The organism is Rhizobium sp. B21/90 (assembly GCF_019355815.1).
Lineage (GTDB): Bacteria > Pseudomonadota > Alphaproteobacteria > Rhizobiales > Rhizobiaceae > Rhizobium > Rhizobium rhododendri.
In genome coordinates this window covers 1-230,686 of record NZ_CP072166.1, presented here as the reverse complement: position 1 = coordinate 230,686, position 230,686 = coordinate 1, and the positions used below count along the sequence as shown (strand labels likewise).

Genomic DNA, 230,686 nt, shown 5'->3' with positions numbered 1-230,686 from the left:
CCGCTCGAGGCCAATGAACGCCAGCATCACTGCTCGGCGCTTCGGATCGTTTGTGGTATGGCATAGGCACTCTGGAAGCTGCATCAGGAACGTTGGATTGATGGCACGCCCTCGTTTACTCGCCCACCGGCCTTTACCAAGCTACGCTTATTTGCCGGGCCGTGGCCCGCATCCTGTTCGCCACCCTGCGGGACATAGCTACTCGGTCCAGCCTGTCCGGGTTATCGCCTCGCTCGAATCCGAGGAATTCGCTTGGGGAAAAGATCTTTTCAATCATGGGTACTATTGGGAAGCTCATGAGGCTTGGGAAGGGCTGTGGCAGGTAGCGGCGAGGGGAAGCCCATTACGCGATTTTCTCAAGGCGTTGATTTTGCTCTCAGCCTCGGGCGTTAAAATCCGGGAACGTAAACACGCTGCAGCCGGTCGCCACGCCGGTCGTGCTGGCGCACTGTTGCGAGGTCTGACGACGGTTTCACCGCAAGTTTTTTCATTTGCACTGGGAATGTCGCCAACGTCGCTCGCGGAACTCGCCGAAGCAACAGCGGATGACATGCCGGTCCTGCACGTGGATGAACAGGGGCAGGCTGAACCGGTGTTCGACTTCTTCCTTGGATCCGTCTAAACCATCGTAACCTACTTTTGGGCTTCGTTGATCTGCTGGATCGGCATCACCTGAACTTCGGACGAGATTCCGTGCTCGCACAGAAGTGGAGGATTTCCTGTGTCTCGGCAATCGAGCCGTCACTGATCCCGCAATTGTCTTAGCCCTTGATTTGCGGGTTTTCGGCGGCTCCTTTACGGAGAACTTGTTGGTTTAGTTTCAGATTTTAGGATGTTTTCCTTTAACAGGTCGCGGAAATAGCGCCGATTTTTCCGCCGATCCTGGCTAGACGGCTCGAAGGCGGGCTGTGATGAGGCTTTTTCAGCGGCCTTGTCGGCCCATTTTGTCGTAATCCGCCGTCTTTCGGCGGATTACGGGCGCGATTATGCCGTCGTCAGCAGCTTTGGAAGCCTCACCAGATTATAAGCGGTGGCTGTCAGGGTTAACATCCAGCCGACGCGATCCTTTCCGCGATGGCGGGTCTTGCGCATTCCGCCGCTGGTCTTGGCCCAACCGAACACTTCCTCGATGCGCTTGCGAATGCGCTGACTGACGGCGTAACCGAGGTGATGGGTGGTGCGACCGTCGATGGCCGACCGTCGGTTTGTTGTGTTCTGGGCGACGTGTGGGGTCACCTTTGCGTCCCGCAAGGCGGCCACGAAGTCGGCCGTGTCGTAAGCTTTGTCTGCGGCCAATGTGATGCGATGACGACCATCCATGCGGCCCACCATATCCAGAGCTGCCTCGCGTTCTGCTGTTCCACTCGCATGGGTCAGCGTGGCATCGACAACCAGGCCGTTGCGGTTTTCCATGATGACGTGACCCATGTGGCAAAGCTTGGCCGCCTGGCCACGGGCCTTCTTGTAAAGCCTGGCATCCGGGTCGGTGGTCGACGCGTGGGTAGCGTTACTTCGCTTCTCGCCGTGGAAATCGCGCTCGGAGTTGCGTCCCACAGCCTTTGGCGGCTGTTTGCCTTCAGCGCCAGAGCCGCTGTCGTCGGTGTCGCCACCATCTATGTCGTCCTTAGGCTTGAAGCTCTTCATGCTCGCCCAGGCTTCGATCAAGGTGCCGTCTACCGAGAAGTGCTCGTCCGACAGCAGCGCCTTCACCCGCGGCTGGCCCAGCAATGCGGCCAGAAACTTGGCGGCGATGTCGCCCGCCAGAAGCCGCTCACGGTTCTTGGTAAACACCGTGACGTCCCAGATCGGCGCGTCCATCGACAAGCCGACGAACCATCGAAACAGCAGATTGTAATCCATCTGCTCCATGAGCTGACGCTCCGAGCGGATCGTGTAGAAGGCCTGCAACAACAGTGCACGCAGCAGCTTCTCCGGCGGGATCGAAGGGCGGCCGATCGCTGAATACATCGCCTCAAAATCTGGCGACAGAACTTCCAGCGCTTCATCTACAATGGCACGGATCGGCCGCAGCGGATGGTTTGTCGGAACGCGGGCTTCGCAGCTCACATAAGAAAACAGTCCCGCCGTCTGGTTATCACTGCCGCGCATGTCATGCTCCCGCCGACCAATCACTCAGCAATGGAATCACGGCAGTAGGCTCGCAGCAAGCGCCTTTTTCCGCAGCCTGTTAAACTATCCGTTACGGAACGAAGTCTTACGCTCCTTGTTTCAGACACACCGAAACCGGAGCCCGACAATGACCATCAGAAAACTTAGCCGATCCTTGCCCATCGCACTGGCACTTCTCGCGCCCATGGCAACCGCCACCCCGTTGCTCGCCCAGGAGATGGCAAAACCCACCGCCGAAATGCAGGCGGTCCTCGATAAGCTTGCGGCTCTGGGCGCCAAGCCGTTTTCCACCCTGACTGTTCCCGAAGCCCGCACCCAGGCTTCACCGGCGGACGCTGCCCACGCCGTCCAGTGGGACAAACGCTTGTCGTCCAATCCAGAAGCGCAAGTGACGACCAAGGACGTCACCATTCCAACGGCGGAAGGCGGCGTTGCTGCACGGGTATACATTCCCGGCGGTAAGGGACCGTTCCCGGTCGTCGTCTACTACCACGGCGGTGGCTGGGTAGTTGCCGACATCAACGTCTACGACGGCGCACCCCGTGCGCTGGCACTGGGCACCAATGCGATCGTGGTTTCAGTCGAATATCGTCATGCGCCTGAGCACAAATTTCCTGCAGCCCATGAAGACGCCTGGTCCGCCTACAAGTGGGTTGTCGAGACCATCCACGAGCTGAATGGCAATTCCGACAAGATTGCAGTCGCTGGCGAAAGCGCCGGCGGCAATTTGGCAGCCAATGTTGCTCTGATGGCCAAAGAGATGAAGAACAAGCAGCCCGTTTACCAACTTCTGGTCTATCCGGTGGCCGGTAACGACATGAACACGGCGTCCTACAACGAGAATGCGAACGCCAAGCCACTCGGTAAGGCTGACATGGAATGGTTTGTGAAGAACACTTTCAGTTCGATGGATGAAACCTCCGACAAGCGCCTGAATCTGATCGGCCGGAATGATCTTGCAGGTGTGGCTCCAGCGACCGTCATCACCGCCCAGATCGATCCCTTGCGTTCTGAAGGTGAGGCCTATGCTGCCAAGCTGAAGGAGGCGGGGGTTGCTGTCGACGCAAAGACATTCCCGGGCGTGACACATGAGTTCTTCGGCATGGTCAAGGTGGTACCCGAAGCCAAGCAAGCGCTTGACCTCGCTGTCGCCGATCTCACCGCAGCCTTCGCCAAAGCCAAGTAAGGAAAGCCAAGATGAACAGAACAATTTCCGCCACGCTCTTATCGCTCTCGCTTATGATGTCCACCACAGCAATCGCGGCTATGCCTGAAAGTGCGGACAAGGCGGCAGCGGCCATGAATGTCGACAAGGCGTCTTTCGTCAAGGTTGTCACAAGCTCGAACGCATTCGAGATCGAGTCCAGCAAGCTTGCTGAGCAGAAAGCCAAGGATGCCGACGTTAAGGAGTTCGCGGCAGCGATGATCAGGGATCATACGATGGCGGCAGAGGAACTGAAGAAAGCCGCTAAACTCGGAGACGAAGCACCAATGCTGTCGCCGAAACATGCGGCGATGCTAGATACTCTGAAGGGTGCATCCGCCCAGGACTTCCAGCCACTCTATATTGAAATGCAGACGACAGCCCATATGGAAGCCGTGACCCTGTTTGCGACCTATGCCAAGGGGGGCGACGATCCGGCGGTCGAGGAGTTCGCGGCCAAGACGCTTCCCAAGCTCGAGATGCACAAGATGCATGTGATGAAGCTTGTCGCGGCACACTAATCAAGAACGCTCCAGAAGCTCGGTCGGAACATCGGGCTTTTTCGTTACGCCTCTACGGGATGATTGAAGTCGATTAATTTCCAGTATCCGAGGGCATCCTGGAACAATGAGCGCTCGTGTAACTTTGAAAGCTATGGAAACCGCAAATTTTGCCAGTCTCAGAGAACCGATCGCGCTCGTTGTTGACGATGAGCCTTTGATACTAATGGATACGGCAGACATGATCTCCGACGAAGGTTATGCGGTAGTTGAGGCAAGGACGGCGGATCAGGCTTTCGAGTTCCTGCAGAAACATTCCTCGCTTCAGCTCCTGTTCACCGACGTGCAAATGCCGGGCGACCTGGACGGGTTCCAGCTGGCAATGCTTGTAGCAGAGCGTTGGCCGCATATCTGCGTCATCGTGGCGTCGGGAGCCGCAAGGCCAGGGCCAAATGATATTCCAGAAAATGCGAGATTCATCGCCGAGCCATTTTCAGCCGACCTTGTTCACCAAGTTCTGCGAGATCATTGTGAAGCATCGCAATTGAAAAGATGAATTATAGGCGGCCTACCTAATTGTCTCTCATGTGTTACATTCAGCCGGCCCGACGGAGCGATATCTATTTGTAGCCTCTACCTGACGATGGCATTTGTTGACACAGCCATTTCCGACTGTCAAAGGACAGTATGGCCCAACGTCAATCCCGCAATGTTTCGCTGACCCCCGAACTGGAGGGTTTCATCAACGACAGCCTGGCAACCGGCGACTACGCCAATGCCAGCGAGGTTGTCCGCGCTGCTTTGTGCAGCTTGCGCGGTGGCGGCTTTAAAGCGCCACTTCCGGTCGGAAAGACCTGGCCGAAAGGCGGCGGTGAATGCGGCGAACTGGTACGTTCTAAAGACTGGCACAAAAGCCTGGCCGGCCCCATCGAAGGATGGAGCGTCGAGATGCGGGCGACGGTTGCTAATATTGTCAATTCGCCAGTTGCCAAGGTGCTGATGTGGGGTCCGCACAATGTCATGATCTACAACGATGCCTATCGCGAAATTGCCGGCGAGCGCCATCCGATGGCACTGGGAACCCCTGTTTCCGCGGCATTCCCGGAAGTCTGGGATTGGAATCGCCCGATCCTTGAAGCCGGTTTGCGAGGCGAAACGGTTTCCCACCGGGACCAGCCCATCGTTTTCAACCGGGCTCATGGGCCGGAAACCCTTTACCTCGATCTCTTCTACACGCCGGTCTACGACGGCGATGGCGATGTCGGTGGTGTAATGTGCACTATCGTTGACACCAGCGCCCGCGTGTTGGCTGAAGCTCGGCTTGCCGAGCGCGAAGCAGAATTGCGCAGGGTGACAGATGCCGTGCCGATGCTGATCTCCTATGTTGATCGGGATCACGTCTATCGCTTTGCCAATGGCGCCTACCGAGACTGGTTCGGCGCTGAACCAGAGACCATGATCGGTCACCATGTGCGTGATGTCATCGGCCAGATTGCTTATGAAGAACGCAAGGACTCTATTGTGCGGGCTCTCGCCGGGGACGCGATTGTTTCTGAAACTGAGCTACCGCACCAAGATGGTGGCTTACGTCGGATCGAGTTCAGGTACGTGCCTCACATCGATCCAGATGGTTCGGTTCCGGGCGTCAATATTCTCGGCATCGACGTAGAGGAACGTGCGCAGCGTGAAGCGGCCCTGGCGATCAGTAATAGCAGGTTTCGGACCGCTATGGATGCTGTCCACGGCGTGTTGTGGACCAATAGCGCCGACGGCAAGATGGTCGGCGAACAGCGTGGTTGGGCTACACTGACAGGCCAGACGCCAGAAGAATATCAGGGCTTCGGCTGGTCGAGCGCGGTGCATCCGGACGACGTAGCCGCCACGGTTGAAGCCTGGCAGGCAGCCGTTGCAGCGAAAAGCATGTTCATCCATGAGCACCGTGTGAAGCGTCACGATGGTGCCTGGCGGCAATATGCTATCCGAGGCCTGCCCATTCTGGATACAGCTGGCGAAATCATCGAGTGGGTCGGCGTACATACCGACATCACCCATCAGCGCGCGGCTGAAGCCGCCTTACGCGAGCAGGCGGAAGCTCTTGCGCGTCAGGTGCGTCATCGCGAGAGGGCAGAAGAACAGCTGCGCCACGTCAATGAAAATCTTGAAGCTCGGGTCATTGCCGAAATTGACGAGCGGCGTCAGGCAGAAGCCAAATTGGCCCAGTCGCAGAAGATGGAGACTGTCGGAAAACTGACCGGCGGCGTCGCCCATGACTTCAACAACCTGCTTCAGGTCGTTTCAGGCAATCTTCAGCTGCTTGGCAAGGATATTGCCGGCAATCAGCGCGCCGAAACCCGGGTTGCCAATGCAATGGCCGGCGTTTTGCGCGGTTCAAAATTGGCTAGCCAACTCTTGGCTTTTGGTCGGCGCCAGGCACTTGAGCCCCAGGTTGTCAATGTCAGCCGGTTTGTGCGCGGCATGGACGACATGCTGCGCCGGGCGATCGGCGAGGCGATCGAAGTGGAAACGGTTGTCACCGGAGGTCTGTGGAACACATTTATCGATCCTGCACAGGTCGAGAATGCATTGCTTAATCTTGCAATCAATGCCCGCGATGCCATGAACGGACAAGGCAAGTTGACTATCGAGCTGGCCAACGCGCATTTGGACGACGCCTACGCGCTGGCGCATGACGAGGTCACGCCGGGTCAGTATGTCCTGTTGGCGGTCAGCGATACGGGCTCCGGCATGTCACCCGACATCATTGAAAAGGTGTTCGAACCATTCTTCTCGACCAAGGCCGAAGGCAAAGGTTCCGGTCTTGGCCTGTCGATGGTCTACGGTTTCGTCAAGCAGTCGGGGGGCCACGTCAAAATCTATTCTGAGGTGGGCGAGGGCACAACGATCAAGCTGTACCTGCCGCGCGCCTTGCAGTCCGAAGACGTCGAGGTCGCCGTCGATACCGGGCCGATCTTAGGCGGTACAGAAACCGTTCTTGTGGTCGAGGACGACGACGCGGTCCGCGAAACGGTCGTCGCGATGCTATCTGACCTCGGCTACCGAGTCTTGAAATCGGTCGATGCGTCAAGTGCTCTCAACGTCATCGAAAGTGGCATTCCAATCGACATGTTGTTTACCGACGTCGTCATGCCCGGAAAACTGAAAAGCCCGGAGCTGGCCCGCAAAGCACGCGAGCGGCTGCCCAACATCGCCGTTCTGTTCACGTCTGGTTATACGGAGAACTCTATCGTTCATGGTGGGAAGCTAGATGCTGGCGTTGAGCTGCTGTCAAAACCTTACACGCGTGAGGCACTGGCGCGAAAATTCCGTATGCTGCTGGGGAATGGCAAGCAGCGGGCTGTGCCAACGGGGGCAGAGATCTTACCAACCACGCAAACACAGCCCACTCAGGTCGTCACCTTGGCTGAACCGCTGGTCACTTCGCAGCTTACGGTTCTGCTGGTCGAGGATGACGCGCTGATCCGCATGAACACCGCGGAGATCTTGCAGGATGCCGGCTATATCGTCGTTGAAGCGGCCAGTGCTGAAGAAGCTATGGCGGCGCTCGAAACTGTGCCGTTCGATGTGCTCGTCACCGATGTCAATCTACCGGGTGCCTCCGGTCAAGAACTGGCAGGTCGTGCGCGTGCGTTGCGCCCATCGGCCGCAATCGTGTTTGCGACGGGTGACACCCCAAGCGTCAAGAATGAGGCCGCATCTGGAATTCTGGGAAAGCCTTATGATGCTGAGGCGCTGATTGCTGTTATAGGGGCGACATGGTCCGAGGTTTCGAGGTCGGACAGCGCCATTGTTCATTCACCAGAGCGCTCAATAATATCGAACTGTTAGCACCGGGCACCGATGCGCGCTGACGCGCCGAATATCGCCACGCGCAATACGAGCGGCGTCTCGCCGGGATCCAGCCCGATCTATTCGGCGCCCCCGCGATCGAGCATTTCCATCGAAACCGCTTACCGCCGTCGCCGCAACACATGACGTTGGATTATGAGATCGAACGGTTTCACGATCTGACATTTGAACAGTAAACGCAGCGCCTTGCCGACGGTCCACACACTCCATGGGCTTGCACGACGCGAATGACGCTCGCCGACACGGAAAAGGCAGGGGTGATCGCCAATGCAGCGAACTGGTTGCGGATCGGCCAGCGCATCCGGATCGTCAGCGCACTCGTCTCCATTGACGGAAGTACAGAGCGTCGAGCGGGCCGTCAGGGCGTCGTTTGGAGACTACGCAGCCCCGTCTTTGCCGACCATATCTATATCAACCTCGATCTGGTCGGACAGGAGCGCAGCGAAAAGATCTTGCTTGTCGAGTTGCGTGATGTCGAGCCGGTGGAACGATAGGACGACGCGGCGCATAACAGACGAGGATCGGGAGATTGACGCCGTATGAATTGAGGCGGAATATCCGATTGGGCCTCAGGCCCACCTCCCAGTCAATTTGACCCGCAGCCCCGTGCTGCGGGTTTTTCTGTCGGCGCGGGTGACGGCGGCGGCAGGCTGGTTCGGCCGGGATCGACCCCCGCCCTTAACCAGTCGAGAGGCGCTCTGGCCCGCCTCTCGTGCCCCTCCACCCACCCTTCTGGTCGAGTAGGCCCCTGAACGATCCCATGGGCTGGATGGCGGCCTGCATTTCCGCAGAATGAGCGGTCGTCCGACAACCCAATTATTCTGAGATCACGATGTTCAGGGGCATCACATCATGTTTGCCACACCGAATTCACCGTCATAGTGGCCTATCGACATTTTATTTGGGATAATCATAGGTTTATGTGGTAAGTCTCTATCACTGTTTTAGAGATGTAAAACGGTCAATTTCCAGAGCGCACAATGGTGTTCCGGCAGAACATGACCGGAAATCGTTCAACTTCCGGCCTTCCAGCGAAACGCGATCAGAAGGACAGGATGTCATGCCGACGACGAGCCTTATGCAGTGTTGCTCAGCCAGCCAGACAGATGAAGAAGGATCTGTAGGCGCCCGCCGGATCTCTGGCATTTCTTCGCGACATTTCCTGAAGCTGGTGGAAGACCAGGGCCAGGTCGGTTTCTGGTCCTGGGATTTCGAAACCGGGCAAATCACCGGCTCGTTCGGACTGTACCGATTGTTGGGACTGCAGCCATCGGTCGCGCTGGATTTCGTCGACTTGATAAAGATTGTGCATCCCGATGATCGGGCGGCCAATTCCGATATGCAGGCGACCGTTCAGTCTGGCCAGGCGATCAATAGAGAATTCAGAATTATCCGCCCCGATAAAACCCTGCGCTGGATCCAGAACAAGGCCGAGGTCCTCGTTGACGCATAATGCACCCCCACACGCGCCCTCGGGCTGATCGTGGATGTCACCGGGCAGCATGAAGCGCGGAGATCCGTCGAGGAAGGGTGGCATAGCTATCGAAGCCTCAGCTTGGCGATTGCTGGGGTCAAATGGCGCATGCTGCCAAACGGCAAGATCATTTCTCTGCTCCATTGGGAAGAGCTTTCCGGGCAGACTTTCGCCGAGGCTGACGAATGGGGCTGGCTGGAGGCGATCCACCCCGACGAGCGCGCAGCAGCACGTTCACACTGGGCAGAGTGCATCAAGACCGGCCATCCCTATGCCATGGATCTTCGTGTCCGAGGTGCGGACGGTATCTATCGACAGTATCTGGCTCGTGGCGCACCCGTCTATAATACGGATGGAGCCATCCGTGAGTGGATCGGCGTGCTGATTGGAATGGCAGCTTTCAATTGGAGTGACCAGGACCGAGGTTACCACCGATCCCGAACATTGAATGTTGCTCATATTCGCGCAGCACGGGCACTGTTGGACTGGAGTATAGAGGATCTGGCAGCCAGAGCCGAGGTTTCGGTATCGACGATCCAGCGACTGGAACGTGACACCGGCAAGTCGATGAAGCTTCAGCCTATGGAAGCAGTCTGCAAAGCTTTGGAAAATGGGGGTGTCTGTTTCGGACTTAGCCTCGATGGTCAAACAACCATTAGCCTGGCCAAGGGGATAATGCAGAACATGGCCTATAGTGATCCGATTTTGATCAAGACGTCTGTGATGGACTCAAGCAAACGGGATACCGATAGCGGCGCGTTCAAGGCGCATGTATCTGGCGCCAGCTCAACCGGCGTAAAAATCTCTGAGACCGATGTTCGACACGAACCAACCAGGAGACTGTAAAAGAGTGCTTAAGCGCATCAAGCCGGAACATGTCCGATTGGGAATGTTCATCGAAGCGGTCGAGGGAACCTGGACGGATCAACCTTTTTGGCACAGCCGGCTTCTTCTCGAACGCCCCAAGGATGTCCAGGCGCTCAAGGTCAGCGGGGTGAACGCGGTCATCATCAATACGGAGAAAGGCGCGGATGCCATCGTCGCAGACGCGTCGAACAAAACTGCGACGCGCCATCAGGATGCCCACCTGAAACGCGCACTGCGGACGATCGAACACTCCCGCACCCTCATCAAGGAAATGTTCGACGACGCCAGAATGGGCGGCGCCGTTTCCGTGGCGAATGCGACGCAAGCCGTGATGCACATCTCCACATGCATGAAAGACAATTCCAGGGCATTGATAGAAATCACGCGGCTGAAAACGAAAGACGAGCATACATTTCTGCATTCGGTGGCCGTCACCGCCCTCATGGTTCATCTCGGGCGCTCAATCCATCTTGACGAGCGCGCCGCTCTCGATCTGGGAATGGGAGGGATGCTTCACGACATCGGAAAAATGAAGTTATCACTCGACATCTTGAACAAGGCCGGCCCGCTCGACGCGCACGAAATGGGACTGGTCCGCAATCACCCGCTGGACGGTTAAGACCTGTTGGCCGCACAAGGCGATGTGCCTGACGTGGTGCTCGACATTTGTCTCCATCACCATGAACGGATGGATGGCAAGGGCTATCCAAAAGGTTTGCGTGGAGATCAGATCAGCATGCCAGTGCGAATTTCCACGATCTGCGACGTTTATGATGCCCTCACGTCGAAGCGAGCTTACAAAAAGGCATGGTCTCCGAAAGATGCGGCGACAATCATGCTTCGCCAGGAAGGGCAGTTCGACCGCCAACTTCTCAAGCATTTTTTCTACAGCCTGAGCTTTTGACGGCGCGCGCGTCGAAGGGCGCTCGACAACGCGATATCGGCTTCGTATTCGCCTATGTGCCTGACAGGCGCCATTCTGATTACGATCTCCGTAGCACAAGTCGGTAATCAACGCACTTTCGTCGGGTGCCGGGGAAATCGGAGAGCCGTACTGGCAAAGTGCCGGCACTGTAAGTACCAGTTTCTGTCGTCCCGCTGGCTTCAGCGGTTGCCCTGATCTATTCCCACAGCCGCTGTGGCAACGACCATTTCATTATCGGTCATTTCGCCAATGACGGCCTGGTCAATCGCGGTGATATCGACACCGTTCCAGATGGAGGCCATTTCTTGTCTGCGTGCGGTGCGGCGGGAGGATTTGATTTCAACGATGAAGGGCCGTCTGGTTCTGGTCTGGTGCATGGTCGCTCGTGAGTTCGTCATGAATCGGAGGATTGAGGTGGATAGGACGGCCGAGCCTATTCAAGCATGATGCGTGATCGTGCCCGGCGATGTCGGATGCAAAAATGACCGTCTGCGCTTTATACGCAGACGGCAAGTCGATTGCGCGAGCGGGGCGCTCGCCTGCTTCCAAGGCAGAAACTGAAAGCGTGCGCAAAGGCTGCGCTGTAGAACTTGTCCGGGGCTTACGCGGTGTCGAAAAACCCCTGGAATTCCCTTTCGGCATGACCGGCGTCTGCATTGTCAGGTCGAGCGCCGTGCCTGATCAAGGCCCAGGACGCCCCGTATCTTTTGGCGATGCAGACCTTGCAGCGATATTCCGGGCATTGCGGATCTGTTCCAGTGGGAGTTCACAGCCATCTTCCCTCTTTCCTTGGATCGCTCGCGTGACTTACGCCGCCACCATCCTCGTTGTTTCCGACCTTTCGAACATGCGTTCGAGATTGAGGAAGCAGATCATTCCATCGGGTTGAGCGATGATGCCGTCGGCATAGCGCATGCCAGAAGACATGCTGATTTCGGGCACCGGTTGCAGCAGGCTGGCCGGGATGGTCAGAATGTCGGAGACCCGGTCGACCACCAGGCCCATGGCCATGCCATGAACCTCGGCGACGACGATGGCGCTGCGTTCGTTCGGGACCGTGCTTTTCATGCCGAGCTTGTTGGCGAGGTCAATGATCGGAATGACGCTGCCGCGCAGGTTCATGACCCCGACAACGTCGGCGGGGGCATGCGGGATGGGGGTGGCCGGCCCCCATCCGCGAATCTCGCGGATGGTCGTCGTGCGCACGCAGAACTCCTGATCGTGAAGGCGGAAGGCGATAATCTCGAGCGTGTCGCCGGACTTGCTGGCGGAGGAGCCATTGCTGGCGTGATGGGGAGCGTTCATCAGAAGTCCTCCTATCCTTCCTTGACGGCGGCATTGCCGGAGAAGGCCCTTGCAACCTTGCCCGCCAGCTTTCTGACCGGTGAGGCGACCGGGCGGTGGGTTGCCCCCGCTGCCATTGCCGATGCGGTCTGGCGCAAGGTGGCGCCGAGTTGGAACTGCGAGATCAGGTCGCGCAGCTTGCCGCTCTCGCTGGCAAGGGTGGCGCCGGCCGCACTCGTCTCCTCGACCATCGCCGCGTTCTGCTGGGTCACCTGGTCCATCTGGTTGACGGCCGTGTTGACCTCGGCGAGACCCACCGACTGTTCCTTGGCCGATGTGGCGATCGAGTCCATGTGCTGGTTGACGGTGACGATATAACCCTCGATAGTCTTGAGCGCCTCGCCGGTGTCGCTGACCAGCTTGACGCCGTTCTGCACCTCGACGGAGGAGTTGCGGATCAGGTCCTTGATCTCCTTGGCGGCTTGAGCGGAACGCTGGGCCAGTTCGCGCACTTCCTGGGCGACGACGGCAAAGCCTTTGCCGGCATCACCGGCGCGAGCCGCCTCTACCCCGGCATTCAGCGCCAGGAGGTTGGTCTGGAAGGCGATCTCGTCGATGACGCCGATGATGTTGGAGACCTGGTTGGAAGAGGCCTCGATCTTCTGCATGGCATCGACGGCATTGGCAACGACGCGGCCCGACTGGGCGGCACTCTCGTTGGCCTGAACCGCGACCTTGCGGGCCTCCTCGGCGCGCTTGGACGAGTTGGCGACATTCACCGTAATCTGGTCGAGGGCGGCTGCCGTCTCTTCCAGCGCCGCTGCCTGCTGCTCGGTACGCTTGGACAGATCGTCGGCGCTGGCGCTGACTTCCTTGCTGCCGGTGTCGATGCCACTGGTGGCCTCGGCGACCGCACGCAGTGTTTCCGACAGTTGGGAGACGGCGGCGTTGAAGTCGGCGCGCAGGGTCTCGAAATCGGGCGCGAACGGATCGGCAAGCTGGAAGGTCAGGTCGCCGCCGGCCAGATGCTTCAGGCCTTCGCCAAGACCCGCCGTTGCCTCCGCCATCTCTTCCGCACGGGCGCGGTCGGCCGCGGCTTTCTGCTGGCGCTGTTCTTCTGTCAGGCTGCGGTTGGCGGCGGCCTCCTGTTCGAGACGCAGATTGGCAACGGCATTGGTGCGGAAGACCTCGACCGCTGCAGCCATCTCGCCGATCTCGTCGGCACGGCCGTCATAGGGAATGGCAGTGGTGCTATCGCCTTCGGCAAGCTTCTTCATCGATGCGGTGATCGTCTGGATCGGACCCGCAATCCCGGATAGTGCAAACCAGATGGAAAGGCCAATCACAGTCGCACACAGCGCGATTGAGAGAAAGGTGATGTACAGGGACGTGGCGTAGACTGATTGGCTGCTGTTATAAGTATCTTCGGCAGCCTTCTCGTTGATCGCAACCAGTTTATCGGCAGTGGCAATCAATTTGCTGCCCACTGGCGTGACATCCGAATAGAGAACCTTGACGGCACCCGCATTGTCGCCGCTCCGCGGGAGAGCGAGGAGTTTTTCCACCTGCGCCGTGTAACCGGTGAAGTCGACACGAAGCTGGTCAATTATGGCGCTATTTGCTTTTTGAGCATCAAGTTTCTCGTAGGCAGCAACACGTTCGAGAAAGGCGGTCTTGCCTGCTTCGATCCGATCTTCCGTAGCCTTTGTTTCCGCCTTTCCATCCTGAAGGATATGGTCGCGGAATGCGACACGAAGCCCGGCGATCGCACCCGCAATGTCTTTCGCCGTCTTGACGCCCGCCATGCGGTTGATAGCCAGATCGCTGACATTTCCATTAATGACACTCAGCCTGTTGACAGAATAGGCAGCGAAGCTGCCGACGATCAGACCGACGAAAACGAAAATGCCAATCAAAGCAGTCTTGATTTTTGGGCGGGACATGGGTTGGTTGCTCCTTGCATGGGTATTCCCAAGGTGATGGGACGAAAAATATGCCGGGAAGCAAAGTCATTTTGCCGAAGGCTCCGGAAGACGAATCCATCTTCGTCATAGACGATCTCAGAAACGTCGCATTGGACTCACACCAGTTCTTCGGCTATCATACATTGCCGTAGTAACTCGGTGCGCCGTATTGCTTGCACTTGAAACCTGTCGACGGGCCCCTCAGGTGTAAGCGAATTGGTAAAAATGCTCGATCACAAACGCTAGCCACCGGCCAGTGCTATGACAATTCGAGAAAATTCTAAAAGAAATATTTACTTTAATTGGAATTGAGATTGTTACGACGTTTGCGGAAATATTGTTGCGCAAAACTGATAGCCGCTTCACTTTCGGGATAATCGATGGACGCCTCGATATGGCTGTATACGAAAATTGGCAAAAATTCCGGCGTTGATTCTGACATCATGCCGGCTACCGAATAGCGTAATTTTTCTGTTGAAAAACTGCGGGAGCCTATCAGGCCTCACCTGGTACAAGTCGGATCCTTCTGGTCGCCGTCGCCGTCGCCGTCGCCGTGGTACCGTATCGCTGGTGATATCTGGGCCGAACTCGGCAGATGAACAAATCCCCATCGACGCTCAATCGATGCTATCGAGATGCGCTCTTCCCATGACGACAAAAGGTCAGAGTGGGCTGCCGCCAAACGCTTATCTAAAATCCATTGCACTGGTGTAATTCCCAACTCCTTGCGAAAGCTGATTTGCAGGGTCGCCAATGTTCTGCCGGCGATGCTCGACCAGATGGCCAGAGGCGACATGGCGGACGATCGCCGCCGCCTCGCTAGATGAGCAAAAGGAGGTCTGGAAGGCGCACACGCCGACGAAGGGCGATACCGCGCATTGGTGCTCGGTCGCCAACGCGCTCAACAGGAAGCGGATGTACGCCAAGGATGCGAGCTTCGGCGACGACCCGACGTATTTGTGGACCAGGGCGAAGGCCAATGTCGAAGCAGTGGCGATGCTGCCTGGCAGGGGCTTTCGTAACGGCGATTGCAAAAGGCAAAGACCGCAGGCGGAAAAGGGTCAAGCTCCATCGACTCCTGGACCAAGACCGCAAGGCTGTTGATGCCCGCCCGGAAGTCGATCGGTTCGCGATGCAGGTAGACCTTGAGATCAGCGTTCAGTTTGAACATGACTCAACACTACCATAAGCGCGGCCAGTCCATCCACATCGTTGCTTTCCACCGACAAGCTGCCGCATTCGGCAGCAAAGCGCTCACCTTGGACACATGACAGCGCTTGCCCAATGTCTCCGTCTTCGTCAGTGGATCGCCGGAGACTTTTTCGCGGTTGTGATGCGAGGTTGGTCCCTGGGCTTCAGCTATCACGAAAGTGACGAAATAGGCAGTGCATCGAGATGTGCAAAAGCACGACGATCTTAATATCCGCTCCCTTCGCGCTCACGTAATAGGCGTGCAACATCGTAACGCCGTATGATTTCCTGCAGCTTATACCTCTTGCAGCTGAGGCACCCGCGACCACTGCCTTGGCTAGCCCCGCGTTGCTAGATTTTAGTGAGTTCGCAGAAGGCGCCTCGGGCATCGACTTAGGTGCTCGTGCGCGTGTTGAACGATATTTTTGTCGAGACGTTCTCATCGGCCGTGACACTGAAGGTTACGTGTTCTTCATCGCAAATTTCTCCATAGACTTTTGCGGCAGCTGTTGTTTCGTCATCAGCCTCGACCAGCGCGGAGTAAGAGACCAGGAAATACGGCATTCATTCCCCCTGAAACCTGCTTTGGTGGCCAAGCGCAGGCAATATTGGCGGTCGCTCTGAAGTGACCGTCGGTATCTGTTAGTTCCCGAGCCGGCGCAGTCATGGTTCGAGCCCTGTCTGAGCGGCGGGCGCTTGAAGACCCTTTCCCCAATGCGTCAAACAAGAGGCTGCACTGCGACACGGCTTCAATTTGCACGTGAGGTTATTCCAAAACGCTCCAGCATTTTCCTAAGCTGTGCATTCTGATGCCGCAGGCGTTCCGCAAGGAGCCTCTTCAGGCGGAGGTTTTCGGCAGAGAGCAATGCCAAGTTATCGGAGCGGGTCCCGATTACGTCGACCGCCATCACGACAGAGGGCGCTGCAATGACGTCCTCGGCAATGGACCTGCGACGTGTGTAAAGACGCTTAAGCGCCTTTACTGTCTGGCGTGTCGGCTCACTGGCCGGCGCCTTCACTACCTGACTATCACTGGAAACCGCATCGTGCTGATTTGGCTCAATCCTGTCGGAATTAACTGGCGGCATCGCGCGAGGCATTTCTCCATCGGCCTCGCTGACATCGGCAACTTCGGTATTCTCTTCCAGGCCGTTTGGCACGTTTTCACGACTGACTAAGATTTCCGAGTCGGCGTTGTGCATAAACGGAAGGGTTGCCTCGGTATCTCTCACCAGAGCCGCGAAATCGGTGTTGCCCCAGATGGATTTCGGCTGTGTTTTTAGTCGCCGGCGTGCCGATTTGATTTCGACGACGAAACTGCGCTGCTGTGTTCTCATATTTTTCTCTGATTGTGGTCTACGTACTCAGGAGCGTTCGAAGCGCTTGAGCATTTCTCTGAGCTGGGCATTTTGAATACGTAGCTTTTGCGCCAGCAGATCCTTGAGGTGTTTGATGTCTTCATCCAGGCTTGTCGGGGTCTCAAAAAAAGGGTCCGCGGTGGAAGATGCGGCAGGAACCGACAAGTCCGCGACGGCGCCAGGAATTTCGTCTGCCAAGCCGACGCCGACTTTCTTTGCGGTCTTCAACCTCGCCTGCCGAAGCTTCGGCAACTGAACAGCAGCCTCTACCTCTAGCCGCTCCTCTAACAGATCGGAGTTGGACTGCGCTTTCTCCTTTGTCACCTCGGCCTTAGCTGCTTCGGGGTAGTCCAATTGCAGATCGGGCGTCTCGGGAACCATTTCGTTCTCGATAGACGCTGGTGCCGGTGCGAGGTTTTCAGGCTCGAGCTCGTCCACTTGCTCGGTTCCAACATTGGCCTTCTGGGACGAGAGCAGATAGTCGTAGCTGGCCGCAGTTCTATTTCGACAAGCTTTCGAGCGCTGTCAGGCGCGCTTGCTTCGTCCGCTGTCCCGGAGGATCTTTGCCGGGACAGCAGCTGCGCTAGATATTTCCAAGGTGGTTTCATAGGACTTCTTTCTGAGCGGCAGAGATGAGACGATTCTGACAGCTCCGTCCCGGCTCGAAGCCGAGCCAGGATATTTCAAAAGCTAAGCTATTCGATGGTAACGAAGATCAATTGCGCGAGCGGCGAACAACGTTGAAGCGAGATCAAACGCCGAGGCGTTTGCGCAGATCAGCATTTTCCGCGCGCAACTTTTCGGCCAAAGCCTGACGAAGCGTCTTGTTTTCCTCCTCAAGCTGAAGAAGATCAGCCATCTCATCACTTGCGGTGAGAGGTGCCGGCGATGTCGCCTGCTGACTAGCAGGCTTGGCATTTGTTGAACCCTTGGCCACTGTTTTCTGCGTGGCAGCAGCTACGGTCGTCGTCCCGCTTATTGGCAGGACTTCAGCCTTGCCAATGCGCTTCTGGCGCGCCTTTGGTGTCTTTGCCGATGCGGCGGCTTCAATCTCGGCCTTCGAACGACGAGGCGCGCGCTGTTTTTTAGACGCAGGCACCCCAGTTGGAGCTTCTGGTGCTACAACATCAATTTGCGCGCCTGTTTCAGTTTCGTCGGCCATTGCTATCTCCATGTGCGGGTAAGATTCTTTTCGGCTGCACAACAGCTGCTGTCAACAGAGTCAGTGGTATTGCTTTATGTTTAAGTTTTTCCCGCTACCGGTCCGCTCCGCATGTCCAGCTGCTTTTGCAGCACTTTAGCATAGTAATTTGGGAGACATTGAAGAAATGCCGCCGATCAAGAGCCGGCGGCCGATTTGACCCATGGGACAACATAAATCAAAAATTTTTTGTCGAGCCGCGTGTATGCCTAACTTTCCTGCAGGCAAACATACACTCAGCGTGCTGCACTGATGATATTGCAAATTCCTTTGCGGTCAATATCCTTGCTGGGGAGCTGGCCGGCTTGGATGTCAAACACGATGTCTACACTGACACCTGAGACTTTTTGGCGCGCGACGACGCGCAGCGTCTGAACTCTATCACTGCCACTGGTTTCCTGAAACGCGTCGATAGATGAGAGTTGAACAGTGGAACCAGGTGGCGGGCGGTCGGTTTCGGCTTCACACTCACACTCACCCAGTTTGAAGTGCTCCGTACAACTGGCGCGGGCCTCTCGAGCGAACGTCTTCAACACAAGACTAGTGCCGCTACGGGAGGCGCCCATACTTCTCTATCCGACCAGCTCTCGCTGGCCGGGAGGTATGGTCATCGCGGCCACTCCGACGATGACGCAGGCCAGTCCTATCCAGGCGGTAGAGGTCATTGTCTCACCTAGAAACAGGATCCCAATTCCAACGCCGATCGGAACGCGGACGTAGGCCTGGGCGGTCGTGCCGACAGAGCCGAGTGTGTGCACCAGCCTGAAATAGATGTCGAACGCCAAGGCCGTCGAAAACACCGATAGGTAAAGCAGGGCTAGGATGGATGCCGGAGATGGCATCAATGTCCAGGGATGATCGACAGCAAGACTGAGCGGGAATAGCATAACCGCACCGCAGATCAGCGACCCCGCCGCCGGCATGATCGGATCAAGGCCTTTGAAACCTCGACCGAAGATGGCAGCGCCGCCATAGCAAACCGTAGCGGCCACGATGGCAATTTGCGCCGGTAGTTCTTCCCCGAGCCCGCGAAATGCTTCGATGCCAATGATGAGGCAGGTGCCAGCAATGTCCGCGCCAACGCCGAACACCTTGCGGCCGGTCACCGGTTCATGGCGTGTGATGAGGACAGTCAAGAGGACGTGAAGATCGGCGTGGTAGAATTCAGGATAGCGGCTAGCCCGGCATCCACGGTGCGTTCCGCCCAGGCGATCAGAGTAAAGGGGATCACGCTGTTCAGGCATGCCTGAAACAGGAAACGTCTCCGCGTTGCAAGGCCTTTCGGTAACGCCAATCCGCGTCCCTTGATGACGGCAAGCAGTATCGCACCGGCTATCGATGTGCGGGCGGCGATCAACGTCACGGGCGGGATCGTGTCGACGCCGATTTTAATGAACGTATAGGACGCCCCCCACAGTGTGGCGAGCGCAAGAATAAGCGCGAGCTCTATTCTGATATCCGTGTTTTGGTCTGTCATGATCGTCTCGGTTCGAGCTGGGTATGGTATTTATCCTCTTTGACGCGGATCAGGGTGGTAATGCTTCGGTCAAGCCCGAACTATGCGCAGCTGACAATGGGAATAGCCTGTCTATTTTCGGCCTCATGTCGAACACGGCACTTGGAAAATCATTACCAAGTTCGTAGCTCTGAGCGGGGATAAGGCGCGCGCAGCCTTGATGGGCGGGCAGGCTCCAACTGCTCACGAACCTGGCATGGCACGTCGACGTTCACCTCCACACAACAAAGCGGCCACCTGAGCGATGCTGGGAATTGGCGGAAGCTACGGACGAGAAGGTGCAGCTAACCTCGGTACGGTCATCAGCGTCTGGGCCGCTATCAGCTACGCTGCGCGAGGAGGCACAATACTCCGTTCCCAGCGACGTCCCACATGCAGTCGTTGGCTCCGACAATTCGATCCGGGCTATTGGCGCTATGCACCCGTTCCCATTGGTCGCCACCAGATGATGCCATTGCCGAACCCCTTGATCGGCCAGCAGGCACGTCCACTGCGGTCTCGATGGGGCTTGTCTGACCAAAGACCACCTCGCAATGCTCGGCTCGATCGGCATCCGCAACGGCCAGATCGTTTTCTTCCCCTGTCCGCTGGAGCGTCCATTCCTCGCGATGACCAAGAAAGCCTCTCCTCTGGCCGTCCTCCACTCCGTTTCGGTCCTTTGGATGCAGGCCGATCGTCCCCGGTCTAATCGACTGCCATCGAGGCCGCGATGGACGCGGCCCGAACAACCGAAAAGGAATACGACAATGGCAACCATCGGCTCTTTCACCGCTTCCGGCAACGGCTTCTCCGGTACCATCAAGACCCTCAACCTCAACGTCAAGGCAACTATCCGAACTGTCGAGCGCACTTCCGAAAAAGGCCCGGACTACCGCATCCTCGCTGGAGCCACAGAATTCGGCGCAGGCTGGAAGAAGACCTCGAACGAAGGTCGCGACTACCTCTCGGTCAAGCTCGACGACCCGAGCTTCCCGGCCCCGATCTACGCGACGCTGATCGAGGTCGAAGGGGAGGAAGGCCTCTCCCTCATCTGGTCCCGGTCGAACCGGGACTGAGACTGGATGCCCCGCCCTACAAGGCGGGGCTCTGCACGTCAGGGATCACTTGTTCAGTGCATCCTTGAGCGCCTTGGCAGGCGCGAAGGTCAGCTTCTTCGAAGCAGCGACTGTCATCTTTTCTCCGGTCGCAGGATTGCGACCCTCGCGCTCCGGTGAAGCTTTCACCTTAAATTTGCCGAAGCCAGGGATCGAGGTTTCCGCGTCGGAGCCTGCGGCATCGGCGATGGCCTGGAATACGGCTTCAACGATACCCTTGGCCTGAACCTTCGTCAGGCCGTTGTCGGCTGCAATCTTATCGGCGATTTCATTGGTAGTGGTCATGGAATTCCTCATTTCGTCTAACAAAGACAGAATCCGTGTCAGCTTATGACCGGATTGTCATCGGCGACGATGGGGACGAGGGTCAGATCCGCTGGATGTCCACAGATCGTTTTGGCCGATAACCTCGTTTGCGTTTCTCGCGAAGGACGTCGAGGAAGAGGCCGACGGCCTGGCTCTCATTGTCGAACAGATGCACCATCTGTTGTCCGCGCGTTCCAATCCGACCCCAGGCGCGCACAAGCGACACCTCTCCGAACAATGTCGGCTGAACGGCGAGGGCATAGAAGCGCGCCATGTTCTTTTCCGGTGCGATACGCTCGACATAGAGGTGGTAGGGCTGCGTGATCATGCCCACAGGATCGCGCGTTCGGACTCTGACGTCCAATGAGACTTTTGAATCGGACGGGCATCATCGATTCACATCGCTGATCCGTCGGCGTTCGTTTCATTCGCACCAACTCCGGCGCGATCCTTGCCACTTCCGAGGCAAGCCTTCTGCGACGAGAATATCGCCGACCGAGCCGATCCCGGTAGACCATCCTGAGCTTCCGGTCGAAGCTATCTCATCTCTGGCAGTCGTCTCGAACGAGAGCGGACCGGAATTGAGAATGTCGAGCAGACGCTGTTTCGCCGCGAGGCAAAGCTGGCGTTCGCGCTGGCATAGTGGCGGGCTGAGCTCCGGCGTGTCGATTTCGGCGATCCGGATCTTTTCGCCTCGAAACCAGAACGTGTCGCCATCCACCACGCAGGTGATCCGTCGTGAGCTTCCGCACATAAAGTATGCTTCGCCCGCGCTGTTCGTTTGCTGGGCTGATCCGGCCGATGCGAAGAGGCAAATTGCCATGATTGATAGGGCGCCGCGGGCAGGGAAAGCTTTCAATCTGTTATCTTCTCAATTCCTGTTGCGGGACCCGTCTCATTGGCTCCCGACCCTTTTATGGCCTGCCTGTGAAACCGGTTTTCGCCGACGGACGCGCTCATATCCTTGCGTCTGAACCAGATGGCGCGACCGCAGCGCAGCGGTGCATTGCCAGCGGTAAAGACGATCTGTTCATCACCGCGCATGCGCAGCACTTCGTGAGGCAGGATCAGCGGGCGGCGGGTGAGCTGCTTCGACCGTGAGCGTGACGATCCCTTCATTCCGGAAGAACGGTTCGTCTGGTCGACCTCGACAGTCGTGTCGCCGCAGCGCTTCGATATGTATTCTGCAGTCTCCGGATCGTTGATCGCCGCGAACGAAATCCACGATGCAGACTCGAACCATTTCGAGCTGGCGTCACGACCGCCATAGGCTTCGCGCATCTGTCCGATCGACTGGAATACCAGCGCCAGGCTGATGCCGTACTTGCGTCCGGCGTCACGGGCCGTTTCCAAGATGCGTAAATAGCCGAGGCGGGCCACCTCATCGAGTAGAAACAGGGTGCGGCCCGCAACCTCACCATTGCGATTATAAATCGCATTGAGGAAGGAGCCGATCACCACCCGTGCCAATCCCGGATGCGACTCCATGACCTTCAGGTCAAATGCGATGAAGATATCGGTGATGCCGGTCGCCAGCTCGTCGGTCGTGAAACTGTCGCCGGACACGAGGGCGGCATAGTTCGTATAGGAAAGCCAGTGTGTCTCCTTGACAGCATTGGCGTAAACGCCGCTGAATGTCTCCGGCGTCATGTTGACGAACACGGCAACGTTCTCGCGCACGAAGGTCGATTCCGACTGCTCGTAGATCCGCGTCAGCCGCTCGCGCAGTTTCGGCTCAGGCTCGGATAGATTAGCGCGAACACGGCGCAGCGTCTGGTCCTTTGCGTCCGTGTGTCCGGACAGGCAGACATCGGCGATCAAAGCGGTCAGCAGTTGCATGGCCGACGCGCGGAAGAAGTCGTCGCGGGCCGAGGCAGTGCGTGCGTTGTCGGTCATGATCCATGTCGCGACCGCGACGATGTCCTCTTCCTTTGTGCCGCCGAAGCGGCCGATCCAATCAAGGGCGTTGAAGCCGGTCGCAGGGCTGGCTGGATCCAGCACGATCACCTTGCGGCCAGCTTTCCGTCGATGCTCGACGACCATTGGCGCGACCTCGCTGGACGGATCGAGCACAACGAGGCCGCCGCCCCATTTGAGCGCGGTCGGGATTGTCACGGACGTCGTCTTGAAACCTCCGGACCCGGCAAAGACGATCCCGTGCGATGAGCCGAATGAGCCGTCAAAGCAGAGCAGCGGGGACTTGCCGCCGGCACCCCAGCTTTGCGGATTGCCCGTGCGGAAAGCCATAGCTGCGACACCGTCGCGATCGACGCGGTATAGCTCGCCGACGACAATGCCACCGGCATCGGGAAAAAGCTTTGCGGCCTCGGCCATGCTCATCCAGTGGGCATCGCCATGCACGGCCCGTTTTCCACTGACGCGCGTTGGTCCGCCTTGAGCAAACGCGGCATTGCCTTTGATGGCAACGCGCATCGCGAACACCCCGCAGAACAGTGCGGCGCTCGCGCCTGCCGCCGTCGCGGGATCGGTATAGGCCAGCGCCGATTGTCCCGCCGGCACGCTGCTGGCGATGCCGGCGAGCCGGATTGCTTCCCGCACAACCGCGACGACCATCACTGCGCCGTTTCCGGCAAGCACGCTCAGCGCGGCTGTCTTGATATTGGCCGATCCATATGCAGCGAACAGCGAGATAACGCCGATTGCGGCGGCGGCGATGTAGGGCAGGACGAGACCGGCGCGTCCGAGGAGAAGCTTCGCCTGCGCGCTTGTCCCCCAAGTCGCCAGCCGATGCTCCATGCCCGTCGTTCCGAACATCACGGCTAACATGATGATTGCCGGGAGAGTCCCGAGAAGCAACCTATTCGCTGTCATTGCCAAACGCCTCCGCGCCGAGAGCCGTCAGCCGCGAACGCTCGGCCTCATTGCCTTTGAGCCGGTCGCTGGCTTCAACCAGCAGGCCGAGAAGCAGCGCTCGTTTCTCGTAGCGCAGGCCCGCCTTTACGATCAGACCGCCGAGCTCGATTTTTTCGCGCGTGTCCTTTTTTCGCGCTTCTGCAGTCATCCCCTTTGCCATTCGATCAAGCCTCACTAGATCCGCTCGCATCCGTGCCAGACGCGTTCGACGCGGACGCCCCACTGCCGGTTCGGACGTCTCCGCCGTTTTTCTTGTCCGTCGAAGCCGTTTTGCCTCCGCGAAACCGTCCTGTAATCTCCTCAAAGGCTGTCTGAAGGTCTGTCTCGTCCATCTCTATCTCACCAATGCCGGCTCTCAGCGCGACCCGGCCAATGCGTTCGGCCTCGCGAGTTTCTGCCGCTCTCAACTGGTCCTGCAACCTAGCGATTTCTTCTCTGATCTTTGACGATGGCTTCTTCATTCCGGTTGCTCTCCTCGCAGTTCTGGCGTTGCTGCCACGACGCCAAACTTCTCCCGTATGCTTGAGAAAAGGAATCTGCAGATCTGCAGATCGGCAAAGCCGATGCTTTGGTGGATGATCCCGCCGTTCCGAAGGAGCGGTTCCAAGGGCGCAATTATACGTCGCTGACGCGACGAGTTTGCATCAGGCTCTGGCGGGGCCGGCTGAACCGCCGCTCCAGACGAACGAAGGTTCGAACCGGGAGTGTTTTACGCCGTGGCCATCGCCCATTTCTCAGCCAGTATCGTCAGCCGTGGGGACGGCCGCAGTGCCCTGCTGTCTGCGGCATACCGGCACTGCGCCAAGATGGAATACGAGCGCGAAGCCCGCACCATCGACTACACCCGCAAACAGGGTCTGCTGCACGAAGAGTTTGTGCTTCCCGCTGATGCCCCGAAATGGGCACGGGCAATGATTGCCGACCGCTCGGTTTCGGGAGCGGTCGAAGCCTTCTGGAATAAAGTCGAGGCGTTTGAGAAGCGTTCCGACGCACAGTTTGCCCGGGACGTGACCATCGCTCTTCCGCTGGAACTGACGCCGGAGCAGAACATCGCGCTGGTGCGCGACTTCGTGGAAAGACATATCCTCGCTAAGGGCATGGTTGCCGACTGGGTCTATCATGATAACCCCGGCAATCCGCACATCCACCTGATGACCACGTTGCGACCGCTGACCGACGCTGGTTTTGGCGCCAAGAAGGTCGCGGTGACCGGCGAGGACGGCCAACCACTTCGCACCAAAGCCGGTAAGATCGCCTACGAACTCTGGGCGGGTTCGAATGATGATTTCAACAAGCTGCGAGAAGGTTGGTTCGAGCGGCAAAACCACCACCTAGCCTTGGGCGGGATAGATCTCCGCATCGATGGTCGCTCCTACGAGATGCAGGGCATCGAGCTCGAGCCGACCATCCATCTCGGCGTCGGCGCCAAGGCGATCGCGCGCAAGGCGGAAAGCAAGGGTGTGCGGCCGGAGCTAGAACGGATCGAGCTGAACGAGCAGCGCCGCAGTGAGAATGCCCGCCGTATTCTTCGTAGTCCCGGCACCGTGCTTGACCTGATCACCGGCGAGAAGAGCGTCTTTGATGAACGCGACGTTGCCAAGGTGCTGCTTCGCTATATCGACGATCCCGGCATTTTTCAGCAACTTCTGGCACGCATTTTGCAAAGCCCGGAAACCCTGCGTCTGCAGCGGGACATAATCGAGTTCGCGACCGGACAAAGACTGCCATCGCGATACACGACGCGCGAGCTGATTCGCCTTGAAGCAGAGATCGCGCGCCGGTCGCTCTGGCTGTCCGAGCGGGACACGCATGGTGTTTCCAAGACGGTGCTGAAGACGACCTTCGCGCGCCATGCCCGTCTATCGGATGAACAACGATCGGCTATCGAGCACGTCGCTGGTTCAGCGCGCATCGCAGCCGTTGTCGGACGTGCTGGCGCTGGCAAGACCACAATGATGAAGGCGGCACGCGAGGCATGGGAGCTGGCTGGATATCGTGTGGTCGGCGGAGCGCTTGCCGGCAAGGCGGCTGAGGGCCTGGAAAAGGAAGCCGGCATCCAGAGCCGCACGCTGGCATCGTGGGAGTTGCGCTGGAAGAAGGACCGCGACACGCTCGATGCCAGGACGGTGTTCGTGATGGACGAAGCGGGCATGGTGGCGTCCAGGCAGATGGCCGGTTTCGTCGAGGCGGTGGTCAGGTCCGGCGCCAAGCTCGTACTTGTTGGTGATCCCGAGCAGCTTCAGCCGATCGAAGCGGGCGCCGCGTTTCGCGCCATTGCCGACCGTGTTGGTTATGCCGAACTCGAAACCATTTATCGCCAGCGCGAGGACTGGATGCGAAAGGCCTCGCTCGATCTGGCACGCGGCCGCGTTGGGGAAGCGCTCGCCGCCTATCGTTCAGAGGGCCGGGTGCTTGGCTCGGAACTGAAGGCTAAGGCCGTCGAACATCTGATCGCTAACTGGAACCGTGATTACGATCCGGAAAAGTCCATGTTGATGCTGGCGCACCTGCGTCGTGACGTTCGCATGCTGAACGTGATGGCCCGCGAGAAACTGGTCGAGCGCGGCATTGTCAGTGAGGGGCATGCCTTCAGGACCGCCGACGGTATCCGCCATTTCGATGCCGGCGACCAGATCGTCTTCCTGAAAAACGAGGGCTCTCTCGGCGTCAAGAACGGTATGATCGGGCGTGTCGTCGAGGCCGCGCCAAACCGCATATCAGTCGTCGTCGGTGAGGGCGACCAGCGGCGTCAGGTGTCCGTCGAGCAGCGTTTTTATGCCAATCTCGATCACGGTTACGCCACCACGATCCACAAGAGCCAGGGTGCGACCGTCGATCGGGTGAAGGTACTGGCAAGCCTCTCGCTTGATCGTCATCTCACCTATGTCGCGATGACCCGGCACCACGAGGACCTGGCACTCTATTATGGCCGACGTTCCTTCTCCAAAGCAGGCGGTCTGACGGAAATCCTGTCGCGCAGGAATACCAAGGAGACCACGCTCGATTACGAGCGCGGCTCGCTCTATCGCCCTGCGCTCGCCTTTGCCGAAAACCGCGGCCTCCACATCGTCCAGGTCGCCCGAACGCTGCTGCGCGACCACCTCGATTGGACGCTGCGCCAGAGCTCCAAACTTGCAGATCTGGCGACCCGCCTGCGAGCAGCCGGCGAACGCCTCGGCCTGCTGCAAACCCTGAAATCGCAAACGAACAAGGAGACCCGTCCGATGGTGTCAGGCGTCAAACTGTTCCCGGTACCATTGAGCGACGCCGTCGATCGGAAAGTTGCCGACGATCCCGCTGTGAAAAAGCAATGGGAGGAGGTCTCGACACGTTTCCGCTATGTGTTCGTCGATCCCGAGACCGCCTTCCGCGCTATAAACTTCGATGCAGTCCTCGCCGATAAAAAGGTGGCAGTGCAGACGCTCGACAAGCTTGCCGCCGATCCCGCGTCGACGGGACCGCTGAAGGGAAGGACCGGTATTCTCGCCAGCAAGTCTGACCGGGAAGCCCGTCGTGTCGCCGAGGTCAACGTGCCGGCATTGAAGCGCGACATCGAAACCTACCTTCGGATCCGCGAGGCCGCCGTGCAGCGGATCGAGGGTGACGAGAAAACACAGCGCCAACGCGTCGCGATCGACATCCCGGCGCTGTCGCCGGCCGCGCAAAGCGTGCTGGAACGTGTGCGCGACGCGATCGACCGCAACGATCTTCCAGCCGCGATGGCGTACGCACTCAGCAATTGCGAAACCAAGTCCGAGATCGCCGGCTTTAGCAAGGCGGTGACCGAGCGGTTTGGTGAGCGTACGCTCTTGACCAACACCGCGCGCGAACCACAAGGCCAGCTGTTCGACAAGCTCTCCGAGGGGCTGGCACCTCAGGAGAAGGCGCGACTTAAAGAAGCCTGGCCGGTGATGCGCACAGCCCAGCAGCTCGCGACCCATGAACGCACAGTGGCAAAGCTGAGCCAAGCCGAGGATCTGAAGCTCGTTCAGCGTCAGACGCCGGTGATCAAGCAATGAGCAGACGAAAGGCGATCGTCTTCGTCACCATTGCCGCGAGCCTCGTGGTGGCTCTTGCAGGGATCGCTTTTGTCGGAGGCATCAGGCTGAACCTGACGCCGAGCGAACCACTTGGAATCTGGCGCATCGAGCCTTTGAGCCGAGCCCCCCTTGTCGGCGATCTTGTGTTCATCTGCACTCCGCCTACGCCGCCGTTCCAGGAGGCATGGCAGCGCGGGTATCTCCGGCGCGGATTGTGCGCGGGCGGTTTCGCGCCCCTCATCAAGACCGTCGTAGCGCTTCCCAGCCAGCACGTCGCCATCGGCGACATCGTCAAGATCGACGGCGTTGTTCTCGACGAGTCCCGCATCCGCGAGAGCGACGGGCAGGGCCGCCCGATCATCCCCTATTCCGGGGGCATTGTGCCGCCGGGTCACGTGTTCCTCCACTCATCCTTTGCGAGTTCCTATGACTCCAGATATTTTGGACCGGTCCCCGACAGCGGCCTGCTCGGACTTGCCAGGCCAATCCTCACCTTCGGGCCATGACCGCTTGCGCGGGGCGATCCTGATCGGGCTGTCGGTCGCGGTGGGCGCGGTCGCCTGGAGCGGAATTATGGTGACCCTCCCGGTCGCGACGATCCTTCCGCTGCTCTGGGCGCAGTCGCCATCACGGCTGGTCGCGGCTGCCGTATCGGCAGCATATTTCCTCGCCGCATCCAGAGGTTTGCCGCAGGGTGTCGCGAACTTCTATGCCGCAGATCTCTGGCCCGGCCTCCTGCTTTGGGCGATGGCCTCAGTGGGCTTTACCATCGTGCATGCCGTCCTCTGGACAGGGCATCCGGAAAAGAAAAGGGGCGCGCGGTATTTGCTCGCCATGGTACTGACGGGTGTGCCGCCCTTCGGGATTGCCGGTTGGGCGCATCCGCTGACGGCGGCTGGCGTTCTATTCCCGGGTTGGGGATGGTTTGGTATTGGAGCGACCGCGATCCTGTTGGTCCTCATGACCGGTCGACGGTGGCAAATCGCGGTCGCAGTCCTGTTGGGACTATACGCCTGGTCCGCCACGGACCGGACGCAACCCAAAGTACCAGAGAGATGGAAAGGGGTCGACCTCGCGCTCGGGCAAAATCTCGGTCGAGACGACTCGCTCAGCTATCATCGCAATTTGATCGCAGCAGTTAGGGCAAAGGCCGGAGAGGCGCGTTTCGTGGTTTTGCCTGAGAGCGCACTTGGCTTCTGGACGCCGACCGTTGCACGAGTCTGGCAGCATGGTTTGCTGGGATCCGGCATTACGGTGATCGCAGGTGCGGCGGTCATCGATGCTGCCGGTTACGACAACGTCATGGTCGCCATCTCGGCCAACGAGGCCCGTATCCTCTATCGCGAGCGCATGCCGGTCCCCGGTTCCATGTGGCAGCCGTGGCGCGTCTGGATGGGCAAGGGCGGCGGCGCGCGCGCTCACTTTATTGCCAATCCGGTCGTCGAGGTTGCTGGCATGAGGATCGCACCGCTGATCTGCTACGAGGAGCTCATCTTCTGGCCGATCCTGCAATCGATGCTTCACGCTCCGGATATCATCGTGGCCACCGGCAATGGCTGGTGGACATCAGGCACGTCGATCATTGGCATCCAGCAAACAAGCGCTTCCTCATGGTCGCGGCTGTTCGCCGTGCCGATTGTCATGGCTTTCAATCAGAACCCAAAGGAATAACCAGATGATCGACGCGGCCCTTATTCAACAATGCGCCGACAAGACCCTAAAGCTTGAGATCGTCGAGATGTTTATCGAGCGGGCAGGGTCTCAGGATCCGCTTGCCGTGACCGTACGGTCCGGCAATCGGGTTGTGCTTGTGCCGAAACCCACGACTCCGGATGAAGCCCTCTCACTGATCCGAAACAACCTCGGCCGCAATACAGTGCGTGTCGGTATCACACAATATCCCGCTGGGCTGGGCATCATCGAGGCAGGTCAGTTGAAGCCGGATCTGATCGAGCCTTGCGAAAACATCCGCATGGGTACGGCGCTGTTCGGCAAGGTCTATCGGATCGTCACCAGGTGGTATGGAAACCCGTCAGCCAAAGATGTTCTGCCGCAGGTCTTTGATGACGCGATCATAGCATGGCAGACGGGGTATTTCGAGGGAAAGGCCGTTTTTACTGCGACCGATCCGGGCGCGATAAGACTCGCGGAGCCGAAGGAAGACAAACGGGATATCCAGCCGCCCATGGGCACAGATTTGAGGCCGCAAGGCCTGAAAGGCCGGGATGCTCCGCCATCCGACGATGTAAGCGATCCTAACAAAGCAGGGATGCGTGTCGATCTCTCTGAAATTGGCAGCTCCAGATAGGCCGTATTTCCACGATGCCATGGGTGAAGCGGCGATCGTTCGTCACTAAATATCAACGCATGGGGCGATGTGGCAGATCCTCGAATTGGGGAGAACATATGCCGGTATGCCGCTCGAAAGGAACCCAATGGAAGATCGACAACAGTCAGCATTGTCCTGGTCGTTGAGGATGTTGCGAAGGGTCGGCAGCGAAGCGGATTTGAGCGTTACCGTTTCTGCCATCCGAGATCATTACAAATTTTCACATCTAGCGTTTTTGGTGGTCCGTCGCGCAACCCCCAGAGACACCTATCCCTTCTATTGCACGACATATCCTGAGGAATGGACGTCCGTTTATCTCGATAGAAACTATTTCGAGATCGACCCCGTCATAGACCTAAGCCGCACTGGCTTCCTGCCTGTCGATTGGTCAAATATTGACCGTCGATCGCCACGAGCCCGCAGCTTTTTCAAAGAGGCGGTGTCCTTTGACATTGGACGGCAGGGTCTGACGATCCCTGTCCGAGGTCCGGGCGGCGAACGCAGCCTCTTTTCGGCAACGTCGAATTTGCCGAGATCCGAGTGGCGAACGTTACTGACATCGACCAGCCGCGACCTTCAGGTTCTGTCCCATTTTTTGCACGAGAAGGCGTTCTCCGTATCGGGTCTGCGAAAGCATGGCGAGTACCGGAAGCTATCCAGGCGAGAGCAGGAGTGCCTTCAACTGCTGGCAGGCGGCATCGTTTCGAAACGTATCGCCGCAACGTTGCAGATTTCGGAGAGTGCGGTGCGGCTCTATCTCAAGCTCGCGAAACGAAAACTCGGGACTGCAACAATCTATCAGGCTGTCGCAAGGGCAAGCTATCTTGAAATAATTCAAGTTTGAAAGCGTGCTCTTCCGGTCATCTCCTCACACTTCGTTATAACGTTAAGTTGCAAGTCAATCTGTTGAAATCGCCAGATTGCGTCAGGGTCCCACGTCAACCAACTCTAAGCGATCAAGACAGCCGCGAGAATGCCTTCGTGGAGGGCGCTGGCAGTGCCGGCGAAGCCTGTGCCGAAACCGGTTCAGAGCGCCACTGTCGTTTGGCTCAACAACGAGGATCGCGCCGTGGTGGATAACAAGACGATCGAGGCCTGGCGGAAGGCTCCGCGCCTTACGTCATTCGCAACCTTCTTCGAAAAAACCGCAAGCGGACTGGGAGGGGCGCCGGATCTGGCGACGCCGGCACCGCAGATGGATCTCCTGTCGTTCGACCTCGATTGTATGATCTTCTGGGACACGCATCGGCGTTTGTGGGGACATTTCGACAGCCATTATTTCGCAAGCATCCCTTATCGGCTGGAAGAGGAAAGCCGCCTGGGTGCCGCGATCCTTCTGTTTGGACAGAAGGCATGGGCGCGCAGCGGAAAGCCTGCGACGATCTATACGCTCGGAGCGGGCGCCGGCACTCTCGCACGATCATTGGCAAGACTGGGTGACGGGCGCCTGCAAACCCTCAATTGCAGTCCCACGGACGGCAATCGCGTCTGCTTTTTCGCCCGGAGAGGCAGCGATGATGCCCACTTTTACCACGGGCCATTCTTCGATCTGGATGATGAACGGTATGCGACGGATGTAGATCTTCGACCTTTCCAGGACGGATATGATGTGCTGTTCGAAGATACGACCTTCCAGATGTATGGACGTGATCGCGACAATCAGACCGGCTTCATATCGCCTCGGCTCCGGCCCAATGGTGTGTTGGTTCAGGTGCAAAAGCTGACCCATCAAAATATCGAGGCCTATCTGGAGCGGGAGCGTCAAAAGGATGGGATGTTCAAGTCGAGGTTCTTTTCAGCAGACCAGATCGTCGATAAGAAGCGCGGTGTTCTGGACACGATGGTCGACTTCCAGGTCGATCTGGTCACATCGCGATCAGCTCTTCGATCGCACTTCCGCTATGCCGTCGTCACATGGAATAGCGGCAATTTCTACACGTTCGTGTCATCCAATTCGCTCGGTTCTTTACGTGATTTTGTTATGTCGATGGTGAAGCCGGCTATTCCGTCAGAGTTTTGTCACGAGCCGGTGCCGCAGATCCTGGTAAATGACGAACACGAGCCAATGGAAGCAGACTGGCATTGGCGATCACCGCAGTCGATAGTCACCGAGATCTGAAAGGTCGGTTCCTGATACGGGAGGTGAAGATGAGCAAAGATCTGTGCGCGCCCAGGCCCGATCAGCGCGCGCTGGAGGATGTAAGGGCGGCATTGTCGTTTCTAATGCCAGACCTTGCACCGTTCTGGCCTAGACCGCTCAAAGACTACGCATTCGCAGTCTACGAAGCCGGCTCCCGGGGACGATGTTCTGTCCGTGGAGACGCGATGAGCCGGATGCAGTCGTTTCTCGCGCGCACAGCAGTGAGGGCAGGGGCCAACAAGGACGATGCGGAGCAAGCAAGTCGCCAAATGGCGGCTTTGCCGGTGATGCAAAGCGGTCCTCACTGCCATTTGCTAATCGAGCCGGACGCCTTCTACACACATCTATTCAGCGGTCTTGGCCTCACCGCGCACGGCCAGCGGTGGCATATCTGCTACAGCTCTTCAACGGTGAAGTTCGTAGAGAAATCTAAAAAGGGACCCGGCTGGCTCTCGGTTGACGGCGAGTTGGTGAATGTGTTTGGTCTGTCTCGAAGCCGCATGCAGCCTTACAGTATTTGCGGTCTTAATGGACCGTACCGGTTTGCACTTTCTCGGAAAAATGCCGCATCCGACAATGCAGCTGTCGCTCGGCTAAAGGCTATTTTGCCCGATACCGAATTTTCGTCCGCAGCTGAAGCGATCAAGGCCGCCAATCAAGTCCTGTGGCGGAGATCGTTTCCTCCGTCTCTCAGACTGCTGCAATTTGACGACATCGATGTTGCCGATCTTGTGGCGGACCATTTCGAGGATAGCGCCTCGTGGATGTCAACTCGCTTTGCCGGTGATGGTTTCTTCGCGGGAAGCCTATTACGGGCGATCGAGCAGCTGAATGCCGGTCCGTGGGCGGGATGGATACGCCAGACAACCGATTTCTTCTGGGGCTTGGAAGATGGCAGGATTTTTCCCCTGCGGTTGCAAAGGGGCGTTCTTACAGGGGGGTCCCCTCCGATCTGTAAGGTGAGGTTCGATCCCGTAAGCATCGCAACCTCATTGCGCCAACGCAAACTCGTACCCAATCTGCTAACGACATTTCTGGTGACGTCGATCTTGCCTGGCATTCGTGTTCTCGGCGGGTGCCGGCAGACCGTTTACTACCCCCTCATGCGATACCTTGTTGCCGCGGCACTCGGAGCCGTCGGCGAGCGGGAACTGATTGACGCGCTTCGAACCGACGCGCGGCCGGGTGTGTGGGGGCACCGCGTCTTGCGTCCGAAGGGAGGCGATCCAATTAAGGAACTTGAAGAGAATGGCGCTGCGTTGGAGCTGGCTGCCAACTATGGTTCTGTGTCGCTGCAGGATGCCGCTGGTGACCTGGTCAGTTTCACCGGCGATCCGATTTGGTCTGACTTGTCGGCGCATATTAAGACCCAGGCCGTTCACGCCGCTTCCGCGGAGTGGCGGTGGGCCTAGATTTCTTAAGCTTGATTGTGGCGGCCGATTGGAACTGGCGGCGAGAATGCACCGAATGCGGCGAATGATCGGCTGGGTTCGAAACCCTAGCGCTTGAAACTCATTCATTTTGGAGCCCGGCATGGCAGCGGAGCGAGTATCGATCAGGCAAATTACCGCTGACGAGATTGATGTTTTCCGGGGCATCCGGCTGGAGGCCCTTCGTTGTGAACCGGCTTCCTTCGCGAGCCGATTTGAGGATTGGCAATTCCTCCGTGAAGAGGAATGGCGCCAAAGAGTGAATGATCCGATCTTTGTCGCGTTTGGCAAATGCAAACCTATCGGTATGATGGGGCTCGTACGCCTGCGCCCGCGCAAGATGGCTCATCGCGCTATGCTGGTCAGCGTCTATGTGCGAAAGAGCGAACGCGGCGCGGGAATTGCCCTAGATCTCCTGAAAGTGGTTTCGGACTATGCGAGAGGTCTAGGAATTCTCCAACTGGAACTAGCGGTCAACGCCGAGAATTCTGCCGCATTGCGCTTCTACCAGCGCCACGGCTTTGTCGAGATCGGCCGCATCCCTTGTGGACTGCTGGAGGATGACAGAGAAATTGACGAGGTCATCATGGTGCGGCGACTGAATGGGTAGCTTTCGGGAACGAACTGAAAATCGATACAGGTATCGCAAGTTGCCCCTCCCCAAATGCTAGGACTTGATCTCCGGTGTAGATTACCAGGCCTAAGAACGTCCATTTTGCGGCAGGGCCGTCCCTGAAGACATCGAAGTTATCGAAGTCGGCATGGGAGACGGTCGAGGAGGCTTTCATCTCAAATCCAACGACGAGATTTCCGCTTTCTGCCACTACGTCGACTTCCCGTCCTCGCCGGTCTCGCCAGTGATAGAGGCGCCAGTCATCGCGCTGTAGGGAGATGCATTTCAGCAACTCAGTAAATACGTAGGTTTCGAAAAGCGCGCCCAAAGGTGTTTGATCTTTCCCCAGCGCAAAATCGCTCGCCGCCAATCCACGCAGGGCCGCGGCCACCCCCGTATCGATCAGGTGGCACTTTGGTTGTTTGATGTCACGCCCCGCCTCTCCGGACGTCCAGGCGGGCAACCTGACGACAAGGGACAGACGTTCCAGGATATCTACATACTCTCCTGTAACTTGCCTTGTCATGCCGATCTTGTCGCCAAGGTCGGTCATGTTCAGCTCATTTCCGGTTCTGACGGCGAGTTGATTTACCAACCGGCGCATCGAGTCCGGCCTTCTTATTTTCATTACGTCCGCGACGTCTCGGTCCACGATGGTGTCGATATACTCCCTGTACCGGCGTTGGCGAGAGCGTTCCAGGAGAGGTCTGATTTCCGGATATCCGCCGCGCATGATGCGGTCGATGATCTCGGTCTTTGATATCTTCCTGCAGGGGGGCAGGGTATTCTGCTCGCCACTCTCTTTGGCCCAATCTAGCAGCAAGCATGGGCCAGCGTCGTCGATCTCCGCTGAGCTTAAGGGCAGCATTTTGAGCGTCTGAACTCTGCCTACAAGAGAATCTAGCACATCTGCGGAAACAAAAATATTGGAGGAGCCAGTCAAGAGGAATTGACCCATCCGGCGATTGGCGTCGACAACACGTTTTATTGTGAGCGCAATCTTCTTTGACCGCTGGACTTCATCAATGATGATCGGTTCGCCATTCGCCGTCGTCATCAAGATCTGCATCTGACCTTGAGGATCTGCTTCAATCGCGGCGAGAACATTTTCATCATCGAACGAGACGAAACGGCCACTTCCCAGCATGTCACGCACGAGGGTTGTCTTGCCGATTTGGCGTGGCCCGATCAGGTTAACGACCCGAGCGCTCTCAAGAGCGAGCTCTAATTCCGTTTTGATGTGCCGTTCATATAAGTCGTCAGCCATGGTGATTCCCCAGCCGGAATTGAAATGCGGGCTTAATCAGATGATTAGAACTCTTACGGTCTTGGCGGAATGTTAATTGGAAGATTGACAGAATGTCAATTTAAATGTGGCTAAACGTTAATTTCAGGTACGGTGAAATGTTAAATAGAACTGTGGCTAAACGTTAATTTGTAAGTAAGCGGAATGCAATTTCTTCTACGAAGATGCTATTTATTCAGCCTCATCCGCGCCGGAAAAAGCAGTGCGATGTGGCAGCCAGAGCTTGGGGGCGTTTGCTACAAAGCAGGATAGGTTTGTATCCGCCCATCGGCCTACGACATAGGCTTCTTGAAACGCACGCCGACGCCATTTCCATTTGCCGGAATGAATTCAATTCCGGCCTCTTGAAATGCCGCAACGATACCCGCGAGATTGTTGCTTATCGGGAGATGTGCCCCACGTTCGAAATCAGCAATCGTTTGACGAGAGACATTTGCTGCCTTTGCAAGCTCTGCCTGGCTCCAGCCTAACATAGCCCGAGCTCCACGGCATTGCTCCACTGTAAGAATGTTATTACTCAAGACAAACTTTCTGATTGACTTCTATCATTTTGTAGGGAACACTGCAGGTCAACGATCGGACAGGTGCGCGAACACCTACCGATTCACCGCAACCAAGCTTACGGGAGCTGGGATCATGGCTGATTCCCACAATAGCAGAACTTTGTCTCCGGTCACCCGGGGAGGGTCTTCATTCGTGGCCTGAGCGTAATTAAAGGCATGTTCAGAGCTTTCCCTTCAGGTAAATGCGGGGCTGGACATAGCTGCCACGGCGACCTGGCGCCAACTGTGCGGCTCGGCAGCGTTTAACCGAATCACCCCTGCGCAGAGCAGCAACTAAATGCCCAAGCTTTCATGGTGGGATAGCCGCTTCCCGCATCTAAAATCTCGAAGATAACCCATGAGAAGCGCAAGTCGGATCTTTCAGGACATTGCGCCGGTGATGAATGCGTAGCGGGAGCCAATCCGCCGTGGATGCAGGCTGCGGCAAAAAATATAGAAAATGGGAACTCCACAATGAAACTGAGAAATCTGTTGCGTTCACTTTTGCTGTCCGGGTTGCTGATCATGCTTGCGGTCTGGTGCGCTCTGGTGGGGCCAACACAAGCCGCTGAACTTCGGATCGCGACGTCGTACAAATTGATGACGCTTGATCCCCATTACGCCAATCTTAACGAAAATACTTCGCTGCTCTCCCATATCTACGAGCGGCTCGTCTATCAGGACGAGCACCTGGACCTGAAGCCCGGCCTTGCTGTCTCCTGGCGGACAACGTCTCACACGCAATGGGAATTCAAGCTGCGGGAACACGTCAGATTTCATGATGGCTCGCCGTTTACTGCAGACGACGTTGTTTACACGATCGAGCGCATTCGGGATTTCCTCAAACCGCCAAGCGGCGGCTTTCAGTCCTATGTCGCCGGGATAAAGTCGGTTTCGGCGCCCGATCCTCTCACCGTCGTCATTGAGACGAACGGCAATGTTCCCAACCTGCCGCTGTCGTTTTCCTCGATTTTCGTCATGCATCGGCCGGGGCAGGGGTTCGAGACCACCGAGGAACTTAATGCTGGGAGCCCTCCCGACGGAACTGGGCCTTACAAGTTCGAGAGCTGGAGTTCCGGTGAGATGCTGAAGCTCACGAGGAATGACGACTATTGGGGCGGTAAACCGGCTTGGTCTGCGGTGACGCTCCGGATCATCGAGAACCCTGCGGCGCGCGTGGCGGCATTGACCACGGGAGACGTCGACATTGCCGACGCCATTCCGGCGCGCGACGTGGCTTCGCTCAAAAAGCGGGGCACCAGGATTGCAAGCGTCGGGGCGGCGCGCATCAATTTCTTGCAGTTCGATGTGGAAAGAGAGACAGTTCCCGGCGTGACGAGCAACTCGGGCGACCGGGTCCCCAATCCCTTCAAGAACCCTTTGGTCAGGCGCGCGCTTGCGATGGCGACGGATCGCGGCATTCTCGTTGACAAGATCCTTGCCGGTTACGGCACCGCCGCAGCGCAGGTTTTTCCGGGCGGTTTGCCGGGCACATCAGCAAATCTGAAGCCAGAGGCTACCAATTACGACGATGCGAAAGCCCTTCTCGCAAAGGCTGGCTTTCCAAACGGGTTCAACGTCATTCTGGCTGGACCTACAGGCCGATATCCCGGCGACGCCGAGAGCCTCCAGGCGATCACACAAAGCTGGGCTCGTATCGGAGTCACCGCCCAGCCTGTTGCCTTTCCGTTCTCGGTCTTCAATACCAAGCGAGCTGCGGGCGACTATGCTGTCTGGTACGGCGGCACATCCGGAGAGGCGGTCGACATCATTCTGAATGCTCTCCTGGCTTCGCCAAATCCCGAGCGTGGAACTGGGGCCTTGAATTTCGGGCACTACCACAACGCGGCATTTGACGCGATGCTGGCAAAGGCGGAAAGCGTCCAGGAAGGACCGGCACGAAACGAGGCGCTCGCCGATGCCACAGATTTCGTAATGGCCGATCAGCCGATCATTCCCCTCTACCACTTCCATCATATCGTCGGTTACGGCCCACGTGTTGGCTCCTACATGATGCACCCCCGCGGGTGGACGACCGCGATGCAGACACTTCCAGCGACGGAGTGAGTGATCATGCCCTTGATGTCAGCTGCGCTGGGAAGACTGGGCCAAGCCTTCCTCCTCCTCCTTGCCATGTCGTTGATCGGGTTCATAGGCATTCACAGCGTGGGCAATCCGGTTTTCAACATCGTCAATATCGAAACCGCCACGCCGGAGGATATCCGGCGTGCAACGATCGCGTTGGGATTGGATCAGCCGATCTGGCGCCAGTACCTACTCTTCATAGGCAACGTCCTCCATGGAACTTCGGTACCTCATACATCTATCATCTGCCGGCTCTTCAACTGGTGATGAGCAAGCTTCCCGCGACGCTCGAGCTCGCATGTGCCGCGATGCTTATTGCGGCTCCGGCTGGAATAGGGGTAGGGCTCCTGGCTGGCCGGAAGCAAGAAACGCTCTTCGACCGGGCTGTCCTCAGATCGAGCGTGTTCGCACTGAGCGTCCCATCATTCTGGCTGAGCATGGTACTGATCCTCACCGGCGCAATCCTGACAGGTTGGTTTCCATCCGGGGGCAGGGGTGCGACGGCAAGTTTCCTCGGACAGGAATGGAGCGTGCTTACCGGAGACGGATTGAGGCACATGGTTCTTCCCGTGCTTGCTCTGGCGATACCTAACATCGCGCTTATCGCGCGGCTTTCTCGATCAGGCACGATAGAAGTCGAGAGCCTGGAGTTTACGAGGTTTTGTCGTGCGAAGGGGCTTTCCTCGCGACGGATCGTGTTTCGCCACACCCTTCCGAACATCAGCGTACCGATCGTGACGATCATTGGCCTACAATTCGGCGGTATGCTGGCCTTTGCGGTGGTCGTTGAATCGATTTTTTCGTGGCCGGGCGTAGGCAAGCTCCTGATCGACTCCATCCAACTCTTGGACCGGCCAGTGGTTATGGCGACACTGGCCTTCATCTCGGTCGCGTTCGTCGCCCTCAACGCCTTTGTTGACCTCTTCCATGCCGCGCTCGACCCGCGCGTGCGCCTGTCCTCATAAAGGGAACCGCCATGAAAGCTCATATTGTCCGGGCATTGAACCGGCGTCCGCAATGGCCGGTGCTCACCCCGTCCAAAATCCTGCTTATGGCTTACGTCCTGCTTGCCCTTGCCGCATCGACGATTGCGCCGCAAAACCCCTACGACCCCTTGCAAATTTACGGATGGGAGTCGTCCTCTCCGCCTGGCACGTGGGGGAGTGGTGGCTATCTTTACCTGCTTGGAACGGACGGGCTTGGCAGGGATATCTTCAGCTGTATCCTCTACGGCTTGCGCATCAGCTTGGTGGTGTCCGTCACGAGTGCAGCCGTCGCTGCCCTGATAGGGCTGACGGCGGGCGTCAGCGCCGCCTATTTCGGCAGGTGGGTGGACATCGCGATCATGCGGCTCGTCGACCTTCAGCTCAGCCTTCCGACGATCCTCGTCGCCCTGATCGCCATCGTCACGCTTGGCCCCGGAATAGACCGAATCATTCTGGCGCTGATCATCGCCCAGTGGGCGAGCTATGCCCGGTTGGCGCGTAGCGTTGCGCTCAGCGAGACGAATAAGTCCTATATGGATGCGGCCCGACTCATGCGGTTGCCGACATCCCAGATCATTTTTCGTCATCTGCTCCCAAACAGCATCGCGCCGGCGGTGACCTTGATCCCAATCGAAGTCGGCCATGCGATCGCGCTGGAAGCGACCTTGTCCTTTCTCGGCTTGGGCGTTCCAATTGACAAGCCGTCTCTGGGTTCCACGGTCGCAAATGGCTTCCAGTACCTTTTGACTGGCCAGTATTGGATCAGCCTTTTCCCCGGCCTCGCCCTCTTCGGCCTGATCGCAAGCATCAACTTCGTAGGTGAAGATGTTCGACGCCGTCTCGATCCAAGGAGCCGTCCGGTATGACACACGAACCTGGAAAAACACCTCTGCTTCGGGTGAAAAACCTCGGCCTTCGTCACCGCGATGCGTCAGAACCGGTGACGATCCTGAACGACGTGAGTTTCGCGCTTGAGCGCGGCGAGATCCTCGGCATCATCGGTGAATCAGGGGCCGGAAAATCGACATTGGGCAATGCCGTCCTCGGCTTGCTTGCGCCTGAGTTTCAACTGGTATCGGGGACGATCGAATTCGAGGGCAAGGCGATCGACGCGATGAGAGTGCAGGGGGACGCCATCCGAGGACGAAGAATATCCGCGATATTCCAGGATCATACTGGCTCGCTTGATCCGCTGATGAGCGTCGGCGCGCAGGTGGAGGAAACCGTCCTGGCGATCGACGGGTCTGTCTCGAGACGCGAGGCTCGCACACGGGCTGTCGAGCTTCTGGCCCGGGTCGGCATTTCGGAGCCGCAGCGACGATATCGCAATTATCCGCATCAATTCTCGGGAGGGCAAAGACAACGGGCCGTTATTGCGATTGCCCTGGCGGGATCTCCCGACATCATCATCGCCGACGAGCCGACCTCAGCGCTGGATGCCACGGTCCAGAAGCAAATTCTCAAACTCCTTCGAGCTCTCGTCGATGAGACTGGCGTCTCTATCATCTTGGTCACCCACGACATGGGAGTGGTGTCCGAGATAACCGACCGTGTTCTTGTCATGCGAAAGGGCCAGGTGGTTGAGCAGGATCGCACCCAAGTCATTCTCGATGCGGCCGCGAACGACTACACCCGCAGCCTACTTGCCGCAGTCCCACGGCTGCGGATCTCGACCGCGCCAGTGGAGGCGGAGGCCGACGCGAGCCGGACCATGTCCTCCGAGGGGGAGGAGGGTGACAATATGCATCTTGTTGCAGAGGGCGTCTCGAAAACCTTCTCTCCAAAGGGCTTCCCATGGAGCCCTGGCCGAAACGTGGCAAAATTTGCGTTGCGGGACGCAAGCATACGGCTGCGGCGTGGCCAGATCACCGGCATCGTCGGTGAGAGTGGAAGCGGAAAGACTACGCTCGGCCGTATCATCGCCGGACTGGACACGGCCTCAGTGGGCCGAGTGACGATCGGGGAAAACGCGTTTGATGTGTCGAAGAGCGGCCGCCGGAACGGCCTCCTTGGCTGTGTGCAGATGGTGTTTCAGGATCCTGCGGTTTCGCTCAATCCCAGGATGACCGTCGGCGAAACATTGTGGGAAAGCGTGCGTTTTGGCGCAGATATGCGATCCGGCGAACGTCCGGCGGATATCGGGCCAATGATGGATCTCCTTGGTCTATCCGGGAGCCTCCTCGCCCGATATCCACATCAACTGTCGGGCGGCCAGAAGCAGCGCGTTTGCATCGCTCGGGCACTGCTCGCGAGGCCACAGATCATCATTGCTGACGAGCCGACCTCCGCACTTGATGTTTCCGTGCAGGCCGAAATCGTCAAGCTTCTCCAAGACAGCATTGCTGAGCAGCATATCACGATGGTCTTCATCTCCCATGACCTTGCCGTCGTGCAGCAGCTCTGCAGTTCCGTCTATATCCTCAAGGATGGACGGGTCGAGGACTTCGGGTCATCCGCCTTCATCTTCTCACAATCGCAAAATCCCTACACGCGCTCCCTTATCGACGCCCGGCCCCGCCGGTTCACTTGTTGAGGGCTGCCGGACCATAGCGGCGCGCTGGCGGCTTCCGTGTCCAACATTCGTTTTCCGAACATCGGCGGCTTTTGCCGTCCCAAAAGGTGACTCATGAATGACAGGTTTACATTGGCCGTCACGGGCCAATCCCTTATAAAATACGACATCCGCACTAACCGCGCACCGGCTTTTCAGGAAGTACAGGCATTACTTCACCGAGCGGATCTTGCCTTCACCAATTTCGAGGGGACGATCCTTGGAAGCCATGGCGGATGGCCGCTCAAGGGATCATTCTTCGGCTGTAGCGATCCTGTCGTCTTGGATGCGCTGCAGGCGACCGGGTTTCGGGCACTGTCGCTCTCGAACAATCATGCCTTCGATCTCGGCCCATCCGGCGTGCTCTCGACCCTCGAAGAGGTCGGGAAGCGAGCCTTCCTCCATGCGGGTCTCGGCCGCAACCAATTCGAGGCAGCAAAGGCAGGCACCGGAACAATCGGCGGGCGACGTGTCGCCATCGTCGCCATGGACGGCGGTCCGGGTCCCGATTTCATGTACGCAGAAAATGCAGATATAGGCCGGCCTGAGCGCCCCGGCGTAAATCGGCTGCGGCTGTCACAGGTCATCAAGGTCGATGACGCAGCCTTCGGGCAGCTTCGCTCCATTCGGGAAAGCGTGGGTTATACTGCGATAGACCTGACCAATGATAGCCAACCGGAAGACCCACGGCATGTTGATCCGCATGAGGAGATTGGGATTGCTCGCGCCATCTTCAGACGATCCGAGACGTTCGGCAGGGGTATCAAAGTCGATGAAAGCGACATGAGCCGAAACCTTGAGGCAATTGCTTCCGCTGCCAGAGATGGCTGCCTCGTCATAGCTTATTTGCACCACCACCATTGGGCTTCCGACTGGTATCAGGTGCCGGATTGGACCAGTGTCGTCTCAAGACGATGCATCGACGCAGGTGCGGCCATGTTCGTCAGCCATGGTGCGCCGGTGCTGCAACCCATGGAGATCTATCGACGTCGTCCGATCTTCCATAGTCTCGGAAATTTCATCTTCCATGTCAGGTCGGAAAAATCGACGTGGCTGGCACCTGAAGTATGGGAGAGTGTCATCGGTGTTTGTTCTTACGGGCAGGATAACGATCTGATCGACATCAACTTATATCCTATCGTGATCGGCGGAGAAAACGGATTGAAGGATCGCTTGCTCGAAAATCGACTGGTTCCACACTTTGCAACGGGAGAGGGTGCGGAGAGAATCCTGCGGCGCTTCAAGGAGCAATCGGCAAATCTGGGCGTGCAGATCGAACTGGAAGGCGGGATTGGCATTCTTCGCATCTGAACTACGTGTGCACACCGGACGCCGCCATCCAAGAGCATTATCGTCATCGCTAATGAGGGAATTGATGTATTCGAGTGCACAAGAAACGATGAGCATTCGGGATGAACTTATCAGCCGGTTTTTCCGCTATGTCGCCGTAGAAAGCCAGAGTTATGCCGCCTCAACGCGTCTGCCCTCTACGCCCGGACAGCATGAACTCGCCGGGCTGTTGGCAGAGGAGATGCGCGGCCTTGGCGTCGATGATGTCGTCGTCGATGAGCATGCGATCGTGACGGGTGTTAAGCGCGGTAATAGTCCAGGCGCTCTACGAATCGGTTTCGTCGCGCATCTCGATACCGTCGATGTCGGTCTCTCCCCGATCATTCGGCCGCAAATCAAACGCTTCGAGGGGCTGGATCTATGCCTCAACCCGGAGAAAGACATCTGGTTGAGAGTGGCGGACCATCAGGAAATTCTCGGTTGGCAAAACCAGGATATTATTCTGAGTGACGGCACGAGCGTACTTGGAGCGGATAACAAGGCAGCCATTGCGGTTATCATGACCCTCCTTGCCAAACTCGAGCCTTCGCAGGCTCACGGTGACATTTGCGTCGCCTTCGTTCCGGACGAGGAAATCGGGCTGAGGGGCGCCGAGGCGCTCGATCTCAGCCGCTTCCCGTGCGACTTTGCATACACCATTGACTGCTGCGAGCTTGGTGAAGTCGTCGTGGAGAATTTCAACGCTGCATCCGGCGAGATCGTCTTTACCGGCGTGAGCGCTCATCCGATGTCGGCAAAGGGCGTATTGGTCAATCCGCTGCTGATGGCGCTGGACTTCATTTCCCACTTCGACCGCAACGAAACACCTGAACGCACGGAGAAGCGCGAAGGATACTTCTGGTTCAAGGACCTGGTTGCGAACGACAGCGAGGCGCGGCTCAAGGTTATGATCCGTGACTTCGACAAGGCAAAATTCGAGCAACGGAAAGAACGCATCGGTGAAGTCGCTGGACAGATCGGGTCGCAATACACTTCAGGATCGGTGCAATACAGTGTGGCCGATACCTATCACAACATCGGCGACTACCTCCAGGGCGACAAGCGTTCAGCCGAGCTGCTGTTCACCGCTTTGGACAGACTCGGAATCGAAAAGAAACTGACTCCCATGCGTGGCGGAACCGACGGGGCGTCACTGTCGGCGCGCGGCTTGCCTACCCCAAATTTCTTCACCGGCGCCTACAATTTCCATTCGCGCTTCGAATTCTTGCCCGTCCCTGCCTTCGAAAAATCTTATCAGACCGCTCTCATGCTCTGCGCCCTTGCAGCGGAACATGCCAACGGGTACGAGACGGCAAAGTGTGAACCATGAACGGGTGAACTCCACGATTTGCGCCATGTAATGGACGGAATTTGTTTCAAGTGGCGCAAGCCTCACTCACTTCGAAATCACGCATCGGAGGAATAATCGGAATCGGATGTACCAAGCTTCTGGGGGCCGGGCAGGCGCTTCGAAACCAGAAGCTCAAAGGCCTCTACGCCGAGTATTTTGGCAAGGCCATCGACCATATCGATCGTCGGGCTATAGACACATCGTTCCAGAGAGCTGACATAGGTGCGATGGACGTTCGCCCGGTGCGCCAGCTCCTCCTGCGAAAACCCCTTGTCGTTTCGCAGTGTTCTGAGATTCAGCGCGAAGATCTCTCGAATATTCATAAGTTGGAGTCATGCGCGTTGCAGCGCATTCATCTACAGAGTATACTCTACAAACGGATGAGAGTGGATAGCTTCGAGCGGTTGGTGAGGTATGCCATCTGAATTGTGGATGTCGCGGCGCTACGAAGTTGAAGGTCCGCAGGGGCGGTCCCGGGACAGTCTTCAGCTCGCAAGCTGGGGATTACCGATAATACACTGTGGGGCGGGCCGCAGACTAAACTTGGCTGGTGGTGGTAATGGATTTGAGTGACGCGACAGTGTCGAATACGAGTGAGCTGCGCCCGGTGATCGGGCTTACACGGGGTTTAAATAAAGCGGACGTTGAGACTTTGACGGTCAATGCAATTCGGCTCCACAGAAAACTCGTGGAGAAGGCTGATCAATTGTTCCAGGCATTGCCACCAGACCATAGAACTGGAAAAGCTGTTGGCGGCGAGCAGCATCTCGAATACGTGGACGCCATGATCGCGATGCACATGCAGATGAACGCCCTGAATATGCTGCTTGGAATTCTAGATTATATCCCAAACGCATCCGACAATTGACGCCTTTGCTCAGATAAGGCCTGCCCGGATTGCCAGCGCAACCAGGTGCGGCATGGTGTGGATTTCGAAGCGCTTTCTGGCTTCTTCGAGCTTGCTTTTGACGGAATTGTACTTGACGCCCTCCAGATCGGCGGCTTCCTCCATCGTCTTGCCGACAGAGATCCAGTTGAGATAGGCGGCTTCCTTGGGATCCAGCCAAGCTGGGTACTGAACATCCGGCGTCAACGGCAAGAAAGACATTCGGGTGTGGAGTTGCCCCACAGCTGCGGCGGCCGCCACACAATCGATATCACGTTCAAGCTCGACCGCAGTTTTTTCGGAGGCAAGCGTGAATATCGCTGTCGATCCGTTTGCCGCTTTGACGGGAATGGTAATGCCGGAGCGAATGCCGAAGTCGGCGGCCTCCGCGTAAAACGCTCGCTCAGCTTTGGATAGGTGGTGTCTGTTCTGTTCGCCGCTCCAAATGAAGAGTTGTTTGAGTGACTTGGCGCGTTTGACGACTGGATCGACGGCTGCGAAATTCTGTCGGAAATATTTCTCTCGCCAATCGGGATGGTAGTTGGAAGCAGCAATTGTGTAACCTGGCTGGATGTGCAGATAGGCGTAGCCTTGGAAGCCGGCTTGTTTCGTGAGGTGTGCCAAAGCTTGCTTGACGATCTTCTCGTCACCCTTGATTGCCGAAAGGTCTGTCATACTGTCCAGCCAATGCTGCATATGGTCACTCCTTTCGGCATCCTTTAGGATAGGTAGGCGCCCTTGAAATCAACCGTAGATTGCATAATTATCATTATGGAACTAGCGGTCGGTTCGCCTATCGAGCGAGTATCGTGATCCTAAAAGCATATCCTCGTCTCAAATTTATAGTGCAATGAATTAGCTCTACCTGCGCGAAATGAATGATGGCATGTTGGAGAACTTTAAGCGGTCTGCTGTTCACGCCATTGCTAAATGTTAATCTCCGCCTCCATGGGATTGTCCCGGTTGTCTTAGCTGCGCACCTGCGCCGGGTATTCCGGGTGGCATCTAAATGAGAGAGTTGCCCAGAATTGCAGCATGGTCAATTTATAAGCAATAATATTTTTTGATAAGCAGGGCTTATACCATTGTCGCGGAGGGCAGCTAGACAGGTGTATAATTGGATGAATATTTTGTCTGTGTGAAGGGTCCTATCAACTGACCTTTGTGCGCGAAGGAGTCGCCAGTTCCCGGCCGAAAGCTCAAAGATGGTGGAAATCGCAAATACAGGCATCACTCTGCGGCAGCTCCAGATCTTGCGCGAAGTCGTCAGAACAGACTCAGAAAGAGCGGCGGCGAAAGCTCTCGACATCAGTCAACCTGCCGTCAGCCAGCAGGTCAAGCAGTTGGAGAGACTGCTCGGCGTGCAGTTGTTCATGCGCGACAAGGCACGGCTAGTTCCAACGGCCCCGACGATGGCTCTTTTTCGCGACACTGATGCCATCTTTACCGAGATAGACAGGATTGCCAAGACGATCGCTTCCCTCAAGGACATTGAACGCGACTCGATAAGCATTGCCGCGCCCTATGTATTCTCGTTCAGGCTGCTGCCCGATGTCATTCGGGAACTTCGCGCACGCCAGCCAGTCTCAGCTATCCACCTCAAATCCGGCAGCTATCACGAGGTTGCCGATCACGTTCTCAACGGACGCGCAGACATCGGGCTTGCACGGCTACCGCTCGACGAGAAGGTCTTCGACTGGTGCCCAGCTGCAACGGCGACGAATGTCTATATCTTCCATCCTAGCCACCGGTTCTCGCAAATGGAACTCATTAGGCCGGAGGATCTGATCGGCGAACCTTTCGCCGATCTCGAACCACAAATGCATTCACACCAGATGAATGAGAATGCTTTGCGCTACATGGGAGCGGAACCGCATCTGGCGATCGAGGTCGATATCATCGGTCAAGAAATCAATTTCGTCGCCGCTGGGCTGGGTATCGCCAGCAGCAACACGTTTGCTGCCCGCCAGATTTCCGCCTTCCAAGTTGAGGTCCGCCCCTCCGAGCCAAGCGCGCTCTACCACTATGTTGTTTTCTGGCAAAAAGGCCGGCGGCTCGGTCCGGTATTGCAGGAGGCCGTCAATGTGCTGGTAGAATTTGCAGAGGGAGAACCCGGTCTCCCGTCCAATAAATGTGAAAGTTGCAGGCCTCGATAGGATGCGAACCGCAAAATGATGGTTAGTCTCTATAATTATTAGGAAATACAACGTCCTGATCGACAAGGACATTAAACTTGTAGCCAGGGCGAATTTCGAGCGTGGGCTGAACATCCATGTTCCGTTGTATGGTCCGGTCTGCCACCCGGCCGAACGTTTCTGCGAAGTTTCGCCGCGTCGCATCCGAGGCAGTGTCCTGGGTCGCGAGTGTCGAACTTTCCGGAACGGCCATGTCGATCCCCGTTCCGATCAGGGCAATCAGCACCGCCGAGCCGAACGTTTTCAGATAGTGATTGTTCACTTTGTCGTTGAAACCGCCATAGCCTTCAGCATCGGTCCCCGCCATCCCGCCGATTTGCAAAGTCGAACCATTCGGGAAGATGATATCGCTCCAGACAACCAGCACGCGTTTCTGTCCAAAGGAGACTTTGCTGTCGTAACGCCCGAACAGTTTCGTTCCCTGCGGGATGAGCAGGCGATGACCGGTGGCGCTATCGTAGACGTTCTGGCTTACCTGGGCGGTGATCCTGCCTGGCAGATCCGAATTGATGCCGGTGATCAGTGTCGCCGGAATGACCGAACCTCGCTTCAGCTCGAAGGACGATTGTTGAGGCACGACACGGTTGGGCAAATAGCCAAGGTCCTTTAGGTCGGCGTTGAAGAAGTCTTCCTTGGAGCTTTGAGCATTGGGATCGACGTTTTGATCACCGAGCCCCGCACGCAGGGCGGCCGCATAGAGATCGGGGGTGCTGCCCGTATTTGTCGAAGGCGTTGCGGCCCTTGCCGACGTCTCCGTGGTGGCGTTCGTTTCAGCACGCGTTTCCAGCTTACTGCGATCAATGGCGAGCGGCGCATCATAGGCAGCGTTGTTCGCCTGCAGCCTAGCCATTCTCTGGCGCTGCTGCTCACGCAGATATTGCTCTTGTTGTTCTCTCGCGAGACGGGCTCGCCAAACCCCTTCCGCTTCGAGCTCTTGACCGCCCTGTTGCGCATCGCGTTGCCCCGACTGCGGTATGAAGGGATTGGTCGGCTTCGCCTCAGCCTGTTTGGTATCAACTGGCGTTGGCTGGAAGTTGGTCTGCTGCTGATCGCCGATAATGCCATCGGTCACACCGCGTTTGATCTGGTCGGCGTAGGTGGAGGCAGGGTTGCCCGAACTTGTCTCCGGACCACTGTCCTTCCCGAAGTAGAGCCCGCGCGAAGCTAGCCCGTAGAAGATGACACCAAGGAACGCGATTATAACGACGATAACGACCACGATCGGCACGCGGTTGATCCGCCGTATGCCGGGCCGGGGTTCACTGTTCTGTGCGTTGCCGAGATTGAGGGATTGCGCCATGGTTGGTCTCCTCAGCTGCGCTGCATCAGCGACAACGCGCTCGCTGGCGTCGCGCCGGTCGACGTCACAGAATAGGCTCGGCCGAGCTCGACGGTGTTGGTCGAAAGGCGCGCCAGCACCTGACCATCGAACGGGACAATCACGTAGGCGAGCGGGATGATGGTCGTGTCACGATCGGTCTTCTGATCGGTGACCACGGCATAGCCCCATCCCTTTAAGGTGGCTGCCAGCGCCTGGCCGAAGGGCGAGGTATCAGTCTTGAGCGCAACGGTCGCTTTTCCCGGGCCAATCTGTTCGGCAAGGCGGCTGACCATGTCTCCGGCAATAGCACTCGCCGCTGCGCCGGAAATCTCCGGCGGCGCGTTGCTCAAGACGAGGCCGTCGGCTCCGGTCGACTGGCATCCGGAAAGGAGGATGATGAGGACGCAGGCTGCGGCAAAGCTGCGGACTTGGCCCAGGAAGCTTGATGTAAGGCCAAAGGTAGCCATCATTGCCCTCCTCTTTTGATCGTTACCTTTTCCTGCTTCCAACCAACACCGGAAACGAGCACAGCACGGTCGACATGATAATCGACGATCATCATGTTGTTCTTCATGCGGTAGTTGACGATGCGGTTCTGTCCACCTGAGGTGACAAACAGAACGGGCGCATCCTGGCCGGAAATCGAGCGTGGAAACTGGATGTACGTCTTGAGACCGTCGGAATAGACCCGCGTTGGTCGCCAGTTAGCGTTGCCCGAAACAGAATAAGAGAAGCTCAGTTGATCGGCCGGGACGCCGGCGCCCGGGATGGTGTTTGCCTCCAGCCGCGCATTGATGTCAGCGAGCTTGGTCGAAACATCCTCTGGATATTCAAAGCCAACACGCGCCATGTACTGGGTTGGATGGGATTTGAGCTGCATGTGATAGGTTCGCCTGGACGTCGTCACGACCATGGAGGTCATAAGGCCTGGCTCCGACGGTTTGACGATCAGGTGAATGGCCTGACCGCCGGCAGCCCCCGACGTCGCCGGCTCGACCTTCCAACGCACCGTGTCGCCGACCAGGACGTCGCGAACCACCTCGCCGCCTTGCAGTTCGATATCGCAAACCTGCAGCGGCGCGCACACGACCGAGGGTTGGACCTCGCCGTATAGGAATATCACCTTGCCCTCGGCGCCCTTGGTGACGAGACCCCGCGATCCACGCCACTGGGTGGAGATGCCCATGCCCTTTGCTTCGTTGGTGGTTAAGCCATCGGCAGCAGAAGCATGGAAGGGAACGACTATTGAAGACGCCGACATCACCGAGGCGAGAGCGCTCGTCAGCATGGCCCGTGTTCTCGTAAGTGGGATGATCATGTTCGGAGCCATGCCTTTCAAAGCTGTGCTGTCCAGTCGAAGTCGCGGAGATAGAGACCGATGGGGTTTATGTGGATGACGCCCTCGTCCTGCGGCGGCGTCAGGGTCACCGTTGCAATGCCGCGGAAGCGGCGGACGGCCGTTTCCTTGCCGCGCCGGTCACGTTCGAATTCGGTCCAGTCGATCTGGTAGCTCTGGTTCGATAGGGCGACGATATTGTTGACCTCGACCGCAACCGTCGCGGTCTTTGCTTTCTCAAACGGTGAGTTCGAGCGGAACCAGGCATTGATCTTCTCGGTCGCCGCGTCGGACGTCCTAAGCAGCCCATAGGTCCGGTCGATATATTGCTTCTGCACGACCGCATCCGGCGTCACACTTCGAAAATTAGAGACGAAGCTGCCGAGGGTGGCGCGCACAACACGCGGATCGGCATATTCGATCTGCTGCGGAAATCCGGCGTTGACCGCCGCGCCGAGCTTGTCGACCTCGACGATATAGGGAACGAGCTTCACTTGCGTGCTTTGGTACAGCGCGTAGCCAAAGCCGATGACGGCCATGGTCATGCCGGTGATGCCGACGATGCGCCAAGCGGCGGCAGCTCTGACATAGGAGCCATAGCGCTCGTTCCATTCGTTGCGCGCGGCAATATACGGATTGGCAACATCGGGATTATCAAGCGGGTTGTGTCCGGCCATAGCTGCTCGGCCTCCAGTCATTTGGTCTGGTTGATCGGCGGGGGTGGAGGCGGCGACGCGGGTCGGCTGGACTGCTGGTCGAGTTTCGCATTGGCGAGCCCGAGCAACGACCCGGCATAGGCCCCGGGCGACCCGATCGCTTTGTCCTTCGCGGCAGAGCCAACCGCGTTGGCAGCGCCGCCAATACCGGCTTCCATGCCGCGCATAGCGGCGCTGCCGAAAGATGCTCCGCCTGCCCTGGCCGAGCTTGCCGCTTGGAAACCTCGGCTTGCTGCCCCCGCAGCAAGAAAGCCCGCACCTGCCGCGAAGGATGCGGCCTGACCGCCATAGCGGATCGCTTCCATGCCGCCCGAAACCGAAGCACCCTGGACTACGCCTTGGAGAATTGGCGGCACAGACATGGCGATGACAAAGACCACAACCGAGATGCCGGCGATGGCCAGCGTAGTGATGAACTGTTCCGAGGTAGCTGTTGGTGCCTCGGCCAGTCCGAGCAGGATGTCGGAGCCGATCTTGGCGATCATCACCAGTGCCATCAGCTTCATGCCGACGGAAAAGGCGTAGACCAGATATTTGATGGCAAAGTCCTTGGTATAGGACGTTCCGCCCAATCCCAGCATGATCATTCCGGCGAGCAGTCCAACGTACATCTCGACCATGACCGAGACGAAGATCGCGGCCACGAGCGAGAAGCACACGACGACCACCACCATGGCGAACACGGCGGCGATGGCGAGCGCGTTGTCTTCCCACAGCCCGAATTTCGCCTGTTCGGACATCTTGGTCGCGACACGAATACCGGCGTCGAAAATGTTGGCGGGAGAGGCCGAACCACCACCAGCTCCGATCTGGTAGAGGCTGTCGACAACGGCTTTGGCAAAGGCTGGCCCCTCATTGAGAATGAAGGCGAACAGCCCGATGAACATGATGCGCTTGACGAGTTCGGCAAACCAGCTGTCAAGCGATGCGGCATTGATTGCCAGCCACACCGCGGCGATGCCGATCTCAATGCCTGCGAGGATCCAGAACAATGACCGCGCTGCGTTCATAACAGTCGTTTCCCAGCCCTTAGCGGCGGTGACAACGGAATTCTCCAGGGTGGTCAGCACCTGACCCTGTTGTCCGAAGGCCGGCGCGCTCGCGATCAACAGGATGCCGATCGCGACGAGGGCGAGTTCGAGGCGGCGGGAACGAGGAACAATTACCATCGCGGCTTCATTTCCTGCCCGCCACGAATGTCGCTATCGGTGTCGCCGCCGAAGAATTTCTCGCGGTGTTCGCGCCGGGCCGCATCGGATGCCTCTCCCGCTCCCGAAACCGGATGGGGACCCGGCTGGACGACGATCCAGGTAACGCCGGCAGCGAGCGTGGCGATGCTGACGACAGTTAGGATAAAGACGAGACGCGGGCTCACCAGCGGGGCTCCATCGTCTGCCCGCCGTGGATGTCATGCTCGCTTCCGCTGAAGAATTTTTCCCGGCGTGCCTGGGCGAGATCCTTTTGTGCCTGCTGCGACCGGAACCAGGTGCCCATCATCGTCATCTGCTGGGAAACCAAACCACGCAACTTCTGCATTTGCGCGACCTGCTGGGCGGCGATCTGGTGTCCGACCTGCAGCGCCTTCATCTGCCCGTCAGCCATCTCTGACATCGAGCGCAGCGACGACATCGTGCTCTCCTCGCTCGAGAACTGGTCCGCCGTCAGGTTTGCGGCCTTCAGGGTTCCTGCGATCGTATCGCGGTTGGTGTCCGACCAGTTCTGATAGGTCGAGGAGAAGCTTGCCCCGTCAGGCAGGTTGCTTTTCATCTTGGAAAAACTCTGGAAACGCTGCTTCAAGACATCGTCAATGTTGCCCATTGAGAAGGCGACGCCTTGTCCTTGCGCGACCACGTTCTGCAGGTTCTTCAGGTCGTTCTCGACCTGACCCCAGACGTGGTTTGGCAATTGCGCCGTGTTCTGCAGCATGTTCTTGTAGATGTTGATCTGGTTCTGGATCTGCTCCGCCAGCTGCGAGATCTGGGTGATCTGGTTGTTCACCTGCTCGGCCGATTTGCCCACGAGCGAGACCAGCTCGGTATTGTTGGCAAGTTGTGTCCATTCCGTTGCCTGACCTGTCACGCCACCGGCCTGGACCTGGATTGGCGTTGCGATTGCAAGGCCAGTCGCGATGACCACCGCACGGTAGGTCTCAAGAGGTCGAGATGAGTGTGTCGGCATGGGCGATCCCCCGTTGCTGGAGCCAGTAGAGAGGCCACGCGGCCCCGTGTTCGGAATGGAGGCTGCGAATGCGCTTCAGATCTTCCTTGCCGGTCGCGCCGACGAACGAGAGCGCGACAGGACCGAGCGCCATGTTAAACAGACGGCGACCTTCCGGTGAGACGACGTAATAGTCGCGCTTGGGAATGGCGGTTGCAACGATCTCGATCTGCCGCTCATTGAACCCGATGCGCTCATAGAACTCCCGCGTGCCCGGTTCGCGTGCCGCTCCGTTCGGCAGGCAGATCTTCGTTGGGCAGCTCTCCTTCAGTACATCGATGATGCCGGAGCGCTCCGCATCCGAGATCGACTGGGTGGCAAGCACAACGGCACAATTGGCCTTGCGCAGCACCTTCAGCCATTCGCGGATCTTGTCGCGGAAGACCGGATGCCCGAGCATCAGCCATGCCTCGTCAAGAATGATCAGGCTGGGAGCGCCGGTCAGGCGTTTTTCGATGCGACGAAACAGATAGGTGAGAACGGGAACGAGATTGCGCTCGCCCATGTTCATCAATTCCTCGATCTCAAAGCACTGGAAGGAACCAAGCGCCAGACCGTCCTGCTCTGCGTCGAGCAACTGGCCCATCGAACCATCGACGGTATAGTGATGCAGCGCGTCCTTGATCTCTCGCATCTGGACGCCGGACACAAAGTCCGACAGAGAGCGGGCGCGCGACGTTGCCATCAATGCGATCTGCCGCGAAATTGCGTTGCGATAATCCGGGGTGATCGTCACACCCTGCAGCGCCACCAGCGTTTCGATCCATTCTGTCGCCCACGCGCGGTCGCCATCGCTGGAAAGCTCTGCCAGTGGGCAAAATGCGAGCGCCCTTCCCTCTCCTTCTCCGGTCGCACCGCCACCAATCTGATAGTGGTCCCCATCGACGCCCAGTGTCAGCGGCAGCATCGAGCCGCCCTTGTCGAAGGCGAATATCTGAGCATCAGCGTAACGGCGAAACTGCGCGGCGATCAGCGCCAGAAGCGTTGATTTGCCGGAACCGGTCGGGCCGAAAGCCAGTGTATGGCCGACATCATCGACGTGCAGGTTCAAGCAAAATGCCGTCGATCCGGATGCCACTTGCATCAAGGGCGGCGAGCCTTGCGGGTAGAACGGGCATGGTGCGTTAGGGCTTCCCGACCAGACTGAGTTCAGTGGGATGAGATCGGCGAGATTGCGAGTGTTGACAAGCGGCTCGCGGATATTGGCATAGGAAACGCCGGGCAGGCTGCCGAGAAAGGCATCCGTGGCGTTCAGCGTCTCGATGCGTGCGCCAAAACCTTCGGCCTGGATCAGACGGCGGACAGCTTCGCACTTTTCCTGGAGCCGATGCTGATCCTCTTCGAAGAGAACGATGACCGGCGTATAATAGCCATAGGCAACGAGCTGCGATGAGGCTTCGGCGATCGCGTCCTCTGTTTCCGCCACCATCAGCATGGCATCCTGATCCATCGAGCGTGACTGGGTCTGGAACAACTGGTCGAAGAACGGCCGCACCTTCTGCTGCCATTTCTTGCGGGTGCGCTCAAGCCGCGCCCTTGCTTCCTCCGCGTCGAGAAAGAGGAAGCGGGACGACCAGCGATAGGTGAGCGGCATCAGGTCAAGCGTGTTGAGGATCCCAGGCCAGCTTTCGGCCGGCAGACCGTCGATCGCGACCAGGCCGAGAAAGCGGTTCTCGACCATGGGTGTCAGGCCATGCTGCAGCTCGGCCGTCACCAGCCAGTCGAGATACATAGGGATTTCCGGCAGGCGCACCGGATGGTTCTCACCGGTGATGCAGAAACGGATGAACTGAAAGAGCTCGTCGTATCGGGCGACACGGAAGCCGCCGCGCTCTGACTTCTCCCGCGTCATCATCCGACGGATCGACAAGACATTGGCAAGATATTGCTCGACTTCACGGATCTTGGTCAGGAAGCTTTGCAACATCGTGTCGGCATAGGTCGCAGAACGGCTCGCCGCGTCAGAATAGACATACCGCGTCAACCCGGAGCGACGCGGCTCCGGCGGCCGCCAGGTCAGGATCAGAGCATGGCGGCTCTCGAAATGCCCCCTCTCCTTCTGGAAATGCGCGCGCCGCTCGTCGTCAATGGCACGTGTGACCGGGTCGGTGAAATGAGATTCGGCCTCAGTCGGATAATCGCCGGTTGGCACCCTGATAGCCTCGACCTGGATCATCCATCCCGAACCCAGCCGCGACAGGATGGCGTTAATCTGCCGCGACACCTCGTTACGCTCGGCGTCGGTCGAGCTTTCGCTATCCGGCCCGGCAAAATACCAGCCGGCCATCAGCGAGCCGTCCTTCAGAAGAACGACACCGTTATCGACCAAGCCGGCGTAGGGCGCCAGATCGGCGAAGGACGGTCCGGAATGACGGAATGGTTTGAGGGCGACCATCTCAGTCCCTCAGAACTTGCGCCACGGCGACGAAGTCGCGCGGTAAAACGTCTTGTAGGAGATGTGGCGGAGATAAACCCGCCGCATCAGTGGATCGGATCTGGCCATCATGCGCAGCGCCGCGACTGCAACGAGCCAGATCGCAACACCGAACAGTGCCGCATACCAGGTCAGGACGACAAAAATCAGGATGATGGCCGCAAGCGCCGTCAGCAGAACCAGCTCGCGGTCAGCGCCCATCAGCAAATTTGGGCGCGACAGCGCCCGGTGCACACGCGAGCGTGCCAGAGACGAGCCGGCCTCAGTCATGAGCCCCCTCCCCTCGTATATCCCGCGTCACAGTTGGTTTGGGGGTGTTTTGCTCGGGCCGCGCGTGAGCCTCGCCGATCGAGGCGCCGGTGGCGCCGAACAGAGCGACAATCTGGGTAGACCCGAGAAGGACACCGCCCACCAGCGCGACATAGCAAAGCCGCCTCGCGAAATCATTCAGCTCGCCTCCGAAGATCAGCATGGCGCCGGCGATGGCGACCGCAGCCAGCGCAATGAACCCAGCGACTGGCCCCGTGATCGATTGCTGGATCTGTTGCAGCGGCGATTCCCAGGGAAGGCCACCTCCGCCCGAGGAAGCGAATGCGGAATCGCTAACGCCGACAGAAAAGGCCGCAAGCGTCGCGCCGGTGAGAAGAATGGATAGTTTACGCGACATGACTGTCCTCATCGATCTGGGCATAATGTTCAGTCTGGTAACGGCCATTGCGGTATCTTTCGATGTGGATGACCTCACGAACCCGCCTCCCCTTCCCCGTTCGCTCAATAGAAACCACGAGATCGACAGCCTCGCCGATCACCTCCTGCATCGGCTGCTGGCTGGCTTCCGCCGTCAGTTGCTCGAGCCGGCGCAGGGCTGACATCGCCGTGTTGGAATGGATCGTGGTGACGCCGCCGGGATGGCCGGTGTTCCAGGCCTTGAGCAGTGTTAGCGCTGCGCCATCGCGGACCTCACCGACAATGATGCGGTCGGGGCGCAGGCGCATCGTGCTTTTCAGCAGACGCGCCATGTCGATCGTATCGCTGGTATGTAGGTACACGGCATTCTCGGCCGCGCATTGGATTTCGGCGGTGTCTTCGAGAATGACCATCCTATCGTCCGGGGCCGCAGTGACGATCTCGGCGATGATGGCGTTGGCGAGTGTGGTCTTGCCCGATCCCGTGCCACCCGAGATGACGATGTTCATCCGAGCGTCGATCGCGCTTCGAATTGCCGACGCCTGGGCTTCGGTCACCACCTTCGACTTCACATACTCTGTCAGTGGGATAAGACACGAAGCACGACGGCGGATCGTGAATGCCGGTCCGGATACCACCGGTGGCAATAGGCCCTCGAAGCGGTGCCCACCAATAGGAAGTTCGCCTGAGATGATCGGCCGCTCGTCGTCGGCCTCCGACTGCAGGGCATGCGCAACACTGCCGATGACGACTTCGGCTGCGGCGGTGCTCATCGCGCCGGCCGGTGCTACGCCGTGCCCCAGCCGCTCGATGAACAGCCTGCCGTCCGGATTGAGCATGATCTCGACAACGGTGGCGTCATCGAGGGCGATGCAGAGTTGGTCGCCAAGCGCGTCCTGTAGTTTACGGACCAAGCGAGGATGAGAGCGGAGCTGGGTCACGCAGCGCTCCTGACCTGTCGGCCGTGATATTCAGCGATGGTCGAGTGGTAGTCCGGTGGGCAAACCTGGTCGAAGCTTACCCGGTCGGCTGGCAGTGTGCCGGCGATCGCCACCGTGTTTCCGATTGCCACAGGTTCGCCAAGCCGCTTCATAGGCCATCCGGCCCGGTTCAGGATACGCTCGAAGCGCAGGTCGGTAGCCGTGACGATCTCGTCGTAGCCGTTTGCCGTCGACCACTCGATAATACCGGCAAACATGGTGAGTGTCGCGAGATGGAGCTGGCCCCCTCCCCTGCCCGCGGGCAACGATGTGTCGACGCAGAAGCGGGAGCTCTCAATCATCCTCGCAGAGGCGTTGAGCGAGCCGGCTGCCAGCAACTGCGGGAAAGTCCGTTCCAGCATGGTTGGGCCTACTGCCGGCAACAGACGGGCGCAGCCGATGACCCTCTCGTCATCAGTGGCCGCGAGTATGTAAGTCGGGTCGAGATCGTCGTACTCGTCCCGTTCTCCGGCCTCAGTAATCGTGACATCCCACTCAAGACGTTCACGGAAGACTGAGGCGCGCAACCAGTGCATCTGTTTCAGGTGGTTTGAGTGATCGAGATATCGATCCGGTGAAACGGTCAGAATCTGCATTTGATCTCCGCATGATGTGGACATGCGGGACAAAGATCATTTGGAATCGCGGCTGGCTATCTGCAGATCTGCAGAGCGCTGAGTCGGCTTGGAACTGTGGGTTCGATGCCCCAGCCTGGCAATGTCGCAAGGTTCCGTCTGCAGATCTGCAGAATTGAAAGATTAGCAATCATGCCAGGAAGCAACCTAAAGTGTTGATATCTATCAGGAATGTTAACCCACGTCGGAATTTAAGGAAATTGTGTTAACTTCTTGGTAACTCTAATTCTCTTGCAGCATTGTTAGAATCGTGCGCTATCTTGAGACGGCACAAGCGCGTCTGACGCTTGCAAACCGTCTTGAACCTGAGGCTAAAGTGAACGTGATCGACAGGCACATCAGTAGAGCAGCAACCTCTGCACATATAACGCAGCGCGCTGAAGCGCTGTCTGCGCGACTCCGTGCAGTCGGTGAGCGCGCCTTTCCGCCAACAGCGCAAAAGTCGCTTCGCTCATTTACTTCTGGCGAAGTTGCCGAGATAGTTGGCGTGTCTGATGGGTACCTGCGCCAATTGTCGCTGGACGGCCTCGGCCCGGCGCCGGATATCGGTACGGGAGGACGGCGCTCTTACACTCTGGAGCAGATCAACGTGTTGCGCCGATACCTCGCAGAGGCGCGTCCGAAAGAGGCTGGGCGATTTTGGCCACGTCGCCGTGACGGTGATAAACTTCAGATCATAACCGTCGCAAACTTCAAGGGTGGGTCGGCCAAAACCACGACCTCACTTTATCTCGCACAGGGTTTGGCACTTCAGGGTTACAGAGTTCTTGCAATCGATCTTGATCCTCAGGCATCGCTTTCCGCGATGTTCGGGTATCAGCCCGAGTTTGATGTAGCCGAGAACGCCACCATATATGGCGCAATCAGATACGACGATCAGCGTGTACCGATGAGCGATGTGATCCGCTCGACCTACTTTACGGGCATCAGTATTGTCCCTGGCAATCTCGAATTGATGGAGTTTGAACACCAGACGCCCCGATTCATGCTTCAGAACCGCGGACGGCCGAAAGATCTATTTTTCAGGCGTGTCGCGAGCGCCATCAATCAGGTTGAAGATGAATACGATATCGTCGTAATCGACTGCCCGCCTCAGTTGGGCTTCCTCACGATGGGCGCCCTCAATGCAGCGACAGGCATGATTGTAACCGTTCATCCGCAGATGGTGGACGTCGCGTCTATGAGCCAGTTCCTTCTGATGACGTCCGATCTTGTATCCGTCATTGAGGAAGCGGGCGGCAAGCTCGATTATGATTTCCTAAGGTTCCTCGTCACTCGCCATGATCCGCGAGACGTCCCTGAACAGGAAATCGTAGGTCTGCTTCGCGACGTATTCGGAACTGATGTAATGGCTGCAGCCGCCTGGAAGTCGACTGCGATCGCCAATGCCGGCTTAACCAAACAATCGCTCTATGAGCTTTCGCGTGGAGCTGTGGGTCGGTCGACTTACGATCGCGCCATGGAATCGATCAGTGCCGTGAACCATGAAGCTGTTGGCTTAATCAACGATGTGTGGGGCAGATGATTTTGCTCCACGTTCAAAAGAATCAATTGCCTAGCTTGTTGTCAGCTGACGACACGAAGTCATGGCATCGGATGCCGCAACGTTTTTACCGGGGAGACCAGAGATGAGTAAACGAACTCAATCAGTTCGCAATCTCTTTGCCGCTGGGCCTGATGTGGTGCCCACGGCGGAGACCCGTCAGCCGATGCAGCGGGTTGCGTCGGGCGCAGTGCGGTCCTTGAAAGATACCTTCTCAGAAGTTGAGAGAGATTACGAGGAACTCAAGCAGCGGGTTGCGGAAGGCGCACTGCCGATCGAACTTGATCCCTCGCTTATTGACCCCTCTCCTTTCGCTGATCGTTTTGCGGATCAGGATCCGTCTGCTGTAGAAGCCCTCAAGACCTCGATCCTGGAGAACGGCCAGGAAATACCTGTCCTCGTTCGCAACCACCCAACCGAGACCGGCCGTTATCAGATTGCCTATGGTCACCGCCGTGTGCGTGCTGCCAGTGAACTTGGCATCAACGTCAAAGCTTATGTTCGCGACCTAGGAGACGACCGCCTCGTTCTTTCACAGGGCATCGAAAACTCCGCGCGCGAAGATCTTACTTTCATTGAGCGCTCGATGTTCGCTCTCAAACTTGAAGACGGTGGCTTCGACCGGGCACTCATTCAGACTGCACTCTCAGTTGATCGTCAAGAGGCATCGAAGCTCATTAATGTAGGCCGCGCGGTTCCACTATGGCTAAGCGAAGCGATAGGAAAAGCTCCGAAAATTGGTCGACCCCGGTGGCAAGAGCTTGCCCACGTGCTGAAGAGCGAAGGCGCGGAAACCAAGGCACGCGAGGCAATGAAGGACGGTTCTTTCGGCCACAAGACGTCTGATGATCGCTTTATCGCAGTGCTTCGTGCCGTTAAGGCAATCGATAAGCCGATCTCTCTGAGACCCCATGCCCTTATCGCAAAGTCTGCGGATGGCTCGGAGATCGCGACTCTTGCCGTCACGGGTAAGGTTTGCAAGATCCAAATTGATAGAGATCGAGACGAGGCGTTTGCCAAGTTCGTGATGGATCGTATCCCCGACCTTTACGAGAACTTCCGCCAGAGCGCGTCCCGATCCGCAAGTTAGAAAAGGAAGAAACCGCAAAAGAAAAAGGCCCCCAAACGTTGTCGTCTTGGAAGCCTCTCTCATTGGTCTAAGCAACCTGAGAATCGCATTTCCATGAATCCTAGTCAAGAGTCTTTGGCACCGTTTTGGTGAGTGGATTTCTTTTGCCGATCGAAAGGTGAAAGAAAAATGCAAAATGGAAGTGTAACGACGCCCTTTGGGCGGCGGCCAATGACGCTTGCGTTGGTCAAGGCTCAGTTCAAGGTATCCGAGATCCGGGAGGGGAAGTCTGCGGATAAGTGGAAAGTGTACCGTGACGTTTGTGATGCACGAACGCTTCTTGGCTTGCGCGATCGTGCGCTTGCCGTGCTCAACGCACTCCTATCATTTTATCCGGACACGCAACTCAACCACGACGAAAACCTCGTCGTCTTTCCTTCTAATGCCCAGTTGATCGCTCGAGCAAACGGTATTGCCGGCACGACCCTTAGAGAGAACCTAGCTGTGCTGGTAGACGCAGGGTTGATCAATCGCAACGACAGCCCCAACGGCAAGCGCTACGTTAGGCGTTCCAAGGACGGGGCGGTGGAGACAGCTTATGGATTCAGTCTTGGCCCCATGCTTGCAAGGTCGGAAGAATTCGCTCTCATGGCGCAACAGGTCGCCGAAGACGCTCGGCGTCTAAAGGTCGTCAAAGAACGCACAACTATCGCCCGTAGGGATGTTCGAAAGCTCATCACTGCTGCGGTTGAAGATGGCGCTGCTGGCGACTGGGCGATGATCGAGGACGCGTATATCGCGGCAGTAACGAGGCTGCGAACAGCAAAGTCGAAAGAGGACTTCGAAGCAATCTTGGACGAGGTGTCGCTTTTGCGTGAAGGCATCCTTAATGTACTGGAATGCCAGGTTTTTTCGGCAGAATCCGACAGCAATGATAGCGATATCCGTTGCCACATACAGAATTCAAAAACCGAATCTATAAGTGAACTTGAACCTTGCTCAGAAACAGAGCAGAGCGACAGCACGGTAGTAAATCTTGTGCGACATGGCGAGACGCTGAAGACGTTTCCATTTGGATTGGTCATGCGGGCGTGCCCTGAAATTACGGCCTATGCGCCGGGTGGCGAGGTGCGAGGCTGGCGGGACCTCATGTCCGCCGCGGTGGTTGTCCGCTCCACCTTAGGCGTGAGCGCTTCAGCCTACCAAGATGCTTGCGAGGTTATGGGGGCCGAGAATGCCGCCGTCGCGATGGCGGCGATACTGGAGCGGGCAGGGCATATAAATTCGGCCGGGGGATATCTGCGAGACTTGACCTCGAAGACCAGGCGTGGCGAATTTTCCCTCGGGCCGATGCTGATGGCTTTACTCAAAACCAATTCCGCCGGCAGGATGCCGGTCTGAGAAAGCTGAGCAGCTGGTTACGTGTGTCTGGAGGTGAAACAGAGTCTTGTCGTCAGCTGACAACAGAGCAAGGCATTGAATTTGTTGGAGCGCGCTATTCTCCACACTTTTTCAACATCTACGATTGCTGACAGGAAATCCGCGCGGTGCAGACTGCGATTTTTCCTCACGCGAGGGACTGCGGCCGGCAAGCGACCTGGCGCCGTGTCAACCCTGGCAATTACATAGTACATCTCGCTGTACAGCGGGCCCTCAAGGCGCGCGACCTGACAAAGAGAGTTGCGAGGTATTCGTCATTGCAGCTTTCGATACCCATCACGATCAGTACGACAAACCCTTGCGGGTGCGATGGGTATGCCGTCGCCACTATACGCGCCTTCATCACTACGGTGAGGATTTGTTTCCGGTCAGGAATTCTGCCCAAACGCAGGAAGCGGTTTGTGACTGATCGTTTGGGCGCCAGGCCGGTCGGACGTCTTTTTTGTATGGGATTCAACAAATTTAAAGCCATCTGCGTCATAGGAATTGACATTACTGATGGTGGTATCGATGCGTCGTGTTATTCAGAAGTCCGTTTTGACTGGCTTGCTTTCGGTTGTCGCCTCCCTGGTGCTTTCGTTTAGCGTCGTTCCGTTTCTGGGAGGGCGCGTAGAGGGTGCTGGCCTGTTCATGACGATCTTCTGCCCGCTGGCGATATCGATCCCTGCCTCGGCACTGCATTTTTGGCAGTCGGAAAAAGTGCGGCGGGCTGAGGCTGCGACAAGAGACGCGTTGCAAAGGCTTAGCGATGCCTATGAGGCACTTCGCCTTCAATCACGTACGGACGGTCTGACGGGAGTCCTGAACAGAACCGCGTTCATGGATGATCTTGAGGGCGCAAGCCAGCGGGGCCTGTCCGGAGCACTGCTTTATCTGGATCTGGATCATTTCAAGGCGATCAATGACCGCTACGGTCACGCAGCGGGCGACGAGGCGCTTCGCTGCGCCGGCCGAATCCTCGTACGCTATCAAATGCAGTCGAGTTCCATCGTTGGGAGACTTGGCGGCGAAGAGTTTGGCGTGTTTCAAATTGGCTGGACGTTCGATGAAATGCGTGGCCGTTGCGAGGAGCTTCGAGAGGAAATCGCAGGGATTATGTTGCATGCGCCCTCCGGCCTACGAGTGATGATTTCTGCAAGCATAGGCGCATGTCATTGCCCCGAATGGTTTGATCCATCCGATTGCATGAAGGCTGCGGATGAAAACCTCTATCAAGCAAAGGCGCTCGGCAGGAACAGGGTCGTCGCGTAAAATCGAGTAAAGTCCTTGCCCACCTGCTGCACCCTTGATCGACCAGTAGACGACCAGCCGGGTAGGGCTCCGGCTGTCTCTTCCGAAGGCCTAGATTGCCCGGCAGCTTGCCGCCTTGATCCCGGCCTTGGTTCGCTCAGCGATCAACGCTGGTTCAAGCTCGGCGACGGCACCAAGAACCTGAAGAGAAAACATGCCCCGTGGCGTGGACGTATCGATCGGATCGTGGATCGATTGAAAAGGGACGCCGCGCTGCTCGAGATCTTCATCACCTGCAGGGAATGGCTCACAGACCGGGCAAGGCGATCCTTGCGGACGACGACAAGCACTTCGCCGGCGGTAGCATTAGCGAGTAGTAGGCTCGTCAGAAGCGGCCGAGCGTGTGAACTGCACCCGACCTGCTCCAGACATATCCGCTCGCAGCCGAGATCAAGCAGTTCGCCAATATGAGCCTCATCCATGCACCTGACCGGTAGTCGAGACAGGGGCGTAGCCTATCAGGCGGTTTGGGGCCGGTGATGGATAAGCGACTTGCCGTTTGCCATGGTTTTCTCGCGCGCTTTCGGATGTGCTTTGTACAAATAAGGAATGTGTTTATAAACGGCCGTTTCCAAGCGTGGTTTATGATCTAAATGCAGCCCCGCCGGACTCGAAGCGCCGCCTCGGGCAAGCAAGTAGTCGTCAGCAAACCCAATTCGTTTTGGCGGCCATTTGCGGCCGAAATGTCGAAAAAATTAGGGAGTTAGGAGGAGATGAAGAGAGGGGGGAGGCGTAACCTAAAGAAAGAACCTGGGGATTACGCCTTTGCTCGGCAGGCGTGCCTTTTAGCTCGCCGTCGCGTCTGAATGTCATTAGATCACTAATCAGAAATCCGTCAGCTCTAGACAGAATCAAAGATATCAGGCGTAGCGGGGCCCCAACCAGAGCTGACTCGAGCGAACGCGTGGTTGTCCAAGAGGTGACAATCCGACGGCAAGGTCACTTCATGGGGATGCCTTCACCTTAGAACTTATAACCGACCAGCAACCCGGCACGTGTCATGCCAGCATTTGGGCCGTCGTAGAGATTGGCGTACGAGGAGTGATTGATCTGGGCCATCAAGCTGCAATGGCTATCGAAGTTGTAGCTGGCCCCCAGGTATTCATGGAACAGCAAATGGCACCCGAGCTTCGGGCCGTCGTTCTCGTCGGTCAGATTGCCATCGTGGACGAAACTGCCAAAACCTGCTTCCGTGAAGAAACCGCTTGATGACGTCAACGTCCAGGTCAGGCCACCGTAGAGCTGCTTCGCTGCCGTATGGGTTGTGCCAACTGATGCTCCGAAGTGGATACGAGGATGAGCAAGTTGATCTTGCCAGTCGCCAGTCGGGTTATAGCCGAACGGATTGAAGAGCACTTGGACGTCCGCCGTCGCGCCAGCCTCGTGGTCGCTCTGTACCGAGCCGGTGACGCCGAAGCGGAGCTCGTTGAAGATCTTGGGAGTGTCAGACGGCGGCGGGGACGAAAGGTCGGCGGCCGACGCAGATCCGAGGGCCGCGAGGGCTGTAGATGCGAGCAAGGGTAGCCGGCGCCAGAAGAGTGCGCGAAATCATCTGGAGTCTCCAAATCAGAAGCCTAATATCATCTCGGCAGCTGCGATAAAGTTGGCAGGAACTAAACATTTTGGTTGTCCGCGAGTAATGCATTTCTGCAACCCGCTGTCTCGTCCCCAACAACGGCTTGATTGAATGGACGGCCTCCAATCTGAGAGACCCAAGGCAACATAGAAGTCATCTGGTTGCCGCTTTCCCGAAAACTCGATTGTCTAGCCCTGGCGAGCATTTGGTCGCCCAACGTCCATCAACATTATGGGATAGACAGTTCCAGCTCGGCAGGTTGTGGGTGGCTGGTTTTCAGCATGAAAGCACGCAAGCTTGTCCAACCAGCTGGCAACGTCTTCTGGGATCCGTATCTCCCCGCTCTCCAGTCCTTCGATCCAGGCCAGGTCGCACTGCAGAGCGTTGACGATGTCGACAGAAGTCCAGCGGATTGAGCGTAGGCATTCTCGGAAGCGGGCAGGGGTCATTTCAGATCCTTCAGGCTATCGGGCCAATCAAAGGATCGGCCGACTGTTCAGAAAGGGATGCTATTTATGATTAGAGCCCTTTGCTTGACCGAATCTGGAGAGATGTGTGGCGGCGCTGCCGCATTTCGCATTATCTTGTGGGCGTCCATGCTCAACCACCACATCCGAGGGAGGTATTTCGAATCAATGTCGAAACCGGTTCTACTGCTGCGCGTATTCGGCACCAGCCGCTGCGTTCTCGGCACTCGACCGGCAAGAAATAGCGGACGCGATGTCGTCGCCACACTTCGCGGTGCAGGCTTTCTTTTTCAGGGCCAAGCAGTCCAACACGGGTGCGCCATATACGTATGGGACAACCCCTTGCTCCCTTTCCGCGTTTGGCAGGAGACGCTGCGCGACCTGGCAAACGTCGAGGCACTTGACGGGGCTACTAAGAAGAAAAAAGCTGCGGGCGGCCGATGGTTTAAAGGAACAGGTGAATTGCGAGCACGCGGGTGAGGAAGATGCAGCCGAGGAAGCCGGCGGCCGCGGGTTCGGTTTGAGAAGGAGGACGACCCATGAAGGATGCAATATTCGACGAGAGCGACGTGCGCACGCTGGCGACTGTCGAATCCTTTATGCGTGGCCAAGAGTATTTTCGTCGCGGTGCGGTTTCCAGCTTGGAGCGTCGTGGTGAGCGGATAATTGCCGAGGTCGAAGGTAGCGAGCTCTCACCCTATTCCGTCACAATAGAACTTTATGACGGCGGTTTGGCCACTACGCGTTGCTCCTGCTCGTACGACTGGGGCGGCGCCTGCAAACACATCGTCGCGGTGCTCCTCAAGTATAACGAGGCGCCTAGTGCGGTTCCCCAGCGTCCCTCTCTTGCTGACATGATTGGCGACCTTGATCGACAGGCTCTGGTGGCCCTGTTGGTCAAGAGGGCTGGACATGATCCTGGGCTGGAACCCTGGCTCGAGGCAGAACTGGAAACCGCAACACCGGGCGTGAAGGGTAAGCTTGCAACTGCTTTCAATTCGGAGGTCGTCATGCGGCAGGCGGAGCGGCTGTTGTCGGGAGGTTATTCGCGCCGACGTCGCTGGGGCGATGACGTCGGTGCTGTCGATGAGGAGGCCTTCGCGGCGCTTATCGACAATGCTAAGCCGCTCCTCGACATCGGCAAGGGAGGCGACGCTCTAAAAATCCTGGTGCCGTTGATGGAAGCGCTGGTGCCTGCCTGGAGCGAGCAGGCGGATTTCGATGAGACATTACACGAGTTTTTCGCCCCGCTTGGACAGCTCATCGCCGAGGCAGTGCTGATGAGTGACCTCGCTGCGGAAGAGTGCGATGATCTGATGGTTCGGCTCGATGTCTGGCAAGGTATGCTCAACGACTACGGGCTGGATGACTACCTGCAGGTTGCAGTCGATGCCCTCGATCAAGGGTGGGATGAGATCGGTCTTGACGATGCCTTGGCTGGGAGAAGCCGGTCCTGGCCGCCTTCGGGGCGAAGCGATTGGACGACCGAGCGGTTGACGCGAGCGCGGCTGCGTGTCCTCGATATCAGCGGACGGATCGACGCGTTCCTCAATCTTGCCAGTGCAGCGGGCCTCCATGGCGAGTATGCGGCCATGTTGGTGCGGCTGGGACGCATCAATGAAGCGGGGGACTATGCACGCAGACGGTTCCGCTCTGGCGAGGAGACGTTCCAGCTTGCGCGCCTGCTCAAGGACGCCGGGCACGGTGATGCGGCGCTAGACCTTGCCGAGTGGGGCGTAAACCTGGCGTCTGAGGGCGACGGTTTCGCGGGGGCGGCCAGCTTGGCCCGTTGGCTGCGAGACAATGCCGGTTTGTTGGGACGAAAGAAGCTGGCGATGGTGGCGGCGCGGCGAGCCTTTGAGGAGAGCCTGTCGTTTGAGGATTTTGAAGTCGCAGCAACGTTGGCTGGACCAGAGTGGATCGAACTTCGTGGCGCTCTGTTGAGCAGCCTCGCGGCTGCGCGTCATGCCTGGGACAGAACCAGGATCTACCTCAACGAAGACATGATTGAGGAGGCTATACGGTCCGTCAATCTCAATACCCTGCCGGGAAATCCGTCCGACACGGTTTTGATGCGGCTTGCGGACGTCGCGCATGCCACTCATCCGGACTGGGTGATCGAAATCGCCGAACGCATGGCTAGCAGTATCATGGAAGCTGGGCAATCAGGGCAATATGCGTCAGCGGCCCAATGGCTTGAAAAGGCTGCGCTTGCCTACGACGCCGCCGGCCGCTTTGAAGACTGGACCGCGAGGATCGATTTCCTGATTGAAAAGCATCGGCGCAAGCACAAGCTCAGACCGCTACTCGTGGCTTTGCGGTCGCCGTCTGGCACACTTTGAGGATGAAATGTAAATCGACAAGGGGTCCAGATGCCAATGCGCATGATAACGCTTGTTATTCCTCACGTTGAAAGGGTCATTTATTTATGGCGATTCACAGTCATCGGCCGCTCGCAAGCTGGCCAGTCAATGCTCCCCCTTTTGATAGATCATACGCTTGACCTTACTCCGGGAGATATGCCTTGCCGCCAATTGCGATGATTTCTTCCTCGCTGAGTGACCGATGCCAGTGGGAGTACAGGAGAAAGCGGTCTCTCGGCAGCCCAACTACCATTTTCAGATACCTATGGATTGCGCTGAACGCCTTATGTTCGCATCCACCCCACACGAAGGTCCTGTCCGCATTGTCGGGCCACTCTACCCTTCGTAGGGCATCCTGCAGCAAGGTCGTCGTGCCGGGGTCGGCGCCGTTCCTGTGCAGCCAGACGATCGACATCCCCTCGGGACAGCGCATCGGCAATTCGTCGGCAGCGGAATCCACCTCTATGAATGCAAGGCCGGTTGCCGTGGCAGGCAGGGTTTCAACGATCCGGGCGACCCCCGGCAATCCCGTTTCATCCGCGATCAGCACGTAGAACCCGGCATCTTTCGGCCCGTGCGCGGCCGGACCCAGAATGCCGACGACGTCGCCCGGTCTGGCGTCGATGGCCCATCGCGTCGCGGGGCCGGGGTTTGAGTGGAGGGCGAAGTCGACGGCGATTTCACGCCGGGCGGCATGGATATGCCGGATGGTGTAGACGCGCGTCGGCACCGCGCCGGCGTCCGGCCAGACGACATGACCGCGGTGATCTAGCATGGGCCACAGGGGCTCGCTGATGCCGCGGGGCTGAAAAATAAGTCGACAGTGCAACTGATCGGAGCGATCGTAGCGCTCCAGATTTTCGCCTCGAAACGTTATGCGGCGGAGGCGGGGAGCAATGTCCTCGATCGACGTCACCTGCAGAATCCGTAGATCGTCGGGCAAAGCAGGCTCCGCATGATCGCCCTCCCATTGAATGTCCATCGTCTCGCGGGCGGCGATGAAGCCGATCGGCCCGACCAGCGCATGTTTCACCCGGTTGAGACCGCCGGCGTCCGCAGCCTCGGCCGTCAGCCGGAAGCCGTCCTCGAGGACTTCGAGCGTGGCATGGCCGAAAGACGACCGGAAATGATGTATCCCCGCCGCCGCCTCCACCACCATGTCGTGGGTGGCGATCGACTCAAGGATCGGATCCACGTACGCGTCGATACCGGGAAATCGCACCACGGCGGTGGCTCGATATGTCTTCAACGAACTCGGTAACATCCGGACTGGCTCCATAGGCTTATATCGAGGTCCACAAAGGTCCCTCGATCGGAAAGGCTGCGAACCGGGTGTTGATGCTGTCGAGGATCGCCGCTGTGTCGAGGTCGGCGCATTCTTCGGGATGAAGCCATTTCGCCGCTTGCGCCACGAACAGGATGTTGAGAGGCAGATTGGTGATCAGTCCGGTCCAGATCCCGTGCACGCGCCTGGCGTGAACGCTCGGCAAGGCATCGAAGCCGGGCCGGCCGTCGATCAGGCGCTGCAATCCCTCCTGGCCCAGCTTGGGGTCGATCGCCGGACCGATCGCAGGTCTGCTGCCGGACGCCCACCCGCCGCCCGAGGCGATGTAGACGTCGAAGCTGGTGGATAGCAGGTATTCGAGCGACAGCTTCTGAAACCACGGCGCGGTGATGCCGGGCAGCGGCGCGCCGCCGGCCAAGGCCAGCAATTCGCCCCAGACCTTCCGCCCTGCGGCCCAGCAGCAATCATCGAGCGTGGACTGGACTTCGAGATAGGTCGTCACGGCCGGTTTGCCGGAAACCCGTGCGGCGATGCCTGCCATCTGCCGTCTCACGAAGGCTGTAAACGCGTCCGCCTTCGCGGTTTTACCGAGAAGGGTGCCCCACATTCGCATCGAGATTTCGAGTTGTGCAATCGGATCGGGCGATTGGCCATCGGCCGGTCCGTTGCTCGAGGCATCGCTGAAAACGACGGGAATATCGAGCAGCTTCAGACGCTCCAGCAGCGGATTCTCGTCGCCACCCGGGGTCATGAACTCCGTGGTTACGATGAGGTCGGGCATGAGGCCGATCACGCCTTCCAGCGACACGGTGTCGGGTCCCTGCTTGCCGACCTCCGCCAGCGCGTGATTGTTCCGCAGTCGCGTTTCCAGGATCTTGCTGTCGATCCTTTCGACGGCCGCCCAACCGGCGACAAGTGCCGCGGGATCCGGATGGAGGAGCGACATAGTCAGGAGATCGTGGCCTTCCAGCAAAATGATACGTCTGGGCGGCGCCGAGAGACGCACCGTGCGCCCGGCTAAGTCAACGACCGTGACCGGTTCCGCCGCCAGGAGCGGCCTTGTGCCCAGCAGGATGCCGGCGGCGGCGATGGAGGCGCAGAATTGACGTCTATCGATTTTCAACGTTCGTCACCACTTGTACTTTAGGCCCGCGAGAAGCGTTCTGCCGTTTCCGTACTGGCAATAATATTCGGAACTGCAGGAGGAATAGTATTCCTTGTCGAGCAAATTGGTGACGTTCAGCGTCGCCTGAAGACCCTTTAGCTTCAGGTTTTTCGCACCAAAGTCGTAACGCAGCGCCGCATCCAGCAAGGTATATCCATCGGCTTTCACCGTATTGGCGTCGTCGCTGTAGCTCGATCCGACAAAACGCACGCCGCCGCCAATGCCCAGTCCCTCTAAGGAACCGCTGTCAACGGTATAATTGGCCCAGAGCGAACCGAAATACCGTGGCACGGCCTGCGGACGATTGCCGATGAGGGATGTGTCGAACGATTTGGAGACCGTCGTATCGAGCAGGGAAAACGCGCCGATCAGCTCGATATTGCTCGTTACATTACCCCTCGCTTCGAATTCCACTCCGCGCGAATGGATCTCGCCCTGCTGAACGTTGAAACCCGATGCGGCGTCGTAAGAAACGACGTTCTGCTGGCGGATATCGAAGGCCGACACGGTGAATAGCGCGTCGAACCCCGTGGGCTGATACTTTATCCCCACCTCATATTGCTGTGCGTCGGTCGGCTTGAACGCTGCGCCGCCCGCGCCGGTGCTGGTGGATGGTTCGAATGAGGTGGAATAGCTGGCGAAGGGCGCGATACCGTTATCGAAGAGATAGAGAAGGCCTGCCCGAAAGCTCGTCGCGCTGTCCGACTGGTCGGACGATGTTCCGGCGAGCAGGTTGTCCGTGTCTTGGTCCGCCCAGTCGTGGCGCACGCCGAAGACGCCGCGCAGGCCGCCGAGTTCGATCTGATCTTGAAGGTAGATCCCGGTCTGGCGCAGGGACAGGTCGGTATCGATCGCTTTCACGAACGGCCCAACCGGCTGGCCGTAGACGGGGTTTGTGACATCAAGCGGCGTTGCCCCGCCGAGCAGATATTGCCAACTGCTGTCGGTGCGTTGAATATCGACGCCGGCGAGAAGCGTGTGGTTCACAGCACCTGTATCGACCTTGAATTCCGCTTGGTTGTCAAACGAGAAGCCCTTGGCATCCTCGATGGATTCGACGGCCCAGCGCGGAATTATGCCCGCCGCCGACATCGGGCCGTTCATCTGAAGTGAATGCAGCTCGGAATTCACACCGGAATATCGGAAATTGGAGCGGACTGTCACTTGGTTGTCGAAACTATGTTCGAACTGGTAGCCAGCCCCGTATTGCTCGCGCTCGAAGCTGTCATAGCTGGGATCCCCGACATCGAGCTTGGGGCCGAGATAGCCGGCAAGGCCTGCCGGAGCCAGGAATTTCGGATAGATCGAATTGAAGTAGCCACCCTCGGGATCCCGCTGATAATAGCCGGAAAATGTGAGGGACGTCGTCGCGTCGGGCTGCCACTTGAGAGCAGGCGCGATGCCGAACCGCTTCTCGTCGACATCGTCGTAGCGGGTGCCCGAGGAGCGGCCGACGGTGGCGAGCCCGTATTGCCACGTCCCGTCGGTCGTGATCGGCCCTGTCGAGTACAGGCCGGTCTGGATGCGACCATCGGTTCCGCCCTCGATCCTGATTTCGTTCGCCTGGACATCCGATGGCGCGCGACTGACCTGGTTTACCAGGCCGCCTGGGCTGACCTGTCCGTAGAGCAGCGCGGACGGACCTTTCAGGACATCGATATGGTCGAGGAAGAACGGGTCGATGGACGGTGTGGCGAAAGCCTGCCCACGCTGCAGCTTGAGGCCGTCCAGGTAGTTGACATAGCTGGTTGCGGTGCCGAAGGCGCCGAACCCGCGAATGAACAGCGAGTCGTAACGGGAATTGGAGTCCCTGTCGGAAAGCACGCCGGCGGTATAGCGCAGCGCTTCGCTGACGGTCTGCGGGTTCTGCTCATCGATCTGTCTGCGGGTGACGGTCGTCACCGATTGCGGCGTCTCGATTACCGGCGTTGCGGTCTTTGTGGCGGATGGAGTGGACTTGGCGAGAACCTTGCTTGCCGTGTCATCGTCCTTGCCCGGCGATTGAACAACGATGGGCGCCAAGGGCGTGGCTTTTTCCTGGGAGGCCGCCTGCGGCGCCGGAACCAGAAATGTAGACACCAGCAAAATTTGCGTAACAGAAATATGACGATTCACGAACGTTCCCCATGGCCCGAGCAATCCGATTATGGTACATCTCATAATCAAACGGGTACGTCCTGTCCAGTTAATATGAACGCGTCACTCAACTTTTATCTGTTGATGTCAGAGGGATGTTCTCACAATAGCCGGACGGGGTTAAACGCAGGAAAAGACAATGGAAAAAAGTGTGAGTGCAGTGGTGCGGCCGGGCCGTCCCCCGAAAGCGTTCCAGGATATGGCGGCCGAGCGGATCATTCTTGCCGCAACGGAGCTCTTCGCGGGCAGGGGGTTTGCCGGGACGTCCATGGAGCAGGTCGCGGCCCATTGCGGCGCGGGCAAGGACACCGTCTATCGCCGGTTCTCCTCGAAGGTGGCCTTGTTCGAGGCCGTGGTCGAGCACGCCCACAGAAGTGCCGTCGCGAAGATCGCGGAACTGCCGCTGGTCACTGGCGATCCTCTCAAGCGGCTGCAGTCCCTGCTGCTGCAGCTTCTGCACGTCAACATGGAGCCGGAGCTGATCGCGCTGAAGCGGATCACCTTTAGCGAAACCGTCGTGTTCGAAAAAACCGCACCGATACCGCCGCAGCCCGATCCGATCATGGCGAAGTTGATAAGGACGGTGGAGGAAGCCCAGGAGGCCGGGGCGATCTGCGCGGGGGTTGCAAATGATATCGCCAACCATCTCATTCACTGTATGGTCGCGTTGCCGACGGCCGCGGCAATGATGGGCAGCAATGAATTCAGCGCACGTGAAGATGTGGAAGCGCATTTTGACAGGACATGGCGCTGGCTCATCAATGGCGTGGGTGGCAACAGGACTTCGTAGCGAAATTCCGGCGGGACGCTGCGTGATGACGGAAACATGTATGTGAAGCCTGTATCGGGATATCTCTCTCAGCTGCCGGCATGTGCAGACCCCTTCCTGAGCGCGATCGCTGTCTTCGGCATGGAGACCGACAGGCTTATCGCTCTGGAGGCGGACTACAAAGTCGAAGCCTACAGCCCGTCGCTGTTCGTGGCCTGCGATATCGACTTTCCCTCAAGGCTGGCGGGCGCGGTGGCGAAACGCCAAGGCGAATTTCTGGCGGGGCGTGTTCTCGCCCGCGCCGCGCTGGAGTGCCTCCGTCGCGGCAACGTTCCGATCGCTATTGGTGACCAGGGCGCGCCCGTCTGGCCGATCGGGATATCCGGGTCGATTAGCCATTCGCACGGGAAATGCGTCTGCCTCTTGGTTGCCGATGAAAACAGACTGGTGGGCATCGATGTGGAAAAGGTGGCGACGGGCGCTGCTCTCGACGCGATTTTGAAAGAGGCGCTGTCCCCGGAGGAACGCAACCGGGTTCTTCGGCAGACGAGGTTTGACGCCGCTCTCTTGGCTACCCTGATTTTTTCCGCCAAGGAAACCATCTTCAAGGCATTGCATCCCGTCGTCCGGCAATTCTTCGGGTTCGACGCCGCCATCTTCAACGGTATCGGCGACGATGATCGTCTGCGCTTTTCGATTGTGCAGTCGCTGGACAAATGCATGCCCAAAAACGCGGAGATCCGGATCGATTTCGAGACCGACGGCGGGTTTGCCAAGACATGGGCGATCCTGGATCGCCATATGCTGGAACCGCGCGCCGGCTCGGCTGCGCTGTTCCAGTCCCTGCGCCGTCCACGTCTGTCGACGGCGCAGAGGTCCGATCGCACCGATTAGGCAAGGGCAGACCTTGCCCGCCCATCATCGGCGGCAGGAAAGAAGCCCGTGGCGATGAAATGTTCGACGTAGCGGTCGAGCACAGCATCCGTTATCGGCGGTGGCGCGATGTCCAGGCCGGCCAAGGCGGCCTGGACTGCTTCCTGGCCGAGCGCCGATTCCACCGCCGGACCGTCATACTTGTCGAGGTGCTCGACGAGGAGCAGGATGGACGACAGGGAGTCGTCGTCCCGCCTCGTCCGCTCTTCCGCTGCCTGTGCCAGGCGCTCGCGCCAAGCCTCGAAGGGCATGATTTCCAGATGATGGCCAGCCCTTTGCGCCGCCTCCACAATGGCGCCGATGCTGGTCTGCATGCGGTTGGAGAGATGATAGGTGGCGCCGGGATCCCCGCGCTCGACAAGCGCAACGAGTGCCTTGGCCACGTAGTCGACTGGCGCAAGGGTGAGGCGATCGGATCGCAAGGCGGGCGCTGCCCCAAGCACAAGCATCGACCGGATGAAATGCCAGAAGCCGACGCTGGTGCTGCAAGCTCCCGTCACGCTGTGTCCGCTAACGCGACCGGGCCGGTGGATGGTGACGGACAGGCCCCTTGCCGCGGCCGCGTGCATCAGCTCTTCGGCCACCCACTTGCTCTGGACATATCCGGTACTCTCCACCTCGCCGATGGGCAGGCGGGTGCTTTCCCCGATGACGGGGGGATTTGCCCCACGCCGCGCGACGACCGAAGCCGTGGAGACGAAATGGACAGGCGTGACACGGCTTCCCCCGGCTGCCAGCCGCAAGATCTCCTTCGCGCCCCCGACATTGATCGCCGCGAGGCGCGAATATGGATCGAATTCGTTCGTCGCACCGCCATTGTGGATGATCACATCGAGGTCGTCGGCAAGCGCGGCGAACGTCTCCTCAGTCAGTCCGAGACGAGGCTGCGACAGGTCGCCGGGAAGCCCGACGATTCGGTGCTCAAAGACATCGTCCCACAAGCCATGGAGGGTCAGCGACTGGCGTATCCGCGCCGTGGCACCCGCCTCATCCCTTGCGCGCACTAGGCAATGAATCCTGGCCTCGCTATTCCGCAGCAACTCGGCCAGGATGAAGGAGCCGATGAAGCCAGCGGCGCCGGTGAGCAGCACAGAGTTGATGGTTGCCAGAGCGGGCCGTGGCGTAATGCCCCCATGATCGGGGACGGCAATGTCGGGCGGCAGGACCAGATCCGCGAGCATGAGCGCCGTCTCGCGATCCGCATCGGCGGAGCCTGCCTGCACAGGGGCGATCCCGTGTGTCGTCCCAAGGGACAGGGCGAGGGCTGCGGGCGTCGGGTGATCGTATATCTGCCGGACGTTGATGCCCGGGCCGATCGCATCGCGAAGCAGGCCGACAAGCCGGACGGTGAGGAGGGAGTGGCCGCCGGATTCGAAGAAATCGTCGAAGCGGCCGATCGGCCGGCGGTCCAGCACGGAGGCGAAGAGATCGCAGATAATCCGCTCGGTCTCGTTGATCGGCAGCGCAGTCCGGACCTCCGCCGTCGCCGGATTGGGGAGCGACGCGATGTCGAGCTTGCCGTTGATGGTTCTAGGCAGGTCTTCCACGAATACGATGACGGCGGGCACCATGTAGGATGGGAGTTGCAGCCGGAGCCGCTCGCGCAGGCTATCCGCGTCGGCCACCTGAGCGTCGGATACCACATAGGCGATGAGGCGCACGGAACCGTCCGGGGTGGGGTTTCCCACGACGGCGGCGCGCTTCACCCCCGTCTGCGCGACCAGCGCGTTTTCGACTTCAGCCGGTTCTATGCGATAGCCGCGAATTTTCAGCTGATTGTCGGACCGGCCGAGATAGTCGATGCCCCCATCCGGCCGCCAGCGGCACAGGTCCCCGGTGCGATAGATCCGTTCTCCGGCATTGCCGAAGGGGTTTGCAACAAAGCGATCCGCCGTCATTGCGGGCCGCCCGACATAGCCGCGGGCCAGACCCGCGCCGCCGAGATAGAGTTCGCCGGTGACGCCCACAGGCGCCGGATGCAGTCCCGGGTCCAGAATATGTGCGTCCGTGTTGGCGATCGGCCGGCCAACGGTCGGCTCGGAATTTTCGGCAAGGTCCGCACCAAGTGCGTTGATCGTATATTCGGTCGGACCGTAGAGATTGTAGCCGCCGACACCTGGCGCCTCCCGCAGCCGTGTCCACAGATCCTGGCCGACCGCCTCGCCTCCGAGCGAGACGAAGACGACGCCGGTTCCGTCCCTTCCCTGCGGGCGGTCCCGTTCGAGCAGTCCGTGCTCCAGAAGATACCCGCCATAGGTCGGGGTGACGTCGAAGGCGTCGATCTCCTCGCGATCGAATAACGGCAGCAGCCGGTCTGGATCCCGGCGGAGTTCGTCGTCGATCACATACACCTCGTGCCCGGCCAGCAGCCACAGCAGCTGCTCCCAGGACGCGTCGAAGGCGAATGAAGTCGTATGCGCGATCTTCAGCCGGCGGCCACCCTGGGCGGCCAGAACAGGCGCAAAGATGGCCATCCTGTGATTGATGAACATGCTGGTGAGCCCGATATAGGGCACGGCGACGCCCTTCGGTTCTCCGGTGGATCCTGAAGTGAAGATGATATAGGCCAGATGCCTCAGGCCTGCCGGCCGCTCGCTTTCCGGCAGAGTATTCGGGAGGCGTTCAAGCTCGGCCTTCGTGGCGGGGTCGTCGAGCAGCACAACCCGCGGGTCATTGGCATATTCGGGAGGCAGAAGCGCCGTCATCTCGCTGACGCTGAGAATGACGGTTGGCTGCGATTGGTCCAACATCGAGCGGACCCGACTGACGGGCGTCTCTGGATCGATCGGAACATAGGCCGCATGGGCGGCGAAAACACCGAACAGCGCCACGATCATCAGCTCCGAGCGGGGCAAAAGCAGCGCGACTCGATGCTCCGGCCAGACACCGCGCGCCTGGAGAAGATGCGCCAGTCGGTGCGCCGCTGACGCCAACTGGTCGAAGGTGAGCCTGGCATCGCCGGAGGTGACGGCATTGTCATCCGGCGTGGCCAGCGCCTGTTTGACGAGCAGATCGGCAACGGAGAGGGAACCGATCTCCATGTTTTCTCCCGAGATGGATCGCGGCAGCAGGAGGCTGGTCTCCGGCAAGGCGTTCACAGCGAGCAGCGGGAGGTCCGCATCCCGGGCAAAGGCGTTCAATATGTGCTCGTAGGCATGGATGATCGCCTCGGCCTGCTCCCCCCCGACGATGTCGCTGCGGAACATCAGCCGCAGATCGATCGTCTCGCCCGTCGGCGTGACCGACATGCTGAGGGGATAATGGGTCGCGTCGCGAACACTGGCATGCCCGATCCGGATGGCCTGGTTTCTCGGAGATTCGAAAACGGGCAGGTTCTGGACGGAAAAGAGCGTGTCGAAGAGCGGACTATGCCCGGCGATCTGCTGCAGGCGCGTGAGATTGACATGAGAATGACGAAGGGAAACGGCCTTTTGGGCGTGAAGAGCGCCGAGCGCTGCCTTTACCGATTGCGGTCCCGCGGCTTCCACACGCACGGGAACCGTATTGAACAGGAGGCCGATGATTTCGCTCACCTGCTCGATGTCCGCCGGTCGGCCCGATACGACGTTTCCGAACACGACGTTCGAAGCGCCGCTCAGCCGCATGAGGAGTGTGCCCCACGCAAGCTCGAGGACGGTGCTGAGGGTCGTGGACGCCGAGCGGGCCAGCCGGGACAGCGCCGTGGTTGTTCCGGCGTCGATGGAGCGTGCGCGCTCATGGCTGTGCTCGACGCTTGCCTCCAGGCCACGGGCGGCGGGATAGAGGATCGTCGCTTCGCTGCCGGCGAGCACCTGGTTCCATACGGTCTCGGCATCAGCCATGTTCTGCCCCGTGAACCATCGTAGATAGCGCCCGAAGGAAGGTGGAGGCGCCGTGCCAGCGGGGTCCAGGTAGAGCTGGACGATGAGGCGGTAGAGGAGGCGGATCGACCAGCCGTCAAGCAGGATATGGTGCGCCGTCAACAAAAGCCGATTGAGACCGCCAGCGTCGGCGTCCGGCATGCCGATGAGCGCAAACCGGATCAGGGGCGGACGGGCGGCATCGAACTGGGCCGCATATTCCTGGTCGGCGATCAGCCTCGCCCGATCCTCGTCGGCGGCCCTTTCGAAGCGCCAGGGAACCTTCACATCGGCAGGTACGACCTGCACCATCCTGCCGCCGATTTCCGCGAAGCCCGCGGTAACGGTCGGCGTCAGTTTGATCGCCGTTTCGACGGCCCGGTGAAGACGATCGGCGTCGATTTCGCCAAGGAGATCCAGCGAGGTCTGGGATATGTAGACCTCGTTCGAGCCTTCCGCTGCGCCCACGGCGTGAAAGCGCAGGCCTTCCTGGAGAGGCGAGAGCGGCAGCACGGTGCGCACGGTGCCGAAGGATTCCTCGATACGCCGCAGATCCCAGGGGGACAATTCCAGGATTCCGTCGTCTTCGGATCGTGCGCCGCCATCGGCGGGAGCGGCCGCTGCCAGGAATTCCGCAAGGACGCCCCGCCACGCGTCGATGAGGGCGTCGATTTCGGAGGCGCTGCGGCGCGCACGAATGCCAAGCCATGCCTGCTTGCGTCGCGGGTCGATCCTGATCGTCCACCGCTCTCCTTCCTCGTGGATATCAGCTTCAGGCGAGATCGGTGCATCGCCCTCGTCGGTGGTGATGATGGCAAGCGTCAGGTCGGGTCGGGGCGTATCATCGAGCGCGCCGGCCACATCGGCGCTGACGTCGCGCGCGAGAAAGTAGCTTGCGGCGAAGTCGCCGCTCACCGGCTCGGGGTTATCGAGCCCTGGAACATGACGGGCGGCGCGGATGAAGCTATCGATGCGCTGCGGCGAAAGCTGGCTTTCCGCGGCGCCTTCCTGCGGAGCCGCTACGAGAAAAGGAAAACGTCGTCTGCACCATCCGGCGGCGGTTCCCGTGGTGGTGTTGGCGAAGCGATCTCGATCGGCTTCATCGATCTCAAGCAGAAGCGGAGCGGCAGCCCGCCGCTTTGTCCAGATGAGGGCAGCCATCGCGGCGACCCGGAGCGCCGCCGGATCGGGCCTCTCCCCGAGGCCAGGGAGTGCCATGCGGCGCTCGGTCGATATGAAGGGATTTTCGGAAAATTCGCCCGTCGGCGCGCGATCGGCGGCCTCGTCAAGCATGTCGAGCCAGGATTCGGTATGGGCGACCATGTCCGTCTCCGCCGCGAAGTCGGCGGTGCGGGTCAACCAGTCGGCGTAGGATCCGGCCCTGTTCGGGGCCGTGGGCCTGCCATTCGACCGCAGCGGAGAAAGCTCCGCCAGCAGCACGTTCCACGACTCGTCATCTATCCATCGCCCCGGAGCCTGCAGCTTCAAAAAGCGCTTGGGCGTGGCGGAATCGCTTCCCGGAAGGACCTCGAGCCAGGCGACAAATCGCTCGGCATCCCCGGCGGTTGCAGGCTGTTCCAGCAGCACGGGGGCGTCCCAGAGCCGGGCGGTGGCGGCAAGGTCCCATCGTCCGTTTTCCGCGTCGCGGCGCAGGCGCAGCGCGTCGTGCCGCCCGAGCAGGCCGACAAGGGCCGCAACGACATCGGCTTGCCGAACGCCGTCGGCCAGCTGGATGGAGCGCATCGTAGTGGAGGAGGCCCCCTGACGCGCCGCCAGTATCGTTGCAAGGGAGGAGGCCCGCGGGGTCAAGCACCGTTGTCCGAATTCCGCGAATTGCGATAGCCGCAACTGTGGGTGATGGGCTGCCTGCCCGAGGATGCCGATCACCAGATCGAGCAGATGTCGCGCCGTGGTTTCATCGAAGAGATCGCGGGCATAGAGCAGCGACACGCCGATCCGTCCGCCCGCTCCTTCGTCATGGACGACGAAGGTCAGATCGAACTTCGCCTGGGTCTGCCGCGGCTCCTCGAGACGCAGGGTCGTATCGCCGAACCGCAGAACGGGCCAGGGTCTGGTGGCGGTCACCATGACGCCGAAGAGCGGATTTCGCGCGACGGCGCGCGGCGGATTGATGTGCTCGACGACGCTTTCAAAGGGTGCATCGCTGTTGTCGAGGGCCTTGAGGCCGGTGTCATGGACGCGTTGGAACAGCTCCGAGAATTCGGAATCCCGCCCTCGATCGACACGCACGACCACCGTATTGCTGAAGAAGCCCACGAGCTGGTCGAGCGAGGAATCATGGCGTAGGTCGACTGCGGCGCCGAGGGGAATGTCCTGTCCGGCGCCCACGCGGCCGAGAGCAACGGCGACGGCGCACTGTAGCGCGACAAGTGGCGTACCGCCGTAGGTTCCGGCTATTCGCCGCAGGGCTGCCGACAACCCTTCCCCGAGCCATTCCCTCACCTGGCTGCCGGAGAAGCTCGGTGTAGTCGGGCGAGGGCGGTCGAAGGGAAGCGGGATCTCCGCGGGAAGGTCGGCCAGCTGGGTCTCCCAGAAGCGCAGTTGGCGGGCATGCAGGCTCGCCGGTGTTTTGGGATCGCCGAGATGCCGCTGCTCCCACAAGGCATAGTCCGAATAGCGGATGCTGGACGCAGGCGGCGACGCATCCGATCCGGCGCCATGCCCATAGGCCCGCTCCAGATCGGCGAGCACGATTCCGAATGACCCTCCGTCTCCGGCGATGTGGGGCAGGACGAGGATGATGGCGATAACAGCCGCGCCGCTTCGCACCACCAGCGTGCGCAGGGGCGCATCAACCTTTAGATCGAAGGGCTGGTCGCGGGCCCGGCATGCGAGGTCGTCCAGCCTTTCCTCGATCGTCTCGGCAAACTCGTTCGATGCCGGCGTCACATCGATCTCCGTCACGTCCGGCGCAAGATAGGGCTCGATGACCTGCTGCGGCGCACCGTCGGCGCCGGCCCGGTACCTCGTCCGTAGTATCTCGTGTCTGAGCACTACCTGCTCCAGCGCTGCGGTCAGGGCCGGGACGGAAAGGGATGAGTTTTCGTCCGGCCGGAGCACCAGGCAGAAATTATAGGCCGCGGACCCTTCGGCAAGCTGGGAGTGATACCACATCCGCCGTTGCGCGTTGGAAAGGACAGCGGGACCGTCGCGCTCTTCGCGCCGCGGGCGATCGTTGGCGACGGATTGCTCCGACTGCAGAAGACCCGCGCCCGCGAGCCGTTGCAGCAAAAGCTGCTGCTTGCGATCCGAAAACATCATTTCATTTCTCCTGTCTGATCACGGCGAAGGCCGTCGAATGGGGTGTCGAGACCCGGCTGGCCAGTCGTCTTTGCGGATAGGCGTCGCATGGGATGAAGGGCGGCTTCGCGGTTGCTGGCAAACTGTCGCAAAAAGCCTCGGTCACATGGGCTCGTCCTCGGTGGCCGGACTGACTATCGGGTCGAGCGCCACAGGGACCGCACCCGTGGCGCGACGCGCGCCGCCGCCGCCTGCTGCCAGGCAATAGATTTCAGACCCTCGCGCTCTTTCTTGTGTAAGCGCCTTGGCGTGCCGGTCCGTCCAGAGCTCTCCAGGCCTCGCTAGCGGAACGCCGGGAGGATAGGGAATGATATAGTTCCGGCTATGCGAGCCAATGGCGGGCACGAAATCCTGCGGGCCGGCCGGTCGTGGAGCGGGTGGTGGCGATCTGAATTCCGACGCCAGCAGCGACAGGCCTTTCATCAGCGCAAGCAGATCGAACTCGGTAACGCCAAAATGCAGACGCACGACGAGATGATCGCCGGCTACCGCGATGAGCACGTGGTGTTCGCTTAAGAGCCGATCCCTGATGATACGCGAGCGCGGCCCGACAAGAAGGCATAACACCAGCGGATCAAGCTCGTAGTAGGGGCCAAGCGACGGGGACGCCAGAATGTCGGCGGTGACAGGGTCTTGGCGCAGCATTGCTTCGAGTTTCGTCTTGATGACGACGGCATTGGCAAACTCGGTGGCGCCGAATTGCTCGGCATGCGCGCGCGCAAGATCGAGCGAGGTCAGGATCGGCCATGACGGGGAGGTGGTGTGAATGCGATACCGCGCCAGGCGCACTTTCTCGATATCGGAGGAAGAGCCGAGGACGTGAAGGTAGGAACCCTGCCGCAGCGCTGCCATCGTCTTGTGCGCCGAATGCGTCACCAGGACGGGTGCGAGCAGTGGCAGACGGGAAGCAACGGCAAGGGCGGTGGAATCGACAAGCGAAGGAACAAACGCGTGCAGTGCCGACCAGGCTTCATCGATGACGATTGCCGTCGTCGGAGACGATTCGACCATGACCGGCAGAGCGCGATCAAGACGCAGCTTTCGACCATCGTAACTTGTGGCTGAAAGCACCAGGATATCGAATGGTCGACCCTCGGAGGCGCGTCGCGCAAGCAGCCTCGCCGTTTCCTCAATGTCGATGCACGGGTTTTCCACCGTGCCGGCGCAAGGCGAGGACACGACGTTCATTCCCTCGGCAGCAAAGAGCAGTGATTGGTGAGCTGTGCAATCTATCAGCACGTCAGCGCCGGGAAAGCGGAGAGATTCCAGGGCGATTTGATTGCTGGTCGTCGTGCCGCTGGTGCCGAAGAACGTTGCATCTGCGCCGAATGCCCTGGCCGTCCTTTGTTGTGCGTCGGCAAGCGGCCCGTGGGGTGTGAAGAACGAATCAACGGCGCTGCCCGACCAACTTGCGTCTATCCGCGAAAGGTCGGCGCCGAGTATTGCGCGATACTGCTGTGCGAATTCCGGGGATGCAGCCTCAAGGATGGCTGGCCACGGCACCGCGTGAAAATTGTGGCAACGTCCATGGCGCGTGAATTGTGCCAGATGTGTTGCCCGCGGCGTATTGAGGTCGCCACTACGCACGGTCTGAATCCTGACGTGAGATTGCAGCGATCCACGCGTTCAGCAGTGCCCGCGCCATGTCCGCATCGCCGGCCGCGATCTCCAACTCGGTTTGGCCTTCGATCTCCTGCCAGGATGCGACAATCCGGTAAAGGCGATCCGTACCCCGGACCATGCCGGCGTCCGGCCACGATCGCGGCGTGACGGTACGCCGTACGAGAAGGCCGGGGCCACCCGCGACAGGCCTGCGGCGATCGATAAAGGCGATATACAAGCCCCCGTCGCCGGGTGCGTCCCGGGCGCCAGCGCGCGCCAGCACGGGCGCCGCAAGAAGTGGGCCGATCCCGTCGGGCTCGACCTCGACATCCGCAACGACGAGATCGCCTTTGGAGACATCGAGAGCAGCAGACAGCAGGGCATGCATGTGAAGAGTTTCAGCGGCGAGGTCCATCGCGGCCCTAACCCTGACATCAGGTCCCTTTGACAGGATCTCGTCCGGTCCGACCCACCATGGGCATTTCGGGCCCAGGTCAATGATCGATTGCCAGTCGTGGTGGATGGTTGCTGGAACCGGCGCGAAAGGATGCATCGCGGCTTGACCGCGACCGCTCGCGTGATCGGCGCGCGTCGGCATCATGTGTTCCGCCGCAAGGTGTATATAGATGTCATCGGCTATTCGCCTCAGCGACAGGCCATCGATCGCGGCGGCGTGCGCGACCAGCAGGGCGGCATCGGGGGTGAGGACTACGGCAATCACGGCGCCCGCGGCAATATCGATCGCCGATCGCGCCGCCTCTATCACCCTGGCTGGGTCGGAACTCGCGATCTCGATGACCTTGGCGTCACGCCCGTCCCCGGCCATCCGAGTGGCGCGCCACAGTCGTCCCCTGACGGCAATCCCCTGTTGAAGCGTCGGATGGCTCGAAATGGCTTCCGCCAGCGCCGCGCGCAAACGGTCGGGCTTGGCTGGACCTCGAAGTGGCTCCCACGTCACGAATTCGGACAGGGGCAAGCCGGAAAGCCGGAAGCGATGTACCTGCGCCGGAAGAGAGATGGGCTTCGCCTGTTCTTCGACCAATGGCGGGAGCTGCTCCACCAGTTGGGCGACGGTGGGATACTGGAACACCGCCGCCGCCGGAAATTCGAATCCGGCAGCGTTGGCGCACGCCGCGAAGGACAAGGCCATCAGCGAATCTCCGCCAAGCGTGAAAAAGTTGTCGTCGATGCCGACGGACCCGCAGCCGAGAAGCTCCGCCAGGATGCGCGTCAGATTTTTCTCGCGATCGTCTCGCGGCGATCTCGATGAAACATCCGGCGCGACCACCCCCCGCGGCAGGGCCTGCCGGTCGATCTTGCCGCCCTCGAGCCGCGGCAATGACGGCAGCACGACCACCTCGGCCGGGACAAGCGGGCCCGGTAGGCGATCGGCCAGCCGTGCGCGGAGCCTCGGCCCGTCCTGCGGTCGCAGGCCGTCGCCCGACACATAGGCGACGAGTTCCATTGTGGATCCGATCCTGCGCGGCAGAATGGCCGCCTCTTTCACATCGGGGGCGGCATAAAGTTCCGCGACGGTCTCGTCGGGCTCTACTCTGTAGCCGCGTATGTTGACCTGGTCATCGACGCGGCCGGCGAGCTCAAGCCGCCCGTCTTCGCGCCAGCGAGCGAGATCCCCGGTGCGGTACAAGCGGTCGTGCCCGGCAAAGGGGCTGGCAATGAACCGGGTCGCGGTCAATGCCGGCTGGGCAAGATAGCCGCGGGCGAGCTGTTGTCCTTCGACATAGAGTTCGCCGAGCGCGCCCGGCGGAGACAGCGTCAGATCTGCGGTCAGCACGTAGCAGCAGGACCCGGGGAGCGGCCGGCCGATCGATATGACGCCGTTTGCGGCATCTTTGCTGCTTATCCTTCCGGCCGTGACGTCTCCGGTGGTTTCCGTGCATCCGTAGGAATTGTAGAGCGGCACGCTTTCGGCTGTCCGGTAGATGGAGGCCGCAACGCCGGGAAGGAGGGGCTCGCCGGTGGAGAGAACCCGATCCATGTCGGACATGACGTCCGGCGCGGCGATTGCGACGGCCCCGATCAGCCCCGGTACCGCCATGAAGTGTCCTATGCCGTGGGTTTTCAGAAGGCGAGCGAGCGCTGCCGCATCCCTGGCTTCGTCATCCGTCGCAAGAACGATGCATTCGCCAGTGACGAAGGCTTCGCAGAGCTCTGCCGTTGCATCGATCGCCGTGGGTGCGCTCTTGGCAAGGCGGGTGCCGCCCACGCCCCCGCGCCAATGGTCCGACACCCAGACGGTCCGCGCCGCCAGCGAGCCATGTGTGGTCACGACGCCCTTCGGCTGGCCGGTGGATCCCGATGTGAAGCCGATATGGGCTGCTTCAAGCCGATGGGGGCTGTGGCCGGGATCGATGGCAGGCTCGGTTGCCGCAGCCATGACTGCATCGATGGAGACGACGGGCAGATTATCGATCGCGACGTCAAAATCGCAGATCAGGAGTTTTGCATTCGCGGAACGAACGAGCTTCTGCAAGCGGGCTTCGGGATGGCGCGGGTCGAGCGGGAGGAAGATCGCACCGCATTTCCAGATCGCCAGCGGCGCGACGACGGTGATCAATCCGCGGCTTGCAGCGACAGCCACGACATCCTGCGCCCGGATACCGCGCGCCATCAGGTGCGCTGCCAGTCGATTGGCCTGTTCGTCGATCTCGAAGAAACGGAAACGATCCGGGCCGCTGACGAGCGCAATTCGCGAGGGCTTGCTCTTTACCTGGCGGCGCCAGTGGTCGAGGACGGAAACCGGGTTTCGATCGATCTCGGCTCCGCGGGAAAGCCGAAGAAGGCGGTCACGCTGCGGGGCCGGCAGATGGCTGACGGTCGAGCAAGGCTGCGCGGGGTCGGCAGTCGCCGCGAGCAGTATCGATTCCAGATGGTCGAGCATGTCGAGCACGGTGGCGGTCGCGAAAAGCTCGCTGCGGAACGTCGCTTCCACCTCCAGGGCGTCGCCTGTCAGAAAGCCCTGGAAGGTCAGGGCAAACGGAGAGGAGCCGTTGAACACATTGCTCCATCGAACCTCGACCTCGGGCAGGTAGGGACCACCGATGTCGCGGTCGAGGAACAGGCCGAGCGTGTCGGTGAAGTAGCCGTGGCCGGCCTCGCGCACAGGCGCGAGCGCGGAGACGATCCGTTCGAAGGAGACGTCGCCATGGCTGACCGCGTCTGTCACGACACGCGCCGTCTGCGCGACGAGTTGGCGGAACGTTGCGTCTGCAGACACTTCGAGACGCAGCAGGACCGTGTTTCCGAAGTTGCCGATGAGCGCGCCGCTTCCCGGCTCATGCCGATTGGCGACTGTCGTGCCGATGGTGATATCGGATGCTCCGGTCCAGCGATGGAGCAGGAGCGCATAGGCGGCGATGAAAACGGCGAAAGGCGTTGTCTTGAGGCTGGCGGCGGCCGCGCGCAGGCCCGTGGCGCAGTCGGTCGGCATGACGCGATCCAGGCGGCTTGCCCTTTCGCTGGTGCGGGGGCCGGACGATTGGATGGTAGGCAGGGGCAAAGCCGGCGGCAATGGCGTCAGCGTTTCACGCCAGTAGCTGAGCTGTGCCTCGAGGTCTGCGTCGGAATTGGGGGAGCTCCGATGCGCCGTGATGTCAGCATACTGGATCGACAGGGGCTCGATCGCCAGCCCACGATAAGCAAGGCTGAGATCCCGACTGAAAATACCGAAGCATCCGCCGTCCCAGACGATATGATGTACCGTCAGCACCAGCGACCATCTGGCGGCATCTATCTTGACCAGATGCGCACGGAGCGGCCCGGAGGAGGCGATATCGAACGGCGCGCAGGCCCTGTCGCGCGCCACGCGCTCGGGGTCGCCGTGTTCGACGATATGGACCTCAGGGGACAATTGGGCGTGAATTCGCTGGTAGGGCTGGCCTTTCGCGTCCGTCGGATAGGTGGTGCGCAGGATTTCGTGGTGATCGACTACGGCGGCAAGCGCGGCGAGCAGCCGGGACACATCGAGAGCGCCGGCAAGGTCGATGCGGATGCAGACATTGTAGGCGCCGCTGGCGGGATGCAGTTTCTGATGCAGCCACATCCTGTGCTGGGCGTCCGATAGCGGTGCCACATCGGCGTTCGGGCGTTTCCGGATCGCCGTGCGTTTCACGCCATTCTGCTCGAGCCGTCGGTGCAGGAGTTCAATTCGCGAATTCATGGATTTTACCAGACCTCTTGGACTGCATCGCGGATGGTGTTGTCCAGCTGCGAAAGGAGTTCGGTGATGGTTTCGCTGCAGAAGGCGTTCCGGGCGTAGGTGGCCTCGACATCGATGACGGTTTGCGCGCCGCGGCAGCGCACGAAGACTTCCAAGCCCAGTGGAACGAGGGGAAACTGCGTCGCGTCGTTGTGAAGGCGCTGCCATCGGGTAGCGATGCCCGGGAGGCGCGGGCCTTCCGTTCCGCTCGGAATGAAGACGACCAGTGAATCGAACAGGTTGGGCGGCGCCGCGATCTCCTGGCCGCCAAGGGCTTCGACGACGGTTTCGTAAGGCAGATTGCGATGGGCAAAGCCTGCGTCGAATTCCGCGGCGGTTGCCCTGATCAGCGTTCGGGAGGCCGACGCGCTGCCGACCGGCAGGCGAAGCACGATGTGGTTGGCGAAATTGCCGATGAGTTTTTCCGCCTCGATATGATCGCGGGTCAGCACCGTCGTGCCAACCGTTACCTCGTCGGCGTTTTTCCTGGAGAGCACTGCGGCCCAGCAGGCCAGGAAGGCAATGAAGGGCGTCACCCTGTGGTTGGCGGCAAGGCGCGTCAGGTCAAGCGATGACGCCAGCCGGTAATCGACGCGGCCGGCCGATTCCGGGTCGGCTGCAATGTCGCCGGTGTTCGTCCTCAATGTCTTCGGCGGACGGGGAGCGGCGAGGCGGCGTATCCAGTATTCCCTGTCATCGTCGGCAATCCGGGGCTGACGGTTTCGGTCCCATTCTGCGATGTCGGCATAGTGAACGAGCAGCGCCGGAGGGTTGGCCGCGCCCGCCTCGTAAGCCCTTTCCAGTTCCTTCGAGAACAAGTCGAAGGTGGCTCCGTCCCAGATGATATGATGCACGACAAGCGCAAACATGATCTCGTCGACACCGGTGCGGAAGAACAGCAGTCTGAGAGGCGCCTCCGTCTCCAGGTCGAACGGCGTGAGCAACGAGGCCTTGGCCAGCGCCATGGCTTCTTCGCCGGAGACATTGGCGAACGACTTTGGAACCCGCATGGATTGCCTGATGTGCTGATAAGCAACGCCATCCGGGCCGCCATGGTAGGTGGTCCGAAGGATTTCGTGCCGCTCCACGATGCGATCGACGGCTGCTGCAATCCTGTTCTCGTCCACCAGTCCATTGAATATGATGACAAGGCCGAGATTGTTGCTGACGCTCCCTGGAAAAGCCTGCTGATACAGCCAGGTTTGCTGCTGGGCAGAGGACAGAACGGCTTGGCGAGGATCAGCCCGGCGCGGAATGCCATCGCCTTTCGCCGCTCCCCCCAGCCCCGCCGATGCGAGCCGCTGCCGAAGCAGCGTTTGGCGGTCCGCGATCATGCCGCCGTTCCGGTCTTTCGGGAGCTCGTGTCGGACGCAGTCTCGCCGAGATGGCTGGCGACCTCGTCATCGGACATGGCTCGGATTTCGAGGACGATGGACGCCACTTCGTCCAGCCTGGCGGGATCGCCGTCCTTGCGGAGCTGATCCGCAAGCTCGGCAATGGTGGGAGAGCGAAACAGGGCGCGGAGCGTCACCGCGTTTGTGTCGAGTTCTTCCCGCAATCTCGAGACCACTCTTGCCGCCAGCAGGGAATCGCCTCCCAGCGCGATGAACTCCTCGTTCACGCCAATATTTTCCAGACCTAGAATTTCCTCCCATGCGCCGGCAAGGACGCGCTCGAGATCGGTGCGGGGCGCGACATGGTCGGATCGCTCTGATTTGGCCCAGATCAATCGGTCCAGGGCGTCCGAGTTCGCCCCGCCATCGGCGTTACGCGGCAAGCGGTCGACGACGATGATCCGGCTCGGCAGGAGATGCGATGGAATCCGCCTTGCGAGCTGGGCGCGAAACGCCTTGCCTGTCATTCTGGTATCCGCTTCCGTGGACGGTTCAAACGCGACTACAGCGACAAGGCTCTCGTCATGCCGCACCACGGCGACCTCGCCTATACGACCATCGGATCGTATCGCGTCCTCCACCTCCACGGGCCATACCGGAATTCCGTGGACGTCCACGCGATCGTCATCGTCACCGAGCAGCCTGACCCCTCCGCTTTCGTCCGCGCGTCCCCATGGCCGGCGACCCTGCTCGTCTTCACCGGCAAACAGCAGGCGGCCCGCGACATGATCAGGACGATCGCATCCCGCGGCATCAACGATCCGGACATCGCGATCGCCAGACCGGCGACGCTGCGCGTTTGCGGTGGAAATCCGAATGGGTCGATTCCATGCCGCGGGTTCGTCGATAACCTTGTGCAAGACCTGTTCGAACGCGGTGAACATGGCATCGACAACGCCCGGCGCCAGGGCATCCTCCCGGGTGTCCCAGTTCACCAGCAGTCCATCCTCGAATTCGGTGACCTGCGCATCAAGAAGAACTTGCGGACCTTGCGAGATGACCCAGACGGGCCGGCCGACGACGGCGGTGACATCAGGCGCGAAAAGCTCGCCAAGCCCCAGCGCGCTTGTGAACACGACCGGCGCCAGTACCGTTTCGCCCCGTTGGCGGCCGAGATCGCGCAGCACATCGAGACCGGTATGGGATGCATGCGCTGCATCGGCATGCATGCGGGCCTGCAGCGCCCGAACCCTGTCGACAAATGTCAGCGGCTGCCGCAGATCGACCTCGAGCATGACCGAGCTGGAGAAATCGCCAACGATCCGATCGATATCGGGGTGGTTGGCCGCGCGATCGAACATCGGGACATTGAGCAGGAAGTGATCCGTCGTGCTCCAATGCCCGACCACTTCGGAAAGCACGGTCGCCACGGTCATGGCCACGGTCACGCCGTTGCGACGGGCAATTTCGGTAAGCTGCTGCTTTTGTCCGGGTGCCAGCCAGAGATGCCGGCGCGCAACTCTGGGGGTTGCATCTCGAGACGTTGCTTCGATCACTTCGGGCAGGATCGGCGCCCCCGGTAATGTCGGCAATCGCTCTCGCCAGGCTTCGGCGGCCTGGTGTACGCGCTTTGCGTGGCCGGATCGCGTGCCTGCAAGATAGTCCCGGTAATTTAGGCCGAGGGGCGGAAGGTTCAGGGAAGGCGAGCCGTAGAGCGCCGCGAAGTCGGCGAGCAGGATCCGATAGCTGACGGCATCGGCGGCGATCATGTCGACATCGAGATGGAGGCGCGTCGCGCCATCGGGCAGCAGGGTCAGCGCGACCGACATGACTTCGCCATTGTCGATATCGAGGGCCTGATGGGAGAAGGCATCGCGCATGCGGGACAGATGATCTTGCACGTCGGCCTGGGAATGTCCGCGCATGTCGTGCACGGCAAGCGCGGCGGAAAGCTTCGCCAATACTTCCTGCCTGCCGTCGGAGGTGATGCGGGTGCGCAGCGTTTCATGGCGCTCCAGCACACGCTCCAGCGCAGCCTTCAGCCTGTTCGCATCGATTGCCGGATCGGTGGCGGTGGGGGGATGATCGAACTCCGCATAGAGATGGGCAGCAACGCCACCGAGCCTCTGCCCCGCACTTCGTCCCACCCAGTAGGCGTGTTGCATCACGCCCAGCTGTGTCGGTTCGCTATTGGCCTCGCCTTCATCGGGGGCATCCGCCGCATGACCGCTTGCCGGTTCGGCGCCGTCGTCTGCGGCCTTTTCGCTGCCGACCAGTCTGTCCCATGCCGCAAGGGTCGGCTCCCGCGCTAAATCCCCAAAGCTGACCTGCAGCCCGCCACGCCGCAGGCGATTGACAAGCCGCAGAAGTCCGACCGAATCCAGCCCGGCTTCAAATAGGTTTTCGCCGTCTGAAATGGTCGCGGGCTCCTCGCCGAGAATTTCGACGACGACATCACGTATCCACCGCTCGTTGCTTATGTTCATCTGTTGTTTCCTCAGTGATGACTAGGGACGATTGCCCAGGCGGCGGCGCAGCAGTTCCTCGCGAAGATTCGCCCTAGCCGTCTTTCGCGGCGGAGGCGGGGGCAGCGCGGCCCGGTCTAGTTTTCTGTTGGAGGTAAGGGGAAGTGCTGCCAGCAGCATGATGTGGCTGGGAACAAGATGCGCCGGCAGCAGGCGTGCCAGGTGTACCCGCAGACCCCGCTCGTCGAGCGTCCCGCCGGCCATGACGACATAGGCCGCGAGGCAGTCCTCACCTTCGTTTCCGTCAGGATCCGGCTTGACGGTGACCGCGCTCGCTGTGACGCCCTGATAGGCATCGAGCGCTGCCTCAACCTCGTTCGGCTCGATCCGGAACCCCCTCAATGAGAGCTGGGTATCGGCGCGGCCGATGAAATTCAGGTTGCCGCGAAGGGGCCGCACGAGGTCTCCCGTCCGATAGAGCCGGCCGCCGTGGCTGTCCGGATCGGCCACGAAGCGCGTGGCGGTCAGGGCGGGACGGTCGAAGTAGCCGCGCGATACCTGCGCACCGCCCAGATAGAGTTCGCCCACCTGGCCGTCGGCGACCGGACGCAATCCCTCGTCGAAAACATGATCGCGAAAGCCCGGCAGCGGCCGGCCGATCGGGCTTTCGCTGGAGGCGAGGCTCATCTCCGGTAGGATATCGATCGCGGTGACGTGCACGGTCGTCTCGGTTATCCCATACATGTTGACCATGCGCGGTCGGGACGGACGGCGGGCGAACCAGGCGGACAGTCTTGCCGGATCCAGCGCCTCGCCGCCGAATATGACCAGCCTCAGAGCGTGGAGCGCCTTCGCGCCATCGGCGTCGGCCCGCTCCAGCGATGCGAAGGAAGACGGGGTCTGATTGAGGACGGTGACCCGCTCGGCTTCCAGCAGCGCCAGGAACTCATCGCCGGACCATGTCGCTTCCGATGGAACGACGACCGTGCGTCCTCCGGTCAGCAGCGGTGCCCAGATCTCCCAGACCGAGAAGTCGAATGCGTAGGAATGAAATGCGGTCCAGACATCGGCGGGACCCAGGTCGAACATCGGTATCGTGGCGTCGAGAAGCGTCAGCACGCACCGGTGCGAAACGACTACCCCCTTTGCACGGCCCGTGGAGCCGGAGGTATAGATGACATAGGCCGGCTGATCGGGATGCAGGCCTGAAAGACGCTCGCTATCCCGAATGGGGGAGGCATCCCATGTCCCTTCCTCCTCATCGGCGAAGAGATCGAGCCGAGGCAGGTCATTCTCTGGGATCCGGACGCCGGGAGCGCTGACGATCGTCACCGGCCTGGCGTCCGATAGGAGATAGTCGAGGCGCGCGGCAGGATAGGCGGGATCGAGAGGCAGGTAGGCGGCACCGGACTTCAGGACGGCGAGAAGGGCGACGATCAGATCGGTCGAACGCGGCAGGGAGACGCCGACGATGCGGTCCGGGCCGGCACCTGCCGCGATCAGCCTCCGCGCCAGCCGGTTCGCGCTTGCTTCGAGCTCCGCGTAGCTCAGCGATCGTTCCATGGACGTGACGGCAATCGCCTTGGGATAGCGGGCGGAGAAATGCGCAAATCTTTCCGGAAGAGTGCTCATCTCGCCCTCCCGAGAAGGTGGATTCCGGCCGGACCGGCATGGTCGATGCGCTGCTGTGTCGTCGGCATGCGTAGCCTCTTTGATGCCCTGAAATGATGGGTTTCATGTCGCGTCAGCGACGCGACCTCTTGAACAGCACCCGGCTTACTGACGGGTGCCGACAACACAAAGTCCTCCCTTGCTGCAGCGAGGAACGATCGCTTCCTCTGCTCTTTGGACGTCGCTCGGCAGCGCCAGGATGCATGCGAGTTATAATCAAACGGGACGGTCCCGTCTAGTGAATGTTGACTAAAGTTCTCATATTTTAGAGGCGCACGTATCCACGCCAGCGTTATCCCAGCGCATTGATGAAGGTTTGCAGCTTGGTTCTGGTTTCCAGGTATTCCGTTTCCGGATCGGAGCCCGCAACGATGCCAGCCCCTGCAAACACGGTCGCCCTGTTTCCGTTGACGACCCCGCATCGCAGGGCGAGAACCCACTCGCCGTTTCCCTCCGCGTCTATCCATCCGACGAGACCGGCGTAGAATCCGCGGTCGCACTCCTCTAATTCCGCGATCGCCCGCCGAGCGGCGTCCTTTGGCCAACCGCCGACGGCGGGCGTCGGATGAAGAGCGTAGGCAAGGGCGATGGGCGATACATTCTCCCGCAGCATGCCGGTGATGTAGGTTCCCAGGTGCCAGATGACCGGCGTCTGCACCAGTTGCGGTTCACTGGGCACGTCGACCTTGTCGGCGAATTGTCGGAATGTCTCGCCAACGGACTGGACGACCAGCGAATGCTCCGCCAGGTCCTTTTTTGAGCGCAAAAGTCCGCGGGCGGCCTCCTCGTCCGCCAGTGCATTCACGGCGCGGGGTATGGAGCCTGCCAGGGGCGTGCTGCGAACCCTGCCTCTGTCGCTGCTTAACACCAGTTCCGGGCTAGCGCCCAGCAACACGGAGGATGTCCTTTCGTGACCATCCGGCAGATCCACCCGGTAGACATAGGCGCTGCCGTTCCGGGCGCAGAGACGGGTGTAGACTGCATCGATATCGATCGGCGCGCCGAAATCGACCGTCACGCTGCGCGCAAGTACGACCTTCTCCAAGTCACCCGACTCGATCCGCCTGAGCGCTTCCGTGACGCTCTCCCGATAGGCGGGAGGGTCGTCGCCATGGACCTCGAAGGCGTTGCTCCGTGCGTCCTGCGGAAGCGGCGTCGCTTGGTAATCCGTGCTGAATTCGACCTCCTCGGGAATGTAGAAGACAGCCTGCGCGCCGGCGTCGAAGGGCACCAGGCCGACGACGATTGGCTTGGTGGCGTTGTGCGTCTTGTCGTTCATGGCCGTCATAGCGACCGCGACGGCCGCCGCGACGGAAGCGCCGTCCGAACCTTTTGGGCATATGCGCTGAGCGACGCCGCGGGTGCGAAGCCGGTATTCAGGCGTTGTCAGATCGAACCGGGCATTCATATGACTATCTCCGTATAATCATCGGGGGGGGATACGTTGTTCATGTCCAGCTACGGCCCCTTGCGACCCACGCGTCCGTCCATCGGTCCCGACCAAGGCGGCATGTCTGGAGGGCGCAATCGTCCCGCGGCTGCAGCGCCGTAGGCGGCTGCACCCATCTTGGACAATTGCTGCGTATGCTGGTCGTCGAGGGTGGTGCGGCCTAGGCCGGCGCGCCCGTCGGGTCCGGCAAGGCCTCGCCGAACCTTTCCAGGAGACGCTTCCGGTCGATCTTGCCGAAGCGCGTCAGGGGGATTTCATCGACGATGCGAATGGTATCGGGAAATTTGTAGGTCGCCACGCCGCGGCTCCTCAGAAAATCCCTGAGATCGCGCAGGCTTGGCGGCCTCTCGGCCGGGCGCACGATGGCGCACGACGCCTGGCCAAGGCTGACGTCGGGCACGCCGATCACGGCGATATCCCGCACGGCCGGGTGATCGAGCAGATACTCCTCGATCTCGACCGACGAGAATTTTTCGGCTCCGCGATTGATCTGGTCGCCGGCGCGCCCTTCGACGACCAGATGGCCCGTGGGAAGCCGGCGCACCAGATCTCCGGTGCGATAGAAACCATCGGCGGTGAAGGCGCGCAAGTTGACTTCGGGCGCCGCCCCATAGGCGCGGATCGTATAGGGACCGCGCGTCCAGAGTTCGCCGACGTCGCCGTCCGACACGTCGGCGCCCAGTTCGTCCACCAGGCGGATCTCGTCATGCGGCGACAGCGGCCGGCCCTGGGTCGTTTCCACCAAATCGACCGGATCCTCGTCCCGCGTGAAATTCAGCAGTCCTTCCGCCATTCCGAAGACCTGCTGGACGCGCACGCCCAGGAAACCATGGATGCGGGCGGCGACGGACGGGGCGAGCTTTGCGCCGCCGACCTGGAGAACGCGCAGGCTGGACAGATCGGCATCATCGAATTCGCGCGCCTCCAGCCACAGCGCCGCCAGGGTGGGAACCGCAGCCGTGACGGTCACCCGGTGCCTTGCGATCAGCGAGAAGACGGTGTCCGGGCTGGGCTCGCGCGCAAGCACCACGGTGCCACCGGCGATGAAGGTGCCAAGTATGCCGGGGCAGGCGAGGGGAAAGTTATGCGCCGCGGAGAGGCTTGCGAGATAGACCGTGGCGCCGTCGAAGCCGCAGAGTTCGGCGCTGGCGCGCGCGTTGTATTCGTAGTCGTTATGGGTTCGGGGAATGAGCTTGGGAAGCCCGCCGGTTCCGCCCGAATGCAGGAAGAGCGCGACAGACGAGGCATCGATATCGTCGATTTCCGCGGGATCGTCTTCCAGATCGACAAGCTCGCCATAGCTTTTCAACGCGGGATCGCCGCCGGTGTCGCCCACGACGAGGATCTGGCGCAGCGACGGCGCGGCCTGCTTCACGCGGCGCGCAAGCGATCGGAAATCATAGCTCGCCTCGACGTCGGCGACCACATAGGCGACGGCTCCCGACCCCCGGGCGAGATGGCTGACCTCCTGTTCCCGGTGGGTCGGGAGCACCATGACGGGGATCACGCCTGCCCGGATCGACCCGAGCAGCAGGGTGACGAGCTCGATAACATTGGGCAGTTGCAGGATGAACCGGTCACCGCGCTGCAGACCCCATTTGCGCAATGCCGATGCCACCCGGTCCGTCGTCCGATCAAGCTCCGCATAAGTCAGCTGCCGTCCAGCGGTATCGATGAGCGCAATCTTGTCCGGATTGATCCGCGTCTGCTCGCGGACGGAAGCCGTGAGGTCCTTCCCGCGCCAGTAGCCCAGTTCGCGATAGCGTTCGGCCAATTCAAGCGGCCACGTCCGTAAAGTCGTTTCAGGCATGTTGCACCCCGGTATCCGCTGAAGCTTCGACCGCACCGGCCCGAGCGGGCCGCCGTCTGAGATAGTCGATGATGAGGCGGTTCGTCTCTTCAGGTCTTTCGAGGTACCCGAAGTGGCCCGCATCGGCGATTTCCACGTATTCCGCGCCCGGGACGACATCCGCCACCTCCCGGCTCAGGCGGGGTGGTATGGCGGCGTCGTCTGCAAAGCCGACGACCAGCATCGGAACGGAGATGGTCCGGTAGTCGGGGCGGCGGTCGTCGAGGAGCTGCGACAGCTGCAGCTGCGCTTTGTGTCCGGCAGTGATCCGTCCGTCATCGAATGCAAACATATCAAGCCAGTCCTGGGCCCGACCTTCGTTGCAAAGGGTTGCAGGCGACAGGTACTGCAACGCCATGACGGCGGCACGATAGTCGGCGGGTGGCGGAAAGCCGCTTTCGGCGAGTGCGATCTCGCCGCGCGTCATAGCCTGCTGCACGGGATCCAGACGGGCATGCGCGGCAAGCGCAACGACGCTGGACAGAAGATCGGGTCTGGCGAGCGCCGTCTCGACTACGATCCTGGCGCCGAGCGAAGTGCCGATCAGCGATACCCTGGCGCAGCCCAGGTGCTCGATCAACCCGACGACATCCTGGACCATGTCCGCCATCGTGAATCCGTCGGGGCATTCGTCCGTTGGCGGAATTCCCCGGTTGTTCATGGACACGACCCTGAAGCCGGCAGCCGTGAGCGCCGGCGTCTGGTGCACGTGCCAGACGCGGGCAGGGCTTCCCGTTCCCATCACCAGCAGCACCGTGTGGCCGGAGCCGCCGGTATCCTCGTAGGCGATGCGAATGCCGTTGATTTGAGCTGTGATCACGCGACGCTCCCGGCTCGAGCGACGAGGAAGCGGCTGACGCTGCGCATCTTCTCGCGCGTCTCCTCGAGCTCGCGTTCAGGATCGGACTGCGAGACGAGGCCGGCGCCGGCGCGAAGCCAGGTGGTTCCCCCGGCCTGGTAGACCGATCGCAGAACGAGGGCCGCATCCAGTCCGCCCTGGATGTCTATGGACAGTACGGCGCCGCTGTAGAGCCCTCGGGGCGTATCCTCGCGGAGGCCTATCTCCCTGCACGCGTCGCGCTTGGGAATTCCCGATGCGGTCACTGCCGGAAAGACGCTGCCGAAGGCATCCCAGCAACTGGCGTCCTTCCGCAGTTGGCCGCGCACACGCGAGGCCAGATGCTGAACGCTGCCCCTGGCAACGACAGCCATGAAATCCTCGACGAACACCGTTCCCGGCTCGCTGACCTCGGCAATTTCGTCCTGCGCCAGCTTGACCGACAGGGCGTGTTCATAGATCTCCTTGGGATCACAGAGGAGTTCCTCCCGCAGCGCGGCATCGCGTTCAGGCTGACCCGTCCAGGCCCGCGTGCCGGCAAGCGGCTGCGCGACGATGGCGCCGGTCGCCGAGACCTCGATGATTGCTCCCGGGCTGACGCCCGCCGCCGCAATGCCGCCAAGCCGCAGCAGGAAGGACCGCGCTGGCGTATTATGGCGACGAAGCATCTGGTAGCTGGCGACCAGATCGATATCCTGAGACACAGACACTCGACGCGACAGGATGACCTTGCGAAGCCTGATGCCGTCGATCGACCTGATAGCACCGCGGGCCGCATCGACATAACCGCTAGTGTCGCTGATCTCGTCCACCTGCACGATTTTGGCCGGTTCCTCCGGCCTTGCCTCGCGCAGCGCCGCCTCCCAAAGATCGGCGATGTCAGGATCGGAGACAACGAGCTTTGCCTCGCCGGCGCGGATCCGTGCCTCATGTTGCGGCAGAACGAGATAGAGCAGCGTTCCGGCATGATCGCCGATAGGCAGGCTTTGCAACAGGTAGGAGAGTTCGAACGCCGCCCAGCCGAAGATGCGCAGCTGTTCGCCCTTGTTATGGGAAAGAACGCTCGCCACCATCGCCCGAACCTGATGCAGCGGTCGGTCGGTGAGAGGCTCGGTTCGAGAGCCAGCAGGCGTCGTCAAATGAAGGCCCGCCCGATCCAGCCGGATCTCCGTCGCGCAACCCGCCGCAAATACGATTTCCCCGGCCTTTTCGTAGAGGATGTAAGGCTGCGGCTCCGCGCCGGTACCATCTTGCCGTCTTTCCGGCACGTGCGAAACGCTGCCGTCCACGGCCCGGGCAAGGGCGCCTGCCGCGGTGAAGATATCCACGGTCAGAGGCACCATGCGCGTCGTTCCCGGTTGCGCTATGCCTGATGTGATAAGGGTCATGGCGAAGCTTCCTTCTATAGGCTGCCCGGACCCGATGCCGAGGCGGCCAGCTGGTCGCGCAGGGATTTCGGCCGCATGTCCGTCCATGTCCTGTCGATCCAATCGAGCACCTGCTGGCGCGGTGCGCCGTCGGGCCCGCCATGAACGACGCTCCAGCCATTGGGAACGGCCTTGAAGGTCGGCCAGAGCGAATACTGCTCCTCGTCATTGATTAGGGCATAGAAAACGCCGTTCGGGTCATCGAATGGATTTACGGACATCATAGGGCTCCCAAGGTCTTGCGTTCGACTGTTTGTTCGCAGGGCTCGTACCTCGCGTCGGCCGCGATGGCGTCTAGGATGTCGGCGGATCGCATCGCGACATTGGACAGCAGCGACGACGTCAATCCGTGGCTGTGCTGAACGCCGCCATTCAGATAGATGCGCCCGGGTATGGTCGGAAGTTCAAGCGAATAATCCCGGTTCACGAGGGGAATGGGACCATCGAAGGCATTGTCCGCGTCGATACCCGATCCAAGCATGTCCCGCAGGTCGAACGGCTGAAAGCCGGTTGCGAAGACGATGGCGTCGAATTTTAACTGCGAGTGATGTCTGCCGCCGATATCTCGGATGACGGCAGAGACGCCGTCCTCGTTTTCGACGACCTGTTCGACATCGGTCGTCCTGTGTATGTTCAGACGCCTGAATCCGGCGACCGTCTCCTCATATTCCCGCCGATACAGATCATTGATCAGGTTCGCATCGACGGCCGAGTAGTTCGTCGGCAAATGATAGGCAAGCAGCCTCTTCTTAAGTTCAGGCGGCGCCGTATAGAACTCGTCTACCGATGATGGATCGAAGATGCGGTTGACATAGGGCGTATCGTCGGAAGGCGAGTAGCCGAAGCGCCTGAGAGATGCGTGGACCTCGGCATCGCCGCAGGTTTCATGGAGATATGCTACGACTTCGGCAGCACTCTGTCCGGCTCCCACCACGAGAAACCGCATGTTCGGCCTCGACGGCAGTTTCTCTAGGCTCGGAAGAAGGTTGCAATTGTGGAATATCCGCAGACTGGGAACGATGCCCTCCGGCAGAACCGGCCGATAGCCCATCCCGACGACGATATTGCGGGCGTGGATCGTCTCGAGGGGCACATTGATGTCGCCGCTCCGCGCGACCCTCACCGCGAAACGACCGTCGCGCCATTCAATACCCCGCGCTACGACGCCGTAGGAAACCGGGACGGATATCCGGTCGGCGGCCCAGCGAAGGTAGTCATGGAATTCCTTACGGGAGGGGAAAAACGTCTTGAGATTGATGAAGTCGGACAGCCTTTGACTTTCATGAAGGTAATTCACGAAGGTGTAAGGACTTGTGGGGGTTCGCAGGGAAACGAGGTCCTTGAGAAAGCTGATCTGCATGGTGACGTTCGGCAGGAGCATCCCGTCATGCCAGCCGAACTCCGGCTTCGCCTCAACGAAGCGCGACGTCAGCGCCTTCTCGCCGTCCGTGTCCCGGCTACGTTCCTCTATGGCGATCGCAAGGCCCAGATTGGTGGGGCCGAACCCAATTCCGAGGATATCTACCTCGTCAGATACGGGTTCGCTCGATGCTCGACCTCTCGAGTGATCGGATTCGCTGCGCTGATTTATCCTCGGCATGTAAAGCCTCTCTAATGCCTCTGAACTGACTTCCAGGCTGTGCGGCGATGGTGCAAAGCCTGGGAATACTCCCAGCAAGGAATGGGCCTTGGCGATTGTCCAATCTGTGGGGCAGGGGGCGCGTCCGCGTCTCGTCGGCCGCGTGTACCAACCTTTCGGCAGCCTTATAATCAAACGGGACGGTCCCGTCTAGTCATTGTTGAGTGAAATTGTCATATTTTGTGTCGCGATCAGTTTTCGCTTAGCGCCGAAGCCGTTGATGTATGCCGTCGGGGTCAGCACAAGAGCAGCCCTCCCGTCCTTCCGCGAAAGGTGTCTCGGCGGATGGAGGAAACCTCAACGTCTCGATCATGGGGCGATCCTAACAGATAGGATATTGGGCTTGAGTCCTGCCTCGACATCACAGGTTTGAGGAAGAGGTGCTGCGCTTCGAGTTGATGATAAACGTGGTCATGTGAGAACAGCCACAAACATCAATGGAAGGAAGCGCAGCATGAAGTATTTTGCAGGCCTTGACGTCTCGTTGCAAGAGACATCGGTATGTATCGTTGATGAGACCGGTCGGATTTGCCGGGAAATGAAAGTCGTCGGTCACCCGGACGATCTGGTCCTGGCGCTAAAGAAGCTGGGCTGGGAATTTGTCCGCATCGGGCTGGAAGCCGGTCCGATGTCGCAGTGGTTATATAGTGGCCTGGTTGAGGCGGAGCTGCCGACAGTCTGCATCGAAACCCGTCATGCGAAAGCCTTTCTCAAAGCGCAGGTCAACAAGACGGACCGCAACGATGCCCGCGGTATTGCCCAGATGATGCGAGTGAACCTCTTTCGTCCCGTGCACGTCAAGACGCTCACCAGTCAAAACGCCGCGCTCTTCTGACCGCACGTAAGCTGCCCCAGGAGAAGGCGCTCGCGTTTGAGAACGATATTCGTGGGCTGCTGCGTAACTTCGGCCTCAAGGTGGGCATTGCCAGGGTGGGTAAATTCGAAAACCGCATCAATGAACTCTTGGAGGCCATTCTTGATCTCAAGGAGATCATTGCTCCCCTGGATGCCCGCCAAAAACTCCGGGAGGAGTTCTCACGGCTGCACCGGAAGGTCCTCGACATCGCCCGGGATGATGTCACCTGCAAGCGGTTAATGACGACACCCGGAATAGGTCCAGTGATCTCACTCGCCTACATCTGCACCATCGACAGTCCCGCTCGGTTTGTGCACTCACGAGCGGTGGGACCTGCTTTGGGGCTCACACCGGTCATCAATCAATCCGGAGAAAGCAAGAGGGTTGGGCGCGTGTCTGCCAGCGGCGATGCGATGATGCGCAGGCTACTTTACGAGGCGGCACAGGTGTTGCTGACGCGGTTGAAGAAATCGTCCTGGTTGAAGGCCTGGGCGATGAATGTTGCCAAACGCCGCGGTCTTCGAAAGGCCATTGTCGCTCTTGCACGGAGTTCCGGTGGAGCCGCGACAGTGACGTGGCGAAAGCCGCCTTATCGGAAACAACGGGAGATAATAGAGTTCTGCCAGCCGGTGGAGAGATGTCCTTCGCGGACGGTGGACAAGGTGAGTTCGGCCGCAGCCTTGCGCTAACTGCAGCATATCGCAGCCAGAGCGCCTAACAGATTGAACCGCCTTGTTCTTCTAATCCTATGGTGTGAGGCCGATGGGCCGATCCCGGAAAGAAGCGTGGACCGCGAAAGACTGAACGCCCACGGCAGGAAAAATAACTCGAAGTGCTTGACCTCAACACGCCGAATAGAGAAGGCTGCAAAATAGCGCCAATCTTTCACCGATCCTGGCTAGATGGCTGGAAGACGGGCCACTTTAATAGCTGTTCGGCGGCCTTCCCGGCCTACTGGTGGCGATCCGCCTCGGTTCGGCGGAATCTGTGCGAATCAAAAAATCATAAAATGTTAGAATCAAACAATTTTTGTTGAGTCACCCGGCTTACGAATTCTCAGAATTTAAGCGATGCTGCACTTCCTTTCCGGCTTTGAAAAATGGCACCCATTTGTCATCGACAAACACGGTTTCCCCATTTCTCGGGTTGTGCCCGGATCTCGGCGGGCGGTGTCGCACCGAGAAGCTCCCGAACCCACGAAGCTCGACCCTCTTGCCCTGGGAAGCGATATATCAAACCCGGCAAGAACAACGCGGCAGATGCGGAAGCTTTGCGCGAGGCGATAACTTCGATCTTTTTATCGATACTATCCGCGCTTGGGTTTCGGCAATCGCTGTTTCAAGGTCCGTCAGCGCTATTCCGTTCCATCTGCAACGGATCCGGCTTGTCATTTTCGCCGCGAACTTGGGCCGCCGTTCGTCTCGAACTTGCTCTTGCCCCCGAGGGGCGAACAAACGCTGGTGTTATTATCCCAGCAGTTCTAGGCGGACGCCAACCAACCCAAACGTAAGCGGTGAGGAATTATCGAATCGACGGGCTCCTACTGTGGTGGAGTTCGTTCGACGTTATGAAATTGTTGCTGTGACAATCTGCAAGCCTGTCAGTTTGCGGGCGGCAGCCGGATATCGGCCATCAGTCCTTTCGGCATATTGTCGAGCAACTGGAACGTGCCGTTGTGACCTTTCTCAACGATGCCCTTGGTGATCGTCAGGCCGAGGCCGAAACCGCTCCCCATCGCTCCGCCCTGCCGGGATGCATCCGCCTTGAAGAAAGGCTCGAGCACGCGTATTTTCATCTCGTCGGGAAGGCCCGGCCCATTGTCCTTCACTGCGATCCGGACACTGCCGTCGTCCAGGCATTCCAGCGTTATGCAGACCTGATCCGCATAACGGACGGAGTTCGACACCAGGTTGCTCACGGCTCTCGTCAGGCCTTGCGGCTTGCAGATGTACACGACACGTCGCGGACCTTCGAACGTAACGTTGACGCCAGTGTCGGCGAAATCGCTGGCGACGGTCTGGAGGAGGCTCGACAGATCGACTTTGCGGGTGTTTTCGACCTTGTCGTTGAGGAATGAGAGGCTTTCGTCGATCATCGAGCCGAGAGTGGTGACATCTCTCAGCATCAGACCCTTGAGGTCGGAATCTGCCAGCCGTTCGGCTCTCATGCGAAGCCGGGTGAGGGGCGTTCTGAGGTCATGGCTGATGGCGCGCAACAGCCTCGTGCGATCGACGGTCATCTGCTGAATACGGCTGCGCATGGTATTGAGAGAGTTTGCGAGAATTCGGATCTCGCTCGCACCCTCGACCGTGAACGGTTCCGCATAGGTTTCGTTCAGGACCGTTTCTCGCTGGGCCGCCGTCGCGATGCGCTCCAACGGCCGGGTTATCAGCCGGCTGCTGAGATAGGCCATGATCGCCAGGGGAATGATGATCTTCAAAAGCCCGCTGGCAACAGCTGGAGCAAACCAGAGATATTTCGGAAACGCAGGGGCTTCAATCGCAAGCGCGTTGTTGTTGTCGAGCATGACGAGAAGGCTATGGCGGGGACTGGCGTGCGAGAAGATTTCGCCGACCTCCGCGGCAAAGGATTTGTCCAATAGCCTGCGAATGCCCGGTCGAACGTCTGCTTGGATCGGCACGACGGCGGCCGCGTCCGCGAACTGCCTGGGATCGACCCGCCCCATGCGGAGCCCGACTGCTGCCGCATTTGCAAGTGCTGCATCCTCGTCTGCCCGGGAACTGGCTTTTTTGAACTGCTCCAGCACCGTCTCCACGCGACCGGCGAACAAGCCGATCTCGATCCCCTTGTCGTGACGGCCATAGATGAACGGCTCGGTGATCGTCGCGACAGCGGATACGAGAACGACGAGGAGAATGGCAAGCAGGAGTATCTGTATGCGAAGCGACGCAGAACGCAGCGATATCACAATATCCGCTCCACCTTTGCGGCAAACATGTAGCCGCCGAGCCGTACCGTTTTGATGAACGTTGGCTCCTTGAGGTTCGGCTCGATCTTCTGGCGGACCCGACTGATGTGCGCGTCGATGCTGCGCTCGATGGGTCCTGCAGTGCCGGCGTGGGTCATCGAGAGCAGTTGCTCCCGTGTCAGGATCTTGTTGGGATTTTGGCAGAAGGCCAGCAGCAGGTCGAATTCGGCAGTCGTCATCGACACCTGCGCGCCCTCGGCGTCGTGCAGCTGGCGACTGTTTGGATCTATACGCCAGCCGGAAAATGTCAGGGCAGCGAGCCCGCCATCCTGTTCACGCACATAGGAAGCCCGACGCAGTATGCTCTTGATGCGGGCGATGAGTTCGCGCGAGTTAAACGGTTTGGTGACGTAGTCGTCGGCTCCCAGTTCGAGCCCAAGAATGCGATCTATATCCTCTTGAAGCGCCGTCAGCATAATGATCGGGATGGTGCCGGAGGAGCGCAGCCTTCTGCAAATGCTGAAGCCGTCCTCTCCGGGGAGCATCGCATCCAGAACGATCAGGTCGTATTTGTAGCGCGCCAGAAGGCGGTCCATGTCCGCACCGCTATCGGCAGACGTCGCTCTGTAACCATTGGCACAGACGAGTTCGACCAGCATTCCGGCGATTTCCGCATCGTCTTCAACGATGAGGATGTGAGCTTGGTCTTGAAATGTCATCTCGGCGGGCTCCCCGATCTCAGAGGCCAGTCTTATCGCAGTTGCAAGCCGATTGCTGGATTTATCCGCTCCGGTCTTTTTTGCAAGCTCCAGATCATATCCCACCGGACATCCCCGTATCGACAATGATCATCGAGATATAGCAGGCGCGTGCCGCAACCAGGACAAAAAAGGCAATTCCAAGAGTGAGTGTCGCATAGTGGCGCCCACGGGAATACTTCGGCATGCCTTCGATGATCTTCATGAGCGTTATCCTCAGAACCTTCGCAAAAGTCAGAAGGCAAAAGAAGGCTGTCAGAACGAAACCGCTGACCGAGGCAGCGCCAATTATCCACAACATCAAAAGAGAGCCTATCCAGAAGAGGAGTTCGCATTTTACCGCGGCGGCCTGTGCAGGATCCAATCCCTGGGAGAGCCAGGTAAAAGCGGTTCGGCCAGTTGCCAAAGTTTTCAGGCGACCAATGCAAAACATCGGCTCTGCGCTCCCATGACGCGTCATGAAATCCGGGCGATGGCAAGAGAGATCGGAAATACGCACGCTCAGATGTCGATCCTCGCCATGGAACGGCTTTTGAAAAAATGCACCGCTGCTTTGCGCCATCCCGCATAGCCGGGGTTCGCTGCTGCCTGCTTGCGGCCGAACTCCTTGACCTTCTCGGGCTCACGGCCTGACCGCGGCACAGTGAGCGTCTTTATGCGGTTGACGAAGGCGTTGACGTCGAACTGCTTGCCGCTGATCTCGGCGCTGTCGGCCGTGAGCGCCGCATGGAAGAAGACCTCGAGGTTGACGACCGGGATCGTCATGATGTTCCGGACGATATCGATCTGCGGCCGGACTGTGACTGCCAATGCGAACGCATCCGAGCGAAGCGCGTCGAACAGGTCCGGGACTGTCGTGACCGCCACCGCCGGATAGCCCGCTAGCTCTAGCCTGGCGACGATGGTGTTTGCCGCGTTGGCCGGAAGAAAGACGAGAATGGGGCGTCTGTTATTTTTGCTCGCAGGTCCGCTCACGGCAAAGTCTCCTTGCTTGATCGCCTGGAGGCTTCTCCCGGGATCCATCTGTTCGTTGGATTTAGTTCCGTCTTTATTGCCGGGCTGCGGCGGCGGCGGGAGGGAGGTGACCATCCCGGATGGGCCGGGAAAGTCTTGTCTCTGTCCTTCCCGGCCGTCCTGCCTGCGGCTAGAACTTGTAGCTGGCGCCGATCAGGACCTTGCTCTGGGTGGCGCCAAAATCGCCAACGCCGGCGCCGAAATCCTTCTTGCCGAAATCCGAATAGCGATATTCGCCACGAACCAGGATGTTGTCGGTGATGGCGTGTTCGACACCGCCACCCGCAGTCCATCCAATGAGGACGTCGTCTTTCTTGCGTATAGCGGGGATGTCCAGCTTGCCGCTCGTCGCCGCGATGCCGGCAGTTGCGAAGATCAGCGTACGGTCGAGGGCATAACCGATACGGCCACGGCCGGACGCATCCCATTCAAGGTCGGTGTCCTTGTCTTTTGCGAAGTTGTAGTTGAAGTCGTTCTCAATGCCGTAGACGATGCTGCCCGACTGGAAGTTGTAGCCGGCGTGAATGCCTGCGGAGCCGTTGTCCAGATCTTCCTTGGTGCCGAGAACGGTGCTTTGATTCCAGCTATAGCCGCCCTGGGCGCCGATGTAGAAACCTGACCAGTCATAGGCTGGATAAGCAGCAGGCGCTGCCTCCGGAACAACGGAAAGGTCCGCTGCCATTGCGGGTGCTGCCGACGAAATGGCGATAATGGCAAATACGAATGACTTGATGTGCACGGGAATGACTCTCTTTCATGGTGTGGATGCAGAGGCTGACCCCACGACGGGAGGCCGGTTCGCATCGCACTATGCCGGAGAGCAATATTGCGGAGTGTCTTTTTGTATTAAGTTATGTTGCGGAGTAAGTCGCTTGCGTTGAGAGGTGCTCTGAGGATCGTGCAAGCCGCACGAAGCAAAATAGGCGGGCATGCAGGAGGCCTATCGTTATATCGCTCCGGCCTAGAAACAGATGAACCGACGTTAGCTGTCTCCGTTGAGCAGCCAATGAACAATACCGTGATCTAAATGCGCCGTTTAGCTATTGCGGTGCTTGGTTTGCTTCGCTTCTCGCCGTGGAAATCGCGCTCGGAGTTGCTCCCTTTGGTTTTTGGCGGCTGTTTCCCTTTAGCGCCAGAGCCGCTGCCGTCGGTGTCGCCGCCATCTGTGGGGCTGGCCCAGCAAGGCGGCCAGAAACTTGGCGGCGATGTCGCCCGCCAAGAGGCGCTCGGGGTTCTTGGTAAACACCGTGACGTCGCAGATCGGCGCGTCATCGACAGGCCGACGAACCAGCGGAACGGCAGATTGTAATCCATCTGCTCCATGAGCTGACGCTCGGAGCGTATCGTGTAAAAGGCCTGCAGCAACAGGGCACGCAGCAGCTTCTCCGGCGGGATTGACGGGCGGCCGATCGCTGAATACATCGCCTCGAAATCTGGCGACAGAACTTCCAGCGCCTCGTCTACAATGGCGCAGATCGCCCGCAGCGGATGGCTTGTCGGAACGCGGGCTTCGCAGCTCACATAAGAAAACAGACCCGCCGTCTGCATATCACTGCCACGCATGTCCTGCTCCTGCCGACCAGTCACGCAGGCATGGAATCACGGCAGTCCGCTTGTAGCAAGGGCCTTTTTCCGCACACTGTTAGTACTGCAATCCTAAGAGCGCTTTGCAGCGCGTCACGCAAATAACGCGCTATTGGCTTCGGAGCCTTCGTGACGGGCGAGATGGCACACAGCTCCCAGCTCAATATAACGCAACTTAAAACAACACTCCGCAACATGGTTTTGCAACATAGTAGTTCCCGCGACGGCGCACCGCATAGATCGCGCAAAGGCTCACTGAATTGAACGGCTTAACCAAGCACACTTTCGTCGGACGCTCGATCAGCTAGCGACCCAACTGACTGACTAATGGAGTTAGAACCGGGAGATATCTCTTCGCCGCATCATTTACGTCGCAGAGATCAAGGGCTTTAAATTTTCAACCTGGTTATTCCGTCATTGTCGTTAAACTTTTGAGCGGCGACAATCTCGGCGTTTATCTCAACAACTTAGGTGCTTGGGCCTAGGCGTTGATGAGGAGTTATTATGCGATCAATATCCGACACAATAAGGCGGCTGCGACGGTATCAAGCCTCTCTCGTGAGCAGCAAGCCGATGGCTACTACGCTTGAGAAACTTGAGTCGTTTGGAAGCAATCCCGGAGAGCTCCAAGGTTGGTATCAAATGCCGCAGAAGGCTCACGCGGCTCCCGCTCTCGTTGTTGGGCTACATGCTTGCTTACAGACGGCTGCGGACTACGATCGTGGATCGGGATGGTCGGAACTGGCGTGTCGCTACGGCTTTGCTGTTCTCTTCCCCGAGCAGTGCTCTTCCAATAACGCCACACTGTGTTTCAACTGGTTCAATCCGGAGGATGTTACCCGCGACAGCGGGGAAGTCCTCTCGATACGACAAATGATCGCCAGCCTGATTACAAATCATGAGGTTGACGCAGCACGAGTCTATGTGGTTGGACTGTCTGCAGGTGGAGCGATGGCAAATGCCTTGCTCGCAACCTATCCGGAGGTCTTTGCGGGAGGAGCAATAATATCAGGTCTTCCTTATGGTGTGGCATCGACTGTACCCGAGGCATTTGACCGCATGCGGGGCCATGAACTTCCCTCAGCGTTGGCCCTAGAAGGTAGCATTCGCACGGCGTCCTCCCACCAGGGGCCATGGCCGACGTTGTCGGTTTGGCATGGAACTAGCGATGATACAGTTGTAGACGCAAATTCTTTCGCTATCGTCGAACAGTGGCGAAATATCCTTGAGGCCGAAGCGACCACAGCGACAGAGGTGGAAGGTCACCGCCGGCAATCTTGGCTTGACGCGTCCGGGCGGCGCGTCATCGACCACTACCACATTATCGGGATGGGTCACGGGTTCCCGACCGAAACCAAGAGTGGCTACGGTCAGCGCGCGCCACTTATGCTCGAAATGGGAATTTCTGCGACTGTGCACACCGCTTGGAGTTGGGGTCTAATGACATCATTCACTCCACAAACAACAGTCGCTAAAGCAGAGGTTGTTGTCATTCCGCAGGACGGCAGAACGCCGCCTCGTGCATGCGCAATCGTTAATATCTTCAAACGGGCCCTCCGAGCAGTCGGACTAATTGCTTGAAGCAGAGACTGAGAGCCGAAAGTCTCAGCAGTATGCCGTTTTCGATGAGAAGACGTCTGCTCTGCCAGTTTACATTGAAGCTACGCGAAAACTTCTTTCAAATTTTTGACTTGCTGTCTCACGGGCAAGGGATTTCATACATCTGTGATGACTACGGTCTATCTATCTGGCCGAGGTGGCGCTTCTTAATAGGCTGTTTAGCCAATGCGTCTTTCGGTATTTTGACAGGAAAGGTTTAGCATGACAATCATCCCGTCTTAGCCGGATGGCGCGGCTTCAACAGCGAGAATAACTGTAAACATTGGAAAATTAGCGGTCGACGTAAATTGAAACAAGAAAAGACTACGGTTCCAGCCCCCGGACGCTGGCCGGCGGGTGAAGACCCTATCAAGCGTAAGAAAATTCTGGATGGAGCCGATCAAGTCTTCATGCGCCTTGGCTTCGACGCGGCGAGTATGGACGACGTAAGGCGCCAAGCAGGTGTCTCCAAGGGCACGTTGTATGTGTATTTTGATAACAAGGAAGAACTATTTTCCGCAACTATTGAAAGGCAACGAGCCACCTTCATTGCGACCATGCGGATGACTCTCGCCGAACATGGCGACTTGGAGGGCGGCCTCTATGATTTCGGTGTGACCTTTGTAAGACATATAACGGATGAGACAGTGATAACAGCATTGCGGACCGTGCTTGGCGTCCGAGATCGAATGCCATCTCTTTGCACGCGTATATTTAAAGGACCTGAGAACTTACGCAGCGTTCTGCAGGATTTTCTGTTACGGCACTCCAAAGAAGGTGATCTCGAGATCGACGATCTGGAGCTTGCTGCTGGTCAATACCTCGATCTCTGTAGCGGTAGCTTTTTCAAACTCCGTCTATTCGGCACCATGAATGCGCCGCCTGAGGATGTCGAGATCGAGCGCGTGATCAGGGGCGCCGTGAAGACATTCCTCGCAGCTTACGGCTCGAAGCCCACGTAGTGCGGCAAAGCTTTTTTTATTGGATTGTTCAGGGTTCCGCCTGTGGAGCGATGATTAAATGTGACTGGCTGTGGACGACTTGGCGGCGGCGATCAATTGATCCTCAAGCGCTTGCTCCAACTGCTCGAACCCTGGAGTTGCCCCATAAAAACCGGACAGGATCAGATTTCTGTTTGACGGTTAAGAACTCGCGCAGGAATCGATACCCCAATGCTTTGTGCGAGTGAAGCGTGTTTTAGTGCTCGAACCACAATTGCAGTTGGGCGATGACCGTTTCGGCGTCCGGGATGGAATTGACCGAGACACAGTCGCGCTTGAAGATTTTCACGACGGCTTCGGCCATTGCGTTGGCATAATCGGCATTGGATTGGCCAAAAGCGAAATCGAGAGAGGTGGGTCGGTGCTTTTTCGGCGGGAGATTTCAAGCAAGAAGTTAATTGCCTTGCTTTGGGAGGTTGAACTTTTTAAGCGGCAGGCGGTTCAATTCGGCGGTTAAACTTACCAACGATCGATTATTAGTCAAGTTGGACGTTACAACGTTACAACGGGTATTTTACGCCGATCGCCGCGTGCGTAATTGAGCTCCGTTGAAAACTGCGAATGCACCTGTCCGAGCATGCAGAAAAGCGGCCTCATATCCACTGTCGGAAGCTAGCGCATCGGTTCTCAAAGGCTCCGTCACTTGCCACAGGCATTGTCTATCCCTAATGCCGATGCCGTCGTGACGATTGCGGCGTTGCTCGCTACGCTTGCCGCTGCTCGGATACCAGCTCTTTCAAAGTAGGCTTTCGCGCGCCTTTTGAACGCAACGCGCCATCACCGCCGCAACATTTAATAACAAAATAGCATCCAAACTCACAGCTTAAGCTGGTACTTGGTCATCCTCGGCAAGCTCGGTCACCGATCTAGCGCCGAAACCTCCTGTCATGGCCTATTGTGCGGTAATCGGCAGCATATTGGTCATGCTCGCCCGGGGAGGCCTGTCCCATGCCTCCCCGGGCGGGTTTCCAGACCGGCTGCGCCGGCGGTCCGGCGATTTTGGCAGTCGGAGCGCAATGCCGCCGTTGCGTTACGACCGCGTTTTAGACACCAACGGTTTGCTCTTTCGGACCATTCCTTCTTAGGACCACCCATGCACGATGTGACAAAGCCCCTCCGTTTGGCCTTCTTGGCCTGTGCCATTCTATCGCTGGCAGCGTGTACAGAAAAAGAGGGAGAACAAAAGCAGGCTGTAGAACGGCCCCTCGCGGTTTCGATCGTGGAAGCCAAGCCTGAGACCATCCCCGTGATCAGCGAGCTACCGGGTCGGGTATCGCCGATGATCACAGCAGATGTCCGCCCGCGGATTACCGGTCTCGTGCTTCGACGTATCTTCGAGCAAGGGACAAATGTTACAGAAGGTGACCTGCTGTACGTCATAGACCCGGCGCCGTTTCAGGCGAAGGTGGATTCAGCGCAGGCCACGCTCGACGCAGCCCTCGCGGCCCGCAAGCTTGCAGGGCAAAAAGCCGAGAGGCTGACCCAGCTACAGCAGAAAGGTGTTGCCAGCGCTGACGACAGTGAAACTGCCGTAGGACAATTGGCACAAAGCAACGCTGACGTTTCTCGCGCCCAGGCTGACCTTCGATCGGCGCAATTAGAACTGCAGTATACACAAATCAAGGCTCCAATCACCGGCAACATCGGTCGAGCTTTGGTCACGGAGGGTACGTTAGTCAGCCCGACTTCGGATGTCATGGCGACAATCCAGCAAATCGATCCGATTTATGCGGACTTCACACAGCCGGCCGACACGTTAATCCTTCTGCGCAACGCTATCAGGAGCGGCGACCTCAAAGAAGATGCGGCAGGCAGCGTCAGCATTAAGCTGGTGACGGAGCAAGGGCGTACCTATCCGCATGAAGGCAAACTCCTGTTTTCTGAGGTGAGCGTCAACGCGCAGACCGGCCAGCTAATCCTGCGTGGTGAGTTTCCTAACCCAGAGCGAAACCTGCTACCGGGCATGTATGTTCGCTCAAACCTTCAACAAGGCGCTCTCGAAGGAGCGTTCGCCGTTCCCGAGCAGTCCGTCCAGCGCGACACCACCGGAAAGCCGCGGCTATATATCGTGAACGCGCAAGACAAGGTCGAAATCCGCGAGGTGACGCTTGGTTGGATCTTCGAGGGCCGCTGGGTGGTTATCAAGGGACTTTTGGCTGGAGACAAAGTCCTTGTCGAAGGTTTCCAGAAGGTCACCCCCGGGCAGGCGGTTAAGACTGAACCATGGAGCAAGCCATCCAGGGCTGACGCCCCCATAAAAAAGGAGGGCTGATCCGTGCTCGCCGCATTCTTCATCGACCGCCCAGTTTTTGCGTGGGTGCTTTCCATCGGCATCATACTGGCTGGCGCAATTTCACTGACGTTGTTGCCGATCTCACAGTATCCGAATGTAGCGCCGCCGCAGATCACGATCTCCGCAACCTATCCCGGGGCCTCCCCCGAAGACACCTACGAGGGCGTAACACGTTTGGTGGAGGAGGAGCTCAACGGCATTCCCGGTCTTCTTTATTACGAATCCACGTCGAATGCCCAGGGCGGAATTAGCATAACCGTAACATTTGCGCCTGGAACGGCGCCGGAAACAGCAGCGGTTGAGGTCCAGAACCGGGTGCGCCGTGTAGAGGCTCGACTACCGTCCTCCATCGTTCAACAAGGGATCAGCGTGGACACCGCAGGTGGTGGCATTCTGCTTCTGGTCGCCTTGCAATCGAAGAGGGGTACAATGGACGGTATCGCGCTTGGTGACTACATGAGCCGCAACGTCGCCAATGAATTGCGGCGCGTTCCAGGTGTTGGCAAGGTGCAACTGTTTGGAAGTGAGCGCGCGATGAGGGTCTGGCTTGATCCGGACAAGCTACTCGGTCTCAGCTTAACACCAGCCGATGTTACAAATGCCATTCAAGCTCAAAACGCGCAGGTTGCGGCCGGCCGCCTCGGAGCAGCGCCCTCCCAGACGGACAGGCGCGTCACGGGATCCTTGCTCATCAAGGGCCAGTTGACGTCACCGGACGAGTTCGGTCAGATCGTATTGCGCGCTGATACCGACGGCTCCGCGGTACGTTTGCGTGACGTGGCGCGAATTGAAGTTGGCGCCGACAGCTATGCCACCTCGGTGCGGATCGACGGAAAAGCGGCTGCAGGCGCTTCGATTGAGCTTGCACCCGGCGGCAACGCGCTGACCACCGCTACCGCCATCAAAGCGCGGCTGGCGCAGCTGGCGTCCTCGCTTCCCGAAGACATCGAGTATTCGGTACCTTACGACACCACACCGTTCGTCTACATCTCTATTGAACAGGTGCTGATGACGCTTGCCGAGGCGATGGTCCTCGTCTTCCTCGTCATGTTCCTCTTCCTCCAGAATATCCGGTACACCATCATACCTACGATCGTCGTACCAGTCGCGCTTCTTGGTGCATGCGGCGTGATGTACACGCTCGGGTTCTCGATCAATGTGCTGACGATGTTCGGTATGGTTCTTGCGATCGGCATCCTCGTTGATGACGCGATCGTTGTCGTTGAGAATGTCGAGCGGATCATGATGGAGGAGGGGCTCCACCCAAGGGAAGCAACGAAGAAGGCGATGACTCAAATTACCGGGGCCGTGATTGGGATTACCTTGGTGTTGACTGCTGTCTTCGTGCCTATGGCCTTTTTTCCAGGCGCCGTTGGCGTAATCTACAAGCAGTTCTCGCTGACGATGGTATCGTCGATCCTCTTTTCGGCTTTCCTGGCCCTGACGCTTACGCCAGCGCTTTGTGCGACGTTTCTAAAGCCTGTCCAGAAGGGCGAAGCTCATATCAAGAAAGGCTTCTTCGGTTGGTTTAATCGTGCTTTCGACAGAGGCTCCAACAAATATAGCGGTTGGGTCGCGGGCCTGCTCAGACGGTCGGGTAGTACCATGCTGATTTATCTCGCCGTCGCCGCTGCGACCGCCTGGATGTTCCTGCAACTGCCGTCTTCCTTCCTGCCGGATGAAGATCAGGGCACGCTGCTGGCCCAGATCCAGGGGCCGGCAGATGCTACGGCTGAGCGAACACTCGGCTCCATCAAGCTGATGGAGAAGGTTGTGACGTCCGAACCATCCGTGGACCGCGTGGTCGCAATTAGCGGCTTCAGCTTCTCCGGGTCGGGCGAGAATGCCGGACTGTCTTTCATCACCCTGAGAGACTGGAGCGAGAGGACCGCGGAGCAGTCGGCACAGGCTCTATCGGCCAAGTTCAATTCCGGATTTCGGGCCATTATGGACTCGACAGCCTATGCAATGTCACCGCCAGCTATTTCGGGTCTTGGCACATCGAATGGATTTGCGTTCCGCCTTCAAGATCGTGGCAACCAGGGGACTGAAGCTTTGAATGCCGCGCGTGACCAATTCATGGCGGAAGCAGCCAAGAGCCAGATCCTCGCTGGCGTCATGGTCGAGGGCCTCGCCGATGCGCCGCAAACCGTACTGACTATCGATCGCGAGAAGGCAAACACCTATGGCGTCACATTCGCCGATATCAACCAGACGATCAGCACTAGTCTCGGCTCGTCCTATGTCAATGACTTCCCCAACGCGGGACGCATGCAGAGGGTCACCGTGCAGGCCGATGCGAACAAACGCAGCACGATCTTCGATGTGATGAAGTTGACGGTGAGAAATTCAAATGGAGGTATGGTGCCAATCTCAGCTTTTGCAAGCTACGCCTTTACGAGAGGCACGACGCAGATCGTCGGATACAACGGTTTCCCGGCCGTCCGTCTCAGTGGACAGGCGGCTGCAGGCTTTTCCTCCGGTGAAGCTATCACCGAGGTCGAACGGATTGCCAATACCCTGCCGCCGGGCTTCGGCTATGAGTGGAGTGGCCAGTCACTGCAGGAAATCCAATCCGGCTCTCAGGTCCCGATGTTGCTGGGCCTGTCCGTCATTCTGGTATTCCTTTGCCTTGCGGCGCTGTACGAAAGCTGGGCAATTCCGCTTTCGGTACTGCTTGTCATCCCGCTCGGCGTCATTGGCGCGGTCGGTGCGGTAATGCTGCGCGACATGCCGAACGACATCTACTTCAAGGTCGGCCTAATCACCATCATGGGGCTTTCCGCCAAGAACGCCATCCTGATCATCGAGTTCGCGAAGGATCTTCGGGCCAAGGGAAAGTCGACGTTCGACGCGGCAATAGAGGCGGCACATCTTCGTTTCCGGCCAATCCTGATGACCTCACTCGCCTTCGCTCTGGGGGTAGTGCCCTTGGCCATTGCCACAGGCGCGGGCTCCGGCAGCCAAGCTGCAATTGGGACCGGCGTCCTTGGCGGCATGATCTCCGCCACTGTCCTAGCAATCTTTTTCGTTCCGGTCTTTTTTGCCTTCGTCATGAAGTTCAGCAAGGATCCTTCTAAGCATCAATCGGACGAGGCGCCACAGATTGCTGATAAGTGAGTGTCTGATATGGAGACAGGCACACGACTTTGCGGGCGGATGCCCTTCATAAATAGGCTTGAGCGGTCTTCAATGATGCCACGCTACAGCCGGAGATTGGGGAAACGGATCGCTTCGGCAATAATCGCCCGGTCGAGCTCGATAGCCTCCGTTTCAGACGCATGCTCAAACAGGAGATAGGCAAGTCGAAGGAGATTATCCTCCAGCTTCAATCGTTGACCGCGATTGGCGGGGTGCGGGCGATTCTGAAGATGGCTTTCTCGATCGGGCTCGCTCAGATATCGCTGGGAAAAAACCACTGTGTGTGAAGCGAGTGCCTACAGCACATAGGATTTTTCCGTCGGCTCCGAGCCGAACAAACAGCGTGTGTGGAAATGTGTCTATTTGCGCCCCATCATGTGCATGAAAGACGCTGGTGATAAACTGTTCCGCCTTGTGGCGATAAGGGCGTGAGCGTTGTACAGCAATTGGTGATTTCATACGCCTTCAGCGTGTTGATCAAGGCATTAACCTCGGCCCCATGGCACAGGTGCGTCAGTCGCACGCCGAGTTGCTCAGCGTTCGTCACTCTCCTAGAGGTGGGCATCAAACCAATCGAGAATGCGGCGCTGGACATCGGACTGATGCTCGGGCTCGCTAAACCAGTGAGCTTCCCGCGGATAGCTGATCATCTTAACGGGTTTGCCAAGAAGTCTTAGTCCTCGGTAGAACTCCAGACCAAGCGCTATCGGCACTCGCGTATCTGACTCGCCGTGCAGTACCAGCACTGGCGTATGAACGTTTTCCAACTTCCGCACGGGCGATACCCTATCGAGATCGGCAAGGTGCGCGGATGGCTCGCCGAAATAACCCATGGTGTAGTCGGGCGTGTCGGTAATGCGCGCCATCGTAGTCATGTTGGTTGGAGCAGCACCGACCACTGCTGCCTTGAAGCGCTCGCTGTGCGTCACCGCCCAGGCCGCCATGAACCCGCCATAGCTCCATCCGCCGATGCCGAGGCGCGAAGGGTCTGAAATCTTCATGGCGACGAGCATGTCAACGCCGTCAATCACATCTTGATAGTCCATTCCGCCCCAGTCATGCCCAATCGCTCGCGCAAAGGCCGTGCCTTGACCGTCCGAGCCGCGCGGATTGGGCAGCAATACGGCATAGCCATTCGTCGCCAGCATTTGCGCCCATTCGTGCCAGCTGCCGAGCCACCCCGCCCACCACGCCCATTCGGGACCGCCGTGAATTTGGATGACTGTCTTGATCGGGCTCCCAGGAGTGTAGTCGGGCGGCGTAACGAGGACACCATAGATCCGTTTGCCGTCACGGCTATTGGTCCAAGATATTTGACTGACCTTGCCACATTTCCAGTGGGCGACTTGCGGATTGATCATCGTGATTGGACGGATCTGTTTGCCGGCGATGGTCCATACGTCGGCGGGTCGCTCAGGGCTCGACAGCGCAACCGCGACGAGGCGATCATCTCGACTAGTCGTGAGGTCGAAAGCCTCACCTTCCAAAGTGGCAAGCCGCGTGACACGCCCGTTCCCAGTCGCTGCTATTCTCACTAATCTGGATTGCGTCTCCTCAAATGACAGGGCGAGGATGGAGCGGCTATCCGCAGCCCATTGCAGTCGCGTCAACAACCCCGCGTAGTCGTCGGCGAGCTTAGTGAGTGTATTTGTCGCAAAGTTGTAAACGCGGGGGGCCGTGCCAATGAATCCCGGCGTGAGAATTTCCGAGGCGAGGATAGCAGTGCCGTCGGGTGCCCAAAACGGGCCTTCCGCGGCATGTTCAATGAGCGTCTTGCCGAATGTGCCGTTCTCGAAATCAAAAGTGGTGATCCGCGAATGATAAAAATAATCATTGATCGCGCTCGTATCCGCGACACGGACCGCCATGCGTTTTCCATCCGGAGACCACGCCATTTTACTGACGTTGACAGTTTCTGGCGAGACAGGTTGCGCCTCGTGGCTCAAAAGATCCAGAACCCAAAGGCGGGACATGTGGCCAGCCTTGTCCAACTCGACCCAGTCACGCTTCGCCTCACGATCTGCCTTTTCCCCCGGTGTATCTGGATCAGCACTTAGAAAGGCAATCTTTGTCCCGTCGGGCGACCATGCGAAATCAGTAATGTCGCATGGCACTGCAGTGAGCGGCACTGGCTCGCCACCATTGCGCCCAACTTTCCAGAGCTGGCGGGTCTGTTTGCCCCCGGCGTCCAAAACAGCTGGCGGCGATCCATCGGCTTGGCCTTCAGGCCGGCTGGATTCGTCGGGCTTGCCTGCGGTCGACATATCGGTTTCTATTGTCTGTTTGCTCCTGCGGTTCGACAGGAACGCGATCATTCCACCGTCCGGAGACCAGCGCGGTGTGTTGTCAACACCAGGACCGCTGACGAGCTCACGCGCGGGCTCGCTGCCGTCGCTCGGCACGAACCATATCCTTTGTTGGTCGGAGCCAAAGGTCGCCACTTGCCCTTGAACGACAAACAACACTGCCTTACCATCAGGCGACATTTCCAAATGCCGCATATCGTGTAACTGCATGATGTCAGAGGGGCTAATCGGACCGCCGAATTCGGCAGTTTTCATCGGTGGAGCGACGGGCGAGCGAAGGTGCAGTGCCTGGACGTCCGCCTCCGTCGGCGACTGAGCTACGGCTGTAAGGAGCGATGCCGTAAGAGGAAATACTAGCTTCATTGAAGAATCTCAATCTCACATGACAGTGGGCTAAAGGCAACATTCGGCACAGTTGCGGTCCGCGTCGCAGCCCGGCTACAGCGCCTCCTTTAGATGGTGTGGGGCCGCCGCATCCAGCCGCTTATCGCGGGAAATGAGAATGCACGGTGTTGCTTGCGCCGAACAAATTTCATGCCCCGATTATGTCGCTGGCATCGATACGCGCGTCCGTCCAGGACTGACCGCAGCGCAGTTGTATTCGCTGCTGCACTAGCGCATTGAAGATGTTACAAAGGATGGATCGAACGTCCTACTGAATGGCACGTCGCTATTTGCAAGTTCCGGATCAAGTGTTTTCGATACACTCATCATCGATTTGTAGCCCTCCTCTGTCACCATCCCATCGAGTGAGTACATTTCCCTCGAATTTTTAAAAGCTTCGACATAGAGGCTTTTGTCGCCCATCAAATACTCCTGCGGAACGGCTGCGGCGATATCCTCAGGAGTTGAAGCTTGGATAAATTTGAGCGCCTTGAGGAAGGCGTTAACAAGCTTCTGGATGGTGATAGGATTAGTCTCAATAAAACTATGGGTCGTATAGACTGCGGCGGCGGGATTGGCGCCTCCGAACAGCTCGCGGGTCCCAGCCTCGGTTCTCGTGTCAATCAAAATTTGGACTTCGCCCTCGCGTTCGAGCTGGGCAATGACGGGGTCCACATAGGAAAGGCCGTCAACTTCGCCACTCTTGAGTGCAGCCAAGGCGCTGGCTCCGCCACCCGTGCCGACCAATGCGACATCGTCCGCTTTCAGGCCATTTTTTATCAGAGCATATTGGAGCATTAGCGCGGTCGATGAACCCGGCGCCGTTACAGCCATCTTCCTACCTTTCAGCTCCCTTACCGATCTAACGTCGCTTGCCAGGCTTTTGCGCACCGCTATTACGATCCCGGGAAAACGGCCGAGGCCGCAGACAGCAACAATGTCCTGGCCTTTATTCTGCATCCTGATTGTGTGCTCATACGCGCCAACGACAACGTCTAACGATCCGCCGATAAGCGCCTGCAGCGACTTGGCGCCACCGGAAAAGTCATTAATGATGACGTTTAGACCCTCTTCTTCGAAGAACCCCTTTCGCTCGGCAATTGTCAATGGGAGATAGTAAAGGAGAGGCTTACCGCCAACGCCGATAGTTAAGTCAGGCTTCTCCGCCTTTTCGCCTGCAGCCGCTGCGGGACCCAGATCAACGAATTTGGCGGCAACCGCCAATGTCGTAGTGCTGACCAAAAACATTCTACGATTCATCACACAGTCCCTAACTTTTTACTTCACTCATGTTGCAGACCACACCGCTAGAGGGCGTAGGAACAAATTATTGGAGCCAAGATCGGTTCAAACCAGAACTTGCTCGGAGGTCTTGTCCAGCACTATCGAGCTCGATTGACGTCCCAAGTCACCGGAAAGTTTTGAACCGTTCGGATTCCCGAAAAGCCGGTGACTTTCGGAAAAGCACCAGCAGCTCTGATGGTCGGGAACCTCTCTGCTAGGACGGTCAATGCCTCTTCCAGCTCAGCTTTTGCCAGTGCTTCGCCCAGACAACGGTGCGCTCCAGCGCCAAATACCGGATGCCATTTCAATTGCTCTCTTGTGATATCCAGTCGATCAGGGTCGTTATAGAGATGCTCGTCTCGGAGGGCGGACATGGTCACTAGCGAGCAAGCTTTATTGGCAGGGAGGAGCGCCCCGTCTAACTCGATATCGGTCGTGGTAAAGCGCGGAACCGAGCCTATTGCGGGCTCATAACGAAGGCATTCCAGCACGGCCTTTGGAACCAGGTCGTGATTGTCTAAAACTGCATTCCATTGCTCAGGATGCTGGAGAAGGACTGCCAGCTGAATGACGATGGCAGATCGCGTCGTGTCGCTGCCACCGACGATCAAAGTCATGATCTGGGTAATCACTTCCTCGGCGGACAAGGATCCGTCGCTTTCCACATCCGAGAGAAGTTTGCTCACAAAGTCATTGTTTTTTTCGTAGCTGCGCTTTGCCACGACGTCAGCAACATATGATCTCAGCTCGCCGGCTGCTCGTTGAAGCTGCGGTACATCTTGCGCACGCCAAGATCCGCCCAGGAGCGGACTGAAACGGTATACGATCTCTGTAAATCTATTCACATCGTCCTGGGGGAGGCCCAAGATCGACGCAATGATCCTGGCCGGAATAAGAGCGGCAAAGTCCTCAAGCAAGTCCATGCCACCATCGGGCGCTGCGGTATCGGCGATCTGCGCAACAGTCTCTCTAATGAGAGGTCGCAACGCATCAATCATCTTGAAGGCGAATGTCCTGGTCAGGGGAGATCGTCTGCGCAAATGGACATCGCCATTCGACGTCAGCATCCCGTTTCGCACGAATTCCCAGATTGGCCCATCCTCAACGCCCCGCAGGGTGACCAACTCTGTTTCTACCTGACGTGTCTTGGCATCGCTGCACAGACTGAGAACGTCGTCGGCACGCAAGATCAGATATACCCCCGCTTCCGACAAGATGAACGGAATCTCCTTTCGGTAGTGCCGGTAGACGCGATGAGGGTCGGCGCTCAGGGTTGAAATGGGTAGCACCGGAACTCGAAAGTTCGTAGACCGCTGTGCGGAGTTGTCTAGGGTCATTCATCAATATCCTTTAATTCGGCTCATCCGCCGCCTAAATTTCCGGCCAGCTGCCGAAACACAACCGACGCGTCAGGCGGGGCGGTAGTGTTCTTTAGCGGCGACAGCAGGCATGCATTGTGTTTTGGTAACAGTGGTGGCAGATCCACGTTGAATAACGTTCGCAACGGAATTGGCGCGAATTTCCCCGCGTCGTTAGATGTGCCTGTCACGCAAAAACATCTAAGGGCACCCACATTAGCGCGTTGGGAAAAAACTTAATCCACGGTCCATCGCACAGTTGAATTCGACTGTCGTACCCTTTTGTTCGTACGCGGGCAGGCTGAACACAGTCATAGAAAATTGAGCGCTGTTATCTGGGTGGACTTTGTATCGTAAAAACTGAACGATCGGCTTTCCATCGAGATCGATGGTCATATGCTCGTCAGCAAAGGCAAGCGTCCCATCGTCCGTCAATCTGAATGCGTTAATCCGTAGTCCACCGCGTGTTTTGCTCGGCTTTGCATCGTTCGGTACCGCGCTGCAAAGACTGAGATCAACGGTGACGGCGACCGGCTGCCCTTTGCCAAGCATATGAATTACAGCTGGCAGGGCGAGGGGGCCCTGGCGATGCTCGGTTGCACTCGCGGCGGCGGGTAGCAATGCCGCGAGAAGAATAGAGAAGGGGCGCTTCATGCAGTACTCCTTGGAACTCTCGGCGCATGGCTCGATAAGCGCCGTCAAATTGATTGGCATCGCGTAACTTGACGCAGCATAATTGCGTTGCGGGGGAAGCCGTTACCCTAAATCACCGATGGAGCGTATCATCTGGACTTCTTTAACCGGCTTGCCATTCTCGATAATTCCGCCAGGCACCACGCAGAGATCGGAGAAAAGCTGACTACGATAGAATGCAATGGCAGATACATTTTCGCCGCTGACGCATAGCTCCAGTTTCGAAATACCTTCGTCCTTCGCGAAAGAAATAACAAGGTTCAGTAGAGCCGAAGCAGTTCCAGTTCGCCGAAAATCGGCGTGGACGTAAGCCATTACGATAATAGCCCGGTGCTTCAGTTTTGCTGGATGCCTGCGAATAAGCCCCATCAATCCCACAGGGATACCACTATGGAAAGCGCCGAAGACTGGATCAGTTAACCGCCTATTCCATTCATCTTCGGAAAGAGACTCCCAGTCATCAAGAATGCTGGCGTAGGACGATGGTGTGGACCTTAAGGCCTGCAGCCATATCTGTTTGAAGATAGAGCCTTCGCCGGGCACAATCCGTCTGTATGAAATGTCGTGTTTGTCCAAAATATGCTCCTTGTCCCGGTTAGTTGCCAACACGACAGACTGACCCGGCATGCGTTCGGTTCAGGCGATGCGTGCGACAGATTTTAGGAGGTCCCGTTTACACCAGCGCCGGAAATACCAGACAGAGCGGCGGGGATCCGCTGAGTTAAAAGGATGAATTTCCCTGGCCATGCCATACGAGGCCACACTCACCACTTAAGATGGAAGACACGTTCATGATCGAATGATCTATTCCCGCTCCCTAGCCCGTTTTCAGCGCCGCCTTTACAGGGTTGTCCATCAAGAAATCCGAGATCTCGCTTTCGCTCATCGGGAAGCTGATCAGGAAGCAACTTGATGCGCTTGTTCTTCATACTTTTGTGGCCCCCGGAGGCAGACATCAGTCGTTTTATGCAATTGGCTAACAATCCGCCATTTTGCCGCATATTTCACCCATGCAATCGTATTGTGTTGCCACCTACCAAACTTGATCACGAACTCGTGAATTGGCAAATGAAGATTTTATGAAGAGCTATATGATTGATTTCATTATATACTTCAAGATGACGCTGGGAATCGACTCGCGGAAGGCTGCTATGTTTTGGCAAGCTAATCTTTAGCGTGCAGTCGGCTTCGCCATCTCTAAGCGAGGCCGAGCGAACCGATACTGTCGGCGTGTCATTGGCATTTGTGTCCTCCAATCCGACGCTTTCAAAGTGTAGATAGCTCGGCCGCGAGCGACGCTTGAGAACTATAGGTGTCATTGGCAAACTCCGTCTTATGGGCACGGATGCTTCGTCTCGTTGGAACCTCAAAGGACACCAGGTACGGTCCCCGAGATACATGCCAGATCTCTGTGTTGCCGTGGGTGATGTTTTGTTGCGAAATGTTCACGTGGGCGCTGGATCAGTATCGTCCCATAGCTGACAAGAATGTATCCACAAGCTGAGGTCGAGAGGGTGCTTTGCGCGCAGCTGAACGTGGTGGGTCGTGGTGTGGCCTACTTCAGGTTGTGAGCTGATTGATTATGGAGAAAGGCCAACGTGAAAATTTGATGCGGTCCAATGGGAGAGTGATCTCGTTGGGGTGGTCAGTGGCTGGACTAATCCTGCAAATTTGCGACCAGCCGGCCCCACAGCCATCATCAGACGAGTATATGTTTCGAGATCGCTCGGACGCATTTTGATATGGCCTACATCGTATCGCAGTCCCATGCAACGGCACGCTTTCAAGCCCTCGAGGACGGAATGCAGGCTAAGGTTATCTTGCAACAAGCGGATGGCCAGCATCACACCACCGCCGCACGGCATATCGAAAAACCAAGGCCCTTCCCGGAGCCGCATAAACCGGTCGTTCCCGTGGCCATAGTCTAAAGAGCCTCCGCAGCCACGGCAGCTTCCGTACAGCCGCCGAACACGTAGCCACAGCAGAGACCCTCCTCGTGAACCGCCATCTGGGCACCAAGCGCGCGCGGCGGCTCAATAATACTGGCCATGCCGATAGTTCCAGCTTTCGAAATTATTCGCCAGAGCCTCCATGATGCGATCAACATCTAGACCTTTACGGATCAATGTGGGGGCAGGCTCAATAGAACGGCATCCACCTTGCTCTGGTACGATTTTTCCGTGTTCATCAACCATCGAAACCATGACACCTTGTTCGTAACGCGATTCAGCTTCCTTTGCCGGCTGGATTGAAGCAACATAGTCATCAGCTGCGATGACCAAATCCGCCATGGTACCAATACGCGCTCCGATCCCTTCAACCAGCCCTTTATTTCCTTGTCCAGATGGATTAGCAGAGCTCGCGAAGGTCAGTTTTTGCTCAACTTCCCATAGGCGTTGCGCGATTAATTCGGAAGGCATGCCAAACCGGATGACAAAACAACTTGTCTGGCGGCTGTCCATCACCAAGTCGGCGGCGCCGTCCGGTATGTGCCGAAGTGCCGCCTTTTTCCAGGGCAGAATGCATCCCAACAAAACATCTTCTTTCCAATGCCAGGAATAAAACGCGTCGATCTCTGGAGTCAATTCCGCCAAATCGCGCAGCTGTTCCAACGAACTTACGAGAACGACCCCAGGCTTGTTGAGATTACGTTCTTTCGCAGAAAATTTTCTTCGAAGCCCAGCGCCATCCGATGTCATAATTATGTAACCCACTTTCGTGGGGCTCACAATCATGCCGCCCTCTGCGGTAAGAATATCTATCGCTTCAGGTTGAACAGCACCGTTCCATTGGATGGTTTTTTTTGTCATGAAAAATTCCTTTGAAGAGACACCTCAAGAAGTTTTTCGTGCCATATAACCTTGTGAAGTTGCGTTATGTTTTGTTGCGAAATGTTGTTGGCCTTCTGACAAACGCAGAAAAGCCCGGTACAAATTGCTGCGTTTAGCGGTGCATTGACCGTCGGATAAAAATTCCACTGCAGGCTTGTGGAGCGTGCCGATCTGCCGATTATTCTGAATGCGATTATCGAAAAGTTGAAACGGCGGTAGATGTTTTAAAGATAGACATTAGAGGCCTGGCTGATGGTGCAAGGGTCCACCTCGTAATTGCGATATCCGCTGAGTTAACGGGACTTCAAAGGAATGTTCGAAGAGCTCGGCTTCGAGATCATAGCACGATCAAACGCGGGTATTGAGCCGTCCGACGAAGATCGGGAAGTGTCCTAGCCAGAAGGTATGGGGAGGTGGCGTAGCTCCGAAGGCGATTGCTCTCCCAGGCCCGGTGTGCGAATCGCAGATCCGGTTGGGCGAGCACCCCGGCCGCCCCTGCAAGCCAGATATCATCCTGATTGTGGCAGCAAAGTGGGTCGCCGCAACATCTCTCAACATAACTAGACCCAACTCAATAATGAGGCATGGCATACCTTTGGACACGGCAGCTTGATTGCCACGCACGAATTAGGAGCGCCGGAAATAAACGATCCAAGGGAGGTTTGTCGTATGTCTTGCATCACTCACCTTCACAGAATTCGGACCAGTCAGTGCCCTTCTTCTGAGGCGAGTTCTGAACTGGATGTCAACGTCCAAGTCCCCCGAACCTAACCATCGTCTTCAGAAAACTCGTCGATGGCCCTGTCATGAAGGGACGGTCGTCGGACGCCCGGGCGTTCAATGGAAGTCACACCCCATTTCTCATTTTTCACCACACCTAAAGCGAGATAGTCAGTTGTTTCTCACGGCCCTCCATAAACGCTACGGGATTGAGCCGTTGCTACAATCCGAAGCCGCTGAATGCGGGCTAGCGTGTCTGGTGATGGTGGCCGGCTTTCACGGTCATCGGGTGACTTTGTCAGAACTTCGTCGCCGCCACGCCGCATCCGCAAACGGTACGACGCTAAAAACGCTTATTGCCGTCGCTGACGACCTCGGTCTGACCAGTCGGCCGCTGAAGCTGGAAATGGCAGATATCGGCAAGCTGAAGACGCCCTGCATCTTGCACTGGGATATGTCGCACTACGTCGTGCTGACGCATGCTTCCGGCCGGTGGGTGGACTTGCACGATCCGGCGAGCGGCCAGCGGCGGCTCTCGCTCAACGAGGCATCGAAACATTTTACCGGGATAGCGCTGGAACTGACACCGGCGACCACCTTCCGAAAACGCAAGGTGGTCGAGCGGGTGCGCCTGGCCGACCTGTGGTCCAGGAGCGCCGGCTTCATTCCGAGCCTGCTGCAGATCCTGGCGCTCTCCGCCCTGTTGCAATTCTTTGTTCTGCTGTCGCCGCTCGTCAACCAGATGATTGTCGATGAGGCAATCTCAAAGGGTGATTTCAGTCTCCTGAACGTCATAGTCATCGGCGCGGCATTGCTGCTGTTGGTTCAGAGCGCCACGACCTTGTTGCGCGGATACGTGCAGATGCATTTCAGCACGCTTCTTACCTTTCAGATGCGCGGCAATCTGTTGCGTCATGCCATGCGCCTGCCTGTCCCGTGGTTTGAAAAACGGCGTCTCGGCGACATCCTATCGCGTTTTAATTCCCTTCAGCCGGTTCAGGATCTGCTGACAGGTGGCTTTGTGTCCGGCGCGCTGGACGGGTTGATGGCGATCATCACGCTGGTCGTGATGGTGATCTACGCGCCCTATCTGGCAAGCATTGTGCTGGCCTCGCTGGCGCTGGTCATTTGCATACGCTTGGGGACTTTTCCGTGGCTTCGCAGCCTGACCAACGAGGGTATCCAGTACCAGGCCAAGGTGGATGGTATCCTGCTTGAAACGATCCGTGGTGCGCGGGCATTCAAGCTGTTCGGACGTGAACTGGAACGCCACGGTGTCTGGCAAAATGCCTATGCCGACAGCATCAACAACAATGTACGCGTCCAGAAAATCAGTCTTAAGGGTTCGGCAGGCTTATCCTTCCTGACGGGCGCCGAGATGCTCCTCGTCTTCTATTTCGGAGCCGGCAGCATCATCCGCGGAGAGATGACGCTCGGCATGTTGCTGGCTTTCCTTTCCTATCGGAGCCAGTTCAGCACGGCGGCGTTTTCACTCGTCGACCAGTATTTCAAATTTCGCATGATCGGCCTTCATCTAGAGCGCCTGGCCGATGTCGTGCATCAGGATCCAGAGCCCGCCCTCAATGCCGCAGCCCCGGGGGATCGTCCACTTGCCGGATCACTTCTCGTACGCAACCTCTCCTTTCGCTATGCCGAACGGGAGGCATGGGTTCTGAAGGATGTATCCCTCTCCATAGAGGCGGGGCAGTCCGTCGTCTTTGTGGGCCCTTCTGGCGGCGGCAAGTCTACCCTCTTGAAGTTGTTGATGGGCCTCTATCCGCCGGGTGAGGGCGAGGTGTTTGTGGACGGCCTCCCGCTCGGCGTCTTCGGGATGCGGGCGTACCGAGCCAAGGTCGGTGTGGTGATGCAGGACGACCAGCTTTTTGCGGGGACGATTGCCGACAATATCGCTTTTTTCGATCCTGAGATCGATATCGCTCGGGTCGAGGAGGTTGTCCGGCTTGTTGGCCTTCACGACGAAATCATGTGTATGCCAATGGGCTACATGACCTTGGTGGGAGACCTCGGATCTACGCTGTCAGGTGGGCAGCAGCAGCGAGCTCTCCTGGCGCGTGCGCTGTACCGCAAGCCGTCCATATTGTTTCTCGACGAAGGGACGGCCAATCTGGATGTCCTGTCGGAGCGCCGCCTCATGCAATCGCTGAGCAAGCTCGGAATCACCCAAGTGATGGTCGCCCATCGCCCCGGAGCCATCGAAGGTGCTGCCCGCGCCTTTGCAGTGGAAAACGGCAATATACGCGAGCTAAAGCGCGATGTGCCGGCCCACCCTTTGCAGGTGGTGCCATGAGTACCCTGTTCCGTAGCGAAGCCACTGAACATCGTCGCCGCATTGGCGGGGAGGTGATGATCGCACAACCGGTGAGCCATGGGGTGATGACCACCGTCCTCGGCTGCCTCGTGGTGGTCGGTGCAGCCTATCTCATGACCGGCACCTATGCGCGCAAGGAGACGGTGCAGGGCTATATCGCCCCGACTGGCGGCCTGGCACAGATCTATGCCGCCAGGGGCGGTACGGTTACTCGCGTGCTTGTCCATGAGGGAGACCTGGTCGCCCAGGGCCAGCCGATGGTGGAACTGTCGCTGGAGACGACCGGCGCAGACGGCACGGTCGGTGAAAAATTGCGGATCGAGACGCAAGCCCGTATCCAGTCCATCGACACACAGATCAAGGCATCCAACACCCGCTTCGACCAGGAGGAGCGGCGCCTGTCTTCCCGTGTCGAAGGACTGGGCAGTGAACTGGCGAGCCAGGAGCAACGTCTGGAGTCTGAACGCCGGCTGCAAGCCCTGCAAACAGACGATACCGGCCACTACGCCAAGCTCCAGGTCAATGGCGGCGGCACGCGTTTTGAACTATCGCGCCGCCAGCAGCAGATCTTTGCCCAGGAGAGCGTCATCCACGAACTCGAGCGGCAAAAGGAACAGCGGCAAGGCGATCTTGTCGACGCTCGCTCGCAATTGGCCAGCCTGCCGGCTGGAAGGGACGACAAGCTCGCTCAGCTACAAGGTCTTCGCAGCGAGCTTGAGCAATCCCTTGCGCAATTGCAGGTCAACCGCGCCTATGTGGTCGTCGCGCCGGTGGCCGGCCGGGTTGCGGCGCTACAGGCTCAGCCGGGGCAGACTGCCATCGCCCAATCGCCTCTTGCCGCCCTCGTGCCTGGTGGCAGCAACCTCGAAGCCAATCTCCTCGTTCCGCCGCGCGCTGCTGGCCTTATCCAGCCAGGGCAGGAGGTACGGCTCAAGGTCGATGCCTTTCCATATCAGCGTTTCGGGATGCTTTTAGGACATGTCGTTCAGGTCTCCCGCGCAACCTATCGCGAGGGTGAGCTTCTGGCTCCCATCGCCCTTACAGCTCCCGTCTACCGGGTCACAGTCAGCCTCGAGCGCACCAGCATCGCCGCGTATGGCGAAGAGCGTCCGCTGACCCCCGGTATGACCCTAATCGGCGATATCGTCACAGATCGCCGACACTTCACCGACTGGATATTGGACCCTCTGATGGCCATAGGCAGCCGGTGATGACTGACGGAGGGGAAGGCCAGGCAGGCCACCCCCCACCCAACCTGAAAGGAGACTACCATGAACAACATCTTCGAACTCGACATCGCCCAGCTGGATCTCGTGAGCGGCGGCGCCTCTTCGGTCGCTTCCACGGTCACCATCGGTGCTGATGGTGCTGTCAGCGGCAGCTACACCTTCGGTTCGAAGTCAGGCACGTTTTCGGCATCGCTGCCGGCTGAAGTCGTACAGAAGGCGGGAACATTCTCGTTCAGCAACGCATCTGGCGGCTTCAACTTCAATAGCTCGTTTGCTAGCTAAACGTCTCTGATCGCAATAAATCCGGCAGCCGGTTCCCGGCTGCCGGTCCATCCTGGATTGGTCGGGCTGTCGTCGCCCGGCAGGCGATTCACATGGGTTTGACAAGTGCCCAACGCGCGTCAATCCGGGTCGTAGCCACTAACTTCGAGGCCGCTTCCGACCGGCAGCATCACACTGCTGATGCCCGGCTTATGCGGGCTGCATTCCGTCATATTACCGTCGCTACGCATGAACTGCACGGTACAGTCCCGCACGATCTGAAGGGTGACATTGCCCAGCCGCGCCGCATTCGGGCGGGTGGCTTCATCAGAGATCAAGCAAGCGCCAACAGTCGACGCGCCTGGCGGCATGCTTGCTGTGACGGGCCAGACGCCGGAGACCTTCCTCGCCCAAAAATTCTCGCAGTGAAATCGCTCTCAGCAAACCTCCAGTCTGGAGCAGAGACTATGATCTATTGCCTTCTGGTAAGCCGAAAAGACCAATTTAGTGGGGCGCCGTACTACCGTTATGGTCACCTTTAAGCTGAAGGAATTGCTTGCCGCAGATATCAACGTGAATGCCGAAAGCCCAGATCTGTCGTCCCGACAAGGGCACCCAAACGCTACGCGCGCCGTCGAGCAAGCTGCAATAATTGCAAATTGTCGGGGTCTTTTCGCTCTTGATCGAAAAAGAAACTGATGAGTTTCACAACACCGAATGAGACTTCATATCGGGACTAAATAAAATGAATAGTACCATTAATGCGACGGAGTGATCTCGTGCTAGCACAGGTAAATGCGATGCAGGTCGAAAAGGAAAACGACACTTCTCGCGAACCGCCCGGGGAAGTTTTCAAGCCGTCCAAAAACCCCGAACAGAAGCGTCGCATCAAACGCATCCTTCTGACCGTCGCCATTTTGGCAATGATCGCCGGTGGAATATGGTTCTTACGCTATTGGACGGTCGGCCGCTTCCTGCAGTCCACGAATGACGCGTTCCTTCAGGCCGACCAGACGACAGTGTCGCCAAAGGTCCAGGGATATGTCGAACAGGTGTATGTCGTCGCCAACCAGAAGGTCGCGGTCGGAGATAGGCTTTTGAAGATCGAGCCTGGAAACTATGAGGCTAAAGTCGCGCAAGCACAAGCTGGCGTCGAGTCTTCGAAAGCGGACCTCGCCAGGGCGCAGGCCGAAGCGAAGCGGCAGATATCGTCTGTGGGACAGGCTGAGGCGCAACTCTTGTCAGCCAGGACGCAGGCGCAGTTCGCCCAGAGCCAGGTCGACCGCTATCAGTCGCTTGGCCGCGCCGGCGCGACGTCCAAGGAACAGATCGCAACGTACACAAGCCAACGCGACCAGCAGGCCGCGCAGGTCAAGGTGTCCGAAGCGTCTCTGGCGTCTGCAAAGGAGGCCATCAATACCACTGAGGCCGCCGTCAGACAGGCGGAGGCGGCTGTACGGCAATCCGAAGCGCAGCTCGCAACAGCCCAGCTTGATCTCGACGCCACCGAGATCACCGCCCCGATCGCGGGCGTCGTCGGCGACAAGTCCGTAGCCGTCGGGCAATATGTCTCCGCTGGTACTCGATTGATGACGCTCGTCCCGGTCAAAGACATCTACCTCGTTGCCAACTTCAAGGAGACGCAGGTTGAATTGATGCGTGTCGGACAGCCTGCGAGAATCAGTGTGGACGCCATCAGCTCCGGAACCCTCGACGGCGAAGTCGAGAGCTTCTCCCCCGCAACAGGCGCACAATTCGCGCTGATCCCGACCGAGAACGCCACAGGGAATTTCACAAAGATCGTTCAACGCATACCCGTACGCATCAAAATTGAAGCCAATGCGAACCCGCATATTGTGCTAGTCCCCGGTCTATCTGTCAGTGTCGAGGTGGATACCCACGGTATCACCGATGGCATAGACAATGCAGTGGAGCTTAGCCAATGAGGTCCACGAAATTGGAGGGGGGAAACAGCTCGCCAAAAAAGGCGGACGTCGCGGCATGGACAGCGGTCGCCGCGGGTATCGTTGGCGCCCTTATGGCGACGCTGGACGTTTCGATTACCAACTCTGCGCTGCCACAGATACAAGGGGAAATCGGAACGAGCGGATCGGAAGGTACCTGGATCGTCACTGCCTATCTTGTAGCGGAGATTGTCATGATCCCGCTTTCGGGCTGGTTTACCAACCTTCTCGGCCTCCGCAGGTTTCTGCTTGTCATGACCTCACTATTCATCTGCTTTTCCATGGTCTGCGGTTTTTCGACCTCGCTTGGCATGATGGTGGCGGGACGCGCGGGCCAGGGGTTCACCGGAGGCGCGATGATACCAACAGCGATGACCATTATCGCCCAGCGGCTTCCCGCCAACCAGCAGTCTATCGGCGTTGCCCTGTTTGGAATTACCGCGATCATGGGACCGATTGCCGGACCTGTTCTTGGCGGATGGCTAACGGAAAACGCCAGCTGGCACTATGCGTTCTTCCTTAACCTCCCCGTAGGCGTCGGCCTGCTTATGCTTCTGACCCTTGGATTGCCGTCTTCAAGGACCAATCTCGAATTGCTTCTTGAAGCGGACTGGCTGGGGATCGTTGGCTTGTCGATGTTTCTAGGGTGCCTGACGGTAGTTCTTGAGGACGGACAGAGAGAAAGCTGGTTCGAGTCGTCTTTGATTGTCCTCCTGACTGGCATCGCGCTGGGAGGTTTTTGTATGCTTGTCATGGGCCAGCTTACTGCCGATAGGCCTGTAATCCGCCTGAGCATCCTTTTTCAAAGATCGTTTGGAAGTGTCGTCCTCATGGCGGTCGTCACGGGGGCATCGCTCTATGGAATAACCTACCTCATCCCTCAATTCCTTGCCCGGATTAGCGGATACAACGCGCTTCAATCGGGAATGGTCGTTCTCCTCAGCGGCCTGCCAATGCTGGCGATCATTCCGTTCTTTCCGCTTCTGACCAGAAAGCTCGACCTCAGGATCGCAATCGCATTCGGGCTGGTCTGCTATTCGGTCAGCTGTTACCTGGACACGAGCCTTACCGCAGCTACCAATGGCGGAGACTTCGATTTCTCGCAGCTACTGCGAGGGCTCGGGCAGGCGTTCACCCTTATCTTCCTCAACCAGGCGATGACGAGCTCCGTAACTTGCGACCAGGCGCAGGACGCAGCCGGAATCTACACGGCTGCCCGTAACCTAGGCGGGTCTGTCGGACTGGCCCTGATAGGACTAATGCTCGACCGTCAGACTTCGGTTCATACGCAACGTCTGATGGAAACGGTCACAGCCAATTCAGTTATTGCTCAGGAACGCATCCACCAGTCAGGCAGCGACCCGCAGTCTGCTCAGCTCGCCATTGTAAACATCTTCCAGGTTATTGAGCGTGAAGCCGCCGTCATGGCCTTCAACGACATGTTCTATTTCTTCGCCATCGCCCTTTTGGTCATTTTCCCCCTGGTGTTTATTCTGAGACCAATTCAGCGCGGACCCACCGTGGCAATGCCTAAGCATTGAATTTATGACCTCAGCATGCCGAGACAGGGGAAGCGAAGCGGCCTTGACCGCTAAGATCCTCGCTGCAACCCAGGTCTGTTACTTGGAAAGGGTACGAGTGCACGAGCAAGGATGACGTCACTGAACTTGCGAAATGACGACGCTCCACGTCGATCTCGATGCGACCGTCCGCGCGGTTCGCCCGTTCCATATTCCATGGTGCGACGACAGAGTAGCTAAACAGCGTGGGCGCCTGGGCCTCGGGTTGAAGCGATGACGGCACAATATGCGTCTGTACCCCGGTGAATGGCTGATGTGTATTTGGAAAAAAAAGCCGCGAAACATGTGTTTCGCGGCCTTTTTTGATGCGATCGTTTGGATCAAATCTCTTCGTTGCCTGACAGCAGGATGCAGACCAGCGTGATGAAGGCGGCGATTGCCATGTAGTAGCCGACATAGGCAAGGCCGTAGTTGCTGGCGAGCCAGGTGGCGATAAAGGGTGCCAGCGAGGCGCCGAAGATGCCGGCAAAGTTGAAGGTGATGGAGGCGCCGGTATAGCGCACTGCCACCGGGAACGGGGCAGCCAGCGCGGTTCCGATCGGACCGTAGGTCATCCCCATCAGCGCCATGCTGACGGCTGCGAAGATGTAGATCTCGGTGAGGCCGCCGGTCAGCAGTGTCTGCAGGAAGAACGAGAAGACGCCGATCCCGACCGTCGTGGCAACGAGCACGGTGCGGCGGCCAAAGCGGTCCGACAGCTTGCCGGCGATCGGGCAGAAGATGCCGAAGAACACCGAGGCGACGATCTGCACGAGAAGCGCGTCGAGGAAGCTGATCTTCAGGACCTTGACGTTGTAGGACAGAAGGTAGGCCGTGCCGATGTAAAACAGCACGAAAGTTGCCAGCGCAACGAAGGTGCCGAGGACCAGACTGCGCTTGTGGTTCTTCAGGATTTCGACCACGGGAACGGCAACACGCTCCTTGCGGGCGACGGCTTCGCTGAACTCCGGGGTCTCGGTGATCGACAGACGGACCCAAAGGCCGATGCCGATCAGGACGATCGAGGCGATGAACGGCACGCGCCAGCCCCAGGTGATGAAGTCTTCCTGGGAGATGAAGTGCAGCAGCAGCCAGAACACGGCCGACGACAGGAACAGGCCGACGGGCGCACCGAGCTGCGGGAACATGCCGTACCAGGAGCGCTTGCCTTCCGGCGCATTCTCCGTCGCCAGCAGCACCGCGCCGCCCCACTCGCCACCGAGACCGAAGCCCTGGCCGAAGCGGCAGATGGCCAGCAGCAGAGGCGCGGCCACGCCGATCGAGGCGTACGAGGGCAGGAAACCGATCAGTACCGTCGAGATGCCCATGGTCATCAAGGCTGCAACGAGCGTCACCTTGCGGCCGATGCGGTCACCGAAATGGCCGAACACGATGGCGCCGATCGGACGGGCGAAGAAGGCGATGGAAAAAGTCGCGAATGATTGCAGGACGCCGGTGGTCGGATCGCTGGTCGGAAAGAACAGCGTTGGGAAAACGAGGACTGCAGCCGTCGCGTAAACGTAAAAGTCGAAGAATTCGATGGTGGTGCCGATCAGGCTTGCCAGCAGAACGCGTGACGGCGAATTCAGGGAGGCACTGTTTCGCGACGAGGGAGCCGGCGATAATGGCGATATCGCTTGTTTCATTTTCCTACCAATCCGGAATGCTAAGTTCAACTTCACGGGCCTTAATGAAATTTAAGGCCCCGTTAGCCTCGGAAGTAAAATTCTTACATGACAATGCGATGACGCGTCTCATAATCTAGTCCGCAGCTTCTGGTCGGATACCGCCAATACCTCGATCGTTTTTAACGAGGAACTATCCTTTCGACTCTGCCAACGTAGAAAAAATCTCGCGTGGCAAGTGCTGGGGAAGACGCGAGCCCGGCACAATGTCCGCCCGGTCGTCTACGCCAGGCGCACCGCTTCCTTCCCAAATTCCTTGGTAGATGCCTTCTGCTTTGGCCTTCCGGTCCCCTTCAACTCAAGAAAACTTCTCCACTCGTCTGAAGAAAGTCCCGGCGCAGTTCATCCGTAAAGTGGCTGCAACATTTCGCAATAACAAACGACACACTGCAACAGTGGCAAGGCGCATAATGCCGTTGTGCTTCGCATCGCGTCAAAACATCGATCTAACTCGGTTGCCAAATAGGACCGGGTAGAGCGTTTTAGTCAAAGGGAAGTTTCATGACACGTTATGTCATCGCGTTCACCGCGGCCGCTGCTCTATTCGCTACCGCCGCCGTACCCGCCTTTTCGCAGGTCGTTATCTACGATGGCCAGCCTTCAGATCCCTACTCGGTTGACGGGAACACGGAATCCAACTTTCTAAACTCGTGGAACCGCCATCATGACCATCAGAACCGTTGGTCCGTACAACGGCCCAGCTTTGGACCTGACGACGTCATTACCTTGCTTGAGGATCGTGGCTACCGAGTGAGGGATGTTCAGGATGTCGGCGAACGTTATCTGGTCAAGGCAACCCGTGGCGGCGACAACCTGCTCGTGAGTGTATCGCGGTCGGGCGATATAATGGGTGTCGTCCACGACCAGTACCAGAGATAAGCGATACCGGATTTGCCAGCCTATCCAGCGCCCTGTTCAACCGCGTGGGTGAGCCAAAGCTTGCCCTCGACCGCCAAACGCCAAACGAAAGGCATCCAATGTCTAGTTCTCGCAGCGGTGACATAATTTCCCGACCGGAGGCAGGCAATGGAGAGTTAATCCGTGTCGAGCGTGTGTGGCAGCATCGCCATGATCTCGATATACGGACCCCAAAGCCGCGACACAATGGTCCAGCGTGGCTCATGCTTGCGGCTGGCGGCCTTATGCTCGGTGCAATTTCTGTCGTCGCTTATAGCGATCCGGGTCCGACACACACACCTTTGTTGCAAGAGGTCACGGCCTCCCATCCCGACGGTCGGGAAGCCGTTGCCGCTTCAACAAGACTTCAGAACATTGTTGATACGGCACGAGCACCAATGACAGCGAACATCACAGAGACGCAAGCTGCTTCTGCACCTTACACCGTTATTCCGACCAAGCGGCCGGTCTTTGAAGGTGTTAGATCTCGTGACCCTGAGAAGATGAACCGTCTGACGTCCGCCACGACTTCTACCAAAGTCCTCCGCTACGATCGATGCAATCCTGGCTGTAACACCCGAGATCCTCTGGTCGCGGGGACAATCCCACCTAGAAATTCTGCACGACCGTCTGTCGGTCCCGTGGAAAGCACAGATTTAGAAAGTTCGAGCGGAGCCGCACAAATCGCGAAAACTGCCCTCAATGGTGCCGGTCTCGTCCTCATCCAAACCGCTACTCTGCCATTCACGACTCTGAAATTCGGTCGGGATGCGGCGATGAAGATGTCGGAGCAGAACTAGTGCCAATGACTCGATGCTTGCGTCTCAAAGTATGTTGCTGCCGCGGAGGTCACGATGGTTCAGCACCGCAGTTTCCCTTTGATTGCTGAGCATGGCGACGTCCAGTAGGTCACGAATTAGTTTCTTATCGATGCCAGCCTCGCGCAGTTCATGCGCAGCCTCTCACAGTCGTGGGTCCAGTCGAACGGTGGCCTTATCAAGAAGAGCGCGATCGTGGTACTGGCGCAAATTTGGTGGCGCTATGGAAATACGTGACCGGTGGCGTCGTCATCAAGGGCTTTGTGTTGAAGGCAAGCCGATAACAACCATCGCAAAGTCCGCAACCTCGCCAAATTGCAATCAGCCGACCAGATCAGTCCTGGCAGATCCAGGTGAACGACCCGAAACTCGATAGCGCTCGAATGCCGTTAAACAAAGAACGGGATCGTTCACCTGAGCCTGGGCCGCGACGTAAGCGAGATCATGGTGTCGTCGACCAGCGCGCCGTATGCGTGATGGAACCGGCGATGGAAACAATCCGGTCATGAATAGCAGGCCGAGCCTTGACTGCAGACACAAACAACCGAAGGAAGCGTCCCATGGATTATTAAAAGGGCTCGACGCCGAATTCCCCATGTGAGTGAAGCTGAGATGCCTAGGAAGGTTGCAAAGACATCGTTTACGGTTTGCTGATATGCATGAAGTTCAAGCTGGATAAGCAGTCATGTCTAAGTTCTGTGTGGAATGCCGCAACGGCGTATCTTTTACCCCGCCATTCTCGATGGCGTTCCAACCGATCATCGATGTTCGCACTAACGAAATTTTCGCCCATGAGGCTCTAGTGCGTGGTCCTTCGGGCGAAGGGGCTAGCTCGGTTCTGTCGAAAATCGACGCCTCCAACCGATATGCATTCGACCAACAGTGCCGCGTCAAGGCAATTGAACTTGCCGCCTCTCTTTATAGTGAAGGTAGCAACGTCGGGCTGTCGATCAACTTCATCCCAGACGCGGTCCAAGAGCCTCTCGCCTGCATTCGCCTAACGCTAGCAGCGGCGATTCGCGCGAAGTTTCCTACAAAGAACATCATTTTTGAATTCACCGAAAACCAGCAGATTGATACTGCTCATCTGTTCACTATCCTGCGTGCCTACCGCGCTATGGGCTTCAGCACCGCTATTGACGACTTCGGGGCCGGACATGCCGGGCTTTCCTTGTTAGCGGATTTCCAGCCCGATATTGCAAAACTCGATATGGCGCTTATTCGACATATTGACACGGACACAGCTCGCCAGAAAATCGTGAGAAATACCGTTGCCATGCTGCATGACCTCGGCGTCATGCCGCTCTGCGAGGGCATCGAGACGCTTGAAGAGTTTCAGGTACTTAAGGATTTTGGTGTCAACTTAATGCAGGGCTATCTGATCGCTCGCCCGGCATTCGAGTCTCTGGCATCAATTCGACACGAGGCACTGTCTCAAGTCGCTTAGTCGGCGTTCCTAGTTCTGGATCGATAGGCAGGGAAGGGGAGGCAAACACGCCATTCAGCCCGCGCCATTTGGTCAGGGTCGACCATGTGGCAAGCCGCCTGCGAACGGTATCGGGCGCATGTGGTCCCACCACTCTGAGAAAGCCCTGGCGGCGAAGGCTCTGCTCGACCGCGTCCGGCATGCCATGCTGTGGATCGGTCAGTCTCTTTTCCGGATCCCAGAGATGATGGGCCACGAACTTCAGGAGCAGCGCCTCTGGGGCCGGCCAAGGGAGGGATTTGCCGGTGGCAGCAAGCGACCAGGCCTGCAGGTAGGCGAGATCCGAGGTGAGGGCGCGCAAGGAGTTGGCACCCATGCCTTCATTAACCAGATAACGAAGGGTTTTGACGTCCTCGTCCGAAAGGATTTCGGCGAGCTCGCCCCGCCGCCCAATCGGCAGGACGGCGGCGATCGTGTCGAGCTGCTCTGCACGGGCAGAGACCAAGCTTGTGCGATCAGGGCCCATCGGCAAAGGAACCCAGTACATTCACGCCTTCTTTGCGAGCGGCGTCGGCAAGCTTGCGGTCGAGCGTGGCCAGAGGGAGGTACTCAATGAGTGCGATAGCCAGATAGGCTGCGTCATAGGCGCTGAGACGATACTGACGCGACAGTCGGACGACCTCTGTGTCGTCGCCGGGTCCAACGAGCTTCAAAGGGAGCGCACGGAAACGCGCCAGCGCCGAATGGATGAGATCGTCAGAAATACGCCCTCGCCTTTCGGCGCTCAACAAAATGCTGCGGATCTCGTGACGCAGCAGATCGGGCGCCCAGGCATCTTCATCGACCATACGTTCCATCATTTGATCGGCGATTGTGTTTTCCTCGTCCGGCAGCAGCCAGGCGCCGGCGATCGAAGCATCGACGATGAAAGCCATCAGCGACGGCCTTCCTGCTTCCAGGTCTGAATCTCCTCCTGGCTGACAGGCTTGGCTTGAGCGCGAAACGCGCGAAGCGCTTCAATGGCGGAGAGGCGCTGGCGCCGTTGGTCGATTGCGGGTTTCACAAAGTCCCGGACAAAGATTTCAGTAAGTCGCGGACACCGAATTCAGAAAGTTCGGGACAGCAAATTCAGTAAGTCGCGGACAGAAGGGACAGCGGATTTAGATCGAATCTCGTGAGCGCCGATCTGGCAATTTGTTCTCGTGTTTTAAGCGAGGATCTAATGCCTAGACGGAAGCAAGCGAGACATACTGATGTGAAAGACATTCGATCGATACTGCGGCTGACGTTCGAGCAGGAATTGTCGATACGCGCCGTTTCTGAGCGGCTGAAGATGAGCAAGACGTCGGTCTCAACGTATCTGCTGCGGGCGCGGGAGGCGGGGCTTGCAGCATGGCCACTTCCACCCGGTCTGGATGATGACGAGCTCCTGGAGCAGCGACTATTCCGGCGGATGGGGCGACCTCCTCGAGACAGCGAGGAACCGAACTGGCCGAAAGTGGCCAGCGAGTTGAAACGCAAAGGCGTGACGCTCAACCTGCTATGGCAGGAATACCGGGAGGTCCATCCGGATGGATACGGCTACACCTGGTTCTGCTGCCGATTTGCTGATTATGAGAGCCGCGCCAAACCCACCTATCGCAGTCGTCATGTGGCTGGTGTCGCGATGGAATGCGACTATGCCGGCCATACGATCCCGATCATCGATCCGTCTTCTGGCGAGATCCGGGCAGCACAGATTTATGTGGCCGTGCTGAGTGCATCGCAATTGGTGTTCTCCTATGCCAGCTTCAGTCAGAAGCTGCCGGATTGGATCGAGGCGAACCAGCGAGCCTTCAGTTACTTCGGTGGGGTGACGAAGACAACGATCTGCGACAACCTCAAATCCGCGATTGCCAAGGCTCTCTGGTTCGAACCGACGTTGAACGCGACATTTGCTGCCTTCGCCGAACACTACGATACGACCGTATTGCCAGCACGGCCGCGGCGTCCTCGGGATAAACCATCCGCGGAGGGATCGGTTTTAATCGTCGAGAGGTGGGTTCTGGCCAGACTTCGAAACGACCGTTTCTTCAGCCTTGTCGATCTCAATATCCGCATCAGCGCTCTGATCGAGGACCTTAACACCCGTACGATGCGTCGGTATGGAAAATCCCGGCGAGCCCTGTTCGATGAGGTCGAGCGCTCCCAGCTCAAGCCACTGCCGCCAACGCCGTTTGAATACGCGGAATGGAAGGTCGCCAAGGTTCATCCCGATTACCATGTCGACGTCGACAAGACGTTCTATTCCGTGCCGCACGGTCTGATCGGCAGGAAGGTCGATATCAGGCTGACGTATCGAGCGGTCGAGATCTTCTTTGACCACAAGCGGGTCGCCAGCCACATCCGAAGCTCCCAGCGTTCCGGCCATATCACTGTCAATGAGCATATGCCGAAAGCTCACCAGCGCTATGCAAACACGACGCCTCACACGTTGCGCAAGGAAGCGGCGAAGGTTGGGGCCAATACTGCGATATTTATCGAGCGTCTGCTTAGCGATCGGCCGCACCCGGAGCAAGGCTACAGATCCGCTCAGGGCATTCTCTCCCTGGCGCGTCGTTACGAAACCGATCGGCTGGAATTGGCCTGTGAGCGTGCGTTGGTCATCAATGCGCTGACCTATTCGTCTGTCGCCAACATTCTCAGATCTGGTCTCGATCAGGCTCCTGCCGCAAGCGAGACCGTGAAGCCGGCACCGCCGCACGGCAATATCCGCGGCAAAACCTACTACCAATGAAAGGACATCTAATGCTGACACATCCAACACTGGACCAGATGAGTGCGCTTGGTCTTGCCGGAATGGCAACCGCCTATCGCGAACTTATCGAGCAAGTTCATGGAAATGATCTTAGCTTTGACGAACGGCTTGGCCTGATGCTCGACCGCGAGATCGCACTACGAACCGACCGACGGCTGACCAATCGGCTCGCCACAGCAAAGCTTCGATTTGCCAATGCCTCGATCGAAGACATCGATTTTAGATCTCACCGCGGCCTTGATCGTCGCAATGTCTTGTCCTTGGCGCAGGGCGCATGGCTGAAGGCAAACGAGAACCTGATCCTGACAGGCCAAACGGGCACTGGAAAAACTTGGATCGCCTGCGCCTTTGCGAGACAGGCGGCCCGCCTCGACTACTCTGTCCTCTACGTTCGTATGCCGCGGCTCTTCGAGGATCTCGCACTTGCCAGGCTCGATGGACGCTTTCCGCGCCTCATCGACAAGCTGGCACGTGTTCAGTTGCTGGTGTTGGATGACTGGGGAACCCATACCCTGAATGACCGACAGCGCCTCGATTTGCTCGAAATCTTCGAGGAGCGATATCGAAGGAAATCGACCCTGATCACAGCTCAGCTTCCGGTGGCCGCCTGGCACGAAATGATTGGAGAAGCCACTTTGGCCGATGCGATTTTGGATCGCATTGTTCACAACGCCCACCGCATCACTCTCGAAGGCGACAGCATGCGCAAACGAAAAACGCCGACGCTCTTGACCGGCGACGAAATAACCGAACACAATCACGCGTAACAGCAACAAGGCAACCGGGATTCGATCGCATCCGTTGTCCGCGACTTAGCGAAACGCTTGTCCGCGACTTGCTGAAACCGCTGTCCCGATTTAGCGAAATCCGCAGGTCGATTGAGACGAGGCGGGCAACGGGATCATTCCCGCGGGCGATAATGATCTCTTCCCCCGCCTCGACGCGCGCCAGCAGTTCGGACAGATGAGTTTTGGCGTCTGCGACTTTGAACGTGACGCTCATTGTGAAATTCCTCAATTCCGGTCGCCATATTTGGCGTTTGAGGGCAAGAATAGGAGCCTTTTCGTGATTGGTCAACGGGTTGGCTATATCACCTCCGATAAGGGATACTTATCGATGGTTAGAGCGCCTGCCTGCGATCATACCATGTGAGGAACTGCAACATTTATATAGAGTTCTTTTAACAAATCATTTACCATGATTTCAATGACTTACGATCTCACGAAAATCAGCATGAGTGACCTGATGCGGCCGGCTTTCGACGCCGGTGTCGCTCTCGCGCGTCTCGACGAGCGCATCGCCCGTTCGCCGGTCGGTCAGGGCTTTATCGAGCGCAGCCAATTCACCGATGCCTGTGCCTCGCTGTGGATCGACGGCGAACTCGTCCATCTCGAAGACCTCGTCCTCCATGATGCCACGCGCGATATTCGCACACCCACCCATGAGCTGACAATCGCCCGCGACGTGTTGCGTACCCGTCGACGGATTGCGGGGCAGGTACCCGGTTGGGCGTTGTCGGCCGACGGGGTTCGTACGCTGCGAAAGACGGCGGAGATCAAGTCAGGCGACGCCGATGAGGGAGAAACGGCCGGCGGCATCCGGCGCGTGGTCGCGATCGATCCGGAAGGGGAAGACGCGGACGTCGGCGAGAACGTCCCCGGCGTCGACTATGCCGCCATCGATGCGCTGCTCGCCCGGTCCGACGCTGCGATCGAGAACGCCACACGGCCCGACCGCGGCGGCGGGGCCGAAAAAGATCCGATGATCTATGATCTCGACTGGGACGAGGATTCCAGGCTCGACGAATGGCGCGGCGTGCTGCGCCAGGCCGAACACTTGCCGGCGGTGCTGCAGGCGATCGTCATCCTCGATGCCTGGAACGAAATTTCCGTCCTTCAGCACGCGCCCTGGCTCGGCCGGCTGCTGGCCGCATCGATATTGCGCCAGACCGGCGTTACCACCGGTGCCCATCTCGCCGCCATCAATACCGGCCTCAGAACCATCCCGGTGGATCGGCGCCGACATCGCGATCGCGAGACCCGGCTGATTGCCATCGCCCATGGCCTGCTTGCGGCCGCCGAGATCGGCTTGAAAGAGCATGACCGGCTGACGCTGGCGAAGACAATGATGGAGCGTAAGCTGGAGGGGCGCCGGACGTCTTCAAAACTGCCTGAGCTGGTCGAGCTGGTGATGGCAAAGCCATTGGTGTCGGCCGGGATGGTGGCGAAGACGCTTGATGTGACGCCGCAGGCGGCGCGGCGGATTGTTTTGGAGCTGGGCCTGCGGGAGATGACGGGGAGGGGGAGGTTTCGGGCGTGGGGAATTATATAGCCAGCCACGGTTCGATGTCGTCGCAAGCAGTTTGAGGAGGACTAACCTCTGCCGACGGAGGGATGCGCCTCCGAGGCGCTTCTTAATTGCCACCGGACAATTGGCTCTTTGCTTGCGTCTCCTCAAATCGAAATGGAAATCGCTCATATTGTTTGCTCCAATCGGAGCCCGTCGTGGGCAGACCATAGAACGCTTCTTATAACGATATCGAAGTCCCGCGCTCCCACTGCTATCCGGGCTTCGCCGTTAGCAGCTCAAGGGATTTCAACTTCGCTAGAAGTTCATCGAACGTGATGATGGACAGACCAGATAGACTGTTTCGATACAATTCAAAAGAGCGTTTCCGCCCAGCATCTGGGATCATACCTGCTAGCACAACACCTTTGATGCCGTACGTTTCCAGCTTGTGCAGGGGGTTAACAGCCTTCACCCGGTAGATATCACTGCGGAGCTTGTCGATCTGGTCCAAGGTCTGCACGACCGCGCCGACCAGCTCAGGGGAGGGCGCCAGAACACCGCCGCGGTATTGCTTCTTGCTGACAAGCTCCATGCCGGGAGTTTTGATCTCAAGGATGGCGATACTGTCGGTTAGCTGGTTGGTGAACAGGAAATCCGCGATCTTCTCACCTGATCCGTCGAGTATCTTGCCCCCGACGTGGGCCTGCCCCTGCAGCAAAAGCACCAGCACGTTAAATGCCATGTCCAAGATGAACGGATTGGCTTCGAACAGCTTCTGCCATTGTGGTTCGGTGGCTTTCGCCGCGAACTGCGTCTCCATATGAGCGATCAGCTCCTCGAGCGACGCAAGCTCGATCTCGTCATGGAGCTTCACAAGCCCTGCGCGCTGAGTTTTTATAGACTTGCGCACCGTTGCGCCGGCGAGGCTGACGACGGCTGCCCGGTCATTTTCCGAAAGGCGCTCGTCGACAATGGTCTCCCCGATGACTTCTGCTAGGTCATCAGGTGCGCGTTCGATCAGCTTCAGCGGAAACTTCGTTCGGTCGAGCCTAGTAAGAAGGTTGGTGTAGGCTGATTGCTGCTTCTTTTTCCTGCTCGAGGTGCGCGCTTTATCATCAAAGCGGTTGGCCCCTCGGCGCAACTCGTCGAAAAGGCGATAGCCCATCTCGAAAGTCTTGCTATCGGGCGATCGCGAGACCTCAAGGGTCTTCTCATCCGTCAAGCGTAATTGCTCGATCCCGTCGATCTCAGAGAGAGCTTGAGTGATGAAGGAGAGCGTTCGGTCAAGCCCCAGCCCAAAATTCGGGTCCTTAGTGAAACCCGAGGGCATGCACTCCTCAAGGTACACCTGCACCTCATCGAGAGTGTGCGGTACCAGGAAATGTTCCGTGCCGTCTGCATCATCGACGATGTGGGCGAACCCGTTCTTTAGCACCAGTTCGATCGAAACGATGGGATCGTGCTTAGGCGCAAGGAAGCTCGCGGACGTGGGCATGGTATTGACGGGATAGAGCGTGGTCGTGTCCGTCTTCGCATCGAACTTCATAAGTAGGACGCGCGTGGCAGGGTCCCCCTCACGGCGGGCGATCTTCAATCGCGTGGCTGAAGGTCGGAAATACACCTCTACGATGCCAGGTCCTCGCGCCTCAAGGGACAAGGTACCTTGGTCGTCCTCTCCAAATCGTGGGCCGAAGCTCGCCATGCTAATAATCCTATGCGTGTGCCGACGAACCAGAGCTGGCAGCTCCAAGAAGGTCTCGCTGTGGATCCACAGGTGGTGTGACGAAGGCATCACCATCAACACCGTGGTCTTTGAGGAAGGGAGCTTCCTTGAGCTTTTCCCGAAGACCGAGCATTCGTTTTTCTGCTCTACGAATGAAAGTATTGTAAGTTATCGGGATGATTGTAACGCGCCCGTCCCATTCGGTTCGATTGCCGCCCTCGGCGATATCGATCTTCGACCCAAGGATGTAACAGGTTGTGACGGCCGCTTCGTTCAGGAGCCCCTTGCTCCTAAGCTCCTTCACATACCTCCACGCCTGATCCTTCTGTTCCGAGCCTATGCCCACACCAGGTTTCTTGATCTCGGCGACGACTAGGCGTGACACGCCATCCACTTCATGTCCGATATCATGCGCGTCGCGGCTATAGAGCCCGACGCTTCCGTCAGGGAGCATCACGAAATCGGGCCGCTGCCTGCTACCGCTTTCAGTCGATCCGAATATTTTGCGAATGACCTCCGTCATGCCTTTGTTACTCGTGAACTCGAGGCTCTCGAATTCGGGACCGAAAACCCACAGCGATCGCGCGAACAGCGGCTGCAGGTCGCCGACTTCGTCCATGGTTTCATCGCGAAGCTTTTTATCTAGATCTTCGATTAACTTCAGGCGAGTCTGAATCTCATCGAGGGCGTCCTTTGCGAGCCTGAGTGTCCAGTCGTCTAGGAGATCATACAGCGCATCGAGATCGCCCGGCTCAAGCTCATTAAGCTTCCCGAGCAGACTGAACTTAGACGTGCTCAATTCGAGATTGGCTAAGATACTCGCGACCTTTCCGACCTCCTCCGTCGAGATCGAGGGGCAATTATCGATCACCTCATCCACGAATTGATTCCAGCGTTCGCGCCCAACGGGAGGCATTCGCCGCACCGCCCTGACTAGCTGTTGCTTGACCGAAAGTTTTGCTTCACGGCGACGATCAGCAGAAAAGGTGGAAAGGTACTGCTTGATCTGCGCATGGACGGCCAGCCGCGTGGCCTGCCATTTCTGGTCATCGGGCAGGAACCCGCTCCAGTCCGCCTGCACCGCATTCTCGAGGATATCTGCCGAGACGATAAACTGGAAACGCTTTGCTTCGGTGCTTCGGCCGTCCAAGACACGCTCATGGTCGAAACCAACCCAGCCCGGATTTCCAACCAACCGCGAGTTCACGCGCCATGCGATGCCGTGCTGCCTCGTGGTGCGATCTGCTTTCTGGCTATCGATCATGACGATCTGGACCGCCCCGAATCCGGGAACGTCGACATCGACCTTCTGGATGTTGCGGGTCGGGATGTCGTCGAATGAGACCAAAGTTCCGTCGATTGTAACGACGAAGTTTGGGTCGGCGAGAAAGCGCGTCCCGATGATTTCGCGGGCTGTGTCCGCGTCCATGGAAGTGCCGTCGGAGGTGGTCGCCACTATCTCCGTACCATGACCACTGACGTTGTCGCGTGAACTGATCACCGTGACGTCAAATGGCTGGGTCAAGCCGCGACGAACTTCGTAGACCGTTTCGACACCGTCCCGCCACGTGCGTACACGATAAGGATCGGAGAATTTGAATGCCGCGTGGCGGCCTTTACCATTTCGACCATACGGGATTCGGGGAGCGGACTCTGGCAAATCAGCCGGCGGCGCCGACTTGGTGCCCTCGTCAGCAAGGCGATTGTAGTCAAGGGTCTTCCAGCGTCTTTCGAACTGCGCCGGCGTCATCCCTTTCCCGTTGTCGGTAATGGAAAAGGGGATCTCCTGACTGCGGTTGGGCCAGACGATATCCACCTTCGTCGCATAGGCGTCCCAAGCATTCGCGGCAAGTTCAACGATAGCCACTGCGGGATCGGAAATGATCGGCCCGGCGTATTTGTCCAGGAACCGGTCATCGAACAGGATGCCCTGGCTTGATCTTTCCGTATCCATGGTGCTGTCCCCTTTATATTACACCGAATTTCCGTGCGACGCTTTTGGGCCATGGCGCTGGCTAGCGTCGGCCTAGCTCGCGGGCATGCACCCGGCCTGAGAAATTTCCATGCCTCGTATCACGACGCATAATAGGCAGGCTCTACATTCTTCCGCCGGCGAAACATCTCGGCCCCTTCTCATTCCGGTCCCTAGAATCCACGACGGCCAATTACGGCGAGGATCTTCTCGTTAATAGCCCTTCTTTTTTGAAGTTGCAGAGCCGATAGGTTTCGCTTGGCCAAAGTGTCCTGTGAAAATGTGTATTCCCAAGTATTGAGTTGACCGCGTTCGTAAAAGAAAGCGATCGCATCGGCATTCAGGCTTTTGGTGATGTCCTTTCGGATACGTTTGATCGCGGTGAAAACCAGATCCGATCTGAGGCCAAGGAAGCGCTTGACGCATTGATTACCGACCTCGGTGCGGCGCTTCGTTACACTGTTGTGAATTTCGCAGATTTCAACAATCGGGAAATGCCCACAAATACAGGTTTCAGGGTCGTCCGATTCATGGATGCCCACGAGGCTCCACTCTTTCCGAGCAACCTCCCAATCGGTCGCCAAGCTAAGCGCGAGAATACGCTCTTTCAGTTGTTTGAAATTGTAGCCATCACCCATCTCTTTCCCTCGCCGCTACAAAACCTTCAGTTCCTCTAGATCGCTCGTGGTCTTGGCGATGATCTTCTCATAGCATTCGTCGCAACACCGTTTCGAATCCGAAAACCCAGTGCCTAGTTTCGGGATCTCAATGCACTTCGTGCCCGATAGCAACGTATCTTCACAGCGATAGCATTTGCCCTTACGCAACACGTCGACCCTGCGTGGCCGCCCATTGGTGCCGCCAATGAGCGATGGTGTCGGCCCTCTAGGTATTTTCTTTGTCATAATCAGACTTTGCCTTTCGGACACGGCGGGCCAGCGTTTGCAATAGATCGTCTAGATTATCGAGTATCTCCCGGAACTCTTCGATCGATGCTTCGCCCCGATCTTTCCCAAGACGCTTGTTAATCTCGTGATTGACCATCGTCAGTGCCGAGATAAAATTCGTTCGCCCAGAGAGCTTGAGCGAGCGGTACTTGTAGGTCAGTTCCGTTCCATTCACATTCAATTCAACATGATTAAGCAGCAATGTTGCCAAGCGCTTTGACTGTTCGTTGAGCCTTTTTCTCGCCTCTTCCCACTCCCGCTGGGGCTGAACAAGAAACGGCGCCGTCGGCTCCTGTTTGCGCAACGGCGATTTGAGCGCTCGCTTGACCATTTCTTCGACTTGGCTTGGATCAAGCCCTAGCAGTTTGAAGCGCTCGCGAATGTCTTCCACAATCTGCGCATCCTCGAGACTGGTGAAATCCTCCTCCCAAAGCGAATCAACGATCTCGCCATGGACGACGACGTTTTCTCCGGCGCGGAGCCGTTTCGTTCCATCCAGTATCTCCTGCGAAACCTCCGGTTCCTCTCCACCGATCACCTTGTCCCAGAACGACTGGTCGTCATTCTCGAAATCCTTAAACTCCTTCAGCCGCTGATCCAAATTCATGCCGAGATGCGTAACGATGTGCCCCATATTGTCTGGGTGTGTAGGATCGTTCTGCACCACCACACGCATCACTCGACCGACGAACTGGATGTATGGTGCGAGCGTGCGAAACGGCCTGAAAATGGCGGCTACGCTCAGTTTTGGGTGGTCAAAACCTTCGCCGAGCATCTGAACTTGGATGATACAATCGAGCGTCCCATTACGCAGTGCCGCCAGGATGTCGGCCTGTTCGTCGGAGGATTGCTTGCTGTGTATCACATCGGCCGTGAAGCCGCGCTCCTGATACAGTGAGCGGATTTCCTTCGCGTGATTGATCGAGCACGCGACCGCGATGAGCTGATGTTGTGTCCCACTCTGTCGAAGCTCCTCGAGCTTCTGGAGACTGCTGTCGACGATATGCTGGTTGCAGACCCGCGCCAGAGCGACGCCACGGCTGAACCAATCCTCTTCCTTAAGCTTCTCGACTTCGGCGAGTGTGTAAGTTCTTCCGCCCTCATCGGTGAAGCTAAGCTGGATTGTCGATGGCGCGACGTAGCTCGCCTTCAGTCGCTTGATGTAGCCCTTCAAAGTCGCGTTTCTGAATGGGTACCGGAACACGAGTTGGCCGTCCAACTCCTGGCGATCGCTGCGAAACGGTGTGGCGGTCAGCAAGACAACCTTCGCTTTCGGGAACCTCTCAATGACGCGCTGCCAGCTTGCCGCAGCACTGTGGTGGGCTTCATCGACGATGATCATGTCAAAGAAATCATCGGGGAACTGCGTCAACCACTTGTCCACGTTGGTAGCAAGCTGTTGCACATTCGTGATCACCACGTGCGACTTGGAAGCGACCGTAATGTTCCCGCTATCGAGGGTCGTCGCAAGGGGACCTGAGATCATCTGATCTTGGCTCAGCACTGCCGCTTTCCGCCAGAAACACTTTTGACGGTTGGTGATGTCCATCGCTTCATACAAGCCGTCACGTATCGTCAGATTCGGCGCGATCACGATGACTCGGCCCTCTGCCAGGCCCAAAGGTAAGATTGTCGCTAGGCCCGTTTTGCCGCACCCGACAGGTATCTGCAGTATCGCCTTATTCTTGCCAGCTCTGAAAAATTCATATGTTCGAAGATAGCCTTCCCGCTGCGGGTCGCGCAGGTTCTCGTTCCCGTCGATCTTGAATTCCAAGTCGAGAAAGAATGCCTGCAGCGGGCGACTAGACCGAACCCAGGCGTCCAGGCCCGCTTTCTCGAATGTCCACTTTTTACCCAGCTTACGTGCCGGGATCTTGCCCTCACGTGCCAACGCGTAAAGTGCAGTCTTCCCCATGCTGAGATAGGAAGCAGTATCTTCGAGCGAAAGCCAAACGGTCTCATCTACCATATTCAAATCCATTAATTGATAGATAACGATACCAAACGGCAGATAACATGTCAAATCGCAGATGCCGCCTTAGCCACCCACGTCTCGCCCCCGCGTGGCAATCAGCGCCATATCCGGTTGCCAGCAAATAGGTATGGTATCCATCGTTTCGACAGTTCGTCTGCGTGGGACACGACAGATTGACGGTGAGATTGAGAATCAAATTCTTCGACGCGGCTATCAACAAGGCTGTCTCCAACCAGCACCGTTGGCCTCACAACCCAATGGCCGAGGTTGAGGATCACCATTTTGAGACCAACATTTCGTCTTCAACAATTCGGGAAACAGGCCATCCAGGTATCTATAACCCAACGCCCTTTACGCCAGCAGTCTCTTCGGCGCAAAAGGGCGGGCCGAATGGGGTTGCGTCTAGGGCTCGCCAGAACGAGATGTCGCAACAACAGATACGAAAACGGGGTCGAGTAAGTTCGCTAAATCAAAACTGACGTCATTGAAGCAAAGTCGGAGCCAGCGGGTGCACCGGTAAGATAAAGATCCCTCAAACGCGCGTCGCGGCTCCTTCGCAACATGTCGTCGTGCTCTTTTTCTTTATGCTGAGCGATACGAGCCGTAGCGGGGTCCGCCAGCATCCGCTGCACGACCTGAAGCGACGCTTCGGGACGCGCAAGATGGTAGGTGTAGTCGATAGCACCCAGACGTAGCGTTTCGTCGAGTACCAAAAGCGCCCCGGGTCTAACGACATCGGGACGTTCAACGATATCGAGCCCTAGATCGATTTTCATACCCTCATATTCCAGCCATCCATGAGAGATCATAATGTCGTCGGTTCCGTCGTTTACATACCCGACGACAGCTCGTGCGGCGATGCCGTGTGTCTCTTCAAGATATTTCTGAAGGGTCATCGTCAGTTGATAACAGGCTCCGGTGAAACGCCTTGGCAAAATGAAGCGGTCGAAAAGATTGATTGCCGCGGTCGCAACCGTCTTGGCCGGACCGTGGTGACGATCCAGGAGGCGTTGCTTCAAGCTGTTATAGAATTGCGCACGTTGTTTTGCCTGCCCCATTTGTACTCCTTGCCGAACAGATTTTAGGCAGGGAACCCACAACGGAATTCCCGGCCGTTGAAAACCAATGCTATCAGTCTACGCAAATTTTACTTAGCAGGTCGCGGAAATAGCGCCGATTTTTCCGCCGATCCTGGCTAGACGGCTCGAAGGCGGGCTGTGATGAGGCTTTTTCAGCGGCCTTGTCGGCCCATTTTGTCGTAATCCGCCGTCTTTCGGCGGATTACGGGCGCGATTATGCCGTCGTCAGCAGCTTTGGAAGCCTCACCAGATTATAAGCGGTGGCTGTCAGGGTGAACATCCAGCCGACGCGATCCTTTCCGCGATGGCGGGTCTTGCGCATTCCGCCGCTGGTCTTGGCCCAACCGAACACTTCCTCGATGCGCTTGCGAATGCGCTGACTGACGGCGTAACCGAGGTGATGGGTGGTGCGACCGTCGATGGCCGACCGTCGGTTTGTTGTGTTCTGGGCGACGTGTGGGGTCACCTTTGCGTCCCGCAAGGCGGCCACGAAGTCGGCCGTGTCGTAAGCTTTGTCTGCGGCCAATGTGATGCGATGACGACCATCCATGCGGCCCACCATATCCAGAGCTGCCTCGCGTTCTGCTGTTCCACTCGCATGGGTCAGCGTGGCATCGACAACCAGGCCGTTGCGGTTTTCCATGATGACGTGACCCATGTGGCAAAGCTTGGCCGCCTGGCCACGGGCCTTCTTGTAAAGCCTGGCATCCGGGTCGGTGGTCGACGCGTGGGTAGCGTTACTTCGCTTCTCGCCGTGGAAATCGCGCTCGGAGTTGCGTCCCACAGCCTTTGGCGGCTGTTTGCCTTCAGCGCCAGAGCCGCTGTCGTCGGTGTCGCCACCATCTATGTCGTCCTTAGGCTTGAAGCTCTTCATGCTCGCCCAGGCTTCGATCAAGGTGCCGTCTACCGAGAAGTGCTCGTCCGACAGCAGCGCCTTCACCCGCGGCTGGCCCAGCAATGCGGCCAGAAACTTGGCGGCGATGTCGCCCGCCAGAAGCCGCTCACGGTTCTTGGTAAACACCGTGACGTCCCAGATCGGCGCGTCCATCGACAAGCCGACGAACCATCGAAACAGCAGATTGTAATCCATCTGCTCCATGAGCTGACGCTCCGAGCGGATCGTGTAGAAGGCCTGCAACAACAGTGCACGCAGCAGCTTCTCCGGCGGGATCGAAGGGCGGCCGATCGCTGAATACATCGCCTCAAAATCTGGCGACAGAACTTCCAGCGCTTCATCTACAATGGCACGGATCGGCCGCAGCGGATGGTTTGTCGGAACGCGGGCTTCGCAGCTCACATAAGAAAACAGTCCCGCCGTCTGGTTATCACTGCCGCGCATGTCATGCTCCCGCCGACCAATCACTCAGCAATGGAATCATGGCAGTAGGCTCGCAGCAAGCGCCTTTTTCCGCAGCCTGTTAGTCGTAACTGATTGTGCTTCCACAAAAATTGCAAGACCTGCTTGTGTTTCTATGACGCTTCCTCCAGTGTCAGGTTGTGGTTCGGGGGAGGTACAAGTGGCTTCAATTCGTATTTCGCCTTACAAATCAGTTCGGCCGGCGCCGGCAGATCTTCCGGCAAGCCTTCGCGAGTATATTGACTACCGCAAGTCCGGTCTCAGCTTGAACCATATCGTTGGATGCCCACTCGACTGCGGCTACTGCGTCCGTCATCTGTTCGACAATTTCTCCATGAAGCGGCCACATCTGATCGTTGAGGACGAGGTTGCGGTGGAATCTCTAGTAAACCACTGGGCCTTCCGGGCACACACCACTCCGATCCAGATCTTCAATCGCGCAACCGATCCATTCCTCCCCGGAGTGAAACAACACCTGTTCAACACGCTCAAGGCTCTGGATCGACGCCGTTTGACGAACCCGGTGCTGGTGATCAGCCGATGGAAGATCGAGACTGACGATGTCGAGCAGCTCGAGTCGCTCGAACATTTGCGATTGACAATTCTCGTAACCTGGTCGGGCATTGCGGACGAAAGAGTTGAGCCCGTCTCTTCTGAAATTGCTGCACGAAGCCTGGAGGTACTGGCCAAAACCGCGTTTCGCACGAAGAAAATACTCTATTGGCGGCCCATTATCGCTGGCTTGAACGACACGCCGGAGCACCTCTCATCAGCGCGAAAGCTGGCGCGACTGGCTGACGCGACCGTGTTTACCGGGCTGTTCTTTCGCGATGAGATACGCACCTACTTTCGCGATGTCGGAGTTCCCGATCTTTATCATGCCGTAGCGAGACGCAAAATCATGCCGGAGGAGACGGAAAGGCGGATACTTGCCTATTTCGAGGGGCTTCCGATCTTCAGAAAAACCTCTTGCGGGATAGCATTCGCCCATGGCGTCGCCGATTTCAACGGGCATTGGGGCATTCGTGAAATCTGCGAGATTTGTCCCGAGGTCCAGCGCGAGATCTGCGCTCACCATCATCGAAAGCCAGCGCTGGACCAAGTCCGCGATCTCGCCCGTTTGGTTTCCTTGTCAACCGACCACATCGAGATTTCAGAACATCACATCGAGGTTGATGGAAGCACTGAGGCACAGCGCTACTTCATGCAGCATACACTGAACTTCCAAGTCCATGATCGAGCGCAGCCGCATCGGAAGCATCGTCATGGACGAGCAGAGATTGGATGGGAATGACCTGGGAAAAAGTCTGGGTCGTCGATGTCGAGGGCAACGGAGCGACCCCTGCTGAAATTGTCGAGATTGCGTTGCTGGAGCTGATCGAACTGCAGCCCAGTGGACGGGCGTTTCACTGGTTGATCAAACCTCAAGAGCCGATCAGCCCTGTCGTGACTCGAATTCATGGAATAACCAACGCCGATGTTGCAGAAGCCCCCAGCATAGACGACATTGCAGAGGACATTCTCACCTGGACCGGCGGCTCAGTGATTGTCGGTCATAATGTCCGGGTCGAGCTTGATATCATAAACCGGTCGATCCCAGACTGGATGCCATCTGCGGCGATCGACACTCTGAAACTCGCGCGGTCTCTTCGGCCAGGGCTTGAATCGTATGGCCTGGAGAAGCTCGGAGCAGCTTTAGGACTGTCTGCTGAAGCCGGGCGCCGGACCGGTATGAAACATCATTCGGCGCAGTTCGACGTCGCTCTGACCGCGCTTCTTTTCAACAGTCTTCTTGAGCCCCTGGACGCAACGTCTCGCGCGATGCGAGCTCGCGACGCTGACATCCTCTTCAATGCGCAGGATAACCTATTATGAGTCAAACGAAGGTGAAAGTTGGGATTGCGGGAACCCATTCAACCGGAAAGTCAACCTTTCTCGAGGGATTGAACAGACGTCTATCGGACAGAGGCATTCGCACTGGTCGTGTCGGCGATCTCGCCAAAGCCGCCAGACACCGTGGTTTTCCTATCCTGACGGCGCATAATTTCGAAAGCACGCTCTGGATCATGGCAGAAGGCATGAAGCAGGAGGCGGAAGCTGCGCTTGTGAACGACGTCATCCTGGTAGATCGACCTGTCTTCGACGCGCTTGGTTACCTTCATGCGGCACTGGAGATTTCGGGCCGCTCGTTACCAGAGGGCAAACTGGAAGAATTGCGCGTGATTGCCGAGGCGCACGCGGTTGACTACGATCTGCTGATTATGACCGAGCTTGACCCAACCATTCGCCTTGGCGAAGGCCGTGATGGGAACCAGGATTTTCGGGTGGCTGCCGGCGAGCATATTCGCGCGATCGCTAGGGCAGGCGGGCTGGCTCCGGCTATTTTAACCTCCCAAAACACCGACAAGCTCTTGGACGAAACCTATGACAAGGTCATCGCCCTTCTCGCGCAGACCGGACGATAGAGCGAGATGACGCGGCAGCACCGCGTATTGTTAAAGTTGAGGAGGCGGGAATGTCGGAGTTTGTGAGCAAGGTTATAAAGGATCCAATTCATGGGTTTATTGATTTCAACGGCGATCGAGAGAATGATCTCAAACGCCTCCTATCGGATCCTTTTTTTCAACGCTTGCGCCGGGTGAAACAATTAGGTTTTTCCGACTATGTCTTCCCGTCCGCTACCCATTCGCGGTTCGCTCACTCATTGGGGGTCTACAAAATCGCAAAGCGGATGCTTGCGGTCATTGAGCCTGATGGAGCAGCAGGGAATTGGTCTCCAAAAGCCGAGGCGTGCCTTGCGGCGGCCCTTTTGCATGACGTCGGCCACGGCATGTTTAGCCACGCCTTCGAAACAGCGATGGACTTCTTCCTCTCCCGCAATCAGCTTGAAGGCGATTCTGCTATGGCGTTTCAGGCGGCGGTCGATCATGAGAAAGTCGGCCAGAAAATCATCATGGACTCGTCGGTGAGCGAGGCGTTGACCAAATTTGGGGGTGCGCAATTGCCCTCGATGGTCCGGGACATCATCAAGAAAACGGATGAAAACTGCATTTACACATCCGTCGTTTCAAGCCAGCTGGATGCCGACAGGCTCGATTACGCAAAACGCGACGCTTACTTTGCCGGCGTTTCCTCAGGTGGCATAGACCTGGATTGGCTGTTACGGAATTTCAGAGTTGGGGAAAATGGGGACGCCCGTTTTCTCTACGTTGACAGCAAGGCTTACATTTCCCTTGAGCAGATCACGGTGACACTCTTCCAACTTTACCCCACCATTTATCTTCATAAGAAGACCAGGGGGCTGGAGTACATGTTCGCATTGCTGCTGAGCAGGGTGTTCGAACTCATCGCTGCTGGTGATATCTCAAGAGCTGGATTGACCGAAGACCACCCGCTTGTGAGGTTTTTCCGAAATCCGGGAAACCTGGAAAACGCCCGTCTCCTCGACGATACGCTGTTCTGGGGCTCACTCTATCAGTTCCGGGAAGCGCCGGATCCGTCAGTAAGCGATGTCGCCACCCGAATTTCTGATCGCAACATTTTCCCAATGATAGATGTCTGGAAAATCGCCGACGAAGTCATGGCCCTGCGATCGACCAAATTGGACCTTGCGGCGCCTGCGCGCGTAGAGCGTATTGGTGCCATTTGTGACGCGGTAGCGAAAGAGATCCAGGAAGATCCGGCAATATGGAGCAGTGACTGCTACTATGACAATGCCGGCCGGCAGATTTATAAACCGATGGGTATCCGCGGTGGCCATCCGCAACAGATCAACGTCAGCGTCGAAGGACAGGTTCTCGACATTGCTTCCATCTCACCGATTGTCGCAAGCGCAGCATCCTTCAAAATCCATAGGATCTATTACGACGACCGCAAATTCGAGCGCGCGGACGCGCTGAAAAGATCCATCCGAGACCTCGTCACTGCGCATTTGACAGAAATGGAAAGCTAGAGGTTGGGCTGAATTTGAAGATTGGCAATTTGGGGGAGGCGCATCCTCGCACACACCTTGAAAACTCGCTAATTCGACCCTATACTAGGGGCCGAATTAGCGAGGTAAGAATGGAAATGTTGACAACGGCTCAGGCGGCGTTCGTTCTTGGAGAACCTCTCGATAACTTCAAAAAGGTTGTTGAGCGGTCGCCGGTGAAGCCCGATATGGTGAAGAGAGGAGGACGGAGGATTCGACAGTTCGGTACCGCCGAGCTTGTGTTTCTGCATGCTTATGACGAGCTGAGACAGGCATTCACGCCGAAAATTCAGTCGGAACTTTACCATGCCCTGAAATCGACCGTGAACGGCCGACACGAGAAACTCGTGACATTTGGGAATCATCGATACGACATTTCCAGCCACGTTCGTGACGTCGAAAAGAAAGTAAAAGAACTTGATAGGCTGAACGCGCAGATCGACGCTTCGGGGAAGGATGCGTTGATCAGGGGTACCAAAATCGAGGCCCATCGGATTGCAGCGCTTCTCGACGCCGGGGCTTCGATCCCTCATATCCTGCAGGACTATCCAAAGCTCACGGAGTCTCAGATCACCGCTGCAAAGTTTTTCGCAGAGGCTCATCCAAAGGCAGGCCGACCATACCCACGGCAAACCGCGAAAGCCGCAATGCGAAACGCTGATCTCAGCGCGTTGGATGACCTAGATTGAAATACCTGCTGGACACGAACGTGCTGAAGGAACTCAGCCGACCGACGCCTCATGTGAACGTCGAAGCTTGGCTTTCGAAGGTCGATGACATCGATCTTGCCATCAGCGTGATCTCTGTGCGTGAAATATCCAAGGGCATTGAGAAAAAGCGCGCATCCGATGAGGGGCTTGCAAATAGACTTGCCGAGTCGGCGAAGCGGATATTTTCCGCCTACGATGATCGTATCATCGCGATCGACGAAAGTATCGCGGTCGTCTGGGGAACTCACCTCGGCCGCAGTGACAAGAACGTCGATGATGTGGGCTTGGCTGCAACTGCAAAGGTGCACAATCTTGTCGTCGTCACCAGGAACGAAAAGGATTTTGCTGGACGGGAGGTGACAATCCTGAATCCCTTCAAGTCCCCTGCGAAACTTATTCCTTCTCTGTGAGCTGGCTGGAACATGATCTATGTGAGAACCGGCTGGGCCAACAACCTGCCCGTTAGCTGAGGAAACGTTTCAAACACCAAGAAGACAGGGGAAAACTGTTGTTGCGGCACGCGTTATACTTGTGCTGTCGCAAATTCATGCCATTACTTGAGATTGGTAGGGAGACGATGCGTGAGTGGGCAGTCCGACAAGTTCAGTGCGGCGCCGGCGGCCGCCGGATACTTGTATCAGGCGAGGCTCGCGCTTCTCCTGTGCATCCCGCATCTTAATGCTGGGTCGGAGCTCGAGGTCGCGATTGAGAAGCTTGATGATATCTCCTTCGAGCAAGAAGGAGAGCCCAAGCAGCTTCTCCAGGCAAAGCATCATATCAGCAGGGTGGGCAGCCTATCTGACACAAGCCCTGACATCTGGAAAACGTTGAGAATTTGGTCAGAGCTGGCAAGCGCGGATCCTTCACTGCCGTCTCGCGTCAAGCTGGTGCTGGTCACAACAGGCAGCATTCCAGAAGGCTCTGCAGCCTCCTTGCTTCGTGCGCCCACCGAGGGACGGCATAACGGCCGGGATCCGCGGGGCGCTGCAGAAATGTTGTCCCGGGCGGCCTCGCAATCCCAGAATGAAGGTCTCAAACAAGCCTTTGCTGCATTTTTTGCGCTGCCGGAGCGGATGCGCGCCTCCCTCCTGAGCGCTGTCGAGATCGTCGACCAGCAGCCGATCGTGGCCGATATTGAAATACAGCTGGAGCGCGCGCTGCGGCTTGTCGCCCCTCCGGGCAAGGCCAGACTTGCCAGGGAAATGCTGGAGGGGTGGTGGTGGCCACGAATTTGCGCTGCATTGTCAGCCAGTACCGTCCAGTCCATCCCGCTCGGGCTTATTGAGGCGAAACTGGACGACATCCGCGATGCCCTTAAGCGTGACGCTCTTGTGGCCGAATTCGACCACGTAGAGCCGTCGGCTAATGAGTCGGATCAATATGATGCCTTCGTGTTCGTTCGGCAGCTGCAGATCATCGGCGTTGGCGGCAATCGGATTGGCTATGCGAAACGTGACTTCTACCGTGCCTTTGTCCAGCGATCAAAGTGGACCCGTGAGCATGTCGTCCTGGATGAGGAATTAGAGAGGTTCGAACGCGTTCTAGTCGAGGAATGGGAACCGCGCTACGCGGCAATGTGTGACGACACGTCCGAGGCGGACGGTGAGGATCCTCGCCTGTCGACAGGTGGGCGTGACATCTATGGTTGGGTGGAGATGGAAGCGCGTTTCCCGCTGCGGACGCTCACGTCAAAATCCTTGAACGTTGGATCATACCATATGCTTGCCAACGCGCTCCGGGTGGGGTGGCATCGCGAGTTTCGAAAACTCTGCGATGGGAAGGGCAGCAAGTGAGCAGAGAGATGGCATGGTCGGAACGGCCGGCAGAGGAAGCTGCTCATTTCAATCCGGCGTTCTGCGGTGAACTCATCAGTCGCAGCACCCGTGATTATACAGCGACCAGAGGCACACCGATTCCACTTGCGCTGACCTTTCTAATTCTTCCACTTGTACTCCATCCCGGCACCCGTAGGGCTTTGCCAAGCAAGGCCAGCACAACATTCGAATCCTGGTGTGCAAATCAGCAGGACATCCTTGTGGGGGTTCCAGAGCGGGTATTGGCGCTAAGACCAGTAACCCGCGAAGCGCTTCTATTTCTCACGCAGCTCCAGGCCTTACAAGTCACCCGAGATGGCATCTCCCTCGGTCCAAATCCTATGCGACTGCCTGCGAAACCCAAACATACGACACTGGAAATCGAAGAGATCAGAAGAAGGGCCGGCCTAGTTGGCCGCTGGTTTGCGTCCCAGCCTGCCGTTGCTCCTGTTCTCCAGGCAATGGGGATAACGCTTTGAGCATGCAAATCCGAGGAATCGCAATCTATTCGAGGTCGGGCGAAAAACGCGAGACCAGCTTCAAGCTCAACTCACTCAATGTGGTGACGGGTGCATCAAAAACCGGCAAGTCGGCACTCCTGGACATCGTGGATTTCTGCTGGGGCCGTGACGAATGCACGGTCCCCCGCGGCGAAATTCGGAACGGCGTCAGCTGGTTCGCGGTCCTGTTCGATCGAGCCGGCGAAGGCATCCTTGTCGCCCGGCATAATCCTGGCCCGTCGGGCAATGACGGTGACGAAATCTATTTTGAACGCAATGTTGAAACTTTCCCCGAGACGCCAGCGGGATTCATCAAGAACATGACGGCGGCAGCGCTCAGGAGCAAAATGAGCGGTATACTTGGAATTGCTGAGAATCTTTACGATCCCGAGCCAACGGGAGCGAGGCGTCAGGTCGAGGCTTCGGCCGGGCAAGCTATCTTCTATTCGCTACAGGCCCAGGATGAAATTGCAAGCCGACGCCTGTTGTTTCATCGACAGGGCGAGACCGGGATCGCTCAGGCCATTCGAGATACATTTCCGTATTTCCTTGGCGCCATGGGGGAGGACTATTTCCTCAAGAAGAAGCGGCTCGACGATGCGCGCTTCCGATTGCGAAAACTCGAACGTGAACTCACCGAAGCTCGGGCACTTGCAAACGAGGCGTCCGGAACGGCGCTTGCGCTCGTCGCGGAAGCCCGGCGCGTCGGGCTGCTGGACGTCAATGCATTTGCGGAAACCCCGGATACAGCGCGCGAACTGCTACAGCAGGCCGCCGTGCCAAGGACGCTGTCGTATGCGACCCTCTCTAATCCGGAAGCGGATCTCGCCGACCTTGAGGACCGGCGTCGGGTGCTGCGTTCTGAGCTTCAGGACCTCAGAGAGGAGGCGAAGCAGCTTAACCGACTGATGCGCGACGCATCAGAGTTCGAAAAAGAGGCCGACGAGCAACGCGTGCGGTTGGCTTCCATCGAGCTTCTGGTCACCGCGGATGGTTCACACGATACCTGTCCCCTGTGCGAGAGCCATTTGAAGACGTCTGTCCCGACCGTCGATGACATGCGCCAATCGCTCTCTGGCCTGGATCTGCAACTACGGTCAGTACGGAAGGATAGCCCGAGGGTTCAGGTGCGCATCACCGAACTGGAGACGATGCGGACGGCGCGGGAAGTAGACCTGGAAACGGTTCAGACCGACATCACCACCCGCATCTCCGACAACGAGCGCCTCAGGATCGAGCAGGATCAGTTTACCGAGCAGGCGCGCGTCGCAGGACGCATAAGCTACTATCTCGACAACGTCCGCATTGTTTCGGACGACAACGGTCTGCGCCTGCGAGTAGCGAGAGTGCGCGCCGAGGTGGAGGCCCTGAGCGCTGAGCTGGACCAGGAGGCGCTGAACGAACGCGTCAGCAGCGCCATCAGCGTCATCGGCAAAGATCTGACGACCTTCGCCACGGCGTTGCGCCTCGAGCACGGCGAAAACTCGCTCCGCATCGACCTGCGCAACCTCACGGTCGTTGCAGATACGATCGACGGGCCGTTGCCACTTGCACAGATTGGCAGTGGCGAGAACTGGGTCGGATATCACGTAGCAGCTCATCTGGCATTGCATCGGCTATTCCGCGCCCGGTCACGACCAGTGCCATCATTCCTCATGTTGGATCAGCCATCCCAGGCGCACTACCCACCGGAACGGGACCTCGGACAAATCTCGGGGACAGAAGACGAAGACCAAATCGCGGTGGCGCGCCTTTATCGTGTTCTCCATGACTATTGCGCCAAGCCCGATCAAAACATGCAAATCATCGTCGCCGATCATGTCGAGCTGCTCGACGACTGGTTCCGCGCGGTGATTGCCGAGCGTTGGCGCGATGGGATCAAACTTGTCCCACCGTCGTGGACGGCACAAAATGACAGCCAATGACCAGGCCTCCGGCCGAAATCACAAACCTCTGGAAGCGGCGCTTTCCAGAATAAGAAAACAGCTACCGGACCTCCGAATTCCTGGCGCTCAAGGAGGCATGCGTTCGCCAATATTCCGTCAGGATGTGTTTTGGTTTACGACTGCCCTTTGGGAAATACTACGGTCGATCGGGTGTCTTATGCTTCTAAGGGCACGCCCCGAGCTCGTTTCCACCGAGCTGCTGCGCCTGCTTGTAAGTCATCCAGAATGGCGAGGTGAAGCGGCGCTCGGCCCGCCGTCAGCCGCATCACCATCGGGCCAGGTATAAACGATGAAGCCGTCCTGAAAAGCCTGCAATTTTACCTCGAGGTCAACGGGTACGATCCCGATCTGGCGAGGAGGAGTTCGACAACTTATAGAACCGGACCAGCCCCGTCTGGCCAGGGCCCGCTTTACTTTAATCTTCCAGACGAATGCAGAGCAAAAATGCACCCGCTTTTTTCGATTACCAAGTCCGACATCAAAGCCTTGAATGATGAGCAAGCGCGCGAATTGGTAGCGCGCCTGTGCATGGCAGAACTTGAAGCTCAGAATCTTTCGCGGGCAGCGGTGACGTGGGGTGGCAATCAACGTGCCGCAGACGGCGGCGTAGACGTGGGGGTCGAATCGACGGGCTCAATGAAGGCCGGCGGCTACATCAAAGCCGCGTTGACCATGTTTCAGGTCAAGGCGGAAAAATACTCGCCTGCCAAGATCACGGGAGAAATGAGACCCGAGCCGACACGCGAGCTCCGGCCAGTCTTCGACGATATCGCAGCCCATGGCGGCTCCTACATCATCGTTTCGACCCATGAAGACGTTTCGGCGCGCTTCATGAAGGACCGGGCAAACGCAATGATCGCCGCTCTGGTAGGTTCGGGTCACGAGGGTAAAATTGCGCTCGGATTCTATGACGCCCAAAAAATGGCGGACTGGGTATCGGCACATCCAACGGTCGCCATCTGGGTACGCGGGATCTTCGAAAAACCTTTGCAGGGCTGGAAGGCATATGGAGCCTGGGCGCACGGGGAAACCGACGCCAAGGCTGAATTTCTCTTGGATGACGAGGTGCGCGTTTTCGGGGGAGGGCGCGACGGCGATGTTGGTGCGCTAGAGGCGATCAATACCCTGCGGAGCGTCAGTGAGGATACCCTGAACGTTCGAATCGTCGGCTTGTCAGGCGTTGGCAAGACGCGCTTCGTTCAGGCGCTTTTCGATGACCGGCTCAAAACATCCAACCTCGCCCTCGATGCGAACATGGCGGTTTACTGCGATTTCCAGGACGAGATCGATCCACCGCCCATGGTCATGCTGGATGCCCTCACGACGTCCACGTCTGGATCCTTCCTTGTCGTCGATAATTGCTCGGGCGCCCTCCACAGCCGGTTGGCTGCAGAGAACTCGAAACTGAAACGACTAAGGCTCATCACCGTCGAGTATGACATTCGAGAGGACGATCCGGAAAATACCAGCTTCTACAGATTAGAAGGCGCCTCACCGGAGATCATCCGCAAGATAGTGGAACGCCGCTTTCCTATCTTGAACTCGGTCGATGTATCGACGATTGTCGACTTTTCAGATGGAAACGCTCGTGTCGCCCTGGCGCTCGCATCCACGGCAACCAAGGGAGGCGAGCTTGCCTCGCTCGGCGATGAGACGCTCTTTCGTCGCTTGTTCGACCAGACGCACGGGGCCGACGGCGAGCTTATGCGTGCTGCCGAGGTGATGAGTCTGCCTTACTCGTTCGACGGTGACGACACAATGTCGACCTCTGAGCTTGCAAAGCTCTCCACGATTGCAGATGTGCCTATGCGAACGCTCACCCGGCATATAGGAGAATTGGAGCGACGCGGTCTGCTGCAGTCGCGATCCAAATGGAGGGCCGTGCTTCCTCACGCCGTCGCGAACCGGCTTGCAAAGCAAGCTCTTGCTGGAATTCCGGCGGCGGAACTGACATTGGAGCTAAATACGGCATCACCGCGACTGGTTCGATCATTCGCTCGTAGAGTAGGCTATCTGCACGATTCGAAGGTAGCGCAAGCCTTGGTCGGGAAATGGATCGCGCCAGGAGCCTGGCTGAGCGATCTCTACAATCTGGACGATTTCACCTTTGAGATTTTCCGGAATATTTCCCCCGTTCAGCCTGAACGAACTCTGCAGGCGATCGAGAACGCCTGTGCGGCAGCGACGGACGAGCAGCTTGGTTCGTCGCGATCGACCGCGTTGGCCGGGATCCTGAGATCCTTGGCATATGATGCAGATCTGTTCGATCGCGCGACAAGGGTGTTGGTGGAACTATCGCGTCTCGAACACGACCAACCTCAGCAAGGCTCAAGTCGAGAGGCCCTACGATCTCTATTCCATTGCTTTCACTCCGGAACGCATGCTTCGATCAGCCAACGGCTTGCAAACGTTGAAAACCTTATTGCCTCAACCGACGACGGTGAGCACCAGATCGGCCTGTTGTTGCTCGCATCAAGCTTATCGGACCACAACTCGGCGCACACGCTGGAGCCCGAATTCGGAGCCCGCAAGCGAGACCACGGCCTCGCGCCGAGGACTTTCGAGGAGATGGCGCAGTGGTATCGACCATTTCTTTCGCTGGCATTCCGCTTTCTCCGTGAGATCGGTGCAAACGCACGAGCTGTCGAGCTGGTCCTGGCAGAGGCGTTGCGAGGTCTTTGGACGCAACGTGGACTATGGCGCGAACTCAAAGCGGAGATCGAGGCGCTTGATCCTTCGACACAATGGGCGGAAGGCTGGCTTGCCTTACGTCGGATCGCTACTTACGACCGCAAACATTTTCAAGAAGGCGAACAGGAGGCGATTGAGGCACTTTCTTTGCGCTTACGCCCTGTCAGCCTTGAAAGCAGAATTCATGCAAAAGTGCTCGGCCGCGGGTCCTTTGGGGCGGAACAATACGACGCCGCCGAAACGATTGACGACATAGAGCATCGTCACGAACGGATTCACGAGGAGGCTGAAGAGCTCGGACGACTAGCTGCCGAAGAACCGACTCTTGTCGCCGGTCTCCTATCAGACCTATTCACCAGCCAGTCTGGTGGTAGCAAGATCTTGAGGTTCGGGGTCGGACTTGGCTCCGCCGAGACCAATCATGACTACATGGCGAGTTTCCGCGCCGTGCTCGGCCAGCTCGACCGAGCATCGGTTTCAATTGTCATCGGCTTCCTCCAGGCCTGGAAACAGAAGGATCCGCTCGAAGTCGAACGCTTCCTTGACACTTCCCTTGAGGACGATGTTTGGGGTATCAGGTTTCCGGTTCTTCAGTGCGGCGTAGGATTGGACAGCACAGGCTGCCGCCGTCTAGAGCGTTGTGTGGCCATAGGGAAGGCGCCCGCTGGCCAATTTGCGGCGCTGATGTGGGGAAGGGTCACCGACCCTCTGACAATCACCGAAATCGTCCGGTTGATCGACGCCATCGCCGGGAACGATCAGGGACGGTTAATCGCTGTAGAAGTGCTGCGTATGGTTATTGCGTGCTCTGACATCAAATCGTCCGAATACCGTGAAGAGCTCGGTGCGGCCGTGAACCATTTCCTCGCGCAACTAGAGTGGGCGAGGGTAACCGGACGTAGCGGTGTTTTCGACAGCGAACTTCAAGCCGTGATCGAATATGGCGTCCAGGCTGCCGAAACCTTCGATGACGTTCGACCTGCTTTCGAGCGGCTCACCTCGTTTGGCCGCTCAAATGCCGGGAAGTATCGCGAATTTGGCCAGTATGCAGGGCCATTTTTTAGACGCTTCCCTCGTGAAGCACTCGATCTGACATTCCTAATTGATGCCAATGGCCGATACACCACCAGCTTGAGATTGGTTGGCAACGCGCTGGGACGACATGTTGAAACGCCAGTCAAGAATATCAGTGACAGTTTCCTGCTGGATTGGGCAGGGCGGGATAGCGTCCGGCAGCGCTTCGTCGCGGAAACCTGCCGGCTCTATGAGACGCCCGATACAGACGAAGGCGATGACGCCGCCGGCCTGTCATCGATCATTATCAGCCTAATGAGAGCAGGCACCGACAAAGCGGCAATCGCAAACATTGTTTTTGCGCGCGTCGAATCCAGCTCGGGCCATGGGCCTTATTCTGCAGGATTAATGAAGGCTCGGGACATTCTCTCTGCAACAGCAACTGGCGACGCGGAGGTGGATCAGGCGGTTGCCCTTTATATCAATGATCTAAATCCACGGATCGAAGCGCAGCTCGTCGCAGAACGAGACGAGGAGAGAGATCGAGGCAGCGGAAGCTTCGAATGAGTATGCATCAGGTAGAAAAAACACAAACAGACGTTTGGGGGAGATAACATGGCAGACGCTGGGGTGTTGCAGACGTTTCTGACAGCGCTGGGTGGTGGCGTTACCGCCAAGCTTTTCGAGATCATCTATCAGGAACTTAAGTCTCGTAAGCAAAGCGCCGCCACAACGACACAGTTCTTGGATCAGCATATTGAACCGCTGTTGAAGGCAGCTGACGAGCTGGTGGGGAAACTACGGTCGCTGACCGAGGGCGACTTCAAGCCGATCTCTAAAGTTGATCCGGAAGGGGCATGGCAGGAGAACCACGAGTTTTCCTCCCTCGTCTTCCTTTTCGGGCGACTATGGGCGCAGGTCGAAACGGTGCGACATCAAGCGCTATCCGGTCAATTTTCAAGCAACGATCGCGGCAGGCAGATCCTTGGATTTTTTGACTGCCTGGAATCGCGGCGCGTGCGTATAGTTCCGCGTATTATTCAAAGAGCGGTCGGTGAGGTCTTCCTGAAGGATGGGGAAATGGTGTCGTTCATCGCTTTCCATCGTCTAGTCACAAATGATGAGGAGGCGAGAAGGTGGACTGCAGACCTTGCAAGGTTTCTATCTCGCACCGAGCATACCACGGAGCGCCAAAAGCTTTTGCAATATGGGATCGTGGTGCATGCCATGATCGACACTCTCGATCCGAAGCGATTGGTCACGCGAGACCGCCCGTCGTGGAGTAACAAGCTATCGTTTCGATCGTGGAAGGACTTGAAGTATCGGGTATTTAACGTCTACCTAGACAAAGTCCCCGATCGCCAAAAATATTTAGGGCCGTCCAAAAGAACGGCCCTGAACAGGAGAGGGGAAGGCGGTGCGAAGAGACTTTAGGAAATTCATCCGGAACGTCTGTTGGACCGCCTTTAGCTCGTCGGCACATCGAAGTGCTCTGTCTCACCAATATAGCAACTCACGCCCGTCTTGTCTATAGCTGCCGCGCGAGAGTGGGGTCGCTGAAGATCTGCCTACGCGTGTCCTAGAGATACTGGCGATTGATTGCGGTCATAAACGTGTCGATCGTCGCCTCAAGTATTTTCGGGTAATCGCCAGCCGCCTTCGGCCAGTCCGATGTACTAAATTGGAGCGCCATGATGCTTACAGGCTCGCGATGACGTGGGATCGACCGCGGACCATTGGGGACAGGACGTTGCTCCATAGTGTGAAGCTCTCCGTCCATGCGAAACACTTGCCAATCAAAATCCTTTGTCGAGCTGATTGGTTTCCGTCCGTAAGACGGCATGAGCAAAAGATCGGTGTTTTCAGGCTCAGGGCGAGGTGCTCTCATCGACGGGGTCGAGCCGCCGACCATTTCAGAGAAAACGGACACAGTGCCACCCGTCGGTCCAATCGAGAAACGTAAGACATGCTCCCGGCGAGAAGATTCTGACCTATTCTGGAGCCAAAGCTCCGTGGCCTGAACGGGACGAAAGCGATTGAGGGAAGGCGACCCGTTCGCCTGGCCCTCCACTGTGCGTACTCCTGCGGTTATGATTTCGTCATCTCTTAAAAGAACGGCGACTTTTTCGAGTTCCGCCAAGAACCAAAGTTTCGTTCCCTCGACAGTTCTGGCAAGTGCGACCGACCTGCGCTGCCGAGTGTCAAGGTTAGCGTCTGACTGCTGCTGGACCGCTAGCGCCTCCTGCTTCATTTTCGCAATCTTTGAAAGGGAACCAGGGCTGATCGGCAGGGATGTTGCAGAACGCTCCCAATCCTGTATCCGGTCAATCTCGGAGATTACTTCACGCATTGACTTTAGACGGCGGTCCAAAGGGCACATCATTCGTGCGAGAAGGTGTTGCAATAGACCAAGGCGCTCGCCTTCGGCAAATACGCTCGAAAAACCTGGCTCGTGCAGCCGCTCGCGCGGAAGGATCGTTCCTCCGGTGAACATGAAGTAAATGACTTTGCCCAACGAATAGACATCAGCTGCCGCCGTAACATCGAGATGGCCGCCACCTTCAAGTTCGGGCGCCATGAATTGGACGGGTCCGACCACTTCGCCGTCTAAGGTCGACCGATCAACATCAGAGAGCAGACATATCCCAAAGTCGGCAATCCAGATGTCATGCGACAGAGTGGGAAACAGAATGTTCTGCGGCTTGATATCACGATGAATCACGCCAGCCTCGTGGGCCGCAGCCAGGCCGACTGCAATAGACCTTGCTACCTGTAGAACGCTGTCGAGGTTGCCCTTGTATAGGTCGACCCGCTTGCTGAGGTCACCAGATTCCGCATAGGGCATGATTATGAATTGCTTTTCAGAAGCAGTGTTTTCTGAGCTCAAGGCCGAGTGGTCAATGAGCTTTATGATATTGGGGTGATTAAGTCGCTTGACCGCTTCGACTTCGTTTCGAAATCTGTCATGCCGCTTTGGGTTTTTCACCCGCTTAAGGACAAGCTTCTCCGAAAACTCTGCCGCCATATCGCTCGCGAGGAAAACCTCGGCCTGGCCGCCGGAACTCACAGGCGAGTCTATTCTCCAGCGGCCACCATACGTTTTCGCCATCCATTGCCCCTCTCAGAACCCGTTTCCCAATTTCAGGGCAGTGTCGGCCGAAACCTCTGCTTCCCAGTCATCGAAAGTGTAAATTGATCGCCAGGTGGGATCCATAGCTTTTGACCGTTCGAGAGCAGGGAACCCGTCCTGGCATCCACGGAGACTGTAGCAGGATGATCCGCTGTGGTCGCAGGTTTGCAAATTCCGAGGCATGTCGCCCCCTGATTGGGGCGTTTGTCGGGTGTCCTGCTGGTGAGAAGTTTGGCCCTTTTCGGGTGTGCTGAGAGGAAGGAAGGTAATGTCAGCGGAGAGAGTAGCGATGCGGCGTGTCCGCGAGATTTTAAGACACAGATTTGGGGAAGGGCTCGGCCGCAAGTCGATTGCGGTGCGCGTTGGGGCTGTTCCTTCGACCGTGCGTGAGACATTGCGCCGTCTGAAGCGTGCCGGGCTATCGTGGCCGTTGGCTGAGGATGTCAGCGATGCGGTGCTGGAAGCTGCCCTCTACATCTACAAGGCCGCCGGGACAAAGACAGGTCATCGGCGCATCGCCGAGCTTGATTGAGCGCAGGTTCACCGCGAGTGGCGCAAAGCGGAAGACGCCTTTTAGCCCGAAGCGGACATTCCTAGACCAGTGCCTAGAAGTCTGCGATGGGGTCGGGAGCTGACAGGCAGGTTTCGATAAGCGAATGGCAAATGCCGTCGCTAAAAGCGCTCAATCCTTCACCGGCGATTTCTTTGATCTTGCGGCCTGTCTTTCGGATCACACGTTGACAAAGTCGCGTGTATCGCCTTTCTCTGAGCGCCCGGCTCCACGCTCCCTTGCGCCGACAACTTCGCTTCAACGCCTGTGGATAGAGATATGCTAATTGCGCCCGTGTGGACCTCCGAGGGGATCGAGACCGTCCAGGTCGACACCGCTAAACTGACCAAGCTCCCATACGGCCACGTCGACTATTTCAAGATGGAACAGAACCACGTACTGATGCCGATCAGGAGACTTCTCTCGACGCGGGCTCGGGCCGATGGTGTTCCCAATGCCTGCGGATACATGAAGCAAGCGGCTGCGGGCGAGATAGAAAAGCGGGAGCCTGTCGTGATAGAGCGCCGAGGCGGCTCGACCGTGGTAGTAGAGGGCAATTCCACCTTCATCAACGCCCTCTATTCGGGATGGCCGGACATTCCCTGCCGCTTGATAGAGACTTCGCCGAGCGTAGAAGGATTCAGCCCGGGCGGGGTCACATTGGAGATGGACGTGGCAATGGCCGAGGCCCGCGAGTTCATGGAAAGATACGACACGCCATATCACGAACTTCTGGGCGATATGGTTTCTGCGGCCCAGGAGGCGGCGCGTGCAGTCGGCAAGGAGACCGTGTTCGAGATCTACACTCGCAAGAAGAAGCAAATCCATCGCGACACAAAGGACGTAATCAAGATCGCGGGCAAACTGATTGAAAAGCGCGCAGAGAACCGCGACTTCCAGCTTCGCGAGATGGTCGACATCGTCGGCGCCACTGTGGTCGTCTACTACTCGGACCGCATAGGTCTTTTCCTCGACGTGTTCGAGAGCAGGCTCGCCGAGTACAAATTGGCGTTGGAACCTTACGAAGTTACGGGAGGCGGTACCGTCCTCGAAAAGATCCATCGCGAGAAGGGCTACCACGCAACGCATGTCAAGGTTGTATCCACAGACTCCATGCGTCCCAGGCTCAAGGCCGAAGTGCAGGTCAAAACCATGCTCCACGACGCTTGGGGCGCCAAGTTGCATGACCTGACTTACAAACCCGGCAGCGTCCTCGACCCCAAGCTTAAGGCGCTGATGGAAAGTTTTGGCAACAGCCTTCAGGCGATCGAGGTCCAAAGCGAGACGCTCCGCGACGCGATCCTGGAGGGCACCAGACCGTTGGAACGGCTGAGGATAGCCGCTCGGATTCCCTTGATGGAGACCCTCCGATTGTGGAACGACTTTCACGATAGCGAAGTCGAGGCCCGGTATAAGATCTGTCTCGACTATATCGAGGAGAACTCGTCCTATCTGGCCGCATGTGCACGCGACGACAAGAACATGAAGGTCGCCGTAGAGCTTATCGAATCCGTGAAGCCTGACGCTGCCCAACTACGGCTGAGCTTAACTGTGTTCCTTGCTTCGTTTAGGATCGACAACGAGCTAGGTAACTTGGTGGAACGTGCATTGGAAGACTGGCGCGAAGAAGACGAGCCAGACGACTTTGATTACTTGCATTTCGCTTCTGCCTCCTACCACCAGACCAACCGGATAGACGACGCTATCTCCAGTGTACGTCGGTTCCTCGACGAGCACGCCGAAGATCCGCGCTGCCTGATCCCCCGCCTCAATCTGGCGAACTATCTGATCGAAGCCTCGATCTCGCAGCCAGCGCAGAGAGTCCGAGAAGAGATCGAAGTACTGTTGGGCGAGGTGCGTTCGAGAGCCGGCGATCCAGAGGCGCCGGACGAGACCGCGCTAAAATCGACCGAGAGCGCCTTCAAGGTCGTCTTCGGCGATGAGAAAGAAGTCAAAGAAGGACTGGAAATCCAGCAGCAGGTCCTTGCTGAGGTGGAAAGCATGTACCGAGGCTTCGCTGAGATGTACTTGGCGCTTGGTTGGCAGCGGCGCTTCCGTGAGTTCTGATCAGGACTTGCAGCCCTTGCGGTTATTCGGCTCCTGGGGGGGGCGGGAAGCCGGCTTCCAAGGAAGGATAGGGTGGCGTACGATTGCTGCGGTCATTACTTATTCCAGTTGTTTGGCTGCCGGAGATAGGCGCTGGAAGCTAAGAGATCAACACATAATCTCCGATTCGCATTAACAGAATGTTCCAGGAGTAGCACGTTGTCAAATGGAATCCCGAATTAGCGCGCAGTTACAGTCTCTTAGTCAAATGACGGCGAACTTGGAAAAACATCCTCGACCAAGTTCGTTCCCGCCTCGTCTCATTTGGCAATGTGTCGGGGATCGCGCCTTGGTTGCTACGCTCGTTTAGAGCACAAGCATGAGAGGCGCATTTGGATAGCGGACTATTGTACGGAGAAGAACATCGGCAGGCGATGATCGGCTTCCTAACCGAGCATCTACGTCCGTTTTTGGCGCATTCTTGCCATCAAGGTCGTCGCGGCATTTTTCCGAATGGCCAATCGAGTTTGGTCAATGTGCGGGCAAAACACCGCTTACAATTAGGTAACATCTGCTTCAATTTTCTCAGTGACTTAGCGCAATTAGATTTCCCGGGTTGTTGGTTCGTATCCCATCAACTGCTGCGATCGACCAGCCTTAGCCGGACAGGTGGGGTGGAGGCCGAAATCACGCCTCCGCGGCTAAGCGACTTGGCCTTGTAGAGGGCGGCATCGGCAGACCGCAAGGCCTCGTCACAGTCAGGTCCCGCAGAATTCACCTCGCTCAACCCAAATGACGCCCCGACGATTGCTTCGCAGTTGATCAACCGCATTGGACTTGCCAGCGATTGCGACAATTTCTGGCAAGCCAACTCGGCGTCCAGGATCGAGACGCCCGGCATGAATATGGCGAATTCGTCGCCACCCAGCCGGAAGAGCCGGTCGATCGGACGAATCCCCGAACGCAGGCGATCCGCGACGGTTTTAAGCACCTCGTCACCTGCAGCGTGGCCATGCACATCGTTGACGGCTTTGAAGCCGTCGAGGTCCAGGCATGCAACGACGAACGGGCCCTCTCGAGAAAGCGCCGCGAAGTCATCGTGAAGTACCGAGCGGTTGGAAAGGCCGGTCAGGAAATCATGTGTCGCCGCATGGCGCATCTGTTGTTCCTGTCCGACAAGATTTCTAGCCGCCGCCTGAGATATGCGAACGAAGGCCGCAGCCCCCACCATTAGAACTCCGACGACTGCAATGATAAGCGGAAGCGACTGATGAACGAGGTCTGCAGCGGGCGTCGGCGGCCGCCATGACAGAACTTCCACTTCTCCCTCGGGACTGACGGCAATCTCAGCCCGAGCCCTGTCGGCGGTGACCGCGGCGAGTGGCGTGATCCTTGGGTCGTTCAAAAGGAAGCGTTTGCCGAAGAACTCCTGAAGCGTGCCCCCGATCGGCATCGCCGTGATAAGGATCGGAGCGCGCGAGGCCAGTGGTCGGAACGTTCCAAAATCCGGTTGGAAAAGGCTTGCCGTCAGAAGGACAGCCTCGTCACCGATTGCTTCTATATGGCTGATCGCAATGGGCGATGGGATACCGGCCTTTTCTGGACGGTGTTGCTCCTGGTCGCGGATTTGGGCCACCAACTTACCTGCGTCTCGCACCAATGCGTCGGTTCCCCTGGCGAAGAAGGGAAGATGCTTCACGGTATCGTCCGTGCGCGCATAGATGACCACATTGTCTCGATCGAGAACCACCATCGAGCGCGTACGGGAAGTGCCAATCAGCGATGCACCTATGTTTCGGTCCGCCCAATCGCGATCGAAGCTATTGTCCAACTTGGCAATGGCTTCGTCCCAGATGGTCCAGGCGGTCAGCGAGAACTCCACGTCGCCGATCCACATTGCAACATTGCGCTCGACCAAGGTCTCCTGTTGACTGCGGGCATTGGCGTCAACGGTCTCCACGCCGTAGTAGGGGATCGCTGCAAGCCCGGTGATAAGCATAGCCAGCCCAGCAAGGACTGGGCCGACGAGCTTCAACTGGATAAATCGCGCCGCCAAGCAGTGGTTTCCTTCGGATCTCGGAGCTGAACTTCTGAGGCAGTCATGCACAGGAATGATTACGATCGGATTATCTACGCCGGCGCTATTGCAGTGAACTTGCGGGAAATAACTTGCGTAAGCATTCTATAGTTTACCATTCGCTATCCTGATTGAAGACACTGGAGCGCGACGGTATGGTCGAGAGGACTGTCTGTGCCACCACGCCACCGCAGGTGGAATATGCGTTGAGCGAACTCGGATTATCGCTGTCTGAGCCATGCGGCAGTTGGCGCAGTGGGCGGTCCTGCTTCTCGCAACCATTCACGACAATCGAGTGCGCTAAGACACGAGCCGCTGAGTCGGCACGCGCTCAGCAAAGGTGATTGAGTATTAAGGCGCGGCACTTTTGCGCTCATCCCGGCAGCGCAACGAAGGCCTTGTTCGGAAATGCGCTCCCGACCACCTCGAGGAATGCCCGCACCTTGGCGCCGACCAGGCGGCGTGAGCTCTGTAGCGCCCAGATCTCCACGGGCGGTCCGGCATGCGTTCCCCAATAGGCAAGCCTGCCGGCCTCGATATCGTCGGCAGCGAGGAGTTTGGGCAGCATGGCCGCACCGGCGCCCGCCAGCACGGCATCGCGAACCATCAGCAGCGAAGAGAGGCGGAGAACCGGGTTCGGCTGCAGGACGATTTCGGCCTTCAGTCCGGAGCCTATCCGCCAGAGGGTCCCGGGCGGTGTTGCGGAGAGCAGAACGGCCCTCACAGCAACTTCGTTGCCATCCATGATCGGAACGGGACGCGGCATCGCTGGCGGCGCCACGATCAGACGTTCATCGTTGAGGAAGCGGCGGCCGACGAGGCGTTCGTCCGGTGACGGGTCGATCCGGATGATTAGATCGTAGCCGTCTTCGACCGGATCGACCTTTCGGTCCTCAGCGACGATTTCGAGCTGGACCTCGGGATAGGCCAGAGCAAACCGCGCGCCGATCCGGGGCAGCGCGACATGCGCGAAGACGACGGGCGCGCTCACCCGTAGTCTTCCTCTCGGGGTCGATGCGCCAAGCACGACCGCCTCACCGGCCTCTGCGATTTCGCTCAGCAGTCCATGGGTTCGCTCGTGAAGCGCCCGTCCCTCATCGGTCAATCGCAGGGGCTGGGACCCACGCTCGATCAGCCTCACACCGAGGCTCTCCTCCAGTTCGGCGACCCGCCGCGACAGCGTTGGTTTGGAGCGGCCGGAAACGCGGGCGGCGCGGCCAAACCCACCATGAGCAGCGACGAGGTCAAAATCTGACAAGGCTTGAAGGTCCATGTAAGTGTTCCGTATTCGAGACAGTGGATCTCGATATTGGCATCTTCTCCGCGGCGATGAAACAGCTATCTTCATCAACAGACGCAACGCACACCAACACAACCTGACCAACACAAGGGAGATTTCGACATGAGCATTCTCGTTACAGGCAGCACAGGAACCATCGGGTTGCAGGTCCTGGCCCATCTTCAAACGCGCAACGTCGATGTCCGGGCCCTGACGCGCTCGCCCGAGACGGCCCAGCTTCCCGCTGGCGTGACCGCGGTCCGCGGCGACCTCGCCGACCCAGATTCGGTGCGCGCGGCGTTGCAAGGGGTCAGCACTCTGTTCGTGCTTGCCCCCAACGTCGCCGATGAACTGACACAGGCCATGCTGACCCTGACGGTCGCCCGCGAGGCCGGCGTCAAGGGCATCGTCTATCTCTCGGTCTTCGGCGGCGACGCCTATGCCGACGTGCCGCATTTTGCCGGCAAGTACACGGTCGAGCGGATGATCGAAGCGCTTGATCTCCCCGCGACCATTCTGCGTCCCGCCTATTTCATCCAGAACGATCTTCGTCAGAAGGACGGACTGCTGAACGCCGGCATCTATGCCTCGCCGATCGGCGGAAAGGGCGTCTCGATGGTCGATATCCGCGATATCGGCGAGGCCGCCGCGATCGAGCTGGTTCGCCGTGAACAGGCAGCGACCCCGCTTGGCCGCGAGACCTACGCTTTGATCGGTCCGGACAGCCTGACCGGTGAAGGGATTGCCACAATCTGGAGCGAAACCCTCGGCCGTACGATCCGCCATGGCGGCGACGATCTCGTCGTCATGGAGCAGCGCATGAAGACCATGCTGCCCGCCTGGCACGCGCTCGACCTGCGCCTGATGTTCAGTCGGTACCAGACCGAAGGTGCTGTCGCGAGTGCTGACGACATCGCTCGCCTGACCAAGCTGCTCGGGCGCGCCCCGCGCTCATATGCCGCCTTTGCCCGGGATGCCGCTGCCCAGTGGACGATTGGCTGAGCTCACACCATACTCCCCAGCACAGGAGACCTGCGATGATGACGATCCACCCCCTCTTGGCCGACGACGCTCCGGCCCTAGCAGCAATGCGACAGGCCGCCTCGGCCCATAAGGGCGAGCCGCTCGGCCCGGAGGCGCGGCCGATGTTCGACGCCATGTTTGCCGCAACACCCTCTGCGGCGGATGTCCAAGTAGAGGCCGCGACGGTCGGCGGTATTGCGGGCTTCTGGCTTCGCCCAGTGAATGCACGGCCGGGCGCGCGCATCCTCTATCTTCATGGTGGCGGTTATGTGCTCGGCTCGGCACAGGCGCTGATCCATTTCGCGGGCCAGATCGCCGCACGCGTCGGCGTTGATGCCTTCGTGCCGGACTACCGCCTTGCACCCGAGCATCCATTTCCCGCCGCGATCGACGATGCGGTCGCCGCCTATCGCGGCCTTGTGGCGGACGGGACTGCGCGGATCGTGGTCGTGGGGGATTCGGCGGGCGGTGGCCTGACGCTGTCGCTGCTGTCGATCCTTGCCGCCGACAAGACGAAGGGCGTGGTGCAGCCGGTCGGCGCAGCAGTGATGTCGCCCTGGGCTGACCTGACACTCACCGGCGAGAGCTTCGAGACGCGGGAGGAGGAGGACCCGATCTTTACGCGCTGCGTCCTCCAGGGTTTTGCCGACATGTACCTTCAGGGCCAGGATGCCACGCATCCCAAGGCATCGCCGCTTTACGCCCAACTCAACGGTCTGCCGCCTGTTCGCATCGATGTCGGCGACGACGAAGTGCTGCTCTCCGATTCCATCCGCTACGCCGACTTGGCGCAAGCGGCAGGCGTGGAGATCACGCTGTCGGTCTGGGAGGGCATGCCGCATGTCTTCCAATCCTCCCTCGGCCAGTTTCGCGCAGCCGAGAAGTCAGTGAATGCCATCGCTGATTTCCTTCGCCAGCGGCTCGATGTCCCGGACGCCGAGGCCGTGCCTTCCAACCCGCTCAAAGGAGCTTGATCATGACACGCGTATTGTTTGTAGGCCAGAAGCCAGACACCGTCGACTTTTCCGATCCCTCCCTGCCACCGGGGTTCGATGCCGAAAAAATCCAGGCGGGCATCGATATTGCGGAGACGACCATGACCGAGCGCGGCTGGGGCGCCGACATCTGCATGATCGCTCCCGATGACAGTGGTATTGCAACATTGGCCGCGAAGCTGGCGAGTGTGGACTATGATTGCGTCGTGATCGGTGGCGGCCTGCGCATCCCGCCCAAAGGATTGCTGTTCTTCGAGAAGGTCGTCAACGCGATTCACCAAAGTGCCCCGAAGGCGGCAATCGCATTCAACACCCGTCCCCAGGATACGGCGGAGGCCGCAGCGCGGTGGATCGATAACTAACCCTCACTAATTTACCCCAGCGGCGTCGGATTGATGCTTCGCAATCCATCAGCACAACTTCGGAGATTTGTCATGAAAATTCTTGTATTGGGTGCCACTGGCGCCACCGGCCGGCTAATTGTCATCAAAGCCATTGCAAAGGGATACGAGGTCGTCGCTCTCGTTCGCTCCAAGGCGAAAGCCGCTGACCTTGCTGACGTCAAGTTGATCGAAGGCGATGCCCGCGATCCCGCAGCACTCACCCGCGCCATCGCCGGCTGCGACGCTGTCGTCAGTTCGCTGGGCACCGCCATGAGCCCGTTCAAGGAAGTGACCCTGCTCTCGACGGCGACCCGCGCACTGGTCGGCGTCATGGAGCAGCAGAATATCCGTCGCCTGGTGTGCATCACCGGCCTTGGCGCCGGCGACAGCCGTGGCCATGGCGGATTCTTCTTCGATCGTGTTTTCCTTGCCCCTGATGCTGCGCAAGGTCTATGAAGACAAGAACCGCCAGGAAGATGCGATCCGTGCCAGCACACTCGACTGGACCATCGTTCGGCCGACGGTGCTCAATGACAAACCGGCGCGTGGTGATATCAAAGCGTTGACCGACCTGTCCTTTGTCCATGGCGGAACCATCGCCCGAGCCGATGTCGCGGAGTTCGTCGTGCAGCAACTCGCCGCAGATACGTGGTTGCGCAAGGCGCCGCTCATTACGTGGTAGGATCGATTGCATCAGCATATTGCTTAGCATCGCAGTCGGGAGACCAGCACTAGGCCAGCCTTTGGGAGATCTGATGACCATAGACGTCGTGAAAGTCAGGCGCGAGACGCCGGGTGTCCTTCATCGTATCCACCTGAACAATGCTGGCTCAGGATTGATGCCGCAACCGGTATTGGACGCCATGCTCGGTTATCTGACCCGTGAAGCGGAGATCGGTGGCTACGAAGCGGCCAGCGAGGCGGCTTTAGAACTTGATGGTGTCTATGATAGCGTCGCACGCCTCCTCGGTGCCAGCCGTGACGAGATTGCGCTCACGGAAAACGCCACTGTGGCGTGGCAGCTTGCGTTCTATGCCCTGTCATTTAGACCCGGAGACCGTATCCTAACGACTAGGGCGGAATATGCCGCGAACTATGTGGCCTTCCTGCAGGTCTCCAGGCGCACAGGCGCCATAATTGAAGTCATCCCGGATGATGCTGACGGTGTATTGGACCCCCAGGCCCTCGAGCATATGATCGACGAACGCGTCAAAGTCATCGCAATCACATGGGTGCCGACAAACGGCGGCCTTCGCAATCCGGCCGCAGCGGTAGGCGAGATTGCACGGCGTCGCGGCGTAATCTATCTGCTGGACGCCTGCCAAGCCGTTGGTCAGATGCCCACACGAGTGGATGAACTCGGCTGCGATATTCTGACTGCTACCGGTCGCAAATTTTTGCGCGGCCCACGCGGCACTGGTTTTCTTTATGTCCGCCGCGACCTTATGCTTACGATGGATCCGCCCATGATCGATCACTTTGCCGCACCGTGGGTTACCCCCGACCGCTATGAGTTGCGTCGTGACGCCAGGCGGTTCGAGACTTGGGAAAACAACTACGCCGCCCGCCTTGGACTAGGCCGTGCTGTCGATTATGCCCTAAACTTAGGTCTGGAGGATATCGAGACACGCTGCAGCATCCTATCCGCCCGTTTGCGAGAAGGGTTGCGAGCTGCGCCCGGGATTGTCATCCATGACCTTGGTCGCAACCCGGTCTCCATCGTTTCGTTCTCGGTTGAGAAGCGCGATGCGACAACCGTAAAGGCGGAGCTTTCACAATTGGGCTTCAACGTGAGTGTTTCCTCACCATCGAGCACACTTCTTGATGCGACGGCGCGCCATTTGCCCGCGGTCGTTCGAGCATCCCCGCATTATTACAATACGGATGACGAAATCGAGAGCTTCGTTCACGCGGTCGAAGCGTTGCATAGCAGATGACTTCGGTGCATCCACCCCCGGTATATTTTGCAGGCGTGCGCAAACCTTACCCAATGATGGAAGGCACCTACACTTGCTTCCAAGCCGGAGCCAGTATGCCGAACCTTGACGCGATCATGGATCATCGTATCGGCAGCAATGCCAGCCTGGAGCATCTTTTGGTGCGCCGTCAGCAAGCGCGCAAGATTCTCAAGTCTGTTTCAAGTGAATGCGGACGGGCGAACCGACATACACTAACGGCCTAAGCGGCGTTTCCAACCCTAGCGTGGTTGAGGGTCGGAAAATCAAGGCCTAAAGAGCCGGAGAGTGGTGGTCGCGGGTTCGATACCGCTCAAGGCGTCCGTGGACTGAATCAAGGGTTCGTGGGCAATGTTGGGACAAATCCATGAAAATCCTGCGCTTCCTGTGCTATCCAATCGCAAAAAATGGATGATTTCTTGCTTCGCGTGGCCCGCCGTAGTGCCACATATTCATGTCCGCTTTCCAGAAAGCCCAACGGTGCTGTCAGTTTGCCGAACCTGATATCGTCGGTGACATATGGCCACGGTGCGATGCCAACGCCAAGGCCTGCGCTCGCTGCCTCCAGCATGAAATAGAAGTGCTCGTATTCCACGCGCGCTCCACTGCCGAGCGCTGCACCCGATCGCGACAGCCAGTCATCCCATGCCTGATGCCGGGTTCTGGTATGCAGCCGAGGTACGCCCTTAAAATCCTTGCTCACTGACTGTAGCAGCGATGGCGCAATGACCGGACCGGTCTGTTCCGGGAACAACGGAATGACATCGGCGCCCGCGGGCCAAGGCGCACTTCCAACACGAATGGCCACGTCGAATCCATCCCGGGCAAAATCTACCGGCCGGGACGAGGCGGTAAGGCGAACCTCGATTGTCGGGTGCTCCGCCTGAAACTTATAGAGCCGTGGAATGAGCCACCGCATCGTGAATGTCCCTGGACAGGATACATCGAGCGGTCCGTCTTGCGTGTCAGCGACGGCACGCACGGATAGGTCGATTTGGTCGAAGGCGGTGACCAATCCTGATAAGAGTGTTGTCCCAGCTTCCGTGAGCCGAAGATTGTTTTTCGGGCCCTCGAACAGAGGAACGCCAAGGATAGCTTCCAGATGTTGGATCTGACGGCTGACGGCACTGTGCGTGACGTTCAGCTCTCCGGCCGCCAATGTCATGCGCCCATGGCGGCCGGCCGCTTCGAAGGCTCTCAAGGCGTTCAATGAAGGTATGCGGCGAGCCATGTGCGTTTTCCGAACAACGTTTGTTCGATCATATCGGTTTTCTCGGATGAGTTGATAGTGTTTCTTCATCTCATTCGATCCCGGAATGGTTATGAATGGAACAATGGATGTTGCAGCGGAACGCGTTTCGGCTTCGCACCTTCCGTGTTGCGTCCGCTTGTCATCAGCACCGGTCATAACCGCCAAAAGGATATCCACCATGTTGGACAGACACCAAGACGGAAGCGCCGGTGATGCCAATTACGGCCTCATCGGTGTCGATTACACGAGATACCGGCAGCCTGACCCCGAAATTGCGGAGTTTATCCGCGCGGCGCTCGGCGATTCCAAAACAGTGCTGAATGTTGGTGCTGGTGCCGGATCCTACGAGCCGATCGACCGGGAGGTTACGGCCGTCGAACCTTCCGCGTCGATGCGAGCGCAACGGCCTTCACATTTGCCTCCAGCTGTCGACGCGGTGGCCGAACGGCTTCCCTTCACTGATAAGAGCTTCGATGCGAGCATGGCGACATTCACGGTGCACCAATGGCCGGATCTGAGGGCTGGGCTGGCCGAAATGCGCCGCGTGACGCGAGGCCCGGTGCTTGTGCTGAGCTGCGACCCGCAAGAACTGGAAAACTCCTGGCTTCACGCCTATGCCCCGGAGGTGATCACGACCGAAGCCCTGCGATATCCATCACTGCAGGCGATCAGCGACGGCCTTGGTGGAAGCGGTGCCCAGGTTGTTGCGGTTCCGATCCCCTTGCATTGCACCGACGGATTTAGCGAGGGATACTATGGCCGACCGGAACGACTCCTCGATCCCGGCGCACGGCTTGCCAATTCCGCCTGGAGCTTTGTCGATGCCGCGGTCGGCGACCGTTTCGTGACGGATCTCACCCGTGATCTTCAAAACGGCACCTGGGATGCCCGCTACGGCCATCTTAGGGCTCAGCCTCACTTCGAAGGCTCGTTGCGGTTGATCGTGGGTCAGCCGTGATAGACATTGCGATGAAACAGGCCTTGCGTGCGCTGAAATCTCTCGCCGGACCATTTCCGCCCTTTGAACCTGACGCGGCGCCGGACGAGCCTGATGCCCTGTTTGTGTCCTGGCTCCAGGATGCCGTTGATGCAGGTGTCACAGAGCCGCATGCGATGACGCTATCGACGGTCGATGAGGAGGGATGTCCGGACGCCCGCGTTCTGATCTTGAAGAACCTTGATGAGAGAGGTTGGCATTTTGCGACCACGATGTCGGGACCGAAGGGCCGTCAACTCGAAGCCAACCCGAACGTCGCGCTCACGTTCTATTGGCCTCAGTTGGGCCGACAGGTCCGCATTCGCGGCACCGCTGTGAACGCGGGATCCGCCGAACGGAACACTGATTTTCTGGCACGTCCTATCGGATCACGAGCGGCAGCACTGCTTGCCCGCCAGAGCGATGTTCTGCTTTTCTCAAACGACCTTGTAGCCCAGACCGCCCAAGCGCGGCAGCGCATTACCGATCATCCCGGTCTGATCGCTCAAAATTGGGCGGTGTTTTGCGTGGTGCAACGAGACGTCGAGTTCTTTCAAGGCGACGCGGAGCGACGTCATCAGCGGCTTCTTTACCGCCGTGTCGGTCTGGATTGGGTGCGAGAACGTCTTTGGCCGTAACGCGCAAGCGATGCAGGGAACGTCTGCGGACGACTGCTACCGTTGGCGGAGGAAGCGTCTACTCGCCGTCAAGTCTCGCACGTGACAACGCATTGACCAGCGCTTCGGGCGAGCCATCGAAGCGGTCCACAATTGTCGCCATCGCCTTGTCCGCGAATGCGCTGCGACCCAGAAGACCCATCGTGATCCCAACTCTGTCGGCGGGAGCCTGATCCTGACTGACTTTGGCGGTCATATCGAAACTGTCGATCTCCACGCGGACGCCAACCAGCATCTTGCACCAGCTCTCAAACAGCTGCCGATCGATTTCCTCGAACCTCCAGCCATCGGCCGGCTCGTGGTCGTTGACCAGATCTTCGACTTGCCGATGAAGCGAATCTTCGCCCAGGATCTCGATCTTGCCTTGGAGAACGGCGCTCACATAATTGAACGTCGGCGCCGTGCGGCTGCGATCCGGGTCTGGGCCTGCAAACCGACCGGTATACCAGCTTGGCGAAATATGGGCATGGGGACCGTTCACGACGATCGTGGTGTCAACATCATCATCGAGTGCCGCGGTAAAGGCGTTTTCGCGCGCGAGATGGAAATCCACGGCGCCGAATTTTCCTATGTTCGGCCGGAAGGTAAGGGGTGCTTGGGCAATCAGGGGGCCGTTCTCGCCATTGATGGCGATCGTCGCGAACGGAAACGTCTCTATCAGCGTGCGCATCGCAGCCGGATCATATTGCTTGAACATTCCATAGTGCATTGCGTTTCCGATCGAGATTTCAGTTTTGGTTATGCGAGAGCCACTCAGGCTTTGACGTAGACCCAGGCATGAATGCCGGATTTCAGGGTCACTTCTATCCGCTTGTAATCCGACACCTCAGAGGCGTCCGCCGCAGCCAGCTCCTCGGCCGTGATCCGGAACACTTTGCCCGTTACCTCGTCATCGGGATTGCCGGAGAGAAGAACGATCGGATGGTAGCGCTCGCCGCTCTTTTCCAGGACATCCCGATCGGTGATCTCGACCATTTCTTTGCGAAACCCGGGCATGCTATCGTCGGAGCCATGCAATAGCCGGCCGAACGACGCCATCTGGACACTGTCCAACTGAAGTGTTCCATAGGAAAAGAGATGAATGGTCGCAGGGTCAGACATGAGGCACCTAGTTTACGGCTGTTGTTCGAGTTGGCGGGTTATGGCAATGCTTAATCGATCACAATAAGCCTTGGCTTTTTTGAAACCGAGACAGCGTCCCAGGGAGAACACCATGAAAATCAGCGCACGCAATCAGATCAAGGGCAAGATCGTCGAAGTAACCAAGGGTGCGACGACGTCGCACGTCCGGATCGACATCGGCAACGGCGCCATCATCACGTCGTCGATCACCAACCAGGCTGTTGATGAACTCGGACTGGCCGTCGGCGGATCGGCCTACGCCATCATCAAGGCGTCCGACGTGATGGTCGGCGTCGACTGACATGTTCAGGCCTTCTGGCAGTAAGGAGCAGTGCCATCGTCGCCGGTCTGGAAATCGCCCGGCTGCGGTGGTGCGATCGGCTTGAACAGGGTGCGGTCGGGCTTTAGGTCGATCAACGGCGTGCCGTCCAGACAATCGAGCCCGCGCACCAGAAGTGTCGCGCCTTCGACGGCCTCCAACTTGACGATCGACGTGCCGATCGGGTTTGGTCGAACGGGTGAGCGCAGCGAAAACGTGCCGTGCACCTTGCCGTTGCTTGCCGGACTTTGCAGCACGAGATCGCGCCGCGACCGGTCGAGCCAATAAAGAATTTCCAGCCGCTCGAAGGCGTCTACGCCCCGCAGCGCCGACACCCATGGCTCGAAAATTTCGATCCTGCAGATCGGGCCGTCAAGACGGCCCTGCCGTGGCGTTTCCATGCGCGACGTCCAGGGCGTGGAGATGCGGCCGATGAAGACCAGACCGGCATCCGTTGCCTGCGGCGGATCAACACTGACCTCGTTTTCGCGGATTTCATTCTCACGAACCATCCGTTCCTCCATCTGTTGTTGAATTCAAACGTGGCGCACAAAGCCGCGCTTCACTGCCTTCGATCGAGCCGACGACCACGTCGATATTATAGAGCTGTTTTAGCGCTTCGGGCGTCAGAACCTCTGCCGTCGGCCCAAGCCCAGCGAGTTTGCCTTCATAAAGAAGGGCAACGCGATCGGCGACCATGAAGACGTGATCGGGATTGTGCGTCGACAGGATGACTGAAATCCCGCGCACCGCCAACTGCCGGATATGGGAAAGCAGTCGCACCTGATTGCCGTAGTCGAGGTTCGCAGTCGGTTCGTCCATCACGAGGATTTCAGGCTGCTGGGCAAGAGCGCGCGCAATCAGGGCCATCTGGCGTTCGCCGCCGCTGATCTCGGTATAGGGCCTGTCTTGCAGATGCTCCATTCCAAGATCGGCCAAAGCGTCTTGCGCAATATCCCGGTCATGCCGACCGGGCGATGCAAAAGGTGCCAGGTGTGCGGTCCGTCCCATGAGTACGATATCGAGAACGGTGAACGGAAACAGCGCCGCATGTGCTTGCGGGACGTAGGCGATGCGCTCGGCCCGCTCGCGACGCGACCAGCCGCAGAGCGGTCTTCCATCGAGAAGGACTTCTCCGGCTTGAACCGGCAACAGACCAAGTACGGTTTTGAACAGCGTGGTCTTTCCGGCTCCGTTGGCCCCAAGCAGCGCCAGAACTTCGCCTTTTGCGACAGAGACGGTGACATCACTGCCGATCGCGCGTTGGCGATGGCCGAAGTGGAGCGCGCGGAGATCAAGCGTCATTGCCAACCCCTTTTGCCAGCCGCCAGCAACCAGAGAAAGAAGGGCGCTCCGACTGCGGCGGTCAGGATGCCCAGTGGGACTTCGATCAGCGCAATGCTGCGCGCCAGCATGTCGACGACAAGCAGATAGGCGCCACCGAGCATCATCGAGGCGGGCAGCAGTTTTCGAAAGTCTGGTCCGACAAGCATACGGGCAATGTGGGGAACGATCAGGCCGACCCAGCCGATGATCCCGGTCACGGACACCGATGCAGCCGTGATCAGCGTTGCGGCCGCGATGAGAAGTGCCCGTGTGCGAAACGTATCAATGCCCATGGTCTGGGCTTCATCATCGCCGAGCGTCATCACATTCATGCGCCAGCGCAACAGGACGAGCGGAATAACGCCGATGATCAGGGCCGGCAGAATGGAAAGAACGTCAAAGCGAGTGACGGCCGTCAGGCTGCCGAGCAGCCAATAGGTGATCGCCGGGAGCTGATCATAGGGATCGGCGAGGATCTTGATCAGCGAAATGCCTGCACCAACAAGCGCGCCGATCGCGACGCCGGCAAGCACCAGGGTCAGTACCGGATCGCGTCCGCGTATGGTGGCGCCAACTGCATAGACGGCAGTGACGGCAAGGAGACCGCCAGCGAAGCCAAGCAACTGGATGGCAATGACGGGCAGGGACAGGAAAATGCCGAGGACCGCGCCGAGGCTGGCACCGGCGGAGACGCCGAGAATATCGGGAGAGACCAGCGGGTTGCGAAACAGTCCTTGGTAGGTTGCGCCGGCTGCCGAAAGTGCCGCGCCGACGCAAAGGCCGGCGAGAACACGAGGCAGGCGGACATTCCAAAGCACGGTCGATAAAATCGGATCGACATCCCCGCCTGTCAGCGCGGCCTTTGCCGTTCCAAAGAGGACGACTGGTCCGGCGCCGTATTTTCCGACCATCATCGAGGTTATCGACAAAGCGAGCACGCCACAAAGGCCAAGCCACATCCATGCGCCGCCTTTGCGCGGCTGCGTCGCTGAAGTCGTCATTGCGATCCTGGCAAGGCGCCCTTCAACAGCGTCACCACCTGGTCGTCGGTAAGGTCGACCTGATAGAACAGCTTGTAGAACGCATGAACCTCCGCGGGGAGATCATCGGAAAAGGACTGCGGATAGAAGAGCTTTTCCAACCACGCGATGCCGATGAGCCGGTTGATGCCGGGCGGGGAATCGAACCAGCCGAAGGGCAGGGACGGCGCGACGAATACGCGCTTGTTTTTGACGGCCTCGATATTGGCCCAGAGAGGATCGCTCTTGACGGCCTTTGCAAACTTGCCGCTGGCCGCCAGGATCGTGTCGGGGTTCCACGATAGGATCTGCTCCAGCGAAACCTGGGTCAGGCCACCCGTACCCGCCGCTGCGGCGACATTGGTCGCACCAGTGGCTTCAAGGATTTCCAGGTTGATGGATCCAGAGAGGCCGGTCTCCAGCCCTTCGGGACCGCGCCCGTAATAGACTTTGGGACGCTTGTCTGTCGGGATCGCTCCGAGTTTGTCATTCAGCGTCGTGATGACCGTGTCGGAATAGTCTGCAAGCAGCTTTGCACGGCCTTCAACGCCAAGCAACTCGCCGACCAGTCGCAGTGTCTCGCCCGACTTGGCGAAACTGCCATCGATCAGCACATAGGGAATGCCGGTTTGGGCCTGAACCTTGTCGGCAAGCGAGGCATAGGTGGCGTCCACCGTTCCAACGTCGAGAATAATATCGGGCTTGGCAGCAAGCACAGCTTCCATATTCGCTGTTCCACCTTTTCCGGTGAGCCGCCCATAGGCCGGAAGGTCGCGGACGGACGGCTGCAGATAGGCCTTCTCCTCGTCACTCGGTGCTCTCACCCATCCCGTCAATGTGTCCGGCGCCAGCACATAGACCAGAATAGATGCCGGCGGACCGGCCGGCAGCACGCGGACGATCTTGTCGGGGATCTCGACTTTGCGGCCCGCAGCATCGGTGATCATACGAGCTTGCGCGTCGGTCGCCAGGACGCCGAGAATTGCAAATGACAGAACGGTCAGAAATCGCAGCATACCAGTCCCTTGCCTCTTCATGATGAGAACGCACCGGCAGACTATTGCATGGCGTTATATTTGATGGAATATCGCGGTTCCCACAGTTTTCGATTATCGATCAAAGCCAAGGATGACAGAGCCGCTCTTCGCGGTCTCGCCGGGCCACGAACTGGATTGTACCGCATGCGTTTGCAGGATCTCGACTTGATTGTCTCGCAGGGCAGAATTGCCGACCGGAGCCCCAACGCCATTCGCGGCGCCGCCGTGACGGCATCTGCTCTGGCCGAGCGATACGGCCTTCAACAAACCATCGTCGGAACGCCGCAACCGCACCAGAGCGACGGCTGGTCGCTCGCTCTTCCGCAAGCCAGCGATACGCTCGCTGGACTCAAGGCCGCCGTTGACGGTGCCCTTCAGGCCAACCGCATTCCACTGCTGGCGATCAACACCTGCTCGGCCAGCCTTGCAACGCTTCCGGCACTTGCTGCCTCTGTACCCGACGCCAAAATCCTCTGGGTCGATGCGCATGGAGATTTCAATACGCCGTTTATAACCGGCTCTGGTTACCTTGGCGGTATGGTATTAGCTGCCGCATGTGGCCTCTGGGACAGCAGCCACGGCGCCGGCATCGCGCCGGAAAACGTGCTGATTGCTGGCATTCGGGATGTGGATGGTGAGGAAGCTGACCTTCTGCGCAGCGCCGGCGTTCACATGCTGGCGGCCGGGGAGGTTACGCCCGAGGCCGTCGCCGACTTTATCGGGGGCTCGAAGGTCTGGATACACGTCGATTGGGACGCATTGGAGCCTAATTTCGTACCCGCCGCCTATGCGATCAAGGGCGGGTTGTCGCCGGGTCAGCTTCGGGAGGTTTTGATGCGCATCCCGGTGGCCCAGATTGTTGGCATCGAGCTTGCCGAGTTTGAAGCACCCGACGATGAAGCTGAGTGCTCTGCGGCTCTTGCCACGCTTCTCGCCATCGTCGGTCCAGCTCTCGACCGCTATCTGTGAACTGGTTGGCCGCGCAATGGTCCCGATTTATTGAGGCGCAGGCGGCCGAGTATCAGGAGATAAACAGCCGGCTCAAGCCTAGATCGCGCAGGCCGCGGCGATAGGCAATTGAGCTCCTGTCGGCCGGGATATGCGCCTCGAGCAGCGGATCGAGTGGCAGACATTCCGGTTTCTGTGCTTCGACGATCGCCTTGTCTTCCTCGAACACCCGCCTGTTGAAATCATAGACATCCTGAATCGGCAGGCCTCTGTCGAAATTGCGGGCGATCGGGGCAAACAACCGCGTCACCTTCGCCGACACCGGCGAAGCCGCGTTCATGATCACCAGGCGAGCCTCGCCCGGGAAATGCACCGTCAGCGTCGCCGTGAAAGGCAGATGCATTCGGAAGTGCCGCAGCCATTCGAAGCCCGGTCTACCATGATCCGAGATGCCAATCGGATAATTGCCGACGGAGCTTCGATATTCGACTTCAAAGCCGGCTGGATTGAATTTGGGCACATAGGGCGGCACAACGGTGTTGTTGGCATCGCCAAAGGTCGCTGTGTGCACGAACCCGAAATGCGCCACATCGAGAAAGCCTTCGATCTGCCGGCCGGCAAAACCGAAAATGTCGATGGTCGGACAGACGATCTGCTGGAAGTCCGGATCGTCCCAATGCGGCATATCCGCAATCGTGGTGTCCGCCGTGCCGTCCACATCCTCGGTCGATGCCGGCCGCAGGCGTGTCCACACCAGTCCGTAGCGCTCGACGACGGGATAGGTGCGCAGATGCAGCTTTTCCGGAATATGCATGTCGGGATGTGCCGGGACATGATGGCAGCGACCACCCGCTCCAAATCGCAGGCCGTGATAAGCGCAGATGATGCTCTCGCCATCGGCCGACCCCATGCTGAGCGGTACGCCACGATGCGGACAGATGTCGTTGGCGACGACGATCTGATTGCCGGAGCGATAAATGACGAGCGTCTCGTCCAAAAGTTTGGCAGCAACCGGCGTCCCGCCGATGTCGCGACAGAGTGCGATCGGATACCAATGGCGAGCCAGAATATGCCAGTCCTTCGGCTCGAAGGTGCAGTTGCGCGGCAGGTCTTCGTTGACATCAAAATGCTCTGTCATGGACGTCTTTCCGGCTGAAAACCAAAAGGTGGGAGTTGCTTCCATGAAGGTGCTTGCGCACCGTGTTGAAATCAATATCTTTGAATCGCAATACTCGTTGCAAAAAATGGAACACCTTTGAGCCAGCTCGTCTTCTCGCGCTTCCTGAAATATTTCTTCGAGGTGGCACGCCTCGGATCGATCCGGAAGGCATCGGAATATCTCAACGTCTCCGCCTCGGCGATCGATCGCCAGATCCTGACGGCCGAAAAGGAACTCGGGATCGCACTGTTCGAGCGCATGCCGAGCGGGTTGAAACCAACGGCGGCCGGGGAGTTGTTGTTGAGCAGCGGTAAGAGCTGGTCGAAGGATTTTAGCCGATTGCAGGCGCAGATGGAGGATCTGCGTGGCCTGAGACGCGGTCATGTGACGATTGCCGTCATCGATGCTCTGGCCAAGGGGTTCGTCCCGGAGGTGATCCGGCAGATGCGCGAAGACTTCCCGGGCATTTCTTTCACGATGAAGGTGCTGGATAACATAGATGTCGGCACGGCCCTGGCACAGGGCGAGGCCGATTTCGGGATCATGCTCAATCCGAGAACGACCAGGGACTTACAGGCGCATGCGCATTTCGATGTAGCTCTCGGTCTGGCAGTCGTCCCGGATCATCCGCTTGCACAGCAGAAAAACGTCCGCTTCAACCGTTGCGCCGATTATCCGGTGATCGCACCAGCGGAGCCGCTGGCGTTGTGCGAACAGGTGGACGCCCTCGTCGCTGCAACGGGAGTGGTCCTGACGATTGCCACCGCATCCGATAATATTCAGATGATCAAATCGCTTGTCGCCAATGGTGCCGGTGTTGGTATCCTCAGTTCGATCGACGTCATGAGCGAGGTCGCGGCCGGTGAACTCGCCTTCATCAGGTTGAGCGACACGATCATCAAGCCGCTGAGCCTGGCTGTGTGTGCGGCGCCGGTTCGCCAGTTATCGTCTGCTGCCAATTTGGTGCTGGATCGTATCGTTGCTGTCGTCTCCGAACTTGGCAGCGAAAGCGGCAATATTATCGCGCGCAATTAACACTGGTGGCATCCCGTGATATCGGGACGACAGGACTGAACCCTTCGAGGAGACGCGCATGTTCGAGGCAAAGACGATTGCGGATATTGGCAAGCCGGAAATCTATCATGAGCTTGGATCCCAGCTTCATGCGCTTCTCTCCGGCGAAAGCGATCCAATCGCCAATGCAGCCAACACCTCGGCGCTGATTTTCCAAATGCTGCCTGATCTCAATTGGGCCGGCTTCTACTTCCTTCATAGCGATGACGAGCTTCTCCTCGGCCCCTTCCAGGGCAAGCCCGCCTGCGTTCGGATAGCTGTTGGACGCGGCGTTTGCGGAACGGCAGTCGAAAAGGCGCAATCGATCGTCGTCGAAGATGTGCACGCCTTTCCGGGTCATATCGCCTGCGATGCGGCATCAAGGTCCGAACTGGTCGTGCCGCTGTTTCGCGACGGGCAGGTGTTCGGCGTCATCGATCTCGACAGCCCGACGCCTGGCAGGTTCGACGCTACGGATCAGGAAGGCATCGAGGCGCTTGCCGCGACCTATGTCGCGGCGTCTTCGTGGGAAGATTGACGTTATCTGTGCCTATAAAGACGCCGTCTTTGGGGGGGTGTGACGTGCCGACACGTCCTGGCATGCTGGTGGGAGAATGGCGCGTTCATCGCAAGATTTGCGACTATCGTGCGCGCTCGACCATAGCCTTTGTCGGCCATGCCACTATCATCGAGAGCGCATTTTTAGAACATGGCCAGCTGCACCCGGGCGGCAGAGCGCTCGACTGCCGTCGCGCTTATACGCTTATGATGGGAGACAGCGATGTTTTGGTGTTTTTCCCTGATGGGGCGGAGTTTGTCCGGCTGGCCTTCAAACCCATCCAGGCCGTCGTTCATCTCTGCGGCGACGACGTCTACTGTGGCCAGTTTCTCATCCGCAGCCCGCATGATTGGGCGGAGATCAGGTCGGTCACTGGCCCTCGAAAACGATACCGTAGCGTCACGCATTATCGGCGTGAGCCACTCTCTCCGCATGGGCGCATTATGTCTGCAGGGATATAGCGCTTCGCCACGACATCTGACATCTTCGGCCAGATTGATGACGTAATGATCGAAAGGGCACGCGATGGCCGGCGAGGAATTTGGAAAAAGCTCTCTAACGGTGGAAGATGCGCGCGCGCTCGTTCAGGCAAGCGTGCATCTGAAAGGCGTTGAGCATATCGACTTGGACGATGCGATCGGCCGGGTTACTGCGCAACCAATGACGTCGCGCGTTACGTCGCCGCCCTTCGATGTGTCCGCCATGGATGGATATGCCGTTCGATCAAGGGATGTGTCCGCTCCCGACACCACTTTGCCATTGTCGGGGGCTTCCAAGGCCGGTCTTGTGGAAGTGCCGGTTCTTGAAGCCGGTACCTGCATGCGGATCTTTACCGGCGCACCCGTGCCATGGGGCGCCGACAGCATCGTCATCCAGGAGGACACGGAACGCACGGGTGATGACGTGCGGTTTCTGGCCGCCGCATCCCGCGACCTTCACATCCGAGAGGCCGGCCTGAGCTTTGCCTTTGGTGACGAAATCATCAGGCGCGGGCGGATATTGACTGCGCGGGATATCGGGCTGCTCGCAGCCACCGGCCATCGATCCGTTCCGGTGTATCAGCGCCCTCGCATCGCCGTCCTATCCACGGGGGATGAACTGGCGATCGATGGCTCAGCCGCGTCCCAAACCGCCATTCACGACGCCAACCGGCCGGCGTTGAAAGCGGCGATCCGCGCCTGGGGGGCTTTGCCGATCGATCTCGGGATCGCGGGCGACGATGACAAGGCGATTATTTCGGCCCTGTCGGGACTCGATGCGGATTTGCTCGTCATCAGCGGTGGCGCTTCGGTCGGCGACCATGATCGCGTGCGCCCTGCGCTCCAGACACTTGGTCTCAGTTTCGATTTCTGGAAGATCAAGATGCGCCCGGGCAAGCCGTTGATGTCGGGAATACTGGGAACGACCCCGGTTCTCGGGATGCCCGGCAACCCCGTTTCCGCAATGGTGTGTTCATTTCTATTTCTTCGGCCTGCGATCGCCGCAATGACAGGGGCGGAAGACACGGGATCGATTTTCGAGAATGCTCTTCTCAAGAAATCTATCCCGCAAACCGGTGACCGCGACGATTATCTGAGGGCGGTCGTATCCTTTGACGACGGCAATTTGGAGGTGAAAGCGTTCGATCAGCAAGACAGCTCGATGCTTTTCCTGCTCGCTCAATCGAATGCGTTCCTGTTTCGGCCAGCCGGCGCCCCGGCGGCAAAAGCCGGTGAGAGCGTCAAGGTCATTCGGATGGAGACTGTCCCGGGATTTTAAGTACATGGGGTTGCCTCCGACTGAGGCGATCGCACACCTTTCTCGCGTAGTGAAATTTCCCCGGATTTACCAGTTCTACACAAAGCTGCTGCCCGACGACTATTCCGAGCGAAGCGAGTGAGGCGACGCTGAAGGCGTCCTGGGTAGCTCTAAGCATCTGCCCCTCTGCTCAGCCGTCAGCATTGGAAGTCGATCTAGTTTCCCACAGCCAGATTGCCGCTCGACCCGTAGCAACGACCACTGCCGCAACGAGAGCACAACTCGTGAAGGCCTTCGCATCTGAAAAGGGAGCAAATGTAGCGGCGGCGATGGCGACACCGATGCAGTTGGCGACCGAAATCAATGAGGATCCGAGACCCGGTTGATCAGGAAGAAGGTTTTGGAGATAGCCGATGGTGATTGAAAGCGTTCCGGAGGTCGCGAGCGCCAGCACCGCTGAACTGACGTAGATCGCGGTCATCGAAGTCGCAAAATATAGCGTCACGAAGTACCCACTGAACATTATTGAACCGATCAAAAGCATGGTCGGACGCGAGACATAGCGAAACAAGCGGCCCCACATCAGTATCAAAGGCAGTTCGAGAAGTTCCGTGAAAGCCGCTAAGTAGCCGATCTGGGCAAACGCGCCGTGAAGTTCCTGTGTAACGATGGGACCGAGTAGGATCTGCTGAAGACGTGGTGCCGCTCGCAGGACACCGCATCCCATGAGCGGTATGATCATCAGGACTGTTGTCCCGATTAGCGACTTTTCGGGAGTGTTGGAAGGTGACTGGGCGTTAATTGGTGCATCCCAAGACGGTCCCATCAACGGGGAAAACAGCAAGGCGGCCATCAGGCAAGCGGTGGCGGATGTTGCGAACGCCAGCCGGGAAGGATCAACGCCCGGCAGCACAACAAAAATCCCTGGCGCGGCCACCCATGCGGTGGCAAACAAGGTTCTACCTCGAGCATTCCGGTTTTCCGCCTCAAGTTTGTCCACGCCAAGTGACTGGGACCGGAGATAACCGAAGAACTGCTGCGTTAGGATAGACGTAAAAGGCAGGAACAGCACGCAGCACATTATGAAGAGAGCGACTGTTCCGAACAAAACAAAGGCGCCAATGCCAGCTCCGGCTACCGTTGCCAGCAACGCTATCATCGTTCGGCGACCAGGCAGCATATCGGAAGCCCAACCGATCCCGAGCGACATACACACCGACAAGATACCTGATGCGAAGACGATCAGGGAATAGCGGCTTCCCGGTATTTCGAGTACGTCCAAAGCCACCGTGGAAACATACGGTGCGGTTGCTGCGGAAGCTGTTCCGGACAGAAACAGCCCTAGATATGCTGTATTGAGCGAGTTTTTCATGGCAACCACGATCTCTGCAACCTTACCAAGGTATCATCGTCTTTGATGGCGGACATACCGTGATCGGCACGACAAGCACTGCCATCTGCGAGGTGGTCAGTCATCAGTTTCTCCTCCATGTCTTCTGGCTACAGAAACCCCAGAACCTGACTGACGTAAAACGACATTATTCCACAATATATGTTCGAAAATCGCACATACCTCTTGGCGATTGCCACCGCCTAGTTAAGCTGTGTCCTACCGACTCCGCCGTGTCCGGCTGATTAAAGGCTCATGTACTCTCAGAGCGAGCCAGAGATGGCGCACCAGCATGCGCCAATAGCATTCGATGTTCGAGGCGTAACGCCGAATTGCGTCACGGCGGTCAAACTGAGCGTTGCGAAAATGCCAAACCGCCTATAGCGTGATATTCCAAGGAATATAACGCTTTGGATGAGCTATGTCGCAATTGCCGGGCCTTCGCTATAACACACAGACAAAAGATCTCGGTATTCAGCGGCATGGGGAGATGCCTGGGCCGGCCTCGAACCTTGCTCCAAAAAATTTGGCGCGCACAAAGATCTGGGAGCTATCCTCCAATCTCCACTGCTCGATCATCGGCACTTGCCTAACCGGAGGGGAATTGCGTCAGTTCCTGCACAAAATGGGCGACGCGGATTCAAGGACTGCAACCGATCATTCCCTCCATGGACGCGGCGTTATGTCAGCCGGCCGGGCGGATACCGCTGGCAAGATGTTGCAAAAGACACTCGACCGACGTCACGAGACTATCATCAAACGCTTCCACAGAGTGAAGACGGCAAAAGAGGTTCGGGCGCTGTGGCGCGAGTGTTTCGACCAAGGCGAGATAAGCGGCGCATATTGGGCGGTGCTCACGCACGCTGCAACTGACAGAGCGCTTGTCAACGATGTGTTCGGTGAGGTGCACATGCTGTCGCACCTGGTTGGAAGCGCGAGCCGGCTAGATGTTGCCCGACTGCAGAAATTGCAGCGGGACGCCGATAGGAACGCCGAGACGTTGGCGCGGCAAGAGGCTCGGCTGCAGGCCTCGTCATCAGAGCAATCACGCCTGCAGCAACGTATCGCGATACTCGAGCATGGCACGCTGGAAGCACGGGCATCAGCTACCACAAACAGCACGGACGTTGCGAGCAGTGCCGCCGACACAGCCCTTAGGTCTCGCCTCAACACGGAGATCTCTCGTGGCGAGACGCTTGGCTCCCTCTTGGCCGCAATGGAAGGCCGACTGAAAGATGCTGAGTTGCGTGCAGCTTCAGCCACAAGCCAAGTTGAAGTGCTACAGCGCGAGCTCGACGCACTGGAGGCGCAGCTTTTTGCAGATGACGATGCAAAGGCACCCGCGAAGGTTCAGTTGAAGTCTCTCGACACATCGGTCCTTTATGTCGGAGGGCGGCGTAATTTGTTCGATCGACTCCGGACCCTGGCGGAGGAGCGGGGTATCCATCTTCTTATTCATGACGGTGGCATCGAGGATAGCAATTCGTATTTGGCCGGTTTGGTGGGCCAGGCGGACGTCGCACTATTCCCAATCGATTGCGTCAGCCACTCCGCGGCACTGATGGTGAAGCGCCTCTGCCGTGAAACCGGCAAGAGGTTTGTACCTCTTCGCTCCGCAAGTCTTACAAGTTTTTTGGCCAGTCTTGACACGCTCGAGATGCTGGAGAACCCATGACAGCTCACATTTCGGTGTTCGTCGCGGAGGCATGTAACTTCTGAGCCGGCGCATTCGTAGTACCAGTATGAACAAATACGTGGCTTGGGAGAAACTCCATGAAGTTGACGAGAAGACTGTTGTTGGCGGGTGCGGGGTTTGGCATCATGTCCGTTCGCTTTGGTCTGCCCTCTACCCCCGTGATGGCGGCAACGGGAACGTTTCCTGTCAGTCACACGAAGGAAGAATGGCAGAAAATCCTGACCGCCGATCAATATGCGGTGCTGCGGGAAGAAGGGACCGAAAGGCCGTTCACCAGCGAACTGCTGCATGAAGAGCGCAAGGGCAATTTCAGCTGCGCCGGTTGCGATCAGGACGCCTTTGCCTCCACCACGAAATTCGACAGTGGCACCGGTTGGCCGAGCTTCTGGCAGCCAATCGAAAAATCGGTGATCGAGACGGAGGACACATCGTTTGGTACCGTGCGAACCGCCGTGAGTTGCAGCCGCTGCGGCGGCCATCTCGGTCATGTCTTCAACGACGGGCCACAGCCAACCGGACTGCGGTACTGCATGAACGGCGTCGCCATGAAATTCCATAGCGAAGCGGCCTGAGCGCTGGAAAGAACCTGACATCATGCTGCTGTTTCTGCTTGCTTATCTCGGCGGTGTCCTGACGATCGTCAGCCCCTGTATCCTCCCGGTGCTGCCGTTCGTTTTCGCGCGCGCCGGACAGCCCTTTATACGCTCCAGCCTGCCGATGCTTGTCGGCATGGCCGCAACCTTCGCAGCCGTGGCGACACTGGCCGCCTTCGGCGGCGGCTGGGCGGTACAGGCCAATCAGTATGGCCGTTACCTCGCCTTGGCGCTTCTGGCGGCATTCGGCATCATCCTGCTGTTTCCGGCGCTCTCGGATTACCTGACCCGGCCACTGGTCTCTGCCGGTGCCCGTCTTTCGCAGTCGTCGGACAGGAAAAGTCGCGATGGCGGCTCGACGGTGGTCACCTCCCTTTTGCTCGGTGTCGCGACTGGATTGCTCTGGGCACCCTGCGCCGGCCCCGTTCTCGGCCTGATCCTGACAGGTGCGGCCCTCAACGGTGCCAGCGTTAGCACGACCTTGCTGCTGCTTGCCTATGCCCTGGGTGCCGCGACATCGCTGGCGCTCGCTTTGCTGGTCGGCGGTCGGGTCTACAAGGCGATGAAGAATTCACTTGGCATTGGTCAGCGCGTTCGCCAGGGCGTTGGCGTTGCGGTGCTGGTTGCCGTTGTCGCCATCTTTTTTGGAGCGGACACCGGCTTCCTGACCCAAGCCTCCCTCGCCAGCACGGCGAACCTCGAACAGAACCTGCTCGACAAACTGCATCCAAAACCCGAGGAGCCATCAGTGGTGATGAAGGGCGGTGACGCGATGATGAGCGGCAACAATACGATGATGATGGCCGCGAAGCCCGGGCTTGCCGATGCGCTTCCCATTGAGGGAACCATGCCGCCGTTGACCGGCGCGGTCGAATGGCTGAACTCCGCCCCGCTCACAGCCGAAGGCTTGAAAGGCAAAGTCGTCCTCGTCGACTTCTGGACCTATTCCTGCATCAATTGTTTGCGCGCCATTCCTTACGTCAAGGCATGGGCCGAGAAGTACAAGGACCAGGGCCTTGTCGTTATCGGGGTACACGCCCCGGAATTCGCCTTCGAGAAAGATCTCGGCAACGTGAAAAAGGCCATCGGCGATCTGGGGATCACCTATCCCGTAGCGATCGATAACGATTACGCCATCTGGCGCGCCTTCAAGAACCAGTATTGGCCGGCCCATTACTTCATCGATGCGAATGGCGAGATCCGTCATCACCATTTCGGCGAAGGCGAACATGATCAGTCGGAGCGGATCATCCAGCAGCTGCTGGCCGAAGCCGGCAAGGCCGATGTCGCAAGGGGCATCGTCGAAGTCAAGGCCGATGGCGTTCAAGCTGCGGCAGACACTGCGGAAGTCCAGTCGCCGGAAACCTATGTGGGTTACGCCCGAGCCGAGAATTTTTTGCCCACCGACGGTCTCGTCAAGGATGCCGCTCACGACTACCAGCTCGAGAACACCACTCTCAATCAGTGGGGTCTGATAGGGAACTGGACGGTGGGCGACGAGATGGCCGTGTCGAACACCAACGATGGCGGTATTTTCTACACGTTCCACGCACGCGATTTGCATCTTGTGCTGGGACCTGCCGTCGACGGGAAGCCGGTACGGTTTCAGGTGACGATCGACGGCAAGGCTCCCGGCGAAAGCCACGGAACGGACACGGATGCCGAAGGAAAGGGAACGATCACGGGCCAGCGTCTGTATCAGCTGGTCCGCCAGAAGGGGCCGGTGGCCGATCATACATTCCAGATCAAGTTCCTCGATCCCGGTGTTCAGGCCTACGCGTTCACGTTCGGCTAAGACGGACTTTGATGATGGAGAGACGATGAAACTGTTTATGTTTTATATCGGTGGTGATTGCGGGAATTCGAACATTGAACTGCATGATGTGAGGTTTTCGATCGGTGAGACTGCGGAGGATTGCCGCGACGATCTGCGCAATCAATGGTGGGGCGATCCAAAGAGCTTGCACCTCGATTGCTGGGGCGCGGTCGAACAGGCGGATGGCTACGATGTGACACTGACGACCGAACTGTTGGAACAAGCGCCTGCGACGAAATTATTTTTCGTTAATCTAGGCGGATACGATCCCACAGAATTCGGCGAACTGCACCGCAATATTCTGCTCGTCGCATCGGATGCCAAGGCAGCAACCAAGAAAGCCCTCCAGCAAATCAGAAACTGGAAACTCCCACACAAGGACAACGTGTTTGAGGTGGAGAAGGCGGTCGATGTTACAGAGTTGATGGGCCGATATGGATATCGTCTCAAGCTGACTGAGGCGACAAGCGTAAAGCCATTTGGGTTTACCTGTGCTTACATTCGAATTGGGGTTTAGGGGCGTTTAGGTGGCACGCCAGATGGTCGCGTTGACGACTTATCGCTGATTTGCTGACTTACTCAACGAAAACAGCAACGTGGTTGAGTCAACTTGTTGCGCGGATCTTCCGCGGTCTGGCATTCGCTGGCGCCTCCTATGACGAGTCGCCATCCGCCACATATCCATGCCCGGCCAATGCGAGTTTGGTCGTCGGTGTGAATAAGTGATTGCGGAACAGTGCGGCCGATCCCGCTGCGTTCCGACGCACCGAAACACCGTATTTTGCGGTCGGCCCTAAAGCTTCGGGAAGCGGAACGACAACGAGGTTCGGGTCACCTTCATTGAGCAACCCGTTGGATGCGTAGCTGATAAATGTGTCTACAGTTCCTTGTCCGATCAGGAAACCTGCGGGTGTCCTGCCTTTCGGGATCGGAGCGGAATTTCGCCCGCCCACCAACGCCTGGGCCTTGCCAGCAAGCAATCGTCCTTTTCCGGGATGACGACGCTCGACGTTCTGGAAGAACTCGACAGCGTAGTCTCCGGAGGGGTCGGCCATCGGGGTGGATGTTCCCAGCCTCACTTCTGGATCCGCAAGCACATCGATCAGATTTTCTTCGTTAACTGCAAGGCTTCGGCGAGCGATCAAGCATAGACGGTTTTGCGCAAAGCAAAGGACTGGGCCGGTCAGCCCTAGCGAATGCAGTTTTTCCGGATGAGCCAAGTTGGCAGATGCGAAGACGTCGAACAATGCACCTTCCTCAATCTTTTCTCGAAGTAGGCCTGCGGGACCGTGTTCAATCTGCACAGGTATTCCCAACTGACGTTCGAACTCCGAAATAATTTCGACGAAGACGTTGCGAAGACTTCCCGCTGCCAGGACGATGAGAGGCGTCGGCTGGATCCTGGTCTGCATGGTTGTTTCCTGTCTAAACCCGTGAAGTTCGGTCTCTAAGTATGGGCACGATGGAAGTGTGCCGATCTCCATCGTGCGTAAAAGTTATGGAGCGTACTGGGATACCGTATAGCGCTGCAAGATTTTCGTCCGTCATTATGTTTTCTACTGGCCCCAGAACCGCTTCGGTTTCATCAAACAGCATCAGAACATGATCGGCGATCGCGAGCGCATGATTGGGCTGATGGGTTGTAAAGGCCACCGCAAGGTTTTGGCTCAGGGCAACACCCCGCATGAGGTCCAGCACGCCTGCCTGATTTTTGAGATCGAGGGCAGATGCGGGTTCATCAAGCAGAAGGCACTCGTTTTTTCCGGCTAACGCCCTGGCAATGAGAACGAGTTGCTTCTCGCCACCTGAGAGGTGATTGAAACTCTTTTGCGAAAATGACTGCATGCCTGTGGTGGCCAGGGCGTCGAGAGCGATCGCTTCGTCGGCCTTGCTGGGGCTTCGGAATGTCGAGATGTGGCGAGCACGACCCATGAGAACGATATCGAGCGCGGAATAGGGAAATGACCCTCCAAAATCCTGAGGCACGAAGCCAATTGACCCGGATCGCTGGATGTTGCCAACCGTTAGGTTGATCAGGCCAGCGAGTGCGCGAAGCAACGTCGACTTCCCACGCCCGTTTGGGCCGAGGATGGCTAGGATCTTGCCTGAACGTAGCTCGAAAGCGAGATTGCGAAACAGCCAACGCTGACCGTCGTAGCTGTGCCCTGCATCCCTGATCGTTATAATGGAACGGCTCATCTGAGACCTTGCGACTGGCTGTGGCGCAGGAGAAAGGCAAAGACTGGCGCTCCGATCAACGCTGTCAGGATGCCGAGGGGAATTTCGGTGGCTGACAGGGTTCGGGCGACGTCATCGATGAGGATAACGTAGATGCTACCGATCATCAAAGAAGCCGGAAGCATAGATCGGTGGTCCGGTCCCACAACAGTACGGGCCATATGAGGGACGATCAGGCCGACCCAGCCAATAATGCCGCTCACTGCCACTTGCGCTGCGACGATAACGGTGACGAGGCAAAGGATCATCCAGCGGAGCAACTCCACCCGCACACCGAGGGCCGCTGCATCTTCGTCGCCAAGCGACAGTAAATTAACCCGCCAGCGAAGCGCGAGGAGGAAACCGGAGGCCACCAGAACTGGGATAGTGATTAATTCAAGCTTTGAAGCGTTCGCGGTTGCAAAGCTGCCGAGAAGCCAAAACACGATTGCCGGCAACTTCTCGTCGGTATCGGCCAGATACTGTACGAGGCTTACCAGCGCGCCGAAAAACCCGCTGACAACAACGCCAGAAAGAACGAGCGCGAGAATGTTTTTCCTTCCGACAAGGATGTTCAAGCCGTAGACGAGAAAGAGAGCAAACAGTCCGAACAGAAAAGCACTCGAGAGCAGGCAGTAGCTGGGGAAACCCAACAAAATTGCCAGAGTGCCCCCGAAAGCTGCGCCCGAAGACACGCCGATGATTTGTGGTCCAACAAGAGGATTGCGAAAGACGCCCTGTAGTGTCGCACCTGCAAGCGCCAGCCCACCTCCTGCGAACATCGCAAGAAGGACACGAGGAAGGCGTACAGTGAACACGACGGTGCGCTCGACTGCCGAGACTGTAGGGTTTGCCGAGATGATGGGATCAATCAGGATGGCCACGACCCGTGCTGCAGAAATCCCGTAGCGGCCGACGCCCAACGAGCACACAGCCACCGCAATGAACAGAGCGGTTAGGACCCATAACACCAATCTTGGTGCTGCGAACACGGCTGTTAGTCTTCCGCTCACAAGGCCGACTGGTAGTCGGTGCGGTAGAACTTTCGGTAGTACGCGTCCGCTTCGCTTTTCATATCGATATCGGCAAAGCGATCGGGATAAAGCGTTTTCGCCATCCAAAGCTCACCCAAAGCCAGCGCTTCCGGCATCGGATAGCCCCAGGCCTTGGCATATTCCGGCATCAGGTAGACCCGGTCGTTCTTAACGGCATCGATTGTCTGCCAGGAGTTGGAAGTCTTGATATCCTTGACGACCTCGGAGTAACGCTCCTGGACGAAGATCACGGCCGGGTTCCACGACAGAACGTCCTCCATAGTGACCTGCTTGAAGCCGGCAACGCTGTCGGCGACATTGCGGGCACCGGCCTTGGCCATCATCAGTCCCGTGTACTTGCCATGGCCATATGTGGTCAGGTCAGGATTTGCCATGTAGACCGGAACGCGCATCGCCTCATCGAGCCCTGCCAGCCGATCTGCGACCAGCTTCCGGTTCTTCATCGCATAAGCTATCAACTCCTCGCCCTGCTGTCTCTTGTCCAAGACGTCGGCGATGAGCCTGACACCGTTAGCAAAGCCGGCATCGTAGGCTTTCGGCTCATCAGCCACTGACGGGCTAAGTTTGGTGGCTTCCGATGGCGGCACGTCGAGAAGCGAGATCGCAACGACGGGGATACCCGTTCCTTCGATCTGGGAGATCATCTCGGGAGGCGCATAGTTGGTCACGATCACCACGTCGGGCCTCAGCTTCAGCAACTCCTCGATGTTGACCTTCGTCAGGCCGCCGGGCGTCGGCATCTTTGAAAGTTCCGGAGCAAGGCGCAGATAATTTTTTCCTAGCTGTTTTTGCCATTCGTCCAGCACACCCACGACCTTGGACATGGCGTTAAGCTGGACTGCGATATTGAGACTCTGGTGCTGCAGGATGACAACCCGGGCGACAACCTCTGGCAAGTGGACGGTCTTTCCAATTTGGTCGACGACGACTCGATCTGCCCATGCTGGAGCCGAAAAGAGCATAAGCAGAAAGAAGGATGTAAGACGAAAATATGTGGGCAAACGGTTGAACATGGTGAAAGTACTCGGATGCGAGGTGTGTGATAGGGCGTATCATTATGTTCCTGCGGATACAACGCTATTACAGCATGTGCTTTGTGGCCCTAGAACAAGCCGCGGGATTTCACGATGATTTAGCTTGGCTTGCCTGTCGGGAGGTCGCTGGGTGAGAGCGACGCTTTAACCTCGACCTTAATACCGGTCTTACTTGTCGAGCAGCAGTCTTCGCATCCAAACAAGTTAGTCTGGAGGCGAAATGGCGGTATGCAACCGGAAAAGCCAGTAATTCGTCGTCGACGCCTCGAGAACTCCTAGTGAAATCACCAGGAAAGTTCAATAAATTGGCTTTACGCTGCAATTAATTGATTTCGTGGGAAAAACGGTTTGATGCGTGAGTGGTCGAAGGTTCCGATCCTTTCAAAGCGAGAGGATGATCTCAGTCTTTTCCAAACTTTCCTATTAGCCACCAATACGGTCACATTCATTCAAGACCAATATCGCGCCGATCAAAGACTATGGGCCATTGCTGCGCCGCACGGTGACTGGCGCCCACTCACTTTCCTCGGCCTCAACGGCCATTTCGGGCCGCAATAGCCGGCTTGATATGGCTTTTTGTCGGTTGGATTTAGTCGCCCTTGTGCCGATGCAAACTGACGGACTTTCCCAGCGCCTTCTCAGCCGCTTTTTCCTCAAGCAGTGCGGCGTCCTTTTCAAGTTTATCGCTCATCTCACGGAGTTCTTCTTCGCTTAGCTTCTCGGCGCCAACGAACTTGTTCGAAGCCTTGCTGCTGAGGATTAGCTCATCGAGTTTCGCTTGGAGCGCCTTGCCATCCCTGTTTTGAGAGTTCTGTAGGACGAAAACCATCAGGAACGTTACGATTGTGGTCGAGGTGTTTATGACCAGCTGCCACGTTTCCGAGTAGTTGAAGATCGGACCAGTCGCCGCCCACGCCAACACGAGGAAGAAGGCAACGACAAACGTCACCGGCTTGCCTGACCAATCGGCAACGACGTTGGCAAAGGTGGAGAAGAAGCCTTTCTTTTTGGCCAATTGATGGACCTCCAGTCGAAGCGATAATATTTAGGCGCGAAGTGTGCTGCACTACAACCGCAGTGTAAATACTCGTCATACATGAGGCGAAAATGATGCTTTTGATCCGGTAGACAGAAATGACCCTATCAACGTTAGGATTAACAAGCGCATATCATGTGTTTCGGCATCTGGACCCCTAGCCGAGTCACATTAGCAAAAGACCCTGAACGCTGTCATGGCGTTCAGGGCTTTAGTGGGTCAGTATGTGCATTAGTTGCGCCCGATCATGTGGGGCATTCACGGACACCACAAAATATCAGGCTAAGCTAATGTAGGCCTGAAAGCAACAGCCGTTTTCGACAAGCATTCACCCGGCTGACAGCAACGATACCTGATCTCTGACAGACTTCGCGCCTCAAAGGGGTCTTCAGCTTGGGGCGCTTCCAGAACAATCAACATTTTCAGTTTTTAATTCCCCTGAATAGACAGTCACCGGCTCCCGCCGGTTAAGGAACGAAGTTAAATATTCATATTTCATTTCCGGCTCAGCAAGACTTCTCCAACGCTGCCATATTTGTTGTTACTTTCGAATAGCTTAAGGATATGTCCTGTTATTTACTAAATTATCAGGTTTTGGTTCTAGGGTTTTCGCACGCAGTACCCGTGCCTTCAAATGCAACACGCGATCAACGGATTTATAACCAACATGTCCTTCCTTCAAAATGCGAAGATCCGAACCAAGATATTGTCAGTGCTGATCCCAATATGCGTGATCGCCGCCGGCGGCGTGTTGATGATGTCACGCAATTTCCAAAAAGCCGATGACAACTACTCAGACCTAATTTCGCAAGATGAAGTAGCAACGGTCGCCATGGCCCGAGGGAGCCAAAGAGTCGCAGCCATTAGCTACAATGCCTATCAGATCCTCGCATACAGCTCGAAGGATCCGGAGACGGCGGGTCTAAATGACGATTACATAAAGAATAGAAAGACGCTTTTCGAATTATTCGACGTTGCAAAGGAGCACGCACAGGACGACGCCTCGAGCGTAGTTCCTCTCGAGGACGCCGCCAAAGAAATTCTTGCCATTACGGACGAAGCTGTGAAGGCAGGTCTGGTTGACGACGATGATAGAGCGAAGTCGCTGCTGAAGCAGGCGGACGTGAAAGTCAAAGAGGAGATCATGAACGTTCGAGCCTGGATTGAGCATAAAAATAAGAGTGTTGAAGACCAAAGCAATGCACTAACTGCCGTGACAGAAGACACCATTTTCTACACGTTGGCGATACTCGGCTTGGTTTTTGCGGCCGCGCTTGCTGCAGGACTAGTTGTTTCATCGCGCGGCATTACCACGCCTATTGTCAAACTGAAGAGCCGCATGGAAGCTCTGGCGCGTGGCGAAACTGAAGAACCAATTGCTGGGTTGGAACGAGGTGATGAAATCGGCCAGATGGCTGCAGCTGTCGCCGTGTTTCGCGACAACGCTATTGAGCGCATACGCCTTGAAAAGGAGGCGCAATCCAACCGCACCCTGTCAGAGCAGGAGCGAGCAGAGCGAGAAGCGCAGAAAGCGCACGACGCCGAAGCCACTCGCCTGGCCGTCGACAGCTTGGGAACGGGATTGGGCGAGCTTTCCAGCGGCAACATGTCTTACCGCATTGAGACCGCGTTCGTTTCCCATCTCGACGGGTTGCGGGAGAACTTCAATGGCTCGATGGACAAGCTTCAGCACACTCTCAGAGCCGTAGCCGAAAATGCTCAGGCGATCGATTCCGGCGCCAACGAGATCCGTGCGGCGGCTGATGATCTGTCTAAGCGCACGGAGCAGCAGGCGGCCTCGGTGGAGCAGACCGCCGCGGCTTTGGAAGAGATCACCACGACGGTGAAAGATTCTACCAAACGCGCTGAAGATGCGGGGCAGCTTGTCGGGCGCGCGAAATTGGGTGCGTTGAAGTCGGGCGAAGTCATGCGCGACGCAGTTGCCGCCATGCAGGGCATCGAAAAATCCTCAAGCGAGATATCCAACATCATCGGCGTAATCGACGAGATCGCCTTCCAGACAAACCTACTGGCGCTGAATGCCGGTGTGGAAGCCGCACGAGCAGGTGAGGCCGGTAAGGGCTTTGCAGTTGTTGCGCAAGAGGTGCGCGAGTTGGCCCAGCGCTCTGCCCAAGCCGCCAAAGAAATTAAGGCGCTGATCTCGACATCTGGATCTCAGGTCAAAAATGGTGTCGAGCTTGTAGGACGAACTGGACAGTCGCTTGAACAGATCGTCAAAGAGGTCGAGGAGATCGACCAAAACGTCCGTGCTATTGTGGAAGCGGCACGCGAACAATCGACCGGGCTGGCGGAGATCAACACGGCCGTGAACACGATCGACCAAGGCACCCAGCAGAATGCGGCAATGGTTGAGCAGTCGACGGCCGCCAGCTACAGCCTCACCAAGGAGGTAGCCGCGCTGAACGAATTGCTTGGCCAATTCAACCTGAGAAACAGCGTAGGCGGGTTCACTTCGGACTCATCGCCGACCGCTAGGGGCACGAGCCGCTCAACTCTTCACGTTGCATCAGCTAACGCCACTGTTCGCGCCACTCAGGTAAGACCAGCTCATGCGGGAGTGGCGCCTGGTGCGTCCCCGGCGCGATCCTTGCGCTCGAAACTTGCCGGTGCCTTTAACGGCGGCGCTCAGGCAGCAGCCACGGCCACCGAGAACTGGGAGGAGTTCTAGGGCCGCCGAGTGCGGCACTTTTTCCTAAGCTGTCCACTACGGCAAAGGTAGGTTGATAGCGATTGCCACATATATTGATTCAATGCCGACCTTTGACGACCCACATCTGCCCGACATGTCTTCAGCTTGGTAAGCTTGCAGACAGTCAAATTTTTAGGTCGTCAGTTTCACTGACTATTTCCCCCGCCGGCCCGTTCCGGCGAGGGAGCAGCCTTATGCGATGTACCGGTCCAAGTGCATTATGACACAGGAAATTTCCGCGTCGACGTCAACCGGAAGATCGCATCGAGGAGACAAGATTTTTGGCTGGTCGCGGCTCGTTTGAAAGAAGCCACATTGCAAAGGACATATCGCGATTTGATTTGAAGAGTTCCATAAATTGGCGTTACGCGCCAACTCCATGATATTGCTTGGAAAACGTCTCACAGGGTGAGTGGTAGGGTTCGGATCGCATCAAGGCGCTGGAACTGACGTCGGGCATTGATGGGCGGCGAAAGATGCCGGATATCTATGCTTCTGGGTTATTTCCGGGGCCCTGGAGTCCGCACATAAAAATTCGTCGATCCACGATCGTCCAGCAAGATTTCGGTCGGCTCCTCGGTGGAAAGCCATAATCGTAGCACGCTGCCATCATCTCTCTCTGGAGCAGCTGATTGGCCGCCGCCAAGAAGAACTTCCTGCTCGCTTTCCGTCAATTCCGCCCAGAAGCCATCGGCGGCAAGAAAAAACGTGCCGCTGACCTTCTCTTCTGCGAGGACGTCTGTGACCATGAACTTCCTGGAACGAAAACTCTGGGTGAGAAGGTGCCTCGTGGGGGATTTTGCGATCGCATCGAGAGGCATGTCCGCCAAGGCGTTTGCGAGGGTATGTGGCGTGACTTGCCAGTGTACCTGGCCGTCGTGCCTGCCAAGAAGGCAATCTCCTGAGTGGAGAACCGTCAAGGAGCCTGTGTCTGTCCCTCACGTGAAAGAAGATAATTCTGGCGGAACCCCTTGGAAACGATTTGCGAAGGGCTTGATGAATCTCCCGAAGCTTGGCTTGCATGAGCTCGTGGCCCCACGCCTCGTCGGTTCCTGGAAACCAGTCGACGACAGCTTCGACGATTGCCCGTGCATATGCCCCGTTGTTGAGCCGTTCGTGGCGCCATCAGCCACGATAGCAAGGAGTTCACCATGTCTCCCCGTGATCCCCGCATGGTCGCGATTGTCGTCGGTGCGTGTTCCTTTTTGGCTCAACCATCGGGCCTTGATTTTCATTGTGCGGGGCCATCCGCACAATGGCTTATCGAGACAAACCTGTCCCGGACGATTTCTACACGACCGGCGGGCCCGCGGATATTGCCATCGAGAAAATCGTCGAAGTCACCTTGATCGAGGAGCGCACGAAACTGTCCGGCGATGAAATTTCGAACCTCGTTGTCGGCCGCCGTGACCTCGGCTAGGAGCTCCTCCCTGCCGTCGATAATCAGGAGGATGTCCTCCGCGTCACGACTCATGATCAAGTCGCCGTTTCCCCTTCCGGCATAGGCCTCGAGCTTTGTCACAAGAAACATTGGCGGCGTCAGGATCCGGATCGCAAGGTCTTCCGAGAGCTGGTAGTGCTGTGCCGTCTCGATTCCACTCGCGTACCATCGATTTCCGAATCCGAGGATAGCCGGATCATCCGGCATGAAGTCGACCGTGAGCTTGCCGAGACGCATGCGGCAGATCACCGCCTCGTCAGCTGCCTCCATGAAGCCCCGGTGTCGAAGCTCTTCCTGGAGCTGTGCCCAGGCGGGAAGGCCTGCCAAGTCAACGATCAGGTCGATGTCGTCAGTGGCACGCACATCCTCAAGCGTGACCGGATCAGTGATGAATAGCGCGGTCGTGCATCCGCCGACGAAGACCAGGCGCGAGCGGAGGTCGTCGCCAAGGGCCGAGGCAACGGCTTTCATCATTTCCAGCAGTTGGGCGCGGATCGCTGTCATTTGCTCATGATCCTTGACTTGAGGTGGTCTGTCGCGAGACCAACTTCCCGCTGGTTCCCGAGGCGGATCGCATCGACCAACGCGAGGTACTCATAGAGTGCGTCGTCCTTCAGGACTGCGTCCGGCACGGTCTTGAAGAGCGGCTCCACCGCCTGCCCCATCTCCCTTCCGTTGGCATAGGGCCAAACGAAGTTGTACATCCCGCCGCTGATCAGGAGTTCCGTGAGCATAGGTGCGGCGAAGGCGGTCGGTATGCCGCGCTGCATCGGCCCAACTTGAGCGGGGAAGACGAACTTTAGCCCGGTGGTAATGAAGCCGAACAGGTTCCTGCGGCTTGGCCTAGGCTCGTTCTTGCTATTGTCTTTTCGCGCGATGCCTGACGCGACACTGCGCTTAATGGACTGCCCTATTTCGGTCTTGCTGATACCCAGTAGCGCCTCTAGGTTTCGAACGGAATACGGGTCTCCCCCAACGGATTCCGATCGCAACCGATCGATGCCCTTGGTGAGTTCCTGGTCTTGCAGGCTTACCAGCTTTAACAAAACGACGATATCTTGGCTCTTCATAAACAGTGTCCTCTGTCCTAGGACTGAGGACAGTTAGCCTGAAGCAATCGGTCCTGTCAATCTGTGGACATCGCGCCTTAGATTAATCGTTTGGAGCAAAGAGCTCGATGTAGCTCACACCAAGTGCTTGGGCGATTTGATAGATGGTAATGATCGGGGGCAATAATGTTTCCAGATTGATCAAGACCAGATTTCCGGGCGGAGCAAGGCGCCTGGCCGATCTCTCGCTGGAACCGCCCCGAATAATATCTACAAACGCGGGAAAAGCGAAATGGCATTCGGCTCGAGATAATGCGTACATTTCGCGAGAAATTTACGGAAACCCTGAACAGCCTTCGGCTTTCGCTAGGGTGATTGCCACCGCTGTTATGACATGATGAAACAAAGGTTGGATGACGACGCGACATGTCGAACCAAGCGAATTATATAATCTCGACACTTCACCTAAGTATCTGTTCTAACGAGATTTCATTCTGCCAAAATTACTGTTCAACGGTTCGATTCCCATCAAGACCGACGGAATCAGCAAGTGTTAGGCGGAGGTCGGACCGGTGGCACATTTGAGTCTTTGAACCACGCAGCCATCGTTAGTGAACCGCTCCGGGTTTGCCGGAGGCCATTTCGTTTAAGTTATGCGGCCATAGCTGGCGCGTCCAGCATGGCGTAATACTGCTCCTCGGCTTCAGCTGGCGGCATGTTGCCGATGGGCTCCAGAATGCGACGGTTATTGAACCAGTCGACCCATTCCAGCGTGGCGAACTCCACGGCTTCGAAGTTTCGCCACGGTCCTCGCCGATGGATAACCTCGGCCTTGTAAAGACCGTTGATCGTTTCGGCGAGAGCATTGTCGTAGCTGTCGCCGACACTTCCGACAGACGGCTCGATGCCTGCCTCCGCAAGCCGCTCGGAATAGCGAATGGACACATATTGGGAGCCGCGGTCGGAATGATGGACCAGTCCGCCACGGTGGACGGGCCGCCGATCATGAAGCGCCTGGTCGAGTGCATCGAGAACGAAACCCGCGTGGGCAGTCCGGCTTGCCCGCCAACCGACAATGCGGCGAGCGAAGGCATCGATCACGAACGCGACGTAAACAAAGCCCTGCCAAGTGGCCAGTGGAGTAAGAAGCGCAGATGCGCTTCTCCTCCCCGAACCGTACGTGCACCTTTCAGCGCATACGGCTCTCCGTTCAAGCTTGGCCCATGGCCATAGCAACGTCATGGTAGTGAGACGTGACGGTACTGCGGTTCTCGATCCGGAAGATGTATGGGTTTTCCTCCGGATTACGCCATCGGAATTGCGCCTTGGGGCTTGAGATAAGCCGGTTTAGCTGCGTATTCCAATGAAACCGGACGGGGATTCCGATCATCAACCGGACACTTTTCCCAACTGTAACCGGACGCGGTTCCGAGGTGAAGCCGGACGGCCTTGAGTGTCTCTGGGTCGGGATTATCATTGTCGGCGAAGGTTGGCTTGGTCAAGCCTGAGTTGTATCGTCGGCAGACAGATTTCGTTGTTTTCGCAAGCTTTCACCGGATAGGTCGATGCGGTAAGCGTTGTGGACAAGGCGGTCTAAGACGGCATCTGCGATCGTGGGATTTCCAATCATATCGTACCAATGGTCCACGGGGATTTGGCTGGTGACGATTGTCGATCGCTTCTCGTAGCGGTCTTCGACGATCTCCAGAAGGTCGAGGCGCTGCTCATCGCTGAGCTTCTCGGGGCCCCAATCATCGAGTAATGTTGTGCTACACATTACTTGATTAATGTGCACTGCGCAGAGATGTGGAGTTGATACCGCATGAGCCCGCAACTGCGCACCTTTCCGACGATACCACTCCACATAACTGAGCTGCTATAAGCGGCGCAGCCAGCCTAACATCCCGCCATCATAAGCAATGATCGTCTGATCTTTTGTAGATGACATCACGTCCGGAAAGACCTGTTCGAGCGCTTGCCGCTTCATATCGATATCGGCTCGCGCGTAGCGCATCGTTACGTTCAGGCCCGAGTGGCCGAGCCACTGGCTGATGGTGGCAATGTCAACGCCCGCCTTGAGAAGGTGGATGGCCGTTGTGTGCCGCAGCGAGTGGGGATGGATGCTTTTTTCGGCCAGAGTGGACTCTTCCCGCGCGGCCATATCAACATATTTGCGCAGCAAGTATCGAACACCGAACCGGGTCAGCGGTGTGCCGCGGTCGTTGAGAAAGACTCGTTGCTCGGCGGGATTATCCGAGGGCGGATGCTGCGTGTTGATCAATTCCTGAAGAAGCTGGGCCGTGTTTCGCCAGATCGGGCAGAGGCGAACCTTGTTGCCTTTGCCATGCAGGCGCACCTGGCAGGGCGATACCAGACGAAGGTCACAAATGCGAAGGTTCAGAATTTCCTGAACTCGTGCACCCGTATTGAACATCAGCGAGAACAGTGCGTAATCCCGCCGTCCTGAAGGCGTGCGGCGGTCGATACACGCCAGGACGCTCTTGATTTCTGGCTCTTCGAGATATTCGACAGGTGCCACCCGCGCGCCCCTTTTGAAGGGAAGTGTCAACACCATTTGCAGGTTATCCATATGTTCGGGATGCTCTGAGATCAGGAACCGCGCAAAGGTATGCATCGCCGCCAGCCTTGCATTGCGGGTCGCAATGCTGTTGCCACGCTCGACCTCAAGCGACGTGAGAAAGCTACCGATCCTGTCGGCATTGATGTCGGAGACGTCGATGCTTTCGACGGATCCCTTGGTCTCTGCCGCTGCAAATCGCAGGAACAGGACCATCGTGTCGCGATAGCTCCGGATCGTATGATGGCTCATGCCGCGGAGAGCGGGAAGATATTCTTGAAAGAAGCGTGCCATGCTTCGTCCCAATGCCGTGGATTGATGCTTCTTCATGCCACGACCTCGCTGACGAGACCGCCGAAAGCCTCTTCAAAGCGGTCGCTGGCGATCGCCCTCAGCTTCGGAAGGAAGTGCAGATAACATGCCGTCGACGCGATGCTAACGTGACCCATGTAGAGAGCCAGCTTCGGCAAATTCGATTGCACATCGGCGCCGTCCAGATACCAACGGATGAGCGCCCCGACTGCAAAGCTGTGACGCAGATCGTGAATGCGGGGCCGTCGGCCCTCGCTATCCTCAACATTTGCGGCCTTGAACAGGGCATGGATTCCGCCACTGATCCCAGTGCCAGTATAGGAACGAAGACCGCCTTCCGTGTTGATAAGAAGTGGCGTGTCGGGATCCCTGCTGAACGGCGGGGCGAGACGTTTTCGAAGGTAGCTACACAATTCGGTATGTGCGTCGGGCGACAGCGGCAATATTCTTGATTTGTGGAACTTGGACTCCCGAACCCGTAACACTCCACTTTCAGGCTCACAGTCTGCCAGCGTAAGGCGCAACAATTCGCCGCGACGCATCCCGGTCGTGTACAGCAGAATGACGGCCATCCTATAAACCGCAGGCCGCAGCGGCGATCCAGAAGCGACGGGCATATTGTTAGCGGCGGTCAGCATTCTGGCTATTTGCCCGGGCTCCACAATAACGGGACGCCGGTACGGCCGGGGCCGCGCGAAGTACAAGGGATCGGGGACAAAGCAGCCCGGCTCCTTGCGCCGCCGATAAAGGCAGAACATGCGGACAACGCGTTGGCGATAACGCAAGGTATTGCTTGCCAGATGAGGGAATGCGGCACACCATCGATCAAAGCTTGCACGGTCAAGATCCTGTCCCGGGGTGCGGCTGATAAATTCACGCAAGGTCACTAGAACCCTTTCCTCCGGGTAATAGCGGCGGCCAAGAGCACGCTGATGGGCAAGCCATGCCACAATCGGCTGATCGAGGGGTGTCGGAGAGATGGTTGTGAACATTGCCATTCTCCTCAATGAGCAGCAGTGCCAGGTACTGGCAGAGCCACCGTACGCAGCATGTCCGTCTCGATGCGAAGATAAACACAAGTGCTCTCAAGGCTGTGGTGCCCGAGCAGGTCACCGATCGTTTTTACCCCGACGCCTCGGCCTAGCAATCGCATGGCAAACGAATGTCGCAATGCATATGATGAGACACCATCGAGCGGTAGGCCGCTTTGCCGTGCCCGTTTAGTGAAGATGTCGCATATCCCCCAGCTCGTCAGGGCTCCCACAGGACTACGCGCTTTCGGGAACAGGACGTCCGTCACCGTACCGCAGGGACGCCCTTCGGCAAGATATCTGTCGAGGATTTCAAGGGTCTGGTCAGCCAAAGGAAGAACCAGGGTGGAACGAGTCTTGCGCTGTTCTACGCGCAGAGTACGTCCCTTCCAATTGACCGCGTCTAGCGTCAGCGCTGCAATCTCAGAAGGCCGCAGACCGTAATAGGCCATGAGGTGGAGGATCGCATGGTCACGTCGGCCGAGATAATCAGTCCTGGCGACCGAGGCCAGCAATTTTTCGATCACCTCCCAACCAAGGGCACGAGGCGGCAATTCTCCACGATAGGTTCTGGGCGTATCGATGCGCTCAAGCCCTCGCGCAGTCTCACCACGATCGCCGCAAAAGCGCAAAAAAGCGCGCAGATGGGCGACTTTATGCTGGAGCGTTTGGCGCAGCACTCTGCGGCTCAAGGTATGGATGAAGTTTTCGACGTGCTCTGATGTCAGTGCGGAAAGGTCCTGTGCTGGTCCAGCCGACAAGGACAGAAAAACCTCGATCGTTGCCAGATGCTGGCCAATCGTCGCTGGTGCCAACCCCCTTACGTCTCGAAGATATTCTCGATATCGTAGCAGCAAGTGCTCCAGAGGCCCTTTCGGCTTTGTTTCTTCAAGCCGTCTTTCTGCCTCTAGGAAGCGGCGATATGCCCGCTCAGTGGAAGCGTCGCGCAGAGCGCCAGGAACGAGGGCTAACGCTTCTTCCAATTCGGCTTCGCGTATAAACTGGCCACACTCAAGGGCCGCTGTGGCCTCGAGGATGCGCTTCAATCGGCGGACATGACGGCGTGCCGCAGCACCAGGGAGATACCCTACTGCGAGCAACCACCGGGCAAACAATTCAAGCTCCGCGCCGAAGCGCGAATATTGGTAATGGCAAGACTTCGGGAATAAAACCTTTAGCATGGCGCTCTCCTGTTGGGTTTGGGGAGCGGTCAATCTAGGCGGACGATGATTCAGTTATGTGGAGTGGTATCGTTGGAATGGTGCGCAGTTGCGGGCTCATGCGGTATCAACTCCACATCTCTGCGCAGTGCACGTTAGTCGAGAATGAGGAGGTCTGTCTTTGCCAGGCTCTTTAGCAGCTTTGCATAGCGGCCATCGCCACGGGCCAGGGCGAGCGCGGCGAATAGCCGGGGGACGCGGTGGTAGGCGACGGAAAGATCCTCGCGGCACGCTTTGTGACCGAGCGCGCAGGCCAACCAGCTTTTGCCAACACCGGACGGCCCTATCAGCAAGAGGCTATGGCGTTGCCTGATCCAGTCGCAGGAGGAGAGCTTGAGGAAGAGGTTGCGGTCGAGACCGCGTGCTGCTCGGAAATCGACGTTCTCAACCTGAGCGTCGTGGCGCAACCTGGCAGCACGGGCTCTGGTCTCGAAGCGCTTCTGGCTGCGCGCCGTCGTCTCCCGTTCGAGCAGGATCGTAAGCCATTCGCTGTGCTGGAGGCTTCTTGCCTCCGGTTGCATCTCCAGATCCTGGAAAGCGGTGGCCATGCCGGAAAGGCCGAGTTGGCGTAGCATGTCGAAGGTAGGATTGGTCAGCATCGTTGTTTGTCTCCTTAGTGAAAGTAGCTCGGGCCGCGAAGATTGGCATGCTCGCCGACGGCGGCCGGTTCGTCGGAATGCCGTGGTGCCTTGTAGGTTTTGATCAGGGCGTTGATACTCTTGCAGTTCAGTCCGCCGATCTCGACGGCACGGGTGGAGACGGCTTCGGCCTTTTGTGCGTCAATCTCCCCATAGAGATTGAGCACGCCAAGGCATGTTCGAAAGCCTTGTTCGGGATGCGGGCGGCTGGAAAGAATGGCGATCATCAACCCCTCGGTTTGGGGGCCGATAGAAGCGCCCCAGCGCTGGAAGCGGTCGGGTGACCATTCGGCATAGCGGCGGTGTGAGCTGGGCATGTGGTCGGGATTGGTCCCGAAGCGTGCCCCGCCATATCGACGTTGATGGGCCGCGATCCGCTTGCCCTTGAGGAAGATCTCGATCGTTCGGCTCGTCGCTCGAACATCGACCTGCTGGCGGATGAAGCTGTGGGGTACGGAGTAAAAATAGCGCTCGAATTCGACGTGATAATCCGTTGAGACCCGCGCCAGTCGCCACTCGGCGAACTCGTAATCCTCGCTCGGCATTGCCGCCAGCGCTGGACGTTCCATCGTCTCGAAGAGGTCTTTCCGGCTTTGCCCCAGCCGCTTCATGACGTGCGTGTTGATCCGTTCGACAGCTCCCCGGATGGCAGCGTTGGCTTCCTCCAGGGAAAAGAAGGTCTGATTGCGGAGCCGACCGAGAATGCAGGTCTGGGCGAAACGAACTCCAGCTTCGACTTTTGCCTTATCCTTCGGGCGTTTCGGCCGGGCTGGCAAAACTCCGACACCATAGTGAGCTGCCATTCTGCCGAAGCTCCGATTGATCTCGGGATCGTAGAAGCTCGGCTTGTTAACGCCAGACTTCAGGTTGTCGGGGACTATCAGGCGCGGCACACCGCCGAAAAAGGCAAACATGCGCACGTGTGAACCAATCCAGTCCGGCAGGGTCTGCGTCCAGGTGGCCTCGGCGAAGGTGTAACTCGACGCACCGAGCACACCGACGAAGATCTCCGCCTCGCGGATCTCGCCGGTCTTGCGGTCAACGATCGACAACTTCTTCCCTGAATAATCGACGAAGACTTTGTCGCCAGCGATATGGACCTGCCGCATGGTCGGCGTCAGGCGGCGTTCAAAACCTCGGAACAGGTCACAAAACCGGCTGAGGGCGTAACCGTCGGGATGCACGGCACGGTATTCCTCCCAGAGCAGCGACAGCGTCACGCCTGGCTTCTTCACCTCGACCGCAATCACGCTCCAATCTGGCTCAGGACGCCGGCGAAGACCCTGTTTGACGCCAGCGCGGGCGAAAAGCCGCCCTTCGAGAACGTCGTCGGCGAGATCTGCCGGCAAGGGCCAGGATAGCCCTGCCGCTGCTGCTCGCCCTACCGCATCGAGAAGGATGCGCACCTTCCGTCGCAGAGCAAGGCGTCACGCGACCGGCGTCGCCTCAAGGCCGCTCCTGGCATCCGTGCGGTCGCCGTTTACAGCGAGATGCTGCGGCGTCATCCGGAACTGTCGGACGGTGTTCGCCGCGCGATAGAGCGCCGCATCTGCGAGGCCTGGGCCAGTGCTTGCGTGTCGACATATTCCCGGATGCTGGTCAGTCTGCCGTCCCGGATCGTGATGGCGAAGATCCAGTCGTCCTCGAACGGCTTGTTCGTGGCTTTGACCTTCCCACTGGCAAAACCGACCACGAGAACGCGGTCTCCCTGTGCGACAAACTCCCCGGGGTTCCGTGGAGGTTTCCATCGACCTGGAGGCCGTCTCCAGCAGATCTGCCAGTCTCGCATGCCCCCGGTAGGTGGCGGCCAGCGGCCAGTCCTTGCCCGGAATAATCCACTCGATATCTTCCGCGACCAGCGCCAGCAGAGCCTCCCGGTCGGCGCGGCCAATCGCGGCGAAGAAGTCCTTCACGGTCTGGATGTTTTTTTGAATGCTCATAGGACTGTCTCCATTTTGCTGGACCGGATCACGCTCGATCCGGTCCGCACCTCGTGGCCCTGTCCATGGGACGTCGCTTTATGCGTCGAATTTCATCAGGTCCTTGAAGATCAGATGACCGCAGCTATCGCCGCGCGCCTGGACCAGCAGCCCGCCTTCCGATAGCCCGCCGAGTTTGATTGGTGCGAAACCGAGATGTTCCGCAAGCTTACTGATTTCGTCTGCGGCAGCGTCATCGTCGCTCGCCAGGAACACGGCTCGTCTGCCGCCCTGTGCGGCTGGATCTTGGGCAAGAGTGGCAGCGCCCAGGTGGTTGAAACCCTTGACCAGACTTGCACCACGGAAGGCTTGCGCGACGAACTTCGAAGACGGTTGTCCCCCGAGTTCCTCGGGGGGCACACCGTAGGCATTGGTCACATCGATGATCGTCTTCCCCTGCCAGGTGGGAAGCGCCTTTGCGACGTCCGAGTGCGCTTCGAAACGCACAGCCAGGAAGATGACGTCCGCCTTGACGGCGTCCGTCAGTGTTTTGGCAATGACCTTCGGCCCGATCGCGGCCGCGTCGGCTGCAAAGCTTTCCGGGTCGCGCCTCGTTGCAACGGTCACTTCGATGCCGTTGCGTACGAAGGCCTTGGCTAGAGCTCGGCCAATATTGCCAAAGCCGATGATTGCGTAGCTCATAATGCTTCTCCGATCCTGTGTTGATGCCAGCTTAAACCTGCGCCCAACCACCATCGACGGCGAGATCGATACCGGTGATGTAGGAGCTTTCGTCGGAGGCGAGGAAGGTGAGCGCAGCCGCGATTTCCTCTGGCTTGCCCCTGCGACCCATCGGGATCTGGGATGTAAACTGGGCGACCGCCGCTTCGGCTTGCTTGGCGGTGAGGCCGGTCGTTGTCGCCAAGGCGGGAGTCTCGATCGCGCCGGGGCTCATCGTATTGACGCGGATCTTTCGATCCAGCAACTCCATGGTCCAGGACCGCGCGAAGCTGCGGACAGCCGCCTTGCTTGCTGCGTAGGCGCTGAAGGCCGGCAACCCCTTTAAGTTCGAAACCGACGAGTTCAGAATGATCGAACCGCCGTCCTTGAAGAGGGGAAGAGCCTTCTGCACCGTAAAGAACATCCCTTTCGTGTTGACATCGAAGGTCTGGTCGTAATGGGCCTCGGTCGCTGCCGCGAGCGGCGCAACTGTCCCAGCGCCCGCGTTTGCAAAGAGGATGTCGATGTGACCATGTTTCTCCTTCACGGTGGCGTAGAGCCGGTCCAGATCCTCCAGGCGCGAGACGTCGCCCACGACTGATGTCACGTTTTTCCCGACAAGCGCCGCAGCCTCTTGCAAGGCTTTCTCGCGTCGCCCCACGATCACGACCTGCGCACCTTCTTCCACGAAGCGCTTCGCTGTGGCCAAGCCAATCCCGCTGCTTCCGCCGGTGATGACTGCGATCTTACCTTCGAGTGCTTTCATAATCTTTGTCCTTCGTTGTGTGTGAGCAGGGCGCAGAATCGCGCCGGGGTCAGAGTTGGGCCAGGCCTCCATCGACGGCGACCTCGCTGGCGGTCATGAAGCTGCTATCGTTCGACGCGAGGAAGGCGGCTACGGCGGCGATTTCTGCGGGATCGGCCATGCGCTGGAGCGGGGTCCTCGCGCCATAGGCCTTCTGGCCCTCCTCTCCGAGCGCGTCCTTCGCAAGTTCTGTCGCCGTCGCCCCGGGTGACAGCACGTTGATCCGGATGCCGGTACCCTTCAGGTCTTCGGCCCAGGTCCGAGCGAGGTTGCGCACCGCCGCCTTGCTTGCGCTGTAGGCGGTAAATCCCGGAGCTCCGGTGGTGCCGGCGCTTGATCCGGTCAGGATGATTGAACCGCCTTGGCCCATCAGCGGCAACGCCTTCTGGACCGTGAAAATGGTGCCCTTCACATTGGTGTCGAAGGTTTCGTCGATGTGCTTAGCGGTAATCTGGCCGAGAGGAAGCGGGCTTCCGGCCCCGGCATTGGCGAAGATAATGTCAAGCGTTCCACGCTCGGCCTTCACCGCCGAGTAGAGCCGATCAAGGTCGGCTTCATCCGAAACCGAACCCTTCACTGCGCGGGCGTTGGGTCCAAGCTCGGCCACAGCCGCATCGAGTGCCTGCTGCCGACGGCCGTAGATGAAGACAAAGGCACCTTCCTCGATGAAGCGCCTTGCCGCGGCGAGGCCGATACCGGTGGCGCCGCCCGTGATCACGGCGGTCTTTCCATTCAATCTGGTCATGTCATGCATTCCTTGTGTCGCGTCTCGGGTCGTCGCTTTGCGGAGGTATCCTCCGACAGCCTCGATATGGGTTCGCCGGCGCCAGGCGGTGAGTGCGCAATTGCGCGTATCTGTGGTGCGAAAACGATCCGCTTACCCGATCGAATGCGGTAACCATCACGTACAATCCGCCCCGATATGGTAGACTGGTGTTCGGAAGCCGCCCCACGCGGCGCGGGAATGGACCATGATTGACTGGGATGACGTTCGCTACTTTCTTGCCGCTGCGCGTGGCGGCTCCGTGCGTGCTGCCGCCAAGACCCTGGGGGTGAACCACGCGACTGTGCTGCGGCGCATTGCTCAGCTCGAGGAGCACCTCGGGGCGCAGATGTTCGAAAAGCTGCCTTCGGGCTATCGCCTGACGGCCGCGGGCGAGGAGGTTCTGGAGTTCGCGAACCAGATGGAAGCCTCATCCCACCAACTGGAGACGCGCGTCTTCGGGCGCGATCAGAGCGTACGCGGGCTTCTGCGGGTTACGCTGCCCCCGTTCCTTGCGACACACCTGCTCATGCCGGATATCGCAGATTTTGCGCGTCTGCATCCGGATATCGAGATGGAGATCGTATCGACCGGCGAGGTCGTGAATCTGACCAACCGGGAGGCTGATGTGGCGATCCGAATGGTCTCCGACCGCAAGACTCTGCCTCCCAATCTTCATGGCCTGAAAGGCCCGGATCTGCTCGCGGCTGTTTACATGTCCCGCGATAGACTGGCCGCGTGGCATGCGGGTGCGGCTGATCCAATCAAGCCCATCGTCATCGGCGGTCAGGCTGTTCCGGACTGGGTGAACGATGGGGAGGTTCGTGCTAAAGGGGTTCCGTTCAGGACGCCGGACGCCGACGCCCAGATTGCTGCGGCAAGGCAAGGGATCGGCATAACGAGACTACCCTGTTTCGTTGGAGATGCCGATCACCTGCTTGCGAGAGTTCCGGGCATCGATCTGAAATCACGTGCAACGATCTGGCTTCTCACGCAAGGGGAGACACGCAAGACGAAGCGCGTGCGGCTTTTTACGGAATTCATATCCTATCGGCTCGCTGCGTACGCTCCGCGCCTCGCCGGGCAGTCCATATCGCCCGGCTGACGCCTGGTTCCTGTTTTCCTTTTCCTTGACTTGCATCCTCGTTGGCCACACCTAAATTATCGAAAACATCAACGGCGGAACGGATTTGAATCACGCAGAGAGTTTGCCATGGCTCGTCGGGGGTGGCGACACCGGAGACGTCATCCGAGGTTACGACTGGGCGAATAACCCGGTCGGGCTTCCGGTTAGCTGGCCTGAAAGCCTCAGGACTTTGGTGGGTGTTATGCTTAACAGCAAGCAGCCCATGTTCCTCGCATGGGGTGACGAGCGGCGCATGTTTTACAATGACGGATACGCCGAGATGCTCCAGAGCCGCCACCCGGCGGCGATTGGAGAGAGGCTCGACGTGGTCTGGAGCGACATTATGGATGATGTCGGTCCCCTCATCGAAGATTGCTACCGTGGCAAGCCGACATACATGGACGACATCGTCCTCTACATGACAAGACAGGGTGTTCCGACCGAAACGCATTTCGCGTTCGCCTACACTCCGGTTCTGGCAGTCGACGGCTCGGTAACCGGGGTCTTCTGCACGACGACCGAGACGACGGAGCGGGTAAAAGCGGAGCGCGCACGTGCGCTCGCCGAAGAGGAACGAGCCCTCCTGGATCGGAAGCTCCTTGCCGCCGCCGAAAGTGAACGAGACCGCCTGTTCGAAATGTCACGCGACCTCTTCGGCGTGGCCACGTTCGACGGGGTGCTGAAAACGATCAACCCCGCATGGTCCCGACAACTCAAACGCCCTCACGAATCCCTGCTCGATACGCCATTTGCAGAGATCATCCATCCCGATGATCTGCCCACAACGGGGGAGACAGTCGCGACGCTGATGTCAGGACAGCCAGTCCACCAGTTCCAAGTCCGCCTTTTGAAAGCAGACGGCACGGCCATTCCGTTCGCCTGGTCGGCCGTGCCCGACCCCACGCCTGGCAGCAACAATTTTTTCACCGTCGGACGGGACATTTCGGAACAGGTCGCCGCCGAGGCCGATCTCAAGTTGGTTCAGGACGCGCTCCGGCAAGCTCAGAAAATGGAGTCGATAGGGCAACTGACGGGCGGTATCGCGCACGACTTCAACAACCTGCTCGGCGGCATATCGGGATCGCTCGAAATGCTTCAGAAGCGGGTCGAACAGGGGCGATACTCCGAAGTCGACAAATACATCAATGCCGCGCAGGGCGCGTCCAAACGCGCCGCTGCACTGACCCATCGCCTGCTGGCGTTCTCCCGCCGCCAAACGCTGGACCCAAAGCCCACCGACGTGAACCGCCTTGTGGATGGCCTGTTCGATCTCATTGCCCGTACGGTCGGTCCTCAGATCGAGATGGAGATCATTGGCGCAGGCGATCCCTGGTACACGCTCGTCGATCCCAACCAGCTCGAGAACGCGTTGCTGAACCTCTGCATCAATGCCAGGGATGCCATGCCTGACGGTGGCAAGCTCACCATCCAATCTTCCAACCACGAATTCGCGGGGCGTGCTGCCACGGAGCGCAATCTCGCCCCCGGCCCGTATCTCGCGGTCTGCGTGATCGACACGGGCGCGGGTATGACAGACGAGGTGCAGGAACGGGCAGTCGATCCGTTCTTCACGACCAAGCCCCTGGGCCAGGGCACGGGTCTGGGCCTAAGCATGATCTACGGGTTCGTGCGCCAGTCGGGAGGACAGATAAGGATCGAGTCGGAGGTCGGAAAGGGGACGACCATTTGCCTTTATCTTCCGCGCTTCCGGGGTCTACTAGAAGATGGCGGAGAGGCGGTCCTGCAGTCGGCACCCTCTGTCATGGGCAAGGAAACCGTCCTAGTCGTCGACGACGAACCGTCGATACGGATGCTCGCCGTCGATATTCTCAACGACCTCGGTTACCGAACGCTTGAGGCGGAGGATGGGCCATCCGGGTTGAAGGTACTCGAGCAGTATCCCCAGATAGAGCTTCTAGTGACGGACGTAGGCTTGCCCGGCGGAATGAACGGTCGTCAGGTCGCTGACGCCGCTCGGGCCGTGAAGCCGTCTCTCAAGGTATTGTTTATAACCGGGTATGCCGAAACATCCGTATGGAAAGAAGGCAGTCCGGAGAAAGGTATGCAGGTTCTCACCAAGCCGTTCACCGTAGACGGGCTGGCCCAGAAGGTCGGCGAGCTTCTGGGCCGTCAGACATAAGATCTGACATAGCTGACGGAACAAGACCGATGTCACCGAATTTTCGAGCTTGGCGCGTTAGGCCTCTCTCCAGCTTGCGAGCAATGTTGATGTGAGGGGTTCTCCCGCGCAACAAAGGCATCGTGATCGCCGTAGAGGACGAGCCGCTCCTGTGTATTCTTGCAGTGATTTTATGGAAGAAGCTGGTTTTTAAGGTGCCGAAGCCGGCCTTGCTGTGCTCGAATTGTCATCGAATGGTTCATATGAAAACACCATGCCTGACCGTCGCTGAGCTGAGGGACCTCATCGTTGAAGCTGAGAGAGCGCTCACTATGAAAGGAAAGTCAGGCGGCTAGTCGGTAAGGTCGTCATGTTCATGACCATCGATGTTGAAACGGGTGTTGCCAATGTCGTCGTCTTGCGAAGCTTGTTCGAAAAGCAGTGCGATAAACGCGGCATTGAAGGAATATCGCTTCAAGGCGATCGGAACGGTCGTCGCCAACGACATCGGGCAAGCTTTCCGCCGGATGCTCCCGGACGTTCGCCGGGCGCTGGAAGACGTCGGCAAACATCGGACGGCCCAGGCTCGCGGCGGTGCGCCCAGGCGCGATCCTTAGATTCCTGACAGCTTGATAGAAGCGGAAGCGGCGGGCATTAAAGACTCGGAAGTGTTCGAGGCCGTCGAGTTCTACAGAGAGTCCCGCTATCGTCATTCGAGGTCCACCAACCGACTATTCTTCACAAGCTACGGCCACCTCCTAAACTTCGATGCCTTCAATCTTATGCCGGAGCTGCTGAGGCAGCCGCTTCAGGTCATTGTTGGCGGACGACGCGGTAACACAGGCCAATACGAAGCCGGCCAGATGCTGCTCGATCGTTCGGCAGCGACCGAGAAGGACTTCTTCGTGGTTGAAGGGGCCGTGTCGGTACCGGAGCAATACTCCCCAATAGCGCCGTTTGAATCTTCCCCAGGTGCTGCGGCCGCTGGTCTTCCGGGGCGCGCGCCGGAAGACCAGCGGCGCGTCATCGCCGATACTCCTTCCGATGGTCGGAAGGGGGATATTGGTGATCAAGCTGAGGGAGACGATCATGATCTTGGATCTGCATCAGCAGGGCCTGATAGTGTCAGCTATTTCCAGAGAAACCGGCAGCTAAGCGCTTGTCCCTGGTCCATAACAACGGTTGCCTGTCGAGCAGTGTTGAAGCCAGCAAATGTGCATCCGTGTAGCCGATCCCCATGCTGAAAATCGAGTGCCGATCGATCATCGTCATTACTTCATCATGGCTAGCGACAAGTGCCTCTCGCTGCGCCGAAAAGAATGCCATGACGACCCCCGCGGTCGCGAAGACTGCCGAGCGCCAGTTCACCGATAACGACGGGGTGGCACGGTAACCGGTCGTCCGCGATAACCTTGCGCAAGTCCGCGTCACTATGGCGGAAGTGATCAATCCAGACCGAGGTGTCTACGAGTATCCCTTTGCCGCGTCGCTCCGGCGGCGAGGGGCTGCTTCTGCGTCTGGCATGGTACCCCCGAGCGCAGCGAGGCGCTTTCCGCATTCGACCCTCACAAGTGTCTCCAAGGCTTGGCGGACAAGCGCAGCTGTTTCCTTTGTTCCAGTCAGCGATCTCGCCTGCTCCATGAGGTTGTCATCGAGATTGATGTTGGATCGCATGCTCCATGAGTTAATGGCCGAAACGGTAAAGGTATCATCAACTCCACTAATGTATCTTAACTAGTTGATGCTAGATGTCGGAAATGTCACTAGCGCAGTCCGCCCGAGAGATTATGAAGAAAAGAGTCCATCTGAACGATCTGAAGGTCGGAATGTTTGTTGAGGATACAGAGGGCAATAGCTCCGACGTCTCTGCTAAGTCCAATTGCTTCCTAATTTCCTCGGCCGTCGAGATCGACTGCCTTCTGAAAAACAATGTGTTGAGCGTAGTCATCAACACAAGCAAAGGTATGGGGCTTGATAAAGCTGTTGGATCTGGCAAAGTCGCCAGCGTCTCCGCTCATAAGAGTGAACTTAACTTAAGGTTCGCTTCGGCTGAAATCGCTGCAGCCACGCAGACGATTGATCATATCGCTCCACATATTCGTCAAGTTCTAGTGGATGTAAGGAACGGTCGGGATATTGCCGCCAATTTGGTGAATGATGCAGTCGATCACGTTCTCACTGCTGCGCTTAGTAACACAGCAGCACTCCTGTCCCTCTTGCGGCTGAAAAAGAAAGACAACGGGACATTCCTCCACTCGGTGGCTGTGAGCGTTTTGATGGTCACGTTTGGGCGTGAACTCGGCTTGGAGCACGACGAGCTCCGACAGTTAGGCATTGCCGGACTTGTCCACGACCTTGGTAAAATGCGGCTGCCGTCAATAATCCTCCAAAATACCGGCAGATTAACTGACGCTGAAGTTTCCGTAGTTCAGACGCACCCGTACCAAGGCTTCTCCCTTTTGCAGCGAATGCAGGGCATCCAGACCACAGCGCTCGACGTGACGCTTTTTCATCACGAGAAGTATGACGGATCAGGGTATCCAAAAAACCTGAAGGGCGCGAACATCCCCTTCTCGGCTCGTATCGCTGCCATTTGCGACGTCTACGATGCGTTGACGACGGTGCGACCGTACAAAAGGGCTTGGAGCCAAGCTGAGGCGCTTGATCTTATGCTTCGCTCACGCGGACATTTTGATCCCCATCTGTTGGAAGCGTTCATTTCCCGTGTCATCGTCCGTGGTAAATCTTAATGAAATTAGCCATCCGAAATATCATTGCCGTCCCTTCAGAGACTTCAAGAGCGCGTGTTGCTGCCGGCACATTTTTCGGAACACTGACATGCGTGCTTGCAGCCATATACGCTGATTCCTTCAACTTCTCCGAAATGTCTCACGATCATTTCAGGCGAGCACTGGCAACGGACATCCTCTTGCTCACTTTTGTGGGCGGGCCATTTTTTTATATTCTCCTGGATAAAATCCGGCAACTTGCCATCACTCGCAGGTCACTGCAGCAAATTGCGTCAACTGATAGTCTTACTGCCGTTTCGAACCGGGGGGCATTTGTCATGCTGGTGGAAGCCTATCTCGATAAAGCGAACGCAGAGCCACGGATGCAGGCTGGGTCACTTCTCATCGTGGACGCCGACCACTTTAAAGAGATAAACGACACCCATGGACATCAGGCTGGCGACCATGCTCTCAAGATAATCGCAAGCACGATACAGAATACGCTGAAAAGCGCGAACATCGTCGGCCGAGTTGGCGGCGAGGAGTTTTGTGTTTTCCTGCCGAAAGCTCGTGAAGAGGAGGCACTTCAGATCGCCGAGGATATCAGAGCAGGAATTTACAGTATTCATTTTCCGTTTGATACATCTGCAGAGCACCTCTCCGTTAGCGTCGGCGGCGTATCATTCTCTAGCCAGATGACCTACAAGGAAATCTTCGCGATAGCCGACCAACGGCTTTACGAAGCCAAGGCGTCTGGAAGGAATACAGTAAGGCTGGCGTCATTAATGGATGCTGCGTAGAGTAAGTTCACCGAACAAATTGCGCACGCCATTACGGCTTTGTAGGATCCAAAAGAGCACTATCTTGAGGGCGGCGCTTGGTCACCTTGGTCGAAACAGGGCGCCGCAATCCCTATGCATGAATGGAGGATCACCACGGATCAGCGGTAATCCCCCGTTTAAATGCGCGCCCACCATCTCACTGCTTACTTGGTAAAGAACAGCCTCAGAACTCTTCCCAGCTTTCGACTTTGGCGGCGGTGTTGAGACCGAATGCTTTTGCGACCTGGCCTACCATGCGTCTTGCCGGCGATGAGACAGGCTTTTGGCCGGCGTGGATCGGGGTCGGAGTATGGCTGGTGGTTCTGCTTTTCATGCTGGTCGTGGATGGAGCGCTGCGTCCGAGCTGGAACTGGCTGATCAGCTGGCGAAGCTTGTCGGACTCGTCTGCTAGCGAGACGCTGGCCGCCGTGGCTTCCTCGACCATCGCGGCGTTTTGCTGCGTGACCTGGTCCATCTGGTTGACGGCCGTGTTGACTTCGGCAAGTCCGATCGACTGTTCCCGCGAGGATGTCGCGATAGCGTCGAGTTGGGTGTTTATCGAAATGACCTGACCTTCGATGATCTTGAGGGCTTCGCCAGTGGCGGTCACCAGTTTGACGCCGCTTTCGACTTCGGTTGCCGAATTGCGGATCAGACCCTTGATTTCCTTTGCTGCCTGCGCTGAGCGTTGAGCCAGTTCACGCACTTCCTGCGCGACAACCGCAAAACCCTTGCCGGCCTCGCCGGCACGTGCCGCCTCGACGCCTGCATTCAGGGCGAGAAGGTTTGTTTGGAAGGCAATTTCGTCGATGACGCCGATGATGTTCGAGATCTGGGTGGAGGATTGCTCGATCCGCTGCATGGCATCGACAGCATTGGAGACGACCTCGCCGGATTGACGGGCTGACTGGTTTGCCTCGATTGCCACCGAGCGGGCTTCTTCGGCACGCTTGGAGGAATTGGCGACATTGGTGGTGATCTGGTCGAGTGCTGCGGCAGTTTCTTCAAGGGCCGCAGCCTGCTGCTCGGTCCGCTTGGAAAGGTCGTTGGCGCTCTGGCTAAGCTCGCGGGAGCCGCTGTCGATCGAGCCGGTGGCCTGGCTGACGGACGAAAGTGTCTCGCGAAGGCGTTCGACGGTGTTGTTGAAGTCCGACCGCAGGCCTTCGAAGGCAGCCGCAAACGGTTCGTTGAGCTGGAAGGTGAGGTCGCCGCTGGAGAGATGCTGCAGGCCTTCGCCAAGACCGGAGGTAGCCTGAGCCATCTCGCTCGTACGCTTCTGGTCCGCCTCTGCAGTGCGCGCACGTTCGGCTTCGCTTGTGTTGCGGACAGTGGCTGCTTCCTGCTCCAGCTGGAGGCTGCGCAGGCCGTTGTCCTTGAAGACCTGAACGGCCTTTGCCATCGTTCCAACTTCGTCACGGCGCTCGGTACCGGCAACGTTTGCAGACAGATCGCCACCGGCGAGCGTCCCCATCGCCTCAGCCAGGCCCCGGATCGGCATCACCAGCCACGAACGGATTGCAAAGAAGCCAATTGCAAGGACAACCAGAAGTCCGCCGATGACGCCGACCAGAGTGAGAACCGCTGTAGTGTTTGAGGATACGCTCAGGTTGTCACTATTTTTACTGCTTGTATCCGAGATTGAATCTACCATCTGGGTAAATCGCGGTGCTAGGAGCGCAAAGCCTGGCTGGCACTCCTTCAGAAATACTTCTTCACTTGCCGCAATGTCCGAGGTCGTGGTCGATTTTTTGGCCAGAGCAATTGTGTTGCTGCACAAATTATCAAGCAAAGCCATGCTATCCGCTTTTAGCGACGGCGCATCCTGATAGGACGGCAGGGCTGAGATCGCCAGATCCATGTATTTAATGACATTATCGTGCTGAATTTGAAATTCTTGTGAAGCTGAGGCATTGCCCTCATCCGTCCGGGCGATCAAGAGGTCACCGATTGCCGCACGCGCGCCCTGCAATGCTCTGTTTGCACGCGCTGAATAAAGGGCCGCGATTGTCTCTCGGTCCAGCAGATTGCTGTAAGCGGTATCCGTTGCTTTGATTTGGTAGGCAGCGTAACTGGCAACACCAATCGCGAAGACGCCAAATAGCCCCATGATAGATAGAAATTTTCCGATAATCGAGATATTTTTCATGACTACGACCCACAGTGCGCATTATGATGACAGAGTTGCATGAACTGAGTTTGCTAGAGCAAGGTGAATAATGCGTTTCTAATTCTAAGCCTACTAATGTATTTTTCTCTGGGCTTAACTCACGTGGGAATTCAGGGGCTGAGCCCGTTTGGCAATACATGGTACATTCACCACGGTTGTCTAAATCCGAGGACGAGCCCGCAATGCAAAATCGGATTGCTTCTATTGCCGGTTCCAACTGGTATTCGGTAGGCCGGCTGATCGGCAGCTCGACCGCCATAATCCTGTCGCCGCTTGGCTTTCATTCGGATAGCCAGGAGCTGCAAGAGGGGCGATGCGGGACGCGGGCAATGCCGCCGGTGCACGGTTCAAACCTCTGCTCGACCTGGGCCGATAGACGTTTTCGTCAGATGAGAGCCCATTCTTCCAACGGCTCTCGCCAAGACGTGTTAGACTACATAAAAATGCTCTACAACCCTAACGCAAGCGCGTCAGAAATGGAATGCTGTCGTCAGTTGAGTTAGAGAGAAAGCAGAGCTTCTAACCCAATAGAGTCCACGAAACTCAAAAAACCTCCCCTTGCATAGAAGATGTTGCAAGTGAATTTTGCGGAAGCGGCTATCCACTTCGGCGCAGAATTGAGTGACTCCGACCGAGTGCCTTCTCAACGAATTACCCCGCCGATAATTTCGCCTTTGCTAATCAATCCGGTTTAAGGCGCGAACCACCCAAGCGAGAGATCATGTGTCCGTGGTTTTCTGGATAAAAGGCATAGCCAGGCATGTTGCCGGTCGAAGGGCTATTCATAGAAAATCCTTATCACACAACTGGCACCATGAATTAATTCATCAACTAATGGCGGCATAAAGTTCCATAAATTGGCCTCACGCCGCGAAGTCCTATTCATCAATGACTTCGCTCATCGAATAGCTTGTCGCCGGTTCGCATTCCATCAAGGCGCCCAGCAGCATCAATGGCTTATCGATATTCCAGCTGAAGTAAGGCAACAGCTCCGTAGTTGTCGGATCAACCGAGAGCGTTTGCTTATTCCACGACGCGGCCTTTACCTCCCGAATTCCAGAAATGGAGCACCGCGGCCTTCCAGCGACGTAATGACTGATCGGGGAACTCCATCGCAACGATCGCTGGCTGCTGACAGTTTCTGACACGTAGGTGCGCTACCCATCTGCGTCCGCGCTGAAATACAGTGCCTTATCCAAGGAAAAACTGATGGTTTCACTTGCACCCGCCGCTCTCGACGCCTTCTTCGCCGAGCAAGACGATACCGCCGTCGTGATGTTGAACCTCATTCGTTTCGAACCCGACGGCGGCAGGGAGCGGTACCTCGAATACCATCGGATCGCCAAGCCCATCCTGGCTCGCTTCGGCGCGGAAGTCCTGTTCGGCGGCGACGGCCTGCCCGTTCTCACAGCAGGACAAGAAGCGGGATGGGAGGCCGTGGCGCTGGTCCGGTACCCAAGCCGGTCCGCATTCCGGGCGATGGTTTCCGATCCTGAGTATCAGGCCGCCTTCAAGATCGGCGTGTCTGCGATCTCCGATATCGTGCTGCAACCATTGAATTCCATCGACGGTCTTGTGTGATAGGGCGACCAAGCTGCTAGGTCTATTGTCGCTTCCACGCGGACCAACGCGGCGCAGGATGTCAAACGTTCCGTCGCCGATTAACGATGGGAGGTCGTGATCGCCCGCTTGAACCTGTCGCTTCTGGGGGGTCTCGACATCCTGAGGGTCGATGGCCGATTTCGGTTAAACAGGCGGTCGGGTCTGGACCGCCTCAGCCTTGAAGAGCGGCTTGTGTATTGTCAGTGAGGGGATGGCGGCCATTTCAGCTGGCATATGAGAACCACCGACGTGCCCGGTATTGCCATCACACCGCTGCTCAAAGATTGGAACCGAAAATCTCAAAAGGCTCGTTGAGAGCAAAGGCGGGTTGCCACCGTAAGACATTGCCGAGTCCGTCGTCCTTATGCTCACGCGCCCGCGCCACGTCATGATAAGAGATATCGGCATCCTGCCGCAGAGCCAGGAAACCTGAGCTATTGGGATTGGGCAGGATAGGCCTCAGGTATTTCGAGGAAACAGGCTTCATTGATACAGCGGGCGGCATTTTGATCATCCAGGAGGCCGGCGGCATCGTCACCGACTGGTAGGGGCGGGGACCTGAAATCTATGAACGGACCGGCACGCCGATTGTGGCCAATGCTGCGACACATGTCTATCTGATCGAGCGTCTGCGCGGCGTCCCCCCCCAATCATGTCGCATAAAGCGAGGCTATACAGTTTCATCAGCGCTGACGGAGCGTAGAATTCGCGTGCAGGCCTGCTTTCTGTAAAATCGCGATCACCTCGGACCAGCTTGAGCCGTCGGCATAGAGTCCATGCACAAGAACGACGTTGTGAGCCTTGATAGGAGCCTTTATTTCGGCCATGGCCGGGACCGCCATGAGCGCGACAAAGGCTGTCGAAGCGACGAAGCGGTTTATTTTAATCCAAGATTTCAATGAACTGATCCTTATAGTCACATGGAGTGGGATACTCCAATAATGCTATTGGGAGAGCACCTGCTGTTTGTTACTCCGTCACGCGAACGTGATAATATCTGTAACCCGCATTTCAAATCTTGAGACAAGCATAAGCACTGATCGTACTGGCGAGAAAACGCCAGCAGAGGACCCTGGATGGCCGGCAACCGATCACTGACCAGCAAGCAGGATTGTACATGGGATGGACCAAAACGCATCGCAACGCGACAGCAGCGGCCATCGCTGGCTTCAGCGCCAGCACCGCGTCATGACTTGATAAAGAGCGTCATGTGCCTCAGTACGGGTCGTAGCGACTGACTTCGAGGCCGCTTCCGACCGGCAGCATCACGCTACTGATGCCCGGCATAGCACGGATGCGGGCTGCATATTCCTTCATATCGCCGTAGCCACCCCGCACCATATTGTCGGCGACAATGATCGCACCGCGACTTAGCTTTGGATAGAACGCTTCGAGGCAGGGCACGTAGAGATCCTTCCAAAGATCCAGCAGTATGAAATCGATCCTGTCAGGCAGCTGCGAAATCATCTCGATGGCATCGCCGACTTTGAAGTCGATGAAGCTATCAAGTCCTGCTCTTTCGGCCATCTTGCGCGCATAGTCGGTCTTGTATGCATGCAGTTCCATGGTGATGAGCCGACCGCCGGAAGCCCTGGCCGCTTCTCCGAGCCAGATGCCGGAATATCCAAAAGACGTGCCGATCTCGAGAATGGTCGGTGCCTTGATGCTTTTCGCAAGGATGTTCAGCAGTTGACCGGTTGCAGGCCCGACAGCGCGCATGCGCTGGTCCAGCCCACCATCGCGCCCGCCCGGAGGCATTTCACGCGGCTCGTTCTGCTGTTTGCGGATCACTTCGTGATAGTGGTCGAGGACAGCCCGGACTTTGTCATCCATATCTTTTTCTCCATAAATATTGGTACCTCAAGCAGCGCCGCAGCACTTCGAACATCTTCATGCTCGCATCACTCCATTCAGGAAAATTTCCAATCGCTTTTTGATATGCAGTTTTCGAAGCTCCCGGTCCGCCGCCGCTTTCAGGCGCCGGCGTGGCAACAATGCACCGAAAACGATGTCCATCAGCATTCCCGAACAGACTGCTGGATCCTCGATTGTCAAACGGCCGGCTTCATTCTGGGACCTTAGCCATTCGATCAGATCCTCGCGGGCGCGGATGATGCCGTTGTCGTACAGGTAATCGGAAAGCTCGGGGAATTGCAGCGATTCACGCATGATCAGGTGCAGCAGCGCCTCTCGACGAAGCTCTGCGGCTTCATCGATATCGAGCCGGAATATTCGCACCAGGGTGTCGAGCAGGGGCAACTGCTCCCGGGAGGGTCTTGGCAGGTCAAGAAAGATCGCGCCCTCGTGCCGAATGACCTCCGCAAACATTGCCGTCTTGTCGGTGAAGACTTCATAGATCGATCGCTTCGAAACCTTTGCTTTGGCCGCAACCACCTGTGTCGTCGTTCGGGCGAAGCCGAGTTCAACGAAAGCCTCCTGGGCTGCATCCAGGATGGCTTTGCGCCGCTCGTTTTCCGAAAATAGCCTGGGGCGCCCCCGTCGTCCACGCGGCGGGCCGGCCATACCCTTGTCTGTTTCCTCGATTGACATCCGGTGTTCCCGACTTTTCGTTCGGCCTTTGAAGAACGACGATTTATCTCAATTCGGACGGCTGGGTATCGCTGTTCCCAGGGACGATCTCATGAAGCTGATCGCGCAAGCATGCCTAGCCCTTCGCCTGCGTCAACAGCCAATCCCTTGCTGCTTTGATGTAAAAGAACTTTCGCGCCGACCCCATGTGATCGACGCCATCAAACGTCAGGAACGTGATGTTGCCACCCTCGGCGAGGTAGCGATCAACCTGAGCCGTCAGCTTTCGTTGATCATCCACCGGAAATATCAGGCTCGGGTCGAGGCGTTCTGCCGGCCGGGTTACCCTCGCGCCCACTTTTTCCCAGACCGGCACGCATTTCTCGTTCCAGGGGGTCGCTTTGCCGTCTTCCGATCCGGTAATGATCAGCAGCTTCTGATCGGCGAGTGTCACGACATCTCCGGGCCTTTGTTGGCCTGCAATGATAAGCCCGGCTGCAAACGTTTCGGGATGTCTTGCCATAAGCCACAGGGACGTCATGGCACCCATGGACCAGCCGGTGCAATACACCCTTTTCGGATCGATCCTTAGCACCTTGTCCATTCGGTCCGGCAGGTTTGGGTTGCCATAGTTCCAGGTGTTCTGGAGCAGCGACTTCACGAGGCTATAGGTATTCTCGACGTCGGAGGTATGTTCCCAGTAATCGTTCATCGTCGTGCGCTCATAACGCGGCGTGACGATGACGCATTCATGCCGGTCCTGTTCCTCCGGCATGCTCCAGATACTCGCGATGCATTGCTCGGTGAGGGTTTGGGCGCAGGTCCCATCGTAGCTGGTTCCCGAATGCGTAATTGCCAGGATCAACGGATATGATGCGTTCTCACCGCCTTCCTCGAGGAAGGACTTGGGCAGGAAAACACTGTATTCCAACCATGCGGACCGCGTATCGTCCCACCACCAGTGGTTCTGCTCCCATGCATCGACGCCGCGAATGACAGCGCTGTTTCCGCGCTGTCCAGCATTGCTCCAGATGGTCTCGCTCGTGGCGTAAACCTCGCCGCTCGATGTCCTGACGCTCTTCTCTTGTTTGAGCGCTACCTTGTCGCTATCGGTCGTCGGCAGGCTGAGGTCGGAATCGTGCTGGAACTCTGCGATGACATAGACTCCGGCGACGCTCGCACGGTCGGACCGGAGCGCCGGCTGGGCATTCGTATAGATAGCCGCCACGGCCCTTTGTTCAGGGGCTTCCGTAGTGACGTTTTTGTCGGGCGCGTTTGGCATTCCCGGGAAGAAACCTCGGGCAGCGGGAACTACTCTGGTGGAGTAGGTATTGTCTGCCAGGCTGCCGGGATCGATATCGACGTCGTATTCCACGGCAATTCCATAAACCTTCTGGCCACCACCGGTGACTTCGCAAACCGCGAAGATGCCCTGAATTCCTCGCACTTTTGCTTTACGCCCACCGGAACCACCGCCGCTCTCCTGCTTGGCCGGCGCTGGTGTCAAAAACTGATTTTTTGTGTCCGCACCCAAACCCACCGAACTCACAACACCCGCCCCAACCGCCAGAAAATCTCGCCTGGATACGTTCGCCATGAGTACGGTCCTTCATCTGCCAGCGGAATTAAAAAGTGATCACCGAACGATAGCAAAAAATAATGATACGTTGCAAGTACCAAAAATACCAAAA

At 58.0% G+C, this 230,686-nt stretch carries 190 protein-coding genes and 21 pseudogenes; 92 read left to right on the top strand and 119 right to left on the bottom strand.

Features of this window, described 5'->3' with window-relative positions; all coding sequences use genetic code 11:
• Positions 1-100: 100 nt before the first annotated feature.
• On the top strand, positions 101-622 hold the full coding sequence (locus tag J5278_RS30625; RefSeq protein ID WP_209187065.1) for a DUF309 domain-containing protein: 522 nt from the start codon (positions 101-103) through the stop codon (positions 620-622).
• Positions 623-984: 362 nt separating this feature from the next.
• Here the strand turns inward: J5278_RS30625 and J5278_RS30620 are convergent, their stop codons facing one another.
• Complete coding sequence (locus J5278_RS30620) at positions 985-2,109, bottom strand: IS5 family transposase (protein WP_219259501.1); 1,125 nt, start codon at positions 2,107-2,109, stop codon at positions 985-987.
• Between the two features lie 148 nt (positions 2,110-2,257).
• Between J5278_RS30620 and J5278_RS30615 the strand changes: the two genes are divergently transcribed.
• The 9 genes from J5278_RS30615 (at position 2,258) to J5278_RS30575 (ending at position 10,946) form a co-directional block, all read left to right on the top strand.
• A complete protein-coding gene (locus J5278_RS30615) occupies positions 2,258-3,316 on the top strand; it encodes an alpha/beta hydrolase (RefSeq protein WP_209186628.1) in 1,059 nt (352 codons plus the stop codon).
• An 11-nt stretch (positions 3,317-3,327) separates the two neighbouring features.
• Positions 3,328-3,855: a DUF4142 domain-containing protein gene (locus J5278_RS30610; RefSeq protein ID WP_209186629.1), complete on the top strand. Its 528-nt coding sequence runs from the start codon at positions 3,328-3,330 to the stop codon at positions 3,853-3,855.
• Between the two features lie 106 nt (positions 3,856-3,961).
• Complete coding sequence (locus tag J5278_RS30605; protein WP_247749460.1) at positions 3,962-4,390, top strand: response regulator; 429 nt, start codon at positions 3,962-3,964, stop codon at positions 4,388-4,390.
• A gap of 131 nt (positions 4,391-4,521) precedes the next feature.
• On the top strand, positions 4,522-7,680 hold the full coding sequence (locus tag J5278_RS30600) for a PAS domain-containing protein (RefSeq protein ID WP_209186630.1): 3,159 nt from the start codon (positions 4,522-4,524) through the stop codon (positions 7,678-7,680).
• A gap of 248 nt (positions 7,681-7,928) precedes the next feature.
• On the top strand, positions 7,929-8,195 hold the full coding sequence (locus J5278_RS30595; RefSeq protein ID WP_209186631.1) for a hypothetical protein: 267 nt from the start codon (positions 7,929-7,931) through the stop codon (positions 8,193-8,195).
• Between the two features lie 566 nt (positions 8,196-8,761).
• Positions 8,762-9,154: a PAS domain-containing protein gene (locus J5278_RS30590; RefSeq protein ID WP_209186632.1), complete on the top strand. Its 393-nt coding sequence runs from the start codon at positions 8,762-8,764 to the stop codon at positions 9,152-9,154.
• Between the two features lie 102 nt (positions 9,155-9,256).
• Positions 9,257-10,021: a PAS domain-containing protein gene (locus J5278_RS30585; protein WP_209186633.1), complete on the top strand. Its 765-nt coding sequence runs from the start codon at positions 9,257-9,259 to the stop codon at positions 10,019-10,021.
• A 4-nt stretch (positions 10,022-10,025) separates the two neighbouring features.
• Entirely contained in the window at positions 10,026-10,661 is a 636-nt protein-coding gene (locus tag J5278_RS30580; RefSeq protein WP_209186634.1) for an HD-GYP domain-containing protein, read from the top strand.
• A gap of 6 nt (positions 10,662-10,667) precedes the next feature.
• The gene (locus J5278_RS30575) at positions 10,668-10,946 is read left to right on the top strand and encodes an HD-GYP domain-containing protein (RefSeq protein WP_209186635.1); all 279 of its coding nucleotides are present in this window, start codon (positions 10,668-10,670) and stop codon (positions 10,944-10,946) included.
• Between the two features lie 200 nt (positions 10,947-11,146).
• Here J5278_RS30575 and J5278_RS30570 read toward each other — a convergent pair whose 3' ends face one another.
• The 4 genes from J5278_RS30570 to J5278_RS31865 all read right to left on the bottom strand — a co-directional run bounded on the left by J5278_RS30570 (position 11,147) and on the right by J5278_RS31865 (position 15,011).
• On the bottom strand, positions 11,147-11,344 hold the full coding sequence (locus tag J5278_RS30570) for a hypothetical protein (protein WP_209186636.1): 198 nt from the start codon (positions 11,342-11,344) through the stop codon (positions 11,147-11,149).
• 430 nt (positions 11,345-11,774) lie between these two features.
• Positions 11,775-12,272, bottom strand: a complete 498-nt coding sequence (locus J5278_RS30565) for a chemotaxis protein CheW (RefSeq protein WP_209186637.1) — start codon at positions 12,270-12,272, stop codon at positions 11,775-11,777.
• An 11-nt stretch (positions 12,273-12,283) separates the two neighbouring features.
• A complete protein-coding gene (locus tag J5278_RS30560) occupies positions 12,284-14,194 on the bottom strand; it encodes a methyl-accepting chemotaxis protein (protein ID WP_209186638.1) in 1,911 nt (636 codons plus the stop codon).
• 523 nt (positions 14,195-14,717) lie between these two features.
• On the bottom strand, positions 14,718-15,011 hold the full coding sequence (locus J5278_RS31865) for a helix-turn-helix domain-containing protein (protein WP_209186639.1): 294 nt from the start codon (positions 15,009-15,011) through the stop codon (positions 14,718-14,720).
• Between J5278_RS31865 and J5278_RS31465 the strand changes: the two are divergent.
• A pseudogene (locus J5278_RS31465) lies at positions 14,962-15,163 on the top strand (plasmid partitioning protein); the annotation flags it as partial. The gene J5278_RS31865 and the pseudogene J5278_RS31465 sit on opposite strands and share 50 nt — an antisense overlap.
• A 130-nt stretch (positions 15,164-15,293) precedes the next feature.
• Here the strand turns inward: J5278_RS31465 and J5278_RS31860 are convergent.
• From J5278_RS31860 to J5278_RS30515, 7 genes and pseudogenes are all read right to left on the bottom strand, one after another.
• A pseudogene (locus J5278_RS31860) lies at positions 15,294-15,386 on the bottom strand (hypothetical protein); the annotation flags it as partial.
• Positions 15,387-15,799: 413 nt separating this feature from the next.
• Positions 15,800-15,970 (bottom strand): hypothetical protein, encoded by a 171-nt coding sequence (locus J5278_RS30540; RefSeq protein ID WP_209186641.1) that lies wholly within the window; start codon positions 15,968-15,970, stop codon positions 15,800-15,802.
• Positions 15,971-16,155: 185 nt separating this feature from the next.
• Positions 16,156-16,743: a hypothetical protein gene (locus J5278_RS30535; protein WP_209186642.1), complete on the bottom strand. Its 588-nt coding sequence runs from the start codon at positions 16,741-16,743 to the stop codon at positions 16,156-16,158.
• Positions 16,744-16,770: 27 nt separating this feature from the next.
• Positions 16,771-17,202, bottom strand: coding sequence for a hypothetical protein (locus J5278_RS30530; RefSeq protein WP_209186643.1), 432 nt, complete (start codon positions 17,200-17,202; stop codon positions 16,771-16,773).
• A 313-nt stretch (positions 17,203-17,515) separates the two neighbouring features.
• The gene (locus J5278_RS30525; protein WP_209186644.1) at positions 17,516-17,926 is read right to left on the bottom strand and encodes a SyrB-like regulator; all 411 of its coding nucleotides are present in this window, start codon (positions 17,924-17,926) and stop codon (positions 17,516-17,518) included.
• A gap of 275 nt (positions 17,927-18,201) precedes the next feature.
• Positions 18,202-18,531, bottom strand: a complete 330-nt coding sequence (locus J5278_RS31460; RefSeq protein ID WP_257623522.1) for a hypothetical protein — start codon at positions 18,529-18,531, stop codon at positions 18,202-18,204.
• Positions 18,532-18,537: 6 nt separating this feature from the next.
• Positions 18,538-19,442 (bottom strand): annotated as a pseudogene (locus tag J5278_RS30515) (DMT family transporter).
• 785 nt (positions 19,443-20,227) lie between these two features.
• On the opposite strand from J5278_RS30515, the gene J5278_RS30510 reads away from it, so the two are divergent.
• The gene (locus tag J5278_RS30510; protein WP_209186645.1) at positions 20,228-20,536 is read left to right on the top strand and encodes a DUF736 domain-containing protein; all 309 of its coding nucleotides are present in this window, start codon (positions 20,228-20,230) and stop codon (positions 20,534-20,536) included.
• Positions 20,537-20,581: 45 nt separating this feature from the next.
• Here J5278_RS30510 and J5278_RS30505 read toward each other — a convergent pair whose 3' ends face one another.
• The 6 genes from J5278_RS30505 to traC form a co-directional block, all read right to left on the bottom strand.
• A complete protein-coding gene (locus tag J5278_RS30505) occupies positions 20,582-20,860 on the bottom strand; it encodes an HU family DNA-binding protein (protein WP_012648969.1) in 279 nt (92 codons plus the stop codon).
• 82 nt (positions 20,861-20,942) lie between these two features.
• Positions 20,943-21,209 (bottom strand): WGR domain-containing protein, encoded by a 267-nt coding sequence (locus tag J5278_RS30500; RefSeq protein WP_209186646.1) that lies wholly within the window; start codon positions 21,207-21,209, stop codon positions 20,943-20,945.
• 96 nt (positions 21,210-21,305) lie between these two features.
• Complete coding sequence (locus J5278_RS30495; protein ID WP_247749462.1) at positions 21,306-21,605, bottom strand: thermonuclease family protein; 300 nt, start codon at positions 21,603-21,605, stop codon at positions 21,306-21,308.
• A 131-nt stretch (positions 21,606-21,736) separates the two neighbouring features.
• Positions 21,737-23,713, bottom strand: coding sequence for a Ti-type conjugative transfer system protein TraG (gene traG, locus J5278_RS30490; protein ID WP_247749463.1), 1,977 nt, complete (start codon positions 23,711-23,713; stop codon positions 21,737-21,739).
• Entirely contained in the window at positions 23,700-23,915 is a 216-nt protein-coding gene (gene traD / locus J5278_RS30485; RefSeq protein WP_209186647.1) for a type IV conjugative transfer system coupling protein TraD, read from the bottom strand. The genes traG and traD overlap by 14 nt, the downstream gene beginning before the upstream one ends.
• A 4-nt stretch (positions 23,916-23,919) precedes the next feature.
• Positions 23,920-24,216, bottom strand: coding sequence for a conjugal transfer protein TraC (gene traC / locus J5278_RS30480; RefSeq protein ID WP_209186648.1), 297 nt, complete (start codon positions 24,214-24,216; stop codon positions 23,920-23,922).
• A gap of 255 nt (positions 24,217-24,471) precedes the next feature.
• Here traC and traA point away from each other — a divergent pair, with 255 nt between their 5' ends.
• The 8 genes from traA to J5278_RS30440 all read left to right on the top strand — a co-directional run bounded on the left by traA (position 24,472) and on the right by J5278_RS30440 (position 34,304).
• A complete protein-coding gene (gene traA / locus J5278_RS30475) occupies positions 24,472-27,774 on the top strand; it encodes a Ti-type conjugative transfer relaxase TraA (protein ID WP_209186698.1) in 3,303 nt (1,100 codons plus the stop codon).
• On the top strand, positions 27,771-28,301 hold the full coding sequence (gene traF / locus J5278_RS30470; RefSeq protein WP_209186649.1) for a conjugative transfer signal peptidase TraF: 531 nt from the start codon (positions 27,771-27,773) through the stop codon (positions 28,299-28,301). The genes traA and traF overlap by 4 nt, the downstream gene beginning before the upstream one ends.
• Positions 28,302-28,317: 16 nt before the next feature.
• A complete protein-coding gene (locus J5278_RS30465; RefSeq protein WP_257623531.1) occupies positions 28,318-29,466 on the top strand; it encodes a conjugal transfer protein TraB in 1,149 nt (382 codons plus the stop codon).
• Between the two features lie 4 nt (positions 29,467-29,470).
• Positions 29,471-30,103, top strand: coding sequence for a TraH family protein (locus tag J5278_RS30460; RefSeq protein WP_209186651.1), 633 nt, complete (start codon positions 29,471-29,473; stop codon positions 30,101-30,103).
• A gap of 67 nt (positions 30,104-30,170) precedes the next feature.
• Complete coding sequence (locus tag J5278_RS30455; protein WP_307877494.1) at positions 30,171-30,968, top strand: LuxR family transcriptional regulator; 798 nt, start codon at positions 30,171-30,173, stop codon at positions 30,966-30,968.
• 225 nt (positions 30,969-31,193) lie between these two features.
• The gene (locus J5278_RS30450; RefSeq protein ID WP_209186700.1) at positions 31,194-32,243 is read left to right on the top strand and encodes a class I SAM-dependent methyltransferase; all 1,050 of its coding nucleotides are present in this window, start codon (positions 31,194-31,196) and stop codon (positions 32,241-32,243) included.
• 29 nt (positions 32,244-32,272) lie between these two features.
• On the top strand, positions 32,273-33,676 hold the full coding sequence (locus J5278_RS30445; protein WP_209186652.1) for a hypothetical protein: 1,404 nt from the start codon (positions 32,273-32,275) through the stop codon (positions 33,674-33,676).
• Between the two features lie 121 nt (positions 33,677-33,797).
• On the top strand, positions 33,798-34,304 hold the full coding sequence (locus J5278_RS30440) for a GNAT family N-acetyltransferase (RefSeq protein ID WP_209186653.1): 507 nt from the start codon (positions 33,798-33,800) through the stop codon (positions 34,302-34,304).
• Here the strand turns inward: J5278_RS30440 and J5278_RS30435 are convergent.
• A complete protein-coding gene (locus J5278_RS30435) occupies positions 34,279-35,574 on the bottom strand; it encodes an ATP-binding protein (RefSeq protein ID WP_209186654.1) in 1,296 nt (431 codons plus the stop codon). The genes J5278_RS30440 and J5278_RS30435 overlap by 26 nt on opposite strands.
• A gap of 311 nt (positions 35,575-35,885) precedes the next feature.
• Positions 35,886-36,113: a helix-turn-helix transcriptional regulator gene (locus J5278_RS30430; RefSeq protein ID WP_257623530.1), complete on the bottom strand. Its 228-nt coding sequence runs from the start codon at positions 36,111-36,113 to the stop codon at positions 35,886-35,888.
• A gap of 516 nt (positions 36,114-36,629) precedes the next feature.
• Between J5278_RS30430 and J5278_RS30425 the strand changes: the two genes are divergently transcribed.
• The 6 genes and pseudogenes from J5278_RS30425 to pepT all read left to right on the top strand — a co-directional run bounded on the left by J5278_RS30425 (position 36,630) and on the right by pepT (position 44,436).
• Complete coding sequence (locus tag J5278_RS30425) at positions 36,630-38,222, top strand: ABC transporter substrate-binding protein (protein WP_209186656.1); 1,593 nt, start codon at positions 36,630-36,632, stop codon at positions 38,220-38,222.
• A gap of 6 nt (positions 38,223-38,228) precedes the next feature.
• Positions 38,229-39,205 (top strand): annotated as a pseudogene (locus J5278_RS30420) (ABC transporter permease).
• Positions 39,206-39,216: 11 nt separating this feature from the next.
• Positions 39,217-40,092 carry an ABC transporter permease gene (locus J5278_RS30415; RefSeq protein WP_209186658.1) on the top strand — a complete coding sequence of 292 codons (876 nt, stop codon included), beginning with the start codon at positions 39,217-39,219 and terminating at the stop codon, positions 40,090-40,092.
• Entirely contained in the window at positions 40,089-41,759 is a 1,671-nt protein-coding gene (locus tag J5278_RS30410) for an ABC transporter ATP-binding protein (protein WP_209186659.1), read from the top strand. Before J5278_RS30415 ends, J5278_RS30410 begins: the two co-directional genes overlap by 4 nt.
• 93 nt (positions 41,760-41,852) lie before the next feature.
• Complete coding sequence (locus J5278_RS30405) at positions 41,853-43,088, top strand: CapA family protein (RefSeq protein ID WP_209186660.1); 1,236 nt, start codon at positions 41,853-41,855, stop codon at positions 43,086-43,088.
• Positions 43,089-43,176: 88 nt separating this feature from the next.
• Complete coding sequence (gene pepT, locus J5278_RS30400; protein WP_209186701.1) at positions 43,177-44,436, top strand: peptidase T; 1,260 nt, start codon at positions 43,177-43,179, stop codon at positions 44,434-44,436.
• A gap of 77 nt (positions 44,437-44,513) precedes the next feature.
• On the opposite strand, the gene J5278_RS30395 is transcribed toward pepT, so the two are convergent.
• A complete protein-coding gene (locus J5278_RS30395) occupies positions 44,514-44,780 on the bottom strand; it encodes a helix-turn-helix domain-containing protein (RefSeq protein ID WP_209186661.1) in 267 nt (88 codons plus the stop codon).
• A gap of 236 nt (positions 44,781-45,016) precedes the next feature.
• Between J5278_RS30395 and J5278_RS30390 the strand changes: the two genes are divergently transcribed.
• Positions 45,017-45,325 (top strand): transcriptional repressor TraM, encoded by a 309-nt coding sequence (locus J5278_RS30390; protein ID WP_209186662.1) that lies wholly within the window; start codon positions 45,017-45,019, stop codon positions 45,323-45,325.
• Between the two features lie 9 nt (positions 45,326-45,334).
• Here the strand turns inward: J5278_RS30390 and traR are convergent, their stop codons facing one another.
• Positions 45,335-46,039, bottom strand: coding sequence for a transcriptional regulator TraR (gene traR / locus J5278_RS30385; RefSeq protein ID WP_209186663.1), 705 nt, complete (start codon positions 46,037-46,039; stop codon positions 45,335-45,337).
• 509 nt (positions 46,040-46,548) lie between these two features.
• Between traR and J5278_RS30380 the strand changes: the two genes are divergently transcribed.
• The gene (locus J5278_RS30380; RefSeq protein WP_209186664.1) at positions 46,549-47,499 is read left to right on the top strand and encodes a LysR family transcriptional regulator; all 951 of its coding nucleotides are present in this window, start codon (positions 46,549-46,551) and stop codon (positions 47,497-47,499) included.
• A 22-nt stretch (positions 47,500-47,521) separates the two neighbouring features.
• Here the strand turns inward: J5278_RS30380 and trbI are convergent, their stop codons facing one another.
• From trbI to traI, 12 genes are read right to left on the bottom strand one after another with little or no spacing between them, the layout of a single operon-like run.
• Positions 47,522-48,838, bottom strand: a complete 1,317-nt coding sequence (gene trbI / locus J5278_RS30375; RefSeq protein WP_209186665.1) for an IncP-type conjugal transfer protein TrbI — start codon at positions 48,836-48,838, stop codon at positions 47,522-47,524.
• Between the two features lie 11 nt (positions 48,839-48,849).
• Entirely contained in the window at positions 48,850-49,326 is a 477-nt protein-coding gene (trbH, locus tag J5278_RS30370) for a conjugal transfer protein TrbH (protein ID WP_209186666.1), read from the bottom strand.
• Entirely contained in the window at positions 49,326-50,147 is an 822-nt protein-coding gene (gene trbG, locus J5278_RS30365) for a P-type conjugative transfer protein TrbG (protein WP_247749466.1), read from the bottom strand. Before trbG ends, trbH begins: the two co-directional genes overlap by 1 nt.
• A gap of 47 nt (positions 50,148-50,194) precedes the next feature.
• Positions 50,195-50,872, bottom strand: a complete 678-nt coding sequence (locus J5278_RS30360) for a conjugal transfer protein TrbF (RefSeq protein WP_209186668.1) — start codon at positions 50,870-50,872, stop codon at positions 50,195-50,197.
• A gap of 17 nt (positions 50,873-50,889) precedes the next feature.
• Entirely contained in the window at positions 50,890-52,080 is a 1,191-nt protein-coding gene (gene trbL, locus J5278_RS30355) for a P-type conjugative transfer protein TrbL (RefSeq protein WP_209186669.1), read from the bottom strand.
• Positions 52,074-52,286: an entry exclusion protein TrbK gene (gene trbK / locus J5278_RS30350; protein ID WP_209186670.1), complete on the bottom strand. Its 213-nt coding sequence runs from the start codon at positions 52,284-52,286 to the stop codon at positions 52,074-52,076. The genes trbL and trbK overlap by 7 nt, the downstream gene beginning before the upstream one ends.
• Entirely contained in the window at positions 52,283-53,089 is an 807-nt protein-coding gene (trbJ, locus tag J5278_RS30345; RefSeq protein ID WP_209186671.1) for a P-type conjugative transfer protein TrbJ, read from the bottom strand. Before trbJ ends, trbK begins: the two co-directional genes overlap by 4 nt.
• A complete protein-coding gene (locus J5278_RS30340; RefSeq protein ID WP_209186672.1) occupies positions 53,061-55,523 on the bottom strand; it encodes a conjugal transfer protein TrbE in 2,463 nt (820 codons plus the stop codon). The genes trbJ and J5278_RS30340 overlap by 29 nt, the downstream gene beginning before the upstream one ends.
• A 9-nt stretch (positions 55,524-55,532) precedes the next feature.
• Positions 55,533-55,832, bottom strand: coding sequence for a conjugal transfer protein TrbD (locus tag J5278_RS30335; RefSeq protein WP_209186673.1), 300 nt, complete (start codon positions 55,830-55,832; stop codon positions 55,533-55,535).
• A complete protein-coding gene (trbC, locus tag J5278_RS30330) occupies positions 55,825-56,229 on the bottom strand; it encodes a conjugal transfer pilin TrbC (RefSeq protein ID WP_209186674.1) in 405 nt (134 codons plus the stop codon). The genes J5278_RS30335 and trbC overlap by 8 nt, the downstream gene beginning before the upstream one ends.
• Positions 56,219-57,190, bottom strand: coding sequence for a P-type conjugative transfer ATPase TrbB (gene trbB / locus J5278_RS30325; protein ID WP_209186675.1), 972 nt, complete (start codon positions 57,188-57,190; stop codon positions 56,219-56,221). Before trbB ends, trbC begins: the two co-directional genes overlap by 11 nt.
• A complete protein-coding gene (traI, locus tag J5278_RS30320) occupies positions 57,187-57,825 on the bottom strand; it encodes an acyl-homoserine-lactone synthase TraI (protein ID WP_209186676.1) in 639 nt (212 codons plus the stop codon). Before traI ends, trbB begins: the two co-directional genes overlap by 4 nt.
• Positions 57,826-58,180: 355 nt before the next feature.
• Between traI and repA the strand changes: the two genes are divergently transcribed.
• From repA to J5278_RS30300, 5 genes and pseudogenes are all read left to right on the top strand, one after another.
• Positions 58,181-59,389 carry a plasmid partitioning protein RepA gene (gene repA / locus J5278_RS30315; protein WP_209186702.1) on the top strand — a complete coding sequence of 403 codons (1,209 nt, stop codon included), beginning with the start codon at positions 58,181-58,183 and terminating at the stop codon, positions 59,387-59,389.
• A 103-nt stretch (positions 59,390-59,492) separates the two neighbouring features.
• Complete coding sequence (repB, locus tag J5278_RS30310; RefSeq protein ID WP_209186677.1) at positions 59,493-60,497, top strand: plasmid partitioning protein RepB; 1,005 nt, start codon at positions 59,493-59,495, stop codon at positions 60,495-60,497.
• Positions 60,498-60,665: 168 nt separating this feature from the next.
• Positions 60,666-61,877 (top strand): plasmid replication protein RepC, encoded by a 1,212-nt coding sequence (gene repC, locus J5278_RS30305; RefSeq protein ID WP_209186678.1) that lies wholly within the window; start codon positions 60,666-60,668, stop codon positions 61,875-61,877.
• 158 nt (positions 61,878-62,035) lie between these two features.
• A pseudogene (locus J5278_RS31455) lies at positions 62,036-62,325 on the top strand (hypothetical protein).
• 89 nt (positions 62,326-62,414) lie between these two features.
• Positions 62,415-63,167, top strand: coding sequence for a GGDEF domain-containing protein (locus tag J5278_RS30300; protein ID WP_247749467.1), 753 nt, complete (start codon positions 62,415-62,417; stop codon positions 63,165-63,167).
• Between the two features lie 55 nt (positions 63,168-63,222).
• On the opposite strand, the pseudogene J5278_RS30295 reads toward J5278_RS30300, so the two are convergent.
• Positions 63,223-63,668 (bottom strand): annotated as a pseudogene (locus J5278_RS30295) (recombinase family protein); the annotation flags it as partial.
• A 501-nt stretch (positions 63,669-64,169) separates the two neighbouring features.
• On the bottom strand, positions 64,170-64,724 hold the full coding sequence (locus tag J5278_RS30290) for an acyloxyacyl hydrolase (protein WP_209186679.1): 555 nt from the start codon (positions 64,722-64,724) through the stop codon (positions 64,170-64,172).
• Between the two features lie 1,094 nt (positions 64,725-65,818).
• Here J5278_RS30290 and J5278_RS30285 point away from each other — a divergent pair.
• Complete coding sequence (locus tag J5278_RS30285; protein ID WP_209186680.1) at positions 65,819-67,591, top strand: SWIM zinc finger domain-containing protein; 1,773 nt, start codon at positions 65,819-65,821, stop codon at positions 67,589-67,591.
• A gap of 163 nt (positions 67,592-67,754) precedes the next feature.
• Here J5278_RS30285 and J5278_RS30280 read toward each other — a convergent pair whose 3' ends face one another.
• From J5278_RS30280 to J5278_RS30270, 3 genes are read right to left on the bottom strand one after another with little or no spacing between them, the layout of a single operon-like run.
• Complete coding sequence (locus J5278_RS30280; protein ID WP_257623521.1) at positions 67,755-68,837, bottom strand: siderophore-interacting protein; 1,083 nt, start codon at positions 68,835-68,837, stop codon at positions 67,755-67,757.
• Between the two features lie 58 nt (positions 68,838-68,895).
• A complete protein-coding gene (locus tag J5278_RS30275) occupies positions 68,896-70,020 on the bottom strand; it encodes an ABC transporter substrate-binding protein (RefSeq protein WP_209186681.1) in 1,125 nt (374 codons plus the stop codon).
• A 6-nt stretch (positions 70,021-70,026) separates the two neighbouring features.
• A complete protein-coding gene (locus tag J5278_RS30270; RefSeq protein ID WP_209186682.1) occupies positions 70,027-72,222 on the bottom strand; it encodes a TonB-dependent siderophore receptor in 2,196 nt (731 codons plus the stop codon).
• A 115-nt stretch (positions 72,223-72,337) separates the two neighbouring features.
• On the opposite strand from J5278_RS30270, the gene J5278_RS30265 reads away from it, so the two are divergent.
• Positions 72,338-72,988: a TetR/AcrR family transcriptional regulator gene (locus tag J5278_RS30265; RefSeq protein ID WP_111221317.1), complete on the top strand. Its 651-nt coding sequence runs from the start codon at positions 72,338-72,340 to the stop codon at positions 72,986-72,988.
• A 42-nt stretch (positions 72,989-73,030) separates the two neighbouring features.
• The gene (locus J5278_RS30260; RefSeq protein WP_209186683.1) at positions 73,031-73,861 is read left to right on the top strand and encodes a 4'-phosphopantetheinyl transferase; all 831 of its coding nucleotides are present in this window, start codon (positions 73,031-73,033) and stop codon (positions 73,859-73,861) included.
• On the opposite strand, the gene J5278_RS30255 is transcribed toward J5278_RS30260, so the two are convergent.
• From J5278_RS30255 to J5278_RS30200, 12 genes are all read right to left on the bottom strand, one after another.
• Positions 73,858-81,021 carry a non-ribosomal peptide synthetase gene (locus tag J5278_RS30255; protein ID WP_209186684.1) on the bottom strand — a complete coding sequence of 2,388 codons (7,164 nt, stop codon included), beginning with the start codon at positions 81,019-81,021 and terminating at the stop codon, positions 73,858-73,860. The two genes, J5278_RS30260 and J5278_RS30255, sit on opposite strands and share 4 nt — an antisense overlap.
• 141 nt (positions 81,022-81,162) lie before the next feature.
• Positions 81,163-82,647 (bottom strand): hypothetical protein, encoded by a 1,485-nt coding sequence (locus tag J5278_RS30250; RefSeq protein ID WP_219259497.1) that lies wholly within the window; start codon positions 82,645-82,647, stop codon positions 81,163-81,165.
• Positions 82,640-86,842 (bottom strand): non-ribosomal peptide synthetase, encoded by a 4,203-nt coding sequence (locus J5278_RS30245; RefSeq protein ID WP_209186686.1) that lies wholly within the window; start codon positions 86,840-86,842, stop codon positions 82,640-82,642. Before J5278_RS30245 ends, J5278_RS30250 begins: the two co-directional genes overlap by 8 nt.
• A gap of 5 nt (positions 86,843-86,847) precedes the next feature.
• A complete protein-coding gene (locus tag J5278_RS30240; protein ID WP_209186687.1) occupies positions 86,848-88,215 on the bottom strand; it encodes a condensation domain-containing protein in 1,368 nt (455 codons plus the stop codon).
• On the bottom strand, positions 88,212-90,701 hold the full coding sequence (locus J5278_RS30235; protein ID WP_209186688.1) for a condensation domain-containing protein: 2,490 nt from the start codon (positions 90,699-90,701) through the stop codon (positions 88,212-88,214). The genes J5278_RS30240 and J5278_RS30235 overlap by 4 nt, the downstream gene beginning before the upstream one ends.
• Positions 90,702-90,722: 21 nt before the next feature.
• Positions 90,723-92,312: an amino acid adenylation domain-containing protein gene (locus tag J5278_RS30230; protein WP_209186689.1), complete on the bottom strand. Its 1,590-nt coding sequence runs from the start codon at positions 92,310-92,312 to the stop codon at positions 90,723-90,725.
• A gap of 331 nt (positions 92,313-92,643) precedes the next feature.
• Complete coding sequence (locus tag J5278_RS30225; protein WP_209186690.1) at positions 92,644-93,759, bottom strand: isochorismate synthase MenF; 1,116 nt, start codon at positions 93,757-93,759, stop codon at positions 92,644-92,646.
• A 202-nt stretch (positions 93,760-93,961) separates the two neighbouring features.
• The gene (locus tag J5278_RS30220) at positions 93,962-95,611 is read right to left on the bottom strand and encodes a (2,3-dihydroxybenzoyl)adenylate synthase (protein WP_209186691.1); all 1,650 of its coding nucleotides are present in this window, start codon (positions 95,609-95,611) and stop codon (positions 93,962-93,964) included.
• On the bottom strand, positions 95,604-96,470 hold the full coding sequence (locus J5278_RS30215) for an alpha/beta fold hydrolase (protein WP_209186692.1): 867 nt from the start codon (positions 96,468-96,470) through the stop codon (positions 95,604-95,606). The genes J5278_RS30220 and J5278_RS30215 overlap by 8 nt, the downstream gene beginning before the upstream one ends.
• Positions 96,467-97,876 (bottom strand): salicylate synthase, encoded by a 1,410-nt coding sequence (locus J5278_RS30210; protein ID WP_209186693.1) that lies wholly within the window; start codon positions 97,874-97,876, stop codon positions 96,467-96,469. The genes J5278_RS30215 and J5278_RS30210 overlap by 4 nt, the downstream gene beginning before the upstream one ends.
• Before the next feature lie 14 nt (positions 97,877-97,890).
• Positions 97,891-98,136, bottom strand: a complete 246-nt coding sequence (locus tag J5278_RS30205) for an MbtH family NRPS accessory protein (RefSeq protein WP_209188259.1) — start codon at positions 98,134-98,136, stop codon at positions 97,891-97,893.
• Positions 98,136-99,515, bottom strand: a complete 1,380-nt coding sequence (locus J5278_RS30200) for a lysine N(6)-hydroxylase/L-ornithine N(5)-oxygenase family protein (protein ID WP_209186695.1) — start codon at positions 99,513-99,515, stop codon at positions 98,136-98,138. The genes J5278_RS30205 and J5278_RS30200 overlap by 1 nt, the downstream gene beginning before the upstream one ends.
• A gap of 493 nt (positions 99,516-100,008) precedes the next feature.
• Here J5278_RS30200 and J5278_RS30195 point away from each other — a divergent pair.
• Positions 100,009-101,099: pseudogene (locus J5278_RS30195) on the top strand (IS110 family transposase).
• A 357-nt stretch (positions 101,100-101,456) separates the two neighbouring features.
• On the opposite strand, the pseudogene J5278_RS30190 reads toward J5278_RS30195, so the two are convergent.
• From J5278_RS30190 to J5278_RS30160, 7 genes and pseudogenes are all read right to left on the bottom strand, one after another.
• Positions 101,457-101,627, bottom strand: a pseudogene (locus J5278_RS30190) (HU family DNA-binding protein); the annotation flags it as partial.
• Between the two features lie 383 nt (positions 101,628-102,010).
• Entirely contained in the window at positions 102,011-103,339 is a 1,329-nt protein-coding gene (locus J5278_RS30185; RefSeq protein ID WP_209188260.1) for a HAMP domain-containing sensor histidine kinase, read from the bottom strand.
• Complete coding sequence (locus tag J5278_RS30180; RefSeq protein ID WP_209186765.1) at positions 103,336-104,058, bottom strand: response regulator; 723 nt, start codon at positions 104,056-104,058, stop codon at positions 103,336-103,338. Before J5278_RS30180 ends, J5278_RS30185 begins: the two co-directional genes overlap by 4 nt.
• Positions 104,059-104,152: 94 nt before the next feature.
• Entirely contained in the window at positions 104,153-104,659 is a 507-nt protein-coding gene (locus tag J5278_RS30175; RefSeq protein WP_209186766.1) for a hypothetical protein, read from the bottom strand.
• Positions 104,599-105,072, bottom strand: a complete 474-nt coding sequence (locus tag J5278_RS30170) for a hypothetical protein (RefSeq protein ID WP_133255641.1) — start codon at positions 105,070-105,072, stop codon at positions 104,599-104,601. Before J5278_RS30170 ends, J5278_RS30175 begins: the two co-directional genes overlap by 61 nt.
• Before the next feature lie 169 nt (positions 105,073-105,241).
• Entirely contained in the window at positions 105,242-105,850 is a 609-nt protein-coding gene (locus J5278_RS30165) for an outer membrane protein (protein ID WP_209186767.1), read from the bottom strand.
• Between the two features lie 429 nt (positions 105,851-106,279).
• Positions 106,280-106,674: pseudogene (locus tag J5278_RS30160) on the bottom strand (transposase); the annotation flags it as partial.
• Positions 106,675-107,199: 525 nt separating this feature from the next.
• On the opposite strand from J5278_RS30160, the gene J5278_RS30155 reads away from it, so the two are divergent.
• Both J5278_RS30155 and J5278_RS30150 read left to right on the top strand, forming a co-directional pair.
• Positions 107,200-108,276 carry a PHB depolymerase family esterase gene (locus J5278_RS30155; protein WP_209186768.1) on the top strand — a complete coding sequence of 359 codons (1,077 nt, stop codon included), beginning with the start codon at positions 107,200-107,202 and terminating at the stop codon, positions 108,274-108,276.
• Between the two features lie 326 nt (positions 108,277-108,602).
• A complete protein-coding gene (locus J5278_RS30150) occupies positions 108,603-109,256 on the top strand; it encodes a TetR/AcrR family transcriptional regulator (protein ID WP_247749470.1) in 654 nt (217 codons plus the stop codon).
• A 163-nt stretch (positions 109,257-109,419) separates the two neighbouring features.
• On the opposite strand, the pseudogene J5278_RS31445 reads toward J5278_RS30150, so the two are convergent.
• Positions 109,420-109,608, bottom strand: a pseudogene (locus J5278_RS31445) (integrase core domain-containing protein); the annotation flags it as partial.
• Between the two features lie 780 nt (positions 109,609-110,388).
• Between J5278_RS31445 and J5278_RS30140 the strand changes: the two are divergent.
• A complete protein-coding gene (locus J5278_RS30140) occupies positions 110,389-111,567 on the top strand; it encodes an efflux RND transporter periplasmic adaptor subunit (protein ID WP_209186770.1) in 1,179 nt (392 codons plus the stop codon).
• 3 nt (positions 111,568-111,570) lie between these two features.
• Complete coding sequence (locus J5278_RS30135) at positions 111,571-114,708, top strand: efflux RND transporter permease subunit (RefSeq protein WP_209186771.1); 3,138 nt, start codon at positions 111,571-111,573, stop codon at positions 114,706-114,708.
• Positions 114,709-114,903: 195 nt separating this feature from the next.
• Here the strand turns inward: J5278_RS30135 and J5278_RS31855 are convergent, their stop codons facing one another.
• From J5278_RS31855 to J5278_RS30095, 8 genes are all read right to left on the bottom strand, one after another.
• On the bottom strand, positions 114,904-115,188 hold the full coding sequence (locus tag J5278_RS31855; protein ID WP_142832435.1) for a thermostable hemolysin: 285 nt from the start codon (positions 115,186-115,188) through the stop codon (positions 114,904-114,906).
• 92 nt (positions 115,189-115,280) lie between these two features.
• Entirely contained in the window at positions 115,281-117,290 is a 2,010-nt protein-coding gene (locus tag J5278_RS30125; RefSeq protein ID WP_219259571.1) for a S9 family peptidase, read from the bottom strand.
• A gap of 357 nt (positions 117,291-117,647) precedes the next feature.
• Positions 117,648-118,679, bottom strand: coding sequence for an ABC transporter substrate-binding protein (locus J5278_RS30120; protein WP_209186754.1), 1,032 nt, complete (start codon positions 118,677-118,679; stop codon positions 117,648-117,650).
• 122 nt (positions 118,680-118,801) lie between these two features.
• Positions 118,802-120,040, bottom strand: a complete 1,239-nt coding sequence (locus tag J5278_RS30115) for a cytochrome P450 (RefSeq protein ID WP_209186753.1) — start codon at positions 120,038-120,040, stop codon at positions 118,802-118,804.
• A 237-nt stretch (positions 120,041-120,277) separates the two neighbouring features.
• Positions 120,278-120,715, bottom strand: coding sequence for a VirK family protein (locus J5278_RS30110; RefSeq protein WP_209186752.1), 438 nt, complete (start codon positions 120,713-120,715; stop codon positions 120,278-120,280).
• 102 nt (positions 120,716-120,817) lie between these two features.
• Complete coding sequence (locus J5278_RS30105) at positions 120,818-121,330, bottom strand: GNAT family N-acetyltransferase (RefSeq protein WP_247749282.1); 513 nt, start codon at positions 121,328-121,330, stop codon at positions 120,818-120,820.
• A gap of 1,348 nt (positions 121,331-122,678) precedes the next feature.
• Positions 122,679-122,804: an XdhC family protein gene (locus tag J5278_RS31440; protein ID WP_161991043.1), complete on the bottom strand. Its 126-nt coding sequence runs from the start codon at positions 122,802-122,804 to the stop codon at positions 122,679-122,681.
• The gene (locus tag J5278_RS30095) at positions 122,788-123,564 is read right to left on the bottom strand and encodes an L-threonylcarbamoyladenylate synthase (RefSeq protein WP_209186750.1); all 777 of its coding nucleotides are present in this window, start codon (positions 123,562-123,564) and stop codon (positions 122,788-122,790) included. Before J5278_RS30095 ends, J5278_RS31440 begins: the two co-directional genes overlap by 17 nt.
• Positions 123,565-123,762: 198 nt before the next feature.
• Between J5278_RS30095 and J5278_RS31850 the strand changes: the two are divergent.
• From J5278_RS31850 to J5278_RS30080, 4 genes and pseudogenes are all read left to right on the top strand, one after another.
• A pseudogene (locus tag J5278_RS31850) lies at positions 123,763-123,879 on the top strand (IS6 family transposase); the annotation flags it as partial.
• Between the two features lie 643 nt (positions 123,880-124,522).
• Positions 124,523-126,613, top strand: coding sequence for a peptidase domain-containing ABC transporter (locus J5278_RS30090; protein WP_219259569.1), 2,091 nt, complete (start codon positions 124,523-124,525; stop codon positions 126,611-126,613).
• A complete protein-coding gene (locus J5278_RS30085) occupies positions 126,610-127,845 on the top strand; it encodes an HlyD family secretion protein (protein WP_219259567.1) in 1,236 nt (411 codons plus the stop codon). Before J5278_RS30090 ends, J5278_RS30085 begins: the two co-directional genes overlap by 4 nt.
• A gap of 60 nt (positions 127,846-127,905) precedes the next feature.
• Complete coding sequence (locus J5278_RS30080) at positions 127,906-128,145, top strand: flagellar hook protein (RefSeq protein ID WP_209188262.1); 240 nt, start codon at positions 127,906-127,908, stop codon at positions 128,143-128,145.
• 119 nt (positions 128,146-128,264) lie between these two features.
• Here J5278_RS30080 and J5278_RS30075 read toward each other — a convergent pair whose 3' ends face one another.
• On the bottom strand, positions 128,265-128,462 hold the full coding sequence (locus J5278_RS30075; RefSeq protein WP_209187016.1) for a hypothetical protein: 198 nt from the start codon (positions 128,460-128,462) through the stop codon (positions 128,265-128,267).
• 441 nt (positions 128,463-128,903) lie between these two features.
• On the opposite strand from J5278_RS30075, the gene J5278_RS30070 reads away from it, so the two are divergent.
• Both J5278_RS30070 and J5278_RS30065 read left to right on the top strand, forming a co-directional pair.
• On the top strand, positions 128,904-130,070 hold the full coding sequence (locus J5278_RS30070; protein ID WP_209187017.1) for an HlyD family secretion protein: 1,167 nt from the start codon (positions 128,904-128,906) through the stop codon (positions 130,068-130,070).
• A complete protein-coding gene (locus J5278_RS30065; RefSeq protein ID WP_209187018.1) occupies positions 130,067-131,629 on the top strand; it encodes a DHA2 family efflux MFS transporter permease subunit in 1,563 nt (520 codons plus the stop codon). The genes J5278_RS30070 and J5278_RS30065 overlap by 4 nt, the downstream gene beginning before the upstream one ends.
• 359 nt (positions 131,630-131,988) lie before the next feature.
• On the opposite strand, the gene J5278_RS30060 is transcribed toward J5278_RS30065, so the two are convergent.
• The gene (locus tag J5278_RS30060; protein WP_209188261.1) at positions 131,989-133,293 is read right to left on the bottom strand and encodes an MFS transporter; all 1,305 of its coding nucleotides are present in this window, start codon (positions 133,291-133,293) and stop codon (positions 131,989-131,991) included.
• Positions 133,294-133,833: 540 nt separating this feature from the next.
• On the opposite strand from J5278_RS30060, the gene J5278_RS30055 reads away from it, so the two are divergent.
• Together J5278_RS30055 and J5278_RS30050 are read left to right on the top strand one after the other, a co-directional pair.
• Positions 133,834-134,211, top strand: a complete 378-nt coding sequence (locus tag J5278_RS30055) for a hypothetical protein (protein ID WP_142832593.1) — start codon at positions 133,834-133,836, stop codon at positions 134,209-134,211.
• 1,521 nt (positions 134,212-135,732) lie between these two features.
• Positions 135,733-136,494 carry an EAL domain-containing protein gene (locus J5278_RS30050; RefSeq protein WP_209186764.1) on the top strand — a complete coding sequence of 254 codons (762 nt, stop codon included), beginning with the start codon at positions 135,733-135,735 and terminating at the stop codon, positions 136,492-136,494.
• A gap of 28 nt (positions 136,495-136,522) precedes the next feature.
• On the opposite strand, the pseudogene J5278_RS30045 reads toward J5278_RS30050, so the two are convergent.
• Positions 136,523-136,999 (bottom strand): annotated as a pseudogene (locus tag J5278_RS30045) (integrase); the annotation flags it as partial.
• Positions 136,989-137,408: a type II toxin-antitoxin system VapC family toxin gene (locus J5278_RS30040; protein ID WP_209186763.1), complete on the bottom strand. Its 420-nt coding sequence runs from the start codon at positions 137,406-137,408 to the stop codon at positions 136,989-136,991. The pseudogene J5278_RS30045 and the gene J5278_RS30040, both read right to left, overlap by 11 nt.
• A gap of 287 nt (positions 137,409-137,695) precedes the next feature.
• Between J5278_RS30040 and istA (J5278_RS30035) the strand changes: the two genes are divergently transcribed.
• Together istA (J5278_RS30035) and istB are read left to right on the top strand one after the other, a co-directional pair.
• Positions 137,696-139,249, top strand: a complete 1,554-nt coding sequence (istA, locus tag J5278_RS30035) for an IS21 family transposase (RefSeq protein ID WP_111221723.1) — start codon at positions 137,696-137,698, stop codon at positions 139,247-139,249.
• An 11-nt stretch (positions 139,250-139,260) separates the two neighbouring features.
• Entirely contained in the window at positions 139,261-140,037 is a 777-nt protein-coding gene (gene istB, locus J5278_RS30030) for an IS21-like element helper ATPase IstB (RefSeq protein WP_111221724.1), read from the top strand.
• On the opposite strand, the gene J5278_RS31845 is transcribed toward istB, so the two are convergent.
• On the bottom strand, positions 139,952-140,272 hold the full coding sequence (locus J5278_RS31845) for a type II toxin-antitoxin system Phd/YefM family antitoxin (protein WP_219259564.1): 321 nt from the start codon (positions 140,270-140,272) through the stop codon (positions 139,952-139,954). The two genes, istB and J5278_RS31845, sit on opposite strands and share 86 nt — an antisense overlap.
• 195 nt (positions 140,273-140,467) lie before the next feature.
• On the opposite strand from J5278_RS31845, the gene J5278_RS30020 reads away from it, so the two are divergent.
• On the top strand, positions 140,468-141,601 hold the full coding sequence (locus tag J5278_RS30020) for an RHE_PE00001 family protein (RefSeq protein WP_209186761.1): 1,134 nt from the start codon (positions 140,468-140,470) through the stop codon (positions 141,599-141,601).
• A 229-nt stretch (positions 141,602-141,830) separates the two neighbouring features.
• Here J5278_RS30020 and J5278_RS30015 read toward each other — a convergent pair whose 3' ends face one another.
• From J5278_RS30015 to J5278_RS29990, 6 genes are all read right to left on the bottom strand, one after another.
• Complete coding sequence (locus J5278_RS30015) at positions 141,831-143,261, bottom strand: Shedu immune nuclease family protein (protein ID WP_209186760.1); 1,431 nt, start codon at positions 143,259-143,261, stop codon at positions 141,831-141,833.
• Between the two features lie 10 nt (positions 143,262-143,271).
• On the bottom strand, positions 143,272-145,236 hold the full coding sequence (locus J5278_RS30010; protein ID WP_209186759.1) for an ATP-binding protein: 1,965 nt from the start codon (positions 145,234-145,236) through the stop codon (positions 143,272-143,274).
• A 191-nt stretch (positions 145,237-145,427) separates the two neighbouring features.
• Positions 145,428-145,892 (bottom strand): hypothetical protein, encoded by a 465-nt coding sequence (locus J5278_RS30005; protein WP_209186758.1) that lies wholly within the window; start codon positions 145,890-145,892, stop codon positions 145,428-145,430.
• 247 nt (positions 145,893-146,139) lie between these two features.
• Positions 146,140-148,170, bottom strand: coding sequence for a DEAD/DEAH box helicase (locus J5278_RS30000; RefSeq protein WP_219259561.1), 2,031 nt, complete (start codon positions 148,168-148,170; stop codon positions 146,140-146,142).
• Positions 148,171-148,640: 470 nt separating this feature from the next.
• Complete coding sequence (locus tag J5278_RS29995; RefSeq protein ID WP_209186756.1) at positions 148,641-149,234, bottom strand: hypothetical protein; 594 nt, start codon at positions 149,232-149,234, stop codon at positions 148,641-148,643.
• Between the two features lie 235 nt (positions 149,235-149,469).
• Positions 149,470-150,594 (bottom strand): IS5 family transposase, encoded by a 1,125-nt coding sequence (locus J5278_RS29990; protein WP_209187070.1) that lies wholly within the window; start codon positions 150,592-150,594, stop codon positions 149,470-149,472.
• Positions 150,595-150,772: 178 nt separating this feature from the next.
• Between J5278_RS29990 and J5278_RS29985 the strand changes: the two genes are divergently transcribed.
• The 9 genes from J5278_RS29985 (at position 150,773) to J5278_RS29945 (ending at position 159,531) form a co-directional block, all read left to right on the top strand.
• Positions 150,773-151,906, top strand: coding sequence for a radical SAM protein (locus J5278_RS29985; RefSeq protein ID WP_257623528.1), 1,134 nt, complete (start codon positions 150,773-150,775; stop codon positions 151,904-151,906).
• Entirely contained in the window at positions 151,897-152,487 is a 591-nt protein-coding gene (locus J5278_RS29980; RefSeq protein ID WP_247749073.1) for a 3'-5' exonuclease, read from the top strand. Before J5278_RS29985 ends, J5278_RS29980 begins: the two co-directional genes overlap by 10 nt.
• The gene (locus tag J5278_RS29975; RefSeq protein WP_219259558.1) at positions 152,484-153,077 is read left to right on the top strand and encodes an AAA family ATPase; all 594 of its coding nucleotides are present in this window, start codon (positions 152,484-152,486) and stop codon (positions 153,075-153,077) included. The genes J5278_RS29980 and J5278_RS29975 overlap by 4 nt, the downstream gene beginning before the upstream one ends.
• Before the next feature lie 50 nt (positions 153,078-153,127).
• A complete protein-coding gene (locus J5278_RS29970; RefSeq protein WP_209185991.1) occupies positions 153,128-154,564 on the top strand; it encodes an HD domain-containing protein in 1,437 nt (478 codons plus the stop codon).
• A 110-nt stretch (positions 154,565-154,674) separates the two neighbouring features.
• Positions 154,675-155,271 (top strand): DUF433 domain-containing protein, encoded by a 597-nt coding sequence (locus J5278_RS29965; RefSeq protein WP_209185992.1) that lies wholly within the window; start codon positions 154,675-154,677, stop codon positions 155,269-155,271.
• The gene (locus J5278_RS29960; protein WP_209185993.1) at positions 155,268-155,702 is read left to right on the top strand and encodes a type II toxin-antitoxin system VapC family toxin; all 435 of its coding nucleotides are present in this window, start codon (positions 155,268-155,270) and stop codon (positions 155,700-155,702) included. Before J5278_RS29965 ends, J5278_RS29960 begins: the two co-directional genes overlap by 4 nt.
• Positions 155,703-155,873: 171 nt before the next feature.
• Positions 155,874-157,085: an ABC-three component system protein gene (locus J5278_RS29955; RefSeq protein WP_209185994.1), complete on the top strand. Its 1,212-nt coding sequence runs from the start codon at positions 155,874-155,876 to the stop codon at positions 157,083-157,085.
• 8 nt (positions 157,086-157,093) lie between these two features.
• Complete coding sequence (locus J5278_RS29950; RefSeq protein WP_105436256.1) at positions 157,094-157,585, top strand: three component ABC system middle component; 492 nt, start codon at positions 157,094-157,096, stop codon at positions 157,583-157,585.
• Positions 157,586-157,587: 2 nt separating this feature from the next.
• Complete coding sequence (locus tag J5278_RS29945; protein ID WP_247749078.1) at positions 157,588-159,531, top strand: DUF3732 domain-containing protein; 1,944 nt, start codon at positions 157,588-157,590, stop codon at positions 159,529-159,531.
• A gap of 184 nt (positions 159,532-159,715) precedes the next feature.
• Here J5278_RS29945 and J5278_RS31840 read toward each other — a convergent pair.
• Positions 159,716-159,796 (bottom strand): annotated as a pseudogene (locus J5278_RS31840) (ArdC-like ssDNA-binding domain-containing protein); the annotation flags it as partial.
• 200 nt (positions 159,797-159,996) lie between these two features.
• On the opposite strand from J5278_RS31840, the gene J5278_RS29935 reads away from it, so the two are divergent.
• Complete coding sequence (locus J5278_RS29935; RefSeq protein WP_209185996.1) at positions 159,997-163,824, top strand: hypothetical protein; 3,828 nt, start codon at positions 159,997-159,999, stop codon at positions 163,822-163,824.
• 48 nt (positions 163,825-163,872) lie between these two features.
• Positions 163,873-164,691, top strand: a complete 819-nt coding sequence (locus tag J5278_RS29930; protein ID WP_209185997.1) for a hypothetical protein — start codon at positions 163,873-163,875, stop codon at positions 164,689-164,691.
• 145 nt (positions 164,692-164,836) lie between these two features.
• Here the strand turns inward: J5278_RS29930 and J5278_RS29925 are convergent, their stop codons facing one another.
• The gene (locus tag J5278_RS29925; RefSeq protein ID WP_209185998.1) at positions 164,837-166,366 is read right to left on the bottom strand and encodes a serine/threonine-protein kinase; all 1,530 of its coding nucleotides are present in this window, start codon (positions 166,364-166,366) and stop codon (positions 164,837-164,839) included.
• 310 nt (positions 166,367-166,676) lie between these two features.
• On the opposite strand from J5278_RS29925, the pseudogene J5278_RS29920 reads away from it, so the two are divergent.
• Together J5278_RS29920 and J5278_RS29915 are read left to right on the top strand one after the other, a co-directional pair.
• Positions 166,677-166,916 (top strand): annotated as a pseudogene (locus J5278_RS29920) (IS21 family transposase); the annotation flags it as partial.
• A gap of 300 nt (positions 166,917-167,216) precedes the next feature.
• Positions 167,217-169,004, top strand: coding sequence for a hypothetical protein (locus J5278_RS29915; protein ID WP_209185999.1), 1,788 nt, complete (start codon positions 167,217-167,219; stop codon positions 169,002-169,004).
• Between the two features lie 613 nt (positions 169,005-169,617).
• On the opposite strand, the gene J5278_RS29910 is transcribed toward J5278_RS29915, so the two are convergent.
• Positions 169,618-171,039 carry a diguanylate cyclase domain-containing protein gene (locus J5278_RS29910; RefSeq protein ID WP_209186000.1) on the bottom strand — a complete coding sequence of 474 codons (1,422 nt, stop codon included), beginning with the start codon at positions 171,037-171,039 and terminating at the stop codon, positions 169,618-169,620.
• Positions 171,040-171,215: 176 nt separating this feature from the next.
• Here J5278_RS29910 and J5278_RS29905 point away from each other — a divergent pair, with 176 nt between their 5' ends.
• Positions 171,216-171,404 (top strand): hypothetical protein, encoded by a 189-nt coding sequence (locus tag J5278_RS29905; protein ID WP_247749074.1) that lies wholly within the window; start codon positions 171,216-171,218, stop codon positions 171,402-171,404.
• Positions 171,405-171,433: 29 nt separating this feature from the next.
• Here the strand turns inward: J5278_RS29905 and J5278_RS29900 are convergent, their stop codons facing one another.
• On the bottom strand, positions 171,434-172,333 hold the full coding sequence (locus J5278_RS29900) for a LysR family transcriptional regulator (protein ID WP_209186001.1): 900 nt from the start codon (positions 172,331-172,333) through the stop codon (positions 171,434-171,436).
• Between the two features lie 129 nt (positions 172,334-172,462).
• Here J5278_RS29900 and J5278_RS29895 point away from each other — a divergent pair, with 129 nt between their 5' ends.
• The 6 genes and pseudogenes from J5278_RS29895 (at position 172,463) to J5278_RS29870 (ending at position 176,922) form a co-directional block, all read left to right on the top strand.
• Positions 172,463-173,341, top strand: a complete 879-nt coding sequence (locus J5278_RS29895) for an NmrA/HSCARG family protein (protein ID WP_209186002.1) — start codon at positions 172,463-172,465, stop codon at positions 173,339-173,341.
• A gap of 35 nt (positions 173,342-173,376) precedes the next feature.
• The gene (locus J5278_RS29890) at positions 173,377-174,336 is read left to right on the top strand and encodes an alpha/beta hydrolase (RefSeq protein WP_209186003.1); all 960 of its coding nucleotides are present in this window, start codon (positions 173,377-173,379) and stop codon (positions 174,334-174,336) included.
• A 2-nt stretch (positions 174,337-174,338) separates the two neighbouring features.
• Positions 174,339-174,719, top strand: a complete 381-nt coding sequence (locus J5278_RS29885) for a hypothetical protein (protein ID WP_209186004.1) — start codon at positions 174,339-174,341, stop codon at positions 174,717-174,719.
• A 72-nt stretch (positions 174,720-174,791) separates the two neighbouring features.
• Positions 174,792-175,422: pseudogene (locus J5278_RS29880) on the top strand (NAD(P)-dependent oxidoreductase).
• A gap of 73 nt (positions 175,423-175,495) precedes the next feature.
• Positions 175,496-176,677, top strand: coding sequence for an aminotransferase class V-fold PLP-dependent enzyme (locus J5278_RS29875; protein WP_209186005.1), 1,182 nt, complete (start codon positions 175,496-175,498; stop codon positions 176,675-176,677).
• Positions 176,678-176,772: 95 nt separating this feature from the next.
• Entirely contained in the window at positions 176,773-176,922 is a 150-nt protein-coding gene (locus J5278_RS29870) for a hypothetical protein (RefSeq protein WP_209186006.1), read from the top strand.
• A 107-nt stretch (positions 176,923-177,029) separates the two neighbouring features.
• Here J5278_RS29870 and J5278_RS29865 read toward each other — a convergent pair whose 3' ends face one another.
• Positions 177,030-177,926, bottom strand: coding sequence for a LysR family transcriptional regulator (locus J5278_RS29865; protein WP_219259581.1), 897 nt, complete (start codon positions 177,924-177,926; stop codon positions 177,030-177,032).
• Between the two features lie 199 nt (positions 177,927-178,125).
• Here J5278_RS29865 and J5278_RS29860 point away from each other — a divergent pair, with 199 nt between their 5' ends.
• Positions 178,126-178,905 (top strand): class I SAM-dependent methyltransferase, encoded by a 780-nt coding sequence (locus tag J5278_RS29860; protein WP_209186007.1) that lies wholly within the window; start codon positions 178,126-178,128, stop codon positions 178,903-178,905.
• 11 nt (positions 178,906-178,916) lie between these two features.
• Positions 178,917-179,561, top strand: coding sequence for a pyridoxal 5'-phosphate synthase (locus tag J5278_RS29855; protein WP_209186008.1), 645 nt, complete (start codon positions 178,917-178,919; stop codon positions 179,559-179,561).
• A gap of 58 nt (positions 179,562-179,619) precedes the next feature.
• Here the strand turns inward: J5278_RS29855 and J5278_RS29850 are convergent, their stop codons facing one another.
• Both J5278_RS29850 and J5278_RS29845 read right to left on the bottom strand, forming a co-directional pair.
• Positions 179,620-180,309 (bottom strand): FMN-binding negative transcriptional regulator, encoded by a 690-nt coding sequence (locus J5278_RS29850; protein WP_209186009.1) that lies wholly within the window; start codon positions 180,307-180,309, stop codon positions 179,620-179,622.
• 44 nt (positions 180,310-180,353) lie between these two features.
• A complete protein-coding gene (locus tag J5278_RS29845) occupies positions 180,354-180,701 on the bottom strand; it encodes a gamma-glutamylcyclotransferase family protein (protein WP_209186010.1) in 348 nt (115 codons plus the stop codon).
• A gap of 112 nt (positions 180,702-180,813) precedes the next feature.
• On the opposite strand from J5278_RS29845, the gene J5278_RS29840 reads away from it, so the two are divergent.
• Complete coding sequence (locus J5278_RS29840; RefSeq protein WP_209186011.1) at positions 180,814-181,023, top strand: molybdopterin-binding protein; 210 nt, start codon at positions 180,814-180,816, stop codon at positions 181,021-181,023.
• 5 nt (positions 181,024-181,028) lie between these two features.
• Here J5278_RS29840 and tsaA read toward each other — a convergent pair whose 3' ends face one another.
• Genes tsaA through J5278_RS29820 form a run of 4 tightly spaced genes read right to left on the bottom strand, consistent with a single transcriptional unit; the run spans position 181,029 to position 184,402 of the window.
• Entirely contained in the window at positions 181,029-181,553 is a 525-nt protein-coding gene (gene tsaA / locus J5278_RS29835; protein WP_209186012.1) for a tRNA (N6-threonylcarbamoyladenosine(37)-N6)-methyltransferase TrmO, read from the bottom strand.
• The gene (locus tag J5278_RS29830; protein ID WP_209186013.1) at positions 181,543-182,346 is read right to left on the bottom strand and encodes an ABC transporter ATP-binding protein; all 804 of its coding nucleotides are present in this window, start codon (positions 182,344-182,346) and stop codon (positions 181,543-181,545) included. The genes tsaA and J5278_RS29830 overlap by 11 nt, the downstream gene beginning before the upstream one ends.
• Positions 182,343-183,368: an iron ABC transporter permease gene (locus J5278_RS29825; protein ID WP_209186014.1), complete on the bottom strand. Its 1,026-nt coding sequence runs from the start codon at positions 183,366-183,368 to the stop codon at positions 182,343-182,345. The genes J5278_RS29830 and J5278_RS29825 overlap by 4 nt, the downstream gene beginning before the upstream one ends.
• Positions 183,365-184,402, bottom strand: coding sequence for an iron ABC transporter substrate-binding protein (locus tag J5278_RS29820; RefSeq protein ID WP_209186015.1), 1,038 nt, complete (start codon positions 184,400-184,402; stop codon positions 183,365-183,367). The genes J5278_RS29825 and J5278_RS29820 overlap by 4 nt, the downstream gene beginning before the upstream one ends.
• Before the next feature lie 165 nt (positions 184,403-184,567).
• On the opposite strand from J5278_RS29820, the gene J5278_RS29815 reads away from it, so the two are divergent.
• Positions 184,568-185,392: an arginase family protein gene (locus tag J5278_RS29815; protein WP_209186016.1), complete on the top strand. Its 825-nt coding sequence runs from the start codon at positions 184,568-184,570 to the stop codon at positions 185,390-185,392.
• 52 nt (positions 185,393-185,444) lie between these two features.
• Here the strand turns inward: J5278_RS29815 and J5278_RS29810 are convergent, their stop codons facing one another.
• Positions 185,445-186,509: an aromatic ring-hydroxylating dioxygenase subunit alpha gene (locus tag J5278_RS29810; RefSeq protein WP_209186017.1), complete on the bottom strand. Its 1,065-nt coding sequence runs from the start codon at positions 186,507-186,509 to the stop codon at positions 185,445-185,447.
• A gap of 117 nt (positions 186,510-186,626) precedes the next feature.
• On the opposite strand from J5278_RS29810, the gene J5278_RS29805 reads away from it, so the two are divergent.
• From J5278_RS29805 to glp, 4 genes are all read left to right on the top strand, one after another.
• Complete coding sequence (locus J5278_RS29805; protein WP_209186018.1) at positions 186,627-187,565, top strand: LysR family transcriptional regulator; 939 nt, start codon at positions 186,627-186,629, stop codon at positions 187,563-187,565.
• A gap of 58 nt (positions 187,566-187,623) precedes the next feature.
• Entirely contained in the window at positions 187,624-188,121 is a 498-nt protein-coding gene (locus tag J5278_RS29800) for a GAF domain-containing protein (RefSeq protein ID WP_209186019.1), read from the top strand.
• 62 nt (positions 188,122-188,183) lie between these two features.
• On the top strand, positions 188,184-188,603 hold the full coding sequence (locus J5278_RS29795; protein ID WP_209186020.1) for a DUF6314 family protein: 420 nt from the start codon (positions 188,184-188,186) through the stop codon (positions 188,601-188,603).
• Between the two features lie 64 nt (positions 188,604-188,667).
• Positions 188,668-189,900 (top strand): gephyrin-like molybdotransferase Glp, encoded by a 1,233-nt coding sequence (glp, locus tag J5278_RS29790; protein WP_209186021.1) that lies wholly within the window; start codon positions 188,668-188,670, stop codon positions 189,898-189,900.
• 169 nt (positions 189,901-190,069) lie between these two features.
• Here glp and J5278_RS29785 read toward each other — a convergent pair whose 3' ends face one another.
• Positions 190,070-191,251 (bottom strand): MFS transporter, encoded by a 1,182-nt coding sequence (locus tag J5278_RS29785; RefSeq protein ID WP_209186022.1) that lies wholly within the window; start codon positions 191,249-191,251, stop codon positions 190,070-190,072.
• A 439-nt stretch (positions 191,252-191,690) separates the two neighbouring features.
• Here J5278_RS29785 and J5278_RS29780 point away from each other — a divergent pair, with 439 nt between their 5' ends.
• From J5278_RS29780 to J5278_RS29765, 4 genes are all read left to right on the top strand, one after another.
• Positions 191,691-192,944, top strand: coding sequence for a DUF2325 domain-containing protein (locus tag J5278_RS29780; RefSeq protein WP_209186023.1), 1,254 nt, complete (start codon positions 191,691-191,693; stop codon positions 192,942-192,944).
• Between the two features lie 98 nt (positions 192,945-193,042).
• Positions 193,043-193,537: a peptide-methionine (R)-S-oxide reductase MsrB gene (msrB, locus tag J5278_RS29775; RefSeq protein ID WP_209186024.1), complete on the top strand. Its 495-nt coding sequence runs from the start codon at positions 193,043-193,045 to the stop codon at positions 193,535-193,537.
• Between the two features lie 22 nt (positions 193,538-193,559).
• Complete coding sequence (locus J5278_RS29770) at positions 193,560-195,353, top strand: cytochrome c biogenesis protein DipZ (protein ID WP_209186025.1); 1,794 nt, start codon at positions 193,560-193,562, stop codon at positions 195,351-195,353.
• Positions 195,354-195,378: 25 nt separating this feature from the next.
• Positions 195,379-195,891, top strand: coding sequence for a DUF1543 domain-containing protein (locus tag J5278_RS29765; protein ID WP_209186026.1), 513 nt, complete (start codon positions 195,379-195,381; stop codon positions 195,889-195,891).
• A gap of 136 nt (positions 195,892-196,027) precedes the next feature.
• Here J5278_RS29765 and J5278_RS29760 read toward each other — a convergent pair whose 3' ends face one another.
• The 5 genes from J5278_RS29760 to J5278_RS29740 all read right to left on the bottom strand — a co-directional run bounded on the left by J5278_RS29760 (position 196,028) and on the right by J5278_RS29740 (position 200,695).
• Complete coding sequence (locus J5278_RS29760; protein WP_209186027.1) at positions 196,028-196,786, bottom strand: substrate-binding domain-containing protein; 759 nt, start codon at positions 196,784-196,786, stop codon at positions 196,028-196,030.
• A gap of 13 nt (positions 196,787-196,799) precedes the next feature.
• Positions 196,800-197,573 (bottom strand): ABC transporter ATP-binding protein, encoded by a 774-nt coding sequence (locus J5278_RS29755; RefSeq protein ID WP_209186028.1) that lies wholly within the window; start codon positions 197,571-197,573, stop codon positions 196,800-196,802.
• Positions 197,570-198,565, bottom strand: a complete 996-nt coding sequence (locus J5278_RS29750; protein WP_247749080.1) for an iron ABC transporter permease — start codon at positions 198,563-198,565, stop codon at positions 197,570-197,572. Before J5278_RS29750 ends, J5278_RS29755 begins: the two co-directional genes overlap by 4 nt.
• 35 nt (positions 198,566-198,600) lie before the next feature.
• The gene (locus tag J5278_RS29745) at positions 198,601-199,659 is read right to left on the bottom strand and encodes an ABC transporter substrate-binding protein (RefSeq protein WP_219259556.1); all 1,059 of its coding nucleotides are present in this window, start codon (positions 199,657-199,659) and stop codon (positions 198,601-198,603) included.
• 610 nt (positions 199,660-200,269) lie between these two features.
• On the bottom strand, positions 200,270-200,695 hold the full coding sequence (locus J5278_RS29740; protein WP_209186030.1) for a low affinity iron permease family protein: 426 nt from the start codon (positions 200,693-200,695) through the stop codon (positions 200,270-200,272).
• A 688-nt stretch (positions 200,696-201,383) separates the two neighbouring features.
• Here J5278_RS29740 and J5278_RS29735 point away from each other — a divergent pair.
• Together J5278_RS29735 and J5278_RS29730 are read left to right on the top strand one after the other, a co-directional pair.
• Positions 201,384-203,405: a methyl-accepting chemotaxis protein gene (locus J5278_RS29735; protein WP_219259579.1), complete on the top strand. Its 2,022-nt coding sequence runs from the start codon at positions 201,384-201,386 to the stop codon at positions 203,403-203,405.
• A gap of 653 nt (positions 203,406-204,058) precedes the next feature.
• Positions 204,059-204,331, top strand: a complete 273-nt coding sequence (locus J5278_RS29730; protein ID WP_219259554.1) for a hypothetical protein — start codon at positions 204,059-204,061, stop codon at positions 204,329-204,331.
• Between the two features lie 326 nt (positions 204,332-204,657).
• On the opposite strand, the gene J5278_RS29725 is transcribed toward J5278_RS29730, so the two are convergent.
• From J5278_RS29725 to istA (J5278_RS29685), 9 genes and pseudogenes are all read right to left on the bottom strand, one after another.
• A complete protein-coding gene (locus tag J5278_RS29725) occupies positions 204,658-205,371 on the bottom strand; it encodes a hypothetical protein (RefSeq protein WP_209188333.1) in 714 nt (237 codons plus the stop codon).
• Positions 205,368-205,937: a hypothetical protein gene (locus J5278_RS29720; RefSeq protein WP_219259552.1), complete on the bottom strand. Its 570-nt coding sequence runs from the start codon at positions 205,935-205,937 to the stop codon at positions 205,368-205,370. Before J5278_RS29720 ends, J5278_RS29725 begins: the two co-directional genes overlap by 4 nt.
• A gap of 630 nt (positions 205,938-206,567) precedes the next feature.
• Positions 206,568-207,059 (bottom strand): annotated as a pseudogene (locus J5278_RS29715) (IS3 family transposase); the annotation flags it as partial.
• 355 nt (positions 207,060-207,414) lie between these two features.
• A pseudogene (locus J5278_RS29710) lies at positions 207,415-207,678 on the bottom strand (ATP-binding protein); the annotation flags it as partial.
• Between the two features lie 114 nt (positions 207,679-207,792).
• Positions 207,793-208,824: a tyrosine-type recombinase/integrase gene (locus J5278_RS29705; RefSeq protein WP_219259550.1), complete on the bottom strand. Its 1,032-nt coding sequence runs from the start codon at positions 208,822-208,824 to the stop codon at positions 207,793-207,795.
• A complete protein-coding gene (locus J5278_RS29700; protein ID WP_111223096.1) occupies positions 208,821-209,798 on the bottom strand; it encodes a tyrosine-type recombinase/integrase in 978 nt (325 codons plus the stop codon). Before J5278_RS29700 ends, J5278_RS29705 begins: the two co-directional genes overlap by 4 nt.
• Before the next feature lie 11 nt (positions 209,799-209,809).
• On the bottom strand, positions 209,810-211,018 hold the full coding sequence (locus J5278_RS29695) for a tyrosine-type recombinase/integrase (RefSeq protein WP_111223095.1): 1,209 nt from the start codon (positions 211,016-211,018) through the stop codon (positions 209,810-209,812).
• Between the two features lie 137 nt (positions 211,019-211,155).
• Positions 211,156-211,656: pseudogene (locus J5278_RS29690) on the bottom strand (ATP-binding protein); the annotation flags it as partial.
• A gap of 14 nt (positions 211,657-211,670) precedes the next feature.
• Positions 211,671-213,101 carry an IS21 family transposase gene (gene istA / locus J5278_RS29685; protein WP_257623527.1) on the bottom strand — a complete coding sequence of 477 codons (1,431 nt, stop codon included), beginning with the start codon at positions 213,099-213,101 and terminating at the stop codon, positions 211,671-211,673.
• On the opposite strand from istA (J5278_RS29685), the pseudogene J5278_RS29680 reads away from it, so the two are divergent.
• Positions 213,078-213,245 (top strand): annotated as a pseudogene (locus J5278_RS29680) (IS21 family transposase); the annotation flags it as partial. The gene istA (J5278_RS29685) and the pseudogene J5278_RS29680 overlap by 24 nt on opposite strands.
• On the opposite strand, the pseudogene J5278_RS29675 reads toward J5278_RS29680, so the two are convergent.
• The 4 genes and pseudogenes from J5278_RS29675 to J5278_RS29660 form a co-directional block, all read right to left on the bottom strand.
• Positions 213,197-213,635: pseudogene (locus J5278_RS29675) on the bottom strand (nuclear transport factor 2 family protein). The pseudogenes J5278_RS29680 and J5278_RS29675 overlap by 49 nt on opposite strands.
• A gap of 78 nt (positions 213,636-213,713) precedes the next feature.
• Positions 213,714-214,316, bottom strand: a complete 603-nt coding sequence (locus J5278_RS29670) for an NADPH-dependent F420 reductase (RefSeq protein WP_209182478.1) — start codon at positions 214,314-214,316, stop codon at positions 213,714-213,716.
• Between the two features lie 31 nt (positions 214,317-214,347).
• Positions 214,348-215,100, bottom strand: coding sequence for an SDR family NAD(P)-dependent oxidoreductase (locus J5278_RS29665; RefSeq protein WP_219259548.1), 753 nt, complete (start codon positions 215,098-215,100; stop codon positions 214,348-214,350).
• A gap of 49 nt (positions 215,101-215,149) precedes the next feature.
• The gene (locus J5278_RS29660; RefSeq protein ID WP_209182476.1) at positions 215,150-215,884 is read right to left on the bottom strand and encodes an SDR family NAD(P)-dependent oxidoreductase; all 735 of its coding nucleotides are present in this window, start codon (positions 215,882-215,884) and stop codon (positions 215,150-215,152) included.
• A gap of 226 nt (positions 215,885-216,110) precedes the next feature.
• On the opposite strand from J5278_RS29660, the gene J5278_RS29655 reads away from it, so the two are divergent.
• Both J5278_RS29655 and J5278_RS29650 read left to right on the top strand, forming a co-directional pair.
• Positions 216,111-217,007 carry a LysR family transcriptional regulator gene (locus J5278_RS29655; protein ID WP_209182475.1) on the top strand — a complete coding sequence of 299 codons (897 nt, stop codon included), beginning with the start codon at positions 216,111-216,113 and terminating at the stop codon, positions 217,005-217,007.
• A gap of 223 nt (positions 217,008-217,230) precedes the next feature.
• A complete protein-coding gene (locus J5278_RS29650; protein ID WP_247748953.1) occupies positions 217,231-219,168 on the top strand; it encodes a PAS domain-containing sensor histidine kinase in 1,938 nt (645 codons plus the stop codon).
• 331 nt (positions 219,169-219,499) lie between these two features.
• Here the strand turns inward: J5278_RS29650 and J5278_RS29645 are convergent, their stop codons facing one another.
• From J5278_RS29645 to J5278_RS29630, 4 genes and pseudogenes are all read right to left on the bottom strand, one after another.
• Positions 219,500-219,655, bottom strand: a complete 156-nt coding sequence (locus J5278_RS29645; RefSeq protein ID WP_209182474.1) for a hypothetical protein — start codon at positions 219,653-219,655, stop codon at positions 219,500-219,502.
• 250 nt (positions 219,656-219,905) lie between these two features.
• Entirely contained in the window at positions 219,906-220,238 is a 333-nt protein-coding gene (locus tag J5278_RS29640; protein ID WP_209182473.1) for a hypothetical protein, read from the bottom strand.
• Positions 220,239-220,272: 34 nt separating this feature from the next.
• A pseudogene (locus J5278_RS29635) lies at positions 220,273-220,705 on the bottom strand (type II toxin-antitoxin system VapC family toxin).
• On the bottom strand, positions 220,612-220,821 hold the full coding sequence (locus J5278_RS29630; RefSeq protein WP_209182472.1) for a type II toxin-antitoxin system VapB family antitoxin: 210 nt from the start codon (positions 220,819-220,821) through the stop codon (positions 220,612-220,614). Before J5278_RS29630 ends, J5278_RS29635 begins: the two are co-directional and overlap by 94 nt.
• A 113-nt stretch (positions 220,822-220,934) precedes the next feature.
• Here J5278_RS29630 and J5278_RS29625 point away from each other — a divergent pair, with 113 nt between their 5' ends.
• Positions 220,935-221,897, top strand: a complete 963-nt coding sequence (locus tag J5278_RS29625; protein ID WP_209182471.1) for an HD-GYP domain-containing protein — start codon at positions 220,935-220,937, stop codon at positions 221,895-221,897.
• Positions 221,897-222,676: a GGDEF domain-containing protein gene (locus J5278_RS29620; RefSeq protein ID WP_209182470.1), complete on the top strand. Its 780-nt coding sequence runs from the start codon at positions 221,897-221,899 to the stop codon at positions 222,674-222,676. Before J5278_RS29625 ends, J5278_RS29620 begins: the two co-directional genes overlap by 1 nt.
• A gap of 205 nt (positions 222,677-222,881) precedes the next feature.
• Here J5278_RS29620 and J5278_RS29615 read toward each other — a convergent pair whose 3' ends face one another.
• On the bottom strand, positions 222,882-224,843 hold the full coding sequence (locus J5278_RS29615; RefSeq protein ID WP_219259544.1) for a methyl-accepting chemotaxis protein: 1,962 nt from the start codon (positions 224,841-224,843) through the stop codon (positions 222,882-222,884).
• 1,230 nt (positions 224,844-226,073) lie between these two features.
• Here J5278_RS29615 and J5278_RS29610 point away from each other — a divergent pair.
• The gene (locus J5278_RS29610) at positions 226,074-226,445 is read left to right on the top strand and encodes a DUF1330 domain-containing protein (RefSeq protein WP_209182468.1); all 372 of its coding nucleotides are present in this window, start codon (positions 226,074-226,076) and stop codon (positions 226,443-226,445) included.
• Between the two features lie 298 nt (positions 226,446-226,743).
• On the opposite strand, the gene J5278_RS29605 is transcribed toward J5278_RS29610, so the two are convergent.
• From J5278_RS29605 to J5278_RS29580, 5 genes are all read right to left on the bottom strand, one after another.
• Positions 226,744-226,980 (bottom strand): hypothetical protein, encoded by a 237-nt coding sequence (locus tag J5278_RS29605; RefSeq protein WP_209182467.1) that lies wholly within the window; start codon positions 226,978-226,980, stop codon positions 226,744-226,746.
• A gap of 169 nt (positions 226,981-227,149) precedes the next feature.
• Complete coding sequence (locus J5278_RS29595; RefSeq protein ID WP_374108342.1) at positions 227,150-227,365, bottom strand: hypothetical protein; 216 nt, start codon at positions 227,363-227,365, stop codon at positions 227,150-227,152.
• A 316-nt stretch (positions 227,366-227,681) separates the two neighbouring features.
• A complete protein-coding gene (locus J5278_RS29590) occupies positions 227,682-228,299 on the bottom strand; it encodes an O-methyltransferase (protein ID WP_209182466.1) in 618 nt (205 codons plus the stop codon).
• Between the two features lie 57 nt (positions 228,300-228,356).
• Positions 228,357-229,016, bottom strand: a complete 660-nt coding sequence (locus tag J5278_RS29585) for a TetR/AcrR family transcriptional regulator (RefSeq protein WP_209182465.1) — start codon at positions 229,014-229,016, stop codon at positions 228,357-228,359.
• Between the two features lie 115 nt (positions 229,017-229,131).
• The gene (locus J5278_RS29580; protein WP_209182464.1) at positions 229,132-230,592 is read right to left on the bottom strand and encodes an alpha/beta hydrolase-fold protein; all 1,461 of its coding nucleotides are present in this window, start codon (positions 230,590-230,592) and stop codon (positions 229,132-229,134) included.
• Positions 230,593-230,686: the final 94 nt, after the last annotated feature.

What these genes read in the sequence shown, in the direction of transcription:
- J5278_RS29950 (WP_105436256.1), top strand. Translation starts at nt 157,094, where the DNA reads ATGGCATGGTCGGAACGGCCGGCAGAGGAAGCTGCTCATTTCAATCCG.
- J5278_RS29655 (WP_209182475.1), top strand. Translation starts at nt 216,111, where the DNA reads ATGATTGACTGGGATGACGTTCGCTACTTTCTTGCCGCTGCGCGTGGC.
- J5278_RS29670 (WP_209182478.1), bottom strand. Translation starts at nt 214,316, where the DNA reads ATGAGCTACGCAATCATCGGCTTTGGCAATATTGGCCGAGCTCTAGCC.
- J5278_RS29705 (WP_219259550.1), bottom strand. Translation starts at nt 208,824, where the DNA reads ATGAAGAAGCATCAATCCACGGCATTGGGACGAAGCATGGCACGCTTC.
- J5278_RS29850 (WP_209186009.1), bottom strand. Translation starts at nt 180,309, where the DNA reads ATGCACTATGGAATGTTCAAGCAATATGATCCGGCTGCGATGCGCACG.
- J5278_RS29860 (WP_209186007.1), top strand. Translation starts at nt 178,126, where the DNA reads ATGTTGGACAGACACCAAGACGGAAGCGCCGGTGATGCCAATTACGGC.
- J5278_RS29720 (WP_219259552.1), bottom strand. Translation starts at nt 205,937, where the DNA reads ATGAAGAGCCAAGATATCGTCGTTTTGTTAAAGCTGGTAAGCCTGCAA.
- J5278_RS30020 (WP_209186761.1), top strand. Translation starts at nt 140,468, where the DNA reads ATGATTTCAATGACTTACGATCTCACGAAAATCAGCATGAGTGACCTG.
- J5278_RS30255 (WP_209186684.1), bottom strand. Translation starts at nt 81,021, where the DNA reads ATGATGTTTTCGGATCGCAAGCAGCAGCTTTTGCTGCAACGGCTCGCG.
- J5278_RS29640 (WP_209182473.1), bottom strand. Translation starts at nt 220,238, where the DNA reads ATGATCGTCTCCCTCAGCTTGATCACCAATATCCCCCTTCCGACCATC.
- J5278_RS29875 (WP_209186005.1), top strand. Translation starts at nt 175,496, where the DNA reads ATGACCATAGACGTCGTGAAAGTCAGGCGCGAGACGCCGGGTGTCCTT.
- trbC (WP_209186674.1), bottom strand. Translation starts at nt 56,229, where the DNA reads ATGTCGCGTAAACTATCCATTCTTCTCACCGGCGCGACGCTTGCGGCC.
- J5278_RS30360 (WP_209186668.1), bottom strand. Translation starts at nt 50,872, where the DNA reads ATGGCCGGACACAACCCGCTTGATAATCCCGATGTTGCCAATCCGTAT.
- trbI (WP_209186665.1), bottom strand. Translation starts at nt 48,838, where the DNA reads ATGGCGCAATCCCTCAATCTCGGCAACGCACAGAACAGTGAACCCCGG.
- J5278_RS29900 (WP_209186001.1), bottom strand. Translation starts at nt 172,333, where the DNA reads ATGGACCTTCAAGCCTTGTCAGATTTTGACCTCGTCGCTGCTCATGGT.
- J5278_RS29885 (WP_209186004.1), top strand. Translation starts at nt 174,339, where the DNA reads ATGACACGCGTATTGTTTGTAGGCCAGAAGCCAGACACCGTCGACTTT.
- J5278_RS29820 (WP_209186015.1), bottom strand. Translation starts at nt 184,402, where the DNA reads ATGCTGCGATTTCTGACCGTTCTGTCATTTGCAATTCTCGGCGTCCTG.
- J5278_RS30435 (WP_209186654.1), bottom strand. Translation starts at nt 35,574, where the DNA reads ATGGCTGACGACTTATATGAACGGCACATCAAAACGGAATTAGAGCTC.
- J5278_RS30380 (WP_209186664.1), top strand. Translation starts at nt 46,549, where the DNA reads ATGGTGGAAATCGCAAATACAGGCATCACTCTGCGGCAGCTCCAGATC.
- J5278_RS30140 (WP_209186770.1), top strand. Translation starts at nt 110,389, where the DNA reads ATGCACGATGTGACAAAGCCCCTCCGTTTGGCCTTCTTGGCCTGTGCC.
- J5278_RS30175 (WP_209186766.1), bottom strand. Translation starts at nt 104,659, where the DNA reads ATGGCGCAAAGCAGCGGTGCATTTTTTCAAAAGCCGTTCCATGGCGAG.
- J5278_RS29945 (WP_247749078.1), top strand. Translation starts at nt 157,588, where the DNA reads ATGCAAATCCGAGGAATCGCAATCTATTCGAGGTCGGGCGAAAAACGC.
- J5278_RS30605 (WP_247749460.1), top strand. Translation starts at nt 3,962, where the DNA reads ATGAGCGCTCGTGTAACTTTGAAAGCTATGGAAACCGCAAATTTTGCC.
- J5278_RS29620 (WP_209182470.1), top strand. Translation starts at nt 221,897, where the DNA reads ATGAAATTAGCCATCCGAAATATCATTGCCGTCCCTTCAGAGACTTCA.
- J5278_RS30265 (WP_111221317.1), top strand. Translation starts at nt 72,338, where the DNA reads ATGGAAAAAAGTGTGAGTGCAGTGGTGCGGCCGGGCCGTCCCCCGAAA.
- J5278_RS29700 (WP_111223096.1), bottom strand. Translation starts at nt 209,798, where the DNA reads ATGTTCACAACCATCTCTCCGACACCCCTCGATCAGCCGATTGTGGCA.
- J5278_RS29970 (WP_209185991.1), top strand. Translation starts at nt 153,128, where the DNA reads ATGTCGGAGTTTGTGAGCAAGGTTATAAAGGATCCAATTCATGGGTTT.
- J5278_RS29650 (WP_247748953.1), top strand. Translation starts at nt 217,231, where the DNA reads ATGCTTAACAGCAAGCAGCCCATGTTCCTCGCATGGGGTGACGAGCGG.
- trbL (WP_209186669.1), bottom strand. Translation starts at nt 52,080, where the DNA reads ATGGTAATTGTTCCTCGTTCCCGCCGCCTCGAACTCGCCCTCGTCGCG.
- J5278_RS29795 (WP_209186020.1), top strand. Translation starts at nt 188,184, where the DNA reads ATGCTGGTGGGAGAATGGCGCGTTCATCGCAAGATTTGCGACTATCGT.
- J5278_RS30405 (WP_209186660.1), top strand. Translation starts at nt 41,853, where the DNA reads ATGAATGACAGGTTTACATTGGCCGTCACGGGCCAATCCCTTATAAAA.
- J5278_RS29800 (WP_209186019.1), top strand. Translation starts at nt 187,624, where the DNA reads ATGTTCGAGGCAAAGACGATTGCGGATATTGGCAAGCCGGAAATCTAT.
- J5278_RS29895 (WP_209186002.1), top strand. Translation starts at nt 172,463, where the DNA reads ATGAGCATTCTCGTTACAGGCAGCACAGGAACCATCGGGTTGCAGGTC.
- J5278_RS30225 (WP_209186690.1), bottom strand. Translation starts at nt 93,759, where the DNA reads ATGAATGCCCGGTTCGATCTGACAACGCCTGAATACCGGCTTCGCACC.
- J5278_RS30000 (WP_219259561.1), bottom strand. Translation starts at nt 148,170, where the DNA reads ATGGTAGATGAGACCGTTTGGCTTTCGCTCGAAGATACTGCTTCCTAT.
- J5278_RS29580 (WP_209182464.1), bottom strand. Translation starts at nt 230,592, where the DNA reads ATGGCGAACGTATCCAGGCGAGATTTTCTGGCGGTTGGGGCGGGTGTT.
- J5278_RS30085 (WP_219259567.1), top strand. Translation starts at nt 126,610, where the DNA reads ATGAGTACCCTGTTCCGTAGCGAAGCCACTGAACATCGTCGCCGCATT.
- J5278_RS30230 (WP_209186689.1), bottom strand. Translation starts at nt 92,312, where the DNA reads ATGAGCACTCTTCCGGAAAGATTTGCGCATTTCTCCGCCCGCTATCCC.
- J5278_RS29770 (WP_209186025.1), top strand. Translation starts at nt 193,560, where the DNA reads ATGCTGCTGTTTCTGCTTGCTTATCTCGGCGGTGTCCTGACGATCGTC.
- trbJ (WP_209186671.1), bottom strand. Translation starts at nt 53,089, where the DNA reads ATGCCGACACACTCATCTCGACCTCTTGAGACCTACCGTGCGGTGGTC.
- J5278_RS29870 (WP_209186006.1), top strand. Translation starts at nt 176,773, where the DNA reads ATGCCGAACCTTGACGCGATCATGGATCATCGTATCGGCAGCAATGCC.
- J5278_RS29925 (WP_209185998.1), bottom strand. Translation starts at nt 166,366, where the DNA reads ATGGCGAAAACGTATGGTGGCCGCTGGAGAATAGACTCGCCTGTGAGT.
- J5278_RS30415 (WP_209186658.1), top strand. Translation starts at nt 39,217, where the DNA reads ATGAAAGCTCATATTGTCCGGGCATTGAACCGGCGTCCGCAATGGCCG.
- J5278_RS30010 (WP_209186759.1), bottom strand. Translation starts at nt 145,236, where the DNA reads ATGGATACGGAAAGATCAAGCCAGGGCATCCTGTTCGATGACCGGTTC.
- J5278_RS30235 (WP_209186688.1), bottom strand. Translation starts at nt 90,701, where the DNA reads ATGAACATAAGCAACGAGCGGTGGATACGTGATGTCGTCGTCGAAATT.
- J5278_RS31440 (WP_161991043.1), bottom strand. Translation starts at nt 122,804, where the DNA reads ATGGCCAGTATTATTGAGCCGCCGCGCGCGCTTGGTGCCCAGATGGCG.
- J5278_RS30005 (WP_209186758.1), bottom strand. Translation starts at nt 145,892, where the DNA reads ATGGGTGATGGCTACAATTTCAAACAACTGAAAGAGCGTATTCTCGCG.
- J5278_RS31865 (WP_209186639.1), bottom strand. Translation starts at nt 15,011, where the DNA reads ATGTCGCCTCTGGCCATCTGGTCGAGCATCGCCGGCAGAACATTGGCG.
- J5278_RS30340 (WP_209186672.1), bottom strand. Translation starts at nt 55,523, where the DNA reads ATGGTCGCCCTCAAACCATTCCGTCATTCCGGACCGTCCTTCGCCGAT.
- traD (WP_209186647.1), bottom strand. Translation starts at nt 23,915, where the DNA reads ATGGCAAAGGGGATGACTGCAGAAGCGCGAAAAAAGGACACGCGCGAA.
- J5278_RS29615 (WP_219259544.1), bottom strand. Translation starts at nt 224,843, where the DNA reads ATGAAAAATATCTCGATTATCGGAAAATTTCTATCTATCATGGGGCTA.
- J5278_RS29855 (WP_209186008.1), top strand. Translation starts at nt 178,917, where the DNA reads ATGAAACAGGCCTTGCGTGCGCTGAAATCTCTCGCCGGACCATTTCCG.
- repB (WP_209186677.1), top strand. Translation starts at nt 59,493, where the DNA reads ATGAGTAAACGAACTCAATCAGTTCGCAATCTCTTTGCCGCTGGGCCT.
- J5278_RS30335 (WP_209186673.1), bottom strand. Translation starts at nt 55,832, where the DNA reads ATGACTGAGGCCGGCTCGTCTCTGGCACGCTCGCGTGTGCACCGGGCG.
- J5278_RS30425 (WP_209186656.1), top strand. Translation starts at nt 36,630, where the DNA reads ATGAAACTGAGAAATCTGTTGCGTTCACTTTTGCTGTCCGGGTTGCTG.
- J5278_RS29810 (WP_209186017.1), bottom strand. Translation starts at nt 186,509, where the DNA reads ATGACAGAGCATTTTGATGTCAACGAAGACCTGCCGCGCAACTGCACC.
- J5278_RS29865 (WP_219259581.1), bottom strand. Translation starts at nt 177,926, where the DNA reads ATGGCTCGCCGCATACCTTCATTGAACGCCTTGAGAGCCTTCGAAGCG.
- J5278_RS30210 (WP_209186693.1), bottom strand. Translation starts at nt 97,876, where the DNA reads ATGACCCTTATCACATCAGGCATAGCGCAACCGGGAACGACGCGCATG.
- J5278_RS30060 (WP_209188261.1), bottom strand. Translation starts at nt 133,293, where the DNA reads ATGAAACAAGCGATATCGCCATTATCGCCGGCTCCCTCGTCGCGAAAC.
- J5278_RS29755 (WP_209186028.1), bottom strand. Translation starts at nt 197,573, where the DNA reads ATGAGCCGTTCCATTATAACGATCAGGGATGCAGGGCACAGCTACGAC.
- J5278_RS30535 (WP_209186642.1), bottom strand. Translation starts at nt 16,743, where the DNA reads ATGAGAACACAGCAGCGCAGTTTCGTCGTCGAAATCAAATCGGCACGC.
- J5278_RS29735 (WP_219259579.1), top strand. Translation starts at nt 201,384, where the DNA reads ATGTCCTTCCTTCAAAATGCGAAGATCCGAACCAAGATATTGTCAGTG.
- J5278_RS29695 (WP_111223095.1), bottom strand. Translation starts at nt 211,018, where the DNA reads ATGCTAAAGGTTTTATTCCCGAAGTCTTGCCATTACCAATATTCGCGC.
- J5278_RS31855 (WP_142832435.1), bottom strand. Translation starts at nt 115,188, where the DNA reads ATGAAATCACCAATTGCTGTACAACGCTCACGCCCTTATCGCCACAAG.
- J5278_RS30615 (WP_209186628.1), top strand. Translation starts at nt 2,258, where the DNA reads ATGACCATCAGAAAACTTAGCCGATCCTTGCCCATCGCACTGGCACTT.
- J5278_RS30245 (WP_209186686.1), bottom strand. Translation starts at nt 86,842, where the DNA reads ATGAATTCGCGAATTGAACTCCTGCACCGACGGCTCGAGCAGAATGGC.
- J5278_RS30565 (WP_209186637.1), bottom strand. Translation starts at nt 12,272, where the DNA reads ATGAACGCTCCCCATCACGCCAGCAATGGCTCCTCCGCCAGCAAGTCC.
- J5278_RS29975 (WP_219259558.1), top strand. Translation starts at nt 152,484, where the DNA reads ATGAGTCAAACGAAGGTGAAAGTTGGGATTGCGGGAACCCATTCAACC.
- J5278_RS30590 (WP_209186632.1), top strand. Translation starts at nt 8,762, where the DNA reads ATGCCGACGACGAGCCTTATGCAGTGTTGCTCAGCCAGCCAGACAGAT.
- J5278_RS30540 (WP_209186641.1), bottom strand. Translation starts at nt 15,970, where the DNA reads ATGCCGTATTTCCTGGTCTCTTACTCCGCGCTGGTCGAGGCTGATGAC.
- J5278_RS30155 (WP_209186768.1), top strand. Translation starts at nt 107,200, where the DNA reads ATGCGATCAATATCCGACACAATAAGGCGGCTGCGACGGTATCAAGCC.
- J5278_RS30050 (WP_209186764.1), top strand. Translation starts at nt 135,733, where the DNA reads ATGTCTAAGTTCTGTGTGGAATGCCGCAACGGCGTATCTTTTACCCCG.
- msrB (WP_209186024.1), top strand. Translation starts at nt 193,043, where the DNA reads ATGAAGTTGACGAGAAGACTGTTGTTGGCGGGTGCGGGGTTTGGCATC.
- istB (WP_111221724.1), top strand. Translation starts at nt 139,261, where the DNA reads ATGCTGACACATCCAACACTGGACCAGATGAGTGCGCTTGGTCTTGCC.
- J5278_RS29630 (WP_209182472.1), bottom strand. Translation starts at nt 220,821, where the DNA reads ATGCGATCCAACATCAATCTCGATGACAACCTCATGGAGCAGGCGAGA.
- J5278_RS29585 (WP_209182465.1), bottom strand. Translation starts at nt 229,016, where the DNA reads ATGTCAATCGAGGAAACAGACAAGGGTATGGCCGGCCCGCCGCGTGGA.
- J5278_RS30220 (WP_209186691.1), bottom strand. Translation starts at nt 95,611, where the DNA reads ATGCCTGAAACGACTTTACGGACGTGGCCGCTTGAATTGGCCGAACGC.
- J5278_RS29930 (WP_209185997.1), top strand. Translation starts at nt 163,873, where the DNA reads ATGGCAGACGCTGGGGTGTTGCAGACGTTTCTGACAGCGCTGGGTGGT.
- J5278_RS30055 (WP_142832593.1), top strand. Translation starts at nt 133,834, where the DNA reads ATGACACGTTATGTCATCGCGTTCACCGCGGCCGCTGCTCTATTCGCT.
- J5278_RS29745 (WP_219259556.1), bottom strand. Translation starts at nt 199,659, where the DNA reads ATGTTCAACCGTTTGCCCACATATTTTCGTCTTACATCCTTCTTTCTG.
- J5278_RS30125 (WP_219259571.1), bottom strand. Translation starts at nt 117,290, where the DNA reads ATGAAAACTGCCGAATTCGGCGGTCCGATTAGCCCCTCTGACATCATG.
- J5278_RS30120 (WP_209186754.1), bottom strand. Translation starts at nt 118,679, where the DNA reads ATGAATCGTAGAATGTTTTTGGTCAGCACTACGACATTGGCGGTTGCC.
- J5278_RS29845 (WP_209186010.1), bottom strand. Translation starts at nt 180,701, where the DNA reads ATGTCTGACCCTGCGACCATTCATCTCTTTTCCTATGGAACACTTCAG.
- J5278_RS30065 (WP_209187018.1), top strand. Translation starts at nt 130,067, where the DNA reads ATGAGGTCCACGAAATTGGAGGGGGGAAACAGCTCGCCAAAAAAGGCG.
- J5278_RS30115 (WP_209186753.1), bottom strand. Translation starts at nt 120,040, where the DNA reads ATGACCCTAGACAACTCCGCACAGCGGTCTACGAACTTTCGAGTTCCG.
- J5278_RS30395 (WP_209186661.1), bottom strand. Translation starts at nt 44,780, where the DNA reads ATGAATATTCGAGAGATCTTCGCGCTGAATCTCAGAACACTGCGAAAC.
- J5278_RS30110 (WP_209186752.1), bottom strand. Translation starts at nt 120,715, where the DNA reads ATGAAGCGCCCCTTCTCTATTCTTCTCGCGGCATTGCTACCCGCCGCC.
- J5278_RS30200 (WP_209186695.1), bottom strand. Translation starts at nt 99,515, where the DNA reads ATGCCGAGGATAAATCAGCGCAGCGAATCCGATCACTCGAGAGGTCGA.
- J5278_RS30460 (WP_209186651.1), top strand. Translation starts at nt 29,471, where the DNA reads ATGATCGACGCGGCCCTTATTCAACAATGCGCCGACAAGACCCTAAAG.
- J5278_RS30500 (WP_209186646.1), bottom strand. Translation starts at nt 21,209, where the DNA reads ATGATCACGCAGCCCTACCACCTCTATGTCGAGCGTATCGCACCGGAA.
- J5278_RS29905 (WP_247749074.1), top strand. Translation starts at nt 171,216, where the DNA reads ATGGTCGAGAGGACTGTCTGTGCCACCACGCCACCGCAGGTGGAATAT.
- J5278_RS30040 (WP_209186763.1), bottom strand. Translation starts at nt 137,408, where the DNA reads ATGGCTTTCATCGTCGATGCTTCGATCGCCGGCGCCTGGCTGCTGCCG.
- J5278_RS30595 (WP_209186631.1), top strand. Translation starts at nt 7,929, where the DNA reads ATGACGCTCGCCGACACGGAAAAGGCAGGGGTGATCGCCAATGCAGCG.
- J5278_RS29725 (WP_209188333.1), bottom strand. Translation starts at nt 205,371, where the DNA reads ATGACAGCGATCCGCGCCCAACTGCTGGAAATGATGAAAGCCGTTGCC.
- J5278_RS29990 (WP_209187070.1), bottom strand. Translation starts at nt 150,594, where the DNA reads ATGCGCGGCAGTGATAACCAGACGGCGGGACTGTTTTCTTATGTGAGC.
- J5278_RS29830 (WP_209186013.1), bottom strand. Translation starts at nt 182,346, where the DNA reads ATGACGCTTGATCTCCGCGCGCTCCACTTCGGCCATCGCCAACGCGCG.
- glp (WP_209186021.1), top strand. Translation starts at nt 188,668, where the DNA reads ATGGCCGGCGAGGAATTTGGAAAAAGCTCTCTAACGGTGGAAGATGCG.
- pepT (WP_209186701.1), top strand. Translation starts at nt 43,177, where the DNA reads ATGAGCATTCGGGATGAACTTATCAGCCGGTTTTTCCGCTATGTCGCC.
- J5278_RS30510 (WP_209186645.1), top strand. Translation starts at nt 20,228, where the DNA reads ATGGCAACCATCGGCTCTTTCACCGCTTCCGGCAACGGCTTCTCCGGT.
- J5278_RS30205 (WP_209188259.1), bottom strand. Translation starts at nt 98,136, where the DNA reads ATGTCCGTAAATCCATTCGATGACCCGAACGGCGTTTTCTATGCCCTA.
- J5278_RS29825 (WP_209186014.1), bottom strand. Translation starts at nt 183,368, where the DNA reads ATGACGACTTCAGCGACGCAGCCGCGCAAAGGCGGCGCATGGATGTGG.
- J5278_RS30015 (WP_209186760.1), bottom strand. Translation starts at nt 143,261, where the DNA reads ATGGCGAGCTTCGGCCCACGATTTGGAGAGGACGACCAAGGTACCTTG.
- J5278_RS30560 (WP_209186638.1), bottom strand. Translation starts at nt 14,194, where the DNA reads ATGTCCCGCCCAAAAATCAAGACTGCTTTGATTGGCATTTTCGTTTTC.
- J5278_RS29665 (WP_219259548.1), bottom strand. Translation starts at nt 215,100, where the DNA reads ATGAAAGCACTCGAAGGTAAGATCGCAGTCATCACCGGCGGAAGCAGC.
- J5278_RS30600 (WP_209186630.1), top strand. Translation starts at nt 4,522, where the DNA reads ATGGCCCAACGTCAATCCCGCAATGTTTCGCTGACCCCCGAACTGGAG.
- J5278_RS29785 (WP_209186022.1), bottom strand. Translation starts at nt 191,251, where the DNA reads ATGAAAAACTCGCTCAATACAGCATATCTAGGGCTGTTTCTGTCCGGA.
- J5278_RS29765 (WP_209186026.1), top strand. Translation starts at nt 195,379, where the DNA reads ATGAAACTGTTTATGTTTTATATCGGTGGTGATTGCGGGAATTCGAAC.
- J5278_RS30570 (WP_209186636.1), bottom strand. Translation starts at nt 11,344, where the DNA reads ATGCACCAGACCAGAACCAGACGGCCCTTCATCGTTGAAATCAAATCC.
- J5278_RS31460 (WP_257623522.1), bottom strand. Translation starts at nt 18,531, where the DNA reads ATGGGCGCCTCCCGTAGCGGCACTAGTCTTGTGTTGAAGACGTTCGCT.
- J5278_RS29815 (WP_209186016.1), top strand. Translation starts at nt 184,568, where the DNA reads ATGCGTTTGCAGGATCTCGACTTGATTGTCTCGCAGGGCAGAATTGCC.
- trbG (WP_247749466.1), bottom strand. Translation starts at nt 50,147, where the DNA reads ATGCTGACGAGCGCTCTCGCCTCGGTGATGTCGGCGTCTTCAATAGTC.
- J5278_RS29625 (WP_209182471.1), top strand. Translation starts at nt 220,935, where the DNA reads ATGAAGAAAAGAGTCCATCTGAACGATCTGAAGGTCGGAATGTTTGTT.
- J5278_RS30455 (WP_307877494.1), top strand. Translation starts at nt 30,171, where the DNA reads ATGTGGCAGATCCTCGAATTGGGGAGAACATATGCCGGTATGCCGCTC.
- J5278_RS29760 (WP_209186027.1), bottom strand. Translation starts at nt 196,786, where the DNA reads ATGCAGACCAGGATCCAGCCGACGCCTCTCATCGTCCTGGCAGCGGGA.
- J5278_RS30625 (WP_209187065.1), top strand. Translation starts at nt 101, where the DNA reads ATGGCACGCCCTCGTTTACTCGCCCACCGGCCTTTACCAAGCTACGCT.
- J5278_RS30300 (WP_247749467.1), top strand. Translation starts at nt 62,415, where the DNA reads ATGGTGGTATCGATGCGTCGTGTTATTCAGAAGTCCGTTTTGACTGGC.
- J5278_RS29840 (WP_209186011.1), top strand. Translation starts at nt 180,814, where the DNA reads ATGAAAATCAGCGCACGCAATCAGATCAAGGGCAAGATCGTCGAAGTA.
- J5278_RS29780 (WP_209186023.1), top strand. Translation starts at nt 191,691, where the DNA reads ATGTCGCAATTGCCGGGCCTTCGCTATAACACACAGACAAAAGATCTC.
- J5278_RS30270 (WP_209186682.1), bottom strand. Translation starts at nt 72,222, where the DNA reads ATGAGATGTACCATAATCGGATTGCTCGGGCCATGGGGAACGTTCGTG.
- tsaA (WP_209186012.1), bottom strand. Translation starts at nt 181,553, where the DNA reads ATGGTTCGTGAGAATGAAATCCGCGAAAACGAGGTCAGTGTTGATCCG.
- J5278_RS29995 (WP_209186756.1), bottom strand. Translation starts at nt 149,234, where the DNA reads ATGGGGCAGGCAAAACAACGTGCGCAATTCTATAACAGCTTGAAGCAA.
- traG (WP_247749463.1), bottom strand. Translation starts at nt 23,713, where the DNA reads ATGACAGCGAATAGGTTGCTTCTCGGGACTCTCCCGGCAATCATCATG.
- J5278_RS30620 (WP_219259501.1), bottom strand. Translation starts at nt 2,109, where the DNA reads ATGCGCGGCAGTGATAACCAGACGGCGGGACTGTTTTCTTATGTGAGC.
- J5278_RS30410 (WP_209186659.1), top strand. Translation starts at nt 40,089, where the DNA reads ATGACACACGAACCTGGAAAAACACCTCTGCTTCGGGTGAAAAACCTC.
- J5278_RS29915 (WP_209185999.1), top strand. Translation starts at nt 167,217, where the DNA reads ATGCTAATTGCGCCCGTGTGGACCTCCGAGGGGATCGAGACCGTCCAG.
- J5278_RS29965 (WP_209185992.1), top strand. Translation starts at nt 154,675, where the DNA reads ATGGAAATGTTGACAACGGCTCAGGCGGCGTTCGTTCTTGGAGAACCT.
- traI (WP_209186676.1), bottom strand. Translation starts at nt 57,825, where the DNA reads ATGCAGATTCTGACCGTTTCACCGGATCGATATCTCGATCACTCAAAC.
- J5278_RS30610 (WP_209186629.1), top strand. Translation starts at nt 3,328, where the DNA reads ATGAACAGAACAATTTCCGCCACGCTCTTATCGCTCTCGCTTATGATG.
- J5278_RS30095 (WP_209186750.1), bottom strand. Translation starts at nt 123,564, where the DNA reads ATGACAAAAAAAACCATCCAATGGAACGGTGCTGTTCAACCTGAAGCG.
- repC (WP_209186678.1), top strand. Translation starts at nt 60,666, where the DNA reads ATGCAAAATGGAAGTGTAACGACGCCCTTTGGGCGGCGGCCAATGACG.
- J5278_RS31845 (WP_219259564.1), bottom strand. Translation starts at nt 140,272, where the DNA reads ATGAGCGTCACGTTCAAAGTCGCAGACGCCAAAACTCATCTGTCCGAA.
- J5278_RS29935 (WP_209185996.1), top strand. Translation starts at nt 159,997, where the DNA reads ATGCACCCGCTTTTTTCGATTACCAAGTCCGACATCAAAGCCTTGAAT.
- istA (WP_111221723.1), top strand. Translation starts at nt 137,696, where the DNA reads ATGCCTAGACGGAAGCAAGCGAGACATACTGATGTGAAAGACATTCGA.
- J5278_RS30440 (WP_209186653.1), top strand. Translation starts at nt 33,798, where the DNA reads ATGGCAGCGGAGCGAGTATCGATCAGGCAAATTACCGCTGACGAGATT.
- J5278_RS29605 (WP_209182467.1), bottom strand. Translation starts at nt 226,980, where the DNA reads ATGATCAAAATGCCGCCCGCTGTATCAATGAAGCCTGTTTCCTCGAAA.
- J5278_RS30080 (WP_209188262.1), top strand. Translation starts at nt 127,906, where the DNA reads ATGAACAACATCTTCGAACTCGACATCGCCCAGCTGGATCTCGTGAGC.
- J5278_RS29890 (WP_209186003.1), top strand. Translation starts at nt 173,377, where the DNA reads ATGATGACGATCCACCCCCTCTTGGCCGACGACGCTCCGGCCCTAGCA.
- J5278_RS29980 (WP_247749073.1), top strand. Translation starts at nt 151,897, where the DNA reads ATGGGAATGACCTGGGAAAAAGTCTGGGTCGTCGATGTCGAGGGCAAC.
- J5278_RS30240 (WP_209186687.1), bottom strand. Translation starts at nt 88,215, where the DNA reads ATGATCGCGGACCGCCAAACGCTGCTTCGGCAGCGGCTCGCATCGGCG.
- trbH (WP_209186666.1), bottom strand. Translation starts at nt 49,326, where the DNA reads ATGGCTACCTTTGGCCTTACATCAAGCTTCCTGGGCCAAGTCCGCAGC.
- J5278_RS30180 (WP_209186765.1), bottom strand. Translation starts at nt 104,058, where the DNA reads ATGACATTTCAAGACCAAGCTCACATCCTCATCGTTGAAGACGATGCG.
- traF (WP_209186649.1), top strand. Translation starts at nt 27,771, where the DNA reads ATGAGCAGACGAAAGGCGATCGTCTTCGTCACCATTGCCGCGAGCCTC.
- J5278_RS30390 (WP_209186662.1), top strand. Translation starts at nt 45,017, where the DNA reads ATGGATTTGAGTGACGCGACAGTGTCGAATACGAGTGAGCTGCGCCCG.
- traR (WP_209186663.1), bottom strand. Translation starts at nt 46,039, where the DNA reads ATGCAGCATTGGCTGGACAGTATGACAGACCTTTCGGCAATCAAGGGT.
- J5278_RS29590 (WP_209182466.1), bottom strand. Translation starts at nt 228,299, where the DNA reads ATGGATGACAAAGTCCGGGCTGTCCTCGACCACTATCACGAAGTGATC.
- J5278_RS30505 (WP_012648969.1), bottom strand. Translation starts at nt 20,860, where the DNA reads ATGACCACTACCAATGAAATCGCCGATAAGATTGCAGCCGACAACGGC.
- J5278_RS29610 (WP_209182468.1), top strand. Translation starts at nt 226,074, where the DNA reads ATGGTTTCACTTGCACCCGCCGCTCTCGACGCCTTCTTCGCCGAGCAA.
- J5278_RS29660 (WP_209182476.1), bottom strand. Translation starts at nt 215,884, where the DNA reads ATGACCAGATTGAATGGAAAGACCGCCGTGATCACGGGCGGCGCCACC.
- J5278_RS30525 (WP_209186644.1), bottom strand. Translation starts at nt 17,926, where the DNA reads ATGGCCGACGAAACTGAAACAGGCGCGCAAATTGATGTTGTAGCACCA.
- J5278_RS29645 (WP_209182474.1), bottom strand. Translation starts at nt 219,655, where the DNA reads ATGTCGTTGGCGACGACCGTTCCGATCGCCTTGAAGCGATATTCCTTC.
- J5278_RS30445 (WP_209186652.1), top strand. Translation starts at nt 32,273, where the DNA reads ATGAGCAAAGATCTGTGCGCGCCCAGGCCCGATCAGCGCGCGCTGGAG.
- traC (WP_209186648.1), bottom strand. Translation starts at nt 24,216, where the DNA reads ATGAAGAAGCCATCGTCAAAGATCAGAGAAGAAATCGCTAGGTTGCAG.